We start from the raw sequence: 230,686 nt of genomic DNA, 5'->3' as shown, positions 1-230,686 counted from the left end.
TTCCTTCCTTGGTTCATCTTAAATCTCTATGGATGTGGATATCTCCAGCAATGCCTCCAGCTTCGCCTGCAGGTGATCTTCCAGATGGTTCTCTTGAATTAACTGATACAGCAGCGGGAGATGGGCGGCCTTATCCTGTTTGATCAGCCCCGCGATTGCCTGGCAGCGCGCGTCCCTGCCCCGCAGCAGATTAAATATCAGCTCATGAACCACCGGCATCAGACGCACAAGGCCAATCCCTTCGTAATTGCGTACCGGGGCATACTGCTGCAGCATGCCGGCATCCACTGAATATTGCCATTCGCCGCTGCCCATTCTGAACCCGCCCACCAGTTCAACCTTGGCCTCCCCCATGAAATAGAGAGCGCGCAGTGAATAACAGCTTCCGCTGAAATCCTCTTCCGGCGGACTGACTGCATACCGGAGAAGGGATTGATGAAGCTGCCAGGTATCCTTCAGGTCGCAATAGACATCAATATCACGCGGCGGGACAGCCAGTTGGGCCCCGTGCAGCAGCAGCCCGCAGCTCCCTCCCAGAAGCCAAACAGGGGGCTTGCCCAGCCCGTAGTATTCTAAATCTTCTACTATGCTGCCCAGCGCTGTCTCAAGTGCATAGGGGATTCCTGAACCGGTCATAGATCAACACACGCTCCATTCCTGTAAAATCATCAATCGATTCTGTCAGAAATACGTCTGTCTGAGTGTATTGTAAATGCTTACATAATTGAAGCGGCTCCGCCTAATATCCCGATCAGCATAATCACAAATGCAAGTACGGATAGTACGCCTCTAAGCCAGCCCTTGGTCCTGCTGCGTGCAAATGTAATCAAAAAAACGGATAAACCCATAATCAGTACCGCAATCAGAGACAGCCACATTTTCGTCATTGGATCCATAGTCCATGCGCCCCCATTTCACTATACCCGGATTGCGACTATTATAGCGTGAAACCTTAGATATTATAAGTCTTTATATTAAAAAAAGAGCAAAAACCTCGGAATCTGGCTAGATTCCCGGGTTTTTGCCCTACACAAGCAGACAAGCAATTTGCCAGCCCTGGAGGGGTGGCTCCTTTATGCATGATATGCTATTTTTTCAGCAGCATTTTCATTAAAGACTCCATCGAACCGGAACCCGCGCCGCCTTTTTTAACGGCATTGATGATTTCCTGCACGGTAGCTTCACTGACTGGCACTTTGGCCATTGCTGACACCTGCTTAATTAACTGGCGGAGCTGGGCTTCATTCTGCGTGGTGCCCGGCTTGACCGTCCCGGCCAGCTTCTTGATGGCACCTTCCGTAATGTTCTTGCCCGCCTTCTTGTTAATGGCGTTCAAAGCATCCTTGGAAAAATCTCTGCTCACTATTCATCCCTCCTCCGTCAATCCCCAATACAACATATGAGGCTCTCCGGCAAAAGGTGAACGCGATCAGGAATGCCATTGCTCCCAGGTTTCCTGTGAAATGGCTTCCATCTCTGTCTTGCGGTCACGGCCCATCAAGGCTTCCACCGCATTACGCGGTGTTCTTCCCTTGAACAGCACATGATAAATCTGGTCCGTAATCGGCATCTGCACGCCTAATTTAAGCGATATCGCATAAGCAGCTTCCGTTGTCCGGATACCTTCCACTACCATGCCCATGGACTCCAGCACCTCTGCCAGCGGCTTGCCCTGGCCCAGCATGGAACCGGCACGCCAGTTGCGGCTGTGCTGGCTGGTCGCCGTCACGACAAGGTCACCGAGTCCGGCAAGACCGGAGAAGGTCAGCGGGTTCGCCCCAAGCTCTACGCCAACACGGGAAATCTCGGCCAAGCCGCGGGTAAGAAGCGCTGCTTTGGCATTGTCCCCGAAGCCCAGCCCGTCCGATAGCCCTGCACCCAGCGCGATAATATTCTTCAGTGCGCCAGCCAGCTCTACGCCGACCTGATCGCGGTTGGTATATACCCGGAAGTCATTGTTAATGAACAGTCCTTGCGCTGCAGCGGCACGGCTATCGTCAGGTGAAGCCACCACAACGGTAGTCGGACAGAGCCGTACTACTTCCTCCGCGTGACTCGGGCCGGAGAGGACAACGACCTGACTTTCATTGCAGCCAAGCTCTTCTGAGATCACTGTCGACATACGCTTCATGCTCTCCGTCTCAAAGCCCTTCGTAGCATGAATACAGAGCATATCTTCCTTCCAGAAGGGCTTCAGGCTGTGCGCAACCTGGCGCATTCCGGAAGAAGGCGCAACAATAACTACTGCCTTCGAACCGGAAACAGCCGTCTCCATGTCCGTAGTGGCAATAATGTTCGCAGGAAGAGTGATTCCCGGCAGAAAATGATGATTCGTATGGGCTTCATTAATCTCGGCAGCTTGTTCGGGCTTTCGCGTCCACAGATAAACCTCCGAGTGGTTAGCCGCCAGCACAGTGGCCAGCGCAGTTCCCCAACTGCCCGCGACCAGCACGGTTACTTTATCAGACAACGCGATTCGCCTCCTTAACTTTGGAGCCGATTTTGTTCTCCCGGCCCTGTGAAATCTTAAGTATATTGCTGCGGTGACGCCAGAACGCAAACAGTGCGATAATCAGGCTACCCCATAGCTCAGGCGTTGTGAACCCGGTAAACAGCAGAAATACCGGTGTCAATGCCACGAAGATCAGAGAACCCAGCGACACATACCGGGTCAGAACGATTGCCAGAATAGCAATCAATCCAGCAATCAGTGCAGGCCAAAATACAAGCGTAGCCATTACGCCAATTGTCGTTGCAATGCCTTTCCCTCCGCGAAAGTGAAAATAGAGCGGCCAATTATGCCCGATGATGGCAGCGATCCCACAGCCCACTGCAATCCAGGTTCCCCAGCCGCCGGCCCATGTTCCAAGCCAGACTGCGGCAATTCCCTTCAGTACGTCCAGAAACAGCACCAGTATGGCCGGTCCCTTCCCCATTACCCGCAGTGTATTGGTTGCCCCCGCATTGCCGCTTCCATATTGGCGGATGTCGATGCCTTTAAGCAGCCGGGCGAGCAATACACTGAAGCTGATAGAGCCAAGCAAATAGCTTACAACGATAACCAGAAGTTCAAACGCCACTACTCTTCTCCCCTAACCTTCGTTTTCGGATTTGCGCCGTGTAAAGAGACGGATCGGTGTGCCTTCGAAATTGAATGCCGCGCGCAGCTTATTCTCCAGATAACGCTCATAGGAGAAGTGCATCAGCGAAGGATCGTTGACGAATACCACGATTGTCGGCGGCTTCGTAGCAACCTGGGTTACATAATTGATGCGCAGACGCCGTCCTTTGTCTGTCGGCGGAGGATTGATCGCAACTGCATCGGATACCACATCGTTCACCAGATGCGTGGTAATCCGGAGTGCATGCTGCTGTGCGACATGCTGTACGACCGGCAGCAGCTTCTGCAGCCGCTGTTTGGTAAGCGCAGACAGGAACACCACTGGCGCATAGCTCATGAACAGGAAGTGATCACGGATATTGCGTTCGAAATTCTGCATTGTCTTGTCGTCTTTCTCAATGGCATCCCATTTGTTGACGACAAAGATAGAGGCTTTGCCAGCATCATGGGCATAACCGGCAATATGCTTGTCCTGATCAATAATGCCTTCTTCACCGTTAATTACCACCAGTACAACATCAGCACGTTCAATAGCCTTCATGGCTCTCATCACGCTGTATTTTTCCGTGTTTTCATAGACCTTGCCGCGTTTACGCATGCCCGCAGTATCAATGAGCACATAACGCTGGCCATCCCGTTCAAACGGTGTATCGATCGCATCGCGTGTAGTACCCGCAACATCGCTGACAATTACGCGTTCTTCGCCAAGAATAGCATTCACCAGCGAGGATTTACCTACATTCGGACGGCCGATCAAAGCTACACGAATGACATCATCGTCATATTCCTCATCGGTTTTATCAGGCAGACGTTCAACAACCGCATCCAGCAGATCTCCGATTCCGGTTCCGTGGCTTCCTGAAATTCCGATTGGGTCGCCAATTCCAAGGCTGTAAAATTCATAAATATCCTCGGTGCGCTTCATGTTATCCACTTTATTAATAGCCAGAACGATCGGCTTGCCGGAACGGAAAAGAATCTGCGCTACTTCTTCATCCGAGCTCGTAAGTCCGCTCTTCGCCTCGCACATAAAGACGATGACATCCGCTTCTTCGATCGCCAGCTCCGCCTGAACGCGGATCGACTTCAGAATGGCGTCTTCACCGTCAATTTCAATCCCCCCGGTATCAATCACACTGAAGGATTTGCCGTTCCAATCCGAAACTCCATATATCCGGTCACGTGTAATCCCCGGTTTATCTTCTACGATGGCCAGTCTATCGCCAATCAGCCTGTTAAAAATCGTCGATTTACCGACGTTAGGCCTGCCAACGATGGCCACAACGGGTCTTGCCATATTCATTCCTCCTGTCTTCCTTACGTTACTCATCATAGCAAAAAACAATACAATTGGCTAACAGTCTTACAACTGTTCCGCCGCTCCATACTTGCCTGTAAAACACAATCGGCGAACCCTCTTATCGAGGGCTCGCCGATTACTTTACCCGTTATGATGAAATAACAAAGGGATTAGTTGTTACCCTTGAATTTGTCCAGCTTGTCGCCGAAACGTTCAGCCAGTGTGAAGCTGAGGCCTTCATTGCTGAGCGATACGTTAGGATTGTTCAGCACTTCTTTTGGCGCTCTGTCTCTGCTGTTGCTGCGTTCTGGTCTAGCCGTAGGAGCCGGAGCTTCTTCGGTTTCCTTGATGCTGAGGCTTACGCGCTTCTCGGATGGATTGAAGTCAAGCACTTTCACTTGTACTTCCTGTCCTTCTTTGAGCACTTCATGCGGAGTGCCAATGTGCTTGTGTGAGATCTGGGAAATGTGCACAAGGCCTTCAACGCCTGGAAGCAGTTCAACGAACGCGCCGAAGTTTACAAGGCGTTTAACTTCGCCTGTAACTACATCGCCGATGTTGATCTGACCAGCTGCGGAATCCCAAGGACCCGGAGCAGCGGCTTTGATGCTGAGGCTGATTTTGCCTTTTTCAGGATCAACCTTAAGTACTTTTACGCGAACCTTATCACCTTCGGATACTACATCGGATGGCTTCTCCACGTGGTTCCAGGCGATCTCGGATACGTGAACCAGACCGTCAACGCCGCCAACATCCACAAATGCGCCGAATTGAGTCAGACGTTGTACAGTACCTTCGATGATTTGTCCTTCGGACAGCTCGGACATGATCTTCTGCTTGTTAGCTTCGAATTCTTCTTCCAGAACTTCTTTGGCGGAAAGAATAACCTTGCTGTTCTCACGGTCAAGTTCTTTCACTTTCACACGCAATGTGCGGCCTTTGTAGTCGCTGAAATCTTCAACGAAGTGACGTTCAACCATGGAAGCCGGAATGAATCCGCGCGCGCCAACGTCAGCCACGAGGCCGCCTTTGACAACGTCAGCCACAGTAACTTCGAACGATTCCTGGGAAGCGAAGTATTTCTCAAGATCTTCCCATGATTTTTCGCTGTCGATTGCACGTTTGGAAAGAACCAGGCTTTCCTTGTTGTCGTTGATGCTGACAACCTTGCATTCCACTTCTTGTCCGACTTCTACCGCTGCTGCGGCATTGTCCAGTTGTACGGAAGACAATTCGCGAATAGGAATGACGCCGTCGTATTTATATCCAATGCTTACATAAGCTTGGTTATCTTCGATTTTGACGATCGTTCCTTTCACGGTATCGCCTTTTTTCAAAGAAATGATTTCCAGGCCTTCTTGGCTTGTCACTTCTTCTTCGGTACCCGTAACAGCTTCTGCGGATTCCACAGCTTCTGTTGCTTCCACGGTTTCGTTGTTCTCAACGTTATCCGCAGCTTCTTGATTTTTGATTTCTTCAGACATGTGATTACCCTCCTCGATTCAAAACCCCATTTATTTAAACCCGCGTATAGCAGAGTTCAAAACAATCATCAATTGCACTTTGTACGTTAGTATGTTCCAAAAAATAGCGGTTATGCTATTAATCATCTGCGATTCGCAGATGCAAGGCGCCCGGGTTTAACGCGTACTGGGCTTGCCTGTTTGGATCATCTCGTGGATACGCCCCATAATAACATCGGTTACCGCTTCCAGAGATTCACTTCCTGCTCCTTCAAACGAACTGAGATCTATGGGAGCCCCGTAAACAACAGTCATCCGGCGAAAGGGCTTGTAAGATCCGATAATAGCCGCAGGTACAACGGCTGCGCCGCTGCGAAGGGCAAAACTTGCTGCGCCTTTCTTAGCTGCACCGGAGTCAGAGTTGCGCGTGCCTTCCGGAAAGATGCCCATAACATTTCCGCTGCGAAGCGTATTAAGGGCCGTTTTTATGGATTCTTTGCTTACGCCGCCACGTTTGACAGGAAAAGCTCCCAGTTGCTTAATGAGCCAGCCTAATACAGGAACAGTAAAGAGCTCCGCCTTGGCCATGTATTTCACCTGTCGTTTCAGCTTAATCCCAATCGTCATCGGATCGAGCAGGCTGATGTGATTTGCGCAGAGCAGGACTCCGCCCTCCTTTGGCACATTTTCTCTCCCCACAATCTTAAGCGGGAACAGTATGGCATAAATAAAGCGAAGCAATCCACAGCAAATTGCATAAATCATAGATGATTTCTCTCCCCGTCAACATAAGTTCTGCAGTGGGAGACGATGGCTTCCACGGCCTGACCGATATCCATATGGGTCGTATCCAGAAGAACAGCGTCTTCGGCACGGCGCAGCGGTGAAATCTCACGGCCCTCGTCAAGACGGTCCCGCGCTGCAATATCATGTTCAAGCTGCTGGAGAGTCACTGTTTCCGTATCCTTCAGTTCCTTGTAACGACGGAGAGCACGCTCCTCCACACTTGCCGTCATGAAAATCTTCACTTCGGCATCCGGCAGTACGGTTGTACCGATATCCCGGCCATCCATTACGACTCCCTTGCGGAGTGCCATCTGGCGCTGCAGCTGGCTGAGTCTGGATCTTACACCCTCGATCTTCGAATACTGCGACACTTGGCCGCTGACCTGAAGACTCCGGATATGCGGGGTCATGTCTTCCCCATTAATCAACACTTTCTGCACGTCTTTCTCCGGAAGAAGGTCAATATTCATGTCCTGGATCCTCTGATGCACCAGTTCATGCTCCTCCGCAGATATGCCTTCACGAATCATATACCAGGTGATTGCCCGGTACATCGCACCCGTGTCTACATAAATGTAAGACAGCTCCCGTGCTACCAATCGGGCAACAGTACTCTTGCCTGCCCCGGCAGGTCCGTCGATGGCGACGTTAATTCTGTCGTAAGTATGTGTCCCCTGCCTGTCCAACGGGGCATTCCTCCTCAAACACTCTTCCGCAGGAAATATGCCTATCGACATATCTCTCTAGGGACTTGCTGATATTATCAAGAAAAAAGCAGGCATTGCCTGCGACTTATAAAATTATACCACAGTTTATACCTCAGTGCAAAATGACTCGGAGGTTTTTGAGGAGAAAAAAGCTTATATTGATGCCTTTTGGGGAATCCCCGCACAGTCCTGTCACCGGTTACGGAAATCAAATTGGCGTTCAAAACAGTAACGGATTATTTTTTGGCGTTCCGAATCGGAAATGGACGAAAACTTCAGCATGACCAGATTACGTCCGGTTTCGAGCTTCTTGATCCGTACAATTTCGCCTTCGAAATTAACATGCTCCGTGCTGCCGTTACGGTACGCTACCAGCAGCCAGCAGCCTAGCTTATCTCCAACCTTCAAAGTAATTTTGGCATCGCTTAAGAATGAGGTCCCCCCGCCGCCGATATCCTCAGTCCGCACCAGAAAGCGGTTGCCCAAGGAATCTTTAACAGCAAGCTCCAGCTCGGCATTCACGCGGAAAAAGCTGCGGCGCTGGATTTTGAAGATGGATTCCACAGCAGGCTTGCGGAGGCGCACCATCCGGATGACCTCTTCCTTGAAGCCAATTACATGGGTGTTGAAATAATTTTTAATGCCGCCTTCAGTAAGAAAATAAACAGACAGCTCATCTCCGACAAACAGTTTTTTCAGCCGCCCGTTACTCTCCTGCATGGGGATTTCTATCAGAAAGGTATCTTCCTCCATGTCAGCAATTCTTGCCCGGTATTCGACCTCTGACTCCGCTGCATCGCTGGAAGCAACCTGCAGGTATAAATATTCGTTGATTTTGGGATACAAACCTGTCACCGCCGCTTGAGTTAGTAATTAATGCTAACCCGATTATAGCATGGCCTTTCATGCCCGGTCAGAAATATTATTTGGGCTAAGTGGTTAAATACCGTTATACGGCCAGCAAAAAAGGCGCTTTCCGGTTTTGGAAAGCGCCTTTTCTTAAGGTTAAGCTTACTCTGCCTGAATCTCGGCTTATTTGTCCTGTGCTCCGGAAGAGGTACGGATCTGCTCTACAGATTCCTCATTCCCGTCTGCGGCATTCAGATAGATCCGGAACTGGGAGCCGTTGATTTTGCCTCCGAATTCATACGTCAGCAGTTCTTCAGCATCTTCATTCTCAATCCAGGCCAGCCTGTTATACAGCTCCTTGAACTCCGGGTTCAGCCTGGTTCTGACTTCGGCCAGGGACAGTTCCGGCTTTGGAATCACGCGCTTCTCCTTATGCTCATGCACATAATCACTGGCCTGGAATCCGGTGGCTTCCCCCGTATCCAGTCCGACCCGTACCGTCATCTTCTCCGGATAGATCAGAACACCGTCCTGGCTGGTAACAAAGGTTAAGTTGCCCAGGTTATCATACCTGTCTGCACTAACTGCGGTCATGCCGGGATAACCCTTCTTCTCCAGAAACTTGCCTGCCTTCTCCACGGCCTGCTTCATGGATACCTTGGCCGGACCCACTTCACGGTTGTCATTGTAGGAGATCAGCAGTCCGCCTTCTGCCGTGAAATCCATGGTGACCGGCTCTTTGTGGTCTGCCGAGGTAATAGTTGCTGTGTAGGATGCCCATTCGGTCCCCTTACCGTTCTCCTGGATCTTCACGTTTGCATTCCCGCCCAACCCGGCAAATTTCAGCGCCTTGGCTTTGACCTGCTCTGCTGTGACGGGCTTGCCGCCCAGCTTCTTGACAGAACGCTTATCATATATACTTGCTACCGAAGGGCCATAGTCCAGCTCAGGATAGGCAGCAACCCGCTTGTCGACTGTTTTGAACCCGTCGATGATCGTGTTGTCTTCCGCTTCTTCCTCTGTAGCCAGTGCCGTTTCTACGTCCATCCAACGCAGCCTGTTACTGATGACTTTGTTCTGGACATCCTGCAGATCCTTGGAGATCTCTGCCGAATTCGCATAAAGTGTCTTCAAGTTAGCCATTTCACCTTCGGTCAGCGGTTTCTTGGTGAAATCCCGTACCGCTGCCTTATAGGAGAAATTGGAGATCTTCGAGAGGAATTCCTCTGTCTCACTGAACGGCAGCAGCGTAAGCGGCAGCTGGTTGATCTCGTTCTGCGCCTCGCTCGTAATCCGCCATACATTCACCAGACCCTTGCGGTGCATTCCATTGGAAGTGGTGTTGACCGCCAGCGTGTTACCCAGCTCTCCATGAAGCCGCTCCACATGGTAGGACAGATCATGGAACGCACGCTGATATTGGTTCTCCGCTTTGATCAGAATCGAATTCTTCTCCTGGTTCTCCTGATACCCCCAGACCAGTGCTCCAAGCAGCAAGAGTGCGGTCAGCGGGAACATTATGGCGCTTAATCTTTTGTACATAGGCCCGTCAAACTCCTTTCAGTAGCTTATTGCCGTTAGTTTGACAATAACTGAGAAGTCTTATGCACCCATGCGGAAACAGTTGCGCCGTTCTTTAAAGGACGGGGCGTTTCAGGGAGAAATAGAAATTCTTCTATTCTATTAACAGCAGTCAGGCGCGCTCTTCAATATCGAAGCCGCTGACACTGCTGCACAAGCATTGCTTGAAGCCGGTCTGAATGACTCCCTGCTCCTTGTTTCCTCTTAATATGTAGGTTTCGCCGCACTGTTTGCAGACAATCCGAACTTTTACACGCAAAAAAAGACACCCCTCTCCTCTCTGGAATTCCTTGCCTTAAGGAACTGCCCTGTAGGATTAAGTGTGTCCATCTCTATTATAGGTTAACCTCTTCCTCCCGCTTCAAAAAACGAAACGGGGAGCGGCTGTTGGCCCGCGCCACTTTGCCCATCCCTCCGTACCATAAAACAGCCATCAGGGGCACGATGAACCAGATCCAATAATTAGCCGTAGTTGTCAGTATGAAATCATAAATCCCGTGCCAGAGCCATGGCAGCAGCAGGGAAATAAGCAGAATCCCTCTGGTCTTGACTCCTTTTGAAAACTTGGCCCTCCCCATATGATATCCCATAATCACGCCAAACATGGCATGGCCGGATACCGGGAGCAGCGCCCTCATGACCATTGAACCGATTGAAGCATTGCTGTACCAGGCATACATTACATTCTCTATCGTTGCGAAGCCGAGCGAAATCGCCACGGCGTATAGTATTCCATCATAGGGCTCGTCAAATTCGGTATGATTGTAAATCATATGGTACAGCACAAACCACTTCAGACCTTCCTCCACGCCGGAGGAGATCAGAAACGAATCTACATAAGGGCCGCCGTCCAGACCAAGCACAAGACCTCTCTGGATAATCATCACCGGCAGAACTATAATCAGGCCGAGCAGGAACACCTTCAGCACCATATGGAGCGGCTCCTGATCATACTTGTCTTTCAGATAGAAAAAAGTCAGCAGCGCAAGTCCCGGTGCCACTGCTGACGAAATGACCGATAACAAAAGCACCGAATAGCCTCCCCCGCGCCTAAAAACTAGTATCTTTCTGAATTTCAATCCAGGGCTGAACTACTGCCCGTCCCTTAAATACGATCGTCTCCCGTCAGCAAAACCTCAGGGAAGGGCAGTTAAGCCGATGCTTCCTTGCCCTTCTCCGTCTTTATTCCTGGCGTTTAAAATGAGTGCATAAGGTCTCGATTGCATTCTCCGCCATCACTGTCTTGCCGTATTCAGCCAGAACAGCCTGAGTAACCGGAGATGAATCTCCAAACTCTGCAAGCACGCCTACAAGACCCGATAATGCCGCTTCTTCGAATTCCTTCGGATCAAAGTAGAGATACCATTTATCATTATAAGAATACAGCTGTCCTTGAGAAGTAATATTGCCGATGAGCACATGGGCCGCTTCAACCAGAACCTCAAAATCGCGGAATGCATACACAATGGAGTCGCTTTGTTCAAGAGTAACTTCCATCTCGTAAATCTCTTCAGGCAATTCATCTTCCCCGGGACCACCGTACGAATGGTGATCATATTTCCCCCGGGTCACAATAACGACCATGCCTTGCGCGGGCAATGCGAACACTTCCACGGCAAGCGGACCGGTAGCGTCAAAACCAAGTTCACTGTACGCCTGATCCATCATTTCCGTAAAGAGGTCGTGCACCTTGGGAACTTCCTGCCACATGTCTTCCTTCTGGATGCCCCGCTCGCTCAGGTCGTCAAAAGTGAGGAAAATCCGTATCTTATCTTGACTTAATCGCTCTATTCTCATGACAGGATCCTCCTTTTGCAAGCTCATTTAGTATTAATGTATGATGAGTCCCGAGTAATGAGCCAAAAATGGTTACTATGTATGTATGTTATCATTTTGACGCTACAAATGCACGTAAATAAATATAGAAAAGGCCCAATTAACTGCCCAATATCTGCAAAGCCCGGCTTCACCGCCTTTTCGTTGTATGCACATGCATGTATCCGAAACCTCTTCGCGGGCAGAAAAAAGAATCATTCTGGCGACTTTGGTGTCCCCAAAATGATTCTGCAGCGGCCTATTCCGGTTACAATCCCGGTATGGCTGTATGTGTATCCTTGAGAATCTGTTCTACTTCATGTTTCACATCGGGATTGCTGCGGATGAAGTCTTTGAGCATATTCAAGTTGGATTCTTTGGACTTCACCGGTGAATCCTCCTTCTTGTGTTCGCTGCTGCCGGAAGCATGAGAGCCGTTATCATGGCTGCTGCCCTCAGCGGTACTTCCGAAGCCGGTCATAGCCATTCCCATAATTTTGTCCTTGGCTTTCTCACCGGCACTTTCTGAAGAACCGCCCGTGTGAAGCAGTGAAGACATCATGGCGCTGCGTTTTTTGGACATAATCATACTGGCGGCCGCACCCATCAGCACTCCGCATAGAAATGACGAAGTATTCATATCTCTAACCTCCTTGTATGGTAAAATCATGCTTAGTGTTCGCGGAAAGATTCCGGCTCATACAGCCAAACAACAAGAAAGCGAGATGAAAAAAGTGGGTAAAGCAACAACACTGCTGCTCCTGGCTGCTTTTCTGCTGTCAGCTTGCAGCAACAACGACGTGAATACAGGCAACACCGCTGCGGGGAACGCGTCACAGCCTCCGGCTACAGTACAGCCTGCCACTGACCAGCCTGCCTCTGCTCCGGCTCAGACGGACTCTCCTGCCGGTGAATCCCCCGCTGCGCAGGCAACGCCTGCCGCAACAGCGGATGCGGCAGTTACAGCAACCGCTCAGCCAACCGGGGCAGCAGCTTCAGAGGAAATACCGCTGCTGTACCATATGAACAAAAACTACGACATCATCCCGAACGATGCCGCAACCAACAAAAAGGTCGTCCTGCTGACCTTCGATGACGGGCCCAAGGATGCGGAACTAATAAATCCGCTGATGGATACGCTGGACAAGCACAAGGCCAAAGCCATTTTCTTCGTCAACGGGTACCGGGTGAAGGAGCATCCTGAGCTGCTTGAGCTGATTCATAACCGCGGCGGCATTATCGGGAATCACAGCTGGGATCACATTGTGCTGAAGGATAAATCCGAGGCGGAAGTAAAGAAACAGATTGAAGATGTGCAGAATATTGTCAAGGAGGTCACCGGTGAGACTCCCGTGTTCTTCCGCCCGCCGCACGGTGCAGGCGGTGACGTCGGCAAAAAAATCGCCGCTGACAACGGACTGCTCTATATGACCTGGTCTGTCGGCTCGCTGGACTGGGAGATGAAGGAAAAGGACACGAATAAAACGGAAAAGCTGATCACGAATGTTACCAGCCAGCTGCATTCCGGCAGCAATATTCTGATGCATGAGCTCCCGTGGACCGTGGAAGCGCTGGATAAACTGCTGACTACGCTCGAGGGCAAAGGCTACAGCTTTGTCGATCCACGCAGCATTGAACTGAAAATGCGTTAAGTCTATCTGAAAACCGCAAAACAGCAAGAGGCTGTCTCATAAATAGATTTTCAACAAAGAAACAGCCCATATTTATTCAAAAGCCAGTAAAAAGACAGCAAGGCCGTGATTCTCCTGTTATTGGGGAATCACGGCCTTGCATTTTTGATCCACCGTGGCTTGCTTTAGCATAGGATCGGCAAGCGAAAGCCAACCGACCCCAAGCGTCACTTTTTCCGTGTGCGAAGCAGAACGCACCGGAAGCCCCAATTATACTTCAGTTGTCCAAATACACTACCACTCCCCCATTTCCTGCATACTTGGTGCAGCGTTTCCCCAAACAAAGGTGTAGCAATTGGCATTCGCCTCGCCAGAAACCGAAGCACGGCGTTATATACCGCTTTGAGGACATTCCTCATCCATCCGCTCAGAGCGGAAGCAATTAATTAAGCGTACGAAAGTCGGGTCGCTGCCGAGCGGTTTCTTTTAATGTGTGTTTTCTAAGATTGAAGATTCTTTTTTCGCTTAAACAGTGGAGAGGACGGACTGATTGTGTAAAAGCGGTAGCGGTCGCCTTGGTCTCCGGATTTTCACCGCCAAGGGGAATGAAAAAAATCTGGAGAGCACAGCGATTGGAACAACGGTCCGTTCGCGGAGCGTCCAATCAAGTGCAAACGTTGATCTTACTCAAAAAAAGGAGACTTCTCAGAAGCCATTACATGGCTTTTGAGGCAGTCTCTTAATTGTTTATAAGTGTTAATCCTGCCTGCAGCGGAGTGTAAGTACATGCATCTCGGCCGGGCTGCCCCAGCGCAGCGGTAAGTGCGCAGTACCGAAGCCACGGCTGATCAGCAGCTTCAGCGGGTGAGCGGCAGTCCCGTACCCGGGAATTTCGTACATGCCGGCATTATAGTGACGGTAGAATTCATCCCCATGCCTGCTTCCGATAAAGGGAAGCACCACTTGTCCGCCATGCGTGTGTCCAGCCAATATCAGATCAGCGGACACCTCCTGCTGCTGGGACAGCCACAGCGGATCATGCACCAGGATGATCCGCAGGAGCTCTGTATCTGCGGCAGCCACGGGCGGCAGTGCTGCATAAGCCTTCTTGCCGCCTTTTCTCGGGAAATCCATGCCGGTGAGTATTACCCTTGATCCGGACCGTTCAATAGTCACATTCTCATCAAGCAGCAGTCTGGCTCCGCTGCCGCGGATGATATTATCGACAAGCGAGATATTCGCCCGGTAATCATGATTGCCATGAACTGCGTAGACAGGCGCCAGAGATGCTGTAAGCTTCATATTATCCAGCAGGCGCTCCGCCGGACTGCCCTTTTCCGTCAGATCGCCGCCCAGGAAGACTGCATCCACCTTCCTGCGGAGCGGTGCCAGCATAGCAGCCGGAAGACGGCGGCGGTGAATATCGGTAATGAACAGAATACGGAAGCCGTCAAAAGCAGCCGGCAGTCTGTCCAGCACTATTTCCTCGGCAATAATGCGTTTTTTGAAGGCTGCGGCAACCATGACTATACCCGCAGTCACCGCCGCTCCAGCACATACGCTCAAGAGAATCAGCAGCCACATCATTGCCATAGCTCATGCAGCGGAGGTGCTCCTTTTATTCCCCAGAACAAAAGAAAGGCGAGCAGCATTACAAATATGACGATCAGCGAGTTAATAAACATTTTGCTGAAGCGGATTCGTTCTGACGGATAACTCTGCGCCCGGGAGGGAGTTGCCTCTCCTTCCTGCTGCTCCACTTCACGCTTCGGTTTCCTGGAGGTCTGCTTCTCAGCATGTCGGACCTTTCTCGATAAAGTTCCTGGAGCAGGGACTGGAGCCTCCAGCTGTCCGGCAGCTGATTCGGAAGAACCATTTCCATTATTTTCTTTGACAGGAGACTGTCCTCCGCCCTTATACTGTTTCTGGCGGGACCTTACCCGGCTTAGTTCTTCGCTCATGATGCCCTCCTGTAACGAATCACCATTCCTGAGAACAAATCTATGAGGAAGTGGCACAGGATCGGTGCCCATAGACTGCCGGAATGGATATAGATGTAGCCGAGACCGTAGCTGCTGAGAAATACCCAGCCTGTTGGAATCCAGTGGCGCAGATAACGCACATGAATAACAGCGAAGAGAATGCTCGTCCAGTACGGCCCCAGTGAATGCTGTATGGCACCACGGAACAATAGCTCTTCGCATACTGCAACAATCGCCGCAATGACAATAATATGCCACAAAGGACGGTTGCCGAACAGCAGCTCATTAATCCCCCCGTCATCCATGCTGTCCTCAGGTACAATATGGGTCAGCAGGAAATCAACAACCAGCATAACAGCTGCAAGTCCAAGGCCCCAAAACACAAAATGTGCATTCTCCGGAAAATTTAATATGTGAATAGGATTTCTTTTCTGTAATAATATCCATATCAAACCGATAAATAGAGTAAGGCCCTGAGTAATATACAGATTAATTAACAGCAGCTTGTCCGTTAACTGCTGAGGATCGGCCTTTTTGATTTTGATTTCACCCAATTTGAATTTTTTCATCGTAACCTGCCTGTTCTTTAATATTTTTACATAAGATAATTTCCCTATACGAAGGAGCACTAATTATGAACAGCCGTACCTCCCGCACTCAAATGTTGTACACACTAGGTTTTATATTGTTTCTAATATCCGCATTCGCCTCATTTTTTACGGGAGTAAAGGTTGGAGCAGACAAAACAGAGGCCAAATATGCACAGCTGGCCGGGCATGAAGTTACGGAGGAATTCTCCGGCTCCTACCAGCAACAGGATCTTGTTACGTTCTATCATAACGTATTTTTGCCCTATCGGGAATTCAAGCGCAACTGGAACGATCAGGTGGACAGCCTTGCACGCAGCACAGATGCGCGGCAGAACGCGGCAACGTTGAAGAACCTCAGCCTTCTGGCGGACAAGCAGTATGACAAGGTCACGCAGGATTCCCTCTTCACCAATTCGCCGCTGCTGTATGAGTCACAGCTTAACGTCCTTAAGAGCCTGACTCTCTTCTCACAGGCTTCTGGGAAGGTCACTGCCGGATCTTCAGGAGCCGAAGCCGCCAAGCTGCTGAGAAGTGATAATTTTACCGCCAGCGCTGTGAAATTCGGACTGATGGCCCAGAAGAACTTCTATGATTCTATGCTGAAGTGGGGGGCCAAGGCCAACTCTGCTATACCCGATGCATCCGGGGACCTGAAGACACTGACTTTCATTCAGTGGAAAAAGATGCCTTTGCTCCTCAAGAATGCTTCTATCGCAAACATAATGCTGAACCGCGGAATTTATGCCGGCTATGACCCGCAGGATATTACAGCCAAGATCGACGATATGATCTATTCCGGAACCGCCAGTTCCCTGAAGCTTGGGGATATCCAGTCGTCGGTCACCCTGCTCATTTCTACCGGTGCTGTGCAGGAGCAGGACTTCATTAAATGGCGGGAGCAATATTACGGCAAGGAAACGATGCCTCAGCTCCCTTTCTTCTATGAGTAGGACCAGTTATTGCATCATAACGAAAAACAGGGCTCACTTCAAGGCGGCCCGCCGCAGAAGAAGCCTATTGACACACTTGGCATCACCATGTTACATTATGAAAAATTAATCAAGCAAAACCGATGATGGAACAAAGATTACTGATGTCTTCAGAGAGCCGGTGGATGGTGCAAACCGGTGGCAGACGGAAATCTTTAGCGCTCCTGAGATATTGTATTGAACCTTGAGTAGATACAATCGGATCACCTCCGTTACCAGTGTGGCCTATTCAGGCCAATGAGGCTGCTTCTTAACCGTTGCAGTGAATTAGGGTGGTACCACGAGAACTCTCGTCCCTTACTACGGCAGTAGTATGGGGTAGGGAGTTTTTTTTGTACGCGGATTCTCTAAATCTGCCTACCCTGCCCATACGCTGCCTGAATCAGTACTTTTGCACGCCTTTTCTTTTATGCGACAACGCGTTGCCCCGTTGTTCCGACAAATTTCATTCTTTTGTATGAATCTGGTACTGCGGATTACCCCACCAGGGAATCCTTGGCATATATAATAGGCTTTCCAATTTGAAGGAGGACAAGAGACCATGTTTAAAGTATTAGTATCGGATCCGATCAGTGATTTGGGCATTCAGCAATTAATGGACGCAAGAGATGTGACTGTGGACAAAAAAACTGGACTTAGTGAAGACGAGCTTATTGCAATCATCGGCGAATACGACGGCTTACTCGTTCGCAGCCAGACAACCGTGACTGAGAAAATTATCGCAGCCGGTACTAATCTTAAAGTAATTGGCCGCGCCGGTGTCGGTGTGGACAATATTAAGCTGGAGGCAGCTACACAACGCGGTGTGGTGGTCATTAATGCTCCGGACGGAAATACGATTACCACCTGTGAGCATGCCTTTGCCATGATGATGGCTCTGGCCCGTCACATTCCTCAAGCCTATGCCAAGACCATCTCCGGCGTATGGGACAAGAAGACTTTCCTCGGCGTAGAGCTGCGCGGCAAAACGCTGGGTGTGCTCGGCATGGGACGGATCGGCAGCGAAGTGGCCAAACGGGCCAAGGCTTTTGGAATGGATATTCTGGCCTACGACCCCTTCCTGACTGCAGACCGTGCGGAGAAACTGGAAGTAAAGCTGGCTTCGGTAGATGACATCGTCCGGGGAGCAGACTTCATTACTGTTCACACACCGCTGACACCGGAAACCCGCCACATGATCTCCCGTCCGCAATTTGAAGTCATGAAAAAAGGAATGCGCATCATCAACTGTGCCCGCGGCGGTGTAATTGATGAGATGGCGCTGGTTGAAGCTATCGACAGCGGTATTGTTGCCGGTGCAGCCTTTGACGTCTTTGAGAAAGAGCCGCCGGAAGCGGATCACCCGTTCCTCTCGCATCCGAAGATTATCGTGACTCCGCATTTGGGTGCTTCTACCGTTGAAGCCCAGGAGAATGTTGCGATCGATGTATCGGAGCAAGTGCTGCATATTCTGCGCAACGAACCGTTCATTAACGCCGTGAACATCCCTCCGGTTGCTCCTAGTGTAATGAACAAGCTGCAGCCTTACTTCACCCTCGGCGAGAAGCTCGGCAGCTTCGTGACTCAGATTACGGATGGAGCGATCCGCGAGATTCATGTGGAATATGCCGGTGACCTCTCCGACGTGGATACACAGCCGCTGACCCGCTATATTGTCAAAGGCGTGCTCTCCCGCCATTTTGCCGGGGATGTTAACATTGTCAACTCCATGCACCTGGCAAAGACGCGTGATGTTAACGTAGTAGTGACCAAGGCTTCCAAGACCAAGGGCTTCACTAACCTCATTACCGTTACACTTAAGGCTGAGCATGACGAAGAACGCCTGGTTGCCGGAACCCTGCTGCAAGGCTATGGCGAACGGATTGTGCAGGTTAACAAGTTCCCGGTAGATATCGCTCCGGAAGGTCATCAGATCGTTATATCCCACAACGATAAGCCGGGTATCATCGGACTCGTCGGTACACTGCTCGGCCAGAACGACGTCAACATCGCCTCCATGCAGGTTGGCCGTAAAATTGTCGGAGGAGCTGCAATTATGCTGCTGACCGCTGACAAGGCTGTTCCGCAGGATGTACTGGTCAAGCTCGCCGGATTGCCGGAGATCAATACTGCGGAAGAGATCACTCTGCTGTAACTGAAGAACGCGGGCTTATATTCTTGGAATACCTGAGTTCAATATAAGCGCACCAAAAAACACTCTTGAGGAATGACGGCCCGTGCCGCCATTTCAAAAGAGTGTTTTTGCATCTTCCGGCTTACGGGTTATTCCGGAATGTTAAATAGCGGGACCCGCCGCCCGTCTGTGTCTGTATACCCATATTTCTCCGCCAGACTCCCCACCTGCTGAGGTCTGCCTGTCAGCTGCATCACCTCAGGATCAGCAGCGAGCGCCACGGCAGCCCGGCCGATGTACGCCGTAGACTCACTGGCCTGCAGCTCCTCTACCTCCTGCCAGTGCTCTTCATCCGTCTTCATGCTCTCCAGCACCAGTTCTGTACGCATCCAGCCAGGTGATAAGGGAATCACAGCGATCCCATCCGCTGCCAGTTCAAGGGACAATCCGTAGGCCATGCGCACAAGCGCATTTTTGGACAGATCATAATAGAAGTTCCCTACATATTTATACTGGTCCCAAAAGGTGGTATGAATGATCAGCTTCCCGGTGCCAGTGCCTTCTCTGCGCATCAGCGGAATAGCATAGTAGTTAGTCATGAGCTGCGCCCTGACTCCGGCATTAAACATATGGTCCCAATGAGCGGCCGGGAGCTCCCAGAAGGGTTTGTTCTCAATCGGAAGATTATTGCCTCCCCAGACATTATTGACCAGAATATCAAGCTTGCCCTGCTCCCCGGCAATCTGCCGGATCACTGCTTCCGTCTCCGCGTCATTGGTGTGGTCACAGCGGATATACGCGCCTTCTCCGCCGAAGCTGTGAATCTCACCGAGTACACCGGCAAGTGTCCGTTCGCCCCCTTCCTGCATTGAACCGGCGTTTCTTCCCGTAAAATACACAAACGCACCTGCCCGGGCCAGCTCCAGGGCAATGCCTCTGCCCGCTCCCCTGCTCCCGCCTGTAACTAATGCAACTTTCCCTTGCAAATCTGTCATTATATCCGCTCCTCTCAGCTTTCATCAGATGATCATGAAGTTATCTAAAAGCTATCTTGCACCAACCGGCTCTCCTTATTAATATTAACTCTTATATATGACATCAACTGACATATATATATGATAAACTTAAAATATGTTCTGCTTAAGCGGAAACGGCTTTGCCGTTCTTGAATAATCGGGAAAAATTTCATTATAACCAGGAGGCCTTTATCCATGAGAGCAGACCGACTATTATCTATTCTGCTGCTGCTGCAAAGCCGCGGTAAAATAAGCTCCCGCGAGCTGGCACAAACGCTGGAGGTTTCCGAACGGACCATCTTCCGGGATATGGAGTCACTGAGCATCTCCGGCATTCCCGTGCTGGCAGAACGCGGCCGTGAGGGAGGCTGGAGGCTGGCCGAGGGTTACCGGACCTCCCTGACAGGTATGAACCCCAAAGAGATTGGTGCGCTGCTGCTGCCGGCAGACCCGGCAATTCTGCAGGCGCTTGGGATTCAGGAGGAGTTCTCTTCCGCTGTCCGTAAGCTGCAGGCCGCTGGTGCAAGACAGCCCGCTGCCGCCTTCAGCCTTCTTAATGAGCGTATTCATATTGATGGCGCGGGCTGGCATCCGTCAGGCGAAACCTATCCCAGTCTAACTGCATTACAGGAGGCTATATGGGAAGACCGTAAAGTGAAAATCTGTTACATGCGCGGGGAGGAGAGATCAGAGCGGCTGATTTCACCCTTTGGACTCGTAGCCAAACGTGGTGTCTGGTACACCGTGGCCGAAACAGGCGGTGAAATGCGGACCTACCGGGTATCCAGAATAAGTAGTGCTGAAGTCACGGATGAATATTTTAGCAGACCTCAGGATTTCAATCTGGCACATTACTGGGAAGCTTCTACCATGGCATTCAAATCTGCATTGCCCCGCTACCCTGCCAGGCTGCTGGTGAAGGACAATATAATGAAGGTTCTCCAACAAGAACGTTATGTTTCCGTACTATTCCAGGAGCCTTCACCTTCACCCGGCTGGCACTCCGTCGAAGCCGAATTTAATACGCCGGAGTCTGCCTGCCGGATCATCTTATCCCTAAGCCCGGGCATTAGAGTTACCGCTCCGGCGGAGCTTGCAGACAATGTTGCGGCCACTCTGCGGGAAGGGGCTGCATTATATGAAGACAATGTGTAAACGTACTCTTTTGGAGCAGCCCGGGAAGAAGTTTTATGTCAGTTCTTACAATAGACCGATTACGCTTTAATCCCCTATAATATTACAATGCACAATATTTATTTCTAGGGGGAACTATAGTCTATGGACTGGATGAACAAGCTGCCTTTAAAACAAAGAATCGTTGCCGGATGTTACCTGGTTGCCGCTTTATTCGCTGTCCCTGTGTTAATTACGCTCATTGCAATGGGAAAGGTGATTATCGGTATTATTCTGATTGCGGTATTGGCTGCACTGACCTACCCGCTTGCGCGCTTCATTGAGAGAACGCTTACATCTTCATTTGAGGATATCTCCAATGTGACGCATACAATCGCCAAAGGCGACTTCACCAGCCGTGCAGACGAGAACGGATCAATGGGCGACATCAGCCGCTCCTTCAACACTATGATCGATAAATTGAAGAAGATCCTAACCGACGCTTCGCAGCTTACCCGCCAGGTTATGGATGCCAGCCGGGGTATTGAGGACAAGAACCAGAACCTGAAGATTGTAATGGCACAGGTAGCCTCCTCTTCCAACGAACTTGCCCTGGGTGCGAATGAAATCTCGGTGGATATTGCCGATATGACGGAATCGATCAAAGATATCGAAACCAAAGTCTCCAATTATACAAACTCTACCAAGGAAATGAATAAACGCTCCGCACATACACTGGAGCTGGTTGAAAAGGGACGCCAGTCCGTGGACACTCAAGCCGAAGGCATGCGGAAGAATATCCAGGCTACACAAAAAGTAGCAGATACGATCGAAGCGCTCTCACAGAATGCCCGCGGCATTACCATGATCACCAAGACCATCACGGAAATTGCCGAACAAACCAATCTTTTGTCGCTTAACGCCTCAATTGAAGCTGCACGTGCAGGTGAGCACGGACGCGGTTTCGCAGTTGTAGCACAGGAGGTCCGCAAGCTTGCCGAAGAATCAACCGCCTCCACCAAGGAAGTGTTCGGGCTGGTACGCAGCATCGAGGCCGATATCAAGCAGGCTATCGATAACATCGCTATTAATGAAGAGGTTGTTCAGGTGCAGAACGAGATGATAACGGAGACAGCACATATTTTCGCGCAGATCGTACATAGCGTGCAATACATAACCGAGCAGATCTCCTCCTTCTCCGCAGAGAGTGATCTGATGCTGGAGAGTGCGCTCAAGATCTCCGGGGCGATCGAGAATATCTCGGCCATTACCCAGGAGACGGCAGCAGGTACCGAGGAGGTATCTGCGGCGATGAACGAACAAATTCATGCCCTGCAGTCCGTAGCAGAAGAGACCGAGAAGATGACACAATCTGTCTTCCAGCTGCAAAAAACAATCCATATTTTCAAATTCTAGCAGCAGCCCCAAGAGACCATTTCCGCAGAGCAGTATGCGGGAAGGGTCTCTTTTTGGCATGGAAAAAGCAGATTGTAATGTAATATTCACAAAGTGTTAAAATAGTGCATAACCCTAAAATAACGCCTTTGCACTTCTTTACTGCTAATTCTTTATTACTAATAAACTAACATTATTTCAAATTTTAATCACCTATTTCTTAAGACCTATTTCTAGGTTCTCCCAGCCTATAATTCTAATACATCTGCATAGTTTCAGGAGGTTCCTACGATGTTATGAGGCTTATGGCTTATGCAGATTAAATTCTGCTCTTTTTCTGCATTTGCATTATAAGACTTTGGTCTTCCAGACGCATCCATTTTCAAAAGTTTGAATATCTAATATTTCATCTCCTATTACATCTGAATATTCGCCAAATTTCGCGTTTTGCTGCAAACGGCTTATTGACAAAAGGCGAGCGAGGAATATATTGTAAAGGAAAATTATCCTTCGCTGTATTGATAACAACATATGAGGCAAAATTCACCGAAAGGGAATGACGCAAAGCCATGGATCTACAGTCTCACTTATCCGGTGAGATCATGACAGCCAGGTTGCTGAAAAACTATGAACGTCCGGGAATCCGCGTTCAGTTATGGTGATTCGTGCAACAGGCCTGTGCTCCTATTTCGAGTACAGGTTTTCTATTGCTAGCATACAATCAAAAAACAACTTGTGGGGTGGATGTTCTGAAGACAGTTGCAGATTATATGGCGGAAGCATTACGCGATCTTGGGGTAACACATTCTTTTGGTATTATTGGCAAGTCCATTTGTCCTATAGCTCTCAAACTTGTTGACTATGGCATTGAGTTTATTCCCGGCCGGCATGAGTCCAGCTCCGGCTTCGCAGCAGGCGGCTATGCACTGAAAACAGGCAGTCTCGGGGTTGCCTTCGGCACCTCCGGTCCAGGCGGAACGAACCTGCTAACCGCAGCAGCACACGCCAAAGCCAACAATCTCCCGGTGCTCTTCATTACCGGTCATCAGTCTATTAAAGAGCTGGGGATTCCCCAGTGTCAGGATTCCACATCCTATCTCGCCGATTTGGCGGACATGTTCAGACCGGCCACTCTTTTCAGTAAGCTGGTAGAACGCGGCGACCATTTCAGTACGATTTTCAATCATGCCCTGTCTATCGCCCTTGGTGACAAGAAAGGACCTGTTCATTTATGTATTCCGTTTGATGTTCAGACCGAGCGCCTTGAAGAATGCCGGATTGTCCTTCCGCAGCGGGAAAGGCTCGTCAGCTACGCCAACTACGAACGGGTCATTTCAGCGATCAATGCTTCCAGCAGGCCTCTGATCATTGCCGGTAAAGGGGTTAACCGCTCCGGTGCGCACAAGGAACTGGTACAGTTGGCCGAGACCTTCAACATACCGGTAGTAACCTCCCCCGGCGGTAAAGGAGCCATTGCTGCGGATCACCCGCTCTATCACGGTCCTGTGGGCGTTGGCGGATGTACGCATGGGGATGAGATGTTGAACAACAGTGATCTGTTTATCGTGCTTGGTTCGCGTCTGAGCGATATGACCATATGCAATCTTAAGAGGGAGAATCATCCGGATCAGCTGATCCAGTTTGATGTCGATCCAACCTTTGTCGGTAAAATACTGACTTCCGATACCATCTCCGTCGGCGGCGATTTACGTGACAACCTGGAGCTGTACCTCGGCAAGATTGATCCGTCCACCATAACCAGACGTGAAATAGAGATCTCCAATCACTATACTGAAGAGCTGCCTGTGCTGTCCAAGCTCTCGCTGGCTTCGGTAATGAGCACGATGAGCGATTTGATTCCATATAACAGCAGCGTGTTTGTTGATGACGGCAGCCACGGCTTCAATGCGGTCAAATGGTTCAACGTGAAGAAACCGGGGAGCTTTGTATTTGATGCCTATTTCGCCTGCATGGGGAATTCAATCGGCATGGCCATCGGTGCCAAGGCGGCTGCGCCGGAAGAGACGGTCTTCTGCATTACCGGTGACGGCTGTTTCATGATGCTCGGAACTGAAATTAACACAGCGGTTTGCAAGAATATTCCGGTTATTTTCATCGTTGTGAACAATATGCAGCTGGATATGGCCCTTAAAGGAATGGAAAAAACAACCGGACGTATCGATGGAACCATCTTTGAAGTCCCTATGGATGCAGTGAAGTTTGCTGAGTCCCTGGGAGCCACCGGCTTCCGCGCAGAGACGCAAGAGGAGTTTGCCTTTGCAATCAGCCAAGCAGTTGAACTTAACCGCGTAGCCGTTATTGAGCTGTTGACCGACCGTGACGAAATGCCTCCTACGGCCCACCGTACACTGGATCTCAACTAGGCTGTATCTTACAGATTCTCTAACTTACTATCAGGAGGCAAACAAGTGAATATGAACGTAGACAGCGGACTGGACCATTTCACCAATCTTTCCGGGGACTATGGTGCCAAAGCCCTAGCTCCTATTAAAGAGCATTTTCCCGAATTAGCCGAGTATATCATGGGGAATGCATACGGTGATATTTTTCAGCGGACGACCATCGGTTCAGACTGGAAAGAAATTGCTGTCATCTCTTCTTTGATCACCATGGGACAATTTGAACAGTTGGGTGTTCACTATGTAATGGCTCTCCGCGTGGGGATGACCGTTGATCAAATCAAAGGTATCCTGCTTCATCTGACACCTTGTATCGGCGCACCCAGAGTGATCTCGGCGTTCAATGTTCTGCTGGAGACGCTGGAAGATATTCGTTAATTAACAACATAATATTACATCATTCGACTTTTGTATTGCGTATTAAAGAAAGTTCTGGTTATAATGAAGGCAAAATATCCCAAAACCAAGTTCACTTTGTCGAATATAGTCGCAGGAACGTAGTTTTTCGGGATATCAACATGATGAATCATCAGGTCACTCTGAATAGTCATGCAATTAAAATTACGGGAGAGATGAACATGGGACAATTTATTTTGAAGACGGACACTGCGAAGAAAGTAATTAACATCGAGTTGGAAGGAACCTTCTCGAACGAGGACGGTCTTAAATCGATACAAGCCTATCAGCAGACCATCAATCCGATCAACCCGTCCGAATATGCACTGGATATCGATTGCCGCAAGCTGAATGTAACCGCTCCTGATGTTGTGCCGTTGCTCGAAGGCTGCTTCATTATGTTCAAGGCAGACGGCTTCCAAAAAGTGAGCCTTACCCTTGAGAATAACCCTATTCTCAAAATGCAGCTGGCGCGTCTGGGCCGCAAAGCTGGACTCGAAAACCTGGAAATCACGTCTACGGTACAAGCTTAGGTTAACTTATTTTTAAACCATTGTTAGCGGTTTGAAACGCAAGATTCGCTCACGAAACTAAGTGTATGCTTACGGGCTACCCAAACTTTTAGGAGGTTTACTATGGCAGGGATTCGCATTAAGGACATTGATATCTATCATCCAAGCAAAAGCATCGGCAATGACTTCTTCATTCAGCACTTCGACGAGAAGGGAATTGATATCCGTGGCCTGCTGGCTGCTCTTGGCCGTGAAAACCGCTACAGTATCGACAGCAAGGATGAGAACTCCCTGACGATGGCTTTTGAAGCCGCAAGCAATGTACTGGACAAGACCGGCCTGACCGGCGCAGACATTGACCTGATCGCTTATGCAAGCCAGACTCCTGAATATATTTTCCCAACGAACTCATTGATGATTCACCGCCTGATTAATGGTGCATCGCATACGATCTGTATCGACAGTAATGCCAACTGTGCAGGAATGACCGCTTCGGTTGAACAGGTCAGCCGTCAAATGATGGCGAACCCGAGAATCCGCCGTGCACTTGTCATCGGTTCTGACTACGTTGCCCCGCATGCGGACAAGAATGACCCGGTATATTACGCCAACTTCGGCGATGCAGCTGCCGCGCTCATTCTGGAGCGTGACGAGAATTCGGTAGGCTTCATTGATTCGATCTATCAGACCGATACCTGCGTCTACGGCAACTCGCTGTTCCCGGCGGAAGGTTTAGCCAATCTCGGACGTACGGGTGTGGCTGCTGGAGAATTCAATGTGAAGTTCATCCCGTTCGATGATTCCATCTGTGTGGATGCTGCTTCAGAATCAATTAACACCCTGCTCAGCAATAACGGAATCGCACCTGAATCCATCAAGGCCGCCTGCTTCTCCCAATTGTCACTTCCGAACATCAAGGCCGTTTCCGGCAAAACCGGAATTGACGCTGATGCAGCCGTCTACATCGGGGATGAATTCGGCTACACCTCCACCAGCAGCCCGTTTATCGCCCTGCACAAAGCAGTGACTACCGGACAGCTGGAACGCGGAGACAAGGTCCTGTTCTGGACAGTAGGCGCCGGATGGCAGAATGTCGCTTTTGTAATGGAGTATTAATCTTAGCTGTTGAACTTATAGTTTCTTGTTGATATCCAAACAGCCCGCAGCAGAATTCCTGCCAGCGGGCTGTTTCTTTATGTATACATCTGGGCCCGAATCTCCCCAGGCAGAACCTGCAGCGTTCATCCTGCCTGAGGTGAGTCTATCTGATTCATCCGGTAAGCGCAGTCTGCCATATCTATCAGCAGCTATTCTTGTTACCTCTGCCCTTCATGCTTCTCCCAGCCCATAGTCCGGGACACCGCGTCCTGCCAGGCATTGTAACGGCGTTCACGCTCTTCCGTCTCCATCTGCGGTGAGAATACCTTCTCGGCCTTATTGAAGCTCTCCAGCTGCTCCCGGGTCCATATGCCGGAGGTGAGTCCTGCCAGCAGCGCAGCGCCGAGCGCTGTGGTCTCCGCATACGTTGTACGGGTTACGTCGCTCCCAAGAATGTCCGCCTGGAACTGCATCAGCAGATTATTGCGCACGGCGCCTCCATCCACTCTCAGGCCGCTGAGCGGCATGCCAGCGTCTTTTTCCATCGCCCCGATGACATCGCGGGATTGAAAGGCCAGCGACTCCAGCGTTGCGCGGACCAGATGTGCGGCAGTCGTTCCCCGGGTCAGTCCAAACACGGCGCCCCTGGCATACATATCCCAGTAAGGTGCACCAAGGCCGGTAAAGGCCGGCACGACCACAACCCCCTCACTGTCCTCCACCTCACTCGCCTTCTCTTCCGAGTCGGCCGGAGCTACAATCAGCCCAAGTCCCTCCTGCAGCCATTGTACCGCTGCTCCAGCCACAAACACACTGCCCTCAAGGGCATAATAGAGTTCGTCTCCCATGCCCCAAGCTACCGTGGTTAACAGGCCATGACTCGAAGTCACTGCCTCAGTGCCTGTGTTCATCAGAATGAAACAGCCGGTGCCGTAGGTGTTCTTGGCGCTGCCTGCCTCCAGGCAGGTATGACCGAACAATGCCGCCTGCTGGTCCCCAAGCACAGAACGGATGGGGATATCTGCACCGAACCACTGCTTGTCTGCAGCCCCGAAGTCCCCGCCTGACATCCTTACTTCAGGCAGAATAGAGGGCGGAATGCGCAGCGCCTCAATCAGGCCGTCATCCCATTTGCGCACATGCAGATTGTAGAGCATGGTACGTGAAGCATTGGTAACATCCGTAGCATGCACAGCGCCTCCTGTAAGCTTCCAGATCAGCCAGCTGTCAATGGTTCCGGCCAGCAGCTCCCCCCGGTCCGCCCGCTCTCTGGCCCCCGGCACATGGTCCAGAATCCAGGCCAGCTTCGTTGCCGAGAAATACGCATCGATGACAAGACCTGTCTTCTCAGCGATCTCTCCGGCCATTCCCTGCGCCTTAAGCGCCTCACACTGCTCAGCAGTCCGGCGGTCCTGCCAGACGATCGCCGGATAGACCGGCGTTCCGGTAGCCTTGTCCCAGATCAGTGCAGTCTCACGCTGATTGGTAATGCCGATGGCCGTAATACTATCAGCAGGGGCGGAGCTTGCCGCGATAGCGTCTCTGGCCGCGGCAAGCTGACTCTCCCAGATTTGCTCCGGATCATGCTCTACCCAGCCCGGCCGGGGAAAGGATTGTCTAATCTCATATTGCCCTTGCGCGATCATTCCCGCCTCCTCATCAAAGAGGATCGCGCGTGAACTGGTGGTACCTTGGTCCAAGGATAAGATCATTATGCACAGCCTCCTGCAAGCCTCAGCTTCTATGATATGTTCCACGTTGAACAAGATTAATGTGGTGGTTTCAACAAAAAGCACCTCTGCTGTCAGAGGCGCTGTCATGCATTGTCCGGATTTACTGTTTTTCGACAGGAAGCCGCAGGGTAAAAGCGGTGCCTTCTCCAAGCTTGCTGGAGGCGTGGATACTCCCATGATGCGACTCGACGATGTTCTTCACAATCGCTAGTCCCAGACCGGTTCCTCCCGATTCTCCCCTTACGCGTGCTTTGTCGGCTTTGTAAAAGCGCTCGAAGATATACGGTAGATCCTCAGGCGTAATGCCTACCCCTTGGTCCCGGATCTCAATCTCCAGAACCCTCCGGCCTTCCAGCGCGGTGGAATCCGCGCGAATGGATATCCGTTTATCGGCCGGAGTGTGGCGGAAGGCATTGTCGAGCAGATTGGTGAGCACCTGCTCCAGCTTGTCTTCATCGGCAGCCTTAAGGAGCAATTCGGTATCGGGTTTCTTCAGCTCAAGAATGATATCCCGCTCCTTGGCTCTGACCGAGAACTTGCGGTACACCCGTTCCAGCAGTTCTCCAGCATCCACTTGCGCCTTCAGCATATCCGTATGCCCCGCTTCCATGCGGGCCAGATCGAGCAGATCCTTCACCAGCCGGCCCATACGGAGCGATTCATCGTGGATTACCTGGACCAGCTCGCTGCTCTCCTCCGGGGAGGAGGCCATTCCATCCAGCAGCGCCTCGCTGTAGCCTTGCATCATCGAGAGTGGTGTACGGATCTCATGCGAGACATTGGCGACGAAATCGCGGCGCATTTTCTCCAGCCGCACTTCCTCCGTCACATCGCGCAGCACCGCCACCGCACCGCGGAGATTATCCTCGGAGTATAAGGGTGCCATATGCACAGACCATACACCCTGCCGGACATGGATATTGGAGCGTTGATCGCCTCCTACGCTGAGCGTACTGAAGAACAGCGGCCGCAGCGGCGGAGGCACATCACGGGCAGGTCCAGCCTGCGGATACAGCCCGCCATCCTCTTCCTGATCCCAGGTAAGGTCACTCCAGGTTTCCAGCAGCGTCTGACCATGCGGATTGGTGAGGATAATCTGCCCCTCAATATCGAAGGTGATCACGGCATCACTCATACTGCGCAGGACGCTGGACAAATGCCCTTTCTCATTATTCAGACTGCGTATATTCTCTTCCAGCTCTTCTGCCATGTGATTGAAGGATGTCGCCAATTGGCCGATCTCATCGCTGGTAACCAGCGTCAGTCTCGTCCCGTATTCGCCGCGGCGGATATCATTGGCCGCCTCAATCACCTGCTGCATCGGCTGGGTAATCTTCGTAAACAGGAATAAGGCAAAGAATGTCGTTAAGGAAAACCCGATCATACAGGTATACATAAATAAACGCTTGATCGCCCCGGAATTGGCGAAATTACTGTCGATATAGGGTAACAGAAACAGCCCCAGCGTAATGAGCACGACAGCAACCAGACAGATGATCGTGATCCACAGCTTACCGACAAGACTTCTCCAGAAGTTCACTTATTTAGGCACCTCAAGCTTATAGCCGACTCCCCATACGGTAGTGATCATAGCCGCCGATTCCGGGGACACCTTATTCAGTTTCTCGCGAAGACGCTTGACATGGGTATCCACGGTACGCAGATCTCCGAAGAACTCGTAATTCCACACATCCTTGAGCAGTTCCTCACGAGAGAACACCTTATCCGGTGAGATCGCCAAATAATGCAGCAGCTCATATTCCTTAGGGGTCAGACTTACCTCCTGGCCGCCGGCGGTTACGCGGTGTGCATCATGCTCAATAATAAGAAACGGAAACACGATATTGTTGCTTGAATTGCTCTCTTTGGACAAAAAAGCAGTTGCGGAAGAACGGCGCATTATCGCCTTCACCCGGTAAATCACTTCACGCGGGCTAAACGGCTTAACGACATAGTCATCTGCGCCCATTTCAAACCCTTGAACCCGGTTAATCTCTTCACCCTTGGCAGTAAGCATCAGGACCGGTGTAGATTTGACTCCTCTGAGTCTGGTCAGCACTTCAATCCCGTCGATGCCCGGCAGCATAACATCCAGCAATATCAGACCGTAGTCATTGGCTGTAGCTTTGCGCAGAGCAATTTCCCCATCTTCTGCCTCGTCAATTTCATAACCTTCTTTTTCAAGATACATTTTGAGCAGGCGGCGGATGCGTTCTTCGTCATCCACCACCAGAATTCTATTCAAGTGCTCTGCCATTTACACAACAACCCCTTCATCAAATACAGTAGAACGTTACCCTAAAATCTTGTGCGTGCCAGAGAATATAGTCTACTCAGTCTGTCCCCGCATAAGAGTGAAGTCCGGCGATCACAAGATTAACGCCAACCAGGGTAAACATTACGATCAGAAAGCCGAGTACAGCGAGCCAAGCGGACTTGCGTCCCTGCCATCCGCGGGCCAGCCGCAAATGGAGATAAGCACTGTAGAACAACCAGGTGACGAGTGCCCACACTTCCTTAGGGTCCCATCCCCAGAACCTGCCCCAGGCCACTTGAGCCCATATCATTGCAAAAATCAAAGCCCCCAGTGTAAAGATCGGGAAACCGATGGCGATCGCCCTGTACGTTATTTCATCAAGGTCATTCTCATCAATTCCGTCGAGTACCGGATGAATCGCCTTACCCAGCGGTTTGCGGACAGCCAGGCGGAGAATTCCATATAGAATCAGCCCGGACAGCAGTGACCAGATAACGGTATTGAACTTGCGCCCGGCATTGACACCATTCATCCAGGATGGAGCTTCGAAGAGCGGTTCTTTTATGCCAAGAAACGACTGGAAGCTCTCAATTTCGCTATGGTAAGGTGCCACAATCGGCGGCATTTTATAACTCACTTTCTCTATTGTACTATCTCCCTGCCCGGGGCTGTCAATCGTAACGTTAGTGCGGACAAAAACAGATTCATAGCCGGCACCGCGGAAGGCAAATACAGATCCAAGAAAACCAATTATAACAATGATTGAGAACAGAGTAAATTCGACAAGTCTCTGCTGCTTGCGGTCACTGCGTTCCTTGCTGCTGAAATCGACCGTCCGCAGGAGATACATCAGCCCGGCGGCAAAGCCTACAGCGAAGAACGATTCCCCCAGTGCTGCCAGCGTAACATGAATGTTCAGGTAGATGGATTTCAGCGAGGGGATCAGCGGCTGTACTTCCTGCGGAAATACCGCTGCATACGCCATCACAATAATCGAGATCGGAACCGCGAAGACACCGAGAATAATTTTGCGGTAAATCGCGAAGATCACCGTAAATGCAACCATTACCATCATCGATAAAAAAGTCATGAACTCATACATGTTACTTACCGGAATATGACCCGATCCCATCCAGCGTGTAATGAAGTATGCCAGATGGCACAGCAGCCCGAGCGAGGAGGCGATAAAAGCAATTCTCCCCCAGCGTGCGGTATGCTCCTCCGGCTTCCTGCCGGACCATCTGCGCCCCATAATGGCGATGGTGAACAACATGAATGCTCCGCTGTATAAAAAGAATGCGGCAATAAAGACGTCACTGCTGAAATCGAGCAAGCTCATGCCAGGCCTCCTCCGTTGTCCAATGATTTTTCATCGACTATCATGTCTATCTTCTGGAGAATAGAAACGATCTCACGGCGGAAGCCGAACCAGTTCTTGTTTGTATGGCCTCCCAGCACCAGTTCCCCGCCGTCGACGGTCAACCAGATGCGTCTATGCTGCCAGTAGAAGCCGAGGATCAGCCCCAGCATGATAATACCCGCACCAACCCAGACAAATGGCATTGCCCGGTCGACCCGCACATTGAGATAGGTGGTGGATTCTGAGAAGTCAACGTCACTCATGCTGCCGACCTCAAGCTCCAGAAACCGCCCGCTGCCGCCAAGCTTGTCGTTGATGGCTGACTGCTGGAATTGCTCCTTGTCAATCTGCTTCGGAAAATAGAAATACTGCTGCCCCCCGGCCGGAAGCTCCGGCCCTTTAATAAGGAAGAGGAATGCAGGGGCATTCGGATACGGTGATTTGGACACCGGCTGGCCTTCATCGCTCAATCCGAAATCCATATATTTCTCTTTCAGCTCCAGCGTATACGGACCTGCCTGGAAGCTGCGCTGCGGATTCTTCATATCCAGTTCAAACTTGCCGTAAATCTCGCCTGTGGAAGAATTCGTCAGCCCGGGCTGTACAGAACGCAGCACAGGGGTCAGGTCATAATCAAACTGATACGCTTTCAATCCTTGGTAGCTGAGCGGTGAATTCACCTGAATGTCATGCCGGGCCACTTCCGTAAGCTGCGGCTCCTTAGACGGGTCCGTGCAATCGGCAGTACATTCATAGAGAACCGCCCGGGTCTCGTAGAGCTTGGGAAGCACCTTGATTCCGCGGAACTCCTCAGGCATCTCTTCTTCCGTGTAGAATTCTACGGTGAACTTCTCATTCTTAAGATAGAGGCTGGTGTCCGGTATTTTGACGGTCTCCCCTTGCGGAAAAGCTAGATGCTGGTCCATATTCAGCCCCGGAAGTCCTCTCGCCAGCACGGCGAGCAAAAAAATAATCAGGCCGATATGTATTACATAAGGTCCCCAGCGGCTGAAACGGTGTTTCTCGGCCAATAAAGCGCCGCCCTCCGTCCGGACGCGGTAACCTTTCTTCCTGAGCGGCTGGACGATGCGCGCCACCCACACCTCCGGCTCCTCTTCCACTTGCGTTACGAGCGTCAGCTTCTGACGGGTCAGAAACTGGCGGTGCTTGCGGATCTTTTGCCGGGTTAATGCCTTGTAAAGCGGAAGCACACGGTCAAGGCTGCAGATGACCAGAGAAGCTCCGATCATTACGAGCAGCGTCACAAACCACCAGGATTCATAGGTATGCGAAAGGCCGAGTCTATAATATATATTCCCGGCTGTTCCGTACGTTTCTTGATAATATGTTGAAGCGTCAATATTCAGAAAAGTGCTCTCTTGCGGAAAAATGGTACCCAGCATAGCGCCCAGCAGTGTCAGCACAATCAGATAGATGGCGATTTTGACCGAGGAAAAAAAGTTCCATACCCTGTCGATCACTCCGGGACCTACACGCTGTGAACGGCGGGCTACCCCATCGTAACGCATCTCCAGATTCTCGGAAGAGTTCCATTCCTTCTCATCCAGCGGCTTGCCGCAGGCTTCGCAGAGAACAGTGCCCACAGGATTCTGGTGACCGCATTCACACTTGGTATTGCTGATTAGCGGCATGTGCTCCTTCATTCTCCCACCAGCTTCCCGATTTGCTCGTCAAGCGAGCTCAAATCCAGCTGGCCGATATGAATGCTGTCTACCTTGCCCTTCGTATTAATGAAGAAGGTGGTAGGCAGCGGGGAAACCCCGTAACTGCGGACGGCATCACGCCCCGTATCCATCACAACCGGGAAATCAATATCCACGAGCTTCACGAAATTGTCCACTGTCATCTGATCCTCGCCTACATTAACGCCTACGACCACTACGCCCTGGTCTTTCCACTTCTCCCACTGTGCCTGCAGGGCAGGCATCTCCTTCACACAAGGGGCGCACCAGGAGCCCCAGAAGTTAAGCACAACCGACTTCCCTTTGTACTCCTCCAGCGTATGGGTCACGCCGTCCAGCCCAAGCAGTTCAAAGTCCGGCGCTCTCCCGCCTTCCGTGGGTTTGCCATCCCCTCCGAACACGGAGGAACCGATTGCATAACCCCCGAGCAGAAGGATTAGAAATAGTATCACGATTTGTATTGGCTTTCTGGCTTTGCCCATACGAGGGTGCCCCCTTCTGTGACGCAACTCATTACTTTAGTTGTTAGGTGTGAACATCCTATGAACATTATAACGAATATTGTCACAGTTTTAGGAGGGGGAATTGTGAACTTTATGTGTCTTTGCGTGTCGTATTCTCTCTTAGCGCCCCGGCCTTGGCTATTTGCTGCAGATGATTGATTTCATCCTTGGTCAAATGACGGTAGGAACCGCGTTTGAGATTCTGGAGCAGAATATCTCCGAACGAAATCCGTTTCAGGCGGATCACCGGATGGGCAATTGCCTCAAACATCCGCCGTACCTGACGGTTGCGGCCTTCATGAATGGTAATGCTGATGACCGTTTCTTTATTCGCTTCATCAACGTCCTTGTATTCAACCTCCGCCGGAGCCGTCATGCCGTCTTCCAGCTTAATTCCGGCCTTCAGCTTGTCCAGTGCCGTGCCGTGCGGCACACCCTTGACCGTCGCCAGATACGTCTTCGGCACGTGATGCTTCGGATGCGTGAGCAGATTGGCAAACTCACCGTCATTCGTCAGCAGCAGCAGCCCCTCCGTATCATAATCCAGACGGCCTACAGGGTATACGCGCTCTGTAATGCCTTTCAGGTAGTCGGTTACCACCTTGCGGCCCTTGTCATCGGATGCGCTTGTAATTACGCCCTTGGGCTTGTTGAACATGATGTAGATTTTGTTCTCGCCCCGGATCAGTCTACCGGAGACCTTAATAATATCTGTTGCGGGGTCCACCTTCGTGCCAAGCGTAGTTACGAGTTCCCCGTTGACTTCCACTTTACCGGCCAAAATCATTTCTTCACATTTGCGTCTGGACGCAACACCTGCTTGCGCCAAAATTTTCTGTAATCTTTCCATTTTCGACTACTCACCTCAGGTTAATGATAACCATCAGAGGGATAAATCACAAGATCATTCCATGGAAAAAATGCTCCCGGACAAGTTTTGCTATGCGGTTCAACGAGTAATGGCGCAATTTGATAGCGCCCTGCCAGCTCCAAAATGAGTTTACCTGCCGCAAATAGCTGCTGCTGGCGTTCCGGTAAGCCGGGAAGCTCATCCGCTTCACCGTAGTTGCCCTCCAGGCAGATATGAATATGTTCGGGATCTGTCAGCAGCGGCGCAGCGTAGATCCCCCCTTCCAGCCCGACCCAGAAGTCAAACCCCTTGCCGTTAATGGACGGACAGCGGGAATGATGAAGAATAAAGCCTTTGTATTCCATCCCTTGCCCTCCTCCCTCCGTATTGCTGAAATAGCATATGAAGTGGGGAGGTGCGGGGTGATGACTGGTTATTAAAATCTTTGGGGCTCGTGGCGCGGTGCGCTGGAGCAGACGCAGGACGCGAGGGCAGACGCCTGACGCGAGGGCAGACGCGGGACGCGAGGGCAGACGCGGGACGCGAGGGCAACAGCGGGCGAGGGCTAATCGTAACTCCGGGGAATGTTTGGACTTCCGGCCGCTGTTAAAGTTGGATTTCCTTGATTCTACTGCCATACAGCAGTTGAAATCCAGCTTTAAAGGCGGTCGCTGACGCTCCTCCAGTTCCAAACTTCCTCTCGGTTACTCCGCCAGCGCCAAGCCACCCCTGAACAGATTAATACAAACAGTCCTCACCCCTTGGTGGTGGGTGAGGACTGTAGTGGCACGCGGTGGCTGCGGTACCCGTACAATTATCTCGCAGTCTAAATCCTGCATGAAATACAACATTTTCTTCGAGATATCGGCCTTAATCGAAGATTGTTGTATAAAAGGCATCATTTCCCCTCCTTTTAGGAGAAAAACGAAAAAATTCTTGTACTACATACAACAATCCTCCCGCACAGCGGCTTTTTAACGGATGCGAGTTGTAATCCATACAACATTTTGCATGTACCAGGTTGGTCAGCGGTGGTTCGGGTGCTAATTGGAATAGTCTTACGTTGCAGGCAAGGATCAGGACGCAGCGGTCCAAATTCCACGCTGTCTCAAAAACATCTGTCCCGAAATGGAGCAGATACAGTAAAAGGGGTATGTACTGGCCATCAATGTACAGCAGTGCCCATTCACTAAAATATCCTATCGTCGGCTCTTCCAGCGGAACAGCTCGGTCTAATAAAAGTGCCGCACCGACAACAATCAGATTCATGAATGAAATGAATCTGCTGTTTAAGCCAAGTCCGAAATCATCCAGACCATTACCGGTAATGTCAGCTGCGTAATTAAACATAATGATCATATATGTATAAGCATCCCATGAAGGCAGCCAGAATCTTCCTTCGGGCAAAAAACGCTAAGAGTCCTGAGAACACGATGACCCCAAGCACTGCATTGTATTGCAGGATGCCACTTCCTGCGTGTTCCCGGCCTACATTCAGCACCAGGAAATCAATCAGGAGAAGCAGGATAACCCCCCCACATAAAATCAGCAGTTTGCGAGCCAGATCTTTCCGGTCCTGCTCCCGCTTCCACTCTTCCCGTATAACGTCAGCCGCATGCCGGATCAAATGAATGAAAACAAATTCATCCCCCCTCTCTTACCCGAATATCAGCAGACAAACCGCAATAGCAGCGATAAAGCCAACGACATCCGAGAACAAGCCCACCTTAAGGGCATAACGGCCGTTGCGGATCCCTACAGCGCCGAAATAAACAGTCAGCACATATAAGGTTGTATCCGTGCTGCCCTGTATAGTAGAAGCAATCATGCCTATCAATGAGTCCGGGCCGTGGACCCGGATCAGATCTGTAGTATAGGCAAGTGATCCAGTGCCCGTCAGAGGGCGCAGGAGACCGAGCGGGAGGACTTCAGCAGGAATCCCAAGACTTTGTACAAGAGGGCTTACAAAGCCCATCAGGAAGTCCAGCGCACCCGAAGCGCGGAAGACACTGATCGCCACCAGCATGCCGACCAGATGGGGGATAATCGCAATGGCTGTGCCGAATCCATCTTTCGCACCCTCCACGAAAGATTCGTAGACCGGAACCTTGCGGGAGAAAGCATACAGCGGAATAAAGGTGACCATTACCGGAATTGCCCAGGCGGATATTAGACTGATTAACTGGAACACGGAAGGCTCACCCTTTCACTGAAGAATGCGGGAGCGTAGCACTCCCTTTCGCTGCAGCGGTGCCGGACCTTATCGCAGGCGGCGGTCCGGGCGGCCTGCGCAGCAGTGTCAGGCGGCGGCACAGCCTGTCCGCGGCAATGGCGGCAAGAGTAGCCACCGCCGTCGCCGCCAGCGTGGTGCCGACGATTGCCGCCGGGTCAGCCGATCCGTAATTCAGCCGGATCGCAATCAGGGTTGCCGGAATCAGCGTGATACTGGCAGTGTTCAGTGCAAGCAGGGTACACATGGCTGGCGTTGCAGTTTCCTTATCCGGGTTGAGTGTCTGCAGCTCCTGCATTGCCTTAATGCCCATGGGTGTAGCGGCATTTCCAAGTCCCAGCAGGTTGGCGCTCATATTGGAGAGGATATAGCCGATCGCAGGATGGCCTTTGGGCACATCCGGAAAAAGAAACGATACTACCGGTCCCAATACTCTGGAGATTTTCTTCAGCAGGTCTGCATCCTCCGCAATCCGCATAATCCCCAGCCAGAACACCAGCACACTGATCAGCCCGAAGCTTACGGTGACCCCGCTTTTGGCACCGTCAAACACGGCAGCTGTGAATTCGTTCATCCGTCCGTTTACCGCCGCAAATACAAACCCGATCAGGATCATCCCCAGCCAGATACCATTTAACATGCTTATCCCCTCCTCCAGCTCTATTTCTTCTTACCTGCCCTAGTTCTCTGCATAGCCCACTTTGAAATGCTGATTAAAGTATATCTGTACAGATGCTACTGTCTGAGTATGACTTCTTACTTAACGATATATTTTGCGGATGAAATAGTGGGATTTATGTTACTTATTCTCCGGATTTCAGCTGCTTTATGGATTTTAGAGGGTTTTTTGCTGCTTATTCTGCCCATACCCTAGTGATCCGCCAATTTGAATGAAATTAGGTGTTGTTTATCCAACTACGTCTTCGAGTATTCAGCTTTCCGCATTAACAGATGCCTTTTCTCCAATTAATCCCCTCACGGCATGAGCAAGATACGATAAGACGGTCTTACTACGTAGCTAGGTGAATGCTAAGTGAGCGCTAGTTGAGTTCTAGTTGACTGCAAGTTGAATGCTGTATGAGCGCCAATTGAGCATTAGTTTAGCGTCAGCTTTAAAGTAGTGAAACCTATTGGTAAAATCGCTTGCGGAGGGTTTGCAGTGACCATACTACGGTATATGCTGGAGGCTTAATTGCACTTTGTACAACTAAAACGTCTGATTCTCAACCCATTAACCGTTTAGTTGTATTTCGTGCAATTAAACTGCCAGGTGTAGATGATTTCCAGCGATTCGGGCAAATTTAGTTGTACAGAATACAGTTAAAAGTTGTAAGCCTACCTTTTCGCTGTTTTTAATTGCACATTGTACAACTATCTGTGCTCTTCGCCGCTCTTGAACAAAGCACGCAGCGCGCTGCCGAATGCCTGCAGCCAGTTGTCCGCCGGATAAGCCGTACCTCCCGCAGGACTGTATTTCTTCTCATAGGGTGATGTTTCCGGCGGCAGCTGGCTTGGCGTATACACCGGAACCCGGCCGATTTCCTTGCCGCCCAGCTGCATTATAATTACACCCTTCAGCCCGAAGCTGCTGGTGTTGGTGCTGGTCTTAGTGCCGGCACTGGCACGCGCCTCTGTTCCTGCGGAACTCTTCTCTTCGCTTAATACCAGCTTGGTAACAAGCCTTGCCTCTTCCCCTTGTCCGAGCGGATAGGCGAAATCCTTGCCGGTCACCAGGGGGTAGCCGCTGACGCTTTCTCCGCGTTCCACTAATGTTTTGAGCGGATAGTGGTTGAAGCCGAAATCCAGCAGCGCCGAATGGTCATTCCAGTCATTGCCGTCATTCAGCGTAACAGCGACAAGCTGCTGGCCGTTTCGGGTAGCGGAGCTGACCAGGCAGCGGAGCGCTTTTTTGGTATAACCCGTCTTCACACCGTCCGCCCCTTCGTAGAGTCGCAGCATTTTATTTTTATTGCTCCACTTGTAATCCCATTTCTCATACGGATTGTCCGCCGTCTTCTCTTTGGTAGCTACAATCTCCTTGAACACAGGGTTATGCATCGCGTAAGCAGTCAATACAGCCAGATCATTTGCGCTGGAGTAGTGTCCTTCGGCATCGAGCCCGTGCGGATTGGCAAAATGCGTATGGGTTAAGTTAAGCGCCTCCGCCTTGGCATTCATCAGATAGACGAAGCCCTGCTCGGAGCCTCCGACATGCTCGGCAATCGCGGTGGCCGCATCATTACCCGAACGCAGCATTAATCCGTACAGCATATCCTCCAGCGTCATTTCTTCGCCCTGCTTCAGATACAGCGAAGAACCTTCCTTGGCAAAAGCATTTTTGCCGACCTTGACCTTTGAGGTCAAGTCACCGTTCTCTATCGCTACAAGTGCTGTCATTATTTTGGTCAAGCTGGCAATCAGCATCGGCTCATCCCCGCGGCTGCTGTATAGAAGTCTTCCCGACTCCACATCAATCAGCGCCGCCGCTCTGGCATGAGTGGATATGGAACTATTCTCAGCCCGAATAGAAGACAGCGGCACCAGTGCAAGCAGCAGTAAACACAATATTAAGGAAATCAACGATTTTCGGGTTAATGTCTTCATGTTCATCCTCCGGCTTCTTATCAGGTCTAGGGCAGCGGTTCTTCCGTCTTGCCTGGTTGTACAAGTGTATGCGGTACGGGGGACTGGTATGTCCCATCCGCTTCTGTCCGTCAAAAAAGGGATATCACCTTTGAAAGGCGATACCCCTGCTTATTCTTATCCTGCCGCCTTCTGCCGGTGTGTTAGTGTGCTGATGAATGCGTATCCGGCTCGGTCTTCACTACGGTTTTGGTCACCGTGGTACCCGCTGCGTCTGCCCCCAACGGCATGCCGTTCGGCTGGAACATATTCTGGATTTTATCGATCAGGTTAGGTGTTGCATCAATAATTTTCTCGAACAGATGGGTTTGATTGTCAAGCGGCACAATATGTACCCCATCCCTGCCCACTACCAGAAAAGCGATTGGCCGTATGGATACACCGCCCCCGCTACCGCCCCCGAAGGGAAGCATTTTGACTCCGGTTCCGCTGCCGTTTACACCCGGAGCATCGTCTTCCACCCGGAAGTCACTGCCGCCTGCGGCAAAACCGAACGCGACTTTACTGATCGGCAGAATGATACTGCCATCTGGTGTTTCTACTGGATCTCCGACAATGGTATTTACATCCACCATGCCTTTGATATTTTCCATAGCCGTCTGCATGAGACCTTGAATAGGATGATCTGACATTGTTTTTCTCCTCCTCGTGTGTATATAAGTGTACCTGCAGTCTTATCTTGCCCACTATGGAAGGGAGTATGTAGTCTTTTTATCACTGGCCCCGGCTAAGCAGTTTCTTCCATCTCCCGAGGCCGCCTTCCACCTTCGAAACACGCCGCAATAATAACAGTCCCGCATAAAAAGCATAGCCTGCAGAAAGCTTGCCTGTGCAGACCGCTTCCGTTGAGAAACAAGGCTCGTCGCTGAACACCGGGGCAACGAACATCCGCGGATTCCGCTGCAGTCTGACGAAACGCGATACCCAGCCGATCATGGTCCACTTCATTCCCCATAAAGCGCCAGCCGCGGTTGCCGTATCTGCCGCATCGCCCAGCGAGAAATCCGTGGACCAGTCCAGCTTGGTAATCCGGACATGCGATAATGTGCCAACCAGCCATTTTTTGAGACCGCGGGTTGCCTTGAGTGCAGTACGGATGTTCTTTAACCATTCCGTCACGGATTCCCGGTCGATTTTTTCTTCTTTGTCGCTGTCCATTTTCACCGGGGCGATTCCGCTTTTTTCGAGCTTAACCTTAATGCCTTGTTCAAGGCTGTCAAAAACCAGCGCAGGCAGCTCATAATGGAATTTGACCAGCCCGTATACAGCTTTGATATCAAATTCAATACGGTCATCCTTTCCCAGCCTGCATAGACGGAAATGAAAATGAATCGATGAAGCCAGAACCAGCAGGCATAGCAGAATAACCAGCAGCAGCAGGGATAAGGGTATTACAAGCCATAACGTCACAATCGTAACCTCCAAGCAGCCTCAGGTAATGTGAATAGTGGAGCCTCTGGTTTAGTATGGCAAATCCCGCTGGATAAAATTCGGCATTTCAGCAAACATCTCCAAAAGATTCTGCCGCCAAAAAAAATGCCGCTGTCCCGGCGGGGACAACGGCATTGCTGGAACAGCGCGTATCCGCTGCGTTTATTCTGTCTCTACCTCTTCAAAGGTCATCTGGCTGTCCAGCTTGCTGAACAGCAGCTGCGTCTCTTCTTCCAGGCCCTCTGAGGTGTCGAAGCTCGACGGCTCCGGAAGCTCCTTCAGGCTGGCCAGGCCAAAGCTGTCCAGGAAGGACTTGGTCGTTCCGTACAGGATCGGACGGCCGACGGCCTCTGCCCGGCCCACCTCATGAATCAGATCCTTATTCCCCAGCGTATGAATGGCCCGTTCGGACTTCACCCCGCGGATTTCTTCGATCTCCACTCTTGTAATAGGCTGGCGGTAAGCCACAATAGCAAGTGTCTCCAGCGCTGCCTGGGACAGGGATGATCTGGAAGGGGAATACGCCAGACGCTCGAAATATTGCGCATGCTCCGGCAGTGTCGCCAGACGGTAATTCCCGGCGATCTGCACTACCTGCAGGCCCCGGCCCTGCGAGCTGTAATCGTCTTTCAAATCCTCCAGCGCCCGTGTAGCCAGATCGGGCCGCTGTTCGGTAATCTCGGCAATCTGGCGTACAGATAAACCTTCATCCCCTGAGAGAAACAGCAGGCCTTCAATAATTGATTTCAGCGTGTTGTAGTCCACTGACTTCCTCTCCTCCTCTCCACTCCATCACAATATCGTCAAATAATTTCTCCTGGTAGCAGAAAATCGCCTTCATCTTCATCAGCTCCAGAATGGCCAGGAAGGTCACTACAATCTCATGCCGGGCCATCTCATCATGCAAAAGCGACGAAAAGCGCAGTCTGCCGCCCATCCCCTTACGCTGCAGTGCTTCCGATACATCACGAATCCGGTCTTTCACCGAAATCTCATCACGGGTAATCCGCTGATAAGAGGATCTCCGGGCCGCCTTGCTCAGCGCCTTACGGAATGCGGCAATCAAATCAGCGGTGTGCAGTCCCTTTAGCGTATTATCGGTCTGCGTAGGAACAAAGGGGCCCAGATCCTCGGGCTCCTTCGTGAAAATCAGGCTGCGCTCGCTCTCCATATCCAGCAGCTGCACAGCAATGCTCTTGAATTTGCGGTATTCAATCAGCCGCTGTACCAGCTCCGCCCGCGGATCATAACCGTCGTCCTCGTAATAATCGAAATCCTCGATTTCGATCACCGGCGGCTTCGGCAGCAGCAGCTTGCTCTTGATCGACAGGAGGGTAGCAGCCATAACCAGAAATTCGCTGGTGATATCCAGCTCAAGCTCCTGCATCCCCTGCAGGTATTCCATGTACTGCTCGGTGATCTCGCTGACCGGAATGTCCTGGATGTCGATTTCCGCTTTGTCAATCAAATGCAAGAGCAGATCGAGCGGACCTTCGAACGTCTCCAGCTTGTACAATACAGTCACGCGGTTTCCTCCAGCCCAAAAAAAGTAAAGTGCAGCGCCGCACGGACGCTACACAAGTAGAAAGATCCTTGAGACTGCGGCGAAATAAAGTACCGCTAATTTGATGACAAAACTCCCAAACCCATGGAGACTTGTCATCAAAAGCGGATACCAATTTCCTCGCAGCTCCTTATGTTCATGCTTTCTTCTCATACATATAAATAAGCACGACTTACGCTGATTCGTCAAGAGGGGTGTTATTTAAACAGCTTGTTCAGGTTCGCCATTTCGATCGCAGCAGTTGCCGCATCCCAGCCTTTATTGCCCGCTTTGGTTCCGGAACGCTCAATGGCCTGTTCGATATTCTCGGTCGTCACCACGCCGAAGATCGTCGGAACGCCTGTCTTGAGATTAATGGCTGCAACGCCCTTGGCAACTTCATTGCACACATAATCATAGTGTGTTGTAGATCCGCGAATAACAGTACCTAGAGTGATTACTGCATCATACTTGCCGCTTTCGGCCATTTTTTGCGCGATCAGAGGAATTTCGAATACTCCCGGTACCCAGGCAACATCCACTTCATCGTCAGCTACGCCATGGCGTTTGAAGGCATCGAGCGCTCCGGAGAGCAGCTTGCTTGTAATAAATTCGTTGAAACGTCCTACGACAACCCCGTATTTCAATCCTTCAGATACTAAATGTCCTTCAAAATAATTCGGCATTATGCTCATCAACCCTTCATGTATAAGTTAGTGATTCTATAATTAAATTTTGGAATCCTCGTTTTGTTCGATCTTGTCAAAAGTCAGCAGATGGCCAAGCTTGGCCTGCTTCGTATGAAGATACTTAGTGTTGTCCTTGTTCTCCGGCATCTGGATCGCCACGCGCTCCACCACTTCAAGGCCGTAGCCTTCCAGCCCTTTGATCTTGCGCGGATTGTTGGTCAGCAGTCTGATCTGGCGGATGCCCAGATCCTTGAGAATCTGTGCACCGATGCCGTAATCACGCAGATCCGCCGCGAAGCCCAGCTTCAGGTTGGCATCTACCGTATCCAGTCCTTCTTCCTGGAGCTTGTAAGCACGCAGCTTATTGATCAGGCCAATCCCCCGGCCTTCCTGGCGCATATAGAGCAGCACCCCTCGGCCTGCTTCTTCAATCTGGCGCAGCGCCGCTTCAAACTGCGGGCCGCAGTCGCAGCGGTGGGAATGGAATACATCGCCGGTCAGGCACTCGGAATGCACACGCACCAGCACCGGCTCGTCACCGGAGATATCACCTTTTACCAGAGCAACATGCTCTTTGTCATCCACTTCATTCGTGTAGGCAATCGTCTGGAAATCACCGAAATCAGTCGGCAGATTCACCGCAACCTCGCGCGTAACCAGATGCTCCTTCTCATTACGGTAGTGAATGAGGTCCTTGATGCTGATCAGCTTGAGATCATGTTTCTTCGCGATCTCAATCAGGTCAGGCAGGCGGGCCATCGTACCGTCAACCTTCACCACTTCGCAGATGACGCTCGCCGGATAGGCGCCGCACATGCGGGCCAGATCTACAGCAGCTTCCGTATGGCCTGAACGCCGCAATACCCCGCCCTTCTTCGCGATCAGCGGGAACATGTGGCCCGGTCTGCGGAAGTCGGAAGGCTTCGCATTCGGGTCCAGCATCGCCTTGATGGTCATGGATCTTTCCCCGGCGGAAATACCGGTAGTGGTATCCTTGTGGTCAATAGATACGGTAAAAGCAGTGCCGTGGTTATCGGTATTCTGGGCCACCATCGGCTGCAGATCCAGTTCCTCTGCACGTTCCGCGGTAATCGGCACGCAGACCAGGCCGCGTCCCTCGGTAATCATGAAGTTAATAACTTCAGGGGTTGCCCGTTCGGCAAGGGCGATGAAGTCTCCTTCATTCTCGCGGTCCTCATCATCAACAACGATGATCACCTTCCCGCGCATCAAATCATAAATCGCATCCTCAATCGGGTCCAGGACGCTGTCCTTCTTGTCTTGCTGGCTCATGTTACTGTCCTCCTGATGGCTGTACGCTGCCTTACCGGCTGCCGTATGCCTAATCTTTAATTATACAAACCCGTTGGCCGCCAGAAAATCGTGGCTGATCTTCGAGCTCTTCTTATCTTCTTCATCGCCGGAACGTGAACCATAATGCAGCAGATGATCCACATACTTGCCCAGCACATCACATTCGATATTGATACTGTCACCCGGCCGTTTATGGGCCAGCACCGTTTCTCCAAGGGTGTGGGGAATGATAGAGACAGTGAACGTGGACGACTCTGTATCCACTACGGTGAGGCTGATGCCGTCAATCGTAATGGAGCCTTTGGGGATGATGTACTTAAACAGCGATTTACGGTCCGGCGCAATTTCGAACACGACCGCATTCTGATCGCGCTTCACGCTGCGGATCTCGCCGGTTCCATCCACATGACCCTGGACAATATGCCCGCCGAACCGTCCGCCCGCTGCCATCGCGCGCTCCAGGTTCATTTTGCCCCCGGGCCGTAAGTTTCTGAGATTGCTGTTGCGGTAGGTCTGAGGCATCACATCAACCGTGAAATAATGGTCGCCTATGGATGTGGCTGTAAGGCAGACCCCATTGACGGAGACGCTGTCGCCAATCTTCAGATCCCCCATAATGAGGGAGGCGCCGATATTCAGCACCATCATCTCCCCTCCGCTGGTGACGCTGCGGAGGATACCCACCTCTTCAATCAGGCCGGTGAACATACTATCCCTCCTTCATAACTATATAAGACGCACTTAAGATTTGAGCTTGAAGCATAGTCGTCACGGCGGTGAGCATTTGGACTTCCGCCGCTGCCCGCCACCCGATTTCTTGTTCTTATCCGTTGTTAGCGCGCCGGGGTACCGCTGATACAGACATTATCCCCGAGCACTTCCACTTCCAATCCTTCGAGCGTAATGGCATCCCGCATCAGTTCCACACCCGGAAAGTCGAAGGTACCTGCAGCAGCGGCGCCGCCTCCGACAATCTTCGGAGCGAAGAAGAGAACCACGCGGTCAACCAGTCCCTGCTCCAGCATCGCACCGTTCAGCGTACCGCCGCCTTCGAGCAGGATCGAACCAATCTCCATTCCGCCCAATGCTGTCATCGCGGCCTGCAGATCGACACGCGGTCCGCTGCCTGCGGCCACAACCTGAACACCCGCAGCGAGCAGTGCTGCCTTCCGCGCCGGATCACCCGCTTCAGTAGTAACGACCACCGTAGGTGCCAGTCCGTCAGTGACAACGGCGCTCTCCAGAGGCAGCCTCAGTGTAGAGTCGATGATAATCCTGATTGGATTGAGCCCGGGCACATTCAGCCTGGTCGTCAGCGAAGGGTTATCGGCAATCACCGTATTCACCCCGACCATGATTCCCTGATGGCGATGGCGCAGGGTATGTACTAGCTCCCGGGATTCAGCATTTGATATCCATTTGCTGTCCCCTGTACGGGTGGCAATTTTGCCGTCCAAGGTGCTGGCGCTCTTCAGTGTAATGAAAGGCTGCTTCGTCAGAATGTACTTGATAAACTTCTCATTCAGCCGGATAGCGCGGCTCCGAAGCAGGCCTACCTCAACCTCAATGCCTTGCTCGCGCAGCATTTCAACCCCGCGCCCTGCAACCTGCGGATTAGGATCTTCACAGGCAACGACAACTCTTGCGACCCCTTCATCGATCAGGCGCTGGCTGCAGGGAGGCGTGATGCCATAATGGCTGCAGGGCTCCAGCGTAACATACGCTGTGCTTCCCTGTGCCTTGCCAGCAGCCATATTGAGCGCATGAACCTCGGCATGCCCGGTGCCGCGCTGCAGATGCGTGCCGATCCCGATCATGGCACCATCCTTCACAACAACACATCCGACCACGGGATTGATTCCGGTCTGTCCTTGAGCCCTTTCCGCCATGTCCAGCGCAAGAGACATATAGAACTCATCATTCATCTTATCCATGTGACTTCCCTCCAATCAGCCGGCTATATTCATAATGTGCACAGTTTAAACAGAAAAACCCGTCTCAATCTCCAGGAGGAGTTCAAGACGGGATATACGAGAGGTATCAGCAGCTCAAAAAATAGGTGCGTAAATAAACGCCGGATTTATGGCATTGTGAAAATTCGCACGTAATGTTCGAAAATACTGCAGCACGGCCGCCTATATAAGCACAGCACGTCAATCTCTCCTTCTTCCATCCAGACTATACTGTCGGTCCCGGAATTGCACCAGGTCCACCGTCCGTACCATCAGCATACGGATCGGGTAGCGGACTGAGCAGCAGAACTGGCCAGAAACAGCCAATCTAACAGCATCACCGCCGGTAGGGAATTACACCCTGCCCTGAAGGATTGATATATTCAGTTGAATAATAAGTTTTGCCTACAACAAAATTATCACTTACGTGCCGGAAATGCAAGTGTGTTTCGGAAATTTACTTTATTTATGTAACTTAGTTCCCTTAATTCCCTGACTCCCGCTGCTTGTCCGCTCTCAGCAAATCACGAATTTCGATCAGCAGCGCAACCTCCGGTGCCGGAGCAGGGGGCTCGACAACTTCGACTTTAACAGTTTCCTTGCGTCTGAATCTGCTGGTCAGCTTCACTACCAGAAAGATAGAGAATGAAATAATGAAGAAGTCCAGTACGGACTGTAAGAACAGGCCGTAATTCACGGCGGCTTCTCCGCTGCCCAGATGAAGCTCCTTCAGATTGGTATCTCCACTTATTAAGCCGATAAGCGGCATAATGATGTCACTAACCAAAGAAGTAACAATTTTGCCGAAAGCCGCCCCGATTACAACCGCCACTGCCAGATCAAGCACATTCCCCTTCATGGCGAAGCTTTTGAATTCCTTCCACATGGACATTACTATATCCCTCCGAAACTTTGAATTTTAGTAATTATAGCATTTCCGCCGCAGATGACCAATCTATTCTAAGCCTTTCTTAAGTCACGGCAAAAAGAGCAGGCAGCTATTTTCTGCCGCCTGCTCTTGGTGAAGGCTGATCCTATGATCAGCTGTCCTGTTTAACTACCGGTTATTCCTGATTCCGGTTCCGTCTGAACACCCGGTGTAATACGAACCCGATCAGGATCAAACCGAGTCCTGCCATATAGATCGGCAGCGGGCTGTTCTCTCCAGTCTGCGGCAGTGTTCCGCCGGAGTCTGTTGCCGTGACCGTCCCTTGCGGGATGTCTTCATCTTCAATATCAACACTGCCGAGCGGAATGTCCTCATCAACCGGCACTTCCGGTGCCGGCGTGACTGGTGCAGGTGTAACCACTGCTACCGGCGCAGATGGCTGCGCTGTTGCGGATAAGCCTGGACCTGCCGGGATTTCCAGATCATCGATAATGATCCCCGGAACCACCGTGCCCGCCGGTGTTGGTACCGGCGTAATATCAGGTGTGACTGGCGGTGCTGTAGGATTAGACGTCGCCTCCGGTCCATTCGTTGCCGTTGGAGCAGCCGTTGGCCCAGCTGTCTCTACAGGCGGTACCGTTGGAAGCGGTGTGGCTGTCGGTGCTTCTGTCGGCGCAATGGTAGCCGTCGGTATTGGCGTTGGCGTGGCTGTCGGCTGCTCTGCAGGAGTATTCGCTACGGTCAGATTCACTGCTGCGGATGAACCGATAGTCACCGCATGCTCACTTGTATCCAACACATAACCTGCCGGTGCTGCAGTTTCAATCAGTACATAGCTGCCCAGCCAGATATTGTTGAATACTGCATTGCCCGCTGCATCCGTAGTCCGGGTATTCACAAGCACACGATCGCTGCCATTCAGGCGGTACAATTCAAAGGTGGCACCTGCAAGTGCTTTGGTGCTGTCACCTGCATCAATTTTGTGGACATTCAGCGTTCCTCTGACCCCGCTGCCCGTTCCCGAGCCGCTGGATACGCCGACTATGATCTCTTTACTGGTATCCTTGTTGACCAGTACGACATTATTACCGCTGAAGTTAACGGTATTGACCAGCTTATCCCCCGTATTCGCTACGATCAGTGATTGATATTCAAGCACATATGCGGAATGGATATCCTGGAGGAAGCTAAGCACGAAGGTCTGCTTACCCTCTGCATCAGCACTGATATTCAAGGTGTAGTCCGTATCCTTTACAAGCTCAGGTCCGCTCTTCGTTACATCACCATTCACGGCTGTAACTGTCCGGTACAGATGGAACGTGTCCGGCAGCAGAATCTGATTGGTACTTGGCACATCTGTAATAACGGCATCCTTCACATGGGACTGTGTCCGGTTAATAGCGATCGTCCACTGCAGCTTATCACCGTTCTGAACGCCGTCTTTGAATACATATTCGTCGCCATGCGGAATATCTACCGAGGCCTTCAGAGCTTTGGAGACCTTCTTGGTGCCATCCAGCAGATTAGCTGTGTTAGCAACTGTGGTACCAATCAACTGCCCTGCAAGGCTTGTTTTGAATACAACATAGTAAGGCGAATTGATCGCATTGTCAAAATCCACCTGAAGCTCATTCCCGCTTCCGACAGTGTAGCTATAGGAGCTGGCGGCAAGTTCGGTGCCGAAGCTGTGAGCCCCTCCAGGAGCAATATTCATCCGGTACACTTTCAGTGAACCCGGCACCAGTGACTGTCCCGCGTTCAGTATGTCTGTTACCCGGGGATCAGCAATAGCCTTACTGTTGTAATTGACGCCCACTGTCCAGGTGATCTCTTTGGCAGACGCATCATATGCCCCGGATTTGAAGCCGTTGTTCTTCACCTCAGGACCCGGAATGAACTGCCCTCTGGCTTCTGTCCATTGGGCGTTATTCGCGCTGTCCTTCCAGTCAATCCGCGCTACGTTAATGAAATTATCTGTAGTACCTGTAAGCCAGTCATTACTGAATTCAGTCTGATAACTGATTGTGTATGTGCCGCTGATCGGTGAATTGAATTTCACCTTGAAGCCTTCGTTAGGCTGTGCCGGTGAACCGGCAATCAGTGTATACGCTGAAGCATTAAGCACGGTGCCGGCTTCATTGCGTACGACCAGTGAACCCGCGATAAACTTCTGGCCGCCGTACGGGAAACTATCCGTAACCACTACCTGGCTCATCGGATAATTATCGCCGTTCAGCGTAATCTTCCAATCCGTTACATGGGTGGCGTAGTTGACTCCTGACAAATTCTTATAAATGATGGCCGGCCGGATAAGCTGTGTAGCCTTATCGCTATAAGTACTGTCTGAGACAGTGTTGGTAATAGTGGTATCGCTGAATACGCGGTCTACTGCTTTGGTCTTATATTCGATCAGATATGCAGAGGTCACAGCATCTGCAAACTCCAGTTTGAATCCGGCGTTTGTGCCTTCAACAACCGGCGTTACTGTATAGTCTGCACCTGCGGTTAGAGCCGTCCCTTTCGTAGCTCCTCCTGCAGAATCCAGCGTCACCGGATAAATCCGCAGCGAGTCTGCAACCAGCTGCTGGGATTGATTGAATACATCTGTCAACACCGCATTCTCTGCAGAGATCGTGCGTTTATTGTAGTTGTATTCAATAGCCCAGGTGATGGTCTGCTTCCCCCACTCATAGCTGGCTGCCTTCTTCTTGATGCTTCCTCCGCGTTCAATAACGACTGTAGCCGAGCTGCTTACCGGATCACGTCCATCACCGGTGAAGGTAGCGGTATTCGTGAAGCTGGTCAGACTGTCGCTGACTACCTGTGTTGTATAGGCAATGCGGTACGCACCTGTGATTACAGGGTCTGTGAAGCGGAGAACAAGTTCACCGCCGGAAACGTCAGCGGTATATTGGCTGCTGTCTACAAGCTGGCCTTGAGTCACTGTACCGTCAAGCAGAACATTCAGCTGGTACACTGCAAGGGTTACCGTGCTGTCCAGCGACAATCCCGCAGGAACAGGGTCTGTCACCACCGCATTGCTGACCGGTTCCAGCTTCTTATTGACATCCACCGTCCAGAAGATATGATCAGCATTGAAGCCGCTGGACACACCTTTTTTCTCAATCGTCGAACCCACGGATGGCTTAAATGCCACGCTAATGGTCTGTATTCCGCCGTTTACGGGGAATAGAATCTGCTGAACCGTACTGCCGCTTATCACCTGTTTATCGAATTTGGTATTAATCCGCAGGGTTCCTTGTACGTTGTCATGACTCTCAATGTAGTCGTTGAAGGTCATGACTATCTGATGTGTCGACTGGCTCACTGTGAACGTCCCGACATCTCCATCGTCGGACACAAGACCGCCCTGGATATCATTGAACAGCTCGAATTGCTCAGGAAGCTGGAAGGTGAAGCTATCTCCCTGAGTATATCCGTGCCCGTTGGGAAGCGACCAAGTATAATCCAGCGTAACAGTAGAGTCCACATCATATACACTACCTGTTACGGTCTGTCCGTCCGGCCCATACACAGCCATTGATACACTGGTAATAATGTCTCTGTCCTGCTCGATTCCCTCCGCTTTAACCTGCTGGGTGAACCCCAGTCCGTAGGCATACTGCACAAACAGCATGATTATTACAATTGCCAGACTTGTTCTTTTTTTCACCATTTCCCAGAAGCCCCCGTTCTTAAGTTTGATATGAAACGAGCATGCAGAAAAGATGGCTGCCGAACGCACCGGTAAAAACACTCCGCCTGATGGGTCGTTATGTATACGGGCATATGCGTCCATCTTATGTAAATAAACCGATACTCCTGTCTTTTCTGTCTAGCCCGAACGATATATACTTATATCACCTAAGAGTAGATCTTTAGAATCAGTTATATTCAAATTATGAACTTTTATTTTCTTTTATTTATTTCTGGATTCAAGGAGAGAGCACAGTGAACCTTAATCTTTTTTGGGACCGCCATCGTAATCATGATTTCTCAATGTTCTCAACCCCGCATCTCATTGCCCTGTCTATCGTCGCCCTATGCTGTCTGCTGCTCTACGGATCACGTTTCGCCCTGCGTACACATTCCGGTCTGAGGCGCAGTGTCCGCCTTCTGCTGGCACTGCTGCTGATCGCCTGCGAGGGCGGGCTCCATGTCTGGTATGTCTCCCAGGATATCTGGAGCCGCAGTTCCTCCCTGCCGCTTGAACTATGCGGTATTACCCTGCTCTTGTCGGTAATCATGCTTCTTACACGCAGCAGGCTGCTGTATTCTTTTCTCTACTTTGCCGGGATCGGCGGTGCATTCATCGCCCTGCTTACGCCTAATCTGGTCTACCCGTTTCCGCATTTCCGCTTCCTGCTGTTCTTCATTGCCCACGGGTCGATTATTCTGGCATCCCTGTACATGACCTGGATTGAAGGCTACAAGCCTGCCTGGCGCTCACTGTTCTTCACCATGCTCTGCCTGAATGTTATCGCCGCATGTGTCTATGCCGCCGATATGCTGCTGGATTCCAACTATATGTTTCTGGCTCACAAGCCCAGCACGTTCTCCGTACTTGATTATTTCGGCCCTTATCCGTATTATCTGCTCGTCGAAGAGGCCTTTGCCTTTGTCATCTTCCTGCTGATGTTCCTGATCTTCTTCAAGCTGCCGGAGCTGTATGCCTCCCGGCGCGGCCGCAGAGGCTGGACCAGTATGAGGTAAAGGCTAATATGGGCAAAAAAAAGAGGCTGTCCCAAAAGCCATGATATGGCTGCTTGGGACAGCTCTTTATTTTGGAGTAGGATTAACGTGAGCACTTGGGTGGACGCTCCGCGAACGGAACGTTGTTCCAATCGCTGTGCTCTCCAGATTTTTTCATTCCCTTTAACGGTGAAAATCCGGAGACCAAGGCGACCGCTGTCGCTTTTCCACAATCGTTCCGTCCTCTCAGCTGTTTAAGCGGGAATTGTATCAATCTTTTAAAAAATAAAAAGAAACCTCTCTTTGACAAAATGGAAGTGCGACCATCCATTGTTAACCAAGGTGAGGTTTCTTTTGCACATTCAATAGACCATGATGGACCCAGTCTGCGTACTTTCCAGGGTCTCTACAACATATAACTCTTTCATAAAAAAGGGGCTGCCCATGCAGAAGAAATTCTTCCTGTGAGACAGCCCCTTTTGACGATGCTTGTATTATACTTCTACGACTTCAACGGTAGCCATTTTGTCGCGGCCTTTGAAAGCATCGACTTGGTCCATACCTTCAACCACTTTACCGAATACAGTGTGTACTCCGTCAAGGTGAGGCTGTGGAGCATAAGCGATGTAGAACTGGCTTCCGCCTGTGTTCTTACCCGCATGGGCCATAGCCAGGGAGCCGCGCTCATGCTTGTTCGGGTTGATTTCGCAGTTGATGGTATAACCAGGGCCGCCGGAGCCTGTTCCGTTAGGACAGCCGCCTTGAGCTACGAAACCTGGAATTACACGGTGGAACAACAGTCCGTTGTAGAATCCGTCTTTAGCCAGTTTCTCAAAGTTTGCTACAGTATTAGGCGCATCCTGTTCGAACAAGTCGATCAGCACGACACCGCCGTTTTCGAGTGTAATTTTCGCTTGCTTAGCCATATGTAAATGACCCCTTTCGAAATGACAAATATAGAACACTTTTATTAGTTTACTATGAAACGGGGCACAAAGCAAAGCAAGCGGGAACGATCCCCGCCTGCCCTGTAGGACTGCCCCGCTGCCTGCGCAGCGGTTAAGGTTTATTTCGTAACGGTCTGTTTGGCAATACGTGCCGGCACAATATCATTGGCGACGATATCCTGATGCGATTCACGGCGGACCACCAGATCGCTCTGGCCGTTCTGTACGAAGACTACCGCCGGACGGCGGATACGGTTATAGTTGCTGGCCATGGAGTAATTGTAGGCTCCTGTGCAGGCAACAGCGAGCAGATCACCGCTCTCTACCTTCGGAAGCTCTACATCCCAGATCAGCATATCCCCGCTCTCGCAGCATTTGCCGGCGATGGATACGGTCTCCTCGTTAGGCTCAGTCGCGCGGCTTGCGAGCACGGCTTCGTACTTGGATTCATACAGCGCCGGACGCGGATTGTCCGTCATTCCGCCGTCAACGGCAACATATTTGCGCACACCCGGAATTTCTTTGCTTGTTCCTACGGTGTACAAGGTCGTACCGGCATCACCTACGATACTGCGGCCCGGCTCAACCCAGATCTGCGGCAGCCCATCGCCGATACCGGCGAAATGCGTCTTCACTGCATCCGTAATAGCTGCAACATACTCGGAAACCTGCAGTGGAGTATCTCCATCCACATAACGGATACCGAATCCGCCGCCAAGATTGACGACCGGGAAGCTGATGGCCAGCTCTTCCTTCACTTTGCGGGTGAACTCGGCGATCCGCTCAACTGCAAGCTGGAAGCCCTCTGTCTCAAAAATCTGCGAGCCGATATGGGAATGAACGCCAAGCAGGTTCAGATTGGCTTTGCCGTCTGCCTGTCTTACCGCTTCCTGCGCGGAGCCGTTGCCGATATCGAAGCCGAATTTGGAATCCGTCTGTCCGGTCGATGCGTAGGCATGGTGGGCATGCGCTTCTACGCCCGGAGTAACCCGGAGCAGAATATTAACCGTTACTTCCTTGCGGGCAGCAATCGCCTGCAGCAGGCTGAGTTCAACCAGGTTATCGACTACAAAGCAGCCGATGCCTGCATCGATCGCCATTTCAATCTCATCCGGAGTCTTGTTATTACCGTGGAAGTGAATGCGTTCTGCCGGGAAGCCGGCTTGCAGCGCGGTATACAGCTCACCATCGGAAACAACATCCAGCGAGAGTCCTTCCTCATCCGCCAACCGGCACATGGCCATCGTTGAGAAAGCCTTACTGGCGTAAGCAACCTGGAAACCGAGTCCGGAAGCTGTAAAAGCGTCCATGTACTCGCGGCAGCGGCGCCGGACCAATTGCTCGTCCACTATATATAGCGGGGTACCATACTCCGCTTTCAATTCTGTCACATCACATCCGCCGATTTCCAAATGCCCTGCATCGTTAATTCGGCTCGTCCCGTGTAAAAACATTGCGCAGTCCTCCAATTTCTGTGGAATATCTGTTCCACCCTGTCTAGTATATGTTACAGAACCCCGCAGCGTTCCTTAAAGTGTGGCCTCAGGAGAGGAATTCCACTTTATTGCGGGGCTGTTTAGTGTATTCAGTATAGCAGACAGAGGGAACTCCATAGAATGGACTAATTTGCAGTTGATTTGTATTTTCCTACGATTTGTGTTCCTTCTCCTGCTTAGGCGGCATCCGGGTATTATCCCGTGTTTTGTTGAAGGAAGGCCTTGTTTTGGAGCTGAGTACCGGCTGGCGCAGGAGGATTTCACCCATTGCTTTTGCATTAAACGGTATAAACGGCCACAAATACGAAGAATTGTAGGAACGGTGTGTAGTCAAGAGCACCACCAGCAGCGTTGTCCCGATCATGAAGCCGGGAATCTGGAACGCGGCCACCGCCAGCAGAAGCGCAAGCCTGACAATCCGGTTGGCCAGCCCCAGCTCATAGCTCGGCGTTGCGAACATCCCGATGGAGGCCACTGCCATGTAGAGCACCACCTCGTTGACAAAAAGACCGGTCTGCACGGCGATGTCACCTACCAGTATCGCAGCAATCAGACCCATCGCCGAGCCGAGCGGTGTCGGGGTATGGACGGCGGCCATCCGCAGAAGATCCACTCCTAATTCGACGATTAGGAATTGGGCGATAAGCGGGATTTTCGCCGTCTTTTGCGGACCGATAAATTCCAGCATGGCCGGCTTCAGCTCCGGATGAAGGACCAGCAGCATCCACAGCGGCAGCAGGAACATCGAGGCAAAGATACCAATGAAGCGCACCCAGCGCAGATAGCTTCCCATAAAAGGCGTCTGGCGGTTCTCTTCCGCATGCTGGCAGAGATCAAAGAATGTTGTCGGCAGAACCATGACACTCGGCGAGGTATCGACGAAGACTACCACTCTGCCCTCCAGCAGATGGGAGGCCACAATATCCGGCCGCTCCGAGTACCGCACCAGCGGATACGGGTTCCATCCGCCGCCGACAATGGCCTCCTCGAGCTGTTTGTCAGCAAGGGGAATCCCGTCGATATCGACGCTTTTCAGCTTATCGGTAACGGCCTGCACCTGAGTCTTGTCGACGATATCGTCAATATAGGCCACGCAGACATCGGTCCGGGTCCGGCGTCCGATCTGATGCATCTCGTATTTCAGCCCCGGGTCGCGTATCCGTCTTCTGACCAGAGCCACGTTGCTCAGCAGCGTCTCTGTGAAGCCGTCTCGCGCTCCGCGGACGACCCGTTCAATCGAAGGCTCATCCGGGCTGCGCGAAGGATACGAACGGGTATCCATGATAATAACCTGGCTCTCGCCCTCGATGAAGAATACGCTCATGCCTGACAAGACTTTATTGATGCTCTCGCTGAGCAGCTCGCCCTTCTCTACCTGGACATGGGGAATATATTCGCTCATGAAGCTGGCGAATACATCGGTAGATATATTGTCCGGGGTCAGATAGGTCAGACGCTTCAGAATTTCGTCAATAATGGTATCCTTGGCGAACCCGCTGATGCAGAGCAGCGCAACGCGCCGGCCCCCAAAGGACATTTCCCTGAAGACGATATCAAAGGATGAACCCAGGCCCATGACTTCGGTCAGGGTTTTTTTGGTATCCTCCAGGTTGGTCGATACCTTATCATTGCCTTGCCAGTACTTAATAGACTCCTCCAGAGAGTCAGAACGTTCATTGTCGCGTTTCTGCTGCAGCAGATCTTTGGGCTTGCCGGCGGAGTCCGCCCCTTGACTGGACTTGGCTTTCTTAGCCTTGTTGCCGGACTGATCCCCGGCCTTCTGAGGGGCTCCAGATTTGTCTGTGTCATTACTTGAGGCCCCCCCGCTCTGCGCCTGCCTGGACGGTCCCTCTTCACCCTTATCCGCACCAGAAGCGTTCTGCTCATCTTCCTCAGGCTCTTCATCATCTCCGAATAATCTGGCAAAAAATCCTTTGTGGCTCTTCTGCGGTGTCTCCGCACCCAGTTCGTCTGATGTCTCCGTATCCTGTGACTGGCTGCCCGAAGCCGGAGCTGGCGGGTTGTCTTCGCCGGATGCTGAAGCGGTGCCTGCACCATCGTCTGCAGCGGGTCCCTCGGCTTCCTGCTTGTCCTCATCGCCGCCACTTGCTCCCTGGGCGGTAATCTTCTCTGTATCCGGGGTGCCTTGATCAGGTTTGGCCGGGCCCTCCTGATCCGGTGTACCGGCTCCATCGGAAGCCTGTAAATCGTGGTCCCCGTAACCGGTTGCTCCGGAATCCACTCCGATATCCGCACCGGACTCCGCTCCGATATCCTCACCAGATTCTGCTCCGCTTGCAGCTTTATCTCCTTGTCCAGCTGAGGCGGAATCTCCCTGCGGCTGGCCAAGCTCGTCCGCAGCTTCAGCATCCTGATTCTGTCCGTCACCGGAGTCTGCTCCGGCTCCCTGTCCCGGTCCGGCATCATCTCCAAACAAGCTGCTCAAAAATCCTTTGACGCCGCCGCCGGACTCCTGGCTATCCGAATCGTCTCCGGCTGCGCTGCTGTCCTTCGAGGTGCTGCCGGAAGCTTCGTTATCTGCTGCACCTCCTGTTTCAAGGCTGTCCGCCGCTGTGCTGCCTGCAGCCGCGCTATCCGCTGCGTCTCCTGCTTCACGGCCTTCCGCTGCTATACTACCGGCAGGCTCTGCCTCAGAGGGCCTGCCTTCTGCGCCCGGACCCGCATCCATGCCGGAACGGATTTCCGCACCGCCCTCTATAGGCCGGGTAACAGCTCCCAGCTCACCTGAAACCTCCGTCTCCTGCGGTTGTCCCCCGCCTGCATCAGCCTGATGTACAGCTTGTCCTTCTTGCTGCGGCGTGGTTCTATCAGCCCCATTCTGCTGTGCAGCCTGCGCTTCACCCTGCGGTTGACCTTTGTCAGCACCATCCCGCTGTGCAGCTAACCCTTCATCCTGCCGTTGGCCCCCGTCTGCAACACTTTGCTGTGCAGCCTGTCCTTCATGCTGCGGCGGCTTTTGCTGCTCCGGCTTGCCATGCTTTTTATCCGCTTCCACCTGATCACCGCTGTGAATATACCTAACCACCCCGTAGCCTCCTTTTACTGTCGGTATACAAACCAGTCGAACAATGAACCTGCCACTTTACCGCATACCATAGCCATCAGCAGCCCGAACAACATATGTGTCATATGCAGTCTTTTGGCCAGAATCGGCAGTACGTTCAGTACCTCCGTCAGCGCAGCGGCCAGCATACCGATGAATACTCCGTCGAACAGTCCGACCCCCAGCTCTATCAGCGGGCCTGCGGTTATTTTCCAGTTCCAGAAATCACTCATCGTGCCCAGCAGCGAACCCCCGACCATGGCCCCTTCATACCAGTGCACTTTATTGTAGGAGGAGGTCAGCTGCGCCAGCCGGGGCACCATATCAAGCACTATAAAAAGAGCGATTACCCCGCCGCCGACAGCGATTCCTCCGGCAATGCCGAGCAGCAGGTTAAGTCCGAGTGAAATTTGTGCAGTCATGCTCACTCCCTCCTACGTCCCGATGTATCATCTCCGCGGCGTTTCATTTTGCTGTATTCCTCGTTGACGACATAGTGGTCGATATTTTTCTGATACAGGAACATCTCCACTTCGAGCGGTGTCGGCTCCTCGTTCCATTTCTTTTTGAACAAATGGTTGAAAAAAATCACCATCCCCAGCCCGATGCCCAGCGAATAGGCGATCTGGAATACATACGGATGCTCATCCCTGCGGCCGGTCAGCATCTCGACAATCCGGATCTGCACCTCCTGCATGCTGACATCGGCATGGAAATTCATGATCGTCAGCGCCGAGCCGAAGAACAGCAGCAGCCATACCAGCACAAACAACGCTATGGAAGGTTTGTTTGCCGTTGCCGGGCCTTCAATCTGCACAATCGTCCGGCCTTCGCCAATCGGCTGGATATCCGCATGCGGAAGCAGCTCATGAATCCGGGGAATCACCGTCAGCAGATCAATCAGAATCAGATTGCCGTCACTTTGCTCCGGCTGAAGCAGCAGCAGTGAATACAGCGGCTCCCGCCACTCCGGCTCGGTGATCAGAAAAGCTACATCGCGCAGCATCACACCTTTGCCTTTGGGCACGGTTACCCGGTTTTTGAGCTGTATATAAATGGCGGGAGCCGGGTGAGGATTGTCCATTGGCGGTGCCTCCTAAGGTTGTAGTGTGAAGCAGCTGAAGATGCAAGAATAACGGTAGTATGGGAGAAAAGGTTTATTTTTACTCTTTAACCCTGTAATTCATATTTATTGAGCCGGGCATCCGAAACCTTTCGTTACTACGGCCGTCTATATTAACAGTTATTTACATAGAGAGGATGGAAGGTTATGAAAAGAGTGCTGCATCAATCATTACATCTGGCTATAAGCGCATCTATTTTACTGACATTCACTGCTCCGCTTACAGCACATGCCGCAGAAGAAATTAACTATTATGATTCGTATATCAGCAAAACCAGCGGCGTCCAGCTCTATTCGGCGGGCCAATTGGACGGAAACCAGTTTGTCGATGCCGTCATTGCCAGACAACCGGACGGAACCTACGCCAAATGGCAGGAGCCTTTTCATTATTTCCGGAATTATGGCGGTGATGACCTGAAGTTAACGGGAACTGATGATCCGGAGCAAAGTTATGTGTACGATACCCGGAGTCAATCCATCCTGCGCAAAACCGCTTATACTCTGTCTCCGGACGGGCTTTGGGGATATCTGGAGCGCTCACGTTACCTCTTGATGCCAAATTCTCCGATGGGCAGCGGGTATGTCGGCAAATACCATGACTATTATCTTAAAAACATGAAGACAGGTGCCGTCTCGGTATATTATTCCACTCAGAGATACTACAGCGCCTATTGGCTGAACCAGCACACGCTGCTGGAGAGCGGGTACAATGAAGCTGCTAAACAGAATGTGATCAGTACTTATGATCCGTCCACCGGGGAACGGCACGAACTGCTGAAGGGCAGCATGTATAACCGGAACTTTAGCAAAGGAATCATATATTATGTGAAAAATGAGCCGCAGCGCCTGCCATGGGTATATAACCTGAAGAGCGGGACGTCACGGCTGATCACTGACTATAGCGAACTCGAAGCACTGTTTCCCGCTTCCCCCTCCTCCAGACCGGAAGCAGCGCTGCCGCGGGATACCGTGCTGAAAAACCTGCCGGTCATCGAGATTCCTGTCTCCATGACATACGAATACAGTGTCAGCCTGGACGGACAGAACGCCGATGTATCTACCGTATTCTCCAGGGAGGGACAAGACTGGATTCCGGTGAAGCCGCTCGCTGCCGCGTTCGGGTGGAGCATTGAATCTGAGGACCGGGGCCACTTAAACGCCCCCTCTGCCGGTTACAGCTTTGAGATTACAAGCGCCAGCAAGAGTGTAAAGCTTACCCCTGCGAACAGCTTCAATTCCGGAAACAGGCTGTACATCTCGCAGGCACAGCTGAAGCAGCTGGGTTATAACACCATCGTAATAACTCCATACCTGCAGCAGTAATAACGGCAGCAGGACGAGCCCCTCTCCGGATGCCGGACAGGGGGAGCCGGCCAAACGGACTAAGTCCGGTTCACTCGCACATTTGAGTCATCAGCCCTACAAAAAATAAAGAGGATGTCCCGGGCCATTGCGGCTCGCGGGAACATCCTCTTTTGGTGATACCGTAACCCTGGGGTCGTCCCCTCAGGCTGCGGTAATAGTTGTTAATTCTGTTTGATAAGCTCAGCCTGATGTCCCTGACGGCTCTGCTGGCTCGAAATAAAGAACAGCGCCGTCCAGATCAGCGCAAAGCCGATAATTTGCGGCAGAGTCACAAGCTGGTGATATACAATCCAGTTAATCAGAATCCCTGTCATCGGGAAGCTGAGTTCAGCCAGCGTGGCTACAGAAGCCTTGGTTGTGTTCAGGCCCTTGTAATAGAGCAGCATGCTGAGCAATCCGGGCAGCAGAGCCTGCAGCAGGAGATTAATGGCAACAGCGGCCGAACCGCTGATTCCGCCGGTAATCTGCCACGGGGCTCCCTCCATGCTGGTGATCACGAATAAAAGCGGCAAAGCCAGAATAAAGCGCAGGGAAGTTACAGTTTCATATTTCATGGAACCCAGCAGATAGCGGCCCATGACAGTCGACCCGCCCCATAATGCGGCGGCGCCCAGCGCCATTAGACTGCCTACACCCATGAAGCTGTTCACATGGCCGAATGGAATCGTCCAGCCAAAGGTAAGCAGGTAAGTGCCTAATAGTGCAACAATGATAAGCGGTGCGAAATTCTTAGGCAGGCGTTCTTTAAGGATAACAGCGGCGAGACCAATGGCGAAGAGCGGCTGCAGCTTTTGCAGCAGCAGTACAGCATTGAAATCTCCGCTGGACAATGCTTTGGTGAACAGGATTGTAGCTATGGCCGAACCTCCCCATGACACAACCAGCAGGGCCCCGGCTTGACGAAGGCGGATCCCCTTCAGTTCGGCGCGCTGGCGCCACATTACAGGTGCAGCAACCAGGAAGAGCACAACATGCTCCAGCAGGACGATCTGTGAAGAGGTCAGGGATTTCAGCAGGATAATACGGAACAGCGGGTCAACACCCCATAGGGCTGCCCCCAGAACTACCAGCCAGAATCCGCTGCGCAGCGGTGCGGTACGGACTCCTTGAGATGAAGCAGATACATTACTCATCATTCATTCTCCTTGTCGATACAAACCCTCGATAAGAGACCAAAAGCCCCCGCGTCACCTGTAAACAGGGCAAACACCGGGGGCCATTATCAATAAAGACATCAGGGAATACACCCGCTGCCTTTACCTTATGATCCTCTCCCATCCGGACTTTACCGTCGGCTCTGGATTGTCACCAGATCAGTCGCTTTCCCTAGTAAAAGAGTAACGAGTCGCGGGCTTAGCTCACTTGGAACATCACCGCCGGTCAGGAATTTCACCTTACCCCGAGAATCTTGTATTCTGTTATTTTTTTCACAATCTCAGGATAACTCCGTTTCATGAATTCGTCTAGCCTTTTTATGAAAATATACGCATTTTTTCATCGTACGATCATTTTTATGAGAAAATGCATCATTTCGTAATTACACGAACTGCATAGTTTGGCAGAAACGGAGCCTTGTTATAGAATAAGATATGAATACACTTTTTATCCATATTATAGTAACCCTAACGGAGGACGCTGTGAAAAGATCATTTGAAACCAAGCTCTTATTCTCTATCCTTGCCTTAGCCGTCATCACAATCATGGGCTTCATTGCTTATATCATGGCTACATTTACCGGAGGTATGCTGTTCTATGCTCCGCTTGTCCTCGCCGCTTCGGCCGGGCTTGCAGTATTCGCTGTAATCTCTATCTTTGAACTCTTCAGCAAACGGTTCCGCCTGATTGCGCTCGCGGCTTTTGCCGGAATCTGCCTGCTGAGCGCAGCCGGTCATGAGATAAGGCAGGCTTATGTGAACAGTCTTGCCGAAGTAAGGGAACAGGAGGTCAATCTGCTCCAGTACGCACCTTTTGAAGTAAATACCAAAACCGCCAGCCTGAATCATAAGGCTGCCTATCATATTCAGGAACAAATGCCCCGGTTGGACGGCGCAACTGCGCTTTACCCGTTGTATTCCGCCTTTGCCCAAGCCGTGTATCCGCCGGATACGTATAATCACAGCATTTACGAGGTCGGTAATGATCTCGTGTTATGTACCACCACCTCCGAAGCCTACAAACGGCTGATTAAAGGAGATGCGGATATCATCTTTGCTGCGGGCCCCTCACTTGCCCAGACCAAGCAGGCGAAGCTGGCAGGCCGTGAGCTGAAGCTTACCCCTATAGGACGCGAAGCATTCGTCTTCTTTGTCAACAAGCGCAATCCGGTTAATGGACTGACCACTGAGCAAGTGAAGGATATCTATTCCGGCACACTGACGAATTGGAAGCAGGTCGGCGGCAAGAAAGCATCCATCCGGGCGTTTCAACGGGACGAGAACAGCGGCAGCCAGACCATGCTTGAGAAACTCATGGAGGACCGGGCGCTGATGAGCCCCCCGAAGGAGAATGTTGCAGACGTCATGAGCGGGATTATCAGCCTGACCGCCAGCTACCGCAATTACAATAATGCACTCGGCTTCAGCTTCCTGTTCTACGCCTCAGAGATGAACGCCAGCGATGAGATTAAGCTGCTGGAGATCGGGGGTGTGCCTCCCGCCAAGGAGAGCATCCGCAGCGGGGCATACCCCTTCGCAGCAGAATTCTACGCGGTAACTGCGGGAAGCACCAACCCCAATATTGAGCCATTTCTGGAGTGGATTCTGTCCCCGGAGGGACAGGAGCTGGTCGAGAAAACGGGTTATACCCCGGTGAACTAACTTTTGCGGGCTGCACATTCATTATTCGGTGGCTTGCGGTGAGACTCAACCTAAAAAGCAGCAGCCCTCATGCCGGAGAATCAGACTCTCCGGTAAGGGCTGCTGCTTTTTTCATGATCAATAAAGTTTGCCGTAGTTAGGCCAATTCTGCGGAATGAGGGGCACTTCTGCCCCTCATTCCGGTATGTCACGCCTTCTTGAAATCAAAAGCCGCGTTCACCCTGCGTAATGCTCAAAAATCCGTCTGCGCTTCTCTCCGTCCGGATCGTTCACTACACGCGAGACCTGATCGAACAGCAGCGTAGCACGCTGCTCAGGTGTGTACTGCGGCCACGCAAGTTCCTGTGCAGACGGATCTCCACAGTGGGCAAAGGCTGTCCAGGCTCTCTGCATCGCTTCGGCCACCCCTGCCATCTCAGGGGTTACCGTCAGTCCGTATTGCTTCAGCAGCGGCAGGTTGTTGAACACGTAGAGAATCTCCGCTCCGTGTATGGCCTTCTCCAGCAGCGGATGGCCGGTGACGGTCCAGTCGAACCGGTACATCCAGACCGGAGCGTGATCCAGCTGCTTTTCCGCGAACGAAATGGAGCTGGCCCAGAAGAACAGATCGGTCAGAACTTCGGCTTGCCCTTCCCAGGTTTTGCTGTAATCGGAGGTCAGCTCTGAGAGGTCTTCGATGCCCATCAGCAGCTCCAGCGACTTGAGTGAGCGGTCGAAGCTTTCGCCTGCCTGCCCTTCACGGAAGAACAGATTGCCTTCATGGAGATTCGTCCCGATCAGCAGCGGGATGCCGCTTGCCGCTCCTTCGCGTACCGCCTGCGCCGGTTCTACCGGCAAGGTCAGCGGCTCAATAACCGGCTGGAAATACATGCTCAGCGAATTCCCGGACAGCTTGTACGCCATCCGTCCGGCCGCTTCCATGATCTGCAGCGCGGGCAGTGTATGCAGCAGCTGCGTGTCACCGCCGGGCTGAAGACCGAGCTCTGCCAGGAAGGCTGCCGCAATCTGTTCCCCCTGCTGACCGTTCAGGCTCTGCCCCGCACCGCTCTCCATAATTGCACGCGAGAACAGCCCCTTGGCCGCCGGCATCGCCAGCAGCGCGGCAATGCTCATGCTGCCCGCTGATTCCCCGAACACCGTAACATTCCCGGGATCACCGCCAAATGCGGCGATATTCTCCCGCACCCATTCCAGAGCGGCAATCTGGTCCAGCAGTCCAAGATTGGAGCCAAGCCCCGTGCCCAGCGGGGACAGATGCATGAATCCTAGCGGACCGAGCCGGTAATTCACTGTAACAAGCACAACCCGGCCGCTTGCCGCCATGTTGGCACCGTCAAACATCGGCTGGCTGCCGGCACCGGTTACAAAGGTGCCCCCATGAATCCAGACCATGACCGGCAGGGCATCCTCCTGCGCTGCTGCCGGTGACCAGACATTCAGGTACAGGCAATCTTCAGAGTACACCGGATTGCTGCCTCCAAAGCGCGTACCGCTGGTACTTACCGGCTGAAGGCTGACCGGGCCGAATTCCTTCGCCTCCCTTACAGCATTCCAGGGCTCAGGCGGCTGCGGTGCACGAAAGCGCAGCTCTCCGACAGGAGGGGCAGCAAACGGGATTCCGCGCCAGACATTCACTCCGCCGCTCTCTTCTCCCTGCAGTTGCCCATAGGCTGTAGTCACTAGTTGTCCTGTCATTACACTCATCCTTTTCGCTTTATTCCTCAGCTTTTTCTTCAATCACTTTATAGAGTCCGGAGCGGAAACGGAACCACTGAAAGATATGGGTAACCACTACTTTGAGTACGGCGTAACCCGGTACCGCGAGAATGATGCCGAGTACCCCGAACATTTTGCCGGCAAAAATAATTACAAAAATAATCGTGATCGGATGAATCTTCAGCGTTTTACCCATGATCTGCGGAGAGATAAACTTCCCTTCGATCAGCTGGACAGCAGTCCAGACAATCACCATCTTGAGCAGCATAAACGGCGAGGTTACCATGGCTACCACCAGTGCTGGCGTAATCGCGATCGCCGGTCCCAGATAAGGGACTACCGCAGTACAAGCGGCAACGATAGCAAGTACCAGGGAATACTCAAGCCCGATGATCAGATAACCAATATAGAGCAATGCGCCGATACAGCAGCTGACAATAATCTGCCCGCGGATGTAGGATGCCACCTGACTGTTCATTTCCTGCATGACCATCCGGGACTGCGGCTGCAGTGCAGTAGGAATGAACCGCATCAGGTAGTCGGGCAGTCTTTTGCCATCGCGCAGCAGATAGAACAGAATGAACGGCGTAGTCACCACTGCCAGAACAATCTCTGTCAAAGTGCCTACAAAGCTGCCTACGCCACTGGCGGCATTATTGATGAACGAGGTGCCCCAGGTAGTCACCTTGCCGGTGATATCACTGAGATCCGTACCCACACTTTCCTGAATCTTTCCGAAAAATTCACTGCCCGTCAGATGTAAGAATTCCTCCTGAATCTGCGCGCTGTATATCGGGAAGTTGTCAATCAGCCCCATCAGCTGGGTACGGATAATCGGAATAACCATCAGCAGGATCAGTGTAATAATTCCGGCTATTACGAGGTACATCGTAACAATTCCGTAAGCGCGCTTCACCTTGCTTCTCCGCTCCAGGCGGTCAACCAGCGGATTCAGCAGGTAATAAGCAACTCCCGAGAGAAGCAGCGGCGCTGCCACTGTATGCAGAAGCACTGACAACGGTTTGAATATAAACGGAATCTTGGAGAATACGAGCACGGTAACACCAATCAGTAACGCAATTAAAAGCCCCACGACAAACTTGTTATTCAGAAAAAACTTTTTGAATTTATCCGGCCAGACCTGACGTCTATCCATATACTGCCGCCCCCCTGCTGCAACACTTACGATATAAGTGTGATTAATTGCACTTTGTATTAGCATAGTCAACACGGAGGCTGCAAGTCAAATTTTCTGCCCCGCCAAAAAAGCTCTAGTGCAGTGAAGACTGCAGGCCCACCAGCAGACCTTCCACCAAAGCCAGGGAGTTCAGCGAAACCGCCTCAACATTGCTCTCAAAAACTTCTACGCTATCCTCATCCGCATGGTCTGAAATCGATCGGATTACAACAAAGGGAATCCGGTTCACACTCTGTCAGGATCGCTGCAGGCAGGTCGTGATGCACCACCTGAGCCGACAGATAATATCCCTGCAATTCAGGCTGTCATCCAGCCCTCCCGCAGCTCCGGTAAGAAGGCCAGCGGCTCAGCGCAAATAACAGCCATTATTAATATCAAACGTCGCCCCGGTGTATGCTCTCGCTTTGCGGCTTAGCATAAAAACCACCGTATCCGCAATATCCTCCGCCAGCAGCGGCTCCGGAATTAGCTGATGCTCCTGATATTCCTGCTGCCTCCAGGCCGGGATATGCCCCATCATCGGAGTGCTGGTCATCGTCGGGGCAACAGCATTCACCCGGATATGAGGGGCAAAGTTCATGGCGCAGCTTTTGGTCAAGCCGAGAACAGCTGCTTTGGTCAAGCCATACACCGCATCTGAGCTGCCTTCCTGACCGGAGACGGAGGCCATGTTAACGATGACGCCTGTCTGCTTCCGGTCCAACAGCAGGCGCCCGAAGCCCTGCGAGAAATAGACATATCCCTTGATATTGATATCCATTACCCTACTTATATCTTCGGGGGTATACTCCAGCAGACTGCGCCCCAGATATATGCCTGCATTGTTGACCAGACCGTTAACCTCAGCATGTTCTTGCTGTATGTATGCGAAGAATTGCTCCACCTCGCTGTATTTGCTCACATCCACCCGGAAGGAGCAGAGATTATCTGAACCCGCCTCGGCCTGCAGTTCCTTAAGCCCCCGGCCATCCAGATCACAGGCAATCACTTCAGCACCTTCCTGCAGACTAAGCATTACGATAGCCTTACCGATTCCCGAAGCGGCCCCGGTCACAATTATTTTCATTCCCTGCAGCATTCTTAGACACTCCCTCACCTGTATTCTCCACCGGACAAACCGGCTTACTGAAACCGCAAATCAACAATACTGCCGGTCCGCTCAAAACCGATCGACTGATAGACCTTGTTGGAATCCGGGTTTGCAGCATCGGCATAGAGCATAGGAGTAATGCCCTTGCCCAGCAGCTCAGCACACAGCTCTGCTACAGCGGCACTGGCATAGCCCTGCTTACGGCAGTCCTGCGGAGTGAACACTTCATTAATCCGGGCATGTCTGGAGGACAGATGGGCCAGATTCGCCATGGACACGGGCCTATCCTGTACCATCCACAGGCGGAGCTTGCCGGATTCCGTAATATCTCTTGCGTAGCCGAGGAAATTCTCAGGTGCATTCTCGGTGCCGAACGCATCCTTCACAAAGCCGGCCAAATAGTCTGCAATGACCGGGATATAGCCAGCATCTGCCTGCAGCAGCTTGCCGCTGACATTAGCGGGCTTCTTCACCTGCGGGCAATGATAGGCTTCCATGATCATATGAACATGATACAGCTTGCCTGTATTCTCACAATAAGCCTCTGCAAACAGCCTGCCTGTCTCCTTAGTCCCGTTAACCCCTGACAATCCGCGGCCCTTCAGCCGCTCCACAAGCTGGCGAACCAGGGCTCTGCCCTGATCTGCACCTACCTCCGGTGCAATCCATAACCAGGGGTTATGCCCCTCCGTGTGCGCAAAGATCAGATGATCCTCGGCTGTCTTGATCCGGAGCGATTCCGGGTTTCCGGTGATAAGGTGAAGGAGATTATATTCCACCTCTTCCTGTAAGAACGCTTCGCTGTGCAGCACTCGGTCATCTGGCTCGAAATCCACAAACATCCCGCTTCCCCCTTACTCTATCTTTTCTATCCATCATAATCCTCCGTCTGACAAAAATAAACAATCCTCCACCGAAAATTTTCCAGTGGAGGACTGCATTTTTCTTTCATATTTTATTTCTTCTTTTTACCCTTTGCCCCTTTTTCAATTGCGGCTTTCAGTCCTTCATCATAAGTGTAGAGAACATTCTCTTCCAGCCGTTCACCCTTCAGCACCTTGCGTACCAGGCTTTTGGCTGATTTGGGGGTGATATCCCTGTACCATACGCCTTCCGGATATGAGATGACTACACACGCATCCGAACATCTTCCGTTGCAGCGGGTTACTGTAGTATGAATCAGGCTGTCTGCCCCTTGCTTCCCGATTTCATCCTCTATCGCGTCAGCGACCTCTTCACCCTTATGCTTCTTGCAGTCGCTTCCGTTGCAGATCAGCAGATGGCTGACCGTCCCTTGCAGATTCCAGGTCGTCATGGAATTCCCGCCCCCTCTAGTACAACAATACCCTGTTTGTCTGTCTCCCTAAACTCTACTTACCAATCAGAGGATCGTCAATAGGGGGAAAGACTGTTATACTGTATTGAGAATGATTATCACCCAAGAAAAGAGTGACTCTGAACATGCATAAACCACCTTCCGGCAGTTCATTGCCTTATCCTCATAGTTTTTATGTCCCGGTGCGGATTGCTGCACTGGACAAAGCCGCTTCTAACCGGGGAAATTCCAGCCCGCCCTTCTCTTCCCTGCTGATTATAGTTACCGGAGGCAGCGCAACGATGGAGTGGGATGGAGCGCTTACCCGTGTGTCCAGCGGCAGTACCTTGTGCTGTGACAGCTCCGCACACATCATCCTGCAGCACAGCCATAACCTGCAGGGGGTGTGGATCGAATATATCACACTCTCCGGCACCAGCCATCCTTCCAGCCCGCTGAACAACGGTGTACCGCTCCGCAGCTGTGCGCCCCGTATTTGCGCGGTGGCGTCGCGGCTGCTGGGCAGCTGGAGCCAGCCGGAAGAGCATCAGCCTTTTGCAGTGCAGCAGCTGTTCACAGAACTGCTCACTGAGCTGTATCACAGCGCTGCTGAGAATACGGAGCCGGCGCTTCATTGGCTGGACCGTGTATTGCAATATATAGAATCCCATTATAATGAGGACTTAACGAGAGGGCAGGCGGCAGAGCTTGCCGGAGTTACCCCGGAGCACTTCTCCCGCGCTTTCCGCAAATCCACCGGTCAGACCTTTAATGAATATGTAACACTGCTGCGCATCCGCAAAGCCCAGCAGCGCATTCTGACAGGAGCCCCGAATCTGAGCACGCTGGCGCTTGAAGTCGGTTATGGTGAAGGCACCTATTTAAGCCGCAAGTTCAAACAGGTCGTGGGTCTTTCTCCTGCAGCCTATCACAGCAAGAATAAATCCGTGGTATCGCTGAACTTCAATCACACGGCCAGCCTGCAGGCGCTTGAGGTTGTTCCCCGGCTCGGAGTATATTCGGCTTGGATGGAGAGCCTGAAGCCTATTCCGTCCAAGCATAAGCTGCTAAATGAAGGAAGCAGCTCCACAGGTCTATATGAACGCTTGTCTTCTGCCCGGCCGGATGTGATTATCAGCTACTCCCTGCCTGACAAGAATAAGCAGCTAATGTCGTTAGCTCCGGTTATTGAAATCCCCTTTATGCAAATGGACTGGCGGGAACAATTCCGGCTGATTGCAGAGGTCACCGGCCGCAGACCACAGGCGGAAGCCTGGCTGAATGTCTATGACGAACAATGCCACGCGGCCAACCAACAGCTCAACCGCCGGATCGGTCCCCGGGGAACCGCAGTCGTCTGGGAGATTGGCAGGGACGCTGCATACTGCTTCAGCAGCAGCTATGGCCACGGATCTCAGATTCTGTATAATGATCTGGGCTTCCGGCCCCCAAGCAGCCTTGTAAGCGAGGGACTCCTCCGCCAAGGTTATCTGGAGGTTGCCTTCAGTGACTTCGCCGGCTACCCCGCGGATCATATATTTATTACCTGCAGCGCCGGAACGGCCGAGATGCGGGAGCCGCTCCGTTCCTTTCTTCATCGTGCAGTACAGCAGAATCAGGCGTCCGCTTCCGGCAGCAGAATCTATTTCCTGAATCAGCCTGCCATGTTCTACGGATTTGATCCGCTCTCTTCCGAAGCCCAGCTCAGGGTGCTCCTGCAGGCGCTGACATCATAAATTTACATAGCCGGACATCACATTCAGCCATAGTGTAAACCGGACAAAATCTGTAAAGTGTTATTGAGAATGATAATCGTTCTACATAAGGAGGCATACATCTTGAAAAAACCGTATTCAAGCTCTAATTCCCGGAAACAATGGATCATCTTCCCGTTGCTGCTGGCACTGACGCTTCTTGCCTCAGCTTGTGGAAACAACACATCCAATAATAGCACCGGTTCTGCTGCTGCTAATGCTACAGAAGCTCCTGCTTCGTCCCCGCAGCCGGAGACTCCAGCCGCAACCGCAGCTCCCGCCTTCAAAACAGTAACAACTGTAAATGGAGATATTGAAGTGCCGACAGCACCGCAGCGGATTGTTGCCGAAGAGTATCTGGGCAGCCTGATTGCTCTGAATACAATCCCCGTGGGTGCTCCCGGACTGACGCTGGAGAATATGTATTTCAAAGAATCACTTACCGGAGTCACCGATACCGGCACTTACGGAAAGATGTCACCGGAGAATATTATCGCCCTGAACCCGGACCTCATCATCTCCGGCAATGCCGACAGCTATGAGACACTGAGCCAGATTGCCCCTACCGTCATTGTGCCGTACGGTGATCTGAAGGATGCTCACGCGGAGCTGACTTATTTCGGCAAGCTGCTCGGCAAAGAAAAGGAAGCTGCGGACTGGCTGGCAGATTATGATAAGCGTATCGCCGCAGCCAAGGCCCGTGTGGATGCAGCGATTCCCGCTGATGCCACCTTCAGCATCCTGGAGCATGCCGACAAGTCCACCTGGGTATATGGGGACAACTTCGGACGGGGCGGACAGCCGGTCTATCAGGCACTGGGACGGAAGCCGCCAACCGAAGTGGCTGCTGAAATAATGGAGAAGCAGTGGGCAGAATTATCCTCCGAGACACTGGGCAAATATGCGGGTGATTATCTCGTTGTGACCGATAATACACAGACTGTAGAAGACTTCCAGGCAGATCCGATCTGGGGCAGCCTGCCTGCTGTCAAGAACGGACACATCTATGTATGGAAAGAAGAACGTTCCTGGTATTATGATCCGATCGCCGTTCTGGCACAGACAGAAGAGCTTGCGGACTGGCTGACTTCGGGGCAATAAATGAATATTCCTGAAGCTGTCTGGGCAGCCTTAACCGGCTCCCGGCAGCTTTTTTTGCTGATTACTCCTTCCATAAATGGAGATAATACCTGTAGCCCGCCTGCCGGAACCGGCAAATCAGCTTGCGGAGCCTAAGGAGCATCGCCCATGAAAATTCTCGCTATTTATGTCCTGTTAGCCGTCATCACCTTGCTAATGCTCACACTGGTTGATGTCTTATCAGGAATCAGCGTGAGTGCATCGTTGCATTCTCTTTCGGTAATCTTTGCCACAACCACACTGCAGGAAACGATCTGTGTGGTGATCTTCCTGGCACTCCCTTTAATCCAGGTTGTCGCCGGCGCCCTCAAACGCAGCCGCTAATCTCCAGCGAAACTTAACGGTATAGGCCGAATCTGCGCCGGATACGGTGAACAAGAAACAGCAGAACAGGAATATACGCACAGAATACCGGCAGGATATTCTCCAGAAAAACCTTCCCTTCACTCATATGCACCGGATAATTCTCTGCACTGACGAAAGAGCTGAACAGCATGACCACCGCCGCCGGAATCACCAGTTTTTGGGAATCGCGGACCTTGAAGAGATCGGCAGTTATGGCCACAGCAGCATAGCAATAAACAGTCATCTTGAAGAACACCCCGATAATGAGTGTAAGCATAACAAGTGCATCCAGACGCTGGATGAAGTTGGCTACATTCACGAGTGTGATGGTGGTAAACATCGGAAAGGTTGTACGGCTGTAGAGGTTCTCTCCGAGCACTCCCATCTCAATGGCATGGGTGAAGCTAAGCAGACAGGCGCTTAAGGTGATGGCCACGATGCCGGTTTTCTTAATCTTCCTTGATTTGTTAAAGTGCGGAAGTATAGTCGTGAAGCACACGACCTCCCCGAACGGAAAAATCCAAATGTTAGGGTAGGCAGAGCCCAGAGCCTCCCAGAGATCATTGATATGAATTGGAAACAGGTTCTTAAGCTCCACCAGTCCGGCAGCAATGACAATAAAAATACAAATCAATCCCATGACGATTATGATCCAGAAGAAAATCTCCGCCGTTCTGGCGAATACCTCGATTCCCTTGCTCAGGATGTACATTACCGCAATAATCATGATGGAATCAATAATAAGAATCGGAGTTTTGTCGTATGAAGCTGAAATTAACAGATCCCCCGCTTCACGCAGATTTCTGGAGCCGTTATAGAGCAGCACCGGGAGAAACAGCAGGCCTACTACCCAGCCTATCCAGGGGCCGAGAATCTTACGGGCATAACCGCTGATGATCAGATCCGGGAACTGCTGATACAGATGTGTAAACACAAGATAAAGCAGAACGCCCCCTGGGAGCGCCATCAGGATGGAGAGCCAGACCGCATGCCCGCTCTCCAGGCCCACGGGTACAACCAGCGCCGTTCCAAGCTCAAACAGCACAATCAAAGCAAAAAGCTGACTGGGGCCGATCGCTTCTTTTCTCATAAACCTATTCACCTTATTTCTGCATAAAAAGCTGATTATTCGGGAGCAGGGTGATACGGCTTCAGGCTCATTCCGGTACTGCGGATGTACGCCTCCACATGGAGATCCAGCTTCCCTTGAGCGAAGATATGACCCCAATTCTTATCTAGTGAAGCCCAGCCTTGGGGATCGCTGCGCTTCAGTTCATTACCGAAGTTAAAAATATCGCTCTCCATCTGCTGTGCCATCTGCAAGGCCTGCTTCACTTCGTTACCGGTCTGCTTCTGCAGCTCCTGTTCAAGCTTCACAATTTCTTCCCTCTTGCTGAGGTCAACGAACCCATCCGTTTCATTCACAATTCCTTCTTCACTGATACTTACATGAAAGACCGGCAGGCCGTCCTGAATATCAATCTTCACCTTCGTTCTTGAATACACAATATTGACGGCAATTGACTCTTTCTTATCCGCAGAATCAATATTGATTATAGTTTCTTCTATCCGGTTAAGCAGCCACTCCGTACCCCGTGCTTCCGAATCCTTCATCCAGTAGATCAGTTTGCCCTCTCTAAAAGCACCAAGTCCATGCATAACAGTCCCTGCATGTGACACGGTTTGTTCCAGATTGGATTTCTTCATGCCTTCAGAAGCATTCCCTTGAATAGACACTCCATTAATCGTCAGATCCCCTTCGCCCGTTATGCCGTTAATAATATCGAATACGTCGATCGTCCGGTTCTCTCCCCATACTCTCGAGGTATTCTGCGTCTTTTTGACCAGTCCCAAAGAAGGCAGACTTTCTATTGCAGTTAATATCTTCAGAACAGATGCTGCATCGTTGTTGCGGGCAACAAGCACTGCCGAATTGAGTCTGAGCTCATGCGATCGCTCAAAGATGTCAAATACATCGTTAATTCCGCTCCGGGCCAGGGACTCTCCCAGGACAACAAGCTGGGTGTGGGCAAAAAAAAGCTGCCGCGTTGCCCGCTTGGAGGCCTTGCGCAAAGCACCGAAAATTGTACGGTCGGTAGCAGAAACAATCACAATGGAAGGCTCTCCCGCGCTTGCTCCAAAACCTGTAGCTGTTGAGGATGGATTGACCAGCTGAAATGTCACCTTGAATTCATTAGTTTCCGGTACCAGATCTATACCGATGCCGCTGACGATAGCCAGGTCATTCAATTCTCTGCTGTTCCAGCAGCCGCTCAGCATCAGCACAATGACTCCCATAGAAATCACGCGCATAACGCCTTTAATGTTCATAGGAGTTCCTCTTCGCAGTTTTTTTGCCGGGGGCTGTGGAGCTGTTGCCCTTATTCAGCAGCCGTTTGCGGATCTTCATAAAAGTCAGAGGAGAGCGGAGAAAGGTGTCCTTCTGATTCTCGGGCACAAACGGACCCATAGGCGACATATACGGCACTCCAAGTGAACGCAGGCTGCACATATGTGCAATTAGCATGATGGTAAAGATGGCGATCCCATACAGCCCCATAAAGGCAGCGATGACCATAATGACAAACCGCAGCATCCGGATGGAGAGTGCCATATTGAAGGCCGGAGTGGCGAAGCTGGAGATACCTGTAAGCGACACAACAATAACCATGGCCGGAGAAACAATACCCGCCTGAACCGCTGCAGTCCCTAACACCAGCCCGCCGATAATGGAAACCGTCTGACCAATCGGAGACGGCATACGTACACCTGCTTCGCGGATGATCTCAAAGGTAACCTCCATCATGACGGCTTCCACGAAAGCAGGGAAAGGTACCCCCTCCCGCTGCGAGGCCAAATTGATCAGCAGCGGTGTCGGAATCATCTCCTGGTGGAAGTTAAGCGCCGCCACAAAGATTGCAGGCCCATATAAAGAGATAAGCAGGCACAGGAACCGCAGCAGCCGGATCAGTGTTGAGATATCATAACGCTGATAGTAATCCTCCACGGTATGAAAGAACATAAAGAAGGTAGTCGGGGCAATCAGTACAAACGGTGTGCCGTCCACAAAGATGGCAATCCGTCCGTCCAGCAGGTTTCCCGCCACACTATCCGGCCGTTCCGTATTATAGAGTGTCGGAAATGGAGAATACTTGTTATCTTCAATAATCTGCTCAATGTAGCCTGATTCCAGAATTGAATCCACCTTGATCTCCTGAAGCTTTTTTTTGAATACCTTGATCGTCTCTTCATCTGCAATCCCATGGATATACATTATGGTGATATCGGTGTGGGTCACATCGCCAAGCTTCATCGTTTCGGTCCAGAGATCGGGATTCTTGATGATTTTGCGGACCAGGGCGATATTGGTACTAATGGTCTCCGTGAAGCTTTCCTTCGAGCCGCGGATCGCCACTTGAGTCGATGCCTCGGATACCGGTCTGACCTCACCGCCGCAGGTGCTCCCGCTCACCGCTTCACCGAGTCCGTCAACCATAATAATCGTGTCCCCCGACAGCAGCGCTTCAAGCAGTCCATTGATATCTTGAACCAGCTTCTCTTTGCCGATGCTTAGCGCATTGTCTTTGATATAGGAATACACTTCGGCTGTTGTTGCTGCGAGTAGTACATCGTCATTCAAAGATTCGAAGGACATCACATGTGAAATGAAATGGTCGACCATTTCTCTGTCCGTAATACCAATCATATATACCGCTGCTACCCGGGCCGTCCGATTGATGAGTTCATAAGTACGTATGATAAGATCCGGGCTGTTCCCCAGCCTGGCTTTGATTTGAGTAATATTCTCTTCCAGATCAGGGGAGATAGGCGGATTGTGGGGTTTCCTGCCAGCGCTGTCCACCGTTTGTGCGGCTTGGCCGGATTCTTTGGTTGTCTTATCCATAATCAGCACCTCCTGCACTTACTATTCGCCCGCTATCCTTTTTTTATGCAGCTTATGGAATGTGTGAGGAACGCGGGGCTAAGCTGCGCCAGAGCAAAGCTTACTCAAAAAAAAGGCTGCTCCCCGCACGGAATCTCCCGTGTAAGGAACAGCCTGTATGTGTTTAGACTAATGATCATCAACTACGCCAAGCGCCTTGTTCTTCTCCTTGAACCGGTCGTTATGCGAGGAGACATAAGCCACCTTATCCGCTTCAGGGTCCATGTACAGCTTCGCGCTGTTGAGGGCAAGCACCGCATCCGTGAACGTTCCGGCAATCAGTCTTACCTTGCTGTCATAATCTACGAAATCTCCCGCCGCAAAGATACCCGGCAGATTCGTTTCGAGCTTGCCGCTGACCTTGGCCCACCATTCCCCCATGTCCAGTCCCCAATCCTTCAACGGACCGAAATCGCTCTTGAGGCCGTGGTTGACAATAACGGCATCCACTTCAAGCTGCTCACTCTCACCGGATTCGATATGGCTGATCGTAACCTGGTCAATCTGCTCGCCATTGCTGCTGTGCAGTTGGTTAACCGCATAGGGTACACGTACATTCACAGAGGAATCCTTCATGCGGACGATATTCTTCTCATGGCCGCCGAACCGCTCCCGGCGGTGCACGATGGTCACGCTGGCGGCAATCGCCTCCAGTTCATTCGCCCAATCTACGGCGGAGTCGCCGCCGCCCGAGATCAGAACCCGCTTGCCGCGGAAGGGCTCCAGCTCCTGCACCGTATAATGCAGGTTCGTCACTTCATAGCGGTCTGCGCCTTCAATCTCCAGCTTCGCCATCTGCAGAATACCGTAACCGATGGTGAGGATAACGGTGCGTGTCCAGTGCTGCTCACCGGTCGCCGAGGTCAGGATATAAGTCCCGTCCTCCTGGCGCGCCTGATGCACAATCTGCTGCCCGAACACAATGGTGGGATCGAAGGTCCGCGCCTGCTCTGCCAGCTGGTCTATCAGCTTACGGCAGAGCGTCGGTGTAACACCTCCGACATCCCAGATCATTTTCTCGGGATAGATCAGCATCCGTCCGCCCAGCTCTTCCTTCGCTTCAATCAGCTTCGTCTTCAAATCTCTCATTCCGCTATAAAAAGCCGTATACATACCTGCGGGGCCACCGCCAATTATCGTTACATCATATAATTCCATGGATTCGTTCATTTGTTTCCCTCCAGCTTCTAGGTGTATTTAAGATTTGGTCCGGGCCAGCAAATACAGAAAGTAAGGAGCGCCGATAACGGCAACAACGATACCGGTAGGTATCTCAGACGGCTGCAGAATCCGGCGGCCGATCGTATCGGCAGTGATGACGAGCAGCGCGCCGAGCAGCGCTGAAGCGGGAAGCATCAGCTGATGCTTCGGTCCCACGAGCCTTCTGGCCAGATGCGGGCCGACCAGTCCGACGAAGCCAATCCCGCCGCTTACCGCTACGCTTGAAGCGGCAAGTCCGACCGCCGCTGCCAACAGGCGGAACTGCTCCCTGGTGACATGGGCACCCAGACCGGTAGCCGTCTGCTCGCCCAGATTCAGCACATTCATGACCCTTGCCTTATAGATGACGTAGGGCAGGAGAATCACAATCCAGGGAAGCAGGGACAATACAAATTTCCAGCTGGTGCCCCAGATGCTGCCCGCAAGCCACGTGGCGACGAATTGATATTTGTCCGGATCTAGGCGAAGCGTCAGCACAATCATCGCTGCACTCATCCCAGCCGCAACTGCGACACCGGTGAGCAGCAGACGGATCGGTGCAATTCCCTGATGCCGCTTATAGGCCAGGCTGTAGATCAGTGCGGCAGTAAATGCCGCCCCGACAAACGCAACTACCGGCAGCAGATAGACAGGTGCCGCAGAGGTCGTCGGATAGAAGGACACCATCAGCATAACCATCAGCCCGGCTCCGGCATTAATGCCCAGGATTCCCGGATCGGCCAGATCATTGCGGAAGACCCCCTGCATCACCGCTCCGGAAACTGCCAGTGCAGCTCCAATCAGAATGGAAATTACAATACGCGGCAAGCGGAATTGGAACAGAATCAATTCCTGCTTGTCCGTCCCCTTGCCGAACAGCGTATTCAGCAGCTCTAGCGGAGTTAAACGTATGTATCCTGTATTCACACTTATAATGAACATGATAATAATCAGTACAGCCAGCACGCTAAGTACAGTCAGGCCATGCTTACGCCTTGTTTCTTCGAAGGAAACCACTCTGGTTCTCTGCATCTTTACAGCTCCCTTCTTTCTTTGCGGGCCAGATACAGGAAGAATGGAACCCCGATCAGCGCTATAATTGCTCCTACTGGCGTTTCATGCGGCGGGTTGATCATCCGGGCAGTCAGATCCGCCCCTACCACGAGCAATGCACCCAGCACGGCGGAGCAGGGAATAATCCATCTGTAATCCACACCTACAAGATAACGTGTCAGATGGGGAATAATCAGCCCGACAAACCCTACCGCTCCTACTACAGCCACCGAAGCGCCAGCCAGAATCAGGACGACTAAGGCCCCGGCCAATTTGACCAGACCGGTTCGCTGTCCCAGTCCTCTGGCGATATCTTCCCCCAGACTGAGCATCGTAATGGAACGGGACAGGATAATCGCCCCGATGAGTGCCGCAATCACCCAGGGAGACATGACCTGAAGCTGGAACCATTTCGTTCCGGCCAAGCCGCCTGCATACCAGAAGGCGAGGTCTTGTCCGATTTTGAAATACAGCGCCACGCCTTCACTGAGCGCCGAGAGCAGCGCACTGAAGGCGGCTCCGGCCAGTACCAGCCGGGCGGGGGTAAGTCCGCCTTTGGCCAGTGAACCGATGCCATAGACGATACCTGCTCCCGCTCCGGCCCCGATGAAGGAATATAGAATAAGATACATAAACGATAAATTCGGAAAAAAAGCAAAGCAGACGGCCAGCGCAAAACCCGCCCCCGAGTTAATGCCCATCAGCCCCGAATCCGCAAGCGGATTGCGGGTCATTCCCTGCATGATCGCTCCCGCCACTGCGAAGCTGGCTCCGACCATCACGCCGCCGAGAACCCGCGGAAGCCTGAGCTCGCGGATAATCTGATGCTCTGTAATATCCGGATTGAAGTGAAAAACTGCTGTCCACACGACAGAAAGCTTAATATCTGCTGCCCCAAACGATACTGAAACAGCGATGCCCAGCGCCAGCGCAATCAAACCGCCAATAAGGATCAGCGTTGCCGCCCAAGGGCGCGAACGTAGTTTGAGCGGTTCTGCTCTCTGATCAAGCCCATTCCTGGACACTGCCTGTTGATTCATGACTGTCACCCGTTTTCTATGAAATTGATTCTCATTATCATTGTAATATTGTAAATGAATTTGTCACTGTTTGGCAATGGACAAATATAAACCTGTACATAGAAAGTCTCTAATCATCCATTTCGCGCAGGATATCCGGCATGAAAAAAGACAACCTGTATCCTGATTACATCCGCAGGGGATGTATCTGGAGAGTCAGGTTGCCTTGTTCCATTGCTGCTGAATAGGCGGGAATGTCCGGGGCTTTCGCACTATACATTCTGAAGCGTACCGCCGAATAGTCTGCGGATATATCCCTGCAGCTTGCCGATATGCGGCACGAAGGTGCTTTTGTCATACACATAATTAGACTGGCTGACCAGCTGTGAATAGATCAGAAACAGAATAGCTGCGAGCTCGCGGTCAATCTGCTTCTCATGCTCGATCAGCAGATACGTTTCATCCAGCGCCTCGTATAACTGAAGCAGGGCAGCTTCATTAATGATTTTGCGGCGCAGCGGTACAATAATATCCGTGGCAATAGCGTCAATCCGCAGAATTAAGGCTGCCAGTCTCTCGTTCACGCGGTTCCCCTCCTGCTGTGACTGAATGGTTAAAGCGCTTGCTTAATACCATCCTATGTCAGCCGGACCTTGAGCATGCCTTGAGCGGCCGGAACCCATTCTGCTTATCTATGTAATTCTTCTTACCTTGTGTATTCCTCGTACTCATCTTTCTGGTTATGCCTCGAATACATGTACTCATCGTTCTTCAGCTTGTACATCTGCCCCATCCCGCCAAATATGAACAGCAGTACTACAAGCAGTGTGTAGGCATAAGTGAATTGATTGAAGTAGAAGCAAAGCACAACTGCCGCTATAATCAGCAGCAGCAGTCCGAGACCTATACGGCTTAAGATTTTTCTCATCAGGGGTTCCTCCGCAGAAATTTTAGTCTTACTTTACCATGTTCTGCGGGCGGATGATGTCGAAAGCTGGCGCTATACAAACAGGGGATGTCCCGGGCAGCCGCTTCCCGGCTCCGGTACATCCCCCTGCTATATGTTATGCTTTTACACCTTTTATAGTAATTTGGAGATCACCGTTCCGGCCAGCAGCTGTCCGAGCGTCTTATCCAGCGGCAGCGGCTTGTTGCCGAGGCAGGTTCTGAGCGCGGTCAGCAGCACCCGGACATCATATTTACTCGGATGGACAGGAATCACTTCTTTTTCCAGCGCCAAAAGATTGTATACTGCCATCATCGCGGAGCGGACCGAATATTCCACGGTAAAGACGCAGTCGTCCGGAACTTCGGCAAACTGGCCGAGGAAGGCCAGATTGGTGCTGCCCTGCGGAACCACCTGCGGGCGGTCTCCTGCGACACGCGGCATGAACTGTGAAGTGATATAAGGCATCATACAAGGAATAACATTGGTCGTATGCTCCAGAATCTCCGGAATGCGGTTCTTCAGACCGATATGGTACATCAGCTCCTCCAGAAGCTCGCGTCCGCTGCAGTCACTCATTTTCTTCTTAATATAGTCGCCTTCGGCATCCGGGAATAATCCGTAGGCCCAGAGCACCTTCACATTCTCCGGCTGGTTAATGAAATGCGGCTGCTTCGGTGCGGTCCAGGACATCATCCAGCTGGAGTCTTTGATGGTCACAACGCCGCCCATACCGGGAGCATCCCCGGTCAGCTCAAGCAGATACGGGAATACAATATCGTCATCGGTAAAGGTCATCGTAAACGACAGCCACTTGGACTTGTCGATGTCCCCGCAGAATACTTCCGGGTGGCCGAAATCCGGAGATTTCGCGGCAAGCTTCTCCCAGAGGCTCCAGCAGCCGCGCTCCGTAACAGAGCGGTTCAGAACCGCCGGATGGTCCAGATCGCCCAGGGTCGAGTTCTCTGTCATCGAGCCATTGGTGACCATAACCAGATCTCCGCGTGCTGTTGAGAGGGTCTTTGGCTCTCCGTTCACGAGCAGCTGGATAGCGGTTACTGTTTTCTCTCCGCCTGTGAAATCAAGCTCCAGATCTGTTACCTGATGGCCTTTGTCAAAATTGACCCCCTGGCTTTCCAGCCATTTCATCAGAGGAAGAATCAGTGAATCGAACTGGTTATATTCGGTATGCAGGATTCCCTTCAGCTGGTTCATCCCGGAGATCAGGTGCATAAAGCGCTCCATGTAACGCTTCACTTCAACTACACTATGCCAATTCTCGAAGGCGAACATCGAGCGCCAGAAATACCAGAAATTCGTCTCCAGGAAAGTCGGGTCAAAAAACTGCTCAATCGTCACCGCTCCGAGTCTTTCTTCGGTCGCCAGGGTCAGCTTGCCCAATTGCAGCGCATGCGCAGTGGAGAGTCCCAGCGTTGAGAAATCGGCGGGCTGCCCTTCCTTTTCTACCAGACGGCAGTGGGATTCGATCGGTTCTGCCAGATTCAGCTCACGGAATTCATCCAGCACCGTCCGGTCCGGATTGGTTAATGAGGGAATGAAGCCGAACAGCTCCATGAAGCATTCAAAGTGCTCTTCGATCTCACGTCCGCCGCGGGCGCTGTAGCCGTCCTTCGCATTCCCCGCCCCGTCCATCGACCCGCCATAGACTGCTGATTGCTCAAGGATATGAATATTCCGTCCCGGCATATGGCCGTCACGGATCAGGAAAGCGGCTGCCGACAACGAGCCGATCCCCCCTCCTACGAGATATGCCTTACGTGAAGCGATGCCTTCCTGTACCAGCGGATGAATTCTTTGATATGTACCCATATGTCCTCTTCCTTCCATGATCAGGGGATAAGTGCCTGCTAACTGCCTTCACTATACCCACCGTGAACATTGAATTCTATGGACAGCTTGGCGCAACTGTACAGGGATTACACATCTGCCGCAGATTGTGTCATTTCACTGGGCCGGATGGGCGGCGGCAGCCTGATAGTGTTCCAGGCCCCGGGCGATGCTTCCTTCCATAATCCGGGCTACCTTCTCCACCATTTCGGCCGGGTCGGTATTTGCCCCTGCTTTGAGCCAATGGATCACTTGTTCAAGGATAGCCAGTGTGTAGAAATCGGCAATGTCCTCCCTGGCCTGGCTTCTCCCCTGTTCCGGAATCTGCTCTTGTCCTTCACGGGCCCGCTCCTGCCCGTCCAGTTCTTCCACCACCCTGATCATGACGCCATAAATAACTCCGTACAGAAACTGCTCCAGATGCTCGCGTCCAAGTGAATGAAAGGTGTTCAGACAGATGGTTTTGTTGCTCACGGTGTACCGCAGGACACTTAGGAACCCCTGCTTCCAGCCGGCACAGCAGCGGTAGGGCTCCAGATCTTCAATTACCTCTGACCTGTAGACCCAGCCGAGCAGCTCGTAGATATCCTGAAAATGATTATAAAAGGTATGCCGGGTCACGCCGCAATCCGCTGTAAGCTGCTGGATCGTAATCTTGTTCAGCGGCCTTGCGAGCATGAGTTTTTTGAGTGACCGGGCTAAAGCGTTCTTGGTTAAAAGTGAATTGGACATTACTTCCCCCTTACTGCAGTAGAAACTTAACCTGATTTCTGGATTTACTGCATTGCTTAATAGGCTTCAAGGTTCTACAATACGGTGTATATGTTCCAATTATAACCAATTAAGAGCAGGTTTTCATAATAACCTTACGGGAGTGGATACGCTTGAATACAAGAAGGTACGGCAATACGGGCAAGACTGTGTCGGAGGTTGGCTTCGGTGCCTGGCAGCTGGGGAATAAGAAGGATTGGGAGGCTATGGAGGATCGTGCAGCGGTCTCTCTGGTCCATGAAGCGCTGGAGCGCGGGATGAATTTCTTCGATACCGCCCCGGGTTACGGGCACGGTGCCAGTGAAACCCTGCTCGGGACCGCCTTATCCGGCAGACGCTCCAGCGCTGTGATCAACACCAAATTCGGCCACGGGGCGGATGGCAGCACCTGCTTTGATGCGGACCACATCCGTGCCTCCGTCGAAGGCAGCTTACAGCGTCTGCAGACGGATTATGTGGATTCCGTGCTGATTCATAATCCGCCTTTTGAGCTGCTGGACGGGAAATACGGCCACTACCACGAACTGGACAAGCTAAAAGCCGAAGGAAAGATTCTCTCTTATGGGGTTTCGGTCGATTCCGTGCCGGAAATGCTGGAGGTCATCCGCCATACGGATATCGGCGTTATGGAGGTTATGTTCAATATCTTTTACCAGGAAACGGCGGAAGCTTTCGGGCTGGCCCATGAGAAAAATATAGCGATCATCGTCAAGGTCCCTCTGGACTCCGGCTGGCTCTCCGGCAAATATGACAGCAGCAGCACCTTCGAAGGGGTAAGAAGCCGCTGGTCGCCGGAAGTGATCGCGAAACGCGCCGCCCTGATGGAGCGCATCCGGTTCATAACGGACGAAGAGACGACCATGACAATGGCTGCCCTGCGCTTCATCCTTGCTCACCCGGAGGTCACCACCGTGATTCCCGGAGTACGCAGCAGCGCACAGCTGGCCGAGAATATATCCGCAAGCCGCGAGGGGATGCCGGCGGAGCATGTGGTGAAGCTGAAGGAGCTGTGGGACAAGGAGATCCGGGATCAGCAGCTGGGCTGGTAATCGCGGCTGCAGTTATTCTTTTTCGCCAAGCCGGACTGAATAGGTCTTATACCCGTCTTCATTTATCTCCAGACAGTTCAGCTGCTCTCCATATACACAGCCGCCGTCAATGCCAATCTTGTCTCCGTGCGGGCTGAACCAGATTCCTGCCCCGTCCTGCAAATCTACCGTGGAGGTATGTCCGAATACAACCGTCTTCGCGGTAGAGGTTATCGGATGATTATAGAACGGCTCGCGGATCCAGATGAAATCATACTCCCGCTGGCTTGTCCAGTCGGCAAGGGAAGGATCAATTCCTGCGTGAACGAACACATGAGTGTCCGTTTCATAATAGAAAGGCAGCGTACCCAGGAAATCCAGATGCTCCTGATACTCGCGGCGCATATAATCCTTCATCTCCGCATACTCCTTCCAGCCTGAATCCGGGCGCAGCAGGACCGAATCGCGGCCTCCGCAATAACTCAGCAGGGTATGAAATCCCCCATTGGTAATCCAGTGGGTATCGCGCTTGTCATCCTCACCCGCCAGCGCATCACACGCCATCTGATCATGATTGCCCCGCAGTACGACAACACCGTGCTCCTCCGCAAGACGTTTCACCTGCTCAACCACCGCCCTGCTGTCCGGCCCCCGGTCCACATAATCGCCGAGCAGAATTAACTGGTCTTCGGAGGGGATATAGTTGGCTCTGCGGAGCAGCAGGTTGAATTCCTCCACGCATCCATGAATGTCACTGATCACTAATGTTCTGATACTCGTTCCCTCCTCCTCTTCTTAAGATACTTACACTCAGAATATTAATTATACTGATAAAACCGGATTTCCGCACGGACCGGCTGCTGAAAACCGGTAGTAAGCAGTTATGATACAGCGGCCTGCAGAAAAAAGAGGCTATCCCGTTCAGCCGGGAAACCTCTTCATCCAATACTATTCGCTCTGTGTTACGTTCTGACCTGCACCGGTAATTCAGCAGCGCTGTCCCAGCGCCAAGGCACCTCATGCCCCTGCAGATGCAGCCCGCCGTACCATTCATCTACACCTTGCATGCTCACTCTATCCGCTGTTCCGGCCAATACCCGCTCCCCCAGCTCTGACAGAATAACTGTACGCTTCAGGAATTCCGGTACTTCTCTGTAATCTGTAATTTCTGCCGTACCCTCAATAATAAGGAGAGGATGCTCTCCAGCCGTCAGCGTGCGAAGAACCTTCCAGTATTCCACATCTCCCATTCCCAGCTGGTGCAGTGCATCTGTAACTTGACGGAACAGCTTCAGAGGCGTATCTGCCCCGCCAGCCGCAGCCTCAAGTGTTGTCTGTTCGACAATACCAAGACCGTTATAAACGGAAGGCAGACGCGAGAGATGAAGCTTGAAGGCGTCATAGGCAAAAGAAAACGCGGATTTGGACAGCTCGGGCTTACTCTCCTCCAGGAGCTGTGCCAGCTGCCGGGGATCTGGAGATGCATATGCCTGCCATAGCCTGCTCCCAAGCTGCAGCTCCTCCGTGCCGATATTCTGCCAGGTTCCGGACAAGGTCTGAAGCTGTTCTGCCGTAAGCTGGCCCAGGCCATGGAACAGCTCAATTCCGGGAAATTCCCCGATGCAGAGCAGACTCAGCTTCGTGCTGCCCAGCTTCCGGTTGCTGAACCAGTGCAGCAGATAGGCCAGCATACTCTGGTCGAACAGATCATGCTCAAACCACAGGACCACTTCATCATACTTGTGGAATCCGCTGAGCATGCGTTCCTGCTCCTCACAGCCCTTCATATATTCTTCTGCCGGAATTCCCAGTGTGGCCTGCAGAACCTCTGCCCGCAACTGCCGTTTCTCCTGTGCCGCCGGATCCATGAATATCGGACCCGCCGTGTAGATTTCTCTCCATACCAGCACATCCCCTTGGACAATCCCCTGCTTCAGCTTATCTCCAACGAAATCACCGTTCACAATATGCAGCATACGCTGTCCTCCCTCTTGTAACAGATTAAATGCGGCCGCAAGATCTGCCACAGGAAAAGCCCCCTTCAGCTTGCGTCTGCCGTCATACAGCCTTTTCTTCAGCGTTCCGGCCGGAATGCCCAAATAAACGGAAATCTCCTGAAGCGAATAGCCATAGAAGTAGAACAGCTGCAGCGGTACCCGCAGCCTGGCGGACAATTCTGACACCGAGCTATGCAGCACCTGTGTCCATTCTCTGCGTTCGGCAATTTCCTCAACACCCGGAGAAGACACGGCGACATGCTCTGCTGCCTCTAGAGGCAGCAGTGTTTGGCGCCTGCGCCGCAGCAGCCGGTGGCACTGCCTGACCACAATGGTTCTGAACCAGCCCGGAAACGCCGCCGGCTCCTGCAGACTCCCAAGGTTCATATACGCCTCGATGAGGGCCTCCTGTACCGCGTCTTCCGCCAGCTGAACATCTCCCAGCATATTGTAAGATACTACGTAAGCCATCCCCCGGACATGCTCTGTCAGCTGCCTGAAAGCTCCGGCGTCCCCCTTCTGTGCTTCTTCAATCCACTGCAGCATACGCCTGCGAACCTCATTTCTGTATTTTCATCTGTTCTAAGGATAAGTGCCATTCCGCGCGGAAAAGGTTACAAAATATTGTTCATGATCCGGGTTAGCCTATCTATGCTACACGATTATATTTTATTGACCAGTGTCAGGTTTATATTTCGATAAATTAAATTTATACAAATTAATTTTATTCTAATTAATTTTTAACAATGTGTGATACTATTATTTCATTTAGCAAATCTTGGAGGCCGGGAGGATATTCAAGCGATAACACTCGCCTATTCATCGGAGACAATACAAATTTCAGGAGGCATAACATTGAACCCTAAACCCGGCAGGCTTCTTCTCTCCACACTAATGATAGTTACCGCACTTTATTCTTCTTCGGCTGGAACAGCTTTTGGCGCGGCAGTACCTTCATTAACAGGCATCACAGGCCACTGGGCTCAGAACGAAGTGACGGACTGGGTTGAAAAAGGGTTCATTCAGGGATACACCGACGGCAGCTTCAAGCCGGATAACAGTCTGAAAAGAACCGAATTCATGGCGCTGATTAATCGAGCGTTTGGATTCACTGAAACGGCGGCTGTCTCTTATACGGATCTGTCTTCAAGCAACTGGGCCTACGCTGAGGTTGCCAAAGCAGTCAAAGCCGGATATATCAACGGGTATTCAGATGGCACAATCGGTACAGGCAAGACCATCAGCAGACAGGAAGCCGCAGTGATCATCAACCGGTTATTGAAGCTGGATGCAGCCCGGACCAGCGCTCTTTTCAGCGATTCCAAGGATATTGCCGCCTGGGCTCTCGGCTCGGTTAATGCAGTAGCCTCTGCAGGAATCATGAAAGGGTATTCCGAAGATAACAGCTTCAAGCCCGGCAGGGATATTACACGCGCGGAAGCAGTAGTGTCCTTAATACGGACCAAGGCCATTGAGGCTGCTCCGGCCAGTACACCGGATAATACCGGCACGTTCACCCCTTCGGCAACTGCCTCACCGGCAGCCAGTCCAACCGCTTCACCGACTGCTACACCTTCACCTGTCCGGAACCCCGATATTCCTTCTGTTCCAACGGCCACACCTGAACCTGTCTCCACACCTACAGCAACGCCAGAACCGGAAGCTACAGCAACACCAGAACCTACAGCGACTCCGGCTGTTACTTCCGATCCGGCAGATACGACAGCCCCGATCCTTACGGGTGTAACTCTTGGAGCGGTTACTGTAGGAGAGAATGTATACGGGACAAGTAACGAAGCGGGTTATTTGTATCTGGTTCCTTCCACTGTAGCAGTGACCCCGACGGGTCTGGAAGATTCCGTCCAAGCTGCGCACGGGACAAAGCTGGCGGTAAGCGCCTCTGTCTACTCCCCGCTGAACACGCAGGGTCTGCCAGCTGATCATTATGTCGTGTATGCTGTAGATGACTCCGGCAATATTTCGGTTCCTTCAAGCATTATTGAGGTTAAAGCCATTGAGTTGACCCTGGATGCTCCGGTCTCACTGACGGAATCCAAAACCTATGATGGTACCTCCACCGCAGCGGTAACCGCAAGTCCTCTGCTCGGCGTGCTGAGCGGTGACGTGGTAGAAGTGCATGCCTCCGCTTCTTACAGCAGCGCGGCGCTTGGGGTTAACAAGACTATAACTGTTGTCTATACCATAAGCGGAGCCCAGTCAGCCAGCTATATTACACCCGCTCCATATACCGTCCATACGGGAATTATCTCGCTGAATCAATTAACCATCGAAGCTCCGGATTTGACCCTCGCCAAGTTCAAGGACGGAACAACCATAGCAGCTGTGACCCCTGGTCAGCTCATTGGAGTAATCCCCGCGGAAGATGTCAGTGTGATCGCTGTTGCCAATTATGATACCTCTGCAGTAGGTACGAACAAAACCATAACTGTAGTCTATACACTCAGCGGACCAGATGCCGGAAATTATATTGCACCTGCGAACTACGTCGTGAACACAGGTGAAATTGACCGGGATCAGATCACACGCTCCAGAGTCTATGATGGAACTACTGCGGCGGTAGTGGTTGCTGGTGCTGTGACCGGAATCGAACCTGGTGATATCGTCACAGTAGAAGGTATTGGTGAATACAGCGATGTCAACGTGGGTACGAATAAAATCATAACTATTTCGTACATTTTAACAGGTCCAGACGCTGGCAATTATCTCCCGCCTGTTAGCTACACCATAAGCACGGGGATTATCACCGCCTTGCAGTTAGACATTACCCCGCCAGCCATCACGGAGTCCAAGCTCTTTGACGGAACGCTATCAGCGCAAGTCACTCCAGGCACTCTGATTGGAGTCCTTCCGGGGGATGATGTAACGGTCAGCGCAACGGCGGCCTACAGTGACGCTGCTGTGGGCAGCGGCAAAATCATCACCGTAGTCTACACCTTATCCGGGGAGGATGCCGCGAACTATTTGGCACCAGGGAATTATATGATATCCACAGGTGTGATTGTAGCGCCTTAGGCAGAGATATTATGAACACTTGTTAAAAGATAAAAGCGTCCCGCGAGCCGTGAACAGGCTGCCTGGGGCGCTTTTTGATGTTGGGAATAGTAAATCGCTTGCCCGATGGTTTGCAGTGACCCAATTACGGTATATGCCTGGGAGTTAGGAGTATGGTATATGCTTGCTTAATTGCACTCTGTACAACTAAATTGTCTGATTTACAACCGATTCTTCGTTTAGTTGTATTTCGTACAATTAAACTGCCTGTGTAGATTGCTTATCACCTATTCGGGCAGATTTAGTTGTACAGATTACAGTTTTTTGATGCAGGTATCCCTTTTCGCTGTTTTTAATTGTACATTCTACAACTATCGATGAATTCAGGCGGGATGTAGTCCGCTAACCAGATATTATGATTGCCGTGATAAAACTTGATTCCTTCGTTAGCTGCCTTCCCGGCGTCGATTGTTAAGATCACAGGATTGGAATCTTTCCGGCCTCCAACCAGCTTTGCTGTTTCGGTATCCACTGAGAAATGCACATACTGTCTCTTCATTGGTTTAAGCCCATCAGCCAGAATCGTCTCCACCCATTGCCTGGCTGTCCCATGGTACAGAACGGGGGGTGGGGTTTCATTCTGCTTAATTATCTTTTGAGGCACAGAGTGACCATATAGCGCCCTTATCCTGCCCTCCACAATCTCATGCCGCTGTTTAGCCGAACCCTCTATCATCTTAGCCAGATCATCTGCAGTTACTGAATTCCATTGTTGCTCAAGGTGCAATGCATTTAATAGCTGCTCCATCTCTACAAAGCCCTCATCATCTAATTCCAGTTCATATTCCCAAGGCGCGTGACGCAGTGCATATGAAACCTCTTTGCTGAGCTTCGAATAATCCATATCAGACCTCCTTACCAAAACGCCTCATAGGCGTCAAAGTAACATATATGATTATGAGTTTATCATATGTAACGCTGCCAACATAATAATACGCATGGCCATATGTGATCCTTCATCCGGCGAGGAGGACTGAAATTCCGCTATTTCAGCTAATCAGGCAGATTTGCGGAGCACGCGGACTCAGAATCCGTTATGTCTGCTGTAAGCAAGTAGCTCTAGCCAACATTTTGGGCGGTGGAGGCAGAAGTTAGCTGATATTGATGACGGGGGCGGCTTAATAGAGAGATGGCTGTGACATCAGCGGAACAGGGACAGTTACATTAGCCGTGGCAGTGACTGTTGTGGCAGCCGTGACATCAGCGGCGAGAATGACTGGCGGTGGCGGTGGAGCAAAGGCGAACGTAGCGGTGGCGGTGCTACAATGGCAACATAAGCGGCGGCGGTTCCTTTGTCTTGGTCAGTCCTGTCCGCAGCAAAAAGCCGCCCCTCCCGAGGCGGCCGTCCTGCACCCGTCACTGTACATCCTCATACCTGATTCATGCTCAACTGTACTGCCAGTCCGGCCATCCTGACGGTTAACGCCAACGGCGGGGCTGTTTGACTGCTGCATCGCTGCTGAACCCTTGATTCCGGCCTACTGCGCGATCTGCTCGCGGATGTTCGCGAGAATCTTCTTCTCCAGCCTCGACACCTGAACCTGCGAAATGCCGAGGCGGCTGGCGACTTCGGACTGGGTCTGGTCGCGGTAGTAGCGCAGGTAGACAATCAGGCGCTCGCGCTCGGTTAAGGCGCCGATGGCCTCATTCAAGGCAAGCTTGTCGAACCAGCGCTCCTGCGACTCGTCGGCGATCTGGTCGATCAGGGTGATCGGATCGCCGTCGTTCTCGAAGACCGTCTCGTGGATCGAAGTCGGCGGCTTGTTGGCTTCCTGGGCGAAGACGATTTCTTCGGGCGTCACGCCCAGCGCCTCCGCCACTTCGCCGATGGTCGGCAGGCGGTCGAGCGTTTTGGACATTTCATCCTTCATCTTACGCACCTTATTGGCCATTTCCTTGAGTGAACGGCTGACCTTGAGTGTGCCGTCATCGCGGAGGAACCGCTGGATCTCGCCGATAATCATCGGCACCGCATAGGTGGAGAACTTGACCTCATAGCTGAGGTCGAATTTATCAACGGACTTCAGAAGTCCGATACAGCCAATCTGGAATAAATCATCCGGTTCATATCCACGGTTCATAAACCGCTGCACCACCGACCAGACGAGGCGGATATTGCAATTGACCAGCGTGTCGCGGGCCGTATTATCCCCGGCTTGACTGAGCGCGATTAGACGTTTGACCTCCGCATCGTCCAAATAGGTCGGCGGAGCTTTTTTTGACTCTGCATCCATGGCTCCAACCCCTAATTGTATAAAGCTTTTTTCGAGACGATGGTTTTCTTCATTGAAATGGATGTGCCGCGTCCCGGTTCACTGGTAACTTCGAATTCATCCATGAAATTCTCCATAATGGTAAAACCCATGCCCGACCGCTCCAGCTCCGGCTTGGAGGTATACAGCGGCTGCTGGGCCAGCTCCAAATCCTCAATGCCTCTACCCTGATCTTCAATCGTCAAATGCACAGTCTCAACATCAATGGAAGCGGAGATGCTGACCACTCCTGCAGGATCACTGTCGTACCCGTGGATAATGCAGTTGGTGACCGCCTCCGACACAACCGTCTTCAGGTCATTCAGCTCCTCCATGGTCGGATCGAGCCTGGAGACAAATGCCGCCACTACCACACGTGCGAATGATTCATTCTCCGACAGTGCGGCAAACTGGACGCTCATGAAGTTACGGGCTTCACTATTTGTCATAACGCAACCTCCAAATCCGAGAGTGCAGCGCTCTCGTTGTCATATAGGGGCATGATCTTGAACAGGCCCGACATTTCCAGCAGGCGCTTCACGGGTGCGGTGGCATCGCAGACTGCCATCTTGCCGCCCTTGCTGCGGATCAGCTTGTACCTTCCCAGAATGACTCCGAGGCCTGAGCTATCCATGAACTGCAGCTCCTTCAGGCTGAGAATCAGATGCTCTACCTGGCCCCGCATAATCGCTTCATCCATATCCATACGTACATAATCGGCTGCGTGATGATCCAGTTCGCCAGACAAACGGACGATCAGTACACCCCGGTGATGCTCCATCTCCACATGAGAATTCATCCTTGCCACTCTCCTCTTCGTTGCTTGGACAACCGCCCTGTACTACTTTCTTTCCCCTACAAGGACAAGGTTTTCTACACCGCAATTGAGGATTCCTGCCTCACGACAAAACTAGAAGAAAACCCCTAAGAACTTACATAAAGCATGGGACTAATCTACAAAATACAAGAAATTAATCGCTAGCTCTAATCAATCGTAAAAAGCGACCCCGTTGTACGCTTGAACAGCTTCCACCAGCCTGCCTTGGCTACAGCTTCGCCTGCTTTCAGCTCATATTCCTTCAGCACGTCAGTCCCCTGGTATACGACCAGCTTGCCGACAGTCTGATCTGCGGCCACAGGAGCCTTCAAGTGTTCTTCCAGCACCAGCTCATGCCGGATACCCTCCTGGGTAATTCCTTTTTTGAGTAATACACTGTAAGTTTCCTTCGCCGTCAGCGGCAGCTCTCTCTTCACGCCCTTCTCAATCTTCACTGTGCCGATGGGGTCCCCCGCCTTGTGAATCGTATGCAGCTTATATTGGGAAAAGAGGTAATCGAACATCGCCGACACTTCGCTGTTGCGTGTTTTGGTGTTCGGCTCACCCAGTACAACCGCGACAGCGCGGAGTCCGTCTCTGGCCGCGGTTGCGGACAGGCAGAACTTCGCTTCAGCCGTATACCCCGTCTTCAGGCCGTCAGCGCCTGTATAGAAACGCACCAGCTTGTTCGTATTGACCAGCCAGAACGGCTTGGCCGAATCCTTGCGCAGGTAATCCTGATAGGAGCCGGTATACTTGATAATCCGCTCATGCTTCAGCAGTTCCTGGCTGATTACGGCGATGTCATGCGCAGATGAATAATGATTCGCAGCCGGCAGTCCATTGCAGTTGGCAAAGTGGGTATCTTTCAGGCCTAAGGCTTCAGCTTTCTGGTTCATCAGATCAACAAAAGCGCTCTCCGAGCCGGCGATTTTCTCCGCCATAGCTACAGAAGCGTCATTGCCGGAAGCCATCGCGATGCCCTTCAGCATTTCATCCACCGTCATTTCCTCACCCGGCTCCAGAAAAATCTGTGAACCGCCCATCGACGCGGCATACTCACTGGTCCGCACTTTGTCGGTCAGCTGCAGTCTGCCTTCATCCAGCGCCTCCACGGTCAGCAGCATGGTCATAATTTTGGTGATACTGGCCGGCGGCAGCTTGTCATGACTGTTCTTCTCGTAGATGATCGTGCCTGTACTGGCATCCATGAGAATGGCAGAGCGCGCCCCCGGTGCCAGGTCAGCGGCCGCAGTACTTCCGGTATTGCCGGTATTGCCGGTATTGGCAGTACCTTTAGCTTTTTCTTCGGCAAAAGCGCCGGAAGCCCCTCCCAGAACCGAAACAGCGATGCACAGCGCAAGCGTTACATAACGAATTTTTCTCACAATGGTTCCCCTCCTGAACATTAACCTTCATTTCACAGGTACTGTGTTCCAGTTTCGTCAAAAAGGCAGGAAATTATTCCATTTTACGCACAAAAAAAGAAGCTTCTCCCGGTATCCTCGCAGATAATTGAGAGAAGCCCCTCTTAATTGCCTTATGAAAGTTAGCCTCCGATGGCCATTGCGCTGAAAATAACAGGTCCAACCACAACAGCCGTAGAATTGGCATCCTGATTCTCCACAATCAGCTGATAGTTCTGGACACCAGCCGGTGCATTGATATCTACCATATGCAGCGAGATAATGCCGTCGTCATTGAAGAAATCCTCGTACTCTGCCCGTGCATAAAAGATTTCGTGGCCTGCACGCCAGATGCGCACCAGGATATTCGGGGTATCCAGCGTAACATTTACGCCGATCGTTGCTTTGAGCTCTACTTTGTTCGGAAAATGGGCCGGAACTGCGGGATCAATATATACCGATGTTCCGGCAATCTGCACGCCAGCCGGGGAGATGGGGACCGGAATGGCGACCCCGTTAGTAATAGGTGTAACTACGGATGCATTATAGTCCAAAAGCGTTTTAACCATGCTGTATCACTCCTTTTCATGTTCTATTAAAGTATATGAACATTATGAAAAAGAGCTTGTGCACTTCTATTAGAACCATTGCCTATTTATCCGGCAGATTCACCCGTTACTAGAGACAGATGCTGCCTTGCCTGTCCGCTTAGCCGGAGGAACACCTGCTTTTCCCAGATAGAATCTCGATAATACCGGGTAACGCACAGCCCACTTGGCGGCAAGCAGCGGCACAATGACCCCAATTAATGTAAAGGGTACCAGCCCGTAATCCGCACCAAGCAGATATTTAAGACTGTAATTCAATGGCAGATGCAAATACATAATGGTGATGGTATTCCGTCCAAGGCTGCCCATCCAGCCCAGCGGAATCAGCCTTGCAAGCTGGTACACCGCCGCGCAGATCGTCAATGAAATCAGCAGCGGAACAGCCAGATCCAGCACCAGCGACTCATACTCTTTGTATTTCATATTCAGACTGTAATGAATGACGCCAGTCCGTTCCAGCAGCAGCACAAGTGCAGACAAAGGCAGCAGTACCAGCAAGGCCGAATAGCGGCTGATTAGCGCAGGTATGGCTTGTTTGCCATAGAACCCGATCGCATAATACGTAACAGCAAGCAGTGCAACATCGATGTTCCAGGGAAGATTGAAGTTCTTAAGCACGGTCAGGGAGATCAAATGGGAGACCAGGTAGGCGGAGGTGATCAGAAGAAATTGAGTTCGGCGGGAATATCTGACGATGTATCCAAAGAGCAATTGCGTAAACAGCAGGCAGGTAATGAACCAGAACACCCCGTAAGGACCGGTCAGCGACAGCCCCCCGTAGAGCAGCCTCGCTATATTTTCGGCAAACCCTCTAATATTGAAGCTGAACAGCAGCAGTACCCCTGCAATCAGGAGGCCGTAGGCAAAATAGGGAGTCATTAGCCCTTTGGTCCGTCTTGCGGCCCAGCCCCGATAACGCCCGGGATCGACCGGTTTAAACACCAGCCCGCTAAGCACGAAGAACAACGGCATCCGGAACCAGGACAGATAATGATTCGCTGCCGCATCGCCGGAATGGCCCATGACTACAAAAATAATACTGAAGCCCTTGGCCGCATCAATCCATAATTCACGTCTTTTTTCCACTTTCTCCTTCCATCTCCTCCCATTTCAGTTGTTATTTAATTATAATTATAGGTTGGTTCATGATTTATTTCAATTTTAAATGAAAAATTTCAGTGATATTTCTGAAAAGAACAGCACTTAACAACGGACGAACAACGTAGAAAATAAGGCGCTGCTCCTAGATGACACCCGAATCTGTTTCAGCTTGCCATACTAGGGCTAAAGTCTGACACACACCCGCGCACAGCAAGGGCCACCCGCTGCCGGATGGCCCTTGACTATACATTATATGCATTAATACAAATGGCAGGAGACCTGATGGCCCGAGTCCAGCTCGCGCAGCACCGGAGCCTCACTCTTGCAGCGGTCCATGGCATAGGGACAACGCGGATGGAAGGCGCAGCCGCTCGGCGGTGTCTCCGGATTCGGAACGTCACCGGTCAGGACAATCCGCTGCTTCTTTACTCCCGGACTCGGCACCGGGACTGCCGACATCAGCGCCTGCGTATAGGGATGCAGCGGCTTCGCGAACAGTGACTTGGTCGGTGCCAGCTCGACGATCCGTCCGAGGTACATCACTGCCACGCGGTCACTGATAAATTTCACAACGGACAGGTCATGGGAAATGAACATATAGGTAAGGCCGTATTGCTCCTGCAGATCCTGCATCAGATTCAGCACCTGGGCCTGGATGGAGACATCCAGTGCAGATACCGGCTCGTCACAGACAATGAACTTCGGATTCAGCGCAAGCGCCCGGGCAATCCCGATCCGCTGCCGCTGGCCGCCGGAGAATTCATGGGGAAAGCGGTGGGCTTGATAGGGGGACAAGCCCACCACCTCCATCAGCTGCTCTACCCGGCTTTTGAGCTCACTGGCCGGAGCGGACTCGTGTGTACGGAGCGGCTCCTCCAGTATACGCTGGACGGTCCAGCGCGGGTCGAGTGAAGCATAAGGGTCCTGGAACACCATTTGCATATCGGTACGGAACCTGCGCAGCTGTTCGGTATTCAGAGCGCGCACATCGGTGCCGTTAAATATAATCTCGCCTTCCGTCGGCTCTATCAGCCGCAGGATGGCCCGGCCGGTGGTCGATTTGCCGCAGCCGGATTCACCGACCACTGCAAGCGTCTCCCCCTGCCGGACGGATAACGTAATGCCGTCTACGGCTTTTACAGCGCCGACCTGCTTGGAGAAGAAGCCTTTGCGGATCGGATAATGCTTCTTCAGGTTGCGGACTTCAAGGATTGTGCTCATATGACTCCCTCCTGCTGCAGGATACAGCGGCATGTGTGTCCCGGCTGCACCTCAAGCAGCTCCGGAAGCTTCTCGCTACATCGCTCTACAGCCACCGGACATCGCGGCGCGAACCGGCACCCGGACGGCAGATTAGCCGGATTCGGCACCTGGCCCGGGATGGAGCTGAGCCGGTCCTCATCACCAGCAAGCTGGGGCAGGGAAGCCAGCAGTCCCCGGGTATACGGATGCAGCGGATTGCTGTACAGGGTAGCGACATCCGTCTCCTCCACGATCTGACCGGCATACATAATGACAACCCGGTCACACATCTCGGCGACTACGCCAAGATCATGCGTGATCATCAGAATGGACATGCCCTCCTTCTCCTGCAGCTCGCGCATCAGATCAAGAATCTGTGCCTGGATGGTTACGTCCAGTGCCGTTGTAGGCTCATCGGCGATCAGCAGCTGGGGATTGCAGACCATCGCCATTGCGATCATCACCCGCTGGCGCATGCCTCCGGAGAGCTGATGGGCATACTGCTGCGCGATCTTTTCCGGCCGGGGAATCCCAACCTTGCGCAGCATCTCCACCGCCCGCTCCGCCGCCTCCTTCTTGCTCAGCTTCAGATGGTAGCGGGCAGATTCAGAAATCTGGCGGCCGATCTTAAATACCGGATTCAGCGAGGTCATCGGCTCCTGAAAAATCATCGCAATCCGGTTGCCCCGGATGCCCCGCACCTCCTTCATCGACATCTCCAGCATATCCTTGCCTTCAAACCTGATGTGGCCGGAGGCGATCCGGCTAATCCGCTTGGGCAGAAGCTGCATAATTGACAGTGAAGTGATGCTTTTGCCGCAGCCGGATTCGCCGACAATGCCCAGCGTCTCCCCTTTGCGCACTGACAGACTGATGCCGTCCACCGCGCGGATTGTTCCGGCCGCTGTCTGAAATTCGGTGCATAGCCCTGATACTTCCAGCAGTTCTGTCATGATTGCCCCTCCTCTAACTTAAGATTTGAACTTGAAGCATAGTCGTCACTGCGGTGAACATTTGGACTTTCGGCCGCTGTTGTCCCCAGATTTCTTTATCCAATCCGCTGTTCGCGGTGGAAATCCGGTGACAAAGGCGGTCGCTATCGCTCCTACAGTTCCAAATTTCCCCTCCGTTTCTTTTCGCTTTTCGTTGATCTCATTAGTTTGCAAATCAGTTCTTTGTATCTTCCACACCCAGATATTTAAGTGCCGTCAGGGCATATACTTTCGCACATTGGATGATCTGCCAGACCGGTGCCTTCTCGTTAAAGTTATGAATCGTTGACAGCTCGGCCGGGCCGTATTGCAGTACAGGAATGTTATGCGTGCGGAAATGGCGGGCATCACTGGATGCCCATTGCAGCACACCGTAAGCTTCTTCCCCGCTGACTTCACAGATGCTCTCTACCAGATCGCTAACCACCGGCTCCTCATTCGAGGTCCAGTTGGCGTTGCCCTGGAAGCCGAAGCCCTTCACTTCAGATTCAATGCCTGCCTCCAGCAGCAGGGAACGGGCACGGTCAAGCACATCGCGGTAGTCTACGCCGAACGGTACACGGGAATCGACCTGGATCGTGCAGCGGTCCGCCACCACATTCACCTTGGTTCCGCCCTGGATCGTTCCGATATTCACCGTCACATGATCGAATACCTGATAGGCGATCGAGCCGTTCTGTTCGCGCTCCTTCACATAATCCTGCGAGATGCGGATAATCTCCTTCACTTCATCGGGAATATCGACTTTGATATCCCAGAGACGCTGCAGGGCCTCGATGCCCTTGGCCGCTTTAACAATCGCGCTGTCGCCGACAACCGGCGACAGGCTGCCGTGGCCCGGCGTGCCTTCGACGGTGAATTCGAACCAGCAGCTGCCCTTTTGCCCGATCGTCGGATTCAGCGGGCCTGACGGCTCGGCGATAACCGCTGCCGTTCCGCTGATCAAGCCGCGTTCCAGCACCCATGGCACTCCCAGATGGCCGCCGGTTTCTTCATCCGGCACGATCAGGAGCGACAAGTCGCCTTTGAGCGGAACGCCGAGCTTGGACAGCAGCGCTGTCACATAGATCAGCCCGGCCAGGCCGGCTTTCATATCGGAGGCCCCTCTGCCCAGCAGATAGCCGTCAACGATATCGCCGCAGAACGGATCGAAATCCCAGCGCGAGCGGTCTCCGGCAGGAACGACATCGGTATGTCCGCAGAAGATCAGGTTTTTGCCGGACGGCTGTTCAGCCCCTGTACCCAGTGTAGACACCAGATTCAGCATCGTATCGGTTGCCGGATGGATACTTGTATCAATGCCGGCCTGCTTCAAATAATCAATGATAAAAGCGCTGATGTCGCGCGAATCTCCAGGCGGATTCTCCGAGGGGAAGCGGATGAGCTGTGAGCACAGCTCCAGCAGCTGATCCTGCTCAGCATCAATCGCCGCCAGCACTTTGCTTTTCCAGTCAGTCATGGTTGTAATTCTCCTTTGCGTTCCCTGCTGCCTGCCCTGCGGCTGGCTTGGGGCTTTATGAATTTGATAAAAAGAGGGACAAAGCCAATGGCCCGTCCGCTCTCTTTTAGCCAAACCTGCTTATTCTGTAATCGAAAGCGGATAGAAACGGATAACTTCATCCGGGTAGAACGCATAACCGCTAATCTTGTTGCTCATGCCGACAATACGGTTGTACTCGTACAGATAAGCCCAAGGCGCTTCGGTTGTAATGATTTCCTGTGCCTGTTCATAGAGTGCCGTCCGTTTCGCTGCGTCTGTCTCCAGGTTCGCCTCATCCCACAGCTTGTCTACTTCAGCATTTGAATAGTTGATGTAGTTGGAGGAGCCTTTGCCGTACAGCAGGAAGCCGAGGTGGTAGCCCGGATCATTGACGAATGATGTCCATTTGGAGATATAAGAAGTAAGATTATTGGTCTTCTGCTGCTCCAGGAACTGGGCACGGGCCAGCTTGTTGATATTCATGGTTACACCGATTTTGGCCAGCTCCGCCTGAATCAGGACCGCATCATCCTCCCAGTCATCGAACCCGGAACCGAGCGTGAAGTCAAAGGTAAACCCGTCCGGATAGCCGGCTTCTGTAAGCAGCTCTTTAGCTTTATCCAGGTTGTGCTCATATACGTAGCCTGCATCGGTGAAGCCCGGCGTGTTGCTCGCCACAGAGCTCTTCATCTGCTTGGCCTGGCCGTACATTACCCCGCTCAGCAGCTCATCATAAGGAATCGCATAGTTGATCGCCTGACGGACTTTTACATTGTCAAAAGGTTTCACCTTGTTGTTCATTGCGAAGAACAGAATCCGGTTGCTCGCATTGGAGGCGACGGTCAGATCCGTGTTGCTCTGCAGGGAGGCAACATCCTTCGGAGGAATCTCGATCGCCATATCTACATCGCCTTTATCCAGCAGCAGTACGCGGTTAGAGGCTTCTTTGGTGAATTTCAGGGTTACTTTGCTGAGGTTAGGCGCACCCTGCCAGTAGCTCTCATTAGCGGTGAAGACAGCTTCGGTCGCCGGGTCCCACTTCTCAAGCGTGAACGGGCCGGAACCGGCAGCATTCGTTTTGAGGTAGTCGGCACCCTGCGCTTCTACAGTCTTTTGATCCACGATGGAGAAGGTGTACATAGCAAGAATCTGCAGGAAATTATGATTGGCGTTAGTCAGTGTAACTTCAACGGTGGAAGCGTCTTTGACCGCAACGGACTTGATATTCGCCATTCCATAGAGGAAGCTGCCGGAGCTTGATTTAGCCACACGGTCAAAAGAGTACGCAACCGACTCGGCATCCACCGGATTGCCGCTCTGGAAGCTCACGCCGGATTTCAGCTTGAAGGTGTACACCGTGTTGTCGGCGTTCACTTCCCAGCTCTCTGCCAGCATGGGCTGAATGTCTTCGGTGTTGGCGATACTTGCGCCATTTTCGGTTTTGATGCCGTAGGTGACCAGCTGATCATAAGCGGCAAGCACGAGTGTATCGGAGGTCAAATCGTTAGCTTCTGCAGGGTCGAGCGTAGTGCCGCCCTCGGAATAAGCAACCGTCAGATTTGACTTGGCAGCAGGAGCAGCCGTCCCTGTAGTTCCTGAAGCTGCTGTAGTAGCAGCAGGTGTCTGCGGATTGGCGCTGCTGGCGCATCCGGCAAGCATGACTGAAAAAGCGACGAGTGTGGACAATAGTTTAACTCTTTTCATCAGTAGTTCCTCCCTTTTCTATATCCTGCCTGCACTGGTAATACTGGTGCTGCTTGTGATCTACCATGCCGCAACTGCTCCAGCAGGCTCTGATCTATATTTATCGGGATACTGCGGAGCTTCGGGGGAGTGATCCCCTGCTCCGCCTTATTTACCCGAACGCAACCGCGGATCAAGAACGTCCCGGAAACCGTCTCCGAGCAGGTTAAAGCCTAAGATGGATGTGGCAATGGACAACCCTGGAAAAGTAACCAGCCACCATTGCCCGGAAATGATGTATTCCCGGCCTTCTGAAATCATCGCTCCCCATTCGGCAATCGGGGGTCTGACGCCAAGCCCGAGGAAGCTGAGACTGGATGCGGTCAGGATCGCGAAGCCCATCCCGAGTGTAGCTTGAACCATCAGCGGAGCCAGGGCGTTCGGCAGGATGTGGCGGTACAGGATGACTGTATTCTTCACGCCGATCGCCCGGCTTGCTTCTATATACTCCTTCTCGCGGAGTGAGACGGTCTGCCCGAACATCAGCCGGGCAAATTCCGGTATGCCGACAATCCCGACGGCGATCATCGCACTGCTGAGGCCTGCTCCAATCGAAGCGGCAATCGCCATTGACAGGACCAGTGACGGGAAGGACAATAGTACATCCATCAGCCGCATGATGATGGTGCCGGTACGGCCGCCATAGTAAGCGGCAATTCCGCCGAGCGGCACACCGATGACAAAGGAAATCGAGACGGCGATCAGGCCGGTCCAGATACTGATCCGCGCACCGTACAGTACCCGGCTGAGAATATCACGCCCGAAGTTGTCGGTTCCGAACCAGTGGCTGCCCGAAGGCGCCTGGAGTTTGTTCGCCATATCCGTTACATAAGGATCATGCGGTGCAAGCCAGGGTGCAATAATGGCTACCACGGTCCAGATCAGAATAAAGGTTAGCCCCAGGGCAGCCAGCCGGTTATTCAGCAGCAAGGACAACAACGTTTTGGGTTTTGCCGCCGCAGCGGGTTTGGCCGGGCTGCCCTGTGCTGAATGTGCTGCAGTGCTCACAAGCAATCTCCTCCTCTCACACAAGCTGTTCTATTCATAGCGGATTCTCGGGTCAATGAAGCCATAGATCAGGTCTACCACCAGGTTAATTCCGCAGTAGAGCACGGCGCTGACCAGGGTGAAGGCTTGAATCGGCGCATAATCCGCAGCCAGAATGGAGTCTGTGACATAACCGCCGATACCCGGCCAGGAGAAGATCGTTTCCGTAATGACCGCGCCGCCCATCAAAAAGCCGAACTGCAGACCGAGAACGGTCAAGGTTGGTATTAGTGCATTGACGAGTGCATGCTTGTAGATGACGGCTGATTCCCGCAGCCCTTTGGCCCGGGCGGTGCGGACGAAGTCCTGATCCACGACCTCCAGCATGCTGGAACGGGTCATCCGGGCGATGATCGCCATCGTGCCGGTGCTGAGGCAGATAGCCGGGAGCAGCAGATGCGAGAGGCTGCTTTTGAGTGCAGCGGTATCGCCTGAGAGGATGCTGTCCAGAACATACAGCCCGGTGATATGCACCGGCGGATTCAAGTCTCCGCTGATCCGTCCCATCGGTGCCGGAGCCCAGCCGAGGATGGAATAAAAGACGTAAATGAACATCAGGCCCAGCCAGAAGATCGGCACGCATGCACCTATCAGCGAGAACACCCGTGAAATGTGATCCAGAAACGATTCTTTGCGGGTAGCGGCGACAATCCCGACGGGAATGGCCACCAGGACCGCGATCAGAATGCTGGCCAGGGTCAGCTCAATGGTGGCCGGGAACCGCGAAGCCAAATCGCTGGCTACCGTATGTCCGGTGTGATACGCGTAGCCGATATTGCCTTGCAGCAATTGGCCGATGTAAGTGAAGAACTGGATATACAGCGGCTTGTCGAGCCCCATATCCTGACGGATCTTGTCCACAATCTCCTCCGGAGCCTGCTCTCCGGCCAGCATGATCGCCGGGTCACCCGGCAGCACTCTTGAGAGAATGAAGGTGATGACGATAATACCTAGCAAGGCTGGAATCATCTGCACAAGTCTTTTTAATGTGTAAGCAAACAATGAATCAACCCCCTTACGGCTTCTGTGCCATCCATGCTGTGACATTCTTGTTGACGGAAACGCGCTGCCCATGTCAGGTACTGTGCGGTTTCTTTGTCCTCTTTAGTAGTTGTGCTAATTCTACATAGAATTTGACCACCACTCTACGTCCCGTTCAGCTAAAAAAAAGCACAACCGTTTGTCGATTGTGCACTATCAACACCTCTATATGTAATCTTTCCTAACATACAATTCCATAAAAGTTCCAGTCCCGCCTATTTTTCCTGCAGGTAGTAGTAAATCAGGCATAAATGGCACACGAACTGCTCGCGCGGATCGTTCAAATCGAAGCCGGTAATATCGCGGATCCGCTCCAGCCGGTATTTGACCGAGTTGCGATGAATGTACAGGCTGTTCGCCGTCTCAATCAGGCTGCCCCGGCACTCCAGATAATGATAGAACGTCAGCATCATATTACTGTCATGCTCCTGGTCGTATTGCAGCAGCTTGCCCAGCTTACGCCCGAACAGCCGCTCGAAGCCCGGACCGCCAAGGCCCTCCAGCAAGTGGTATACTTCCATCTCTTCATAGCGGGTGACACCGCCTTTACCTTGTCCGAGCCTTCTGGAGATAGACAAGGCTTTGCGCGCTTCATTGTAGCTGGTGTGGATGTCCCACAAGTATTCCGAGGTGCCAATTCCGCTTCTGTAGCTGCTTAGGCCTTCGCTTTTGTCCTTCAGCCAGCCCTCCAGCGTCTTCTCCCAGGGCTCCTGTGCATCTCCGCCCGGCGTGAATTTACGGCCCTCCTGCGTGGGCAGGAACAGCACAGCCCGGCTGGAACGGTACTCTACGTGGGGTGTAACTCCGCGTTTCTTCGCTTCCCGCTCCAAGAGCCGGTTCACCGTTTCCTCACTCGGCGCTGTCTCCCCTTCGATTACAGCAACCTCCCACTTATGCTCGGGATTCATCCCGAGCTGGCGTGCCCGCCGCTCCACCTCATGCCGCGAAGGCAGCGGCGGAGTCAGCAGCTCATCGATGAAGTTGCCGCGCAGCCGGAACTCGGTATCCTCGGCAACCTTGCGGCGCATCAGCTCCAGGGCAAAGACAAGCCGGGCCTGCTCGATGCCTACTTCCTCCATATCGTCCAGCTGCTCCTTGTCCACCAGCAGTCTGGCGACGGTCCGCCGGTCCACATGAATATTCCAGTTCAGCGGCGCCTCTCTCTGTGACCAATCGAAATCAGCCGGCGAAGACACGATAGTCTTCCGGTCGGTGTCAACAAGGGCAACCGGCGCTTTCAGAAAATCAGCGACATTATCGCTGACCGCCTGAATGCCGCTGTTCTCCAGCACCATCGTTGTCAGCGTGCGGTAGACCTCCTCCGCACGGCGCAGCAGCATCGCCTGGCGTCCGAGCAGCAGCTCCATCACCGGCTGGGTGATATCCGTATACGGAATCTCCGGCGGGATCTCCACAATCGGCAGACCGCAGGCATTGCTGGCCTCGATCGCCCCTTGGGGGATTTCCTTCAGGAAGCGGGCCGGCTTAATCGCCAGCGCCGCTGCACCCAGATTGTCGAGCGTATAGATCAGCTCCGTCAGCAGCGAAGGATCATGGCGGATGGAATACGCCGTAGTCAGCAGCATGACGCCTTCACTGATCCAGCCCTTCAGATCCGGAACCTCCATAATATCTACGAACCGGACCACCCGGTCCAGCCCCTGCTGGCCGCTAATAACCTTCGCTTTCCCAAGAACAGAGAGCTCCATCAGCTCCCTTAGAGTAATTCCTCGTGTATTCAACATTCTGCCTCCCTCTACTATCTTCAGTATTTCATGATTTTTCCTGAAATATGCCACTTGTACGTACCCGTATGCACCCGTAAGCCCCCGTAGCCACTTGAAGGCCATTAGCTTACATTCGCATTCCCGATAGTTTATCAGACATTCCCGCCCAGCCACAGGAAAAATATATAAAATTGAAGATATTTTTTCGGATTTATACGTAAGTGTGGGAGGGAAAACACTGGTTAACAAGCTGATCCGGTGACTGTGAATAGGACGCGAGTAGTACGCAAATAGGACACAACATGTCCTTATTGAACAAAGTAACTTATCTGACGGCTACGCCGGCCTGTATGAGGGGTACGCGTGAAGCTGGTGAGGAATGGCCGCTATTAGACGGGTGGGGCATTAGTGCTTCTCGTTCCGTGCTGGAGGCCACTTCTGGTGAAATGAGAGGGAGGTGTACCTTGATTTGGTGCTGCTGGCGATATCAGAGGGATTCGTACCTTTGATTTGGTGCTAACGGGCTCCTTCGGACGGAATCAGGGGCACTTTTGCCCCTCATTTCCACTTCTAGCCTCCTCAGGCTGAAATCAAGGGCACTTTTGCCCCCCATTTCCACTTTTAGCCTCCTTCGGCTGAAATCAAGGGCACTTTTGCCCCTCGTTACCACTTCTAGCCTCCCTCGGCTGAAATCAAGGGCACTTTTGCCTCTCATTTCAACTTCTTACCTTCGGGGCGGAAACAAAGGGATATATACTTTTAATTTAGTGCTGTGAGCCACTTTCGGCGGAAACAGAGGGATTTATACCTTTAATTTGGTGCTATCAGCCACTTTCGATGGATTTAGAGGGATTTATACCTTTAATTTGGTGCTGTGAGCCACTTTCGATTGGAATTAGAGGGATTTATACCTTTAATTTGGTGCTGTGAGCCACTTTCGATTGGAATTAGAGGGATTTATACCTTTAATTTGGTGCTGTGAGCCACTTTCGGCGGAAACAGAGGGATTTATACCTTTAATTTTTCTGCTGTGAGCCACGTTTAGCGGAATCAGAGGGATTTATACCTTTACTTTCCTGCTTTGAGCCACTTAAAATGTTTGCTACTATACTTTCTGTCTGGTGCCCGACCAACTGTCCATTTCAGTATGTACTTAAATCTGCACACTCTCCTGCTTCTCATCTCTTCACCTTTCCACTCACCTCCACCTCCATACTCTTCATTTCCCACTCCCCATACTCAATTCTCAATTTCCACTTCTCAATTTTCACTTCTCATCCCCTCACTTTCTCATTTCCTACTTCCTTACTTCCTTACTCCCTCACTCCCTCACTCCCTTCCTCCCTCACTCCCTTCCTCCCTTCCTCCCTTCCTTACTTCCCCCACTTCCCATTCCCCCCCCTGTATCTCTCACTTCTCCATCCCAACTCCTCCTTCCTTATTTCCCACACCCACCTCCCCCGTACCTCTCACGTCTCCCCACCTCCCCAACTTCCCGCTCCACATACTCATACGCACTCCCCACAGCAGCTCAGAAACACCCTGCAGTAGCAGCCAGCCAGCCAAATCAGCTACACAAAAAAACGTTCCCCGGACCTACATCCGGAAGAACGCTTAACTATATTTCCTGAATTACTATACTTCGTACTTCCAAGAGCAGATTTGCACAGCGCAATCAGCGCCGCACACCCCCAGGCAAGGAAGCAGACGCAGCGGCCGCTGCTCCAAGCGCGAGAATCGGATCAAACGCACGGATGCCGAGCTGTTCTTCCAGCTCCGCCGCCAGCCCGATGGTGGCAAACCCGGTGCAGGCGAGGACTATGGCCTCCGCACCGCGCTCCACCAGCCGGGCTGCTCCGGCAAGTGCGCCTGCCCGTCCGGCAGGTGTACCCAAATCAAGTGTGGTCGTTACCCCATCTGGCCGGTCCATGCCGAGGTAAGCATCGCCTAGAATGCTGCGGATCAGCGGCGGCACCTCGGTCAGAATCGTCAGCACGCCGATCTTATCGCTGTATGCAAGCGACATATGGGCTGCACACGAGCCTGCACCCAGCACCGGTACGTTCACTGCCATCCTGGCTTCCAGCAGCGCCGGATCTGCGGCACAGCTGATGCCGATGGCCGTACAGCCCTGCTGCTCCAGTTCCCGGGCCAGGCTGATAATCTTCGGCACTGACTCCGCTTCGGTCTCGTCATTGTATACGCCCTGAGGCTGATCCGGAATGCAGCGGCTGATTACCGGCAGGCCATACCGGTGTTCAATCAATTCTCCGTGCAAATGAATTGCAGACTCCTCTTGCAGTGTGATTACACGTATAATTCCAAGCATCCTTGTCTCCCCCTGGTCAGCCATTGTTGGGCGTTCTGAATATCCTCACCATATACTTTTGCTTCATCCCGTACCGCGATAACCCTGACAACAACACAGCAACCGCGCAGCCTAGAGCAGTTCTCCTGCACGCATAATCAGCTTATCATCAATATACACATCCGGTTTCATAACTACAGCATCAATATGAACGCCAGCCGCTACAACCCCGCCGAACGTATTATTGCTGCCAAAAGCGACATGGATGGTCCCGTAGACCTTCTCATCCTCCAGCACCACACCTGTAATTCTGGCCTTGTTGTTTGTACCAATGCCGAACTCGCCCAGAAGCCTGCCGTCACCGGCACCAAGCATATCCAGCAGCCTGTCACCGCTCTCGCCTTCTGCACTAATTAATCGGCCCTGCTCCACTGTCAGCACCATCGGGCTGTTCAGCGCGCCAATACCTGCAATCGAACCGTCCACCTTAATCTGGCCGGCGGCTGTACCTTCCATCGGCGCAATATAAGCCTCGCCCGAAGGAAGGTTACCCGATTCTCCCGGATTCAGATATAATCCGGTGCTCAGCACGCCATCCCGGCCCTCAATCGAAAAGCTCAGACTCAGTCCATCCTTCTCCACACGAACCTGGCTTCCCTCAGACAGCAGCGCAGCTACCTGCTTCGTTAATGTCTTCACCTGCGCATAGTCCGCAGTGATCGCGCCATGGCTGAACATGTCATCTGTCATGCCCGGCATGGTCGCCACCCGTGTTCCCGCTGCGGCTGCCTGCTTGCGCGCCGCCGTATGTGTCATCGAATGTGTCGTAATGCATACTGCCACATCCGCTTTGGCCATAGCTTCGGCAATCGGAGCCGGCGGCTCCTCGCCGGATTTGCTCCGCGCCTGCATAATCAGTAGCATCGATTCCGCTCCGATCCGCTTCCCTGCTTCATAGACGGATTCGGCAAGCTCCCGCTTGTCGTCATCGGCCACTACAGCCAGCAATTCGCCGCTGCCAAGCCCCAGACAGTCCTTAAGAACATTCATGCTGATCAATATTCGTTGCTCACTCATTATCTTTTCCTCCCGGTTACACCATTTCTGCTACCAGCTTGCCCACGAGGGCATTGGACAGCACGGCAGGCACTCCTGCGGAGGCCGCCCACTGTCTATGCTGCTCCACATATCCCATACAGTCAAGCACAATCACGTCCGCCAAGTCTCGCAGACGCTCAGCTGCCGCTCGGAAATCCGCTTCCGTACCGGTATACGGAGAAGCAGCTGCAAACGGCAGCCGTGCTCCGGCTCCCGCGAATTTCTCATTCATGCTCTCTTCCTGCTCGGGCAGAGGACCTATCAGCCCCAGCCGGCGTCCGTCAAGCATCGCCATTACGACCGGAGGGATAATCCGGTCCGGTTCAATCAGATGGGCCTTGGCCGTATGAAGTCCCGGAAAAACACCGGTACAGGCCAGCAGAATCGTCTCAATTCCAGCAGCTTCCATAGCATCAACCTTCCCCTGCAGAACTGACTTTATCCGTTCACGGGAGATCACCGCAGCTGATCCGTCCGCCATGCGGGTAGTCAGCACATACTCTCCAGGACCAGGACTATAGAATTCGCGTACCTGATCAGCAGTGAACCCGTCAAGCACCCCGGACTGAACCAGTCCTGCCTTACCCTCCAGATACTTCTCAATAATCGGTGCAACATCGTTCCTGGGAGCTTGTCCGATCGTGATTAACCCTATATTTTTACTCATCTTGCTCCCTCCCGCTTCTCCATACGGATTGAAATCATGGCAACTCATGCCTGTATACATTGAGCAGGCGCTGAACCTTGCTCAGCGCCTGCCATTATTCCGTTCTATTCCTAGTGAGAGGTTACAGCCGGTTTACCCAGCGTCTGCAGCACTTTCATCGAACCGTACAGCTCGGTAATCTGTGCGAATTCAGCTTCGTTGTAGAAGGAGCATATGCCTTGAGTGAACTCTTTGGCTGTCTCAATGGCAAAACGCACCGCCTGGGCGATATCAATCTCATGGCTTGCCCCTGTACCGCAGCCGGGCACCATGGACTGGGCAGTAATCGCCAACCCTACAACGGGAGCCGAAGTCGCTACTGCGGGCTGCAGGATGGAATTGATATGATATAGTCCGTTACCGTAAGGAGTAATGTCCTGCGTAGTTACCGGAAAAGTTACCGGATACTGTCCTGTCGTCATTTCCTTGATCCGCAGCAGATCCTCACTGACCCGCAGAATGTACCCTTCTTTGACCGTAGGTGAGATTGCAATGCCTTTGTGATTCACCACACGGTTGCCCTTAGTCGTATCAATAGAAATAATCGCTTCCATCTCCGGCAATACCTCATGCTCATTCATCTGCAGGATATCCACCGGGGAATCCATGAAATCAACGGGTTCATGCGGCAGTGTCGGAGCATCCGGACAAATATGTGTCGTAACCAGGACGTCACCCTGCAGCACATCCCCTTTGGTCTGCATGTTTGCCAGTTTCAGTGCCGCTGCGATTGCCGCTACTGCGCCGTCTGCATCAGAGACAATGCCGATCCGGCTGGGGCGCGCCCCTATGCCGCCAAGTCTGCCGACAATTCCGAAGGTTGGCGCGCTTCCGCCTCCAAGCTTGCCTTGACTGCCCGGAATGGTGATTTTGACGAATTCCGTACTGCCTTTTTCACCTTCCACTTTCTGAACCTCAACCTTAACCGCAGGATATGCTGCGAATAACTGCCTGACCTGCTCACCATTAACATAAGCGCTGTCCAGTGCGTTCAAAACTGTAATCGTCTGATGAAGTGCCATTATAATTCCTCCCCGGATGCATGCTCATGATTGTGATGTTTGAATTCATACTATCTTAAAATTCGAAACGTCCACAATGTACCGCCCTGCCAAAACTAAGTTGTTTTTCTTGTCCTTTGCACATAAACCTTACGCGCAAGGTACACTCTTCGGCCTTTCAGCAGCATCCGGCATCCATTAAACCCCTAAATTCCCCGCTCCATATCATACAGAAATATAAATAAAGGTTAATTATTCCATATTGGCGAATTACAAGAAGATTACACATCATCAAGTTATGGAAGAGGGTTACTACATGAAGCAGAAACAGACTGAGCATCAAAAAGAGCTCCAACATATCATCGATCAGGAGGTTCTGCTCTCCGGATTTTCGGGGACGGTACTGGTTACGCAACACGATCAGACCCTCGCAGCGGCTGCTTGCGGACAAGCCAACGTAGCGGAGGAACGGATCAATCAGCTTAACACCCGCTTCGGGATTGCTTCCGGCAGCAAACTGTTCACAGCAGTAGCTATCTGCCAGCTGGCCGAGCAGGGGAAGCTTTCTTTTGACGGCAAGGTGCTGGAGGTCTTACATGAGCAGAAGTTCCCCTTGTTCAGCCCGGAGATCACGGTTCATCAGCTGCTGACGCATAGCTCGGGCATTCCGGATTATTTCGATGAGGAGGTTATGGACGATTTCGCAGCACTATGGGAGGACATACCGATGTATACGCTCAGGCGACCGGGTGATTTCTTGCCACTATTTGCATCGCTGCCGATGAAATTCACTCCCGGCGATCGTTTCCACTATAACAATGCGGGTTATATCATGCTTGGCCTGATTGTCGAAGCGGTCAGCGGAATGAATTTCACGGATTATGTGGAGCAGCATATTTTCCGGCCTTGCGGGATGAAGGCTTCCGGTTACTTCGCCCTGGATGCCCTCCCTGCCAATACAGCTCTCGGTTATATCGACAGTGAGACCGGAGAGAATATCAGCAACATCTACTCCATTCCGGTAGTGGGCGGCGGCGACGGAGGTGCTTTTGTCACGGCAGCGGATATGCAGAAGCTGTGGACATGCCTGCTCGGGCACAAGCTGCTTCAGCCAGAGACAACTGCCCTGCTGCTCACACCGCATATTCATGAGGATGAGGATACTTACTATGGCTATGGAGTATGGATTACGATCAGAAACGGCGGGGTGTTAAAATACCATCTCATGGGCTCCGATCCCGGGGTCTCCTTTCGCTCAGCAGTTTATCCGGCAAGCGGTGTAACCTTCACCGCTCTCTGCAACCGCAGTAGGGGGGCTTACCGGATGATGCAGGTGGCTGAGAAGAACCTGCTGCTGGACTAGCTGCGCGCTCAAGCAGGAGCCCCGTTCTTCCACGGGTTACGGGTTACGGGTTACGGGTTACGGGTTACGGGTTACGGGTTACGGGTTACGGGTTACGGGTTACGGGTTACGGGTTACGGGTTACGGAATAAGTGGATTCCGTACACTTATTTTCATCGTGTGGACCGCATACCAAAAAATAAGTGGATAAACGTCACCTAAATTTGCTGATTCCGCCGCCAAGTCAGTAAATCGGAAAATTAAATGTACTTTTTCCAACTAAAACCCAAATATCAGGGTAGCGTCAAGAAGTTTGTGTAAGAGAGTAGAAGTACCTCCCCGGGTTACGGGTTGGGGGTGCAGGTGTTTCTGGGGGTCGGGGGAACCCCGACCCCCAGAAACAGGATTTATCCGCTATTCCTCTTCGGGCGTGGGCAAGGCAGGGTAGCGTGCTTCAAATAACTCGTTTAGCTTCTTTTTGACGGGTTCCATCCCAAAGCCAGGAACGACCCGCTGCCCATGACGTTCATTGTAGTCAAGCATTTCGAGATACACGATTTTCTCTGCCGCATCCATATTCGTCAAACTGTTCATCGGTTTAAGGCGTTTGCGGATTTCCTTGTTCATTCGCTCAATCGGATTCGACGTATAGATCGCTTTGCGAATGGGCTCCGGGTACTTGTAGAACGTCAGGAGTGTGCACAACTGCTCCTCCCAGGACTTCATTTCTTTCGAATACAGCTTGTTCCACTTGGCTTTGACCGTATCAAAGTTAGCCCGGGCCACGACCTCATCCGGTGCGGTATACACGGTCTTCAGGTCTTCAAGGACATCGGTTTTGTGCTCGATCCGGATTTTGGGGAACGTGGCCCGCACCTTGTGCACCACACAGTGCTGCACATCCGCCTGCGGGTACGTCTCTTTAAACGCCGCATCCAGCCCGGGAAGCCCGTCAAACACACCGAGCAACACCTCCTGCGCTCCACGGTCGTACAGGTCTTTAAGGACCTCACGCCAGCCGTTCGAACTCTCTTGACCGCCGACGTAGAACCCTAGGATTTGACGTTGTCCCTCTTCGTCAATCCCCATCGCAAAATAAACGACCTCACCGCGGACCGTACCCCGTTTGAGCTTCACGTACAGCCCATCCAGGTAGATCACAGAGTAGCGCTTGCTCAGCGGCCGTTTCTGCCACTGGTGGATGTCGTCCAGGACGGTAGCCGTAATGTTGCTAACGGTCGTTGGAGAGTAATGGCTTCCAAACATACTTTCAATAAACCGGGCCACATCCCGCGTCCCCATGCCGCTTTTATACATCTGGATGACCGCTTCCTCCAGCCACCCGTCCCGCCGCTGGTACGGCTCAAACATCTGAGTTTGAAACAATCCTTGGCGGTCGCGGGGGACCTCCAGGTCCTCTAGATTGCCGTATTTCGTGTGCAGGTTTCGGGTGTAGTATCCGTTACGGCTATTGCGTGTACCTGCTTCCTCGCTCGCCATGAACGCCTGCATTTCTGCACGCATGATGGACTCCAAGTGGTCTTTCACAAAATCGTTAACAAGTTTTTCAAATAGATTATTCAGTGAGCTTTCGGGTAAAATAGTCATTGGTAGGGTTCCTCCTTGGTGGTTTCGCAATCCTGAGGATACCCTACTTTTTTGTTGCCTGACTAGGCTCCAAATACTGGTACACAACTTATTTTACGCCATCAATATCAGCGATTCAAGGATAATTAAATGCCCTTTTTCCACTTGTCTTACGGGGGCGGTCCTGAACAATCCAAAAAAGCCGTACAATCAGCGAATTGCTGATGTACGGCTTTTGAATTGTTTGAGTAACCGGCACCCGCTTTAGTACCGAGTTACGCCATCCTTAGTCACCAGTGCAAATACCAGCGGCTGCGGCGGAACCGGCTGAGCGGAAATGCGGTAAGCTTCCAGCACCTTGGCTTCGGCTTCCTGCACTTTGCTCTCACTGGCATCATTCACATGCAGCACAGCAAGCGTATCGCCTGCGGCTACGGCATCGCCAACCTTAATCGCCAGCTGAATGCCAACGGCCAGGTCGATGACGGATTCCTTCGTTTCGCGTCCGGCGCCGAGCAGCATCGCCGCTACGCCGATCTCTTCAGCCTGAATGCTCTCCACATACCCTGCGGCTTCTGCCTTCACTTCGATGAACTTGCGCGCTGCCGGCAAAGTATCCGGCGACTCAATCTGCGCGGCATCGCCGCCTTGGGCAGATACCATCTGCTTGAACTTGTCCAGCGCACTGCCGTCTTCAATATGGGACAGCAGAATGGAGCGCGCTTCTTGTTCGTCCTTCGCCTTGCCGCCGAGCACCAGCATCTGGCTGCCCAGAATGAGGCAGACCTCCTGCAGATCCTTCGGCCCGTGGCCGTTCAGGGTCTCAATGCCTTCTTTGATCTCCAGCGCATTGCCAATGCCGAAGCCGAGCGGCTGGTCCATGTCGCTGATCACAGCGACCGTGTTGCGGCCAAGATGTGTGCCGATATCCACCATCGCCTGTGCGAGTGCAATGGAATCATCCAGCGTCTTCATGAACGCGCCGCTGCCGGTCTTCACATCAAGGACGATGGCATCCGCACCTGCGGCGATCTTCTTGCTCATTACGGAGCTGGCAATCAGCGGAATGGATTCCACGGTCGCAGTCACGTCACGCAGTGCGTACAATTTCTTGTCCGCAGGCGTAATGTTGCCGGACTGGCCGATGACAGCTGCGCCGATCTCCACTACCTGGGTGAAAAAGCGCTCCCGGTCCATCTCCACGGAGAATCCGGTGATCGACTCCAGCTTGTCGAGCGTACCGCCGGTGTGGCCGAGGCCGCGTCCGGACATTTTGGCCACCGGAACTCCGGCTGCAGCTACAAGCGGGGCAAGAACAACCGTCGTTTTGTCGCCAACACCGCCGGTAGAATGCTTGTCCACCTTGATACCTGCAATCGGGCTGAGATCCACCTGGTCACCGGACATCGCCATTTCCAGGGTCAGATCGCCGGTTTCCCGTGCGTTCATTCCCCGGAAATAGACAGCCATCGCCCAGGCGGAAATCTGGTAATCAGGAATTTCACCTTTGCTGTAGCCTTGAATCAGGTAAGCTATTTCTTCACGGCTGAGCTCGCCGCCGTCTCGTTTTTTCTGGATAAGGTCAACTGCACGCATTATACCTGTACCTCACGGACAAAGGAGCGCACAAGGCCGATAAATTTCGGTTTGGTCAGGTTAGCTACTTTTACCACCTGCTCATGAGTAAGCGGCTCCAGCTCGTCCCCGATCGCCATATCGGTGATACAGGTAATGCCGAGCACACGCAGCTTGCTGTGGCTGGCTACGATCACTTCGGGCACGGTGGACATTCCAACGGCATCGCCGCCGAGGTAGGCCAGCATTTTGAGTTCAGCCGGAGTTTCATAGGTAGGTCCGCTGATGCCGGCATATACGCCTTCCTGCAGCACAAGTGCTTCACCATCGGCACCCTTAACTTCACCGGCCAGCTTCTTCGCCAACTCGATATATTCCGGGTCATACGCACGGGACATATCCGGGAAACGTACACCCAGCTCCGGATCATTCGGTCCGATCAGCGGGTTGTCGCCAGTCATGTTCAGGTGGTCGGTAATCAGCATGAGGTCACCGGCTTTGAACGCTCTGTTCATTCCGCCGCCTGCATTGGTAATCACGAGTGTGCCTACGCCAAGCTTAGCCATTACGTATACCGGCAGCACCACTTTGCGCATTTCATAACCTTCATAGTAGTGGAAACGGCCCTGCATGATAATAACATCCTTGCCTTCCAGCTTACCGATCACGAACCGTCCCGCATGACCTTCTACCGTGGAACGCGGGAAATGCGGAATTTCTTCATAAGGCAGATATACCGCATCTTCGATCTGGTCACCCAGATCCCCGAGGCCGGAGCCCAGAATAAGTCCGATAGCCGGTGTGTAAGAACCGAGTTTGGATTGAATATATTCAGCAGCTTCTTTTACCTGAGTGCCGTATGGGACTGTTGATGGTGTTGTCATAGGTTGATCCTCCCGGATATGAATTGTCTTGTAAATAGCTTGAAGCAGGAACTACATCTTCGGAATAAAAGCCAGCACCAGCTTCAGGAATTGCTCGCGCACACGTTCCGCTGTCTCCATCACTTCTGCATGGTTCAGCGGCTGTTCCAGAATTCCGGCAGCCATGTTGGTGATGCAGGAAATACCAAGTACTTCAATCCCGGCATGACGGGCCACAATCGTCTCAGATACCGTGGACATCCCTACTGCATCTGCCCCTTGGCGGCGCAGCATAACGATCTCAGCAGGAGTCTCGTAGTTGGGTCCGAGCAGGCCGGCGTATACGCCTTCCTTGAACTCGAAGTTCAGCGCTGCTGCAGCTTCTTTGGCGGCTGCGATCAGGCGCGGGCTGTAAGCCGAAGACATATCCGGGAAACGTACGCCCAGCGCATTATCATTCGGTCCGGTCAGCGGATTGCGGCCTGTGAGGTTCAGATGGTCAGTAATCAGCATCAGATCACCCGGTGTGAAATCGGTGTTGACCCCGCCGGCAGCGTTAGTTACCAGCAGGCTGGTTACGCCCAGCTCTTTCATAACACGTACAGGGAAGGCAGTAGTCTCCGGTCCGTAGCCTTCGTACATGTGAAAGCGGCCTTTCATCATTACGACGCGGCGGCCTTCAATCATGCCGATCAGCAGTTCACCTTCATGTCCTTCAACAGTGGACACCGGGAAATGCGGGATTTCATTATAAGGAATGACTACTTCGTCTGTAATCAGATCGGCCAGAACGCCGAGGCCGGAGCCGAGGATCAGCCCGATTTCGGGTGCGACGGTACATTTGTCTTTGATATATACTGCTGCTTCTTGAATATTGCTTTGGGTAACTGCGGTCATGGTTGGTTCCTCCTTGAGGTGGGTGGGATGAACTTTAGTCATCGACGTAAAGCTGAGCCGTCACTACGGTGATATTTGGACTTCCGGCCGCTGTTGTCTACAGATTTCTTCAATTATGACCCGCTTAGCGGTTGAAATCCGTAGACAAAGGCGGTCGCTATCGCTCCTACAGTTCCAAATTTCCCCTTCGATTCTTCTCACTTTTAGTTATATCCTTCAGTTCATCTTGATTTATTATTTAAATTAAATTAATTCAGACAAAAAGCTCGTCCCGTACTGCGGTGCCTTCGCTCCGAAATTATCAGCGATGGTAGCAGCAACGTCAGAGAAGGTCTGGCGGATGCCCAGGCTGCCCGGAGTCTTGAATCGCGGGCTGTAGATCAGGAGCGGCACATATTCGCGGGTATGATCCGTTCCGGCATGGATCGGGTCATTGCCGTGGTCTGCAGAGATGATCAGCAGATCATCTTCATCCAGGGTGGAGAGCAGCTCAGGCAGCGCCTGATCGAATACCTCCAGCGCCCGGCCGTAGCCTTCCGGATCACGGCGGTGGCCGTACAGGGAATCGAAATCAACGAGATTAGTGAACAGGAATCCGTTGAACGGCTTGCGCAGCTCGTCAATGGTAATCTGGATGCCGTGCTCATTGCTCTTCGTCGGGTAAGAAGCTGTTACACCTTCGCCGGTGAAGATATCATTGATTTTACCTACCGCAATCACGTCTTTGCCGATGTCCTCCAGAGCGTTCATAACGGTCGGCTCCGGCGGCTTCACCGCGTAGTCATGACGGTTCGGGGTACGCACGAAATTCCCCGGCTCACCGACATAAGGACGGGCGATGACACGGCCGACGGAGAATTCGGGAGCCATCGTCAGCTCGCGGGCGATCCGGCAGGCGCTGTACAGCTCTTCCAGAGGAATGATATCTTCATGCGCGGCAAGCTGGAATACGCTGTCTGCCGAAGTATACACAATCCATGCGCCGGTCTTCATCTGCTCTTCGCCGTATTCTACGAGAATCTCCGTGCCGGAAGCCGGCTTGTTGCCAATCACCTTACGTCCGGTTGCCGCTTCGAACTTCTCAATCAGCTCTGCGGGGAATCCGTCAAAATAAGTATTAAATGGAACCTCAATCTTCAGGCCCATCAGCTCCCAGTGGCCGGTCATCGTATCCTTGCCTACTGAAACCTCCTGCATTTTGCCGTAATAGCCTGTCGGGGCAGCTACCGGTTCCAGCGGCGGCAGCGGAGCAATATTCGCAAGTCCCAGCTGCTGCAGATTCGGAAGCTTAAGACCCGGAACCCGCTCCAGAATATGGCCCAGCGTATGGGAGCCTGTATCTCCAAAATTAGCGGCATCCGGCGCTTCACCGATACCTACACTATCCAGAACAATAAATCCGATGCGTTTAAATGAGGACATTGCCGTCTTCACTCCTTCGTAGTTTGCATAATCGTAAAGTCTGCTCAAAACAGGAAGAAACTCCGGGAGAACCTCTCCCGGGAGCTATCCTTTCAGTATGATTCCATCATAACTTTCTTACTCACAAAAAGCATCTTTTCGGGCCAATCCATCCCATCACCCGTTCTATCCACGGTTACACCATACCTCTGAATAAAGACTATTTTGCCCGGGGATGGTGATTCTCATAGACTTCCTTCATATTCTTGCGGGCGATTCCGCTATAAATCTGAGTGGTCGAAATATCGGAATGGCCCAGCATCTGCTGCACGGAGCGCAGATCTGCCCCGCCTTCCAGCAGATGAGCGGCGAAGGAATGCCGCAGGGTATGCGGTGTGATGTCCTGCTGGATGTGGGCTTCACGCGCATGTTTCTTGATTATTTTCCAAAAGCCCTGACGGGTCAGCCTCCCGCCCAGACTGTTCAGGAACAGCGCAGGCTCCTCCAGATTCACCCGGAGCAGCTTGTCCCGCATACCGGAGACATAACGGGCCACACAGTCCGCAGCAATCGTACCAATCGGCACCACTCTTTCCTTGCCGGAGGCCCCGCTGCAGCGTGCGAACTTCAGCCCGGTATTCACGTCCTCCACATTCAGCGAGATTAGCTCTGTAACACGGATACCCGTAGCATAGAGCAGCTCAAGCATCGCCTTATCGCGCATCCCCTGGGGAGCAGATTCATCAGGGACGGCCAGCAGGCGTTCAATTTCTTCAATACTAAGAATCATCGGCGGTTTCTTGCTCGGTTTAATCGTTTCCATATCCAGTGTCGGGTCTTGCCCGATCAGCCGTTCTTTCAGCAAAAAATGAAAATAGGCGCGCAGCGATACCGTATTCCGGTTGACTGTTGCCGTTGCCTTGCCCGCTCCGCGCAGAGCGCCGAGGTAGAGCATAATATGTGATCTTCTGATTTCTTCCATCGCAGCCGTGCCGCGCTCTTCGGTAAACTCCAGAAACTGCGAAATATCCCGTCCATAGGATTCCAGCGTACTAGGAGACAATCCTTTGTCCCCGGACAAATACTGCATAAACGGCTGCAAGTGTGACTTCATCTATTCACGCTCCTGTCATACTCAGGCTGCTTCATGCCGCTCTGCAGCGGTTGGGGTCCGGCAGCAGTCAGAACGCGGGGCGTCCCTTACATGCTCTAGATTCATTCGACAGGCTTCTAGCTTTTTCCTGCAACCGGCGGAGCGCTCACTCCCCGTACCAATAGTAGAACCGCAGGCGCTGACCTGCACTCAGCCCTTCATCGCTTTGCTTCACATCATGAAATGCCCGGATGGCTGTGCCCTCCGGAATATCATAGTTCTGAGCGGGGCTGATCCAGGCACTGACCCAGCTTAGGACATAATACAGCACACAGCTGATCGCAACGAGCAAGGTCATGAAATACAGCCGGCGTACGGTTTTGGGAATGGAGACAATCATCTTAGGCAACCTCCTAAAAGTAAAAGTTATGGCAGCATCTGCTTCACTATTACACTTCGCAGAACTCGTCCTTCACTTTATGCGCCGGAGGGTGGTGTTATGTATTGCTCTTTGAATAATCAGTTAAAAAGCCCCCTCCGGCCATTCAGCCGGGGAGAGCTTGTGCGGTAATTCCTCATCTGTATAAGAGTTCATGCTCTATATTAGCTTATTCGGGAGTATTGCCGTCTGCAGGATTCTTATCCTTGCAGCGGTGGCAAATTCCGTGAAAATCAAGTCTATGATCAAGCACCGTAAAATTATAATCCTTCTCAAGACGCTCTTCCAGCGGACCCAGCCAATCCTCACGAATCTCATCCATGGTTCCGCATTGTACACAAATCAGATGATGATGATGATGTTTCGCTGTATCGGTCCGCAAATCATAACGGGCAACACCGTCTCCGAAATTAATCTTCTCCACGACATGAAGCTCGCTGAGCAGTTCCAGGGTACGATATACGGTGGCTAGACCGATCTCCGGAGCCTTTTCTTTCACCAGCATGAATACATCTTCAGCGCTTAAATGATCATCCTCGTTCTCCAGGAGAACTCTTAAGGTCGCTTCCCGTTGAGGTGTAAGCTTGTATCCTTGGGATTGTAGTTGTTGCTTAATCTTGTCTATCCGGGCTTCCATTGTCTGCCTCCCCCTTGGAAAATTACCGCACCGGGCTTCAAGCCACTTCTTCCATTATAGGGGGAGTTACTTTGAGAAGTCAAACGCTTTTAGCTTACGCTGAGGCAGGACCCCAACGTTCAAGGAAGTGCCCGAATGGAAATTCATTCCACCGCATGTTCTCAGTACAGGCTTATGCTTCCTGAAGATTCTACGCTCATCCGGCTGACACCAGCATCGGCGTCACCCATCTCATCATCACCGGGGTCACCCAAGCCTCAAATCCGGAGATTCCCATAACCAGCAGGGCCATGCCGAGTGACAGCAGGGTGTACATTACAAAAGGCCGGGTCACCTTGGTACGCCGCTGTTGTCCCAGCACCCGGCTGCGGATCATCAGCAGGGAGAAGGCGATCGCTGCCGCGCTGCATACAAGCAATACCGGAATCAGCACCAGATTATGCGGGGCCACAGAGACCAGGGCAAACAGCATGCCATGCCAGGAATACTGGCTGACCAGACAGCCGACGGTGAAGCCGATCAGCACGCCTTTGAGGAAATCCAGAATCAGAATCCCCGGAAGTCCGATAACCGACAAGCCGAGTATCCATATCAGTCCGACCCATTTGAGATTGAATGCGGCAATCCCCCAATACGAATCCTGCGCGGCAGGCAGTCCCTGTTGATCCACGGTCATGAAGAAATTACCCAGATAATCCCCCAGCTCCTGCTGCTGATCCAGCGTTAACGCACTGACAATGAGCGCTCCAAATACGACCCCGACCAGGAATAATACCGCGACAAAAATATAAAGAGGCGTCTGTTCCTTCATCATCAGCCTTAAACTGCGCATCAGGACATTCTCCTTTCCGGTCACATGTTACACCTTATGAAGGAATGTCCCGCTCTATGACTTGTCCTTGGTTACTTCCCCTTAATGACCTTGCCGTACGTCCCTCCGCCTCCTGAAGAGAGCGCAAGCCTGCCGGTACGGGCCAGTACGATCAGCTCTGCAAGCTCTTGTCCGGCAACAGCAGCAAGCTCGGCTTCACCCGCCTTGTGCAGTATATTCATCTCTGTGCCAAACGCCTGCAGCAGGGCATTCAGCTTGCGCTTGCCAAGTCCCGGAATAAACTCCAGAGGCACCTGGTAATGGTAGGGCGGACGGTACGCCGGAACCAGCGGCTCCTTACGATCAGCAATATCGAGAATACGGTCCAGCACTCCTTTCACCAGCTTCGGACTGCCGCAATACGGACAGCGCTCTGAAGTCGCATACGCCTCATCGATAATGCTGCCGCAGCCGCCGCAATATGTGCGGTGGTATTTCCCCAGCCGGGGGTTCAGCCCGAAGTTGGCACTGATCCGGCGTCCCTCCGAGCGTTCCAGCGCCAGCTTCAGCTCATGGAAAGAGGGCTGCTGCATCTCAATCACATTATACTCACGGCCGATTTTGCCCAGGGAATGAGCGTCAGAATTGGTCAGGAAGCTGTACGGGTCAAGCTCTGAAATATACCCAGCCATTTCTGAATCCGCACTGAGTCCAAGCTCTACTGCCGCAATGCGTTCCAGGTCAAATAAGTCAGCCATGCGCTCCGCTGCACAGCCGTAAAGCCCTTTGTGCGGAGTGAAAATATGTGCCGGAATCAGCAGGCCTCCCCGTCCTGTAATCTCGTCCTGCAGCACCCGGGAGGGTGCATACAGGCGCTGGGAGCTTAGATTCACGTTCCGCATATGGGCGCTCATCCAGCTGCTGAACTCTTCCATGGTCCCAAGGTCCGGCATGAAGGCCAGGACGTGGCACTCTTTTCGCCCGGGCTCACGGATCTCAATCTCGGTTCCCAGGATTATCGTAGTCCCCCTGTAGGCAATACCTCCGCCTTCCGCCATCGTCATCTCGCCGGAATCCAGCGCCGCATGAATATCCCGCAGCACCCCCGGGGAGTGGCTGTCGATGATGCCGATCAGACCGATTCCCTTGCGTTCCGCCGCCTCTTTGGCAATCCCGGCGAAGGTGAGCTCGCGGCTGCCGCTGATTTTGACCGCCTGTCCCTCTGAAGTCCGCCCGATATGCACATGCAGGTCGCAGTAAACGCTCTGCAGCGTGGACTCTAGTGCCATTGCCCAGTCAGCGTATACAGATGCCAGGCGTAGACAGCCATCATGGTCTTGGCATCGGCAATACGTCCATCCGCGATATACTGGTAAGCTTCCTCCAGCGTCAGCTCGGAAACCTCCAGGAATTCATCCTCATCCAGCGCCATCTCACCCGGCTGGGCATCTTCGGTCACATAGAGGTGAATGATCTCGTCGGCGAAGCCGGGAGAGGTATAGAAGGACTTCAGCAGCTTCAGCCCGCCGCTGTGAAATCCGGTCTCCTCCTGAAGCTCACGGCCCGCAGCCGCCAGCGGATCCTCGCCTTTGTCCAGCTTGCCTGCCGGTATCTCCACCTCAGTCCGGTGCATCGGCTGGCGATACTGTTCCACTACTAGCATTTTACCGTTATTCAGTGCCAGCACAGCTACGGCCCCCGGATGCTTCACGACCTCACGGGTTGCTGTATTGCCGTCCGGCAGCTTCACCGTATCTACCTGCAGCGAAATAATGTTGCCAGTAAAGATCGGCTTCGTCGACAATGTTTCTTCATCCAATGCGGGGTTGCGGTTGATTTCATCGTTTTTCATAGATTTGTGGTCTCCTTTGGCATGGTTATGCATAGGGTGTATTATAGCAAACTTAAAAGGAAAGAAGGAATGCAGGCATGAATGATTGTCTTGTCCGAGCAAGCTCATCCGCAGTTACAATGGTAGGTAAACCGGAGCAGATCATGGCCGTAATGGCCGGATGGATGAAGCAGTACGGGCGCGATATGCCCCTATCCTATATCCTGCTGCTCCAGACGGAAACGCGGATCACAGCTTCCAAGGCAGGATAATGCCGCTTCGTTCTTCCGGATATCCGTGAGGAAGATTAGCTTCACCGAGTAACAAGAAGGAGCTGTCTCCCGGTGAATTCCGGAACAGCTCCTTTTTGTTACATTTAAGCGCAGCCGGCCCCTTGATCGGCAGGCATCTGCGCAGTTTTTGAAATCAGCCTTTTTGGCTCTCGGCCACAATAGCTACAACCAGGCTGGCTACTTTGACAATATCTTCGGCTTTGATCCGTTCCTTCGTTGTGTGGATATCCTCATAGCCGACAGCCAGATTCACAGTAGGAACCTTCAGGCCGTTGAACACATTGGCATCACTGCCGCCTCCGGAAGCGAACAGCCGGGTGGTCAGTCCCAGTGAAGTAATCGCGCGGTCTGCCAGCTGTACCACCGGATCATGCTCATTAAAGCTGAACGCCGGATAAATGATTTCACTGCGGAATTCACTCTGTGCGCCATTGTCACGTGCGGTTGTCTCCAAGGCTTCACGCATAGAGGCAATCTGCAGTTCTACCTTTTCCTGCACGATACTCCGGGCTTCCGCATCCAGCTGCACATGGTCGCAGACCACATTGGTCGGGCCGCCGCCGGCAAATTTGCCGATATTCGCTGTCGTTTCATTATCGATCCGTCCAAGCTTCATCGCCGAAATCGCTTTGCTCGCCACTTGAATCGCACTGATTCCATCCTCCGGATTAACTCCGGCATGAGCGGATTTGCCGAAGATCTGCATCGTTACCCGCGCCTGTGTCGGCGCAGCAATGGCAATTGCTCCTACTTCACCATTGGAATCAAGCGCGAAGCCAAAATCGGCATCCAGATGCGCCGGGTCCATTGCGCGTGCGCCCATCAGCCCGGACTCTTCGCCTGCCGTAATGACAAACTGAATCTGCCCGTGCGGAAGCTTCTGCTCCTGAATCACCCGGATCGCTTCGAACAGGGCGGCAAGCCCCGCTTTGTCATCCGCTCCGAGAATTGTACTGCCGTCGCTGGTAATCCAGCCGTCTTCCCCAAGGGAAGGCTTAATATTCTGCCCGGGAACCACTGTATCCATGTGGCAGGTGAACAGCAGCTTAGGCGCGCTCACGCCGCTGTCCGCAGGCCAGGTCACGAATAGATTACCAGCTCCGTGTCCCGTTCTCTCCTGGGAATCATCTTCAACTGCTGTCAGTCCCAGAGTGCTGAATTTTTCCTTGAGTACATCGGCAATCCGCCGTTCATTTCTGGTCTCACTATCAATACGGACAAGCTCCATGAATTCATTGATCAACCGGTCTTGTGATATCACTTGGACTTCCCTCTCTTTCGCGGATACGTTACAATGGTTGTACTGCGTTCATTTACGCCTACGTTCTTAACTTAAACTAATCTCAAAGGAGTCACTCATGCAACAGAAAAAATGGTTCCGCATCATTATCTACATCATGCTGATCGCTATGATCGCCTCTACGGTGTTGTTCGTCATCGAGCCGTTTATGGCCGGTTAGTCACGTTTAGTACTTGAATAACAGCGTCCGGGTTCTCCGGGCGCTGTTTGACGTTGCCTGGATTCAGCATTCCTTATTCTGCAGCACTTACAGCCCCGGCAACCGCTTCATACGGAAACTGCTGCAGGAAATAAGGCACCAGCTCGGAAGCAACACTCTCCAGGCCAAAGGAGCGCCCGGTGCATTCCTCAAGTGAAGTGACCCCGTACTCGGCAATGCCGCAGGGTATGATTCCCGAGAAGCCGCTTTGGCTGATTCCGGCTGAAATGTTGAACGCGAAGCCATGACTGGTAATAAAACCTCTGCGGAATTTACTCTTGTTGAATTTGACGCCGATCGCACAAATTTTCTCATCGCCGACCCATACGCCCGTATATCCCTGCTTGCGGGTTCCTGATATCCCGTGTGAAGCCAGATAGGCAATAATAACGGCCTCCAGCCTGCGCAGATATCCGTGCAGATCGACCTTGCCGTCTTCGCCAAGCTTCAGGAGAGGATAACCTACAAGCTGGCCCGGTCCGTGATATGTAATATCTCCTCCGCGGTCGATTTCAAACAGCGCAATCCCTTGTTTCCCAAGCTGTTCCACGCTAAGGAGCAGATGCTCCGGATGATTCTGTGAACCGATGGTATAGGTAGGCGGATGCTGCAGAAGGATCAGCCGCTCGGAAGCGGTGCCTGCGTCAATCCCCTGCACCGCTTCCTTTTGCAGCTCCCAGGCCGCGCCGTATTCCATCAGCGGGAGATAGGAAACTTCCAGTTTGCTTAAGTTCAGGTTGTCCATGGTCATAAGGTCCCCTTTGCTTCATATTCTCCCTGTCACAGGGTTCCGCAGCTGCCTTGTTAAAACATTAGTACAGCTTGGTGTCCGGCGTATAACCTTCCACATTATCCTTCACGCGCTGCAGGAAACGCCCGCTGATGACTCCATCCAGAATCCGGTGATCCAGCGACAGGCAGATATTGGCCATCGAGCGGACGGCGATCATATCATTGATGACCACTGGTTTTTTCACGATAGATTCAAAGGTTAGAATCGCCGCCTGCGGATAGTTAATGATCGGGTAGGACAGAATCGAGCCGAACGAGCCGGTATTGTTAACCGTGAACGTACCGCCCTGCATATCTTCCAGCCGCAGCTTGCCTTCACGGGTCTTCAGCGCCAGTTCGTCGATCTCGCGGGCCAAGCCTGCGACGTTCTTCTGGTCGGCTTTTTTGATGACCGGTGTCATTACAGAGTCCTCTGTGCCTACAGCGAGCGAGATGTTGATATCGCGTTTGACAATGATTTTGTCAACGGCCCAGACGGAGTTCATGATCGGATAATCTTTGATTGCACTGACAACCGCCTTCATCAAAAAGGCCAGATAGGTCAGATTAATGCCCTCTTTGCGCTTGAACTCATCCTTCAGCTTGTTGCGCAGCACGACAAGATTGGTCACATCGACCTCAATCATCGTCCAGGCATGCGGAATCTCCGAGACGCTCTGGCGCATACGGGTAGCGATCGTATTACGGATCGGCGTAACGTCGATCAGGTATTCCGAGCTGCTGCCCCGCCCGCCTTCCACTTCGATCGTCGGAATCTTCGGCGACTCGCTTAAGTGCAGGCCGGAGTGACGCAAATGCTGAAGCTCTCCGCGCACTTCTTCCTGAATAGGCTGGAATACAGGCTGCTGCGGCGCAGCAGCAGCAGTTGGGGCTGTAGCTGCAGGCTGAGCCGCAGCTGCACCGCTCTCCAGGAACGCGAGCACATCCTTGCGTGTGATGCGTCCGCCCAGGCCTGTGCCCGGCACGGCCGCAAGGTTGATGCCGTGCTCGGCGGCCAGCGTCTGCACAGCCGGAGAGTAACGGGAACGCATCGGAGCATCCGCGTCAAAAGCCGCAGCCGGCACAGACGGCCGGACGGAGGCGTGGGCAGGCTGCGGCGCTGCGCCGGGTGCCGCCGGGGCTGCGGAATTGGCAGCTGCCGGGGCCGCTGCGGATGCCGCAGGGGCTGCTGCACCGGCTACTGCGATGCGGGCGATGATCTCGCCGACGCTGACCGTCTGGCCTTCTTCGGCGAGCAGCTCCACCAGCGTACCGTCTACGGTAGCCGGCAGCTCAGCATTTACCTTATCCGTAATCAGCTCACAGATCGGCTCATATTGCTCGATCGTATCGCCCGGCTGCTTCAGCCATTTCCCGATCGTCGCCGATACCAGCGATTCTGCCAGCTGCGGCATGATTACATCCGTCAGCTTTGTATTGTCAGACATAATGTCACTCCTTAAAGTTTTGTAAGCACAAGCTTCCTGAAGCAGCTTCGTACAAAACTGGCTTCGGAAGCATACACTTATGTTTTGTAAGCACATACTTCCTGAGTTAGCTTCGACAAAACTGACTTCGGAAGCATGTAGCCACGAAATCCTGCCCAAAATACAACATTTCACCACTTAAATGTGCCAAAAATCAAAAAAGTTGTACAAAAGGCAGCATTTCTCTTTATCCAAGCGGATAAGCGTGCAAATTGTTGTATTTCATACAGCAATCCTGCCTAACCCACCGCTAATTTCGAATCTAAGCTGCAATAATTGCAACATTCATGCCCAATGTACATACAGGCTGAACATAAAGACCTCACCAGTTGTTCACATATATCAGTACTGCGCCAAACGCAGCATCTCCGCCTTTAATTTGTCCTTGCTCAGCATGAAGAACTTCTCCATCGGCGGGGAGATTGGCATCGCCGGCACATCAGGTCCGCACAGGCGGAAGACTGGCGCATCCAGATCAAACAGGCAGTGTTCAGCGATAATTGCTGCCACTTCGCCGCCAATGCCTCCGGTCTTGTTGTCCTCGTGGACAATCAGCACCTTGCCGGTCTGGCGGACAGCGGCAATAATCGCCTCGCGGTCCAGCGGCTGCAGGGTGCGCAGATCCAGAATATGCGCGGTAATGCCCTGCTCGCGCTCCAGCTCTTCCGCTGCCTGCATCGCAAAATGCAGCGGAAGGCTGTACCCGATCACCGTAATATCGCTGCCTTCACGCAGCAGATTCGCTTCACCGATTGGCACAATGTAGTCGCCCTCCGGCACATCTTCCTTGATCAGCTTGTAGCATTTCTTGTTCTCGAAGAACAGCACCGGATCGGGGTCACGGACAGCAGCTTTCAGCAGTCCCTTGGCATCGGCAGCCGAGTAAGGGGCTACAATCTTCAGTCCCGGAGTACCGAAGAAGATCGATTCCGGACACTGAGAGTGGTACAATCCGCCGAAGATCCCGCCGCCGATAGGCGCGCGGATTACCACCGGACAGTTCCAGTCGTTATTGGAACGGTAGCGGATTTTAGCCGCCTCGCTGATAATCTGGTTCGTTGCCGGCAGCATGAAATCAGAGTACTGCATTTCGGCGATCGGCTTCATGCCGTACATCGCCGCGCCGATCGCCACGCCGGCAATCGCTGACTCCGCAAGCGGTGTATCAAGCACGCGCTCTGCGCCGAACTGATCCTGCAGTCCTTTGGTGGTCGTGAATACGCCGCCCTTCACGCCGACATCCTCACCCAGCACGAACACCGAATCATCGCGCTCCATCTCTTCCTTCATTGCCAGCCGAATTGCATCGATATATTCCATCATCGCCATGGCTTTATGCTCCTCCCTTAAGGCCGGATTCATCGTACACATGCAACAGCGTATCTTCCGGTTTCGGGAACGGTGCATTTTCGGCGTAGGTTATGGCCTCTTTCAATTCAAGATTATATTCGGCAACCAGATCACGCTCCTGCTCGTCACTCCACAGACCCAGTCCGGTCAGGTACGTGCGGAACGCGGCGATGCCGTCCTTTTTCCAGTTCTCGTCAACCTCTTCCTTGGTCCGGTAAGCCAGATCATTATCCGAGGTGGAATGCGGCGACAGGCGGTACATCATCGCTTCAATCAGGGTGGGGCCTTCTCCGGCGAGCGCACGCTCCCGCGCCTCTTTGACCACACGGTAGACCTCAAGCGGATCATTGCCGTCCACCCGGACACCCGGGAAGCCATAGCCGAGGGCGCGGTCACTGACCTTGCCTCCAAGCTGCTTGTGGGCCGGAATGGAGATCGCATACTGGTTGTTCTGGCAGAAGATGATGACCGGCAGCTTATTCACACCGGCGAAGTTACACGCTTCATGAAAATCCCCCTGGTTACTGGAGCCTTCACCGAACGTAACAAAGGAAACAAACTTTTTCTTCTGCATCTTGGCCGCCAGCGCGAAGCCTACAGCATGCGGAACCTGGGTCGTAACCGGACTTGATCCCGTTACGATACGCAGGCGTTTGCTTCCAAAGTGGCCCGGCATTTGCCGGCCGCCGCTATTGGGATCTTCCGCCTTGGCGAATACGGACAGCATCAGCTCACGCGTGGTCATTCCTACCGTCAGCACGAACGCATAATCACGGTAATACGGGAGGAAATAATCATTCTCCCGGTCCAGCGCAAAAGCCGCTGCGACCTGCGCCGCTTCCTGTCCGATGCCGGACACATGGAAGTTGATCTTGCCTGCGCGCTGAAGGAGCAGACTGCGCTCATCGTATTTGCGCCCGAGCTGCATGAATCTGTACATATCGATAACCTGGCCGTCGCTGAGTCCAAGCTGTTTATGTCGGTTAACGGTTTCTACAGTACCTTGGGATTCCATATAAGAGGTACCTCCTAAAAGTTTTGTAAGCATAGCTTCCTGAATTCAGGTCGTACAACCGGCTCCGGAAGCGTTCGCTAACTTTGTTAAGCATGACTCAACAAAGTATATGTCCTGATCTTAAAACCAGGTACTAATTTCATTCTAAGTTCATTATAATCCCTTTCCATACAAAAAGAAAAGCCAAGAAATGCCGCTATGGAGCTGTTTAGGCGCATCAAGCGCCCTCAGCTCCGTCCGGCATTCACTTTAGCCCTTTCATCTTATCCTAGAATCCAATTGCTCTTCCATCCACCGCCAGCATCGCTTCCCCGATGATCTCCGAAAGTGTCGGATGGGCATGGACCGCCTCGCCAACCTCCCAGGGTGTTGCATCCAGAATCTGTGCCAATGCCGCTTCACCGATCAGGTCCGTCACATGCGGGCCAATCATCTGCACGCCGAGGATATCCCCGCTCTTCGAGTCGGCGACCACTTTTACAAAGCCGTCCTTCATGCCGTAGACAATCGCTTTGCCGATAGCCGAGAACGGGAATTTGCCGGTTACAGTCTCATGTCCCAGCGCCTTCGCTTCCTTCTCGGTATAACCGACACTTGCTACTTCCGGCCGCGTATAGACACAGCGGGGAACAAGATGGGCTTCATACGGATGGAGCGTTTCGCCCGCCAGGTGATTCACGGCACGGATGCCTTCATGGCTGGCCGCATGTGCCAGCTGCAGTCCGCCGATGCAGTCGCCAATAGCGTAGATATGAGGCTCCCCCGTCTGCATGCTGGCATTCACTCCGATGACACCTTTGTCGAAGCGGATATCTGTATTTTCCAGGCCGATATTCTCGATATTCGCTACGCGCCCTACGGATACCAGCAGCTTCTCGGCCGACAGGCTCTGGCTCTGCTCACCCTTGCGGGCTTCAATTGTAATTCCTGATTCCGATATACTACAGGTCTCTGCATCCACGGTAGTACCGGTCAACACTTTGACTCCGCGTTTCTTGAGCAGACGCAGCAGTTCTCGGGCCACTTCTTCGTCTTCCTGCGGCAGCAGCTGGCTTGCAGCCTCAACTATAGTTACCTGCACACCGAAATCGGCCAGCATCGAAGCCCATTCCACGCCGATAACCCCGCCGCCCACAATAATAATCGACGCCGGAAGCTCTTCGAGCGTCAGCGCTTCTTCACTGCTCAGAATCACTTTGCCGTCAGGCGCAAGGCCCGGCAGAATACGCGGGCGTGATCCGGTAGCAATGATGAGATTGGTGGAGACTACAGTCTCCATCTCGCCATCCTCCAGCTCCACGGCAACTGCACCGCTTCGCGGAGAGAAGATAGACGGGCCGATGATCCGGCCTTTGCCTTTGAGAATCTGAATTTTATTCTTGCGCATCAAATACTGCACACCCTGATGGAGCTGCTCCACTACCGCTTCCTTGCGCAGCTGCACTTTGGGAAACACCAGCTCAACGCCAGTTGTCTCTATACCGTAGCTTTCGCTCTCCTTGATTTCAGCAAATACCTCGGCACTGCGCAGCAGTGATTTGCTGGGAATGCAGCCGCGGTGCAGGCAGGTTCCGCCCAGCTTGTCCATTTCGATAACGACGACGGATTTGCCGAGCTGCGCGGCGCGGATCGCCGCCACATAACCACCGGTACCTCCACCAAGTATCGCCACGTCACAGGTAATTGTCATGATATGTATCCTCCAGTCATTCCTCTAAAGTTCAGTTTAACCTATTATATTGTACTCTCTTTTGATTCTATTACAAAACTTATAAACGTCATGTATCCATGGACTTTTGCCAATTGAAGCGTTATCATAGGGGTGAATTCAAACGGCTGCGAAGAGGAGGGACGATTATGAAACTGCTCATTTCACGCTTCATTGCCATCCTTATCCTGGTGATCCCCGGCCTTCTGGCCATGAAGGGTTTCCTGATGATGAAAGATGATATTTTCAACTTTATCTCCATGCATGGCGACGAGTCCGTCACTCCGGATTTCGCCTGGCTGCATTTTGGCGGAGGATTACTGCTATTCCTGGCCGGGATGAGCTTCCTCGGCGGCTGGATTCTGACCCGGGACCGCAAGAAGAACTACGTAGGACCACGGTTCAGAGAGAAACAGAAAGCGCAGCAGCCCCCGTCCACCAATGCCACACCCTAATAATAATCAATAACACTAATAAGCAGGGGATGTCCCAAGCCAGGATTGAAATGGCTGCAGAGGCATCCCCTTTTGTCGTTCGAATGTTCTGAAACCAACTGCAATGTAACTTGAGCCGGAGAAAATCCCGATCCGCACCCGGAATTCTACAACCTCTTATACTTGATTCGTTACCGGCCTAGGAAGCACTGTCTATTAGGCCGCTGCAGACAAAAATGTTGTATGTTTTGCAACTTTGATACCCAGATAGCCAGGTATCCGGGTGGATTGTTGTATGAAATATAGGCGTGTTGATTTCCCAAAAAAAGGGACAAAAAAGGCCGCCATTTCGGGTAATGGTAAGTACGACCAAACCAAACCGAAATGAGGCGACCTCATGAATAAATATACCCCATTCTTAGCTGTTTTCAAACAAGTGTTAACATCGGATGAAGTCGAAATGGTGACCGGACAAACCAAGGACTACGTGGATAGAGGAACCAAAATGACCGTCGGGTTGCTACTCGATTACTTTGTCCAAGCCTGCTACCACAAATGGGACGGCTTCCGGCAAAGTGCCCGCTTAGGCCCAAACTTTGACTTGCCTGAGATTCATTACTCCACCCTTTCCGGCAAGGCCGGTGAAGTCCCTTACGAAATCTTCAAACGTATCTTTCAAATGCTCGTCACGAAATGTAACCGTCAAACCCGGCGGCATCTGAATCTGCCTAAAGATCTTCTGCTGATTGACTCGACTACGGTCACGGCGGCGAACTCCCGAATGCCTTGGGCCTCGTACAAAAAATTCAGAGGGGGCATTAAGCTGCATGTTGCTCTTTCGCAGGGTCAGCGTTCACCCGTGAACGTGGAGGAATCGATCGCGAAGCGCAATGACGCTCCGTTTGGAGAAGTCTTGGCAGATACGGACTACATTTTGGTACAGGATCGGGCGTACGGAAAAATCAGCAGATTGGATCAATATGTGCTTCAGGGCCAGTCGTTTGTGATTCGACTCAAAGACAATCTCCATTTGGTGAAGCCGAGAAACCTCCAGCGACCCGCAGAGGGAGAAACGAACATTGTTCGTGATATTACTTGTTATATCGGTCAAGGGAAGTGCCAATCCGCTAAGCGCCACCGGGTCGTAGAATTTGAGAATGACCGGGGGGAAGTCGTACGGGTCGTGACCGATTTGAGAAAAGAGTCTGCTTATGTGATCGCTGAAATCTATAAGGCACGCTGGGAAATTGAAGTCTTTTTCCGCTGGATTAAACAGCATCTGAACGTGCCATGTCTATTTGGAACCACTGAAAATGCAGTATACAGCCAATTGTTTGTGGCCCTTGCGGTCTATGTACTTCTGAGACGTGTTTATGATGAAATCCACCCCAACGTGCCTGCCTTTGCTCAACTGACCCTTTGGGAATTTATGCAGCATTGGCGTATATTTAGTCTTCCGCTGGAGTGGCAGGTTCAACTTAGTCTGCTCAGGAACAAGGTTGTTTTGGGAATTATATCCATACCATAATATGGGGAATCAACAGGCCTGTATGAAATACAACAATAATCCGGCTAAGCCGCTTAAATAAAGTGAAATCCTGCATTTACTACAACAATTATGGTTTTAGGCCGGTAGGTAGAGGGAAATGTTGTATTTTGTGCAGGATTTCATTAAAGTTGCCCGATCTCTGTCCCCGGAAAGCGGATATAGTCGGGACATTCGTGCGGCCACAGCAACAGCAGCAGCCCGGAAGTCCATCCTGCACCGCCCATTTCAGCAAAGCATCTTCCCTATCCCATCCTTGCCGGCAGCAACTTACTGCGCAGCAGCCCCCTTGCTCCCCTGTACCAGTTCGCTATAGAGACCGCCCCGCCGCAATAGCTCCTCATGGGAACCCTGCTGAATCAGCCGTCCGCCTTGGAGCACCAGTATGCGGTCAGCAGCCCGGATCGTGCCCAGCCTGTGGGCAATCACAAAGCTCGTCCGCCCTTTCATCAGCGCCTGAAGGCCTTCCTGAATCTTAATCTCGGTCACTGTATCAATACTGCTCGTAGCTTCATCCAGCACCAGCATAGACGGATTCGCGAGAATTGCCCGGGCAATAGCTAGCAGCTGCTTCTGCCCCTGACTGATGCCGCTGCCGTCTACGGACAGCATCCGGTCATAGCCCCCTTGCAGCCTCATAATGAAGGCATGGGCATTGGCAAGCTTCGCGGCTTCCTCCACCTCTTCATCGGATGCATCCAGTCTGCCGTAACGGATATTGTCGCGGATCGTTCCTTTGAACAGGAAGGAATCCTGCAATACGAAGGCCATGTGGCTGCGCAGACTTTCCCGGGTAATCGTGGAGAGCTCTCTTCCGTCCAGCGTAATACTTCCTTTACTCGGATCGTAGAAGCGGGACAGCAGGCCGATTAGGGTGGTTTTGCCGGCTCCTGTAGGTCCAACAAGCGCAATCATCTCTCCGGGCTTAGCTTCAAAAGAAATATCCTGCAGTGTATCTGCGCCTCCATCATAGGAGAAGGATACGCCCGAGAACTTCACCGCGCCCTCCACATGCTGCAGCTTTACCGCTGCCCCCTCATCCCTGGCTTCTGTTTCTTCATCAAGTACTTCGAATACCCGCTCCGCTCCGGCAATTGCCGACAGAAGCGTGTTCCACTGGTTCGCCAGATCATTCAGCGGGCGTGTGAATTGACGTGCATATTCGGCAAAAGCAATAATTATCCCTACTGTTACGAGTCCGCGGATGGCGAGCAGCCCCCCGACTCCGGCAACGATTGCAAAGCTTAGGTTGTTCAGACCATTCATTAGCTTGGGAATGAAACCGGATATCGCCTGCGCCCAGTACCCTGACAGCATAATCCGTGTATTGCGCTCCCTGAAGCCGGTAATGACCCGCTCCTCCTGCGAGAACGCTTTGATAATCCGCTGCCCGGACAACGTTTCTTCTATAAATCCGTTCAATTCCCCCATATTGCGCTGCCGTTCCTTGAACAGCGGGCCGGTCCGCCGGGTAATCCAGCGCATACCCAGCATCATCAGCGGCACAACGATGAAGGTCAGCAGCGTCAGCAAGGGACTGAGCCACAGCATTACCCCCACCGTACCCACCAGCGTCAGGATACTGGAGAAAATCTGAATCGCCGAGCTGTTCAGCGTCGAGCTGATATTCTCAATATCATTGGTTAGCCGGCTCATAATCTCCCCCTGCTGCCTGCGGTTGAAGAAGGAGATCGGCAGACGGTGCAGATGAGAGAACAGATCCGTACGCATCCGGTATACGGTCTCCTGGGCAATCTCGATCATCCAGATATTCTGCAACCAGGAAATCAGAGAATTAAGCAGATAGACAAGCGCCAGTGTGACCAGAAAAATCACCCAGGTTCTGCCCCCGTCCCCTTCAAGATAATGGTCCACCGCCCGGCTGATCAGGTAAGGTCCAAGCAGGGACAGTCCTGAGCTGAGCAGGACCATAAACAGTACCAATAACAGCTTAGCCCTGCGCTCCGCAAGGTAACTCCATATCCGTCCAAGCGTACCGGACCAGTTCTTGGCTTTGGCCTTCGGTTTCCGGGCGCCCATTGCCCCGAAGACCTTCCCTTCTCCCAGTCCGACCTCCAGCTTCGGATGGCGGAACGGCTCAATGAGTGCTTTGAACATGCTGCGCCTCCCCTGTCTGTGACTGATAGATTTTGCGGTACAGCGGGGACGCATCCATCAGTTCTTTATGCGTCCCCTGGGCAATCAGCCGTCCTTCGTCCAACAGCAGAATCAGATCGGCCGACACAGTGGAACTGATCTTCTGGGTGATGAGGAACGTTGTGCAGGACATCGTCTTCAGCTCCGCCAGTAAAAACCCCTCCGTCACCGCATCAAGCGCACTGGTGCTGTCATCGAGAATCAGAATCGCCGGTTTGCGTACCAGTGCCCGCGCGATGGTCAGACGCTGCTTCTGTCCACCGGACAGATTGACTCCGCGTTGCCCAAGCCGGGTATCGTACCCCTCCGGCAGTCCTGTAACAGTCTCATGAATCTGTGCCGCTGCGGCTGCCTGCTCAATGTCCGCCTGACCCGCCTGCCCGTTACCCCAGGCAATATTTTCTCGGATCGAGCCGGTGAACAGCAGTACCTCCTGCGGTACATAACCAATCGATCCCCGCAGTGCCTGTATGCCAATTTCCGTATGCTTCATCCCGTCAATCCTGATGACACCGCTGCCACACTCATACAGACGGGGGATCAATGTTACCAGAGAGGATTTACCTGAGCCCGTTGCACCCATAATCGCCACACGTTCTCCAGGCTGCACCGTGAAGGAAATGTCCTCCAGCACTTTAATCTCACTGCCGGGATAACTGAAGCCGACCTGCTGGAACTCGACCTTCCCCTTAATGGCTGGCACCTTATTCTGATTCAGAGGACCCTTTTGCGCTGGCCCCATCCCGTTCAGGGGCGCCATTCCCAATTCCCCCGGACCTTCACTGGCCGACATCACTTCATCAATGCGCACGGAAGAAGCTCTGGCGCGCGAGAAGCTTACCATGATCCAAGACAGCGCAGACAGTGCACCCATGGTGCGCAGGGAGTAATTAATGACTGCAACGGTCTGGCCGAGCGTCGCATCACCTGTGGATATCTCAATCCGGCCAAACCATAAGACAGCCAGAATTCCAGCATTCACGATGATCATAATGAACGGTGTCGAGGTCTCCGTGAGCCGCAGCGCGGATACAGTCGATTGCATCAGCTTCCCGCTGAATGAGGCAAACCGGCTAATCTCATGACCCATGCGTACAAATACACGAATCAGGCGGATACCGGTAAGGTTCTCCTGAATGACACCATTGACATCATCCAGCCGGTTCTGCACATTGCGGAACAGAACAGAGGCTCTCCGCATCAGCCATAGGAGGAAAATCACCAAAAACGGCAGCGTCACCGTCAGCAGCAGCCCCAGCTTGACATGCACCACGAGCGCCATAATTACGCTGCCCACCACTACCAGCGGGATACGGGTCATGAACCGCAAACCCATGAATATTGTATCCTGCAGCTGAGACACATCACCCGTAAGCCTTGTAATCAGCGACGAAGTAGGGAACCGGCTGAAGATTTCATAAGAGAAGGATTGCACCTTCTCATACAGCTTGTCCCGCAGGTCAAATGCGAACCCCTGGCTGGCATGTGATGCAAAAAAGGAGCTGAGCACTCCGGCAAGAAACGCCACTGCCGCGCTTCCCACTAGCACACCGCCCCACAGCCAGACTACCGCTGTATCTTTTTCCCGGATGCCTTCATCAATGATTTTGGAGATCAGCAAAGGCTGCGACAGCTCTACTGCCAGTTCGATCAGCATCATTACCAGCGCGGCAATGGCTGCGACACGGTATTTTTTAAGATAAGAGAAGGTTAGCTTCATCGGTTATACCCCATTTATTTATTCGTAGAGCGCATCCCGCAGACGGGTAGACATCGCTGAGCCTTGTCCCGATTTCAGGATGACCCGGCGCAATGCCTTATTGCTGCGGTGAAGCTCCGTCATTTCTGCCAGCATTTGAACCAGTAAATCCTCCGACTCAGGGCTTAGTTCCCCCTTCTCCTGAAGTAGGTTCAGCCGTTCCTTGTATTGCTCCAATTTCTCTGTCACCTGATAAACTTCCTTTCTGTTCACAAGATTCTCCTGCTGAAGACATAATTGCGTTCATTATATCACATCCCCGCTGGAGCAATCTTTTCACTGGCTACCCCGGCCCCGAATATGATACTCTAATAAGGTCGCATTTTTCGGATACTATTAACCAAGCTGAACAGCGAAAGGATAGATGGACGTGGCACAGTTATTTTTCAAGTATGGGGCAATGAATAGCGGCAAATCCATTGAGATTCTCAAGGTTGCACATAATTACGAGGAGCAGGGCAAGTCGGTACTCCTCTTCACTCCATCCCTTGACGACCGGGACGAAGTCGGTTACATCTCTTCCCGGATCGGACTGCGCAAGCAGGCCATCCCTATCGACGAGAATACGGATATCTACAGCATTGTCAGCAGCAATCTGCCGAAACCCCACTGTGTGCTGATAGATGAGTGCCAGTTCCTGACTAAGGACTGCATTCTCCAGCTCGTGCGCATTGTCGATGAGCTCGGCATTCCGGTCATGGCCTTCGGCCTCAAAAATGATTTCCAGAACAATCTGTTCGAAGGCAGCAAATACATGCTGATCTACGCCGACAAGATTGAGGAAATGAAGACCATCTGCTGGTTCTGCGCCCGGAAAGCCACCATGGCACTACGGGTCGAAGACGGCAAGCCTGTATACAGCGGCAAACAGATTCAGATTGGCGGCAATGAAGCCTATTACCCGGTCTGCCGCAAATGCCACAAGAATCCTCCATTGTAAAAAAGAATGTATAAAAGGCTTAAAAGGTTTCCCCTTCCAATCCTATTTAGCCTTTTGTTATTTCCTTTAATCACTTTATAGATAGAAAACACCAAAACGCATTCCAGCCATTGTTAGGCTAAAATGCGTTTTTTGTGTTTTATTCTAATGAATAGCCTTCAGTGCACTGTGCTCATCTTCCTTACGTACATACAGATCATGCTGAACCGTAGCCTTTCCTCCATAATTAGCACGCTGGGTATCCCTGGTCAAAAGTGGTATATACTAATGTGCGTTCCCGCGGAACGAAGAAATGCCAGATGCCTTTTAGCAAGCTCATAAGCGCTCCCCTCCTGCCTAATTACAGCATTTTAGTTCAAGTAACGTTCATGAAGAATCCGCAGATGATGCAGCTCATGTCCGATAATCAGACAGGCCTGCGCCCGAACCGACATGGCTATTCCACCGAAGCTCCCCTTGCGTGTATAGGAATCCTCCGGCAGACTATCCAGCAGCGTCAGGGTGGACTCCCGGACGATCCGGTAATGCGTGATCATCTCCTGTAGCGAGAAGCGGTCGAATCCGCCAGCAGCAGCGTAATCATTCTCTTCATAGCCGGGCAGCGGCGCCTGCTCTCCTCTGGCAAAACAAAGCAGACGGTAGGACATAATCCGGTCGTTATCCGTTAGATGCCCTATCATTTCTTTGATGCTCCACTTCCCTGGTGCATACCGGTATGCGCCTTGCTCCTCAGTAAGTCCGCCAAACAGAGCCAATACTTGCTGCGTCTGCTCTCTTAGAATGACCCTCAAATCTCCTTCTGGCGGCACCAAAGTAATATATCTGGACTGGAATTCGGTGTATTCTCCCTGCTCTGGACGCTTCTGCATGGTAAAACTCCTCTCAAAATACATTTTTTAAGAAATATTTGCCGGAAAGTGTCAAAACCTGTTGTTGCATTTTATCCTATTATGTATAATATCACCAAGATTAGCTACTTTGGTATTTGGGAGTGTAGGCATGCTGGATTTTGTGCTCTTTATAATCCTATCCGTATTAGAAAGCTCTGCATTGTTCTATCTTGGATTCAAATTGTTCAAGATTGATCTTTATTCTAAAGAGATTATCTTTGCGGGTATTATTATGGCGTTTTTTTCTTATGTCCTCCGCTACGATTACCAACTTGCAGAACTAGATGTTCTAGTACAATACACTCTTATCATTTGCTTTTTATGGTTACTTTTTCGCATTCATATTTTTTATGCATTTATAATGACAGCGATTGCTTACCAATCCTATTTGTTAATACAGTCTCTTCTATATTTAATCATTGATTATACAGGGATATACGGACTTAACTATCCAACGATTTCTACAGGAATCTATATATTACAAATCCTGACCGCAACAACTACTATTATCATTGCTAATTACGTGGGTAAAAGAAGAAAAGGATTTGACTTTATTCCGGATAAACCTGATGAAAAAATCACTATCGGAAAACGCGAGAAAATTATGTTTATTCTAACAATTCCTTCGATTATTTTTGCAATGCTAATGCTATTTTTTGCAGAACATCTATTCAGATTTTTCTTTATTATACCTTTAATCTATGCTCTACTTTTATTTGGATACCTGTATCAATCAGACAAAAAAAATCGGGGTGATGATTTTGAACAGTTTGGCTCTTAAAATTTCACTCGCCATAAAGAAAACTAACCCTGAAGAAACAGTATCAGTTGAAGTTATGCAATATGCTTTAAGTATTATTTTGAATACACTCTTGACCTTCATCGTTTCACTGTCTATTGGATTAATATTGAACAATCTCAAAGAAACCCTGATATTCTATATAAGCCTTTCATTACTTCGTGTTTTTTCAGGAGGAGTTCACCTAAAATCCGCAACAGCATGTAATATTGTGACGATCTTAATTTGCTCCATGACCCCTTATTTATTTCAGCTTACAGATACCATCCTTTGGTTCGTTACAGCTATTTCTTTAATTCTAGTGCTTCTATTTGCACCAAATCCAGATAAAAATACCCAAATCCCAGTGAAATGGTACCCTTCACTAAAATTAATTTCAGTTATAATGGTTTGTTTAAATTTTTTTATTGCATCCTCTGTCATCGGACTGGCATTTTTAGTCCAGTCAGTTACAATAATTCCTTGGAAAAGGAGGTGCTAATCATGAAAAGACAGGTCGCAAAACATGCTTCTTCTGCCCTTAACGTATCTGCCCGCTTTTTTGCAGCTGTTATGAAGCTAGGATTCCACAGTCCAGAAGCTCCACAAGAATTACGTAAGTAATCGAACAAGGATGGGGACAACATGCGTGTTCTACTAAACGACGGCTCTTCCCGGGATATTCAGGAAGAAGAAATATTGTATTTCTCTAACTATAAGAATACAATATTCGTCCATACGAAAGAAGGCGAATTCGTTCTCCCCACCACCCTTTCCGATCTGTTGTCTGCATACAAGGATAACGGATTCGAACGTCTGGACCGTAGTAATGTAGTCAGTCTCAGCAATATAGAAAACTATGATATAGAACGTAAGGTCGTTCTATTTAATCAAGGAGAACAATTCGCTCATGTTTCGGAGTCCAACGAATCCCGGATCAAGAAGTATTTGAATGCTCGCCAATCTAACGTCTCTGAGTCCTAGTTAGCGCTCGTGATTCAGAATAATAATCCCGGAACCTTACAGGTTCCGGGATTATTTATATTGCGTCAGAAAGGTAGATATGAAGATCCCAAACCAAAGCCAATCATTATCCCATATTACCCATCTTTTGTAAAGATGAATTCAGAGGGCGAATGACAGCAGACGGATTAGCTTCCAAATGGTACCATTTTGATAGATTCGTAATGATTTAAAACAATTCACTTATTTGCTAGCACTCTCAACTACAGATGGAGGAATCTAATGGAATATTATTTTCATCCTTCTCCGCGCCCCTCATCACTTGAGCTATTGTCTGACGAACAATTAATTAACATCTATGAATTGGCGCTGGAAGCTAAAGCTTCAGCTGATTTTATCGAAATCATCAGAAATGTCCTCTCTGGCCGAAATCTGTTAGGCTCAGATCATTATGATGCCTAATCCCTATTTTCAAGCCCTCCTATAAAACCATTCTGCTTATTGGTATATTGACCCGGCCTGCCGGGCAATATACTTTTTTGTCATTTTAAGATAATCAAATTTTAGTTTTTAATTTCAATTTCAATATCTTTCCTATATAATATTCTTTGTGTTTGTTACCTAACTTGACAATAGAAGGGATGAAAGATTGCATGAGGCATAATTTCCAGCACTTATTGCACAAAACTGTTCTATCTTCACTCGTAATTTCTATGACTGTATTGCCATTCAGTGGAATGTTCGCGGCAGCTGCGCCGGCTGACTCCACAATGAAGCTGCGCATCATGGAGACTACAGACATCCACACCAACCTGCTCCCGTATGACTATTATAAGAGTGCTACGTCGCTGACCGTCGGACTGGCCCGCACAGCTAATCTTGTGAAGGCAGCCCGCCAAGAGATTGGCAATACGCTGCTGGTAGACAACGGAGACCTGATCCAGGGGACACCTCTTGGCACATACAAAGCGCTGGTGAACCCGATAAAGGGCACCGAGATTCATCCTGTGTACAAAGCAATGAACCTGATGGGGTACGATGTAGCCACCTTCGGCAATCATGAATTCAACTATGGTCTGGATTATCTGGATCAGGCGATCAAAGGCGCCAATTTCCCTTATATTAACGCCAATGTATATGTAGATGACAAAGACAGCAATCCGGACAACGATGTTAACAAATACAGCCCTTATCAGATCATTACCAAATCCTATAAGGATGAAGCCGGCAATATGCAGACGCTGAAGATTGGTGTACTCGGCCTTGTCACTCCGCAGATTACCGAATGGGACAAGAGCAATCTGGAAGGCAAAGTCATTACCAAGGATATCGTAGCTACAGCTGAGAAATTCATTCCACAGATGCGCGCAGCCGGTGCAGATCTGATTATCGCCATGACCCATTCCGGGTTTAACGGCAGTGCCGAAGCTTACGTGAAGGCAGAGGATGCTATTTTCCCGCTGAGTAAGGTTGCCGGTATTGATGCGATTACCTTCTCTCATACGCATAAAGTATTCCCTGCTGCAGATGAGAAGTCGCTGGATGTCCTCTTCAAGGATGCATCCGGCAAAGTATTGCCTGGTGTCGACAATGCCAAAGGAACCATCAACGGTGTCCCTGCAGTACAGGCCGGCTACGGCGGCAGTAATCTGGGCCTCATCGATCTGACTCTGGAAAAAACAGATGGCAAGTGGAAGGTCGCTTCATCGCAATCCTCCACCAAGGCAATCTATGATGCTGTTGCCAAAAAATCTACGGTAGACGTGGATCAGGCCATTGTGGATGCCGTGCAGGCCGATCATGAAGCAACAATTGCCTATGCGAACAGTCCAATTGGCACAACGACCGCACCGATCTACAGCTACTTCGGACTGGTTCAGGATGATCCATCCGTACAGATCGTTACCACTGCACAGAAGCAGTATGTAGAAAATTACATTAAAGCTAATCTTCCGCAATATGCAGGTATCCCGGTTCTGTCCGTCGGTGCTCCATTTAAAGCCGGACGTAACGGCCCGGAAGAATATACTGATATTGCTCAGGGACCACTGGCCATTAAGAGCGCAGGCGACCTGTACCTGTACGACAATACGCTGAAGGCGATTCTCGTGAAGGGGTCTGTGGTCAAGGAATGGCTGGAAATGTCTGCGGGCAAATTCAATCAGATTAACCCATCCGCAACAGAAGCACAGGAGCTGCTTAATTCCTCCTTCGCCGTCTATAACTTCGACGTAATTGATGGTGTAACTTATCAGGTCGATGTTACCAAACCAGCCAAGTACAAACCGGATGGTACCGTGAATGACGCCTCCTCCAGCCGGATTATCAATCTGCAGTATAACGGCAAAGCGATTGATCCGAATCAGGATTTCATCATGGCAACCAATAACTACCGCGCAAGCGGCGGCGGTAACTTCCCTGGTGTCAAAGGCAGCAAATACATCATCGACTCACCGGATGAGAACCGCCAGATCCTGATGGATTATATCACGGCCAGCAAAACCATTAATCCGTCCGCCGATAACAACTGGTCGATTGCACCAATCTCCGGGAATGTGAAGGTCACCTTCACCTCATCTCCCAAAGCAGAGACCTATGCCAAAACGACTGACAACATTGCTTATACAGGTCAAGTGGATGAAAAAGGCTTCGGCGTCTTCACTCTTGACGTGAGTAAAGCTGTAGCGCCTTCCCTGCCGGCTGCCGATCCGGTTACGGAACAGCCTGCCGTTGCAGTATTCAAGGATGTTCCCGTGTCACACTGGGCGGCTGGTTACATCAATAGCCTCACAGCAGATAAGATCATTTCCGGCAAAACAGCCGATACTTTTGATCCGAACGGTCTGGTAACCCGCGCCGAATTCGCCAGCTTGCTGACCAAAGCTTTGAAGCTGCAAGTCAATGTATCTCCAGTCTTCAAAGATGTACCCGCATCCGCCTGGTATGCAGGTGCTGTTGCAGCAGCTCATGAGAACAAGCTGGTTAGCGGTGTAACCGCCGACACCTTCGCACCTAATGCTTCCATCACCCGTGAACAGATGGCGGTTATGGTGAAGCAGGGGCTGGATCTTCGTGCCGGTAAAATATTGACTGCCTCCACAGCAGTCAGCTTCAGCGATTCGGCTTCCATCAGCGCTTGGGCAGCATCCGCTGTAGCCGTTGCTGTCGATAAGAAGATTATCGCCGGACGCACAGACGGCAGCTTCGCCCCTAAGGCTACTGCCACCCGCGCTGAAGCCGCCAAAGTAATCTCCAGCCTGCTGTCTGCTTCTGTAGAGTAACCCTCAGCTGCGAGGGCTGAAAGGCTATCCTGACCAGCATACACAGACGCAAAAAAGCCATCCTCCACATACGTGCGGGGATGGTTTTTATGTTGGTACGCAAGGATCTACTCGATGAATTCTGTTTTGAAGACATTTTCCAGCTTGCCGCCGAGTCTCTTCTTCAGCGGAACCTTGATATCGCGGCCCAGCTCTTTGAAGAACGTATCCACATCGCATTTCACATTCTGCGCCAGGGCAATGATCGTACCGTCGCCTACGATATTCTGATTCACTTCAAGAGGCACATCCACTTCAATATCGTATTTCTTAGTAAGTGTTTTGATGTATCTTGCAAAGATCTCCAACAGCTCATCGTTATTGAAATTCTCGATTGCAGCTTTACCTTTGCTGGTAAACTTCATATTGATTCTCATGATTCGTATCCCCTTTTCTGTCTAACCATTTGTAGTTGTTTATGGATCAAGATGAATAGATGGCTGCAAGAAAGGGCAACATTATTCATTTTTGACAACAAGCTGAGCTAGGCCCTTCTTCACTTATACACGCCCTTGATCTGCTGAACTTTGAACTGGGTGAATTCCTTCAATGACTGGATAACCTGGTCCTGCTCTTCTTCCTTCAGCTCATAGATGCATTCGCGCAGCCATTCTCCGAACAAATAGGCCTGACGCCCTTTGCGGGGCTGTTTGCGGAGGCTGTCCAGACTTCCCTCGAATTTATCGTTCAGGACATCGGTCAGGTTATATTTCTCGATCTTCTCTATTACCATTCCTGCCCCATATTCCGTTTCATAAACGATAACTTCGTCAGAATCAAACGAAACATATGACGTTTCTTTGTCTTCCTTAGCCCGGAACTCCTTCAGCTTGTTAAACGCCGTTTCATAGATGTAATCCTGGGACTGATTATGCTGCGGCAGCTTGTAGCCCTGCTTGAGAGTCTTAATGTATTCAATGTCAGGCATGTAGTCCGCCAAATGATACATCCGGTTCTTAAGATCCCCCCCGAGCGCCTCAATGATCTTGTCCAGGTTATCTTTAAGCGGAATACTCTCTCCCCGTTCAATCTTGCTAAGCTGTGAATAGCTGATGCCGCTCTTCTCTTCAAGCCCTCGTAAGGTCAAACCTCGAGCTTTGCGGAAGTGCCGGATGAAATTCCCCAGCTCATCGGGATAGTTATCGAAATCGTTCATAGGAGCCACCTCTACCTATATCATAACACAAGATAACAATTTGTGTTTCATTATAACAATTGTTTGTGTAAATTCTTTAGGCAGAATCAATAAAAACTCCATTATTAGCACTCAGAGCAGCTAAACCTAAGGCTAAATCCGCTCTAAATGGTGGTAATTCCCATAACTGTGAACTGATCTGTTTTGATTTCCTTATTCTCTCAAATACCCCGCATTATTATCCGATAAAGACTAATGTAAAATCAAAATCACTACTGGGGGAATTATCATGTCTTACACCATGGAAGTAAATGTAGCAAAAAATCAGGTGATTGTTAGAGCCTATGGCCTCACCGAAGGTGACGTGCCTGCATACATAGCTGATTTCGAGAATGCTCTGAAGAAACTGAAACCGGGATTCACCGGCGTAACCGATGTAACGGGATCCCCGACTGTACTGTCTCCGGAAGTAGCAGCTTTGCTTGCTCCGACGGGCGACCTGGCAATTGCCGCAGGTGTCGGCGGCTGGGTCTACGTTGCAGATTCCCCGGTATGGAAAATGCAAATGAAGCGCTTGTTCGGTAAATTCGCTGTTCACTACCCGACCTATGAAGAAGCAGATGCTTACCTGAACGGCTTGTCTAACCAGTCGATCCACTAAAAAAACAGACAAAAGGTGATTCCGGACCGGTTGGGTTGGGGATCACCTTTTTTTAATTTAAACGATTATTCAGGAAAGCTAATGTAGATTGAGGCATCATCGTTTGTTTTATTCCATTGAACCGCTGCCCCTAATGCTTCAGAGACAAACCTCAGATTAACGTAAAATATATTGTTGCTCGGTTCTAAGGTCGGAACCTGAGTTAAAGCAACCTTTTCTCCATTAATAACTCCATCATGAGAATTATGTGTTAATTTAATGACCGTCCCCTCTTTCGTTGCAGTTACTGTTTTCGTAACATTATCCCATTCAATGCTCATTCCATATTTCTCAAAGATCGGCCGCATAGGGACCAGTGTCGTGCCCAGAGATGATACATTAGCATAAATATCTAATTTATCATTATTAATATAAATGCCCGGATGTTCTCTTGAAGCAAATGTACTTGTTACACCAAATACCATTGAAAGAACTGTTATACACATGAATAATCTTAATGTTTTCATAATAGTCTCCTTTAATTTAAGAATACTATATAATTACACCTTTATTTTCCATATCCATCATTTTATTTTATATCATTGCTCCAAAAAAACTCCCTCAAGGGATTTGCATACCCATGAAGGAGTGTTTTGTACATATTCTCTGCAGAAACTGATTGACTCATCGGTTCCCCGTTAACCCTTTCACGTATCCTGATCCTTACCCCTTCAAGACACCTTATGCTCAATCCGCAGCTTGTCGGCTACCATGGCAATAAATTCCGAGTTAGTTGGCTTGGATTTGGAGATATTAATGGTATAGCCGAACAGATGGCTGATGCTGTCGATGTTGCCGCGGGTCCAGGCGACTTCGATCGCATGGCGGATGGCGCGCTCCACGCGTGAAGGCGTTGTCTTGAATTTCTCGGCAATGGCAGGGTAGAGCGTCTTGGTGATGGCACCCAGAATCTCGATATTGTTGTAGACCATGGTGATGGCTTCACGCAGGTACTGATAACCTTTAATATGCGCAGGTACGCCGATTTCATGAATGATCGATGTAATATTGGCATCCAGATTCTTTCCTTTGGACAAAGGTACCACATTACTGGAAGATCTGGAACTCGAATAGCCGGACATGCTGGCAGAAGTGCTCATGCTGCCTTGGGCGCCCACAAGCTGACGCACGCGGTTCGCCAGAACCTCCATATCGAACGGCTTCAAAATATAATAAGATGCTCCTAGCTGAACAGCTCTTTGGGTGATGTTCTCCTGGCCGAAAGCGGTCAGCATGATGATCTTCGGCTGCGGGTTCAGATCCATATCGCGCAGGCGTTCCAGAACGCCAAGGCCATCCAGATGCGGCATGATGATATCAAGAATAAGGACATCGGGAACTTTGCGTGCTCCGCTCAGCATTTGAAGCACTTCTTCACCATTATAGGCAATGCCTGTCACGGTCATATCTTCCTGTTCGGTAATGTACTCGGCAAGCAAGTTAGTGAACTCCCTGTTATCATCGGCCAACAACACTTCAATATTCTGCACTGGCTGCTTCCTCCTTATTATCTTCTCTCCCTTAAGTTTTCGACATGAAGATTGAATATCCTTCTGTCGAAAATTATTTTTCTTTATTTTTTTTCGGCGTTGATTTATAATTAAATATTTTGTTTCACGATTCGATGTTTCTCGCTGGCCTTCGACAAAAAAATCTTAAGGCTAAACCGCCTTAAGATTGTAGGGAAGCAAATTCTCTTGTTGCACCACACCGGAGTCACGAAGCATCCATTCGATGAAGCAGCCGTAACCCGACTTGGGATCATTGACGAATACGTGGGTAACTGCACCGATCAGCCGGCCATTCTGGACAATCGGGCTGCCGCTCATCCCCTGAACAATCCCGCCGGTCTTATCAATCAGACGGGAATCGGTGATGCGCAGGACCATGCCTTTGGTCGCCGGAGTCTGCTGGCGGGCCACATGAATGATCTCCACATTGAAACGCTCCACCTGCTGACCATCGACTACTGTAAGAATCTGTGCCGGGCCTTCCTTCACTTCAGCGCTCATTGCAACGGGTATCGGTTCCTGGTACAGGCTGTGCTCCGGATTGCGGGTCATTTTGCCGAAAATTCCGAAATCCGTATTGCTCTCCACATTACCGAGAACCTGGCTTTCCTTCAGAAAATGAGCCCGTTTCTCCCCAGGATCGCCATCCTGGCTTTTGGAAATGGAGGTTACACTGGACTGCACGATATGGCCGCTGCCGACAACAATCGGCGTGCCGGTGTTCATGTCGGTAATGACATGCCCCAGAGCACCGTATACGCCTTGTTTTGGAGCATAGAAAGTCAGGGTACCCACACCTGCCGCGGAATCGCGAATGTAGAGCCCCAGTCTCCATACCTTGTCATTGCGGTCATACGCGGGTTTTAGCTGAGCTTTGTGCTCTTTGCCGCTGCGTTTGTACACAATACTTAAGGAATCATTGCTTTTGCCGGCACGTTCCACAAGCTTTGCTACCTTCGATACCTCGTCCAGCTTGACCCCATTAATGGAGGTCATCAGATCACCAGGCATCAGTCCGCTGTTCTCGCCGGGTGAAATCTTGGACTGCTCCGATACTTCAATCAGATGATGGCCCACAACCAGAACCCCTGCTGACTTCACTTTCACGCCAATCGTCTGACCTCCCGGGATGACTCTAAGCTCGTTGTCATTCCCCTGAACCGCTTTATGCGGCTGATGTTCCAGCGGTGCTGCAAAGCTCTGTTGAGGTCCCGTTATACCTGATAAGCTGAGAAAGAAGGCAAATAAAAGGCCGGGCATTAACTTCCTGAGGTTCGGCTTCAATGGCTGTCACGCTCCCTTTTGCTTCTTTCGCTTGACGAAAAAGGTGGTCGCCAATTGCGTACCTATAAGATAACCTTGCCCCCAGGCTTTTATTACTGTCAATCATTGTCCCGCTTACCCAGCAGCAGCTTTGCTGGCCTCAGCCAAACCGAGCATTTCCTGTGCGTGATGCAATGTTTTTTCGGTAATTTCCACACCACCCAGCATACGGGCCAGCTCCAGCACCCGGCCTTCCGCCGAGAGGGAGTCCACTTCGGTCATCGTGCGTCCGTCTTCGACTTTTTTGACAATCAGATATTGATGATCCGCCATACAGGCCACCTGCGGCAAGTGAGTAATGGAGAACACCTGACAGGTGGAGGACAGCTTGTATAATTTATCCGCAATGGATTGTGCCGCGCGCCCGCTGACACCGGTATCCACTTCATCGAAGATCAGGACAGGAATGGCGTCATGCCGGGCAAAAATGCTCTTCATCGCCAGCATGATGCGGGACAGCTCACCGCCGGAGGCGATTTTGCCCAGCGGCCGCAGCGGCTCGCCCGGGTTCGGGGAGATCATGAACTCTGCGCTGTCGATCCCCTGCCGGGTCAGACGGTAACGCCGGTCCTGATACTCAATACCGCGCGGGTCTTCGAGCGTATCCATTTTGACCTGAAGCGAAGTCCGCTCCATCTGCAGATCCTTCAGCTCACCTTCCACTTGGGAAGCGAGATCCGTGGCACACTGGCGGCGTGCCGTGCTGAGCGCTCCGGCGGCTTTCATTAAAGTGCCGAGCAGGCCATCGCGTTTGGCCGTCAATTTCTCAATGTATTCGTCCTTATTCTCCAGAAGATCGGTCTCCCGGTGAATCTGCTCATAATACGCCAGAATCTGCTCTACACTATCCCCGTATTTGCGCCGCAGCCCTGTGATCAGATCCAGACGGTTCTCAATTTCCTCCAGCCTCGCCGGATTGAACTCGATCTCTTCGCGGTAGTCACGCAACTGGAAAGCCGCATCCTCCAGCTGGTAATACGACGACTGCAGCTGCTCGAACACAGCTCTCAGGCCCTTCTCATCATAACGGATCGCATCCTCCAGCTTGGAGATGACACTCCCGATGGATTCCAGCCCTTGCCTGTCATACAGCAGCTCGTATGCGCCGGATACTGAATCCATCATTTTCTCACTGTGGGATAGTTTGACCCTTTCTTCGTCAAGTAATTCATCTTCTCCCGGTTTTAATCCTGCAGCAGAAATTTCCTCCAGCTGAAAACGGTACAAATCAAGCATTTGATACGCTTTTTGACTGGATTCCTGAAGTTCCCGGAGTTCTTTTTCCACTTTGGCGAAGGCCGTATATTTCTCCTGGTAGTCAGCTTTGAGCGGGCCAATCACAGCTTCGCCGTAAGTATCCAGCAGCCCCAGATGACGTTCAGCCTTCAGCAGGTTCTGATGCTCATGCTGCCCGTGGATATTCACCAGCTGTTCACCGATTTCCCGCAGCATGCTGAGATTGACCATCTGTCCGTTCACCCGTGAAGTGCTTTTGCCTTGAGAGGTAATCTCCCGGCGGATCACCAGGTGCTCTTCGCGTTCTGCTCCAATGCCAAGCCGTTCCAGCGTATCCCAGACCGGATGGGTTCCCGGCAGGCTGAAAAGCGCTTCCATTTCTGCCTTTTCACACCCATACCGGATAGAGTCCGCAGAACCGCGGCCCCCGGCAATGAGTGCAAGCGCATCGATAATAATCGATTTCCCTGCCCCCGTCTCCCCTGTAAGAACATGAAAGCCGGGATAAAAATGCACATCCACCGCCTCAACGACGGCCAGATTGCGGATTGATAACGTGTCTAACACGAATACAGCACCTCCGAAAAGATGATCCCTTATTTAAGTGTAAAAGTGTGATGAAGTTACGAGATGTAACCCATAATTTGTGCAATAACGCCTTTGCTGTCCTCAGGCTGGCGGCAGATAATCAGAATAGTGTCATCGCCCGAGATGGTGCCCATAATTTGCGGCCAGTCAATATTATCAATCAGTGCAGCCACAGAATTGGCTGTTCCCGGAAGACATTTCATAACCACAAGGTTGGCGGAGAAATCGATCTGCACAAAATTATCCACCAGCACCCGCTTGAGCTTCTGGGTCGGATTATAGCGCTGGTCAGTCGGCAGGGAGTATTTGTAGCGCCCGTCATCCATCGGCACCTTAATCAGCAGCAGTTCCTTGATATCACGGGATACTGTAGCCTGGGTAACCTGAAATCCGGATTCACGCAGAGCCTCCACCAGATCATCCTGGGTCTCGATCTCCCTCTGCGTAATAATTTCTCTTATTTTGATGTGCCTGTGTCCCTTCATTGTTGCCTCCCGTATTTATAAGTTGATCTCAATTGGATTCACCATCGTCTTTGCCTAACTTAATCACATGAATTGCTGAATTCACCGTATCCACGTACAGCACACCGCTGCAATCCGGATAAATTAGCAGATAAGGAAGCAAAGTGTCGCGAAGTCCGCTGCCGGTGAACTCAAGCCCTTTGCGCGGCCGGGACAGAATAACCAGATAGAAATGCTCCTCATCTTTGCTGGCCACATAATCAATGAACAGCCTGCTGTACATCGGTGCCCCGTTCACTTGAAAGGACAAAGGAATCTTCAGCTTGCCGCCAATGACCTCGTAACCGGCATCCTCTAATAATCCGATGGACGGATGAGGCTGAATAATGGTATTGATCGGCACCCGGTCCTTCATGAACGATCTTGGGGAACCTTGGAGCCAGATGTAGATCCGGTAAACGATAAAGATTGCCGCTGCCAGTCCAATGAGTGCTACAACGGCCTTGTCAGAGCTCGCCACTCCCATCACCTCGGTGAATCTATTCGCGTGAAGGCAGGCGAAATCCTGCTTGAGGGGAATAACAGAGCCTGATCCGGCAGCAAAAGGTTGAAGCTGACTGCAGATGAAGCGTTGCCTGCTCAAGTTCATTAATTATAACGTATAACACCGCTTGAAGCATGTATATTGCAGGCAGAAAACGGCAGATGATTTAATTCTTTATTTTTGCAGCAAAAGAAACTCATCGTTTAGATGAGTTTCCATTGTTCGTAGCGCTAAAGGTTGCATTCGCTTCCTTGATTACGGATTCGGCAAGCGCGGCGAAAGGATTCGGCTGTGCTTCAGCCGGGAAAAGCTGCTGTTCGTGCTGTTCATCCGGAGAGTTATCTACTGCTTCAGGCAGCAGCTTCCAGTGAGCCAGGAATTCAATATTGCCTTCCCCTCCCGTAATTGGAGAGAAGGTCAGCCCTTCCAGCTTATAGCCCAGCCCGGCCGCCATAGACAGCACATTAACAAGCACCTCTTTGTGAACGGCGGATTCGCGGACTACACCGGATTTGCCCACCTTTTCCCGTCCAGCCTCGAACTGCGGCTTGATCAGCGCAGCGATATCGGCCGGGCGGTTCAGGAGCGCCATCAGCGGCGGCAGAATAATCTTCAGTGAAATAAAGGACACATCAATACTGGCAAAATCAGGTACCGGCCCCTTCAGGTCAGGCGGGGTCATGTAGCGGAAGTTGGTCTGCTCCATTACGGTTACCCGCTCGTCGTTGCGCAGGCTCCAGTCCAGCTGGTTATGGCCGACATCAATAGCATACACATGTGCTGCCCCGTTCTGGAGCGCACAATCGGTGAAGCCTCCTGTAGAGGAGCCGATATCCAGCATATTCCTCCCGTTCAGGTCAATGCCGAACTGCCGCAGTGCCTTCTCCAGCTTCAGGCCGCCCCGGCTGACGTAGGGATGCACAGCTCCTTTGACTCTTAAGACAGAGCTGCGCAGCACCTTCATTCCCGGCTTCTCAATCCGTTCTTCATTCGCCAGCACAAGACCCGCCATGATTGCTGCCTTGGCCTTCTCACGGCTGTCGTAGAAGCCTTGCTCAACTAACAGTACATCTATACGTTCTTTAGGGTGTTCCATGTTCATCTCCTGGTCACTTGGGTCCGGCTTCCACCCTGTACTCAGGAATTGGAAGTCGACTTGTAAGTATAAGTGCTTAGCGCCTTCATCGCCTTGATCCGCGTACACAAGGCTTCAACGGTGAGGCCGGTTTCCTGGCGCTGCTCCTTGATCGAACCATGCTCAACGAAGATATCCGGCACGCCCATCAAGTGGACACGTGCATCATAAATCTCATGTTCCGCATAGAATTCGAGCACAGCACTGCCAAGACTGCCAGCCTGGCTGGCTTCTTCAAGCACAACCATGCTGGTTCCGGCATGAGCCAGTTCAAGCAGCATGGTATTATCCAGCGGCTTCAGGAATCGGGCGTTCACTACGCTAACCTGAATGCCTTCACGCTTCAGCAGCTCAGCTGCCTCCTCGGCTAACTGAACCATCGGGCCGCAGGCCAGCACTGCGTAATCATCCCCCGGACGCAGACGCTCCCAGGAGCCGATAGGCAGACAACGCAGTTCGGCATCTACAGCCGCCCCGGTGCCCTCAATCCGCGGATAACGGTAAGCGATTGGTCCGTCATTGTATTCCAGTGCCGTCTTCATCATATGGCGCAGCTCATTCTCATCCTTAGGCATCATAAGCACTATATTCGGGATGTGCCGCATGAACGCTATATCATATACCCCTTGATGGGTCTCCCCGTCCGCTCCGACAAAACCGGCACGGTCGATGGCAAACATTACATTGGCGTTATGTCTGCAGATATCATGGACAATCTGGTCATAGGCACGCTGCATAAAAGTGGAGTAGACGGCATAGACCGGCTTCATCCCCTCCATGGCCAGAGCGGCGCACAGCGTGGCCGCATGCTGCTCAGCGATACCGACATCGATCATCCGGTCCGGGAATTCCTTGGCGAACGGGAACAGGCCCGAGCCGCCCGGCATTGCCGGTGTGACCGCAATCAGTCTTGAATCCTGACGGCCCAGTTCAATCAGCGTCTCCCCGAATACTTCGGTATACATCGGGTGGCTGACAGCCTTCACAGCCTTAAGGGACTGGCCGGATTCAATTTTGTAGGGTGAGATCGCATGTGATTTATAGAAGTCCGTTTCGGCCGGCTTGTAGCCTTTGCCCTTCGTCGTCAGCACATGTACCAGCACAGGACCAGACACATTATCTGCCTGATGGAAGGTGTCAATCATTTTCTCCAGATCATGACCATCCACGGGTCCCAGATACGTGAATCCGAGCTCTTCGAACAGAACACCGGGAACGAGCATGTTCTTCAGGCCGTCCTTCACATTCTGCGCCGTCTTGGCCAGCCGCCCGCCAATCGCCGGGATTTTCTTGAGCAGGCCTTCCACTTCATCCTTCGCACGCAGATAATGGCGGTCCGAGCGGATTTTGCTCAAATAATTATGCATGGCTCCTACATTCGGTGCAATAGACATCTCATTGTCATTGAGGATAACCATCAGCTTGCGGCGTTCATGTCCAATATGGTTCAGCGCCTCAAAGGCCATCCCCCCGGTAAGCGCACCGTCCCCGATCACAGCGATGACCCTATTGTCCTCGCCCTTCAAATCCCGGGCCATAGCCATACCCATTGCGGCAGACAAAGAGGTACTGCTGTGTCCGGCTTCCCAGACATCATGCTCGCTCTCCGAACGCTTCACAAAGCCGCATAAGCCGCCCTGCTTGCGCAGTGTATCAAACCGGTCTTGGCGGCCAGTCAGTATCTTGTGTACATACGCCTGATGACCGACGTCATATATCATCTTGTCCCGGGGACTGTCATAGCAGTAATGCAGGGCCAGCGTGAGCTCCACTACCCCCAGGTTGGATCCGAGATGCCCTCCGGTAACTGTAAGTTTGTCTATTAAAAACCGGCGGATTTCTTCCGCAAGGGCTGCCAGCTCCTCGACTGACAAAGATTTAAGTTGCTGAGGATCATTTATTTGTGGAAGCAGCACGAGTATTCCCCGCTTTCCTAGATGTTGTAAAATATAAACCCCATTATAACACAAACGAAACGGCTGTCGAAACACAGCCGTTTCCGAAATGTACCTAATGATCGCGTGACATCAAATAATCTGCAATTTCAAGCAGCCGGGTATGATCCTGAAATCCGCCCTCAAGGACCGCGCTGTGCGCTTCAGCGGTCAGCCGCTTCACCTCTTCACGCGAGGCTTCCAGGCCGATGAAGTAGGGATAGGTCACCTTTTGCTGCTTGATATCACTGCCGGTTTTTTTGCCCAGCTTGCTCTCATCGCCGACCAGATCAAGGATATCATCCTGAATCTGAAAAGCCAGGCCAATCTGCGTACCGAACTGGCGCAGCGCCTCCAGCTGACGCTCATCCGCACCGGCGATTCTGCCTCCCGCCAGCAGCGAGAAGATCATCAGATCGCCTGTCTTATGAAGATGGATATACTGAAGCTGATGCAGATCGGTTAAGCCCTGCTCGCCTTCCATATCGGCAACCTGCCCGCCGACCATTCCGCGCGGCCCGGCCATTTCGGCCAGATCCTCAACGATGGACAGCACATGCTCCGCCGGAACGCCAAATTTGCGTGAAGCTTGTACCACACTATAGAATGCATGCGTCAGCAGTGCATCCCCGGCCAGGATCGCCGCAGCTTCCCCGAAGACCTTGTGGTTCGTGAGCTTGCCGCGCCGGTAGTCGTCATTATCCATGGCCGGCAGATCATCATGAATCAATGAATAGGTATGCACCATTTCAATCGCTGCCGCTACGGGCAACGCAGCCTCACGGCTGCCGCCCAGGGCCTCACAGGCGGCGATGACCAGCAGCGGGCGCAGGCGTTTGCCTCCAGCCTGCAGCGAGTAGTCCATCGCCTCCCTGAGCACCTGAGGCACAGTCCACTGCGCAGGCAGGGTTGCCGTCAGTGCATCAGCGACCCAGTGGCCCACCTCTGCAATGTACTGTTCAAGCGGTTCGCGTCCGTGCGCTTCCGCTTCGCTGCTGCCCGGTTCCAGCTCAGAACGACTCATCGCCATCGCCTTCCAGCCGGGCTCCGAATGGCTTCTTGCGCAGCTCGCCATCCTCTACCGTAATCATCTCGATCTTGCGCTCTACCTGCTCCAGCTTGCTGCCGCAGAGCTGCGACAGCTTCATTCCCTGCTGGAATAAATCAATCGCCTTCTCCAGGGGAACGTCGCCATGCTCAAGCTCGCGTACGATTCCCTCCAGGCGCTCCATGGCTCCCTCAAAATCCAGTTCCGCTTCTTTTGCCATTCGTTTCAACATCCTCCTTCATTCCCCATACCTGGCAGTTTAGCTGTCCGTCATTAAGCTTTATGTTCACCTTATCGCCTACTTCAACTTCCTTCAGCGATTTGATTAAATGCTCTTCGTTCTCGTCGTACACGAGGCTGTAGCCCCGTGACATCACCTTGAGCGGGCTGAGCGCATCCAGATGGCGCAGCTCAGCCACATAGCGCGCGCGCTTATCCTGGAAGCGCGCCTGCATCGCCCCCGTCAGCTCACGGGTAAGGCTATCCGTGCGCCGGCGGGCAGCGCTGATGCTGCCTTGCGGATGGAAGCGCTGCAGGCTCTGATGCAGCAGCGCGCTGCGCCCCTGCGCGCGGCTGTGCCTTGCCTCGGCTGCGCGGACCAGGGCCGCGCGCAGCATGTCCAGCCGCTGCGCGTGCTGGGCCAGCTGCCGGCGCGGGCCGGCCAGCACCAGCGAGCGCTGCAGCGCCGCGAGGCGCTCGCCGCTGCGCTGGGAGCGGCGCAGCAGCCCTTGGCGCAGCCGCTGCTGGGCGGTGCGCAGCTGCCCGGCGAGCTCGGCTGCGCTCGGCACGGCAAGCTCCGCTGCCGCCGTAGGGGTTGCCGCACGGAGATCGGCGGCGAAGTCGGCGATCGTGAAGTCGGTCTCGTGGCCGACGGCCGAGATGACCGGAATTCTGGAGGCCGCAATCGCCCGGGCGACGGCCTCTTCATTGAAGGCCCAGAGCTCCTCCAGGGAGCCGCCGCCGCGCCCTACAATCAGCACATCGGCCTCGCCCATGGCGTTCAGGTTCTCGATGGCCTTCACAATGGAAGGGCCGGCGCCTTTACCCTGTACAAGCACGGGATAGAGCACCACCGCCACCTGCGGATAACGGCGCTGCAGGGTGATGATAATATCCCGCACTGCCGCTCCTGTCGGCGAGGTAACTACACCGATCACGCGCGGGAACCGCGGCAGCGGACGCTTGCGCGCCGCTGCGAACAGCCCCTCCTGCTCCAGCTTGCTCTTCAGCTGTTCGTAAGCCAGATACAGGCTGCCGATTCCGTCCGGCTGCATGTGGGTGGCGTAGAATTGATACTGCCCATCCCGTTCATAGACCGTCACGTTGCCTCTGGCGATGACCTTGGTTCCTTCCTTCGGTACAAAAGGCAGCCGCGAGTTATGTGAAGCAAACATGATCGCCTTGATCCGGCTGCTCTCATCCTTCAGTGTGAAATACATATGCCCGCTTCCGTGGTGGGTGAAATTCGATATTTCACCGCGGATCCATACATCGGAGAGCACCGCATCCGAATCCAGCTTCATGCGGATATACTTGTTAAGTTCCTTAATGGAGTAGACCTGCCGCTCTGCCGCCATAAGCTTAGCCTACTTCAGGCCGTGGCGGCGTTTGGCCGCGATCAGCGTGTTGCTCATCAGCATCGTGATCGTCATCGGCCCTACTCCGCCCGGCACAGGCGTAATAAACCCGGCGACTTCACGGGCACTCTCATAATCGACATCACCGGCAAGCTTGCCGGTATCCAGGCGGTTCATTCCGACATCTATGACAACTGCACCCGGCTTCACGAAGGAAGCATCGATGAAGTTAGCCCGGCCGATGGCAACTACCAGAATATCTGCCTGGCGGCTGAGTTCAGCCATATTCGCGGTGCGTGAATGACACATGGTAACCGTGGCATTCTCACGCTGCAGCAGCAGGGACACCGGCTTGCCGACAATATTGCTGCGGCCGATAACCACAGCATGCTTGCCGGAAATATCAGTGCCTGTCCGTTTGATCAATTCGATGACTCCCGCAGGGGTACAAGGGAGCAGACTGTCATCACCGATCACCAGGTTCCCTACATTGACCGGATGGAACCCGTCAACATCCTTCTCCACGGAAATGGCATTAATGACTGCCTTCTCTTCAATATGCTTCGGAAGCGGCAATTGCACGAGAATGCCGTCAATATCATCACGGCCGTTCAGATCAGCCACCAGAGCGAGCAGCTCCTCCTGGCTGGTTGCCGCATCTAGCCGGTGAACCTCGGAATGGAAGCCCAGCTCAATACATGATTTCTCCTTATTACGCACATAGACCTGAGAAGCCGGATCTTCACCGACCAGAACGACAGCAAGACCGGGCTTAACGCCACGTTCCGTAAGCTCTGCAACCTCCCGGGCAATGCTGATCCGAATTTCGTCCGATACCTGTTTACCGCTGATAATCGCTGCTGTCATGTAAGTCTCTCCCCTTTTGTCTATTTAACGATTACAGATCCGCTCTAAGCGTATCTACATCCTGAATCATCTTGCCGAGTACGCCGTTCACGAATTTACCGGAATCATCGGTGCCGAAATGCTTGGCCAGATCAATTGCCTCATTGACAGCTACCTTAGCCGGCACATCACTGGCAAAGATCATCTCGAACGTGGCCAGACGCAGAATCTGACGGTCAACACGGGACAGGCGGCTCATCTGCCAGCCTTTGAGGTAATGCTCCAGCATTTCGTCGATGGCCATTTTGTGCTCCCAGACTCCGTTTACATGGGCGATCACATAAGCCTTCAGCTCGGTCTCGTCAGTGATGACGCGTTCTGTTTCGTTCTCATCTGCAGCTTCCTCAATGAGCATTTCTACAGCCTCAGTAACTTCCACATCATTCATTTCCATCTGGTACAGGCTCTGGACAATAATTTCTCTCGCTAAACGTCTTTTCATTTGTTCCTCCTACAGTCTTTAACTAGCATACTTTGTATTTGAATTTCTTAAATCTTCTTACCAAAAAACCGCGCAGCCGTTCTTCCGCAGGTCAGCAACTCAAAGTAACGGGTTCCAGGCTTCCGGGAGAAAGACTATCGCGGTTCATTTGAAGGGACGCCAGCGTCCGGACAGCCGGCTCACGAGCTCCTGCCACTGAAACAGGGGAGCCTGTGCGGTATCCTTTCTTTTGCCAAGCGTATATCCGATGAACACTACCAGTGCAAAGAACAGCATATCCCAAAAACCGCTAATCAGATAAATCAGACCGAGAACGACCCCGAAGGTAACTCCGGCAATTCTACCCCCGTGACTTTCCCATACTTCTCTCCAAGACATAAGGGAAACTCACCTCTATTCCACTCGACTTTTGAAGCTTGGTGACTGTGTGAGGTTAGCAATATATACAGATACATCCGCTACCGGAATTCCGGTTGTTTCCTGCACGAAATCATGCACCTGGCGCTGCACCTCCGTAGTAAGCAGAGGCAGGGAATGCTCGCCGTCCACAACTGCCCGGATCATAATTTCAAGTCCGGCCTGCGAGACGCGGATGCGCGACTTCAGATCACGGATGCCCTTCACTTTGCCTGCAGCCTTGAGGCTGAGGTTCTCGATGGTTTCCATGGAGATCTGGATGTCCCCATACTCTGTACGCTGATCCACGGACGGCAGGGAAGCACGGTCGCGGCGCAGGGAGATGTAGAAGAAACGGATGCTCAGCAGGAAAAGAATAACCGCAGCTGTAATCGCAGCGATATAGGCCCCCGGCCCGTCAGGAATCTCAAACGTGTCCGGAATGGCGCCGCTCAAGAGGAGGATGGCAATTACAGATAGTATTCCGATACTTAAGCTGTAAAGGAACAGCAGAAGCCTGTCCAGAATTTTGGCCACGAGTCACATAACCTCCTTAAATTAAGGTAAACCCTCGACGTACGTCGGGGGTTTATGGAAGAACAAAGGCCTTTACTTCACGCGGATAACCGCGTCTGTATCTTCGCTTTTGTCAACACTTGTGGCGTTTCTGAACTGCACATCATGGATATGCACATTCACTTCTACCACAGTCAGACCGGTCATGGTTTCGATGGAACGCTTAACGTTGCGCTGAATTTCAGCAGCCACTTCAGGAAGACGGTTGCCGTATTCAATGATTACGGATACATCCACTGCAGCTTCGCGTTGTCCAACTTCAACCTTAACGCCCTTAGACAAGTTCTTGCGTCCGAGAAGCTCCACGATTCCTCCGGCGAAACCGCCGCTCATTCCGGCCACGCCTTTAACCTCTACGGTTGCCAAACCTGCGATAACCTCGATCACTTCAGGAGCAATCTGGATCTCACCAATTTCCGTACGTTCGTATTCTGTCGGCAATGTACTCATTTTGGACTTCACACCTTTCCGGTAAAAAAGTTATTCGGGCATTTCAAGCAGGCAGCACGTCTCTTATTAAACATACTATATCATTTGACGAACTTTATGACAAACAATGAGAAGTCGTCCTAAATTTCATACTCTTCCAGGAATTTGATATCGAAATTCCCGTCCAAAAATACCGGATGCTCCAGCAATCTCTGATGGAAAGGTATGGTTGTATGTATGCCTTCCACAGCGAATTCGGATAAAGCCCGTTTCATCTTGGCAATGGCTTCATAGCGCGTCGGCGCCCAGACGATCAGCTTGGCGATCATCGAGTCATAAAAAGGTGAAATGGTGTAGCCCGGATAAGCCGCGCTGTCCACCCGCACTCCAAGTCCGCCCGGCGGCAGATAGAAGCCGATTTTGCCCGGAGACGGCATGAAATTACGTTCAGGGTCCTCGGCGTTAATACGGCATTCGATTGACCAGCCGTTGATCACAATATCCTCCTGGGTGAAGGACAAGGGGTTGCCTTCCGCCACAGAGATCATTTCCTTGATCAGATCTACGCCCGTGACCATCTCAGTTACCGGATGCTCAACCTGGATACGCGTGTTCATCTCCATGAAGTAGAACTGTCCGTCCGGCCCCAGCAGGAATTCCAGCGTACCCGCTCCCGAGTAATTAACCGCCTGCGCAGCCCGTACAGCCGCTTGACCCATTGCATCACGGACTTCCGGGGTAAGCACGGAGCAAGGCGCTTCTTCAATCAGCTTCTGGCGGCGGCGCTGCACGGAGCAGTCCCGTTCACCCAGATGGACTACATTGCCATGATTATCGGCGATAATCTGAATCTCCACATGCTTCATGCCAGTCAGGAATTTCTCAAGATACACACCAGCGTTGCCAAAAGCCTTCTGCGCTTCCTGCTGGGCAGCTGTAATCTGCTTCACCAGTGATGCTTCGTCCTCGGCAATGCGGATGCCTTTGCCTCCGCCGCCTGCTGTGGCCTTGACGATGATCGGATAACCAATATCACGGCCCAGCATAACCGCTTCCTCTATGTCGCCGACAAGCCCGTCAGAGCCCGGAATAATCGGAACTCCGGCCAGCTTCATGGTTTCTTTGGCTACAGCCTTGTCACCCATCCGTGTGATCGCATCCGGAGAAGGGCCTATAAATGTAATATTGCAGGATTCACAAATCTCCGCGAAATCCGCATTCTCGGCCAGGAAGCCATAACCGGGATGAATGGCATCACAGTCGGTGAGCGTAGCTACGCTCATAATATTTGTAAAATTCAGATAGCTGTCCTTGGCGGGCATCGGACCAATACAGTACGCTTCATCAGCCAGACGGACATGCAGTGAATCCCGGTCCGGCTCCGAATAGACTGCTACGGTGGAAATGCCCAGTTCACGGCAGGCCCTGATAATGCGGACCGCGATTTCGCCGCGGTTGGCAATCAACACTTTTTGAATGTTCATGCTTTTCCTCCCAAAGTTTAGCGAAGCTTGCAGGCTCCTCATGATTCTCGCGGCAATTATTCCGCTCTCACCAGAAACAGCGGCTGGCCGTATTCCACTAACTGGCCGTTCTCGGCCAGGACGGAGACGATTTCGCCTTTCACTTCCGCTTCCAGCTCATTCATCAGCTTCATGGCTTCAATGATGCAGACCGTTGATTTCTCATGAACCCGGTCTCCCACACTTACAAAGGACGGTGTTTCCGGAGAAGCAGCACTATAGAAGGTCCCTACCATCGGAGAGACGATTTTATGTAATGCGCCTTCAGCGGAGGATGCTTGCTGCTGCGTTACAGCAGGAACTTCACTGACAACCGGAGGAGCAACATGCTGCGGACTTTGCGGCTGCGGTGCTGGCGTAAAGGGGTAGGCATAAGGAGTCGCCTGGATTGCTGTTCCATCAGCTTCAGGGCGATCCGGTTTGCGGATAGCCAGCTTCATACCTTCGCTTTCAATCTCCAGCTCATGTACGGAAGAGGTCTGGTCCAGCAATTTAATTAATTCCTTAATCTCGCTTAACTTGAACATTGGGTAGTTCACTCCTTCAGCTTTCTCTCGAAGCCATTTTGGACGCAGATAAACAGGGTACGATATTCCGTTCTTCCCGGGAAACCTGTGATTCGGTCTGCTTGCGGTTCTTTAGAATCGCTTTCAGGATAACCGCTGCCTGCGTATTCTTCTTATATTTCAAGATAACTTTATGTATTATATCACAAACGCTAGAAATGGAAAGAGCCCGGGACGTGCCCGGGCTCTTTCGGCATTTTATTCTATTTTCTTTCATTTAATTCAGGAGGGCTTACTGTTCCGATACGTATTGGACTTTAATCTTGTCCTGGGACACACTCAGTTCTTTCATTACAAGGTCAACGATGCCCACGGCCTGCTTCACATCCAGCTTATCGCTGAGCACTACGATTGTGTACGCATCTCCGGCTTCCTCTTTCACAATAGCTTCACCGTATTTCTGCTGAAGCTGCTCTTCAATTCCGGTGATTTTGGATTCTTTTTCCTCCAGCTTGCTGAGTTGTTCCTGGGCAACCGCGTTCTCCGCAGGTGTCTTATCCATGTCATTAATCAGGGCCAGCAGATCATTGTGGTCCTTAAGATTCTGCTGCTCGCGTTCATACAGGTAATTCGTGAACATGCTGCTGGCCGATACGCTCTGGGAAGCTACTTCATCCAAAATAGCCGCATCATCCTTGGCCGGAGTCTTCTCTGTGGAAGCTGCTGCTGATTTGTCGGCACTTGCAGCCGGTTTCTCTGTCTTGTCCGCTGTATCTGCTGCGGCCGTATCCTTGTCAGCTTTGGAGCTGTTAGCTGCTGCGCTGCTGTCATCTGTTACTGCTGCGGATGTGCTGTCATCCGTCACGGCAGCGGCTGCGGTCTTGTCTGCAGCATCTTTGCCGGCATCCTCAGTTACAGCAGCAGTTTTGCTGTCATCTGTCTGGGCTCCCGCATCGGCAGTAACGGAATCATCAGTTGTTACTTCGTTGATCACGAGCCCGCTGTCAAGCGTAGTAGCGGTCCCGCCGCCCGTCCCGTCCTTCACGGTGTCCACCTGAATGCTGCCCGCGGTTTCTTTGGGAATGGAAGCTCCTGTGTCTTCCGTGAACAGGTAATAAGCCGAGAGCACCACCATTAAACTGAGCATCGAAACCAGCCAAATCGTTTGTCTTTTGCCCTTCATTTGTGATTCCTCCTAAAAGTTTTATTGAATATGCCTCTACGAATTTGCTTGCGTATGTCTGGATAGTAAGCTGAACGCCTATTCCTGCTTGCGCGGAACGACGGAGATCCGGTAGCTCGGCACGTTCAGCCCTTTCTCGACAGCCTGCTCGATCAGGTTACGCACCACTTTATTCTCTGCCCCTTTGGCGACAACCAGCACACCGCGCACCTGGGGTTTGATCCGTTTGGTGATAATCGGGGTTTCGTCGCCGGACTGGCTGTAGGTTACGATTTCGCCGTCCCTGGTGTATTGTGTAGTATGGCGTTTCCCGCCGCTGGCATCGGTTTCCTCACTCTGCGCCTGCGAATCATTCATATTGCGCTGCACGACTATTTCCTCTGTGGAATCCACGGTGACCATAATGTCAACTGTGCCGACCCCGACGATTTTCTCCAGAATCTCCTTCGTCCGGTTCTCCATCGCCAGCTCGATGCTGTCAAAAGAATTGGGTTGCACCGCCTCCTGCTGCAGGACCGCCTGAGAGGTCTCGCTTACGGGCGGTTCACGTCCCGTATTCTCGCTGTCCAGCTTCTTCACATTCACGAAGGAGTTGAACAGCATGATAGCAACGCCCAGCAAGCCAATAATGATCAGCCAGCGGAAAGTATGACTCCTCTTCGGATTGCCGCTTCCGCCGCCGGCCCACTGCTCCAGCTTTTTCAGCCAATTGGCCATTAATTTCCCTCCTTCTGTATATGGCATTCTGCCTTGTGTTCCCTGGTCTCTGTCTTATGATTTCACGGCGCTGGTGCCGCCGCTCAGCACATGTATCGAATCCGGGTCCAGGTTCCAGTTCTGCTCGAGCAGCCTTTTGACCGATTCGGCCTCTATAACCGCTGCCGCCTGTTCCTCCTGCGTCCCGTTTCCTGCGGCTGAAGGCTGCGAAGCACCCGTTGCGGCTCCAGAGCCTTCACTTGCTGCCCCGTCCTTGTCCAGGCTGACCTGGACCGGTTCTACAGGGGTAATCCGTATCGGTTCGGGTGCCGGGCTTGCAGCAGGCTGTGAGCCCTCTGCTGAACCCGGTATGCCGCTTGCAGCAACCGCTCCCGCCACCGGCATATCTACTGTGACCGAAGAGATCACCGGCACCTCTTCGCCCAGAGGCGCACTCGGATTCGGCCCCATGCCCAGCGTCACCGTAACATTCACACCACGGATGCCGGTGCTGCCGGCAATCTGATCGCGCATCTGCCCTGCTATTTCTTCGGCGGCAAGCTTCAGGCTCTGATCACGCGCCCCCTCTGCCAGCATCCGCCCGTCCGCCAGAATCTTCTCCAGCGAGTCCGCGCCGTCCCCAGTACCTGAGAGCAGCCCGCCGCTCCGCTCCTGCTGCTCCATGGCCAGACTAAGCTCCTTGCTGGCGTCCCCCTTGAGCATGGAGACGATCGGACTAAGCATCGTCAGCAGAACCAGCAGACTGAGCACCAGCCTGGCATAGCGTTCCATGGATTTGCTGGGCAGCAGCATCTCGACAAACGCGGCCATCAGCACCACCAGAATCAGTTCATGGAGCCATCCGCTGAGCCAGCTCATGGCGCACCTCCTGAAAGTTTGTTTACACAACCTGCCTCATATCTCATACAACCGGACCTGGATGATATCCGCCTCACCGCATCATTACGGTGACATTGCCGGCGGTCAGCATGATGGTGACGGCCAGGAAGAACATCAGCGATACGGCAGCCAGCGCGGCGAACACGTAGATCATGCTTTTGCCGATCGTCTGCAGGCAGGTCACAATCGGCGTTTCACCCAGCGGCTGCATAACGGCGGCGGCTACGTTGTAGATCAGGGCCAGCACCAGAATTTTGATTGCCGGGAAAGCACAGAGGAAGAGGATGATAATGACCCCCGAGAGCCCGATGGCGTTCTTCACCAGCAGTGATGCAGAAATCACGGTATCTGTGGCATCTGCGAACATTTTGCCGATAACCGGCACGAAATTGCCTGTGATATATTTGGCGGCGCGGATGGTTACACCATCAGTGACCGAGCTGGTGATTCCTCTGACCGAGATTACCCCGAGAAAGACGGTAAGCAGTACTCCGAGCAATCCGGCCCCGATATTGCGCAGCAGGTTGGCCAGCTGGGTCAGCTTATATTTCTCCGACATCGCACTCACCAGATGCAGCACCGCCGAGAAGAACAGCAGCGGGAACACTATGGTGTGAATCATCGTACCCACTGTATGGATCATGAACACGATCAGCGGATGGGTCACCGACACCGTTACGATATTGCCCATCGAAGCCAGCAGTGCGAACAGCAGCGGAATCATCGCCATCATGAAGTCGATCATCCGGTCAATGGCATCCTTGGCGTAGCCGATGGAGATGTTGAAGCTGTTCACGGCAATGACCAGTACCACCATGTAACAGAGCATATAAGCGATTTTACTGACGGATTTCCGTTCAAAAGCGGTCTGCAGCGTCTCCAGAATCATACTCAGCACGCTGATCATCACAATCGTAACCAGCAGCTTGCCGTTGTAGAGCACCTCATGCCACATGAAGCGGGTCAGGCCGGACAATACGCTTTTGAAGCTTAATCCGTCTTCTCCGGGCAGCAGCATATCCATCAGCGAGGGTGTTTTCCCTTCCGGGAAGAAGCCCCCGTAGTCCTTCATCAGCTGATCCCAGTACGTCTCCACCCCGTCTGTCGGAAGGCTCTCGACCTGCCCCTTCACCCACTGGTCTACAGGGGAGGAGGACCCTCCGCTGCCTCCAGTTTGCGCTTGCGTCTGTGTCTGTGTCTGTGTCTGTGTCTGTGTCTGTGTCTGTGTCTGTGTCTGCGCTTGAGAAGCCGGAGCTGCATAAGCGGTTCCTGCACACAGCAGAAGCAGCAGACAGGGGAGCAGAACGAGCAGCCTGCACCCTTTTGGCGGACGAAAAATACTGCGCTCCTGCACACCCTCACCCCGCTTTCCTGTGGCCTACCGCTACTCCGTCTGAATCTCAGGCAGGCAGCAGCTTCATCACCGTTTCTATAATGATGCTTATAATCGGTACGGCCAGCACCATGATCAGCACCTTGCCGGCCAGCTCGATTTTGGAAGCGATCGATTCCTGTCCGGCATCCCGCACGATCTGTGCCCCGAACTCCGCGATATACGAAATGCCGATGATTTTAAACACGGTTTTGATGTAGATCATTTCCATCCCGGAGGATTCTGCCACCCGCTCCAGCGTGCCGAGAATCGTTCCGATCTTGCCGATCAGGAACAGAAAAATCAGTATGCCTGCCGCAGTAGTCAGCAGAAAAGCGAACATCGGCTTTTGTTCCTTCAGGACAAGGATGAGGACGGTCGACAGAATTCCTATTCCCACTACTTGAATGATTTCCATACCCCCAGCCTATTGAAAAAGAAAGATCGTTTTGATTTCCTGAAGCAGTCCGTCCAGCATGCGGATGACCATGAACAGCACGATGATAAAACCAACAATTGTTACCCAGTGAGCTATGTCCTCTTTGCCCATCTGCTTAAGCACCGTGTGGATCATGGCGATAATGATGCCGATGCCGGCAATCTGAAAGATCGCGTTGACTTCAATATTCATTCCTGGCACCTCGCTAAAAGATCAAAATGACGATCAATGCTCCAAGCAGCAGACCCAGGCTTTTGCTCACTTTTTCATATTTGCCCTGATCTTCTCTGGCCGCTGTCTCTTCCTGCTTCAATTGCTGTAAAGCCAGTGCAATATGCGTGCTCTGATTCGATCTGTCACTGGTTCCGAGTGTGCAGCTGAGCTGCCGGAAAATTTCCTTCTCTGTTCCTTTCAGGGAAGCGCTGCTCCAGTGAATCTCCATGGACCGCTGCACGGCTTCCTCGGCGCTGCAGTTATGCGGCGGGCTCATCTCTTCCGCTGCGGTGAGGAAGAATGCTCTCAGCGGTTCCTTGCTCTGCATCCCGATCCGGCGCAGCGCCTCCGGCAGCGGGGTATAGCCGTATTGGATCTCAGTCTCCAGCCGCTGCAGCGCTGCGATCAGGCCTCTGATATGCCGGGGCCTGTCAGCATACTGGGCAGCCCGCTTGAAGCCGGCCAGCGTGCCCGCAAGCACGATGAGCACTGCCCCGAGCAGCTTAAGCATGCCGGTCACCGCCTATCCGCTCTTCCGGAGAGATCAGCAGCAGCCCGCGCTTCTGGGCGTCCAGGATGCGGAAGGACAGGCCTGACTCCGAACGGTGCAGGATTACATACCGCTCGAACATCCGGTGCTCCAGCAGACCGCCAAGGCCGGGCCGGCGGGCCAGCTCGGACACTTCCTTGCCATGCGCGGAAGCGACTACCGAGATGCCGGCGTGCAGCGCCTCGGTTACTGCATCCGCATCCTCCAGGCGGCCGATCTCATCGGCGATCAGCACGTCGGGCGACAGCGAGCGGATCATCATCATCATGCCTTCCGCTTTGGGACAGCCGTCCAGAATGTCCGTGCGCGGGCCGACATCGAAGGCGGGGATTCCGCGGCGGCTGCCGGCAATCTCCGAGCGTTCATCGACGATGCCGACCTTGAGACCGGGGCGGCTGCCCTCGCGTCCGCCCTGCCCTCCGGCCGAGATCTGCCTGGCGAGGTCGCGCAGCAGCGTGGTCTTGCCATGCTGCGGCGGCGAGAGGATCAGCGTATGCATAATCCGCTGCCGTCCCCGGTCCAGCAGATAAGGCAGCACGCCGTCTGCCAGCCCGTGCACTTCGCGGGCAATCCGCACATTGAAGCCGGTAATATCGCGGAGATGCTCAACCCCCCCGCCGCTTAAGACTGTCCGGCCGGATAAGCCGATGCGGTGCCCGCCGGGAATCGTGATGAAGCCCTTGCGCAGCTCCTCTTCCATCGTATACAGCGAATGATTGCTGATCAGGTCCAGCAGCCGGTGCGTATCCTCCCGGTCCGGCTTGTAGGCTTCAACGGGAAGCTGTGTCAGACTGCCGTCCACGCCGACAAAATGATATTTGCCGGAGTAATTAATCTCGAGCGGCCGTCCTTCACGGACGCGCACTTCCTCCACCTTGTCCAGGAGCGCAGCGGGGAGGCCGCCGAGCAGCGCTCTTACTTTTTCGGGAAACAATAGAAGCCAATCATTTGCCATACAAAGTACCCCCAAGTTGTCCTCTACTTAATAGCTTTATTCCATATTTATGCTTGTACTTGTACTTTATGACTATCATCTATCATTTCTTCAGAATGCCGATTAAGAGAAAGGCCACGCCGCAGCCGATCCAGCCGAGCTTGCCCCACGACAGCTGCTGGGCCATCCCCGTCAGGCCGACCGCTGTGGTCAGAATCAGGATTGTCGGCCCGACCAGCGCCAGCCCGGAATTAACCGCAAGCGCCTTATCCACCTGGTTCAGCCTCAGCATAATCAGTGCAGCAGCAATCTCTACACTGCCTGACAGCAGCCGAAGTCCCGCCATCCAGCTCACATACTTGTCCAAACTGTTCAACTCCCTTGTACAAATCTATGGATACCAAAGAATCCGCTGCGCAATAAACAAGCTGTTATCCATGGATATGCAGAAGCTGTCCACTTTAGACAAGAAGAAATGCAGGAAGCTAGCAGAGATTTAAGCAGGTGTGAAAGAAATCATAGTGCTCTCCTCTATAAAAAAATATCATCGGTATGATAAAATTAATTTTGCGCGTGCAAAAAAATGGAGCTTTGGAAAATAGAAGGGCAGGCAGCTGGAGAAACTAAGCCTTCCTAACTGCTTCTGGAGTGGGTCCGAGCGCCGCAGAAATGTAGATAAAGACATCGGAAAAAGAGGGGATCACAGTCATGCAAGTTCGTAATTTCGTAGTACCGCTCGTATCGGGAACAGTAGCCAGACAGGTAAAAGAAGTAGCCATTATCATTTTTTCAGCCTTTCTGGTAGCGGGCGGGCTCCGGCTGTTCCTGATTCCGCATCAGCTGCTCAGCGGCGGCGTGGCCGGGACGGCATCCATTATTGGCTACCTAACGAATCCTAAGTATATCTCGCTGTATTATTTCGCCATCAACCTGCCGATCCTGATCTGGGGTTTCGTAGCCGTGGGGAAGAAATACATCTGCTATAGCATGCTGTCGGTTATCTCCACTACCTGGTTCCTGAATATCATCCCTGTGGTGAAGCTTACCAAGGACCCGATTCTGGCCAGTATCTTCGGCGGTGTGATCATTGCCGGCGGTGTCGGCTTCTCGCTGCGTGCGGGGGGATCTTCCGGCGGATTCGATATTCTGGGCTCCATTATTACCCGCAAGCGGGACATTCCTATGGGAACCGTGCTGTTCGTGATGGACGGTCTGGTCATCCTAAGCCTGGGCTTCTTCAAAAGCTGGGATTCGGCGCTGTACGCGATGCTCTGTATTTTCGTCAAAAGCCGTGTAGTTGACATGATCCACATCCGCCACGTCAAGCTGACCTGCTTCATTGTCACGAAGGAGCGCGAGAAAATGCTGAACCGCCTGACCTGTCTGCCGCACGGCGTCACCGTCGTAAATGCGGAGGGCGGGTACAGTCATGAAGGCAATACGATGCTGATGACGGTAACTACCCGCTACGAGCTGGCTGACCTGCGCAAGACGATTCTTGAGACAGATCCGAAATCCTTCGTCAACGTGCTGGAGACGGTGGAGATTATGGGCCGGTTCAGACGATTGAGTTAAACGAGGATAGTTGTATAATGTGCAATTAAAACCAGCGAAAAGGGATGCGGACATCTTATAACTGTATTCCGTACAACTAAATTCGCCTAAATGGGCGGGAATCAAGGTACAAAGTCAGTTTAATTGTACGAAATACAACTATATGGATAATCGCTAGTAAATCAGACGATTTAGTTGTACAAAGTACAATTACAATTAAGCATATCGCCTATACCGTTGCTAGCCACATTTACTATGCAAAAAAAGTGCTGCTCTCCGCTCGCGCGGGGAACAGCACTCTTTTTGACTAATGATGGTTAGTTACTAATAGGATGTTGTCTTTGTGTCTTTGTGTTATACATTATTCGCTTTACATTGACGATGGCACAGTGTATTCGGTTTTTCGCATACATTTGGCTCGTCTACCCTATCGATGGCACAATGTATTCGGTTTTTCGCATACATTGAGCCCATCTACCCTATCGATGCCACAATGTATTCGGTTTTTCGCATACATTCGGCTCATCTACCTTATCATTGGCATAATGTATTCGTTCTTTCGCATACATTTGGCTCGTCTACCCTATCGATGGCGCATTGTATTCGGTTTTTCGCATACATTGAGCCCATCTACCCTATCGATGGCATAATGTATTCGGTTTTTCGCATACATTCGGCTCATCTACCCTATCGTTGGCACAATGTATTAGGTTTTTCGCATACATTTGGCTCGTCTACCCTATCGATGGCACAATGTATTCGGTTTTTCGCATACATTTGGCTCATCTACCCTATCGATGGCACAATGTATTCGGTTTTTCGCATACATTCGGCTCATCTACCCTATCGATGGCGCATTGTATTCGGTTTTTCGCATACATTGAGCCCATCTACCCTATCGTTGGCGCATTGTATTCGGTTTTTCTCATACATTTAGCCCATCTACCCTATCGTTGGCGCATTGTAGTCGGTTTTTCGCTCAAGCCCCAAATCAATTCAGGGCTCACCTGCCACCAGACGCCAAACAGGGATGCCCTCCAGCCTTCCGGCCAAAGAAACATCCCTGATATTGTCATGCTGCAGAATTATAGACCAGAAGCTTAGCGGCGGTCCTGCGGGCCTCCGACGAAGGCCTGCTCTGCGGTGTCGAGATTATAAGCCGTATGCAGCGCCTGAATAATCTGCTGCAGATTGCCGGATTCAATGACACAGGAAACCTTAATCTCCGAGGTGCTGACCATCTTGATGCTCACACCTTCGTTCGAGATCACCTCGAACATTTGGGCCGCGACCCCCGGATGGCTGACCATGCCGGCGCCGACAATGGACACCTTGACCAGACTATCCTCGGAAGTCACTTCACGGTACGGCAGCACACTGTGCAATCCTTCAATGACCTGCTTAGCCTTCTCCAGATCGCTAAGGGCTACTGTAAAGGAGAAGTCTGCGGTCTGATTCTGAACGCCGCTCTGTACGATGATATCGACGTCCACACCCTCTTCAGCCAGCTTGCCGAAGACCTGGGCGAGTACACCCGGAACATCCGGAACTCCCAGAATACTGATCCGGGCCACATTCTTGTCATACGCGATGCCGCTAACTACTACACCCTGCTCCATACTTGCTTCCTCCTTCACAACAGTTCCTTCATTATGGTTAAAGCTCGATCTGACGACCAGCTTCACTTGATATCGTTTGGCATATTCCACTGCACGCGGATGCAGCACGGCTGCACCGAGATTAGCCAGCTCCAGCATCTCGTCATACGAGATTTCCTTCAGCTTCCGCGCAGTCTTCACAATCCGCGGGTCTGTGGAATAGATGCCGTCTACATCGGTATAGATTTCGCAGACATCCGCTTTGATCGCAGCAGCCAGCGCAACCGCCGTTGTATCCGAACCTCCGCGGCCCAGCGTGGTAATCTCACCGTCCAGTGTCATCCCCTGGAACCCGGCAACGATAACAATCTGCTCACGCTCCAGCGACTCCAGAACACGGCGTGGAACGATTTCACTAATCCGCGCACGGCCATGGGTCTCATCGGTTCGGAACCCGGCCTGCCAGCCTGTATAGGATACAGCATTCCGCCCGATTCCATGAAGAGCGATGGACAGAAGCGCTACAGAGATCTGTTCCCCCGTAGTCATCAGCATATCCATTTCCCGTGCGGGAGGCTGCCCGTTCAGCTGTTTAGCCTGATCGATCAGTTCATCTGTTGTATCCCCCATAGCGGACACAACCACAACGCAGCGATGTCCCTCATCCTGCTTATCTGCGATGCGCTTGGCGACACGCTTCATACGTTCAATATCGCCGACGGAGCTGCCTCCGAATTTCATGACATAAAGTGACAAAGTCCCATTCACTCCCTATTTCGCTGTAAGTAGTAGCTTTTATTTGGTTTTCGCTTTAACACAGTATAATACGAAAATCATAACATGCGTTAATGGTTTCACAAAAAAAGCGCCCAATTTTCCGAACATGGCCATTCCTCTATGCCTGGCACGGCAAATTATATTCAGCTGAAGCTGTACAAAAAACCTCCGCCGCATACTGCGGGGAGGCCGTCTTGAATAACGTTGAATCCGGAGCTACGTAAGCTACTACGCGCGGGAGATGTATTTACCTTCACGGGTATCGATCAGGAGAACATCGCCTTCATTAATGAACAATGGAACCTGTACAGTATGTCCGGTTTCCAGAACAGCCGCTTTAGTTGCACCTTGAGCCGTGTTGCCTTTAACGCCCGGTTCTGTTTCAGTAACCTTCAGTTCAACACTTGTAGGCAGGTTGATCCCGAGGATTTCACCCTGGTAGCTGACGATATTTACCGTCATATTCTCTCTCAGGAAGTTAAGCTCCCACTCCAGCTGCTTCTCAGTCAACTCGAACTGGTCATATGTTTCGTTGTCCATGAATACATGCTCGGAACCGCTGGCATACAGGTACTGTACACCACGGTTCTCGATGATCGCGCGGCCGATTGTTTCGCCTGCACGGAATGTGCGCTCAACGGTATTGCCGTTACGCAGGTTCTTCAGCTTGGAGCGGACGAATGCCGCGCCTTTACCCGGCTTCACGTGCTGGAAATCAATGACGGTGAAGATATCCCCTTCTACTTCTACGGTCAAGCCTGTCTTGAAATCATTAACTGAAATCACTAAAAATCCCTCCTGGAATCGATGAATTAACTGAATAAGTTTGTCTTACAGTACCGTGTATTCCTTAGACGAATGTGTCAGCAGCGCGATGCCGCTTTCGGTAATGACAATATCATCTTCAATCCGCACGCCGCCGAGGCCGGAGAGATAAATTCCCGGTTCAACGGTAACAACCATGCCCGGCTCCATAATTTCATCGGCAAGCTTGGACAGACGCGGAGATTCATGAACCTCCATGCCCAGGCCATGGCCTGTGCTGTGGCCGAAATACTCCCCGTATCCGTAACGGGTGATAATATCACGGGCCAGGGCATCGCATTCGCGGCCGGTCATGCCCGGCTTGATATGTGCCAGCGTATGCAGCTGCGCTTCAAGCACAATATCATAGATTTCCTTCAGCTTGGGATCTGGCGATCCCAGAGCAATCGTACGTGTTACATCGGAGCAGTATCCGTCCAGCAGAGCGCCGAAATCGAAGGTTACGAATTCATTGTTCTGGATGATCTTGCTGCTGGCTACGCCATGCGGCATGGCCGAGCGTTCGCCGGAAGCAACGATCGTATCGAATGAAGACGAGGTTGCACCATGGGTACGCATGTAGAATTCCATTTCCAGATCGACATCACGTTCAGTCATGCCTGGTTTGATCACATTCAGGATATGACTGAACGTGGCGTCGGCCAGATCGGCCGCCCGCTGCATGACAGCCAGCTCTTCTTCGTCCTTGAACATGCGCAGATTCTCCACGGCTTTGGATACCGGCACCATAACAGCCGGCTGCAGAGCCGCCGCATAGGCAGTGTACGCGCTGAAGCTTACATCATCCTGCTCGAATCCAACCCGGACTTGTCCGCCCTGCGGCAGCAGCTCGCGTACGGTGTCAATGAATTTCGAAGCATGCTGAACAACCTTCAGGCCGTTTACCTGTTCCGAGGCCTGTGTCATATACCTGAAGTCAGTCAGCAGATAACTGTCATCACCGGTAACCAGCACATAACCGGAGGAGCCGGTGAATCCGCTCAAATAGCGGCGGTTATAGCCGCTGGTAATTAACATCGCATCCAGTCCCTGTTCCTGCAAAACCTTACGCAGCTTGGAGACGCGCTTGTTGCTCATTTTCATTCTCCTCTCGAAATAGCCACATTGTATTTTAACATAGTGGCATGCCACCTGAGAAGTTTTTTCGGACGCTTAAGCCAGCTTTGTCTGCTGCTCCCGTTTCCGCTCATCGGTATACTCAATCGCCGCCGTATATCCGATGAATAATCCCCAGAGCAAAAAGAGGCAAAATTCACTGATTACAGAGTTCCAGGGCAGTCTGAAAGGCGGCTGCATCAGGAACTGCCAGGAGCCGGCAAGGAACAGGGCCGACCACCAGAGCACACCGTAAATCATCCCCGGCCAAGGCCCCTTCAGCTTGCGGAAGATAAGCACGTAGACCAGGGAAACGATCACCGAGAAGACGATAAAGGATAAATATCCGAGCAGATGCCCGGCGGGCGACACCAAAAATTCATGTTTAAAGAAGGGCTCCGCCAAAAATCCCGGAATCACCTTGGTGAAATGCAGGACATACATCAGCCAGCGGGCTCCTCCCCAGATGATGCCGGCGAAAAATCCCAGTTCAATGGCAAAATAAAACGGATTCGTATGGACTGACTTTTGCTTGTTGGAAGAACTCATAGAGCAGCCTCACTTTCAATATAGGGTTAATCCGGTTTCCACTCCGCTCTCTATAGACTAGTATGTACAGCAAACGGCAATCCAACTAGTAATGTGCTTAAAAATTAGTTACAATGTATTATATAAATCACATTAAAATACGGGAAGGTGAATTGGTTGTCCCAGGAAACTCCCAGTTACGGCGGCCAAGCCGTCATTGAAGGCGTCATGTTCGGCGGCAAGCATATCAACGTAACAGCCGTAAGAAGGAAGAATCAGGAAATCACATTTTTGGAGGTGCCGAAGAGCGATAAGAGCTGGGTCCTTAAACTGCGCAAGATTCCGCTGCTTCGCGGCATTGTCAGTATTATAGATTCCAGCGCCAAAGGCTCGAAGCACCTGAATTATTCGGCGGAATCCTATGCCGAGGATGAGACAGAGCCTGAAGAGCTTGCCAAGCAGAAAGAGAAAGATAAAGACAAGAAGAAAGATGAAGGCTGGAGCCTCGGTATGATTTTCGGCGTAGCTGTCATGGGTATTCTTTCTTTCCTTTTCGGCAAGGTTATTTTCACACTGGTGCCGGTATTCGTAGAAGATTTTTTATTCAAGAATGCATTCGATAACTATATTCTGCACAACCTTGTTGAAGGCGGCATTAAGCTGGTTCTCCTGCTCGTTTATCTGTTTGCGATTTCACAGACTCCGGTGATCAAACGGCTGTTCCAGTATCACGGTGCCGAGCATAAGGTAATCAGTGCTTTTGAAGCCGGCGAAGAACTGACTGTTAAGAATGTACAGAAATACAGCCGTCTGCATTACCGCTGCGGAAGCAGCTTCATGATGCTGACCATTATCCTCGGTGTGATTATCTACTCTGTTGTCCCATGGGATAATCTTATGGAACGGGTACTGCAGCGGATTATTCTCCTGCCGGTAGTCATCGGGATCTCCTTTGAGGTGCTGAAGGGCACCAATGCCGTGAGAGATATTCCCGGGCTCAAGTATCTGGGGTATCCGGGTCTGTGGCTGCAGCTGCTGACGACCAAAGAACCTAAAGACGATATGGTTGAGGTGTCCATCGCCTCGTTCAACCGGATGCGGGAGCTGGATGCCGCAATTGAAGCAAGAGGATATTCGGAGGCAAGTGTGTCAGGCGGCATTTTGGATCCTGCGAAAGGATGATTAGCCCATGATCAGACATGCTTTGATTTTTTGGATTTCAATAGCTCTCGCAGCATGGGGGCTGGTAACGGAATTTATGATACGCGGCCTTGCTGCCCTATCTATCTTTATTCTTCCGCTAGTTCTGCTGGCGCTGCTGTATTATGCGTACAAGATCGTTCCCGGCAGAACAAACGGCGGTCCCGGACGGCCGCGTACCAAAGTCAAGCCTTCGGCCAAGACGATGTCCAAGGTTGCGGGTATCCGCAAAACCCAGGCCGCCTCACCCGGCAAGCGTAAAACCTATCCATTCCAGGTGATTGAAGGCAGCAAAGGTAAGAACGACGACCAGCTTCCCAAATATCATTGAACTCCCGGCTATCCGCTAAGATTCAAGCAACAAAAGGCATCTCCGCATTGTCGTTACGACATGCGGGATGCCTTTTTTGGTTATAATTCAGATCCGGCGCTTATGCCGGGTGAATATATGGAAGGGTACTAAGCGGCGGCCGCCAATTTTTGAAAAAATCCTCTCCTGCCGTCAGCCCCGCAGTATAGATCGCCTCACTCTGTTCCGGTGAGATATGAAACTGGGTGGTGGAAATGCCCAGCGTGGGAATTTTGACAGTGCGTACGAATTTATCCGTCTCGATATAACGTTCATCATGGGCAGAGAGCATCGTTCCTACCATAGCCTGAAGCATGCTGAACGGCCCGGTAATGCGGTGAGGCTGCGGCTGTGTCTTACCGATCAACTGGTAGCCTACCGTGGGCGTACGGCGCTCTGGGGACTGGAAGCCATCCTTCTTCTCATCAAACAGCCACAGCGGAAAATTGCTCAGCATCCCCCCGTCCACCATATACACAAACTGCTCGGCAAAAGACTTTCTCCGGGCTGCCTCTCCGTTCAGCCGCAGCATCACCGGATCGAAGAAGTAGGGAATGCTGCAGCTCATCCGCACTGCCTTGGCGACTTCAAAGGAGTCTGGTGAAATCCCATAGAGCTCCAGATCATCCGGCAAGACGACAATCCTCCCGTTAGTAATATCTGAAGCGATAACTGTCAGCCTGCCGCGCGGCAGATCGCTGAACGTAACCACACCCTTCTCCAGCAGAATGCCGCGGATCCAGGATTCCAGAGCCTGGCCCGAGTACAGGCCTTTTTTGATCAGCACACGGATTGCCGGTCCTATTACAGCGGTGTTATACAGTGCTCCGCGCTTGAGAAAGGATGTGAAGGGCGTCTCCCTGATGATCCGGCTCAACGCCTCCCCGTTATAACCGGCGGCCAGCAGCGAAGCAATAATGGAGCCTGAAGAGGTTCCGGCTACTCTCCTGAAGGTCCGGCCCGCCCGCTCCGTTGCCTCCACCGCACCTGCGAGCGCAATCCCCTTCACGCCTCCGCCTTCAAAAACTGCGTTAATCTCCATACATAAGAATCCCCCGTTCCATAGATCTTATTGCTTATCTATGAGCACGGGGGACTATTCATGACTGACTATGACTTGAAATAAAAGCTGAGCAGGCTGGCCAGGCCAAATGGATCACGGACCACAATATCATTGGCCCGGAACAGGATACTGCCGGAAACCTCATCGTATTTCTCGTTATATTTCAGCTGGTTGATAATCTGATCGCCGCTCTGCCATTCCGCAGTTTGTTTGGTATCCCCTACTTTGTAGGAGGCCAGGCCGATATACAGCTTGACGCCCGTGCCTGTGACCTCGTTCACCCACCAGTCGACCAGCTTGTCATAACGGGCGGCGCTGAAAGAGAGACTCCAGTATATCTGCGGAGCCACATAGTCGACCCAGCCGCTCTTAATCCATGTGCGTACATCCGCATACATGTCATCATACGCAGACACGCCTGCCGTTGTATCTGAGCCGGTGCTGTCCGCCTTTTTATTGCGCCATACCCCAAAGGGGCTGACGCCAAACGAAACTGCCGGCTTCACCGCATGAATCTCTGCCCCCAGCTGCCGGATGAACTGATTGATATTATCCCGGCGCCAGTCTCCCTTGGTGGCAATTGCCTGAGAGTTGTAGGTCTTGAATGCCGTATCATCGGCAAAGGTTACGTTGGAAGGATAGAAATAATCATCCAGATGCACACCGTCAATGTCATACCCTCTGACCACTTCCATTACGGTGTCAATGATATGCTGCCGCGCTTCCGGTATACCCGGATTTATGTACAGCTTACTGTCAGCTTTGACGATCCACTCTGGATGCAGCTTGGCCACATGATTGGCGGCAAGTCCTGTAGTGGAGGCATCGGTAGTTGCCCGGAACGGATTGAACCAGGCATGCAGCTGCATGCCGCGTGAATGGGCGCTGCTGACCATATACTGGAGCGGATCATAGCCGGGCTCCTTCCCTTGGGTACCGCTAAGCACCTTGGACCAGGGGACGAGCTGTGAGGAATACAGGGCATCTGCGGCGGGTCTGACCTGTACGAATACACTATTGAAACCGGCAGCCTGCAGCTTGTCCAGCATGCTGTCGAACTCTTTCTTCTGCTTGTCTGCATTACCGGCCGAAGCCGTTGACGGCCAGTCCAGATTAAATACGGTGGACACCCACGCGCCCTTCATCGCCTTTCCGGTCTTGGCCCCGGGAATTGAAGGTACGGTTGGCGTTGGCACGGACGGTGCCGGCACTACAGGCGTTGGCACGGATGGTGTCGGCACTGTCGGAACAGACGGTGTCGAAGGTGTAGACGGCCCGCCAATCTCTACATTTGAATATAAGGCAATATGCTTCGCAGCCTGATTCCAGACTACCTGCAGCCCGAGCTGCTCACTGACGAACCGCAGCGGCACCATCACTCTGCCCTGTGTAATCTGCACAGAGGTATCCAGAGGGACTGAAGCACCGTTAACGATTGCACTTTTGCTTCCGCTAGTCAGCTTCAGCACATTATTCCCCTTGCTGATTGTAGCGGTCTTACTGGCCTGATCCCAGACCACACCGGCACCTAGTCCTTTACTGACTACCCCGACAGGGACCATAGTAACATTGGTCCGCGTAATATAAGGCGGAACATCCGTGCTTAAGCTCTCTCCATCCAGTTCAATGGTAATCTGCACCGAAGCAGCGTGTGCACTTGTTGTCCACACAGGCAGACATAGCATAACCACCAGCAACCCTAATATCCATTTACGGTAATTCATAATTCCTCCCAAATGTTGTAGTGATATAACAAAGAAACGGCCTTCTCGTCCTTGAATCAGGGAGAAGGCCGTTTCTTTAGTAAACGGAGTCCTTCCTTAGGTGAAAAAGGAACGGTATCCGTTTTGACGTAATAAAACTGGAAAGGTTGCGCTAATCAAACAAAAACAGCCAAAATTATGAATCACTGACCATTTCATGGTGAATATCGTATAAGGTCTGCAGACGCGCTTCATCCCGGCGGAAGTACTCCACTAGTGTCTCGATCCGGGTGATAGAATCCCAGCTCAAATGATGCTCAATGCCTTCAACATCCTTATAAATATGTTCTTGCTGAACTCCAATAAGCCCGAGGAATTCCTCCAGCAGCTGATGGCGGTCCACAAGACGTTTTCCCACTTTTTTTCCTTTGCTTGTTAGGACAAGCCCACGATATTTCTCATAGATGAGATATTCGTCCTTATCCAGTTTTTGGATCATCTTGGTCACAGAGGAGGGGTGTACTTCCAGTCCCTCGGCAATATCCGAGACCCGCGCATAACCCTTCTCATCGATGAGCTTGTATATGCGCTCCAAATAATCCTCCATGCTGGGTGTTGGCATTAACTTTACCTCTTTTCTATATTGAGCGTGGCGATGGGGCCGGGCCTTGCTCTAACAATGATACATGTTTCTGCCGCTCCTTGGCAAGTCCTACAGGTCTGCCGCTTCTCCGCTTAGCGATGTTTACCATGATTTCATTCACCCGCTTAACGGCACAATAACGGTATCCTCATCTATAAGGAGCGTGAATTCATGAACGTAGTTACCCCTGAACGCCCTCCTGCCAAAAGACCGCGGAAGCCGACGGGTCTCTTCATTCCGGAGCTGGTTTTTTTCGAACCGGATGCCTTGAATTATCCCAAAGGGGAGCGGATTATGGAGTGGGTCAAGGCCCGCAACATTCCCTTCCGTATGACCACCTCGCATAACCGGATCACCAATCTGCCCGGCGAAACCGAAGTGGAGCAATACAAAATCGCTAAAAGAACACTTGTCGTCGGTCTCCGCAAAACGCTGACTTTTGACCAGTCCAAGCCGTCTGCCGATTATGCGATTCCGATTGCTACCGGCTGTATGGGCCACTGTCATTATTGTTACCTTCAGACTACATTGGGTTCCAAGCCTTACATCCGTGTATATGTAAACACTGGAGACATCATCGATGCGGCCAAAAAATATATCGGCGAGCGTGCCCCGGAGATTACCACCTTCGAAGCTGCCTGTACCTCGGACCCGCTGGGGCTGGAGCATATTACCGGTTCGCTTACGGAGCTAATTGAATTCATGGCCGAAGAGCCGCTCGGGCGGCTGCGCTTCGTGACGAAGTATCAACATGTTGAGCCCTTGCTTGGACTGAAGCATAACGGCCATACCCGCGTACGCTTCAGCGTGAACGCCGATTATGTAATTAAGAATTTTGAGCCGGCCACCTCCCGGTTCGAGGAGCGGATTGAGGCTGCCGGTCAGATTGCCCGTGCCGGTTATCCGCTTGGCTTCATCATCGCTCCGATCATCTGGCATGACGGCTGGGAAGAAGGCTATGCCGAGCTGCTGGAGAAGCTGGCCCGTACGCTGCCGCCGGGAATTGGCAAGGGTCTTACTTTTGAAATGATCCAGCACAGGTTCACCAAAACGGCCAAGACCGTGATCGAGAAACGTTATCCGAAATCCAAGCTGGAGATGGATATTGAGAAGCGCAAGAAGAAATGGGGCAAGTGGGGCCAGAACAAATATGTCTACCCTGATGAACAGCAAACCGCCCTGCGCGAATTCATCACAGAGCGGATTTTCGAACATTTTCCGGAAGCGGCTATTGATTATTTCACTTAACATTTAGGCTTAGAAAATCAGCCACTCCGGCGTAACCCCCTGCAGCCAGATCGTTATCCGGAACATCTGGTCGGTGAACAGCAGAATGCCCATGAACACCATCAGTGTGCCGCCAAGCTTCATCAGCAGATTGGAATATTTCAGGATCTTCCGCGCGCCGCCCAGGAAAAAAGCGAGTCCGAAGAACGGCAGCGCAAACCCGATGCTGTAAGCCGTAATCAACGTAAACCAGGTTCCCGGATCACTGGCAGAAAGGGCAATAATCGCCGTCAAAATGGGACCGATGCACGGTGACCAGCCCGCTGAGAAGCCGATGCCGAAGATAAACGAGCCCAGATATCCCGCAGGCTTCCATTTCAGCTCCAGCTTGCGCTCCCGGAGCAGAAACTGCGGCTGAAAAACACCAAGCAGGAACAGCCCCATCACAATAATCAGAATAGCCGACAACTGGCGGATCAGATCCCGCTGGCCGTTGAAGAATTCACCAAACAGTCCGGCCCCGAAACCAAGGGTATAGAATACAGCCGAGAAGCCCAATATAAAGGCCAGCGTATGCGAGAGGGTCCGGAAACGGACCTCTTTGCTGTCCCCCCCACTCTTCAGCTCCTGCACCGATAATCCGGTAATATAAGATAGATAGGACGGGTAGAGCGGCAGACAGCAAGGCGATATGAACGACGCCACTCCGGCGGCAAAAGCGATTCCTGCATTCAGGTTGGACACTGGCGTATCTCTCCTTCCCTACTCGGGTTCAGTTCACGAAGGCAGTATTCAAGCATATGTAGTTTAGGCCGCTGGGAGCTTTAGGTTTAGGCTGGCAGCCCTTTTTTGCCGATGAGTGTTAGTGTCAGCAGTGCAATCAGGAGCAGAACAATCGTGGCTCCGGGAGCCAGATTCCACACACCGGCAATGACAAGTCCGCCGACTACAGCGATCTCAGCAATAATTACGGACAGAATGACTGAAGACTTGAAGCTTCGGGACAGCAGCAAACTGATCGCCACAGGAATGGTCAGGAGTGCAGATACCAGCAGTGAGCCGACAATTTTGATCGCCGTACTGATTACAAGCGCGGTCAACACGGTTATCAGCATATTAAGCAGCTTCACCGGCAGTCCGCTGACACTGGCCGCATCCTCCTCAAAGCTGAGCAGGAAGAACTCTTTGAAGAACAGCGAAACTACAACCACAACCGCAATGGTAACGATACCTACTACAATCAGATCGGTGTTATTCAGCGTGTAAATACTGCCGAACAGGTAACTCATCACATCCGCATTATAGCCTTTGCCCAGGGTGAAAAAAAGCGAAGCCAGCGCCACCCCGCCCGACATGATGATGGCAATGGAGAGTTCGGCGTAGCTTTTGTATGCCTTGCGCAGCTTCTCAATCGCAAACGAGGCCACTACGGCAAAGATCAGCCCCGCTCCAAGCGGGTAGAAGCCCGTCAGGAAGCCAAGCGCTACCCCGGCGATGGTCACATGGGCCAGCGTGTCTCCGATCATCGACAGGCGCCGCAGCACCAGGAACACGCCTATCAGCGGCGCGGTAATCCCAATCATCAGCCCGCCGGCCAGCGCCCGCTGGAAAAAATCACTAAATAGAATTTCCAAGATATTTTTCTCCTTTTATGATCAAACCTTTTCGAGACTTTAGATCAAAACCTTTTCGATCAAAAACCTTTTAGATCCAAACCTTTTCGATCCCAAACCTTTTCGATCCCAAACCTTTCGATCCTAAACCTTTTCGATCCCAAACCTTTTCGATCCCAAACCTTTTCGATCCCAAACCTTTTCGATCCCAAACCTTTCGATCCCACCCAAACCCTCCCTTCCAAGGGAGGGCCCCAAGGGCTCTGCCCTCTGGACACCCGTTTAAGTGCAATTGGCGTGGGACAGCAGACTTTCGCTGCTTGGGGACGTTGAGGTAGGACCGCTTTGCCTCCCTGCGGGATATGCTTAACATTTGGCGGGATTTAATTACGCATTCAAGTCAAAATCAAGTTCAAAAGATAAGAGCGAAGGCCGTCCGATGTTGTACAATGGACGACCCAGGGGACAACTAAGAGCAGGGCAGAAGAGCCTTGTCCGTTGGAATCAAGCCGTTTAAATGTACTTTGTACAACTATTTGTCTTATTTAGAACCAGATCAGGAAAATAAGTGTATTTCATACAATTATAAAGAGGGGTAAGCGGATTATCGCCTGTTTTCCGCAAATATAAGTGTACAAACTACAGTTATAGCTTAAATCCGCGCCTATAATCTAAAAATAACTGTACGAAATACAGCTATCTTTAGGATGCTAGCTTGAGAAGCTGATTTTGCAGAATGTCTGAAACACCTCTGCGCTCCCTTTTTCAAGAGAGTGTATGCTGCAGGTTATCGACAACGCAGTCCTGAACATCATGAGAATGGCGGCAATAGAAATTGATCTTGCCGTTCTTCTGCACCGGCTCGTTGCCGAGATAGTTCTTAATCATATCGATGTCATGCGACACCATCAGGAAAGTCATGTGGTGATGGGCATGCATATGCATGATCAGGTCGAAGAATCCGGCCTGAGTCTCGGCATCAATACCGACGGTAGGCTCATCGAGGATCAGCAGATCCGGATGGTTGATCAGGGCGCGGGCCAGGAAGACCCGCTGCTGCTGGCCGCCGGACAGCTGGCCGACTCTTTTCTCCGCGATATCCTGAATCCGCATCACTTCTAGCGCATCCTCACACTGGCGGTGCTGGGCTTTGGATACGCGGCGGATCAGATTCTTGTTATTGTACAGGCCTGACAATACTACCTCACGCACGGTAGCCGGGAACAGCGGATTGAAGGCATTCTTCTGCGGAACATAACCGATCCGTTCCCAGTCCTTGAACTTCCGGACCGGCTGGCCGAATAATTTGATCTCCCCGCTGGTAGCAGGCAGCAGACCGACAATCATCTTGAGCAGCGTAGTCTTGCCGGCGCCGTTGGAGCCAATGATGCCCAGGAAATCGCGTTCTTTCACTGTATAATCCAGATTGGAGATTACCTTCTGTTCGCCATAGGAGAAGGACAAATCCTGTATTTCGATCATATGCTGATGGCAGTCCAGGGATACCGGTTGCATGTGAAGTACCACCTTTCAACTTATACTTTCCTTATTATTGTAAAGCCAGAATGAGATTTTGCAAATTTTTCTCCATTAGTGTGAAATAGTTGTCGCCATTCTTCTCCTGGGCTTCAGTCAGACCCTCTACCGGATTCAGCACCATCGTGGACACGCCTGTTTCACCAGCCAGTGTCTTAGCCAGCTTGTCGGATACCAGTTCTTCGAAGAAAATGTATCGGATGCCCTCTTCTTTGACCAATGCCGCCAGATCAAGCAGATCCTGTCCCCTTGGTTCGGCATCCGGTGACAGCCCCATAATAGCGTGCTGTGACAGACCGTAATCACGCGCCAGATATGAGAAGGCCTGATGAGAGACTACGATCTCTTTATTCGGCAGCTTGCCCAGTTCCTCGGTAAACTTGCTGTCGAGCGCACTCAAGCGTTCAACCAGCTTCTGGTACCGTTCTTCATAACCTGCGGAATGCTCAGGATCAACGGACTGCAGGCTTTCCTTGATGTTCTTCGCCATCACGAGCGCCGACTTCGGACTTACCCAGGTGTGCGGGTCCGTGTGCAGGCTATCACTGTGTTCTGCTTCCTCCTCCTCATGACCATGATCATGACCGTCTTCCTCGTCGGTCATAATCAAATCAACCCCTTGGCTGACTTCTACAGCCTTGGCTTCACTGTCACTGTCGAGGCTTTTGAGGAAATTGGGCACCCAGCCCTCCAGTCCTGCTCCATTATACAGGAACAGCTGTGCCTTCGAGGTATTAATAATATCCTGGCTGCGCGGCGTCCAGTCATGCGGCTCTACCCCCACCGGAAGCAGATTGATCGCGTTGATATCTTCCCCGCCGATTTCACTGGCAAATTCATATATAGGATAAAAAGTAGTGATGACATTCACTTTTCCCTCGATGATACTTCCGCTGCTCTTAGAACCGCATGCGGCAAGCATCATTAGCAGCAGTATGGTAACAACAAGCAAAAGCCCTTTGTGCAAGCTTTTATATAACATTTCTCTATCGACCCCTTAAATCGTAAAATTTACTATGAGAATTATAATAGTAATCGTTACGATAAGTCAACTCTGATCTTCCAGCCAGCCTCCCGATAATTAGACTGAAGCCGCTTATCCTTAAGACCAGCACCTAATAACGTATATTCTCTATTTACACTAAAACAATCCCCGCTGCATTAAGGCACACGGGGATCGTTCATATCATTCAACTATGCAGCTTGTCTTATTTCACAATAGCTCCGTTAGGCATGCTGTCCGGCACGGTGGCGATCGTCAACTGGTCGCCCTTGGAGGCTGCCAGGATCATACCCTGCGACAACTCGCCACGCAGCTTCACCGGCTTCAGGTTCACGATACAGATCACCTTGCGTCCCACCAGCTCTTCCGGTGTGTAGAACTTGGCAATGCCGGATACGACCTGGCGCTGCTCGTATCCAAGATCGAGCTGCAGCTTCAGCAGCTTGTCCGCCTTCTTCACCGGCTCGCAGGCGATGACCTGGGCTACGCGCAGCTCTGCTTTGGCGAAATCGTCGATGCCGATTTCTTCCTTATGCTCCTCTTCCTCCGGATCGGCAGTTGCCGCATCCGGCGTCACTGCAGCCCCTGCAGGCGCAGCTTCCGCAGCTGCTTCTGCAGGCTTGCCGGCTCCCATCGCTTCGGCGATGTACGCCACCTCCTGCGCCACGTCCAGGCGCGGGAAGATCGGGTCGCCCTTCACCAGCTTGGTTCCCGCTGGAATCAGGCCGAATGATTTGCCGCTCTCCCAGGTGGTCAGCTCGCCCGGCTGAATGCCCAGCTGCTCCCATATCTTCGCGGGAGCACCGGTCAGGAACGGCTGCAGCAGGATGGACGCCGTGCGCAGTCCTTCGACCAGATGTCTCATCACCGAAGCCAGCTCGCCGGTTCTGCTCTCATCCTTAGCCAGTACCCATGGCTGGGTTTCATCGATATATTTATTCGTACGGCTGATCAGGGTGCCAATCGCGGTCAGGGCTACGGAGAATTCCATTTTCTCCATCGCTTCTTCGACTTTGACATAGGTGCTCTGCACTACCGATTCCAGTTCCCCGTCAAATGCCGTTACCTGGCCTGCATAAGCAGGAAGCTCACCGGCGAAATATTTCTCTACCATCGCCCCGGTCCGGTTCAGCAGATTGCCCAGGTCGTTGGCCAGATCATAGTTGACGCGGTCCACGAAGCTCTCCGGTGTGAAGGTTCCATCCGAACCGAACGGAACTTCGCGCAGCAGATAATAACGCAGGGCATCCAGACCATAGCGGTCGATTAAAGTAACCGGATCAACGACATTGCCTTTGGATTTGGACATTTTGCCGTCCTTCATCAGCAGCCAGCCGTGCGCGAACACCTTTTTCGGCAGCGGTTCACCGAGCGCCATCAGAATGATCGGCCAGTAGATCGTGTGGAAACGGACAATCTCCTTACCGACAATGTGCACATCCGCAGGCCAGAACTTATCATACAGGCTGCGGTCTTCCGAGCCATAACCGAGAGCCGTAATGTAGTTGGTAAGTGCATCAATCCATACGTACACTACATGCTTCTCATCGCCCTTTACCTTAACGCCCCAGTCAAAGGTCGTACGGGATACGGCCAGATCCTCAAGGCCCGGCTTGATAAAGTTGTTAATCATCTCATTCTTGCGCGATTCCGGCAGGATGAATTCCGGATTCTCTTCGTAGAACTGCAGCAGGCGGTCGGCATACTTGCTCATGCGGAAGAAGTAGCTTTCTTCCTTGACCAGTTCAACCGGATGTCCGCTGTCCGGACTTTTGCCGCCGGTAATATTGCCGTCAGCATCCCGTTCAATATCCACCAGCTGTGTCTCGGTGTAGAAGGTCTCATCCGAAATACAGTACCAGCCTTCGTATTCCCCTTTGTAGATGTCGCCCTGCTTCAGCAGGCGGTCAAAAATATCCGCCACCACTTTCTTGTGACGCTCCTCGGTGGTACGGATGAAATCATCATTGGAGATATCCAGCTTGCGCCACAGATCCTTAATGCCTACGACAATTCCGTCAACGAACTCCTGAGGGGTCTTACCGGCCTTGCCGGCCTTCTCTTCGATCTTCTGCCCATGCTCATCCGTTCCAGTCAGATAACGGACCTCATAGCCACGCAGACGCTTGTAGCGGGCCATCGCATCACCGGCCACCGTTGAATACGCATGTCCGATATGCAGCTTATCGCTCGGATAATAGATCGGCGTAGTTAAATAAAAGGTTTTGTTCTCACTCATTTACGTTGTCATCCCTTCGTTATACCTTCTCATTTTGACACAAAATAGCCCCATAAGTGATGCTTTAATTTCGACGCTTACTCAGGTACTTTGCGGGGGCCCCAAAACTTATAAATTCTTAAATAACAAAAAACTCCCGCCCCTATATGGGGCGAGAGTAAACTCACGCGATACCACCCAAAGTTCCCCGGCTCCTCACAGAGCACAGGCTTCGCCAGTCCCTTGCGGAACTGTCCATTAACGCTGGAACACGCCGTTATCTTACGCAAGCCGCAACTATAAGGCTCCCGCTCGAACACAGTTCCTCCCGGACCATATTCAATCTGGCATCCCATACCGGCTTCCAGCAGCCCCGGCTCTCTGTAATGGTTGTCCACATTTACTCATCCGTTCCTCGGAATATTGCTTATTATTCAAAATATACCCATCACAGCGGCTCATGTCAAGTCGTATGAACAGGCTTATCTCCTGGTGATTGCTCTTTGCGCGGCGGCACCGGGTCCAGCCCTCCCGGATGAAAGGGATGGCAGCGGGCGATCCGCCTTGCAGCCAGCCATGAACCCTTCAGCGGTCCATGGACCTCAATAGCTTCAAGCGCATAGGCTGAACAAGTCGGATAGAACCGGCAGGTTGCCGGCTTAAGCGGCGATATGAACCTGCGGTAGACCCGGATTGGAGCCTGGACCGTTCTTCTTAAGGTAGCCATATTCAGCGGCCTTCTTTGCCGTGAGCAGCTACGACGGACTCTTCTTCGCGGCCCTGTTCACAGTCTTTGCAGTAACCGAACACCTCAAATTTATGCTTGACCACCCGGAATTGATCCGGTGTATCTGTTAAATTCATCGGACAGAAATGAATCGGGTAAGTCTTCATACACTGAAGACAAATCATATGATGATGATGGTGGTCCTGACTGCAGCTTGCTTTGAATTTGACGCCGTCTTCAAAGACAATCTGCTCCAGCACACCAAGCTCCTCCATGACACGCAGGTTGCGGTAGACCGTATCGAAGCTGAGTCCGCTGTATTTGCGGCCCATATGCTCATATACATCCTTCGCAGACAAATACCCCGTATTCTCGCCGAATAACCTGGCAAGCGTTTTGCGCTGATCGGTGATTCGCAGTCCCTGCCCCGACATGGCTTCCAGTATTTGTTCTGTCGACAGCATTCGCTCATCTCCCATAACATAGGTCGTTTGTATTGCACTCTCTTTATAATGCCCCAAAAGTACTGCCCCGTCAATGAAGTGTGCCTGTCCTGCAGCCTTCTCCACATTCCTGCGGGTGCATAGCGCAAAATAACGCCGCAAAGCAGAAGCTTATATTCCATGATTTCACACTAAAAAAAACGGCAGCTGTCCCCTCAGGAACGCTGCCGTTTGCATTTGCATTGAAGTTATATTTATTTTTTGGCCGGAAGCGGAGTAAACACAAAGTTTACAGGCAGATTGCTGCCGGATGCTACGGAGAAGGTAATATCGACCGGACCTTCATATTCGCCGGTACGGAAGACTACTGCATTCATGTCCGAGCTGGACAAGCTTCCCTTGTTCGGCAGATTCACAATCGTTCCGTTCACCAGTAACGAACCCAGATAATTACCTCCACGCGGGTTGAAGGTGATCAGTGTGTTCGCTGCCACACGGTCCAGAACGATTTTGTACAGTACACCGAAGTTGCCGGAATTAGAAGCCTCTGTTCCAGTCATCGGATCAATACCAATCAGATTGAGGTCATTTTTATTATCCCCCAGGATCAGCTTGGATTGCGTTGTGCCTACAACATCAGTCACGTTGATGATGCGTGTTGAATCCGGATACGTTCCCCGGTTATGCACACCGTCGCGGTCAAGAATTGGCAGTGTCGGCAGCACAGCTACCGGATCTTTAGTCTGCTCAACCATTACCACATTATATAGAATAGGATAATCGCTAATCAGATCGGCGCTGAGTGAGAGCACCTCTTTCGGTTTCATGGCAATCTTGTTCAGATCTGTCAGGATTGGCACACTTTGTCCCGGCTGCAGGACGATTTGGGATGCACTTGAACCTGTAATCATGGAATTGTAGTATTTCTGAATCGAAATTCTGCCTGTATATTCCGGAGAAGTTACCGGACCGGCAATACCTGAGTATTCGGTCGAAATCGTCGCCGGATATATGCCGTTGTTCGTGGCGATCACATACAGCTTCTGTCGTGTAGTCATATTGTTCATATGGTGTACCAGGAAACGTGTCTTCCCTACGGAAGTCTCGCGGTACAGCACACCCTCTGTATTAACCGTTTCAGGGCTGTTACTGCGGATCAGCGTATAACTGTCAGATGAAAGATTGTACGGCAGGTTAGGAAGTCCCGGGATCAATCCACCGTCAAACGTCAGAACATCCCCTGGAATAGTGAACAGCTTCGCTACTTCATCCTGGGTATACAGTTGTTCGCTTGTAATGTTAATGGTCTTCTCAAAAGTGCTGCTAAGACCATGCTTATCAGTTACTGTCAGCTGGATGGACGTAGGACCGGGGTTGAAATAGGCCAGGCCACGGTTGCTCCAGGTGGTCGTTAATTCTTCATACTCAGGGTCATAGCTGGTATCTGTCAGAATTACCGGCTCACCCATTTTGTATTCATCTTTATCAGTCGTGAACTGGGCCACAGGCGGCTGATTTGGCTGCAGCACCTGGATCGTTACAGAGTAAGGATCACTCCACAAATTATTCGCATCACGCACAGAATAAGTTACGGTATAGAATCCCGGCTGATCGTACATATCCAGTTTGTTGCCGCCCCATTGTTCTTCAGCCATCGGCGTACCATTCGGTGAAGAATACGAAGTAACATAATTCACAGTCGTTTGACCTGCATAAATCTCAGTTGGTTGGACTGTAAAGGATGCTGTCGGCTTCGTGTTCAGCGTAAGAATGACACGCTTCTGCACATTGTCCACCGTATAAGGAATATTCAGCGCATAGGTAATGGAGGTTAAAGGAACCATGAAGGTGCCTTTGAACTGGTAGGCCGGGCCTTTCATAGTATTCTTGGCGCCATTTACCGTATAGATCTTACTGTCGGTCTTGAAGCGCATAATACTGGTGCCTTTAGTAACGATAACTTCCTTGGTTTTGTAGTCGTAGGTATAGCTTACTCCGACCATTTCCACCATTGCACGGATCGATACATACGAGACCCCGTTCTTGACAGCCATCGGCTGGTTGGCAGTATACGGTGTACCGTTTCTGTACATTTTGTTACTGTTCATCATCAGGATGAGCTGGCCGCCGCCAGTGGCGGAAGTGGTCAGACCTGCAGTTGTCGGCTGCAACACTTGAGTACTGCCAGGAAGCGGAGTTGCCGTTGGAACAGCCGCATCTGTTGGTACAACACCATCAACAGGAGCCTGGGTTACTGCCGGAAGTGGTGTTGGTGTTGCTGCCGGCACTACCGGAACTGCTGTCGCTGCAGGAACTGCTGTTGCTGCCGGGATCGGTGTTGGTGTTGGCGTAACTGTACCTGCAGGCGCCTCAGTTACTAATGGAGGCAATGGATCTGTAGCCGAGGGCTCCTCCTGTGTTACAACCGTCTGCGTGGTATTCACCGCTGCGGCAACATTGCCTGTGATACTTTGTGTGCTGGCAGGAATTGCAAAGGCCGGAACCGCTGCTGCGGTTTGTGAAACGGCCAATACTGCCACTAAGATCATTTTTTTCAAATTCATTGTACGACTCCTTCTGCTCCCAATTGTAGTGTATAAGGCGTTATCTTTCTTTCTTCACCTTATATTCCCCGCAAAAACGCAACCGCTCTTTACAGGACGGTAGAATTATTTGCCACGTTCATTTTACAAAACATAGTATTAGACGCAGGCAACTCCGAAAAGTTTCATTCAGTGTAAAGAAAAATCAAAGATTATCCATTTATTTCTATTAGAAATCCATTTTCACAAAAAAAGATCATCCCCATCCCGGGACAATCTTGGTGTACACCGCCAGAACAAGCAGCATTGAATTCAGTTATTGTACCAGACAGGATATAATCTCCGGCTTCCCTTTACCCTTACCCTTAGCGGGCTTCGGCAGCCTTGTGTTTATCGCGGTATTCCTTAGGAGACATCCCCGTCTGTTTCTGGAATACCTTGGTGAAATAACGCCGCTCCTGATAACCCACTCCCGAGCTGATCGCAGTAATGCTTTTGTCGCTGCTGGCCAGCATGAATTTGGCGGCTTCAATCCTCTGCAACGTTACATACTCCACGAAGGTCATCGCGAAGCGGTTCTTGAAGAGCAGGCAGAAATAGCTGCTGCTGATGCCGATCCGGTTCGCCACCTCTTCAATGCCAAGGTCATAGCTCAGCCGCTCAGTAATATAATTCGCCGCCTGGCTCATCAATTGATCCGGTGTTTTTTTGGCGGAATCCTCGGGTACAGGCATCTCCTGAAACAAGGGAATACTGTTATACAGTTTATCCTTGTACTGTTTGCTGCGGATCCGAGCTCCGATCTCCCGCACCTTGTTGCCAAGCTCCTCATAATGTATCGGCTTGCAGATATATTCCTTCACACCAAGGCGGATGGCCTCGCGCGCATAATCAAACTCCTGATAGCCGCTTAGCAACAGCACCTCACTCTCCAGCCCCATCTCACGCAGCTTGCCGATGAATGTAAGTCCGTCCATGACCGGCATACGGATGTCACACAGCACCAGATCGGGCGTCTCCTCTTCAGCGATACGCAGAGCTTCCATTCCGCTGCGGGCCATCCCCGTAACCTCCATCCCCATGTCATGCCAAGGCAGCACTTTGTTGAGATTGTTCAGGATAGGCGCCTCATCGTCAACCAATAATACCTTTAGCATAATGATCTTCCCCCTGCCCGTATTTAGGTATGACGCACTGGATAATTGTTCCTTCGCCAGAACTCGCACAGATGAAAATCCCATATCTGCCTCCGTATTCTATACGGATTCGGTCAGCTACACTGCGAACGCCAAGCCCCCTCCGTTCCAGATGAATTCCGTGTTGCGCTTTGCCTTCAGGCTTCTGCTCCGCCGGATCATTAACCATATACTGAAACATGGACAGCTGGGACGGAGTCATGCCGATCCCGTTATCCTGAATCCGCAGAATCAGATTCCCCCGTTCTTCCCAGACCTTAACGCTTACCAGACCTTTGTAGCTGATCCCTTCAAAGCCATGCTGAATGCTGTTCTCAACCAGCGGCTGCAGCGTAAGCTTCAGAATCCCGCAGCCCAGCAGCTCCTCCGGAACCTCAAGCTCGTAATCGAACAAGTCCTCGAACCGGAATTTCTGAATATCCAGATAGTTGCGCAGATGCTTAACCTCTTCTTCCAGCGTTATTTCATCCCTGTCCTGGATACTGATCCGCAGAATACTGGCCAGCCTGTAGACCATCTCACTGACCTTGCGCCCTTCATTCTGCACAGCCAGCACATTGATGGATTCCAGCGTATTGAACAGAAAATGCGGTTTGATCTGCGCCTGCAGCACGCGCATTTCCGCCTGATTTTTGCGCCGCTGCTCTTCATTGATCCTGTTGAATAATGAATTGATTTTGTCCATGAGGTCATTGAAGCCTCTGGCGAGCAGCGTCATTTCGTCACTGCCCTTCTCCTCGACCCGGGTTGTCAGGTCTCCATCCTCCACCCGGCGCATGAAGCGGACGATCACAGCAATCCCCCCTGTAATCCGGTTCATGAAGAACAGATTGAAGATCACTGCACCGAGCAGGCACAGAAACATAACCACCACAAACCAGCGGGCAAACACAGTTACTTCACGGGACAGCGAGCCCCAGGAGGTCACAGAAACCAGGCTCCAGGGATAGCCCTTCAGGTGGTAGACTGACAGAATGCTCTTTTCGCCGTCAAACTGTGTTCTGTAGCTCTGGAAGCCCGGCTTAAAGGTAATATCCTTCGTAGTAAAGTCACGGAAATCCTGTCCGTCCAGCTGCCTGTCCGGGTCAAGCAGGATCATCCCGTCATCGTTGACCAGCATAAAGGATACCTTCTGGCTGCTGTCCCCGATCTTGAGGTTGCGGAATATGGATTCGAACTCCCAGTTCTTGATCTGGACTACCAGGATGCCGATGTTCTGAAAAAAGCTGAGCTCCTTAACCAGCCGGATCTGCGTAAACACAGCCTCCGTCCCCGTCAGTTCGGGATACTCATGCGGTGCCAGCCATTTCGGAACCCCGTTAAGCTTCATAACCTCCTGGTAGAGATCGCTCCCTTTGAACTTGTCGTAGGGGAGAGTGCGGAAATTTTCTTTGTTAAAGACCGATACGATCTCCGAGCTGCCTTTTCCATTAAAATTATAGAGAAAGGCATAGCTGATCGACGGATGATTATAGAGCAGACTACGGAAATTGCGCTGGCTGGCGTTCAGGCTGAGCTGCTCGGCATCGGTCAAATCCTGTTTGGAGGGATCATCCGCGCTGAGTGCCATATGAAAGACCGAGGTGGCAATTCCGTTGTCTGTCACATTGTCCATATCCTTAAACACATTCGAAATGCTGTAACTGATCGCCTTAAGTGAATATTCGGACTGCTGGCTGTACTTCTTCTCTATCGAATTATAAGTAACGAAGAACATAATCATGCCAAGAATGAATAAGGGAATGATAATCAGGCCCAGAAATGCCGTAAATAATTTGTAGCGCAAATTCATCGGCCCATGCTCCTGACATGAATAGGGTTATCCTTTTACACTGCCTGCCGTTACGCCTTCAATAATCTTCTCCTGCAAAATAGCATAAATGACGATGACCGGAACCACGCTATAGACAATACCCGCCGACATTTGCGCGTAGTTCATCTGATATTGATCACGGAATTGAACCATGCCCACCGGAAGCGTGCGCAGCTCGTCATTAGAGAGGAAATAGTTAGCCAGCAGGAACTCGTTCCAATTTCCCAGGAAATTAACAATGAAGACTGTAACCATGGCCGGAACTGTCAAAGGTACAATAATTCTAGCAAAGATACCCGGAGCCTTCAAGCCATCCATGACCGCCGCCTCTTCAATTTCACTGGGAAGTGAGCGCATGAATGCTGCCAGGATAATAATCGTGAATGGAATTGCATTGGCGATATAGGGAATTATCAGTGCCCAGTGTGTATTGAGAATATGAAGCTTGCGGACAATCGTGTAAATAGGCAGCATCAGTGCATTGTTCGGAATCAGCATGCCGATCAGGACCAGCGAGAACAGAATCTTGTTCCATTTTCCCTGGCGCATCCGCGTAACCGCGAAGGCAAACATAGAAGCCAACAGAATGGATACCACCGATGACAGGATCGAAATATATAAGCTGTTAAAAAAGTATGTGCTGATCTTGGCGTTCACCCATGCTTCAACGTAGTTCGAGAATTCGAATGTCTTCGGAATCCCGAACGGATTCAGGGCGATCGCATTGTTATCCTTCTTCACCGAGGAGAACAGGACAAAGAGAAACGGAAAGAGTACAACGATCAGGTATCCCAGCAGGGCAACGTGAGGTAAGCTTTTCTTGAGGCGCGGCATCAGTATTCAATCCTTTCATTACGACGGGCAAACAGCAGCTGATAGAGAGCTGTAACCACGAGCGTGAACATAAAGATCAGAATTGCAATGGTATTGCCGTACCCATATTTGAAATTGGTGATCGCATATTTAATCATATAGGTGGCCATAACCTCAGTTGAACCTGCCGGGCCGCCTTTGGTCATAACAATGACGATATCTGCGGCCTTCATCGCTCCGGCAATAGAGAGCATGATTACTACCGAGATAATGGGTACAATCAGCGGCAAAGTGATGCGTGTAGCGCGCTGGAAGCCCGTAGCGCCGTCGATGGCCGCAGCCTCATCCAGTTCACCGGGGATGGAGAGAATGGCCGCCAGCACCATTACAATGTAGAATCCGGTCCATTGCCAGGCATTCGTTATAAGAATTGACAGCATGGCGAACCGCTCATCTGATAGCCAGTAGACAGGCTCAATGCCGACAAGGCCGAGCACTTTGTTGAACAAGCCGATATTCGGCTCATAAATGAAGCCCCACAGAATACCGATAACTGCAGTAGACATAATGGATGGCATGAATACTGCTGTCTTGTAAAGGCCCTTCAGCTTCTTCACATTAGCGATTAATAAGGAGAAGAAGACAATCAGCGGCACCTGAATGCATACGGAGAACAGAATGAACCAGCCGTTATTTTTAACAGAAACCCAGAAGCGTTCATCCCCCAGGGCTTTTTTGAAGTTGTCCAGTCCGGCGTATTTCACTGTATCGGATACACCGTTCCAGCTGGTGAAGCTATAGTAGAGTGAACTGAAAATGGGGTAAATGAAGAACATAATGAACAGAACCAGTGCCGGTATAACGAACAGAATGAACACCAGAGGATTTCTTAGTGCCTTATTCATGACTACCTCCAAATTGCTTAGACATCTCTCACTTTAAAAATGCACCCTGGAGCAAGCACCAGGGTACATTCAATTTACCGCCTCTTATTCTACTGCTGCGTTGGCTTCTTCCTGAATTTTCTGCAGCGCATCGCCCATCTTCTCAGGAGTGGTCTGTCCGCCAATCAGGCTTTGAATCTGGATATTACTGATCTCGGTAGTCACATCTGCCTGCACCAGAGAGTCAAATGCCGGGAAGGAGGACTGGGAGCTGTTGAGTACTGCTACAATCTCACTCATCAGATCATCGGTGATATTCTCAGTCAGTACCGCCTGATCAATCTTCATAGCCGGCAGCACGCCATCTTCCACCAGACCGCGCAGCTGCATTTCTTCATTGAACATATTCTTAATGAATGATTTCACTGCAGCGAGTTGACGTTCATCTTCACCTGCAGATGCCGAGAAGCCATAGCCGTTGTTCACATCACGCATGAGTGCCGTCTGATCACCCACTCCGCCGTCTACCGCCGGAATGTTGAAGAAACCGACTTTACCGATCAGACCTTCACCGGATTGTCCGGCTTTGAATACAGAGGACTTCCATGTGCCGTCATACATCAGGATCGCTTCACCACTGGTGAACTGGGTTGTATATTCAGCATACTCGAAGCCGAGCTCGCCTTTCTTGAAGTAGCCTTTGTCTACCCATTCCTTGTATTTCGCAAAGCCTTTGACTACATTAGGATCATTCCACTTAGCTTCGCCAGTAGCGAACTTCGCTGTAACATCCGGTCCGGCATAACGTGACCAGAGATGGTTGGCGAGCATGAGTGGTACCCAGCCAGCCTTGGAAGCACCGGCAAGCGGCACTTTGCCGTCTGCTTTGATATCAGCCAGCTGCTGTTCCAGCTCAGCGAAGGTGGCCGGAGCCTTCCAGCCCTTGCTGTCATAGTATTCTTTATTGTAGAAGAACCCTTCACCTGAGCCGCCGATTGGCAGGCCGTAGATTTTTCCTTCGTAAGTAAATGGATCCAGATTGGAGAATTTGTCTTTAATGCCTAGTTCATCTAGGATCGGGGTCAGATCGAGCAGCTTACCTTCTTTGGCATAGATCTTGGAATCCGGACTGCCGAACAGGTCGAAGATCTCCGGCGGATTACCGGCCGCCATTTCCCCGCGCAGCTTCTCTTTACGGTTTACATCCGAATCTACTCCATCCAGCTTGAAGGTTAGTCCCGGTACTTCTTCCTGTACCTTGCCGACTACATCCTCCAGGATCGCCAGACGTTTCTGTTTATCTGCACCTACCTGAGTATGACGGACCGTCATTTCAAAAGGTTCAGCACTAACCGGTTCTTCGGTTGCGGCAGCATTGGTTGCAGCGGCCTCATTCGTTGCAGCCGGTTCTTCCGTTGCAGCAGCATTGTTATTGTTGCCTCCACAACCTGTCAGCAGCGCTGAGGTAACGAACATCAGGGACAACAGCATAGTTAAGCTTTTTCTCATTACGGGTGACCCTCCCTATTTAATTGTTTCCCTTACAACTCTTATTATAGAAAACCCTGATTGTAATCGTAAGGTTAAGATTCATCTACAATAGGGATAAAATACTCTAATGTAAGCGAATTCAGTTGTATTTAGTGACATAAATGAGTTATATTTCATTACACGACAACTTGAAAAGAGGTATTTTTCTATTTTCTTGCGTCAGATTACTTATACATACAATTTGCATTTTCATCAATTTCACACTTTACTATGTATGTTGAACTCATTTCACCGTACATCAAAAAAGCGAAACTCCTCAGATTGGAAGCTCCGCTTACGTTATATATTGTGTATGAATTTATACCAGAGCAGACTGTTTACGGCCCTCTTCAATCAGCCGGTATGCACGCTGCACTTCTTCTTCGTCCGGTGACTCCACCCCTTCAAGCTCGTAGGGACGGCCAAGCTCTTTCCATTTATAAATCCCCATTACATGATAAGGCAGGATTTCGAACTTCTCTACTCCATTAAGGGTGCCAATGAACCGGCCGAGATTCTGCAGATCCTCTTCCTTATTATGAATGCCGGGAACGTATACGTGGCGAATCCACATTTTACGGTTATTATCTGACAACCAGCGGGCAAGCTTTAAGGTACGGTCGTTGGATTTGCCAGTCAGCTTAATATGAGCTTCATCATCGATATGCTTCAGATCCAGCAGTACAAGATCGGTAACATCCAGCAAGTCGCTGATTTTCGAACCATCATTATAGCCGTTAGTATCAAGCGTAGTATGCAAATTCCAGCGTTTCTTCACTTCGGTGAACAGCTGTTTGACGAAATGCGCCTGCAGCGTGGGTTCCCCGCCGGATACGGTAAGACCGCCGCCGGATGTTTTATAATAATTCAGGTAAGGTTCAATTTCCGCCAGCACTTCTTCAACGGTCATTTCCTTGCCTTCATTCAATCCCCAGGTATCCGGGTTGTGGCAATACTGACACTTAAGTAGGCAGCCCTGCATAAAAAGCACGAAGCGGATACCCGGGCCATCCACCGTTCCAAAAGTTTCTAAGGAGTGGATATGTCCTTTAAGCATGAGATGTCATCCTTTCAAAAAGCTTAAAATTTTAATTACTTTTAAACAAGAGTGTACCGCCCTCTTGCAAGGGCGGCAGCTCTTTGATTTATTTTAATTCTTGATCTGTAAGAACAAATCTTACATGGAATCGTGGAACGTACGGTTGATAACATCCAACTGTTGTTCGCGGGTCAGCTTGATGAAGTTAACTGCATAGCCGGATACGCGAATGGTCAATTGTGGGTAGTTCTCAGGGTGATCCATTGCATCAATCAGCTGCTCACGGTTAAATACGTTAACATTCAAGTGCTGAGCGTTGTTGTGGAAGTATCCGTCCATCATGAATACCAGGTTGGACTTACGGGATTCTTCGTCTTTACCCAGAGCCTTAGGAACGATTGAGAATGTGTTGGAGATACCATCCTGTGCATCGGAGTAAGGCAGTTTAGCAACAGAGTTCAGGGAAGCAAGTGCACCCTTCTTGTCGCGTCCGTGCATTGGGTTAGCACCAGGTGCGAACGGTTCGCCTTTTTTACGTCCATCAGGAGTAGTACCAGTCTTCTTACCATAAACAACGTTCGAAGTGATAGTCAATACCGATTGAGTCGGTACAGCATCACGGTAAGTTTTGTTTTTACGGATCATGCTCATGAAGGTTTCAACCAGTTCAACCGCGATGTTGTCAACAGCGTCGTCGTTGTTACCGTAGCAAGGGAATTCACCTTCAGTTTCGAAGTCGATAGCAATACCTTCTTCGTTGCGGATCGGTTTAACCTTAGCGTATTTAATTGCGCTCAGGGAGTCGGCAGCAACGGACAGACCGGCAATACCGCAAGCCATAGTACGCAGAATGTCGCGGTCATGCAGTGCCATTTCGATACGTTCGTAAGAATATTTGTCATGCATGTAGTGAATGATGTTCAGCGTGTTGACATAAGTCTTAGCCAGCCATTCCATCATTGGTTTGAAGCGTTTCATTACTTCGTCGTAATCAAGGTATTCGGAAGTGATCGCCGGATATTCAGGACCTACCTGAGCGCCGGATTTTTCATCCTTACCGCCGTTGATTGCATACAACAGGGCTTTTGCCAGGTTGGCACGGGCACCGAAGAACTGCATTTGTTTACCGATACGCATTGGGGATACGCAGCAGGCAATTGCGTAATCTTCACCCCAGTATGGACGCATTACATCATCGTTCTCATATTGGATCGCACTGGTTTCGATGGAAACCTTAGCACAATATTTTTTGAAGCCTTCAGGCAGCTTTTCGGACCACAGTACGGTCAGGTTCGGCTCTGGTGCAGGACCCAGGTTGTACAGGGTATGCAGGAAACGGAAGCTGTTCTTAGTTACGCGTGTTGTTCCGTCTTCAGCCATACCACCGATGGATTCAGTTACCCAAGTAGGGTCGCCGGAGAACAGATCATTATAGTCAGGCGTACGCAGGAATTTCACGATACGCAGTTTCATTACGAAATGGTCAACGATTTCTTGTGCTTGCTCTTCAGTAAGAGTACCTTCTTCGAAATCACGTTGTACATAGATATCAAGGAAAGAGGATACGCGTCCGAGGGACATTGCCGCACCATTTTGCTCTTTAACTGCAGCCAGATAACCGAAGTATACCCATTGAGTAGCTTCTTTGAAGTTATTAGCTGGTTTGGAGATATCAAGACCATGAGCAGCAGCCATTTGTTTCAGTTCGCCCAGAGCACGCATTTGCTCGGACAGCTCTTCACGCAGACGAATCACTTCTTCTGTCATGGAATCCACTTCAAGCTCAGTCAATTGTTGCTTCTTGTCTTTAATCAGGAAATCAATACCATACAGGGCAATACGGCGATAGTCGCCGATGATACGTCCGCGGCCATAAGCATCAGGAAGACCTGTAATTACGCCGGATTTACGCACAGCTCTCATGTCTGGTGTATATGCATCAAATACGCCTTGGTTATGCGTTTTGCGGATGTTCGTGAACATGTCAACGATATTTTGCGGAAGCTCGAAGCCATAAGCTTTAGTAGCGTCGATCATCATTTTGATACCGCCGAACGGTTGAATGGAACGTCTGAAAGGAGCATCAGTCTGAACGCCGACAATTTGTTCCTTGTCCTTGTCGATGTAGCCTGGATTGTGGGAAGTGATCGTGGAGACAGTATCGAGGGATACATCCCATACGCCGCCTCTTTCTCTTTCTTCCTTGCTAAGCTGGGAGATAATCTTCCACAGTTCAGTGGTGTTGCTGGTAGGACCTACCAGGAATTCTTCATTTCCTTCATAAGGCTTGATGTTCTTGGCAATAAAGTTATTAACGTCAACCTTCTTAGCCCATGTACCCTTAGTAAAACTTCTCCAACCCGACTTAACCTCTTGTACTTCTCTTTCAATCACCGACATGCTAAATCCCTCCATTTATATTTAGTATATTTGTAGAGATCGCGGGCTTGAAGGTTAATCCCGTGTCTCGTGATCCCATAGCTATTGGTTGTTATAAAATTCACAATCGCGGCTTCATAACTGGGATCGTTGTTTATATAAACATTTTAGTTTATTTTCTGAAAAAGAACTGTGACAAATATCACTCTTTCGGTGATATTTGTCACTTCCATCCAGTTCCATATTAACCTTTAACCTTATTCTTTGCCAGACAATCTTAGATTAGTTGTCGAATCTTCCGTAGAATGCGTTGCGGTATACATCAGCAAGTTCAGATACCAGCGGCATTTTTGGATTGGCAGTTGTACATTGGTCTTCAAATGCACGGTCAGCCAGGTAATCTACACGGGATTCGAAGTCCTTAGGATCAAAGCCAAGAGCCGAGAAGGATTCTTCGATACCGAGTTTTTTGTTCATGTCGCGGATTGCATTGATCAGGCTGGTTACGCCTTCTTCGGTAGTGCGTGCTGGCAATCCCAGGATACGGGCAATTTCAGCATACCGTTCGTCAGCTACAAAGTGCGAATATTTAGGGAACGAAGCGAACTTCGTAGGTTTCTTGGCATTGTAACGGATAACATGCGGCATCAGGATGGCATTGGTACGGCCATGTGCTGTGTGATACTGTCCGCCCCATTTGTGCGCCAAGCTGTGGTTGATACCCAGGAATGCATTAGCGAAAGCCATACCTGCCAGAGTCGAAGCGTTGTGCATTTTTTCGCGGGCAAGCTTGTCGCCTTGCAGTGCGGATTTCTCCAGCCACTGGAATACCAGTTGAATGGCTTTGATTGCCAGACCATCGGAATAGTCACTGGCCATTACAGATACATAAGCTTCAATTGCATGTGTCAATACATCCATACCTGTATCGGCAACAGCAGTTTTCGGCAAGCTGTATACAAACTCCGGATCAATAATAGCTACGTCTGGAGTCAGCTCATAATCAGCAAGCGGATACTTAGTATTATTGCCAGTTGTCTTGTCTGTGATAACTGCGAACGAAGTTACTTCAGAACCTGTACCGGAAGTTGTTGGAATCGCAACGAATTTCGCTTTGTTGCCGAGCTTAGGGAATTTGTATACCCGTTTGCGGATATCCATGAACTTCTGTTTCAGGCCGTTGAAGTCTGCATCCGGGTGTTCGTAGAACAACCACATTCCTTTTGCAGCATCCATTGGGGAACCGCCGCCGAGTGCGATGATGCAGTCCGGCTGGAATCTGTTCATCATTGCAGCGCCTTTTTCTACAGTAGTTGTCGATGGATCCGGTTCAACTTCCGAGAACACTTCGATCGCTACCGGAGTCTGGCGTTGACGCAGGTAATGCTCAACTCTTTCCACATAGCCCAGTTTAACCATCATAGGGTCAGTAATAATAGCTACGCGAGTGATATCAGGCATTTTGGCCAGGTACTGTGTGGATCCCTTTTCGAAGTAAATCTTGTCAGGTACTTTAAACCATTGCATATTCACGGTACGACGGTTCACCCTTTTCACGTTGATCAGATTGATTGCAGTCACGTTTTGCGATACAGAGTTGCGTCCATAAGATCCGCAGCCCAGTGTCAATGAAGGGATATTGGTGTTGTAAATATCGCCGATTGCGCCGTGTGTGGATGGCGAGTTGACGAGAATACGTCCGGTTTGCAGACGGTTGGAGAACTTCATGATTACTTCTTCGTTGTTGGAGTGGATAGCCGAGCTGTGGCCCATGCCGCCAAATTCAACGATTTCAGCTGCGCGTTCGATACCCTGGTCTGCGTTCTTCACTTTGTAGCAAGCCAGAACCGGGCTCAGTTTCTCAGCGGACAACGGATATTTGGTACCTACGCCTTCAAGTTCAGCTACCAGGATCTTCGTGCCTGCAGGAACCTGAATTCCGCACATTTCAGCGATCTTCACTGCGGATTGGCCGACGATAGCCGGGTTAACCGCACATTTTTCTACGTTCATTGCGCCGCTTGTGAGCTTGGCAGCTTCTTCTTTGTTTACAAAGTAACAGCCGTTCGCAATCATTTTCTTCTTCACTTGGTCAAAAATCGCTTCTTCAATGATAACCGCTTGCTCGGAAGCACAGATCATACCATTATCAAATGTTTTGGAAAGGATAATGTCTGTCACTGCCTGATCAATGTCAGCACTCTTCTCAATGAAAGCAGGAACGTTACCAGGACCTACGCCGAGTGCCGGTTTGCCGCAGCTGTAAGCCGCTTTAACCATTGCCGATCCGCCGGTTGCCAGAATCAGTGCAACGTCAGGATTGTTCATCAGTGCGTTTGTTTTGTCCATGGTCGGAAGTTCGATCCATTGGATGAAGTTCTCAGGAGCGCCAGCCTTCACACCTGCATCATGTAGAATTTTGGCGGCTGCCGCACTACACTCTTGCGCTGATGGGTGGAATCCGAATATAATAGGGTTACGTGTCTTAGCGGAAATCAAAGCTTTAAACATCGTGGTGGATGTTGGGTTGGTTACCGGTGTGATACCCATAATGATTCCGACAGGCTCAGCAATCTTCTGGAAGTTGTCATAAGCGTTATCCTCAATAACGCCTACTGTCTTGTCGTACTTAATTCCGTGCCAGATATATTCAGTTGAGAAGATGTTCTTCGTAATTTTGTCTTCATAGACACCGCGTCCTGTTTCTTCAACGGCCAGCTTAGCCAGGTACATATGTTTGTCGAGTCCGGCCAACGCCATTGCATGAACGATTGTGTTAGTTTGCTCTTGATCCAGTCCCATGAACGCTTCATGAGCTTTCTTTGCTTTATCCACCAAAGTCTGAATATATTCTTCAGCGGTGGTTTGTTTCACTTGGGCGGCGACTTCGTTTTTAACTGCCATCTCCCTCGTCCTCCTGTCAATTTTTAGGTTGTTTTTCTCTACACATTTATCTTATCATATCCTTTTCACCTTGTATAGTGAAATCTTTCACAAAGTATAAAGTTTTTTTTGATTTGTTTTCAAAGCGCTTTCATTCGATCATATTATAGTCTATTTTCCATTTGTTGTGTGATAATTCATTTATATTTGTCCGATTTGCGAACGCCCGCCATCTAGCCTCCCCTGCTTTTCTTGAATCCAGCTCTTCAGCCTTGTTTTTCCCCCAGAATAATGGTGCTATCTGATGTTCTTCCTAATCTTCGTCAGCTCTACTCTCCTGCCGCATTCTCTTACATAGAAGTATAAATATAAATCAGAGCAAGCAAAAAGGCAGGAGACCGGGTCTCCTGCCTTAGCGTTATAAATCCTCTATCAAGCATCGTAACCACTCATTCAGCAAGTGACTATTCCACTTTGATAGTATCGAAGAATTTCTCTTGAACAGTTTTGGCGGCAGCGTCGAGCTGGGCTTTGGAATCTGTACCATCCTTAGAGAACAGCTCCTGGATTACATTGGACATGGTTGCGTAGTAATCCTGAGTATTGTATTGTGCTTCAGGCTTACCATCCAGCAGCGCCATAATTTCAGGGCTGTATTGATAAACGATGTCGTACTTGTCATAGACAGCTTTGGTCTTCTTGCCGAAGTCGGAATCAGCAGCATAGTAATCAAGGAGCGGCGGGATGTAGTATTTGCCGTCCGTTTTGCGCTGGCTGATAATCGCGTCAAGAGCTTCAAGGCCTTTGTCAGAGAAGTAATCGAAAGTAATATAGCGGAAGGCCATTTCCTGCTCGTCTTTGCTGGCGTTCGGATTGATAACCAGATAGTCACCGCCGAGTACGCCGGTATGCTTGCCGCCTTTTTCAGCAGCTGGCATCGGGTAAGTAAGTACATCTTCAGGCTTGAGTCCGCCCTGGTTGAGCGCCTGCTCGATAACACCGTCAGATCCGGCCATTACCATAGCAGTACGTCCCTGCTGGAACGCGCCGACAGCATCGCCCCAGCCAAGCGCCCAGTCCTGAGGAACTGCTTTGGCTTCCCATCTCAGCTTCTTATAGAAATCCAGCGCCTTCACACCGGCATCCGAATTGAATGTAGCCACAACCTTACCGCCTTCAATCTTCTGGATTTCACCGCCTGCTTCGAACAGGAAGTTGGTCCAATTCCAGCCTGCTTCGTTGCCTTTACCCATTGGAGCAATACCGGAGATCCCCTTCTTGGTATCCGCTACCCCTTTGGCGGTATTCAGCATATCATCCCAGGTCCAGTCCATTGGAGGGACGGCTACACCTTTTTCATCCAGCATCTTTTTATTAATCATCGTTGTAGTGACATAACCCTTTTGCGTTACGCCATACACTTTGCCGTCAATAATGAACTGGTTCTGCAGGACAGGGTTAATCTGATCCTTGAATTCATAGTTGTTCCACAGATCCGTAACATCAGCGACCCAGCCCTTCTCGACCAGGAATTTCGCTTCAGTTGCATAGGTGTTGAAGAAGGTAGGAGCTTCATTCGCTGCCATCTTCACCCCGATTTCGCTTACATTGTACTGCCAGTCATCCTTGACAATCTCTACATTCGGATAGACCTCCTGGAACCGCTTGATCTTGTCATCCTCCTGTGCTCTTACCTCGGTAAGGTCAGGGGTAGGATAGTGAATTTTGATCGTTACTTTTCTCTGGGTGATATCATCTACCGGTGCCTCTGTCGGAGCAGCGGTCTCCTCTGCTGCATTAGTAGCTGCTGGTGCAGGCGTCGCCTCTCCTCCATTTGCCGCCGGTTTGTTCCCGTTATTATTGCCGCCGCAAGCGGACAATAACGATCCCGTCACCAGGAGACATGCTAATACGCTGGAAAATTTACGCATTGAAACTCCCCTTTTCAATTCATAATTAGCTTACAAATTCATCATAAAAGAGAAACCGTTTACAAACGAGGTGTATTTATATTCCTTTCATGTGCAGGTTTACGATCCGTATCCTCCTGCAGCATAATTTTGATCACCCTTTGACAGCCGACAGGGAAACGCCGCGCATAATGAACTTCTGGAAAACAAGGAAGACCAGGATCGGCGGTAAAGACACAAGGAACAGAATGGCAAATTTGATGTTCGTATTCAGTGCTTTTACATTAATAACGTATTTATAGATCGCTGTGGCGAGTGTGTACTTATCCTCACTGTGCATGACTAGCGAAGGCCAGAACCAGTCATTCCAGGCTGTGGAGAAGATAAAGATTGCCAGTGTCGCAAAAATCGGAATCGACAGCGGAACGGCAATGGTGAAGAAGCTTCTCGGCTCCGAGGCCCCGTCAATCCGTGCGGCTTCAAGAATCTCCGGATGAATCCCGTCGAAGAAGTTCTTAAGCAGCAGGAAGAAGAAGGTATTCGCACCAGCCGGCAGCCAGAAAGCAGCATACTGGTTCAGCAGCCCGAGTTCCTTGAGATTGACAAAGTTCGGGATCATATAGCTTGTGGCCGGAATAAACAGCGTCATCAGGAAGAAGAAATAGAAGGCCTTGCGGTAAGGCACATTCATCCGCGAGATGCTGAAGGAAGCCAGGCCCAGTACAACCAGGGTAGCTACCATGTTCCCGACAAAGATGTACAGCGTGTTCCGCAGGAACATCGGCAGATTGATATAATCCAGTGCATCCTTAAGGTTGCTGAAATGCCACTCCTGCGGGAAAAAATGCGGCGGGAATGAGTTAACCTCAACATTGGACTTAAGTCCGTTGAACATGGTCATCAAAATAGGATATAGCATGCTAAAAATCATTAACAGAATAAAAAACACCATGATTCCGTATACGATTTTGTTGCCGGTCTTCTTAAGATCATGTTCGGAGAGAATCCCTCTGTCTGCGCTCTTCATCCTAGTTGTCCTCCTTGTTAAGCTTGAACTGTAAGATGCCCAAACCGCCCAGAACAACAAACATCAGCATTCCCAGCGCAGTCGCCGTACCATAATCCAGTCTTGTAAAAGCATATTTCACAATGAGCAGCGCATAGGTCAGCGTAGCATTGTTCGGTCCTCCGTCAAGCAGGGCCATCTGCGACTGGTACCCTTGAGAGGTAGCAATGATCTGCAGAATCAGCATGAGCAGAATCAGATTGCGCAGCGACGGCAGCGTAATATGGCGGATGCGGGCCCAGACTCCGGCTCCATCAATCTCAGCGGCTTCATACCAGTCCCGGGGAATACTGAGCACCGCAGCGAGATAGATCAGCATCCCCGAGCCGAATTGCTGCCAGGTCTCCATGAAGACAAGCGAGATCATCGACCACCTGGTATCCGTCAGGAAAGCGATCTGATCTGCCCCCGTGCTGCCAATCAGGGCATTAATCGGCCCGACTGGATCATACAGCCATCTCCATAGTCCGTACAAGACAACCGCTGGCATTACATAAGGCAAATACGCCGCTACGCGTACGAATCCGCCGAATTTCCTCAGCTCGGAGATCGCAATTGCAAAAGCAATCGGTACCCAGAAGCCGATCACAAGGCAGAGCAGCATGTAATACAGGGTATTCTTCACAGCAATCAGCACATCCGGGTCCGTAAGCGCTCTGGCATAATTGTCCATGCCTACGAATGTATTTCCTTTGACGAAATCGACCGTGTAGAAGCTGTACAGGAATCCTTTGAAGATAGGCACCCACATAAACATAATAAAGATGATGATCGCGGGGACGAGGAACATAAAGCCCCAAAAATTCTTTTTCCAGCGGTTCTGTTTATACGGCTTGCTCTCGAGCTCCGCTGGCAGGTGATCATGTAACGCAGCAGACTGGTTCATTCTGGCTCCCTCATTCCTTTCGTCTTTCAGCACTTTCGCAAAGTGCTTCCTACCTTAATTGTAGAAAATGAGGGGGAGGCTGAACATGTCTATATCTATGGCAATCGTAAGCGTTCTTACTTCTTCAGTTCACTGGGGCTGATTCCGTAGTATTTTTTGAAAATCTTGCTGAAATGCTCCGGCGACTCATATCCCACCCGCTCGGCAATCTCATACCGGCGCAGATCGGTATTCAGAATCATCTCCCGGCTGTCCTCCATCCGCAGCTTGATCACATATTCCCAAAGGTTATGACCTGTATTTTTCTTAAACAGGTAACTCAGATAGTTGGGGCTGACATGGTTCTTCTTGGCAACCTCATGGATCGTTAAGCCCTTCTGGGCGTAATTCCCGTCAATATACTCCTTGGCCTTCTGCACAATCAGATTGCTGTGCGTATGCAGCTCCTCGGGTGACGGATCAGCGGCATAATTGTTCCAGTTGAAATCGCCATAGTAGAACACATAGTGGTCGGCATGCTCTTTGTTCCATAGAATAGCCTTCGAAGCCTGGCGGTTCAGCACATCCATGAAGCTAATCCCCTTCAGAATCTGGCTGATGCCGATTACAGCATTCAGATGCAGATAGCGGTGGATATTGAAATGCAGACTGCGCCCGAGCACATCAAGCCGTCCTACCTGGCCGGTGGCCGATTCCTCGTAGCTCTTCTCATCCCACTGGATAATCACTGTAATCTCCTGGTCCGGTGAATAGAAGGCTGTAGAGTTCCACTCCTGATCGAGCAGCTCCTTGGCAATATTCAGGGCGGCATAACGCAGCAGACTGCGGTCACGGGAAGTATATTTCTGCTCACGCCGTTCTTCCGGCATGGGGAGCTTGATTTTGATGACGGCAAAAAATGGTCCCTGCAGCTTCAGCTCATCCAGCTTACGCAGCTCCTCCTCCCTCCCCAGCACTGAAGCGGTTTCGGCAAGCAGCGTATTCAGCAGTTCGCTATACTCCGGTAGAGGCTCCTCCAGGCGGAAGCTTTCACTGATCCCGTCCATGTAGGTGGCCAGCTCCGGTGACGGCTTATCCATCTTGAGGACTACACTGCGCACCGAATCAAGGAATTGCTCACTGTTCAGCGGCTTGATCAGATAATCCTTGGCTCCCAGCCGGACGGCCATCTGGGCATACTGAAAGGTCTCATGCGCAGAGATGACGATCGTCTGCACCCAGGGTTTGGCCATTTTGGCATGCTGCATCAGCTCGATGCCGCTCATCGCTCCCATCTGAATATCCGTAACGAGCAGATCAATCTCTTCCATCCGGATACAATCCAGTGCCTCAAATCCGCTGTTCGCGGTATAAATATGGTCAATATCAAGGCCTGAAGCGGCCAGCAGACTGCTTAGCCCTTTACAAATAAGCGGCTCATCATCAACAACCAGTATATTGAACACCTTGATCTCTCCTCTACTCTATAGTCTCTGATTTCGGAAGCGTCACTGTCACCACGGTTCCTCCGCCGGTACGCGGTCCGTAGCTGATCCCGTAATCCTGGCCGAAATGCAGATGCACACGCTGATTGATATTGCGTATTCCATATCCGCTGGCCGGGTTGGGGCTTTCATCATTCAGTACATAGTCGATTGCCTTATAATCGACCTGCTTATAGCCGTTATCCTCAATGGTAATCAGAATCCTGTCATTCTGCAGAACGGAGGTGATGATGATTTCGCCGTCCTCATCCATATTTTTGACACCGTGAATAATGGCATTTTCGATTAACGGCTGCAGGGTGATCTTGGGAATCAGATTGCTTTTGGTTTCAGGGGCAATATTCCAGATGACGGCGAACACATAGTCATACCGGTGCTGCTGCAGCTTGATATAGGCACTGGCATGCTCCAGCTCCTCCTCAAGCGTGATCAGTTCCCGGCCCCGGCTTAAGCTGATCTTCATCAGCTTGGATAATTCCTTGATCATTTCCGCGGATTCCACATTGCCCTCCAGCGAGCTTTTCCAATAAATACTCTCCAGGGTGTTGTACAGTAAATGCGGATTGATCTGCTGATAGAGCAGCTGCAGCTGGGCTTCCTTCTGCTTGATCTCCATCTGGTATTTGTACATAATCAGGCTGTTGAGCCTGCGGGCCATATCATAGGTGGAAGCGATCAGCACACTGACCTCATCATTGCTGCCTCTCCGGGGAGTCTCGGGAACGCGGTTGCCAGGCTCATACTTGCGCACAAAAAAAGCCAGCTTCTGCAAAGGAGTCATCAGCGAACGCCAGAAGTAGGTGATAATGATCAGCCCAAACAGCGCGTAAGCAACGGTTATGTATTGAATGACACGTTTCATTTCGTTCTGCTGCTGCAGCAGCGCCTTGACCGGAACCTTATACACCAGCTTCTGCTCGAAGGCGTGATTGTTGTTGACTACATATATGAAATCATCTGTGATGATATCCTCGGTCCCCTCCGGGTCACCGGCTTCAGAACCCTCTGGAAGAGCAATAACTTCCCCCGTTGAATTCGTAGTAGAGGCAAGCACGCGGTTGTTCATATCCGTCAAATAAATTTCCCCGTCCGGCAGGGAGATGGATTTCAGCGACTCTCCGATCTTCGATTCCATCTTGGTCACCACCAGCACGCCGATTGTGCCTGCACCTCTATAGATATTATTAACTGCCCTGACATAAGTGAGGGTCTTCAGATCCTCGGCCTGCGGGCTCAGCTTCTCCGTGAACATTAGATACCCGTGGCCTTTCTGCTGCACCACCTGCTCGAACCAATAAGGCATTTCACCCTTGGAGAAAAAATAAACCCCCGCCTTCTTCACCTGCGGGAAATTGGGAGCGAAAAAGTAATAGTTGTCCGGATCATACACGTACAGCGAATAGTAAATCCCGTCGCCCCGCTCGGCTCCCTGGGAGTAGCTGCCCAGCAGCTTCTCAATGGTTTCGTACCGTTCGACGCGTTCAAGCACCGGATCATCCCCGCTCATATTCAGCTGCTGCAGGATCGGATTCTGGATGACGGTCGTCGTTATTTTGTTAACCGTATCAATGTCTCTGTTAATGATGGCGAAATTCTGCTTGTTCAGCTCCACATAGGCATTGGTCACATGGCGCTTGAGAATCTCTTCCGCCTTATAGTTGCCGTAGCTGTTCAGGATCAGGATGGGCGAGATCATAATCAGGAACAGCAGAATCAGCTGCTGCTTGACGTTCAGCTTAACGATAGGTTTAATAAGCATCGACAACATCTGGATACACCTCCAGTTTCAATAATATAACAAACCTACAAGCGCTTACATAGGTTTATTTCAAAGTTCTTTATGTTCATTTGTATGGAGTTTCAACATTATTATATTTAAACAAAAACCAGCCATAACACGAAGCTACCGTGTCAGACTGGTTTTATCACAATCATTCTCTATCGGGTTCGTTCTCAATCGTTCTCAAAAAAGCAAGCACAGCAACAATCATCTGCTCCAGCCCCCGTTGTTCAATCGGAAAATGACCGGCGCCTTCTAAACTCACATATTCTTTTCTGCTTTTGAGATTATCATAAAACGGTTTACTGAAGCGGTAAGGAGTCATAGGGTCTAATTGAGGATGAACGAGCAATACCGGGCAAACCTCAAAGTTCTCAGGTTTAATCACAGGTTTCATATTTAAGAACGTTCTTAGTAAGCGTAAGGGAATAGATGTGCCTGCCGCAAGAGGATCATTCATAATGAGTCTGGTCAGTTCAGCGTTGTTCGTAATCCATTTCATCCGGGATACTTTATTCACAGAGATCTGCAAGGAGTCTAATAGGGAAGGAAATTGATCCATACACCATCCCCCTAACCGGCTAATGAGTTTGTTAGGAGCTAACTGATCACGAACTTTTGAATCACTCGTATCTACAAATGTTGTTGCAATTAACCCTTTGACCCGTTTACTTTGTACAGCCGTGTGATAAGCTAACATGCCTCCAATACTGGAGCCCAGCAGAATGATAGGCTTGCCGTCCCGTTTCAGCTCCTGTTCGATCAATTCATTAAGGATGTCAATCCAGAGCTGATAATCCAATGATTCCGCTGAATCGGTATAGCTTAGACCATAAGGCGGCAGATCCGGCGACACTACTTCATAACCGTAGGTTTGCAGCATTCGTGCATAAGGAGCGAGCAACCTGCCATTGCCGCCAGCTCCATGAATGAAAATAATTTTCAATTGTGCATCAGGAACAGGCATACGATCCAGGTGAATATGAGCATTGTTCCAGGTCATCCACTCTTCTGTGGGTAAGTGATTTTCATTGATCTGCATGTCATCAGGGAAAAACTTTTGATATTGCTTCCAATAGGTCACCGACTGATTATAGGAAGAATCCTTATTCATAAATATGCCGTTCCTCTCTCAGGGGACCGGAATTTCTTTTTCCATAATATAATCATCCATGACGAATCCATTCCCGATATCCGCCATTTGTTCCCTTAGGGTCCGAAAGCCTTTTCTCTTATAGACTGCAATACTGGATTCATTATCACGATTGACCGTTAGCCAAATATGAGTCAGGTTTCTGTCTTGGCACAGCTTCTCCAGGAAGGCCAACGCCTGGCTGGCATAGCTGCGCCCCCTGTACTCCTTGCCTATATAAAACTTGCTCAAGAAGAGCTTTCCTTCCTCTTGTCTGGCCGAGATATAACCGGCTGTGGAGCCTTCACCGTTATGGATTAAGTAATATTCATAACCCTGATGATGGATCTGATCCGTAATCGCCGGAACCGATTGGAACTTTCCAAGCATATAATCGATCTGCTCGGCGGTAATAATCGAGACATAGTATTCGCGCCATATTTCCGCCGCCAATCGGGCAACCTCAGCGGTTTCTTCCGCTGTATGCACATGTGAAAATCTAAGCTTCATTATATGTACCTCCTTTGGGCGCGGACATAGAAGCAGACGCTCACGCTTTGGTATAACCGTTCAATTCCAGCCAGGATGCACAGGCATCGGTCCACGTCCGTGTATGCGGCTCATCGGCTCCTAAACCAATCCCGTGTATCCCATGTGAATAAATGTGAAGATCGAACGGAACACGGTGACGGCTCAGCCCTGCGGCGAACAGCAGGCTGTTCTCTACGGGAACGGAAGCGTCATCCGAGGTATGCCAGAGGAACGTTGGCGGAGTCTCTGCGCTCACCTGGAACTCACTGCTAAGCCGCAGCGGCAATTGCTCATCCGGGCTTGCTCCCAGCAGGTTCTCCTTCGAGCCCTGATGCGTTACCCCTTCGGTCATGGAAATGACCGGGTAGCATAGAATCAGCCGGTCCGGCCGGCTGGACAGCCGTTCGAGCGGCTCCGGGTGATCCGCATTCCCGAGATCATACAGCACACCGGCTGCAGAAGCGAGATGTCCACCGGCGGAGAAGCCCAGAATGGCCAGCCGGTCCGGATCAATTCCGAATTCATCCGCCCGGAAGCGGATCGTGCGCAGCGCTCTTTGCGCATCCTGCAGCGCACACGGGTATTTATAAGGTGCAACACGGTAGCGCAGCACAAACGCTGAAATCCCGAGTGTATTCAACCATTCTGCAACCGGCCCTCCCTCGTGATCGGCACGCATCGCATAGCCGCCTCCCGGACAAATCACAACAGCGGCATTCTGCTTGCCTTCAACTAAATAAGGTGTAATCGCGGGCTGGTCCTCATCACTGGTTCCCAGCGCTCCAGGCGCACCCTCAGGCCATAGCAATAACGTTTCCATCATCATCCCTCAAGCTTTCCTTCTATAATAGAATAAGTAGTAGAGGAAATAAGTTCCTCTAGGCAATTCTATCAAGGTCTTACAGTTCATGCAATCCGGATACTACCAGATCAGCCTCCTTCAGCACTTCCCGTTTCCCGATGCCAACGACCTGTATTCCCGCAGCTTTCCCGGCGGCTACACCGGCCTCGGCATCCTCGAATACCACGCAGTCCTGCGGCTGCAGGCCCAGTTCCCGGCATGCAGTCTGAAACACTTCCGGGTCCGGCTTTGCCCTGGATACCTTATTGCCGTCAACAACGGCATCGAACAGCCCTGCAATATTCAGCTTATCCAGTATAAATACGGCATTCTTACTGGCTGAACCGAGGGCAACCCCTACACCGCGCGTTCTAAGACCGCTGAGGTATTCCTTGACACCAGGCAGCAGCTCCGATTCATCCAGTCCGGAGATGTATTCCACGTAAAGGCGGTTTTTCTTATCTGCCATGACAAGCTTCTCCGCTTCACTGAATTCCAGCCCGCCAATCTCCAGCAGGATATCCAGTGATCTCATCCGGCTTACACCCTTGAGCCGTTCATTATGCTCTTCCGTGAACTGGAATCCAAGCTCTTCTGCCAGCGAGCGCCACGCAAGATAATGATATTTGGCCGTATCTACAATTACACCGTCCAGATCAAAAATTGCACCTTTCATTTGCTCCAGCATCTGTTATATGTCCTCCTTATTGCTTCTTGTTTGCTTATACAAGCTGAGTTTAAGACTTCTGCGTAAATCCGCCCTGCATTTCAGATAATATTTGAAGTTCAGCCTCTTGCGCTTTCCCCTTAGCCCGCAGCCGCAGCTGCATACCCGGACAGCACAGCTCCGGTTCGCCGCCGAAGCCGGCGAATGCTACAGCTTCGCTGTTGTCCGGCGCTGCGGTAACGGTGATCTCTTCCCGGCTGATCTGCAGCCGGAAGCTGTCTCCGCGCAGCACAACCGGCAGCTCCACTGCTTTCCACTCCTTAGGCAGCGCCGGATTCATCACAGCGGTCACGCCATCAAACTGCAGACCTGCGAAGCCGAGCACCGCTGCCATCCATGCACCGCCGTTCGCAGCCGGATGGGTTCCGCCGATATATAGATCGCCGACATACTGCTTCGATTCTCCGGTGAGATCTACAGTGGCAGTGCGCATGAAATACGGATAACCCCAGTCCGGTGAGCCGATATCTGCAGCAACAAGTGCATAGATGCACGGGCTGAGGCTTGATCCGTGCTCGGTACGCGGCTCATAGAATTCCCAGTTGGCCTGCTTCACTTCCTTGCTGAATTTGCCCTTGAACAGGTTCAGCATCAGCACGATATCAGCCTGCTTCAATATTCTTGTGGAGGTGGCCAGCCCGTTGCCTCCACCCCAGTATTCATGTTTGTTGATCACCCGTGATTTCAGCTCAGCCAGCGCAACCTCTTCCAGCTTCAGATAGCGGTCGAACTGTTCAATAACCAGAGTGTCCGGGTCCGGCTGCGGAACATAGAAATGCTCCAGCATATCTGTGAACTCAGCCAGGAACGGTCCGTCAGCAAACTGCCCTGCCAGCTCCGCATACACAGCAGGGTATTTGTCCTGCAGCAGACCCGCTGTCCGCAGTGCAATTTCCAGTGTCTCCTGCACCAGTGCATTGGTGAACGCATTATTGTTGACCCGCTCATGATATTCATCCGGTCCGGTAACATCCAGAATCTCATAACGTTTCTTCACCGGATTATAATAAGCATACGAGTACAAGAAGCGCGCACATTCCCAGATGACCTCAGCGCCGCCATCGGCAAGCATACTGTCATCTCCGGTGAACTGGATATACTGCCAGATCCCGTGCACGACATCTGCGCTGATATGCACTTGCTTATCCCGGAAATAGGTCCGCATTGGCCGTCCGGTAAACACATCATTCACATTGAACAGTGTGCAGGCATCATCTCCCGAATCCTGGCTCTCCCAGGCATAAAAAGCACCCAGATACCCATACTCAGCTGCCTTACGGCGGGCACCGTCCAGTGTATGGATGCGGTACATCATCAGATTGCGGGCAATGCCGGGATCACTATGCAGGAAGAATGGCAGCATGAACATTTCCGTATCCCAGAACACAGCCCCTTTATAGACTTGGCCGGATAGGCCGCGAGCAGGAATGGATACTTTCTCAGACAACGTTGGCGCAATAATCAGCAGCTGATAAATGCTGTACCGGAGAGCGAACTGCGCATCATCATCTCCTTCGATCACCACATCGCTGCTTAACCACCGCTCTTCCCATTTCCGGCAATGGGCTGCCAGCAGCTCTGCATAACCTGCCGCAGCCGCAGCCCTGACTGTTCGTACCGCCTGTACAGCAGGTTCCTCCTCCATGTCCAGCCCGGTGAACACGGCCACATATTTGTACCATTCATAAGTCTCTCCAGCCTTGGCGTCAAAAGAAACCGTACGGAGCGCTGCCTCTCCATGGATAAGCTGCTCTGCAAATGCGAAATCCGCCTCCTCAGCAACCGCCACCGGCAGCTGTAGTTCACCGGTAACAGCCGTTGCCAGTAGCACGCCTTCCTTCAGCTGAATCCGCTGCTCAAACAAATGGGGGCCGTTGATATCCCAGACCTCACCGTCAATCCCTGACTTAATCTCTATCCCGCAATCCACCGTACTATGAATTGTCCATTTACCGGCCAGCACATGCAGCTGATCCATGCTGACGAACCGCTCAGCTGTGAGGGTCACCTGCCCGCCGTCCCGGATACTGAACACCGTCTCCCGCCGGTGGACTGCAGTGCGGAGTTCCAGGCTCTGTATATGAGCCTGCGGCTCCGTCTGCAGAACGCTAAGCACTTTCCCGTCACAGCTGATCATAGTGAACATTCCGTTCGGGGCATTCACCGGCTCACGCCACTTATCTCCCGCTCTGTCGTATAACCCGGCCAAGGTAACAGCCGTGAGCTGCTCCTTGCCGAACTCCTCGAGCACACCCCGGAATCCCATATACCCGTTACCGGTCATATATTTATTCCCGTTGGTCGTAATCCTGCCAGGTTCGAAGCTGCTTTCGCTTACGGTCCAGTTCATTATGCCATCATCCCTTCACCGAGCGGAAGCCTCGTACCTGCAGCATCCACTAGAACCAGCTGACCATAAATAGTAACTTCAGTGCTTCCACCCTCTATGGCTCTGAAGCTGACCGAATCTTTGTTCACAATAATTCCGAGCAGCACGCCCTCATACCTCACCTGGAAGCTATAGGAGGTCCAGCGCTGCGGCAGTGTAGGCTGGAAGGACAGACGGGCACCATCAGAACGCATGCCGCCGAAGCCGTACACAATGTTCATCCAGGCTGCTGCAATCGAAGTTGTATGCAATCCTTCTCTGGTATTGCGGTTGTAGTTATCCAGATCCAGCCGGGTAGCGAACTCGAAGAAATGATAAGCTTCCTCATGTTTGCCGACTTCACTGGCCAGAATGGAATGAATGGACGGCGAGAGTGAGGATTCATGGATACATCTGGATTCGTAGTATTCATAATTCGCAAGCTTGGCTTCTCTGGAGAACTGTCCGTTATATAAGAACATGAACATCAGCACATCCGGCTGCTTGATCATGTCATAGCGGTACAGGCGGTCATACGACCAATTCGAGTAGAGCGGGAATTCGGACACCGGAATCGAGTGAATATCGATATGAGGCATATCAAAAAATCCGTCATGCTCCTCATACACCCCGCTCTCCGTATCCAGCGGAATCTTCATATGCTCGCGTTTGTTGTCCCAATCGGCCAATTCCTCTTCATGGAGCACCGTTTTGGCAACAACGGCTGCATATGCTTCAGGCGTCTTCACCTTCATCCCGGCAATGGTTTCGAGCGTGAATTCAAATAATTTCTTAGCCATCAGATTGATATAGCAGTTATTGTTGACCATCAGCTGAAATTCGTCAGGTCCCATGACGCCGAAATAACCGTATTCCCCGCTGCGCTGACCCCACTGGCCGCGGGTCGCATAGAAGCGGCTGATCTGAATCAGCATCTCGGCGCCTTTGCTGTAGAGGAATTCCCGGTCACCTGTATTCTTCACATAATGCCAGATGCCGTAGGAAACGGCAGTTCCCACATGCAGCTGAAGGTTAGAATGCTGCCACAGATCACAGCTCTCAGTCCCGTCAATCGTGGCAATGGGATAAAAAGCGCCTTCGCAATCCACATCCTTCCCGCGCTGCATGGCTTCCGGCAGTGTCTTATAGCGGAACTCCAGCAGGCTGCGGGCCGCCTTCGGATTATTGAACATATAGAACGGCAGGCAGTACGATTCCGTATCCCAGAAGGCCAGACCGCGGTATGCTTCACCCGTAAGCCCTTTGGCACCGATGTTATAGCCCGGATGATCTCCATGATAGGTCTGATACAGCTGGAAAATGCAGAACCGGATGCCCTGCTGGTTCTCGGGATCTCCTTCAATAGTGATATCGCTGGTTGCCCAGATACCGCTCCAGTAAGACGCTTGGTCAGCAAACACCTGCTGCTCTTCCAGCCCGCTTACCCCTGCTGCAAGCTCCATACCTTCAGCCCAGAGGCTATCCGCCGTACGGGAAGCTTTGTTGTCCGCTGCATTCACGACGAGCTTGGTGAAGGAAGCCGGTTCTCCTTGAGACAGTTCAAGCGAGAATTTCCGTCCGATGAACCGGTCACGCTCCACAAGCTCTGTATTTAAAGGCTGGGAGGACTGAAGCATAAACCCGGAGAACAGCTTGTTCCCGGTTGTCAGCGTACTTCCAAGAATAGCTGTAACCGCTCCTTCGTCTCCGCTGCGCAGCTGCTTCCACATGCTCTGGCCGTGTTCTTCGTGGATCATGTTGAAATCAAGACCTGTACAGATATCTACACTCCCCGTGAAGTTAAGCGGCTCAAAGGTGATCTGCTGCAGACCCAGATGAGACAATGTCATACTTACCAGGCGCGTGAAGCTGATCTGCAGCTGTTTGCCGTCCGGCAGATGCCAGATGAATCCCCTCCGGTATGTCCCGGTACGGAAATCCAGTCTGCGGGAGTAATTCGTAACCTTGCTATGGGCCAGATCGAGCTGTGAGCCATTAACGGATATCCGGGTATACAGCCAGTCCACCGCATTTACCATATAACGGAGTGTCCGGATAATGCCCTTGTAATGGTTGCCGACATCCATCTGCTCGTTTAGCCCATTCAAGTAGCTGCCAGGCAGCGAATCTCCGCTGTACCCTTCTTCGGCATACCCCCGCACGCCCATATACTCATTGCCCAGCGAAAAAATGGATTCCGAGGTCCGGTTACGCTCCGGATCAAAGCCCTCTTCTATAATCGCCCACGGATCGACCTTCAGATATTTGTCCGCCACTTTTGCCATATTTGATTTCTCCTTCTCTAGGGGAATGTTCCGCCCTTCCCGCAGTTGTCCTCGGAGGTACGGACGTTCAGTTCCAGAGTATCTCTAAGCACCTTCAGGACCAAGGTCTGCTTATAACGGAGTTATGTGCATTTTTACGGAAATGGGGAAATCCTGCAGTGTGGGGTATAATATTTTAGACAATTCAGTGCTTTTTCCCGCAAAAACAAAAAAAGCCGCAAGCTCCCAGGATCTTTCCAGATTAGGAGGCAGCTGCTATAATATCCTGTAATACAGGTTATGGACCCGCTTTTGGCGCGAAAACATATCATATCTCACACAAATGAAGTGAAAATTATCACAATGTAAAAAATTCGACACTTTTTCGCGAAAATTTTTACCCATAAAGAGGAATTTACATGTATAATTAATTTAAAATTTACTGAAAAACTGAGGGAATAAAGGGGATGTCGATTATGATAAAGGAACATTATAATGTTATCGAAGCCCGCGGCAATACAAACTGTTTCTCCGAACAGAACTTTAACCGGCTATTGGTCACAATGAAGGAGCGCATGGTCCCTGAAGGCTCTCACCTATTCTGGGAAGGCGACTATTCGGATAAATTGTTTTATATCAAACGTGGACGTGTGAAACTAACCAAATCAACTGACGAAGGCAAGGAACTAATCCTGTATATGTATCAGGCCGGTGACATGGTTGGTCAGGCAGACCCTTTCTTCAGCACGAAGCATAGCTTCACTGCCGAAGTAATTGAAGAAAGTGAAGTCGGCGTCATCGAGCAGAAGGATCTGGAGATTCTGATCTGCCAGCACTGTGATTTCGCGATTGACTTCATGAAATGGATGGGGATTCATCACCGTCTCACGCAGACGAAATTCCGCGACCTGATGATGTACGGCAAACCGGGTGCACTCTGCTCTACGCTGATCCGTCTGGGCAACACCTATGGAGAGAAGACCGGCGACAGCATTCTGATCAATAAAAAAATTACGCATACTGATCTGTCCAACATGATTGGCGCTACCCGCGAAAGTGTTAACCGTATGCTAAGCGATCTGCGTAAAAAAGACGCTGTAGAGTATGAGAACGGCATGATTGTCATCAAGGATCTGTCGATGCTTCAGGACATCTGCCACTGTGAATTATGCCCTAATGAAATTTGCCGGATTTAATTCCTAATAATAATACCCTCTATTCACCTCAATGAAACATATATGACCCAATAAATTAATAGAGTGGTCGAAGGCGCCCTGTCCGGCGTCTTTTTTTCTTGTCTGCTGAAGTGATTCCCGCGCTGCCAGCAATTCTACAAGGTCTTTATTTCCCAAAAATCATAGTATTCCGTCCTCATAGTCAGCTCATCCCCGCTAAGCCACTTCGCTGCCAGTACAGCTCCCGGTGAAGCCGAATCCAGCGTGATCCGGGCTAATTCCACCCATTCCATCCCGCTCGAATCCTGTTCTGCAAAAGCTGAAATAGCTGCTGGCTCCTGCTCCCCGTCCAATTCAACCTGGTACAACGCTGCCAGATGATGCATATGCGTGAAGTCTTCCTCCTGATAACGGACAAAAAAATCGAATATGCCCAGGTTTCGTTCTGCCTTGACTGCAAATCCGGTCTCCTCCATGAATTCTCTGACTAGGCCGTCAAGCAGAGATTCGTTCTCTTCAAGTCTTCCGCCAGGCAGATCGTATCTTCCGGTGTATGGCCCTCTTCCCTTATGAATTACCAGCAGCTTGCCGTCACGCTGGCAAATTCCATATACGCCAAAATGGTTAAAGCTCTTCATGACTGTCCACTCCCTGATTCGAGTCCTAAACAGCTTACCACAGATAGATGCTCCTTTCAGTGACAAAAAAGCCCCGCAGTAATTAAACTGCGGGGCTTCTAAATTAACTTATTTTCTTAGTCTGCATGGTAGTTGATACTTTACGGGGACTACGCACAGGTGAGATCAGCCAGTATGCCATGCCGACGAATACACCGCCGCCGATGATATTGCCTAGCGTAACCGGAATCATGTTATGCAGCCAGCCGGCAATGCTCACGGTCTCGGGATGATTCGGCAACAGTACTGCCACGCTGAGCAGCGTCATGTTCGCTACACTGTGTTCGTAGCCGCTTGCGATGAAGGCGAACAGGCACCACCAGATCAGCACCAGCTTCGCCGCTTCACTCTTGGCGCGGGAGGACATCCACAGCGCCAGGCAGACCAGCCAGTTACAGAGAATACCGCGGAAGAACAGCTCCGAGAACGGCAGGCTCATCTTCTTGGCTGCTGCCGCGAAGATCAGATGCTCGGCAGGCGCCGCCTTAAAGAGACCCGATCCCTGAATCAGCAGGGCAAGAACCACTGCACCGGCTACATTGCCGAGGAATACCAGGACCCAGTTCTTCACGGTATCCCAGACCGTAGTTCTCCCGGCAAGCGTGCTTACCGTGAAGAACATATTATTTCCTGTGAACAGCTCCGAGCCAGCGAATACAACCAGGGTCAAGGCAATCCCGAAGGATGCGCCCATAATCAGCGGCTGGAACGGTGACTTGATCGCTGCCAGCGGAGCCCCCAGCGAGAAGATCAGAATAATACCAATACCTACATAAGCTCCTGCCAGGAGTGCCGCCAAGAAATATTTGGGCAGGCTCTCATTCATCTTGTCGCGTTTGCCTACGGCTGTCTCAACGATATTCTCTACGCTCTGCGTAAACATATCTACACCTGCTCTTCTTTTAATTTATAGCCTTGCCACTGCCGCAGGCAGACTAACCTTGACGACTCCGTCCTCCACAACAACCGGATGGACTACTGCCTGACCGCGGTCCGGAGCCTGAACTTCTCCGGTCCGCAGATCGATTTTCCAGTCATGAAGCGGGTCATACAGATAATAGCCGGATACAATCCCCTCAGCGAGCGGACCGCCCTTCGGGTGGGGACTGTGGTTCTCCACTGCATAGAAAGCGCCATCCGATGTGCGGAATATAGCTAACTCCACCTCTCCTGCATTTACTACCCGGCCAATCTGCAGCATGAAATCGTCTGCGGCTCCTACTGCATACTCTCGATTACTGAGTTCCATAATTTTCTCTCCCTCTCCTTTCAGGCTAGACCCGTGTCTGTTCGAACAGTGCTGTGCGGGTACCGTTGTCATCCAGCATCTTTTTCCATGGATCGCTGACTTGTGCCAGGGCGAAGTCAATCCGTGCAGCGAGTTCTTTCCGGTTGTCATCACTGCCCAGAATAACGGTCTGGATATGCTCAAGGCCCATACGTTCTACCCATTCTGAAGTTCTCTCCAGGTAATTGCCGGTTTCACGGTAATACTGCATTACGGCGGAGCAGACCTCGACCAGCTCTTCATCGGTTCTTACCTTGCAGAAGGCATCAGCGATCCGTGGCTTAATGCCGCCGTTTCCGCCGATAAATACTTCCCAGCCGCCGTCATTGCCGACAATGCCGATATCCTTCGTGCAGGATTCTGCACAGTTACGCGGACAGCCGTTAACCGCCATTTTGAACTTGGCCGGCATATCCAGGCGCTCATACTTGCGCTCAAGCATAGCGCCCATGCCCATGGAATCCTGTGTGCCAAAACGGCAGAACTGCGAACCTACACAGGTCTTCACAGTGCGCAGGGATTTCGCATAGCCATAGCCGGACGGCATATCCAGCTCCTCCCACACCTTCGGTACATCCTCTTTTTTGACACCGATCAGATCCAGACGTTGCCCGCCGGTCACCTTCACAACCTTCACATCATATTTCAGGGAAACATCGGCAATCCGTTTCAAATCCTCGGGAGTGGTAACCCCTCCGTACATCCGCGGAATAACCGTATAAGTTCCATCCTTCTGAATATTAGCGCTCATCCGTTCATTAACGAAGCGCGATTCCTTCTCGTCCTCATGGGTGTCCGGATAGATCATACCCAGATAATAGTTCACAGCAGGACGGCATTTAGAACAGCCTTCCGGCTGCTTCCAGTCCAGCACATGCATAACTTCTTTGGTGGTTTTGAGCCCTTTAGCCGTAATTTCGGCTACAATCTCATCCCGGCTAAGCGGGGTGCAGCTGCAGATCCCCTGCTTGGCGCTTTGCTGGAAGCTGTCCCCTAATACGAACTGCAGAATCTGCTCAACAACTGGCTTACAGCCGCCGCAGGAACGGGTAGCTCCGGTGCAGGCTTTGATTTCATCCACTGTAGTGAAGCCATTCTCCGTAACGGCATCAACAATCGCCTTTTTGGTAACCCCGTTGCAGCCGCAGACAATCTCTTCATCGGCCATTGCTTCAACGGATAGACCTTTCTTGGCTCCGCCTCCGCCGCAGCAGCCTGTGCCCATGACCTCTCCATAGATCTCATCGGTCATTTCTGTTCCCTGCTTCACCAGCTTCTGCAGGCTCGCTGATTCCGTTACATCACCGAACAGAACCGCACCGACAATAATATTGTTTTTGAGCAAAATCTTCTTATAGGTTCTCTTCCACTCATCCTTGGCGGATATGACGGTATGCTCCGCTGTTTCGGTGAACTCTCCGGCCGAGAAAACATCAACACCGGAAATCTTGAGCTTCGTCGCGACAACCGAACCTTCGTATCCCGGAGTCTGCACACCAGACAAATGCTTAGCCAGTACCATCCCCTGCTCGAAAAGCGGCGCTACCAGACCATAGCAGGTCCCCCGGTGCTCCGTACATTCACCGACAGAATACACGTTAGCCATGGAGGTCTGCAGATAGTCATTGACGACAATCCCGCGGTTAACCTCGATGCCGCTATCCTTGGCAAGCTGAACATTAGGTTTAATTCCGACTGCCATTACCACAAATTCTGCGGGCAACTCACTGCCGTCACTGAAGCGCAGCCCGGTAACCCGCTCTTCTCCAGTCAATTCGACCGTCTGCTTGCCCATGGCGAATTTCACACCTTGACGCGCAAGCTCCGCCTGCAGCATGGAAGATGCCGTTCGGTCCAGCTGCCGTTCCATCAGATCCTCAAGCAGATGCACAACGGTAACGTCCATCCCCAGATTCACGAGGCCTTTGGCTGCTTCAAGACCAAGCAGACCGCCGCCGATAACAGCTGCCGTGCGGTACTGCTTCGCTGCGGCCAGCATGGCATCGCAATCTGCGATATCACGGAAGCCGACTACCCCGTCCTTTGTACTGCCCGGAACAGGTAATATGAACGAATTAGAACCCGTAGCAATGATAACCTTGTCGTAATGAACCGCCTGTCCGTTATCTGTAATCACCTGCCGGGTTTGTTCATCAATCCGGGTGACAGTCGTTCCAGTATGCAGGGTAATATTGTTATCCGCATACCACTGACGGTCATTCAGGATAATATCTTCAATGGTTTTACTGCCTTCGAGAACATAGGACAGCATAATCCGGTTGTAATTGGGATGCGGCTCACTGCCGAAGATCGTGATATCATAAGCGCCGCCCAGCTTTAAAATCTGTTCAATAGTGCCTACACCCGCCATGCCATTGCCAATCAGCACTAACTTTTCTCTGTTCGCTGTCACTGGTAGGACCCTCCTTCAGAACTCAGATTTCTTCACAAACTTGCTTTATAGTGAAATTATACTGCCCAAAATTCCCCGGCATTTGTGATTCCAGTCACATTAAATGTGAAACATTTCACATAAAGTATTAGACACACAAAAAAGGACCTCCGCGCACTCGGCACAGAAATCCTTGTATCCGCTATCGTAATTACTTCAGAACCAGTGATATCTCCAGCTTGTCCTGCGGTCTGAGCTTCATATCCACTCCGTTACCCAGCAGCGCTTTGTCATTAACCTTCAGTTTCCATTCCTCACTGCTGAGTGGTGTGTAATCCATTACGGTAAGAATCGTCTTGTTATTTTCTGCCAGCTTAATCATCCCGCTGTTCTTCATAAGTCCCTTCACTGACAAATCTTCCGTAAAGGACAGCACATGCGAATGCGTCAGCTCAGGCTGTTCACTCCCGCCGTTCACCGTAAGGATAACCGGTTGAAATAACGCCCCGGCTGCGGCCGGCTGTGCAGAGAAGAGAATCGCCGCTCCAGCCTCGATTTTACTGTTCAAATCCGTAAGCTTCTTGCTGTTCACCTGTACTTCCCACATCATATCCTGACTAAGCGCAACTCTATTGACCTCAAGAATACTATAGCCGTCTGCAGCAAAAGTAACGATCCCGCTCTTTCTCAGCAGTTCTATGATGGAATTACCTTCTTTATAAGCTTCGTTAAGCAGTCTGCCGGAGGTTCCTGCCATTTCACGTTCACCCACCAGAATTGAAAAAGATAGTCCTGTGCTTCCGCTTCCGGTGTTGCCCCCGGTGTTTCCCGGTCCCAGAACCGAGCTGCAGCCGCTGGCTGTGATTATAAAAACAAGGCACAGCAGTAAGCGCCCCATCCATTTTGTGGACATTCCACGGCACCGCCTTCTTATGTAATATCCCTGACTCTTTAAGGATACCGCATAGAAGACCTGTTCTCAAATTATTTCTGTCATGTAGCAATCATCGGTATAATCTTCCAAGTTAAAAGGTCTCATGCTATAATCACAGAAGCAATAGAAGGCTTACAAGGGCGGTCGGCTATTCTCCCGGAAGGGAGGTGAGGCCAATGGAGGTTTATCAAGCTTTGTCACTGATGTTCATGTTCTGCATGTTCATTATTGCTCTCTTAACTAACTCAAAAAGAAATAGACCGCCCTGGTCAAAGGATGCGGTCTGTTTCTGCTAAACCATATTCCAAGCCTCCGCCCTTAAAAGCGGCTGTTGCAAATGGGGAGTCGTGTTGGTCGCACGGCTCTCTTTGCATTGTACGCTGTTTCTGAATCGAGTATACCACAGAGATCGATGAAAGTTAACTCGGCTGACCGGCATTAGAACTGTGCCTCTTAAATCTTGCATTATTATCGCATTCTATATAACAAAAAAGTCCCCGGAGGGACTTTCCGTAGCAATACATTTTATTGATAACGCAGGAACAGGTTATTGTTCTCCAGATGCACATGCTCGAAGGTCATACCTTCCAGCTCCTCAAGGCGTGCATAGGTCAGGCGGTAAGTCGTGCAGGCATGCGCAGGCGGTGTGTAATCATTGGTTACCCGGCGGAGCTCGCGGAGGATCTCACCGGCACCATCGTGCTCGGCTTCCAGATTATGCAGCAGGCCGCGCAGCTCCGATAGGCCTTCTTCAGTCGGGTTCTGTGTGTAGGCCAGCATTTTAGGGAATTCGCTCTCTTCTTCCTTCGCCGTATGCTGAAGCAGATCTTCGCGCAAAAGATTAAACAGGCGGTGCATCTCGCCCAGATGCGGAGAATCCTCGCCATGCACGCGGAAGACTTTGGTTACATTCTGGCTGATTAGCGGAAGCTCTTCACGCAGGTAGCGGTGATGCTTGTTCACAATATAATTCACCAGCTCTTCAGAGGAGGCCTCGTTCCAGGCTGTATCCTCTTCCAGTACCGGATGCTCTTCCTGCAGCTTGTTCAGATCCTGAATCATCGCTTCCGGATCAAGCCCTTTCTCGGCAGCAGCTTCAGCCAGCGGCTTCGCGCCTCCACAGCAGAAATCAATGCGCTTAGCCTTGAAATAATCCGCAGCCTTAGGGAACTGCAGGACGATGTCTCTGACCATTGCTTCAGAGGTGAAACCTGATTGAATTGTTATATCGTTTAATTGATTGGACGCCATTGTGGCCCCTCCTCATGTTATGGGTATAGGTTTTTAGTTGCTGATCACCTTTACACCTTAACACCGGCAGGAGGATGGACTAGTGATTGTACGCACTGGATATATAAAATTTTATTGAACGGAATGATTATAAAAAAATCCACCATGTATAATATAGTAGACATAATGTTACATATATATTACAATCTACGCGAGGTGAGGGAATGGGGAAAAACCTGAGGCTTAAGGCCTCAAGAGCGGCAAAAGACATGTCGCAGAAGCAGCTGGCGGATGCTGTGGGAGTCACCAGACAGACGATTATTGCAATTGAGAACGGTGACTACAATCCCACAATCAGGTTATGTATTGATATTTGCCTAACACTGGGTAAGACGCTGGATCAACTTTTTTGGGAGGGAACTGAGTATGAGCAAAGCTAACCTGGACGAAAGACAACTGTTGAAGCGGAACAAAGCGGGGAATCAGTCATTTATGTTACTGGCCTTCCTGCTGTTGGCGGATATGGGCCTGCATAATTACGGAATACAGTGGCTCAAGTATCCATTGAGTAATTATGTTATTTTTATGATTGGTGTCGGCTCCTATCTGGTACGTCTGATCTGGAACGGTTCCTATATAGGACCTGGACGGGAGGGCCTGACAGCTAATAGCAGAAGCGCAGCCGTTATCCTTCTATCAATTCTGATTGCAGTATGCATCATTATTGCCGCGCGCATGAGTCCATCCCCGATAATACCAGACGGTAGTGCAAGCGGAAACGCAATTCTGATTATATCTGCAGCAGTTGGAGTGGTGATCTTAAGTTTGGTTCTTTGGATTAGAAGAAGGAATAACCGGGATGAGGCGTAAAAAGTACCTGGCGGATTCCTAATGATACTCAATCATTCCCAAAGTGCTGCCGCATCAAGGAGCTCAACAAATTATTCAGCAGCACTTTCCTTCTTGTTTTTCTTCTAAAATCATTCTCAAAGCCACCCTTTAACCCTTCAATGTATGCATAGTATGATTTATTGAACAGTCGCCTGCATATATGTCCGCTTGCCTTGCGCATCCTTCAAATAGGGTCCAAGACCGGCAAACCGCGAATGATCCACATACACTCCAGTCATCCACCTGCCTTCGGTCAGACCTCCATTCCACTGCAGCACCAGATCCGGGGCAGAGATCCATTCCTGATAGACTCTGATATTCTTATCCTTATATTCTTTGGCTTGTTTATTCATTTCCATTAACGGGGTCTGTGTCATATAGGTAGGCACGAAATATACAGAAATAAGCTCCAAATCATCTTCGCTGAGAAAAGCATCTTCACCTAAGTAAGGCTGGAGCAGCAGCGTATTCTCATACATCGACCAGATTACCGCCTGCAGCACCATACTCTGACTAATGCCGTTATGAAAGGTGAAGCGGCGCGGCGGGCCGGAGGTATCGCTATCCGCAGCTGTCACAGGCTCCAGACAATGCCTTTCACAACCGATGCATTTCCAGCCGGAGGGGCTTTGAATCCACTTCTGAAACACACTGCCGCTATCATTGTCCCCTTTGTATAGAGAGGATATGATCTCATAAGGCACGCCAATCCAGGCATCCCATAATGAAGCGGGAAGATGGCTATGAAGCATATACAACACCTTGTCATAAATCAGCTGCACTCTAATTGACGCAGTCTCCAGTTCAGCGACATCCTTTTTTCCATAGGCTATTTCGCGGGAAAACAAGGTGATGGTCATGATCCTCGCCTCCTAAAAGTTTTGTGAGCGTTACTTCATAAGAGTCCACTACGGCAAAACTTGCATCGAAAGCATACGCTAGGTTTTGTGAGCCTAAACATCCCTGAATCAGCATCGTTCAAAACTTGCCTCGAAAGCATCGTCTTAGTTTACTTGCCTTAACTTCGGCTTATTCACATTCTCCTTAGGCTTTTCCCAGTTTTGTCAACGCTTCCACACATCCGTAACTTTAGTTTGTTCTATTATATTACACAGGTTTGGACACAGTGCAAGTTTTATTTAGCAAAACCGAAGCAAAAACCCCTTAAACCGGAGACCGGTAAGGGGCTGTCATTAGGAATATGAAACGTAACTACTCAACCCAGCTCTCGGCCCAGAACTGAATTTGCTGCATAACCGGCTCAAGCGCCCGGCCTTTGACCGTTAATTCATACTCAATGCGCACCGGTGTTTCCGGATATACATGACGTACCAGAATGCCTTCACATTCCAGATCCTTCATACGCTCGGACAGCATCTTGTCGCTCATTGTCGGAATCAGTCCGGAAATATCCTTGAACCGCTTAGGGCCGCTCATCAAGGTCTGAATAATAAGTCCATTCCAACGTTTGCCTAAAAAAGAAAAGGCCGTCTCGAATCTCGGGCACATCGTCAGTTGATGTTCTTCCATTGTTTTTCACCTCTCACTTGTGAAGCTTACTATTAGTTAGTATATATAATTTTACCACATTTATTCTGTAATGAACATCGTTTACCAAAAAAAAGTTCATTAACCATAACTATTATATCTTCGTTGTCAATCCCTTGTGTCTGCTTTCTGCTCCCGCTGATGAATCGCTTCAGTTACCACGTAAGCGAGGTCATCATTGCTATATAGCGACAGTACACCAAGTACGGTGTCATCGGAGATAAAACCGGCCTCTTCCTCGGATACAGTCAGTGCCAGCGCATTGCTCAGCGCCTGATTGCCCTCCTGCTGCGGATATGCCTGTAAATACAGTGCGTGCGGGTCCAGCTTGTTATTCACGCACCACTGGGCAAAAACAAGAATCATCATTTCCTCATCCCGTTTGTAGCTTTCGATAATTCTCTCTTCCATTGACTTGCCGTAATCCTGATCTTCCATGTTGTTCTCCTCTCTGCTGCTAATCTGAAAATTCAACGGCTGAGCTTCGCTGCCAGCTCATGGCTCGGCAATACGGCTGAAGCGGAAATGCCGCATTGCTCCGGGGTCGCGATATTACTCAGGTAATGGCTGACGGCTCCGCTGAAGCCTCTGCGCTCCAGTATAGTGTCCCAGCTGCCGAAATTCTGCGTGCGCGGCAGGGAACCCTGCTCATATAATGTCGCCCGATCCATATCCGTCACTTCGACTGATCTGCCATTTCCGTGCAGCTCCAGCTTCTCCAGATCAGCACCGGCATCGCGCACCATACTGTATATTCCGGTTGCTCCGCTCTTCCAGTCCAGCTGCCCCAATGACTGCAGCAATCTGTCTTCTGTATCTGTCTTCAGGCTGCTGTGAAGCAATTCATAATCGCCGCCGCACAGCCATAGCAGCAGATCCAGCATATGGATCAGATCATCATGAATGGTTTCATGGCTTGTACCCTGCTGCAGCTTCGTCCGGTGCTTGATTGCGCTGCATTGGCTAATGCCTCCGGCTTTCAGCAGCCAGGACTTGGCCGCCATATACATCGGAGCATAGCGGCGGTTGAAGCCAACCCCCAGCAGCAGTCCCTTGTTCTCTGCGAGCTCGGCCATCCGCCGGGATTCTTCCAGATCATAAGACAGCGGCTTGTCCACATATACGGAGACCCCATGCTCCAGGCAACGGGTTACAAGTTCATAATGTGTAGGTGTTGGACTATGCACGAATACAGCATCTATGTCCCAGGATAACAGCTCATTCAGGTCAGTTGTCCCTTTCTGAAGACGATAGGTTTGAACTGCCCGCTGCACCGTCGCAGAGGAATGGCTGAGTACCCCTACAATTTCCGCCTGATCATGACGGGAGAGCAGCGGCAAATAGACTTTACGGGCAATATCGCCGATGCCGATTAATGCCACTCTTTTGCGTACAGGTATATTCATTGAGGTATCTCCCTTAAATATTGGGGATTTCTATCCCTTATAGGTGTATTATACCGTGACAAGCGGCGGCGACAATGATCTTTGCTTCAATAATCACTTTTTTTTCAGTATGATGAAATGTATGGAGTAAAGAAGGGGCATAGTAAAATGAGAAAATGGCTGACGGTAATTCTGTATGTTTCGTGTATAATCCTCGCGTTTATCTACAGGTATGAGATTCTGGCCTGGCTCAAAGAGGACCATAATCTGCTTCTGTCCATGCTTGCAGCCACTGTTCTGGCCTTGTTTCCGGTAATCCCCTACAAGCTGATCATCGGTCTGTTCGGATACGCCTATGGAAGCCTGGCGGGAGCGTTAATATGCTGGAGCGCAACCACATTGGCTGCAGCAATCGTGTATGGTCTGGTTAAATATATGTTCCAGAGCAAATCCATGACTTATCTGAACTCAATTTCAGCGCTGGATAAATTCACCGGGGCCGTGCAGCGGCGTCCGTTTGCCTCTGTAGTCCTCGCCCGGCTGGCGCCTGTGATTCCGCAAATGGCTGTGAATATCTACGCCGGTGCTGCCGGACTGCCCTTCTGGAGTTATCTTGCAGCAACCGGCCTAGGTAAAATCCCGGGGATCACCCTGTACGCCTTCCTCGGCGGCCAAATGTTCCAGCATCCGCGCAATGCTGCCATTGCCGTGATTCTCTACATCGCCGTGCTTGCAGCTGCCGGATTCTCCATGCGGCCGCGGTCCGCTAAAATCTGAGGGGTATCCATCAAGCTGGCAGAGTGCAGCTATTTGATTTATAATTAAATTGTGATCTATTTAATTGCATTCTATAGATGGAGGGATATTAATGAGTGAAGTTCAATCTGATTCTATAAACGTCAAGACGGAAAAAGCTACGTTCGCCGGAGGATGCTTCTGGTGCATGGTATCCCCGTTTGAAGAACTTCCCGGTATTGTCGAGGTAATCTCCGGCTATACAGGCGGTCATACCGTTAATCCGACTTACGAGGAAGTCTGCTCGGAAACGACCGGACATGTCGAGGCTGTGCAGATTACGTTTAATCCGGATATTTTCCCATATACCAAGCTGCTTGAGCTGTTCTGGCAGCAGATTGACCCTACCGATGCCGGAGGGCAATTCCATGACCGCGGCACCTCTTACGGAACAGCGATTTTCACCCATTCGGAAGAGCAGCGTCTGCAGGCTGAGGCATCTAAGGCAGCACTGCAAGCCAGCGGACGTTTCTCTGCTCCTATTGTGACTCCGATTCTTCCGGCCAAGCCTTTCTATCCGGCCGAAGAATACCACCAGGGATATCACCACAAGAATCCCGGCCATTACAAGCGTTACCGCAAGGGCTCCGGGCGGGAAGCTTTTATCGAAGCACACTGGACTCACAAGGAGGACAAAAAAAGCCTGAAGGAGCGCCTGACTCCGCTGCAGTATGAAGTTACGCAGAACAGCGCTACCGAATCCCCCTTCCGCAACGAATTCTGGGATCATCACGGGGATGGAATCTATGTGGATATTGTTTCCGGCGAGCCCCTGTTCAGCTCACAGGATAAATTCGATTCCGACTGCGGCTGGCCGAGCTTCATGCGTCCGATCCGCGATTATGCAGTCAAGGAGAAAACTGACCTCAGCCATCTGATGATCCGCACCGAAGTGCGCAGCAAAACAGCCGATTCCCATCTCGGCCATGTCTTTAATGATGGTCCCGGGGCAAACGGGCTGCGCTATTGCATCAATTCGGCGGCTTTACGTTTTGTTCCCAAAGAAGATTTGGAGAAGGAAGGCTACGGCGAGTACCGCGTTCTTTTCCAGCATGCTTGACGCAGGTCGATAA

Annotated in this window: 216 protein-coding genes, 1 pseudogene, 3 riboswitches and 1 other annotated feature; of the genes and pseudogenes, 39 read left to right on the top strand and 178 right to left on the bottom strand. The window is 51.4% G+C overall.

The genetic code is table 11. The features are described from left to right. Positions 1-18: 18 nt before the first annotated feature. From NYE33_RS17560 to NYE33_RS17490, 15 genes are all read right to left on the bottom strand, one after another. Positions 19-636, bottom strand: coding sequence for a hypothetical protein (locus NYE33_RS17560; RefSeq protein ID WP_076243348.1), 618 nt, complete (start codon positions 634-636; stop codon positions 19-21). A gap of 80 nt (positions 637-716) precedes the next feature. Beyond that, on the bottom strand, positions 717-896 hold the full coding sequence (locus tag NYE33_RS17555; protein ID WP_039301791.1) for a DUF2768 family protein: 180 nt from the start codon (positions 894-896) through the stop codon (positions 717-719). A gap of 191 nt (positions 897-1,087) precedes the next feature. Continuing rightward, the gene (locus NYE33_RS17550) at positions 1,088-1,363 is read right to left on the bottom strand and encodes a stage VI sporulation protein F (protein WP_039301788.1); all 276 of its coding nucleotides are present in this window, start codon (positions 1,361-1,363) and stop codon (positions 1,088-1,090) included. 66 nt (positions 1,364-1,429) lie between these two features. After that, positions 1,430-2,470, bottom strand: a complete 1,041-nt coding sequence (locus tag NYE33_RS17545; protein ID WP_039301785.1) for an NAD(P)H-dependent glycerol-3-phosphate dehydrogenase — start codon at positions 2,468-2,470, stop codon at positions 1,430-1,432. Then, positions 2,463-3,080, bottom strand: a complete 618-nt coding sequence (gene plsY / locus NYE33_RS17540; RefSeq protein ID WP_039301782.1) for a glycerol-3-phosphate 1-O-acyltransferase PlsY — start codon at positions 3,078-3,080, stop codon at positions 2,463-2,465. Before plsY ends, NYE33_RS17545 begins: the two co-directional genes overlap by 8 nt. A gap of 12 nt (positions 3,081-3,092) precedes the next feature. After that, positions 3,093-4,418 (bottom strand): ribosome biogenesis GTPase Der, encoded by a 1,326-nt coding sequence (gene der / locus NYE33_RS17535; protein ID WP_042138631.1) that lies wholly within the window; start codon positions 4,416-4,418, stop codon positions 3,093-3,095. A gap of 173 nt (positions 4,419-4,591) precedes the next feature. After that, complete coding sequence (gene rpsA / locus NYE33_RS17530; protein WP_081970066.1) at positions 4,592-5,905, bottom strand: 30S ribosomal protein S1; 1,314 nt, start codon at positions 5,903-5,905, stop codon at positions 4,592-4,594. A gap of 156 nt (positions 5,906-6,061) precedes the next feature. Then, complete coding sequence (locus tag NYE33_RS17525; RefSeq protein ID WP_042138632.1) at positions 6,062-6,649, bottom strand: lysophospholipid acyltransferase family protein; 588 nt, start codon at positions 6,647-6,649, stop codon at positions 6,062-6,064. Next, the gene (gene cmk, locus NYE33_RS17520; RefSeq protein WP_042138633.1) at positions 6,646-7,356 is read right to left on the bottom strand and encodes a (d)CMP kinase; all 711 of its coding nucleotides are present in this window, start codon (positions 7,354-7,356) and stop codon (positions 6,646-6,648) included. Before cmk ends, NYE33_RS17525 begins: the two co-directional genes overlap by 4 nt. A 213-nt stretch (positions 7,357-7,569) precedes the next feature. Further along, positions 7,570-8,223 carry a flagellar brake protein gene (locus NYE33_RS17515; protein ID WP_341068701.1) on the bottom strand — a complete coding sequence of 218 codons (654 nt, stop codon included), beginning with the start codon at positions 8,221-8,223 and terminating at the stop codon, positions 7,570-7,572. 186 nt (positions 8,224-8,409) lie between these two features. Further along, positions 8,410-9,768 carry a germination protein YpeB gene (gene ypeB, locus NYE33_RS17510; RefSeq protein WP_042138635.1) on the bottom strand — a complete coding sequence of 453 codons (1,359 nt, stop codon included), beginning with the start codon at positions 9,766-9,768 and terminating at the stop codon, positions 8,410-8,412. Positions 9,769-9,919: 151 nt separating this feature from the next. Beyond that, the gene (locus tag NYE33_RS17505; RefSeq protein ID WP_171716693.1) at positions 9,920-10,066 is read right to left on the bottom strand and encodes a hypothetical protein; all 147 of its coding nucleotides are present in this window, start codon (positions 10,064-10,066) and stop codon (positions 9,920-9,922) included. A gap of 76 nt (positions 10,067-10,142) precedes the next feature. Continuing rightward, the gene (prsW, locus tag NYE33_RS17500) at positions 10,143-10,838 is read right to left on the bottom strand and encodes a glutamic-type intramembrane protease PrsW (protein ID WP_039301765.1); all 696 of its coding nucleotides are present in this window, start codon (positions 10,836-10,838) and stop codon (positions 10,143-10,145) included. A 151-nt stretch (positions 10,839-10,989) separates the two neighbouring features. Continuing rightward, positions 10,990-11,604 carry a genetic competence negative regulator gene (locus tag NYE33_RS17495; protein ID WP_039301763.1) on the bottom strand — a complete coding sequence of 205 codons (615 nt, stop codon included), beginning with the start codon at positions 11,602-11,604 and terminating at the stop codon, positions 10,990-10,992. Between the two features lie 286 nt (positions 11,605-11,890). Further along, positions 11,891-12,262 (bottom strand): hypothetical protein, encoded by a 372-nt coding sequence (locus NYE33_RS17490; protein WP_039301760.1) that lies wholly within the window; start codon positions 12,260-12,262, stop codon positions 11,891-11,893. A gap of 85 nt (positions 12,263-12,347) precedes the next feature. Here NYE33_RS17490 and NYE33_RS17485 point away from each other — a divergent pair, with 85 nt between their 5' ends. Further along, on the top strand, positions 12,348-13,274 hold the full coding sequence (locus tag NYE33_RS17485; RefSeq protein WP_231575173.1) for a polysaccharide deacetylase family protein: 927 nt from the start codon (positions 12,348-12,350) through the stop codon (positions 13,272-13,274). A 735-nt stretch (positions 13,275-14,009) separates the two neighbouring features. On the opposite strand, the gene NYE33_RS17480 is transcribed toward NYE33_RS17485, so the two are convergent. The 3 genes from NYE33_RS17480 to NYE33_RS17470 are packed head-to-tail and all read right to left on the bottom strand — an operon-like array spanning position 14,010 to position 15,804. Further along, positions 14,010-14,846: a metallophosphoesterase gene (locus NYE33_RS17480; protein ID WP_341066795.1), complete on the bottom strand. Its 837-nt coding sequence runs from the start codon at positions 14,844-14,846 to the stop codon at positions 14,010-14,012. Continuing rightward, positions 14,837-15,214, bottom strand: coding sequence for a hypothetical protein (locus NYE33_RS17475; RefSeq protein WP_039301754.1), 378 nt, complete (start codon positions 15,212-15,214; stop codon positions 14,837-14,839). The genes NYE33_RS17480 and NYE33_RS17475 overlap by 10 nt, the downstream gene beginning before the upstream one ends. Beyond that, positions 15,211-15,804 carry a CPBP family intramembrane glutamic endopeptidase gene (locus tag NYE33_RS17470; RefSeq protein WP_039301751.1) on the bottom strand — a complete coding sequence of 198 codons (594 nt, stop codon included), beginning with the start codon at positions 15,802-15,804 and terminating at the stop codon, positions 15,211-15,213. Before NYE33_RS17470 ends, NYE33_RS17475 begins: the two co-directional genes overlap by 4 nt. Positions 15,805-15,869: 65 nt before the next feature. Here NYE33_RS17470 and NYE33_RS17465 point away from each other — a divergent pair, with 65 nt between their 5' ends. After that, positions 15,870-16,775, top strand: a complete 906-nt coding sequence (locus NYE33_RS17465) for a hypothetical protein (protein WP_341066793.1) — start codon at positions 15,870-15,872, stop codon at positions 16,773-16,775. 113 nt (positions 16,776-16,888) lie between these two features. After that, positions 16,889-17,115 (top strand) — a binding site (T-box leader). A gap of 240 nt (positions 17,116-17,355) precedes the next feature. Continuing rightward, positions 17,356-18,948 carry a phosphoglycerate dehydrogenase gene (serA, locus tag NYE33_RS17460; protein WP_042138639.1) on the top strand — a complete coding sequence of 531 codons (1,593 nt, stop codon included), beginning with the start codon at positions 17,356-17,358 and terminating at the stop codon, positions 18,946-18,948. A 128-nt stretch (positions 18,949-19,076) separates the two neighbouring features. Here the strand turns inward: serA and NYE33_RS17455 are convergent, their stop codons facing one another. Beyond that, a complete protein-coding gene (locus tag NYE33_RS17455) occupies positions 19,077-19,922 on the bottom strand; it encodes an SDR family NAD(P)-dependent oxidoreductase (RefSeq protein ID WP_341066790.1) in 846 nt (281 codons plus the stop codon). A gap of 216 nt (positions 19,923-20,138) precedes the next feature. Between NYE33_RS17455 and NYE33_RS17450 the strand changes: the two genes are divergently transcribed. The 6 genes from NYE33_RS17450 (at position 20,139) to NYE33_RS17425 (ending at position 26,895) form a co-directional block, all read left to right on the top strand. Beyond that, entirely contained in the window at positions 20,139-21,098 is a 960-nt protein-coding gene (locus NYE33_RS17450; RefSeq protein WP_042138641.1) for a helix-turn-helix transcriptional regulator, read from the top strand. A 123-nt stretch (positions 21,099-21,221) separates the two neighbouring features. Continuing rightward, positions 21,222-22,472: a methyl-accepting chemotaxis protein gene (locus NYE33_RS17445; protein ID WP_042138642.1), complete on the top strand. Its 1,251-nt coding sequence runs from the start codon at positions 21,222-21,224 to the stop codon at positions 22,470-22,472. A 504-nt stretch (positions 22,473-22,976) separates the two neighbouring features. Further along, positions 22,977-23,073: riboswitch (cyclic di-GMP riboswitch) on the top strand. Positions 23,074-23,191: 118 nt separating this feature from the next. Continuing rightward, on the top strand, positions 23,192-24,835 hold the full coding sequence (locus NYE33_RS17440) for a thiamine pyrophosphate-binding protein (protein ID WP_052421950.1): 1,644 nt from the start codon (positions 23,192-23,194) through the stop codon (positions 24,833-24,835). 51 nt (positions 24,836-24,886) lie between these two features. Beyond that, positions 24,887-25,249, top strand: coding sequence for a carboxymuconolactone decarboxylase family protein (locus NYE33_RS17435; RefSeq protein WP_042141354.1), 363 nt, complete (start codon positions 24,887-24,889; stop codon positions 25,247-25,249). 200 nt (positions 25,250-25,449) lie between these two features. After that, on the top strand, positions 25,450-25,800 hold the full coding sequence (locus tag NYE33_RS17430; protein WP_042215586.1) for a hypothetical protein: 351 nt from the start codon (positions 25,450-25,452) through the stop codon (positions 25,798-25,800). A gap of 102 nt (positions 25,801-25,902) precedes the next feature. Further along, positions 25,903-26,895 (top strand): 3-oxoacyl-[acyl-carrier-protein] synthase III C-terminal domain-containing protein, encoded by a 993-nt coding sequence (locus NYE33_RS17425; protein WP_042138643.1) that lies wholly within the window; start codon positions 25,903-25,905, stop codon positions 26,893-26,895. Between the two features lie 200 nt (positions 26,896-27,095). Here the strand turns inward: NYE33_RS17425 and glpK are convergent, their stop codons facing one another. The 23 genes from glpK to NYE33_RS17310 form a co-directional block, all read right to left on the bottom strand. Next, positions 27,096-28,589 (bottom strand): glycerol kinase GlpK, encoded by a 1,494-nt coding sequence (gene glpK, locus NYE33_RS17420; RefSeq protein ID WP_341066787.1) that lies wholly within the window; start codon positions 28,587-28,589, stop codon positions 27,096-27,098. 121 nt (positions 28,590-28,710) lie between these two features. Then, positions 28,711-30,150 (bottom strand): HAMP domain-containing sensor histidine kinase, encoded by a 1,440-nt coding sequence (locus NYE33_RS17415; RefSeq protein ID WP_042138645.1) that lies wholly within the window; start codon positions 30,148-30,150, stop codon positions 28,711-28,713. Next, positions 30,151-30,867, bottom strand: coding sequence for a response regulator transcription factor (locus NYE33_RS17410; protein WP_039301726.1), 717 nt, complete (start codon positions 30,865-30,867; stop codon positions 30,151-30,153). Between the two features lie 76 nt (positions 30,868-30,943). Then, the gene (gene ccsA, locus NYE33_RS17405) at positions 30,944-32,206 is read right to left on the bottom strand and encodes a cytochrome c biogenesis protein CcsA (protein WP_042138646.1); all 1,263 of its coding nucleotides are present in this window, start codon (positions 32,204-32,206) and stop codon (positions 30,944-30,946) included. Then, positions 32,203-33,891, bottom strand: a complete 1,689-nt coding sequence (gene resB, locus NYE33_RS17400; RefSeq protein ID WP_341066785.1) for a cytochrome c biogenesis protein ResB — start codon at positions 33,889-33,891, stop codon at positions 32,203-32,205. Before resB ends, ccsA begins: the two co-directional genes overlap by 4 nt. Then, complete coding sequence (gene resA, locus NYE33_RS17395; protein WP_042138648.1) at positions 33,888-34,412, bottom strand: thiol-disulfide oxidoreductase ResA; 525 nt, start codon at positions 34,410-34,412, stop codon at positions 33,888-33,890. Before resA ends, resB begins: the two co-directional genes overlap by 4 nt. Before the next feature lie 112 nt (positions 34,413-34,524). Then, positions 34,525-35,283, bottom strand: coding sequence for a pseudouridine synthase (locus NYE33_RS17390; protein WP_039301714.1), 759 nt, complete (start codon positions 35,281-35,283; stop codon positions 34,525-34,527). A gap of 20 nt (positions 35,284-35,303) precedes the next feature. Next, positions 35,304-35,648 carry an N-acetylmuramoyl-L-alanine amidase gene (locus NYE33_RS17385; RefSeq protein ID WP_039301711.1) on the bottom strand — a complete coding sequence of 115 codons (345 nt, stop codon included), beginning with the start codon at positions 35,646-35,648 and terminating at the stop codon, positions 35,304-35,306. A 505-nt stretch (positions 35,649-36,153) separates the two neighbouring features. Continuing rightward, positions 36,154-36,633, bottom strand: a complete 480-nt coding sequence (locus NYE33_RS17380; RefSeq protein WP_341066783.1) for a hypothetical protein — start codon at positions 36,631-36,633, stop codon at positions 36,154-36,156. Beyond that, the gene (locus NYE33_RS17375; protein WP_341066782.1) at positions 36,626-36,910 is read right to left on the bottom strand and encodes a hypothetical protein; all 285 of its coding nucleotides are present in this window, start codon (positions 36,908-36,910) and stop codon (positions 36,626-36,628) included. The genes NYE33_RS17380 and NYE33_RS17375 overlap by 8 nt, the downstream gene beginning before the upstream one ends. A 30-nt stretch (positions 36,911-36,940) precedes the next feature. Further along, a complete protein-coding gene (locus NYE33_RS17370) occupies positions 36,941-37,429 on the bottom strand; it encodes a spore maturation protein (protein ID WP_445669817.1) in 489 nt (162 codons plus the stop codon). A 52-nt stretch (positions 37,430-37,481) separates the two neighbouring features. Further along, entirely contained in the window at positions 37,482-38,153 is a 672-nt protein-coding gene (locus tag NYE33_RS17365) for a nucleoside recognition domain-containing protein (RefSeq protein WP_039301699.1), read from the bottom strand. Between the two features lie 731 nt (positions 38,154-38,884). After that, positions 38,885-40,123 (bottom strand): D-alanyl-D-alanine carboxypeptidase family protein, encoded by a 1,239-nt coding sequence (locus tag NYE33_RS17360; RefSeq protein ID WP_341066778.1) that lies wholly within the window; start codon positions 40,121-40,123, stop codon positions 38,885-38,887. A gap of 176 nt (positions 40,124-40,299) precedes the next feature. Continuing rightward, positions 40,300-40,788 carry a GerW family sporulation protein gene (gene ytfJ / locus NYE33_RS17355; RefSeq protein ID WP_039301696.1) on the bottom strand — a complete coding sequence of 163 codons (489 nt, stop codon included), beginning with the start codon at positions 40,786-40,788 and terminating at the stop codon, positions 40,300-40,302. 82 nt (positions 40,789-40,870) lie between these two features. Continuing rightward, positions 40,871-41,566 carry a DUF2953 domain-containing protein gene (locus tag NYE33_RS17350; RefSeq protein ID WP_042138652.1) on the bottom strand — a complete coding sequence of 232 codons (696 nt, stop codon included), beginning with the start codon at positions 41,564-41,566 and terminating at the stop codon, positions 40,871-40,873. Between the two features lie 183 nt (positions 41,567-41,749). Beyond that, positions 41,750-42,352, bottom strand: a complete 603-nt coding sequence (gene scpB / locus NYE33_RS17345; protein WP_039301691.1) for an SMC-Scp complex subunit ScpB — start codon at positions 42,350-42,352, stop codon at positions 41,750-41,752. Further along, entirely contained in the window at positions 42,321-43,112 is a 792-nt protein-coding gene (locus NYE33_RS17340) for a segregation and condensation protein A (RefSeq protein WP_042138653.1), read from the bottom strand. Before NYE33_RS17340 ends, scpB begins: the two co-directional genes overlap by 32 nt. Positions 43,113-43,348: 236 nt before the next feature. Continuing rightward, complete coding sequence (gene ribH / locus NYE33_RS17335; protein ID WP_036727378.1) at positions 43,349-43,816, bottom strand: 6,7-dimethyl-8-ribityllumazine synthase; 468 nt, start codon at positions 43,814-43,816, stop codon at positions 43,349-43,351. Between the two features lie 42 nt (positions 43,817-43,858). Further along, positions 43,859-45,112: a bifunctional 3,4-dihydroxy-2-butanone-4-phosphate synthase/GTP cyclohydrolase II gene (locus NYE33_RS17330; protein ID WP_042138654.1), complete on the bottom strand. Its 1,254-nt coding sequence runs from the start codon at positions 45,110-45,112 to the stop codon at positions 43,859-43,861. A gap of 60 nt (positions 45,113-45,172) precedes the next feature. Continuing rightward, complete coding sequence (gene ribE / locus NYE33_RS17325) at positions 45,173-45,841, bottom strand: riboflavin synthase (protein WP_042138655.1); 669 nt, start codon at positions 45,839-45,841, stop codon at positions 45,173-45,175. A 125-nt stretch (positions 45,842-45,966) separates the two neighbouring features. Then, positions 45,967-47,067 (bottom strand): bifunctional diaminohydroxyphosphoribosylaminopyrimidine deaminase/5-amino-6-(5-phosphoribosylamino)uracil reductase RibD, encoded by a 1,101-nt coding sequence (gene ribD / locus NYE33_RS17320; RefSeq protein WP_171716711.1) that lies wholly within the window; start codon positions 47,065-47,067, stop codon positions 45,967-45,969. Positions 47,068-47,290: 223 nt separating this feature from the next. Beyond that, a riboswitch (FMN riboswitch) is annotated at positions 47,291-47,463 on the bottom strand. A gap of 106 nt (positions 47,464-47,569) precedes the next feature. After that, complete coding sequence (gene mscL / locus NYE33_RS17315) at positions 47,570-47,971, bottom strand: large conductance mechanosensitive channel protein MscL (RefSeq protein WP_042141359.1); 402 nt, start codon at positions 47,969-47,971, stop codon at positions 47,570-47,572. A 178-nt stretch (positions 47,972-48,149) separates the two neighbouring features. Further along, positions 48,150-51,650, bottom strand: coding sequence for a collagen binding domain-containing protein (locus NYE33_RS17310; protein ID WP_341066773.1), 3,501 nt, complete (start codon positions 51,648-51,650; stop codon positions 48,150-48,152). Positions 51,651-51,925: 275 nt separating this feature from the next. Here NYE33_RS17310 and NYE33_RS17305 point away from each other — a divergent pair, with 275 nt between their 5' ends. Continuing rightward, entirely contained in the window at positions 51,926-52,687 is a 762-nt protein-coding gene (locus NYE33_RS17305) for a YwaF family protein (protein ID WP_156118671.1), read from the top strand. Between the two features lie 473 nt (positions 52,688-53,160). Here the strand turns inward: NYE33_RS17305 and NYE33_RS17300 are convergent, their stop codons facing one another. The 5 genes and pseudogenes from NYE33_RS17300 to NYE33_RS17280 form a co-directional block, all read right to left on the bottom strand. Next, on the bottom strand, positions 53,161-53,592 hold the full coding sequence (locus tag NYE33_RS17300; protein WP_039301672.1) for a peptidylprolyl isomerase: 432 nt from the start codon (positions 53,590-53,592) through the stop codon (positions 53,161-53,163). 140 nt (positions 53,593-53,732) lie between these two features. Next, positions 53,733-55,067 carry a diaminopimelate decarboxylase gene (gene lysA / locus NYE33_RS17295; RefSeq protein ID WP_042138658.1) on the bottom strand — a complete coding sequence of 445 codons (1,335 nt, stop codon included), beginning with the start codon at positions 55,065-55,067 and terminating at the stop codon, positions 53,733-53,735. Positions 55,068-55,260: 193 nt separating this feature from the next. Beyond that, positions 55,261-56,925: pseudogene (locus NYE33_RS36540) on the bottom strand (spore germination protein); the annotation flags it as partial. 1,244 nt (positions 56,926-58,169) lie between these two features. Next, a complete protein-coding gene (locus NYE33_RS17285) occupies positions 58,170-58,595 on the bottom strand; it encodes a stage V sporulation protein AB (protein WP_042138659.1) in 426 nt (141 codons plus the stop codon). A gap of 2 nt (positions 58,596-58,597) precedes the next feature. After that, on the bottom strand, positions 58,598-59,257 hold the full coding sequence (locus tag NYE33_RS17280) for a stage V sporulation protein AA (RefSeq protein ID WP_042138660.1): 660 nt from the start codon (positions 59,255-59,257) through the stop codon (positions 58,598-58,600). Between the two features lie 186 nt (positions 59,258-59,443). Here NYE33_RS17280 and NYE33_RS17275 point away from each other — a divergent pair, with 186 nt between their 5' ends. Further along, on the top strand, positions 59,444-60,619 hold the full coding sequence (locus NYE33_RS17275; RefSeq protein WP_341066769.1) for a hypothetical protein: 1,176 nt from the start codon (positions 59,444-59,446) through the stop codon (positions 60,617-60,619). 203 nt (positions 60,620-60,822) lie between these two features. Here NYE33_RS17275 and NYE33_RS17270 read toward each other — a convergent pair whose 3' ends face one another. Then, positions 60,823-61,794: a DMT family transporter gene (locus tag NYE33_RS17270; protein WP_042138662.1), complete on the bottom strand. Its 972-nt coding sequence runs from the start codon at positions 61,792-61,794 to the stop codon at positions 60,823-60,825. A gap of 129 nt (positions 61,795-61,923) precedes the next feature. Next, positions 61,924-62,072: riboswitch (FMN riboswitch) on the bottom strand. Between the two features lie 226 nt (positions 62,073-62,298). On the opposite strand from NYE33_RS17270, the gene NYE33_RS17265 reads away from it, so the two are divergent. Beyond that, a complete protein-coding gene (locus NYE33_RS17265; RefSeq protein WP_341066764.1) occupies positions 62,299-63,477 on the top strand; it encodes a PstS family phosphate ABC transporter substrate-binding protein in 1,179 nt (392 codons plus the stop codon). 216 nt (positions 63,478-63,693) lie between these two features. Here NYE33_RS17265 and NYE33_RS17260 read toward each other — a convergent pair whose 3' ends face one another. The 6 genes from NYE33_RS17260 to NYE33_RS17235 all read right to left on the bottom strand — a co-directional run bounded on the left by NYE33_RS17260 (position 63,694) and on the right by NYE33_RS17235 (position 68,796). Then, complete coding sequence (locus NYE33_RS17260; RefSeq protein WP_341068699.1) at positions 63,694-65,172, bottom strand: carboxylesterase/lipase family protein; 1,479 nt, start codon at positions 65,170-65,172, stop codon at positions 63,694-63,696. A gap of 19 nt (positions 65,173-65,191) precedes the next feature. After that, positions 65,192-66,349 carry an AI-2E family transporter gene (locus tag NYE33_RS17255; RefSeq protein WP_039301649.1) on the bottom strand — a complete coding sequence of 386 codons (1,158 nt, stop codon included), beginning with the start codon at positions 66,347-66,349 and terminating at the stop codon, positions 65,192-65,194. Positions 66,350-66,464: 115 nt separating this feature from the next. Further along, positions 66,465-66,620, bottom strand: a complete 156-nt coding sequence (locus NYE33_RS17250; protein ID WP_179093474.1) for a hypothetical protein — start codon at positions 66,618-66,620, stop codon at positions 66,465-66,467. Between the two features lie 117 nt (positions 66,621-66,737). Further along, positions 66,738-67,469: an SDR family NAD(P)-dependent oxidoreductase gene (locus NYE33_RS17245; RefSeq protein ID WP_076243368.1), complete on the bottom strand. Its 732-nt coding sequence runs from the start codon at positions 67,467-67,469 to the stop codon at positions 66,738-66,740. A 44-nt stretch (positions 67,470-67,513) separates the two neighbouring features. Continuing rightward, positions 67,514-68,323, bottom strand: a complete 810-nt coding sequence (locus tag NYE33_RS17240) for a GNAT family N-acetyltransferase (RefSeq protein ID WP_340944260.1) — start codon at positions 68,321-68,323, stop codon at positions 67,514-67,516. A 113-nt stretch (positions 68,324-68,436) separates the two neighbouring features. Continuing rightward, positions 68,437-68,796, bottom strand: a complete 360-nt coding sequence (locus NYE33_RS17235; RefSeq protein ID WP_039301636.1) for a (2Fe-2S) ferredoxin domain-containing protein — start codon at positions 68,794-68,796, stop codon at positions 68,437-68,439. 146 nt (positions 68,797-68,942) lie between these two features. On the opposite strand from NYE33_RS17235, the gene NYE33_RS17230 reads away from it, so the two are divergent. The 3 genes from NYE33_RS17230 to NYE33_RS17220 all read left to right on the top strand — a co-directional run bounded on the left by NYE33_RS17230 (position 68,943) and on the right by NYE33_RS17220 (position 72,014). Then, on the top strand, positions 68,943-70,532 hold the full coding sequence (locus tag NYE33_RS17230; protein WP_042138668.1) for a helix-turn-helix domain-containing protein: 1,590 nt from the start codon (positions 68,943-68,945) through the stop codon (positions 70,530-70,532). Between the two features lie 102 nt (positions 70,533-70,634). Next, positions 70,635-71,651 (top strand): ABC transporter substrate-binding protein, encoded by a 1,017-nt coding sequence (locus NYE33_RS17225; protein WP_256703803.1) that lies wholly within the window; start codon positions 70,635-70,637, stop codon positions 71,649-71,651. Positions 71,652-71,798: 147 nt separating this feature from the next. Beyond that, positions 71,799-72,014, top strand: coding sequence for a hypothetical protein (locus NYE33_RS17220; protein WP_076243372.1), 216 nt, complete (start codon positions 71,799-71,801; stop codon positions 72,012-72,014). A gap of 13 nt (positions 72,015-72,027) precedes the next feature. Here NYE33_RS17220 and NYE33_RS17215 read toward each other — a convergent pair whose 3' ends face one another. From NYE33_RS17215 to NYE33_RS17170, 10 genes are all read right to left on the bottom strand, one after another. Next, the gene (locus tag NYE33_RS17215) at positions 72,028-73,125 is read right to left on the bottom strand and encodes a GerAB/ArcD/ProY family transporter (protein WP_076243373.1); all 1,098 of its coding nucleotides are present in this window, start codon (positions 73,123-73,125) and stop codon (positions 72,028-72,030) included. A 35-nt stretch (positions 73,126-73,160) separates the two neighbouring features. Further along, complete coding sequence (locus NYE33_RS17210; RefSeq protein ID WP_042138672.1) at positions 73,161-74,366, bottom strand: Ger(x)C family spore germination protein; 1,206 nt, start codon at positions 74,364-74,366, stop codon at positions 73,161-73,163. Further along, positions 74,356-75,939, bottom strand: coding sequence for a spore germination protein (locus NYE33_RS17205; RefSeq protein WP_081970067.1), 1,584 nt, complete (start codon positions 75,937-75,939; stop codon positions 74,356-74,358). Before NYE33_RS17205 ends, NYE33_RS17210 begins: the two co-directional genes overlap by 11 nt. Before the next feature lie 168 nt (positions 75,940-76,107). After that, positions 76,108-77,148, bottom strand: a complete 1,041-nt coding sequence (locus NYE33_RS17200) for an NAD(P)/FAD-dependent oxidoreductase (RefSeq protein WP_341066761.1) — start codon at positions 77,146-77,148, stop codon at positions 76,108-76,110. Between the two features lie 27 nt (positions 77,149-77,175). Continuing rightward, the gene (locus tag NYE33_RS17195; protein ID WP_042138674.1) at positions 77,176-78,210 is read right to left on the bottom strand and encodes a FecCD family ABC transporter permease; all 1,035 of its coding nucleotides are present in this window, start codon (positions 78,208-78,210) and stop codon (positions 77,176-77,178) included. Between the two features lie 2 nt (positions 78,211-78,212). Further along, entirely contained in the window at positions 78,213-79,271 is a 1,059-nt protein-coding gene (locus tag NYE33_RS17190) for a FecCD family ABC transporter permease (RefSeq protein ID WP_039301612.1), read from the bottom strand. 251 nt (positions 79,272-79,522) lie between these two features. After that, complete coding sequence (locus NYE33_RS17185; protein ID WP_039300260.1) at positions 79,523-79,834, bottom strand: hypothetical protein; 312 nt, start codon at positions 79,832-79,834, stop codon at positions 79,523-79,525. A gap of 122 nt (positions 79,835-79,956) precedes the next feature. Then, on the bottom strand, positions 79,957-80,178 hold the full coding sequence (locus NYE33_RS17180; RefSeq protein ID WP_039300264.1) for a hypothetical protein: 222 nt from the start codon (positions 80,176-80,178) through the stop codon (positions 79,957-79,959). A 153-nt stretch (positions 80,179-80,331) separates the two neighbouring features. After that, entirely contained in the window at positions 80,332-82,026 is a 1,695-nt protein-coding gene (locus NYE33_RS17175) for an oleate hydratase (protein ID WP_042138675.1), read from the bottom strand. Positions 82,027-82,161: 135 nt separating this feature from the next. Further along, complete coding sequence (locus NYE33_RS17170; protein ID WP_336103077.1) at positions 82,162-82,776, bottom strand: TetR/AcrR family transcriptional regulator C-terminal domain-containing protein; 615 nt, start codon at positions 82,774-82,776, stop codon at positions 82,162-82,164. 152 nt (positions 82,777-82,928) lie between these two features. Between NYE33_RS17170 and NYE33_RS17165 the strand changes: the two genes are divergently transcribed. Continuing rightward, the gene (locus NYE33_RS17165; protein ID WP_341066758.1) at positions 82,929-83,864 is read left to right on the top strand and encodes an aldo/keto reductase; all 936 of its coding nucleotides are present in this window, start codon (positions 82,929-82,931) and stop codon (positions 83,862-83,864) included. A 12-nt stretch (positions 83,865-83,876) separates the two neighbouring features. On the opposite strand, the gene NYE33_RS17160 is transcribed toward NYE33_RS17165, so the two are convergent. Beyond that, positions 83,877-84,605: a metallophosphoesterase family protein gene (locus NYE33_RS17160; RefSeq protein ID WP_231575177.1), complete on the bottom strand. Its 729-nt coding sequence runs from the start codon at positions 84,603-84,605 to the stop codon at positions 83,877-83,879. A 200-nt stretch (positions 84,606-84,805) separates the two neighbouring features. Then, positions 84,806-86,386 carry a sigma-70 family RNA polymerase sigma factor gene (locus NYE33_RS17155; protein WP_341066756.1) on the bottom strand — a complete coding sequence of 527 codons (1,581 nt, stop codon included), beginning with the start codon at positions 86,384-86,386 and terminating at the stop codon, positions 84,806-84,808. Positions 86,387-86,695: 309 nt separating this feature from the next. Between NYE33_RS17155 and NYE33_RS17150 the strand changes: the two genes are divergently transcribed. Beyond that, the gene (locus tag NYE33_RS17150) at positions 86,696-88,873 is read left to right on the top strand and encodes a YDG domain-containing protein (protein WP_341066754.1); all 2,178 of its coding nucleotides are present in this window, start codon (positions 86,696-86,698) and stop codon (positions 88,871-88,873) included. 331 nt (positions 88,874-89,204) lie between these two features. On the opposite strand, the gene NYE33_RS17145 is transcribed toward NYE33_RS17150, so the two are convergent. The 18 genes from NYE33_RS17145 to NYE33_RS17060 all read right to left on the bottom strand — a co-directional run bounded on the left by NYE33_RS17145 (position 89,205) and on the right by NYE33_RS17060 (position 109,502). Next, positions 89,205-89,756, bottom strand: coding sequence for an RNA 2'-phosphotransferase (locus NYE33_RS17145; RefSeq protein ID WP_076243381.1), 552 nt, complete (start codon positions 89,754-89,756; stop codon positions 89,205-89,207). Between the two features lie 634 nt (positions 89,757-90,390). After that, positions 90,391-91,146 carry an RNA polymerase sporulation sigma factor SigF gene (sigF, locus tag NYE33_RS17140; protein WP_039300284.1) on the bottom strand — a complete coding sequence of 252 codons (756 nt, stop codon included), beginning with the start codon at positions 91,144-91,146 and terminating at the stop codon, positions 90,391-90,393. An 11-nt stretch (positions 91,147-91,157) separates the two neighbouring features. Next, on the bottom strand, positions 91,158-91,613 hold the full coding sequence (gene spoIIAB / locus NYE33_RS17135; RefSeq protein WP_039300287.1) for an anti-sigma F factor: 456 nt from the start codon (positions 91,611-91,613) through the stop codon (positions 91,158-91,160). Continuing rightward, on the bottom strand, positions 91,610-91,963 hold the full coding sequence (gene spoIIAA / locus NYE33_RS17130) for an anti-sigma F factor antagonist (RefSeq protein ID WP_042138682.1): 354 nt from the start codon (positions 91,961-91,963) through the stop codon (positions 91,610-91,612). Before spoIIAA ends, spoIIAB begins: the two co-directional genes overlap by 4 nt. Before the next feature lie 185 nt (positions 91,964-92,148). Next, the gene (locus NYE33_RS17125; protein WP_445669783.1) at positions 92,149-93,390 is read right to left on the bottom strand and encodes a D-alanyl-D-alanine carboxypeptidase family protein; all 1,242 of its coding nucleotides are present in this window, start codon (positions 93,388-93,390) and stop codon (positions 92,149-92,151) included. 140 nt (positions 93,391-93,530) lie between these two features. Continuing rightward, on the bottom strand, positions 93,531-93,956 hold the full coding sequence (locus NYE33_RS17120) for a hypothetical protein (protein ID WP_052421953.1): 426 nt from the start codon (positions 93,954-93,956) through the stop codon (positions 93,531-93,533). Between the two features lie 99 nt (positions 93,957-94,055). Beyond that, on the bottom strand, positions 94,056-95,081 hold the full coding sequence (locus tag NYE33_RS17115) for an acyltransferase family protein (protein ID WP_076243382.1): 1,026 nt from the start codon (positions 95,079-95,081) through the stop codon (positions 94,056-94,058). Between the two features lie 273 nt (positions 95,082-95,354). Then, a complete protein-coding gene (locus tag NYE33_RS17110) occupies positions 95,355-96,317 on the bottom strand; it encodes an ABC transporter ATP-binding protein (protein ID WP_341066750.1) in 963 nt (320 codons plus the stop codon). Continuing rightward, positions 96,314-97,291, bottom strand: a complete 978-nt coding sequence (locus NYE33_RS17105) for an ABC transporter ATP-binding protein (protein WP_042215690.1) — start codon at positions 97,289-97,291, stop codon at positions 96,314-96,316. The genes NYE33_RS17110 and NYE33_RS17105 overlap by 4 nt, the downstream gene beginning before the upstream one ends. Before the next feature lie 214 nt (positions 97,292-97,505). Next, positions 97,506-98,789, bottom strand: a complete 1,284-nt coding sequence (locus NYE33_RS17100) for a M20 family metallopeptidase (RefSeq protein WP_076243384.1) — start codon at positions 98,787-98,789, stop codon at positions 97,506-97,508. A gap of 120 nt (positions 98,790-98,909) precedes the next feature. Next, entirely contained in the window at positions 98,910-100,514 is a 1,605-nt protein-coding gene (locus NYE33_RS17095; RefSeq protein WP_179093475.1) for an ABC transporter substrate-binding protein, read from the bottom strand. 147 nt (positions 100,515-100,661) lie between these two features. Next, the gene (locus tag NYE33_RS17090) at positions 100,662-101,561 is read right to left on the bottom strand and encodes an ABC transporter permease (protein WP_341066746.1); all 900 of its coding nucleotides are present in this window, start codon (positions 101,559-101,561) and stop codon (positions 100,662-100,664) included. Between the two features lie 30 nt (positions 101,562-101,591). Continuing rightward, a complete protein-coding gene (locus NYE33_RS17085) occupies positions 101,592-102,602 on the bottom strand; it encodes an ABC transporter permease (RefSeq protein ID WP_340944227.1) in 1,011 nt (336 codons plus the stop codon). A gap of 254 nt (positions 102,603-102,856) precedes the next feature. Further along, the gene (locus NYE33_RS17080; RefSeq protein WP_341068698.1) at positions 102,857-104,383 is read right to left on the bottom strand and encodes a PucR family transcriptional regulator; all 1,527 of its coding nucleotides are present in this window, start codon (positions 104,381-104,383) and stop codon (positions 102,857-102,859) included. A gap of 1,660 nt (positions 104,384-106,043) precedes the next feature. Next, positions 106,044-106,697, bottom strand: coding sequence for an aspartate/glutamate racemase family protein (locus NYE33_RS17075; protein WP_042138690.1), 654 nt, complete (start codon positions 106,695-106,697; stop codon positions 106,044-106,046). 111 nt (positions 106,698-106,808) lie between these two features. After that, positions 106,809-107,753: an aminopeptidase gene (locus NYE33_RS17070; protein WP_336103888.1), complete on the bottom strand. Its 945-nt coding sequence runs from the start codon at positions 107,751-107,753 to the stop codon at positions 106,809-106,811. A gap of 16 nt (positions 107,754-107,769) precedes the next feature. After that, complete coding sequence (locus NYE33_RS17065; protein ID WP_042138692.1) at positions 107,770-108,441, bottom strand: AroM family protein; 672 nt, start codon at positions 108,439-108,441, stop codon at positions 107,770-107,772. Between the two features lie 110 nt (positions 108,442-108,551). Then, positions 108,552-109,502 carry a DUF1177 domain-containing protein gene (locus NYE33_RS17060; protein WP_042138693.1) on the bottom strand — a complete coding sequence of 317 codons (951 nt, stop codon included), beginning with the start codon at positions 109,500-109,502 and terminating at the stop codon, positions 108,552-108,554. A 295-nt stretch (positions 109,503-109,797) separates the two neighbouring features. On the opposite strand from NYE33_RS17060, the gene NYE33_RS17055 reads away from it, so the two are divergent. After that, positions 109,798-110,844: a serine hydrolase domain-containing protein gene (locus NYE33_RS17055; protein ID WP_341066744.1), complete on the top strand. Its 1,047-nt coding sequence runs from the start codon at positions 109,798-109,800 to the stop codon at positions 110,842-110,844. A 393-nt stretch (positions 110,845-111,237) separates the two neighbouring features. Here the strand turns inward: NYE33_RS17055 and NYE33_RS17050 are convergent, their stop codons facing one another. From NYE33_RS17050 to NYE33_RS17000, 11 genes are all read right to left on the bottom strand, one after another. Further along, positions 111,238-112,431 (bottom strand): IS256 family transposase, encoded by a 1,194-nt coding sequence (locus NYE33_RS17050; protein WP_341066743.1) that lies wholly within the window; start codon positions 112,429-112,431, stop codon positions 111,238-111,240. Positions 112,432-112,674: 243 nt separating this feature from the next. Continuing rightward, complete coding sequence (locus NYE33_RS17045) at positions 112,675-114,006, bottom strand: pyrimidine-nucleoside phosphorylase (protein WP_341066742.1); 1,332 nt, start codon at positions 114,004-114,006, stop codon at positions 112,675-112,677. Beyond that, positions 114,006-114,869, bottom strand: a complete 864-nt coding sequence (locus NYE33_RS17040; protein WP_341066740.1) for a purine-nucleoside phosphorylase — start codon at positions 114,867-114,869, stop codon at positions 114,006-114,008. The genes NYE33_RS17045 and NYE33_RS17040 overlap by 1 nt, the downstream gene beginning before the upstream one ends. 51 nt (positions 114,870-114,920) lie before the next feature. Further along, a complete protein-coding gene (locus tag NYE33_RS17035; RefSeq protein ID WP_076245560.1) occupies positions 114,921-115,745 on the bottom strand; it encodes a purine-nucleoside phosphorylase in 825 nt (274 codons plus the stop codon). 243 nt (positions 115,746-115,988) lie between these two features. Next, positions 115,989-117,167: a phosphopentomutase gene (gene deoB / locus NYE33_RS17030; RefSeq protein ID WP_076245562.1), complete on the bottom strand. Its 1,179-nt coding sequence runs from the start codon at positions 117,165-117,167 to the stop codon at positions 115,989-115,991. 199 nt (positions 117,168-117,366) lie between these two features. Next, on the bottom strand, positions 117,367-118,260 hold the full coding sequence (gene xerD, locus NYE33_RS17025) for a site-specific tyrosine recombinase XerD (RefSeq protein ID WP_042138699.1): 894 nt from the start codon (positions 118,258-118,260) through the stop codon (positions 117,367-117,369). Positions 118,261-118,405: 145 nt separating this feature from the next. Next, complete coding sequence (locus tag NYE33_RS17020; RefSeq protein WP_039300347.1) at positions 118,406-118,639, bottom strand: DUF4227 family protein; 234 nt, start codon at positions 118,637-118,639, stop codon at positions 118,406-118,408. A gap of 208 nt (positions 118,640-118,847) precedes the next feature. After that, positions 118,848-119,315 (bottom strand): ferric iron uptake transcriptional regulator, encoded by a 468-nt coding sequence (gene fur, locus NYE33_RS17015; protein WP_042138700.1) that lies wholly within the window; start codon positions 119,313-119,315, stop codon positions 118,848-118,850. 196 nt (positions 119,316-119,511) lie between these two features. Further along, positions 119,512-120,147, bottom strand: a complete 636-nt coding sequence (gene spoIIM, locus NYE33_RS17010; RefSeq protein WP_042138701.1) for a stage II sporulation protein M — start codon at positions 120,145-120,147, stop codon at positions 119,512-119,514. Between the two features lie 71 nt (positions 120,148-120,218). Next, positions 120,219-121,415, bottom strand: a complete 1,197-nt coding sequence (locus NYE33_RS17005) for an endonuclease Q family protein (protein ID WP_042138702.1) — start codon at positions 121,413-121,415, stop codon at positions 120,219-120,221. Then, positions 121,406-121,978 carry an NUDIX hydrolase gene (locus NYE33_RS17000; RefSeq protein WP_042138703.1) on the bottom strand — a complete coding sequence of 191 codons (573 nt, stop codon included), beginning with the start codon at positions 121,976-121,978 and terminating at the stop codon, positions 121,406-121,408. The genes NYE33_RS17005 and NYE33_RS17000 overlap by 10 nt, the downstream gene beginning before the upstream one ends. A 77-nt stretch (positions 121,979-122,055) precedes the next feature. On the opposite strand from NYE33_RS17000, the gene NYE33_RS16995 reads away from it, so the two are divergent. Next, the gene (locus tag NYE33_RS16995; RefSeq protein WP_156118672.1) at positions 122,056-122,229 is read left to right on the top strand and encodes a hypothetical protein; all 174 of its coding nucleotides are present in this window, start codon (positions 122,056-122,058) and stop codon (positions 122,227-122,229) included. 154 nt (positions 122,230-122,383) lie between these two features. Here NYE33_RS16995 and NYE33_RS16990 read toward each other — a convergent pair whose 3' ends face one another. Beyond that, positions 122,384-123,511: a M20/M25/M40 family metallo-hydrolase gene (locus NYE33_RS16990; protein ID WP_042138704.1), complete on the bottom strand. Its 1,128-nt coding sequence runs from the start codon at positions 123,509-123,511 to the stop codon at positions 122,384-122,386. Positions 123,512-123,608: 97 nt separating this feature from the next. Here NYE33_RS16990 and prli42 point away from each other — a divergent pair, with 97 nt between their 5' ends. Next, positions 123,609-123,710 carry a stressosome-associated protein Prli42 gene (prli42, locus tag NYE33_RS16985; RefSeq protein ID WP_099052488.1) on the top strand — a complete coding sequence of 34 codons (102 nt, stop codon included), beginning with the start codon at positions 123,609-123,611 and terminating at the stop codon, positions 123,708-123,710. Positions 123,711-123,783: 73 nt separating this feature from the next. Here prli42 and lipB read toward each other — a convergent pair whose 3' ends face one another. The 5 genes from lipB to lpdA form a co-directional block, all read right to left on the bottom strand. Continuing rightward, entirely contained in the window at positions 123,784-124,485 is a 702-nt protein-coding gene (gene lipB / locus NYE33_RS16980; protein ID WP_179093563.1) for a lipoyl(octanoyl) transferase LipB, read from the bottom strand. A 76-nt stretch (positions 124,486-124,561) separates the two neighbouring features. Then, positions 124,562-125,968 (bottom strand): dihydrolipoamide acetyltransferase family protein, encoded by a 1,407-nt coding sequence (locus NYE33_RS16975; protein ID WP_341066739.1) that lies wholly within the window; start codon positions 125,966-125,968, stop codon positions 124,562-124,564. Between the two features lie 381 nt (positions 125,969-126,349). Further along, entirely contained in the window at positions 126,350-127,336 is a 987-nt protein-coding gene (locus NYE33_RS16970) for an alpha-ketoacid dehydrogenase subunit beta (protein WP_341066738.1), read from the bottom strand. Between the two features lie 4 nt (positions 127,337-127,340). Beyond that, the gene (locus NYE33_RS16965; protein ID WP_039300370.1) at positions 127,341-128,372 is read right to left on the bottom strand and encodes a thiamine pyrophosphate-dependent dehydrogenase E1 component subunit alpha; all 1,032 of its coding nucleotides are present in this window, start codon (positions 128,370-128,372) and stop codon (positions 127,341-127,343) included. A gap of 268 nt (positions 128,373-128,640) precedes the next feature. Beyond that, positions 128,641-130,062: a dihydrolipoyl dehydrogenase gene (gene lpdA, locus NYE33_RS16960; RefSeq protein WP_076245573.1), complete on the bottom strand. Its 1,422-nt coding sequence runs from the start codon at positions 130,060-130,062 to the stop codon at positions 128,641-128,643. A 167-nt stretch (positions 130,063-130,229) separates the two neighbouring features. Between lpdA and NYE33_RS16955 the strand changes: the two genes are divergently transcribed. Beyond that, a complete protein-coding gene (locus NYE33_RS16955) occupies positions 130,230-130,535 on the top strand; it encodes a DUF2627 domain-containing protein (RefSeq protein WP_042138708.1) in 306 nt (101 codons plus the stop codon). A 376-nt stretch (positions 130,536-130,911) separates the two neighbouring features. Beyond that, positions 130,912-132,042, top strand: coding sequence for an IS4 family transposase (locus NYE33_RS16950; protein WP_042135621.1), 1,131 nt, complete (start codon positions 130,912-130,914; stop codon positions 132,040-132,042). A gap of 288 nt (positions 132,043-132,330) precedes the next feature. On the opposite strand, the gene NYE33_RS16945 is transcribed toward NYE33_RS16950, so the two are convergent. From NYE33_RS16945 to NYE33_RS16935, 3 genes are read right to left on the bottom strand one after another with little or no spacing between them, the layout of a single operon-like run. Then, positions 132,331-134,178, bottom strand: a complete 1,848-nt coding sequence (locus NYE33_RS16945; RefSeq protein ID WP_076245575.1) for an ABC transporter ATP-binding protein — start codon at positions 134,176-134,178, stop codon at positions 132,331-132,333. Further along, the gene (locus NYE33_RS16940; RefSeq protein WP_341066736.1) at positions 134,159-135,937 is read right to left on the bottom strand and encodes an ABC transporter ATP-binding protein; all 1,779 of its coding nucleotides are present in this window, start codon (positions 135,935-135,937) and stop codon (positions 134,159-134,161) included. The genes NYE33_RS16945 and NYE33_RS16940 overlap by 20 nt, the downstream gene beginning before the upstream one ends. 18 nt (positions 135,938-135,955) lie before the next feature. Then, the gene (locus NYE33_RS16935; protein WP_042138711.1) at positions 135,956-136,189 is read right to left on the bottom strand and encodes a hypothetical protein; all 234 of its coding nucleotides are present in this window, start codon (positions 136,187-136,189) and stop codon (positions 135,956-135,958) included. A 157-nt stretch (positions 136,190-136,346) separates the two neighbouring features. Between NYE33_RS16935 and NYE33_RS16930 the strand changes: the two genes are divergently transcribed. After that, a complete protein-coding gene (locus NYE33_RS16930) occupies positions 136,347-136,916 on the top strand; it encodes a thymidine kinase (RefSeq protein ID WP_042138712.1) in 570 nt (189 codons plus the stop codon). 350 nt (positions 136,917-137,266) lie between these two features. On the opposite strand, the gene NYE33_RS16925 is transcribed toward NYE33_RS16930, so the two are convergent. Then, on the bottom strand, positions 137,267-137,785 hold the full coding sequence (locus NYE33_RS16925) for a DinB family protein (RefSeq protein WP_042138713.1): 519 nt from the start codon (positions 137,783-137,785) through the stop codon (positions 137,267-137,269). A gap of 130 nt (positions 137,786-137,915) precedes the next feature. On the opposite strand from NYE33_RS16925, the gene NYE33_RS16920 reads away from it, so the two are divergent. From NYE33_RS16920 to NYE33_RS16895, 5 genes are all read left to right on the top strand, one after another. Further along, positions 137,916-138,587 (top strand): hypothetical protein, encoded by a 672-nt coding sequence (locus tag NYE33_RS16920; RefSeq protein WP_042138714.1) that lies wholly within the window; start codon positions 137,916-137,918, stop codon positions 138,585-138,587. Further along, a complete protein-coding gene (locus tag NYE33_RS16915; RefSeq protein WP_197074261.1) occupies positions 138,568-139,086 on the top strand; it encodes an accessory gene regulator ArgB-like protein in 519 nt (172 codons plus the stop codon). Before NYE33_RS16920 ends, NYE33_RS16915 begins: the two co-directional genes overlap by 20 nt. A gap of 143 nt (positions 139,087-139,229) precedes the next feature. Further along, positions 139,230-139,568, top strand: coding sequence for a LytTR family DNA-binding domain-containing protein (locus tag NYE33_RS16905; protein ID WP_042138715.1), 339 nt, complete (start codon positions 139,230-139,232; stop codon positions 139,566-139,568). A 261-nt stretch (positions 139,569-139,829) separates the two neighbouring features. Further along, a complete protein-coding gene (sda, locus tag NYE33_RS16900) occupies positions 139,830-140,009 on the top strand; it encodes a sporulation histidine kinase inhibitor Sda (RefSeq protein ID WP_039300400.1) in 180 nt (59 codons plus the stop codon). Between the two features lie 251 nt (positions 140,010-140,260). Continuing rightward, the gene (locus NYE33_RS16895) at positions 140,261-142,828 is read left to right on the top strand and encodes a bifunctional 2',3'-cyclic-nucleotide 2'-phosphodiesterase/3'-nucleotidase (protein WP_341066734.1); all 2,568 of its coding nucleotides are present in this window, start codon (positions 140,261-140,263) and stop codon (positions 142,826-142,828) included. Positions 142,829-142,935: 107 nt separating this feature from the next. On the opposite strand, the gene NYE33_RS16890 is transcribed toward NYE33_RS16895, so the two are convergent. Both NYE33_RS16890 and NYE33_RS16885 read right to left on the bottom strand, forming a co-directional pair. Further along, positions 142,936-143,244 carry a hypothetical protein gene (locus NYE33_RS16890; RefSeq protein ID WP_039300408.1) on the bottom strand — a complete coding sequence of 103 codons (309 nt, stop codon included), beginning with the start codon at positions 143,242-143,244 and terminating at the stop codon, positions 142,936-142,938. 119 nt (positions 143,245-143,363) lie between these two features. Continuing rightward, complete coding sequence (locus NYE33_RS16885) at positions 143,364-144,023, bottom strand: helix-turn-helix domain-containing protein (protein WP_039300411.1); 660 nt, start codon at positions 144,021-144,023, stop codon at positions 143,364-143,366. 268 nt (positions 144,024-144,291) lie between these two features. Here NYE33_RS16885 and NYE33_RS16880 point away from each other — a divergent pair, with 268 nt between their 5' ends. Next, entirely contained in the window at positions 144,292-144,663 is a 372-nt protein-coding gene (locus tag NYE33_RS16880) for a hypothetical protein (protein WP_042138717.1), read from the top strand. A 65-nt stretch (positions 144,664-144,728) separates the two neighbouring features. On the opposite strand, the gene NYE33_RS16875 is transcribed toward NYE33_RS16880, so the two are convergent. From NYE33_RS16875 to NYE33_RS16745, 27 genes are all read right to left on the bottom strand, one after another. Further along, a complete protein-coding gene (locus NYE33_RS16875; protein WP_076245583.1) occupies positions 144,729-145,169 on the bottom strand; it encodes a copper amine oxidase N-terminal domain-containing protein in 441 nt (146 codons plus the stop codon). Positions 145,170-145,373: 204 nt separating this feature from the next. After that, complete coding sequence (spo0A, locus tag NYE33_RS16870) at positions 145,374-146,192, bottom strand: sporulation transcription factor Spo0A (protein ID WP_042138725.1); 819 nt, start codon at positions 146,190-146,192, stop codon at positions 145,374-145,376. A gap of 171 nt (positions 146,193-146,363) precedes the next feature. Then, a complete protein-coding gene (spoIVB, locus tag NYE33_RS16865) occupies positions 146,364-147,473 on the bottom strand; it encodes a SpoIVB peptidase (RefSeq protein WP_256703938.1) in 1,110 nt (369 codons plus the stop codon). A 138-nt stretch (positions 147,474-147,611) separates the two neighbouring features. Next, positions 147,612-149,339, bottom strand: coding sequence for a DNA repair protein RecN (gene recN / locus NYE33_RS16860; protein WP_341066732.1), 1,728 nt, complete (start codon positions 149,337-149,339; stop codon positions 147,612-147,614). Between the two features lie 56 nt (positions 149,340-149,395). Beyond that, complete coding sequence (ahrC, locus tag NYE33_RS16855) at positions 149,396-149,845, bottom strand: transcriptional regulator AhrC/ArgR (RefSeq protein WP_039300423.1); 450 nt, start codon at positions 149,843-149,845, stop codon at positions 149,396-149,398. Between the two features lie 28 nt (positions 149,846-149,873). Further along, positions 149,874-150,467 carry a hypothetical protein gene (locus NYE33_RS16850; protein WP_341066731.1) on the bottom strand — a complete coding sequence of 198 codons (594 nt, stop codon included), beginning with the start codon at positions 150,465-150,467 and terminating at the stop codon, positions 149,874-149,876. A 97-nt stretch (positions 150,468-150,564) separates the two neighbouring features. After that, positions 150,565-151,464, bottom strand: a complete 900-nt coding sequence (locus NYE33_RS16845; RefSeq protein ID WP_042138728.1) for a TlyA family RNA methyltransferase — start codon at positions 151,462-151,464, stop codon at positions 150,565-150,567. A gap of 41 nt (positions 151,465-151,505) precedes the next feature. Further along, positions 151,506-153,419 (bottom strand): 1-deoxy-D-xylulose-5-phosphate synthase, encoded by a 1,914-nt coding sequence (gene dxs / locus NYE33_RS16840; protein WP_042138729.1) that lies wholly within the window; start codon positions 153,417-153,419, stop codon positions 151,506-151,508. Between the two features lie 94 nt (positions 153,420-153,513). Further along, positions 153,514-154,461, bottom strand: a complete 948-nt coding sequence (locus NYE33_RS16835; protein ID WP_341066730.1) for a polyprenyl synthetase family protein — start codon at positions 154,459-154,461, stop codon at positions 153,514-153,516. Further along, positions 154,448-154,705, bottom strand: a complete 258-nt coding sequence (gene xseB, locus NYE33_RS16830) for an exodeoxyribonuclease VII small subunit (RefSeq protein ID WP_039300434.1) — start codon at positions 154,703-154,705, stop codon at positions 154,448-154,450. Before xseB ends, NYE33_RS16835 begins: the two co-directional genes overlap by 14 nt. After that, positions 154,677-156,062 carry an exodeoxyribonuclease VII large subunit gene (xseA, locus tag NYE33_RS16825; RefSeq protein ID WP_076245595.1) on the bottom strand — a complete coding sequence of 462 codons (1,386 nt, stop codon included), beginning with the start codon at positions 156,060-156,062 and terminating at the stop codon, positions 154,677-154,679. The genes xseB and xseA overlap by 29 nt, the downstream gene beginning before the upstream one ends. 9 nt (positions 156,063-156,071) lie before the next feature. After that, positions 156,072-156,929, bottom strand: a complete 858-nt coding sequence (gene folD / locus NYE33_RS16820; RefSeq protein WP_042237848.1) for a bifunctional methylenetetrahydrofolate dehydrogenase/methenyltetrahydrofolate cyclohydrolase FolD — start codon at positions 156,927-156,929, stop codon at positions 156,072-156,074. A 31-nt stretch (positions 156,930-156,960) separates the two neighbouring features. Next, positions 156,961-157,410 (bottom strand): transcription antitermination factor NusB, encoded by a 450-nt coding sequence (nusB, locus tag NYE33_RS16815; RefSeq protein WP_042138733.1) that lies wholly within the window; start codon positions 157,408-157,410, stop codon positions 156,961-156,963. Positions 157,411-157,554: 144 nt separating this feature from the next. Further along, complete coding sequence (locus NYE33_RS16810; RefSeq protein WP_042138734.1) at positions 157,555-157,788, bottom strand: DUF2273 domain-containing protein; 234 nt, start codon at positions 157,786-157,788, stop codon at positions 157,555-157,557. Positions 157,789-157,803: 15 nt separating this feature from the next. Next, positions 157,804-158,343 carry an alkaline shock response membrane anchor protein AmaP gene (gene amaP / locus NYE33_RS16805; RefSeq protein ID WP_039295507.1) on the bottom strand — a complete coding sequence of 180 codons (540 nt, stop codon included), beginning with the start codon at positions 158,341-158,343 and terminating at the stop codon, positions 157,804-157,806. 72 nt (positions 158,344-158,415) lie between these two features. Continuing rightward, positions 158,416-158,832: an Asp23/Gls24 family envelope stress response protein gene (locus NYE33_RS16800; protein WP_039295505.1), complete on the bottom strand. Its 417-nt coding sequence runs from the start codon at positions 158,830-158,832 to the stop codon at positions 158,416-158,418. A gap of 119 nt (positions 158,833-158,951) precedes the next feature. Further along, the gene (gene accC, locus NYE33_RS16795; protein ID WP_039295502.1) at positions 158,952-160,295 is read right to left on the bottom strand and encodes an acetyl-CoA carboxylase biotin carboxylase subunit; all 1,344 of its coding nucleotides are present in this window, start codon (positions 160,293-160,295) and stop codon (positions 158,952-158,954) included. A 56-nt stretch (positions 160,296-160,351) separates the two neighbouring features. Next, positions 160,352-160,861: an acetyl-CoA carboxylase biotin carboxyl carrier protein gene (gene accB / locus NYE33_RS16790; protein WP_039295500.1), complete on the bottom strand. Its 510-nt coding sequence runs from the start codon at positions 160,859-160,861 to the stop codon at positions 160,352-160,354. 271 nt (positions 160,862-161,132) lie between these two features. After that, on the bottom strand, positions 161,133-162,023 hold the full coding sequence (locus NYE33_RS16785; RefSeq protein WP_076245603.1) for a SpoIIIAH-like family protein: 891 nt from the start codon (positions 162,021-162,023) through the stop codon (positions 161,133-161,135). 78 nt (positions 162,024-162,101) lie between these two features. Further along, on the bottom strand, positions 162,102-162,740 hold the full coding sequence (gene spoIIIAG, locus NYE33_RS16780) for a stage III sporulation protein AG (RefSeq protein WP_039295496.1): 639 nt from the start codon (positions 162,738-162,740) through the stop codon (positions 162,102-162,104). 54 nt (positions 162,741-162,794) lie between these two features. Then, positions 162,795-163,598 (bottom strand): stage III sporulation protein AF, encoded by an 804-nt coding sequence (locus NYE33_RS16775; RefSeq protein WP_076245606.1) that lies wholly within the window; start codon positions 163,596-163,598, stop codon positions 162,795-162,797. Positions 163,599-163,671: 73 nt separating this feature from the next. Beyond that, complete coding sequence (gene spoIIIAE, locus NYE33_RS16770) at positions 163,672-164,931, bottom strand: stage III sporulation protein AE (RefSeq protein WP_445669816.1); 1,260 nt, start codon at positions 164,929-164,931, stop codon at positions 163,672-163,674. 88 nt (positions 164,932-165,019) lie between these two features. Further along, positions 165,020-165,409 (bottom strand): stage III sporulation protein AD, encoded by a 390-nt coding sequence (gene spoIIIAD, locus NYE33_RS16765; RefSeq protein WP_039295491.1) that lies wholly within the window; start codon positions 165,407-165,409, stop codon positions 165,020-165,022. A 9-nt stretch (positions 165,410-165,418) separates the two neighbouring features. Then, positions 165,419-165,622 (bottom strand): stage III sporulation protein AC, encoded by a 204-nt coding sequence (gene spoIIIAC / locus NYE33_RS16760; RefSeq protein WP_020426549.1) that lies wholly within the window; start codon positions 165,620-165,622, stop codon positions 165,419-165,421. Between the two features lie 13 nt (positions 165,623-165,635). After that, entirely contained in the window at positions 165,636-166,154 is a 519-nt protein-coding gene (spoIIIAB, locus tag NYE33_RS16755; protein WP_039295486.1) for a stage III sporulation protein SpoIIIAB, read from the bottom strand. Next, positions 166,147-167,148, bottom strand: a complete 1,002-nt coding sequence (gene spoIIIAA, locus NYE33_RS16750) for a stage III sporulation protein AA (protein WP_042138737.1) — start codon at positions 167,146-167,148, stop codon at positions 166,147-166,149. Before spoIIIAA ends, spoIIIAB begins: the two co-directional genes overlap by 8 nt. An 82-nt stretch (positions 167,149-167,230) precedes the next feature. Further along, positions 167,231-167,494 (bottom strand): YqhV family protein, encoded by a 264-nt coding sequence (locus NYE33_RS16745; protein ID WP_042138738.1) that lies wholly within the window; start codon positions 167,492-167,494, stop codon positions 167,231-167,233. A gap of 341 nt (positions 167,495-167,835) precedes the next feature. Here NYE33_RS16745 and NYE33_RS16740 point away from each other — a divergent pair, with 341 nt between their 5' ends. After that, positions 167,836-168,702, top strand: coding sequence for a YitT family protein (locus NYE33_RS16740; RefSeq protein WP_042138739.1), 867 nt, complete (start codon positions 167,836-167,838; stop codon positions 168,700-168,702). 1,079 nt (positions 168,703-169,781) lie between these two features. Here the strand turns inward: NYE33_RS16740 and NYE33_RS16735 are convergent. The 4 genes from NYE33_RS16735 to NYE33_RS16720 all read right to left on the bottom strand — a co-directional run bounded on the left by NYE33_RS16735 (position 169,782) and on the right by NYE33_RS16720 (position 173,525). Beyond that, on the bottom strand, positions 169,782-171,035 hold the full coding sequence (locus NYE33_RS16735; RefSeq protein ID WP_039295541.1) for an aspartate kinase: 1,254 nt from the start codon (positions 171,033-171,035) through the stop codon (positions 169,782-169,784). 249 nt (positions 171,036-171,284) lie between these two features. Then, on the bottom strand, positions 171,285-171,842 hold the full coding sequence (gene efp / locus NYE33_RS16730; RefSeq protein ID WP_039295482.1) for an elongation factor P: 558 nt from the start codon (positions 171,840-171,842) through the stop codon (positions 171,285-171,287). 45 nt (positions 171,843-171,887) lie between these two features. Then, positions 171,888-172,958 carry a M24 family metallopeptidase gene (locus NYE33_RS16725; RefSeq protein WP_042138741.1) on the bottom strand — a complete coding sequence of 357 codons (1,071 nt, stop codon included), beginning with the start codon at positions 172,956-172,958 and terminating at the stop codon, positions 171,888-171,890. A 75-nt stretch (positions 172,959-173,033) separates the two neighbouring features. Beyond that, positions 173,034-173,525, bottom strand: coding sequence for a YqhR family membrane protein (locus NYE33_RS16720; protein ID WP_341066725.1), 492 nt, complete (start codon positions 173,523-173,525; stop codon positions 173,034-173,036). Positions 173,526-173,732: 207 nt separating this feature from the next. Here NYE33_RS16720 and NYE33_RS16715 point away from each other — a divergent pair, with 207 nt between their 5' ends. Further along, positions 173,733-174,686 carry a DUF1385 domain-containing protein gene (locus NYE33_RS16715; protein ID WP_445669815.1) on the top strand — a complete coding sequence of 318 codons (954 nt, stop codon included), beginning with the start codon at positions 173,733-173,735 and terminating at the stop codon, positions 174,684-174,686. A 7-nt stretch (positions 174,687-174,693) separates the two neighbouring features. Further along, entirely contained in the window at positions 174,694-175,035 is a 342-nt protein-coding gene (locus NYE33_RS16710) for a hypothetical protein (RefSeq protein WP_039295475.1), read from the top strand. Between the two features lie 100 nt (positions 175,036-175,135). Here the strand turns inward: NYE33_RS16710 and NYE33_RS16705 are convergent, their stop codons facing one another. The 3 genes from NYE33_RS16705 to mntR form a co-directional block, all read right to left on the bottom strand. Then, positions 175,136-176,095 (bottom strand): patatin-like phospholipase family protein, encoded by a 960-nt coding sequence (locus NYE33_RS16705; protein ID WP_341066722.1) that lies wholly within the window; start codon positions 176,093-176,095, stop codon positions 175,136-175,138. A gap of 68 nt (positions 176,096-176,163) precedes the next feature. After that, entirely contained in the window at positions 176,164-177,840 is a 1,677-nt protein-coding gene (locus tag NYE33_RS16700; protein ID WP_336103064.1) for a family 10 glycosylhydrolase, read from the bottom strand. A 175-nt stretch (positions 177,841-178,015) separates the two neighbouring features. After that, entirely contained in the window at positions 178,016-178,441 is a 426-nt protein-coding gene (mntR, locus tag NYE33_RS16695; RefSeq protein ID WP_039295471.1) for a transcriptional regulator MntR, read from the bottom strand. Positions 178,442-178,633: 192 nt separating this feature from the next. On the opposite strand from mntR, the gene splB reads away from it, so the two are divergent. Continuing rightward, positions 178,634-179,710 carry a spore photoproduct lyase gene (splB, locus tag NYE33_RS16690; protein WP_171716778.1) on the top strand — a complete coding sequence of 359 codons (1,077 nt, stop codon included), beginning with the start codon at positions 178,634-178,636 and terminating at the stop codon, positions 179,708-179,710. 9 nt (positions 179,711-179,719) lie between these two features. Here the strand turns inward: splB and NYE33_RS16685 are convergent, their stop codons facing one another. The 27 genes from NYE33_RS16685 to NYE33_RS16555 form a co-directional block, all read right to left on the bottom strand. Continuing rightward, complete coding sequence (locus tag NYE33_RS16685; protein ID WP_336103065.1) at positions 179,720-180,433, bottom strand: cytochrome c biogenesis CcdA family protein; 714 nt, start codon at positions 180,431-180,433, stop codon at positions 179,720-179,722. A gap of 86 nt (positions 180,434-180,519) precedes the next feature. Beyond that, positions 180,520-181,323 carry a metal ABC transporter permease gene (locus NYE33_RS16680; protein WP_042138749.1) on the bottom strand — a complete coding sequence of 268 codons (804 nt, stop codon included), beginning with the start codon at positions 181,321-181,323 and terminating at the stop codon, positions 180,520-180,522. A gap of 744 nt (positions 181,324-182,067) precedes the next feature. Next, positions 182,068-182,817: a metal ABC transporter ATP-binding protein gene (locus tag NYE33_RS16675; protein WP_042138751.1), complete on the bottom strand. Its 750-nt coding sequence runs from the start codon at positions 182,815-182,817 to the stop codon at positions 182,068-182,070. A 34-nt stretch (positions 182,818-182,851) separates the two neighbouring features. Beyond that, positions 182,852-183,820 (bottom strand): metal ABC transporter solute-binding protein, Zn/Mn family, encoded by a 969-nt coding sequence (locus tag NYE33_RS16670; protein ID WP_336102327.1) that lies wholly within the window; start codon positions 183,818-183,820, stop codon positions 182,852-182,854. 226 nt (positions 183,821-184,046) lie between these two features. Next, complete coding sequence (gene metG, locus NYE33_RS16665) at positions 184,047-186,080, bottom strand: methionine--tRNA ligase (protein ID WP_336102326.1); 2,034 nt, start codon at positions 186,078-186,080, stop codon at positions 184,047-184,049. Between the two features lie 442 nt (positions 186,081-186,522). Continuing rightward, positions 186,523-186,786 carry a membrane protein insertion efficiency factor YidD gene (gene yidD, locus NYE33_RS16660; protein WP_039295456.1) on the bottom strand — a complete coding sequence of 88 codons (264 nt, stop codon included), beginning with the start codon at positions 186,784-186,786 and terminating at the stop codon, positions 186,523-186,525. Between the two features lie 2 nt (positions 186,787-186,788). Then, positions 186,789-187,250 carry a Fur family transcriptional regulator gene (locus tag NYE33_RS16655; RefSeq protein ID WP_076245636.1) on the bottom strand — a complete coding sequence of 154 codons (462 nt, stop codon included), beginning with the start codon at positions 187,248-187,250 and terminating at the stop codon, positions 186,789-186,791. A gap of 233 nt (positions 187,251-187,483) precedes the next feature. Continuing rightward, positions 187,484-189,793 carry a copper amine oxidase N-terminal domain-containing protein gene (locus NYE33_RS16650; protein ID WP_341066717.1) on the bottom strand — a complete coding sequence of 770 codons (2,310 nt, stop codon included), beginning with the start codon at positions 189,791-189,793 and terminating at the stop codon, positions 187,484-187,486. 344 nt (positions 189,794-190,137) lie between these two features. Then, positions 190,138-190,929 (bottom strand): response regulator transcription factor, encoded by a 792-nt coding sequence (locus NYE33_RS16645; protein ID WP_076245640.1) that lies wholly within the window; start codon positions 190,927-190,929, stop codon positions 190,138-190,140. Then, complete coding sequence (locus tag NYE33_RS16640; RefSeq protein WP_341066714.1) at positions 190,907-192,760, bottom strand: cache domain-containing sensor histidine kinase; 1,854 nt, start codon at positions 192,758-192,760, stop codon at positions 190,907-190,909. Before NYE33_RS16640 ends, NYE33_RS16645 begins: the two co-directional genes overlap by 23 nt. Positions 192,761-192,787: 27 nt before the next feature. Further along, positions 192,788-193,615, bottom strand: coding sequence for a carbohydrate ABC transporter permease (locus NYE33_RS16635; RefSeq protein WP_039295446.1), 828 nt, complete (start codon positions 193,613-193,615; stop codon positions 192,788-192,790). Beyond that, on the bottom strand, positions 193,615-194,499 hold the full coding sequence (locus tag NYE33_RS16630; RefSeq protein ID WP_042138758.1) for a carbohydrate ABC transporter permease: 885 nt from the start codon (positions 194,497-194,499) through the stop codon (positions 193,615-193,617). Before NYE33_RS16630 ends, NYE33_RS16635 begins: the two co-directional genes overlap by 1 nt. A gap of 84 nt (positions 194,500-194,583) precedes the next feature. After that, positions 194,584-195,987 carry an ABC transporter substrate-binding protein gene (locus NYE33_RS16625; protein WP_042138759.1) on the bottom strand — a complete coding sequence of 468 codons (1,404 nt, stop codon included), beginning with the start codon at positions 195,985-195,987 and terminating at the stop codon, positions 194,584-194,586. 340 nt (positions 195,988-196,327) lie between these two features. Further along, positions 196,328-197,065 (bottom strand): pyruvate formate-lyase-activating protein, encoded by a 738-nt coding sequence (gene pflA, locus NYE33_RS16620; protein ID WP_039295441.1) that lies wholly within the window; start codon positions 197,063-197,065, stop codon positions 196,328-196,330. Between the two features lie 120 nt (positions 197,066-197,185). After that, complete coding sequence (pflB, locus tag NYE33_RS16615) at positions 197,186-199,447, bottom strand: formate C-acetyltransferase (RefSeq protein ID WP_039295439.1); 2,262 nt, start codon at positions 199,445-199,447, stop codon at positions 197,186-197,188. 261 nt (positions 199,448-199,708) lie between these two features. Then, positions 199,709-202,330, bottom strand: coding sequence for a bifunctional acetaldehyde-CoA/alcohol dehydrogenase (adhE, locus tag NYE33_RS16610; protein WP_042138761.1), 2,622 nt, complete (start codon positions 202,328-202,330; stop codon positions 199,709-199,711). 443 nt (positions 202,331-202,773) lie between these two features. Further along, positions 202,774-204,240 (bottom strand): ABC transporter substrate-binding protein, encoded by a 1,467-nt coding sequence (locus NYE33_RS16605; protein WP_042138762.1) that lies wholly within the window; start codon positions 204,238-204,240, stop codon positions 202,774-202,776. A gap of 133 nt (positions 204,241-204,373) precedes the next feature. Beyond that, complete coding sequence (locus NYE33_RS16600) at positions 204,374-205,246, bottom strand: carbohydrate ABC transporter permease (RefSeq protein ID WP_341066713.1); 873 nt, start codon at positions 205,244-205,246, stop codon at positions 204,374-204,376. Position 205,247: 1 nt separating this feature from the next. Next, a complete protein-coding gene (locus tag NYE33_RS16595) occupies positions 205,248-206,171 on the bottom strand; it encodes a carbohydrate ABC transporter permease (protein ID WP_042141372.1) in 924 nt (307 codons plus the stop codon). A gap of 116 nt (positions 206,172-206,287) precedes the next feature. Next, entirely contained in the window at positions 206,288-207,616 is a 1,329-nt protein-coding gene (locus tag NYE33_RS16590) for a response regulator (protein WP_042138764.1), read from the bottom strand. Between the two features lie 13 nt (positions 207,617-207,629). After that, the gene (locus NYE33_RS16585; protein WP_076245646.1) at positions 207,630-209,423 is read right to left on the bottom strand and encodes a cache domain-containing sensor histidine kinase; all 1,794 of its coding nucleotides are present in this window, start codon (positions 209,421-209,423) and stop codon (positions 207,630-207,632) included. A gap of 163 nt (positions 209,424-209,586) precedes the next feature. Beyond that, entirely contained in the window at positions 209,587-210,549 is a 963-nt protein-coding gene (locus NYE33_RS16580; RefSeq protein WP_076245649.1) for an alpha/beta hydrolase, read from the bottom strand. Positions 210,550-210,567: 18 nt separating this feature from the next. Then, positions 210,568-211,077: a GNAT family N-acetyltransferase gene (locus NYE33_RS16575; RefSeq protein ID WP_042138767.1), complete on the bottom strand. Its 510-nt coding sequence runs from the start codon at positions 211,075-211,077 to the stop codon at positions 210,568-210,570. A gap of 40 nt (positions 211,078-211,117) precedes the next feature. Continuing rightward, complete coding sequence (locus tag NYE33_RS16570; RefSeq protein WP_341068696.1) at positions 211,118-211,918, bottom strand: alpha/beta hydrolase; 801 nt, start codon at positions 211,916-211,918, stop codon at positions 211,118-211,120. Positions 211,919-211,997: 79 nt separating this feature from the next. Beyond that, entirely contained in the window at positions 211,998-212,627 is a 630-nt protein-coding gene (pgmB, locus tag NYE33_RS16565; protein ID WP_042138768.1) for a beta-phosphoglucomutase, read from the bottom strand. Positions 212,628-212,676: 49 nt separating this feature from the next. After that, positions 212,677-215,016 carry a glycosyl hydrolase family 65 protein gene (locus tag NYE33_RS16560; RefSeq protein ID WP_341066710.1) on the bottom strand — a complete coding sequence of 780 codons (2,340 nt, stop codon included), beginning with the start codon at positions 215,014-215,016 and terminating at the stop codon, positions 212,677-212,679. After that, a complete protein-coding gene (locus tag NYE33_RS16555) occupies positions 215,016-217,319 on the bottom strand; it encodes a glycoside hydrolase family 65 protein (protein ID WP_341066706.1) in 2,304 nt (767 codons plus the stop codon). Before NYE33_RS16555 ends, NYE33_RS16560 begins: the two co-directional genes overlap by 1 nt. Before the next feature lie 455 nt (positions 217,320-217,774). Between NYE33_RS16555 and NYE33_RS16550 the strand changes: the two genes are divergently transcribed. Further along, the gene (locus NYE33_RS16550) at positions 217,775-218,494 is read left to right on the top strand and encodes a Crp/Fnr family transcriptional regulator (RefSeq protein ID WP_216626496.1); all 720 of its coding nucleotides are present in this window, start codon (positions 217,775-217,777) and stop codon (positions 218,492-218,494) included. A gap of 134 nt (positions 218,495-218,628) precedes the next feature. Here NYE33_RS16550 and NYE33_RS16545 read toward each other — a convergent pair whose 3' ends face one another. The 5 genes from NYE33_RS16545 to NYE33_RS16525 form a co-directional block, all read right to left on the bottom strand. Beyond that, positions 218,629-219,111: an NUDIX hydrolase gene (locus tag NYE33_RS16545; RefSeq protein ID WP_336102321.1), complete on the bottom strand. Its 483-nt coding sequence runs from the start codon at positions 219,109-219,111 to the stop codon at positions 218,629-218,631. A gap of 103 nt (positions 219,112-219,214) precedes the next feature. Then, positions 219,215-220,033, bottom strand: a complete 819-nt coding sequence (locus tag NYE33_RS16540; RefSeq protein WP_341066704.1) for a formate/nitrite transporter family protein — start codon at positions 220,031-220,033, stop codon at positions 219,215-219,217. A gap of 24 nt (positions 220,034-220,057) precedes the next feature. Then, positions 220,058-220,399 carry a nitrite reductase small subunit NirD gene (nirD, locus tag NYE33_RS16535; RefSeq protein WP_042237941.1) on the bottom strand — a complete coding sequence of 114 codons (342 nt, stop codon included), beginning with the start codon at positions 220,397-220,399 and terminating at the stop codon, positions 220,058-220,060. Positions 220,400-220,424: 25 nt separating this feature from the next. Continuing rightward, entirely contained in the window at positions 220,425-222,851 is a 2,427-nt protein-coding gene (gene nirB / locus NYE33_RS16530) for a nitrite reductase large subunit NirB (protein ID WP_336102320.1), read from the bottom strand. Between the two features lie 190 nt (positions 222,852-223,041). Beyond that, positions 223,042-223,743 carry a hypothetical protein gene (locus NYE33_RS16525; protein WP_341066703.1) on the bottom strand — a complete coding sequence of 234 codons (702 nt, stop codon included), beginning with the start codon at positions 223,741-223,743 and terminating at the stop codon, positions 223,042-223,044. Between the two features lie 197 nt (positions 223,744-223,940). Here NYE33_RS16525 and NYE33_RS16520 point away from each other — a divergent pair, with 197 nt between their 5' ends. Beyond that, positions 223,941-224,060 (top strand): putative holin-like toxin, encoded by a 120-nt coding sequence (locus NYE33_RS16520; protein ID WP_341066702.1) that lies wholly within the window; start codon positions 223,941-223,943, stop codon positions 224,058-224,060. Between the two features lie 229 nt (positions 224,061-224,289). Here NYE33_RS16520 and ric read toward each other — a convergent pair whose 3' ends face one another. Next, the gene (ric, locus tag NYE33_RS16515) at positions 224,290-224,985 is read right to left on the bottom strand and encodes an iron-sulfur cluster repair di-iron protein (RefSeq protein ID WP_336102328.1); all 696 of its coding nucleotides are present in this window, start codon (positions 224,983-224,985) and stop codon (positions 224,290-224,292) included. A 233-nt stretch (positions 224,986-225,218) separates the two neighbouring features. On the opposite strand from ric, the gene NYE33_RS16510 reads away from it, so the two are divergent. Together NYE33_RS16510 and NYE33_RS16505 are read left to right on the top strand one after the other, a co-directional pair. Then, positions 225,219-225,434, top strand: coding sequence for a helix-turn-helix transcriptional regulator (locus NYE33_RS16510; protein WP_042138773.1), 216 nt, complete (start codon positions 225,219-225,221; stop codon positions 225,432-225,434). Further along, entirely contained in the window at positions 225,421-225,864 is a 444-nt protein-coding gene (locus NYE33_RS16505; protein ID WP_076245665.1) for a hypothetical protein, read from the top strand. The genes NYE33_RS16510 and NYE33_RS16505 overlap by 14 nt, the downstream gene beginning before the upstream one ends. 158 nt (positions 225,865-226,022) lie before the next feature. Here the strand turns inward: NYE33_RS16505 and NYE33_RS16500 are convergent, their stop codons facing one another. The 4 genes from NYE33_RS16500 to NYE33_RS16485 all read right to left on the bottom strand — a co-directional run bounded on the left by NYE33_RS16500 (position 226,023) and on the right by NYE33_RS16485 (position 228,839). Beyond that, positions 226,023-226,745, bottom strand: a complete 723-nt coding sequence (locus NYE33_RS16500) for a hypothetical protein (RefSeq protein ID WP_052421959.1) — start codon at positions 226,743-226,745, stop codon at positions 226,023-226,025. 352 nt (positions 226,746-227,097) lie between these two features. Continuing rightward, the gene (locus NYE33_RS16495; protein ID WP_042138775.1) at positions 227,098-227,415 is read right to left on the bottom strand and encodes a winged helix-turn-helix transcriptional regulator; all 318 of its coding nucleotides are present in this window, start codon (positions 227,413-227,415) and stop codon (positions 227,098-227,100) included. Between the two features lie 126 nt (positions 227,416-227,541). Beyond that, the gene (locus tag NYE33_RS16490) at positions 227,542-227,871 is read right to left on the bottom strand and encodes a hypothetical protein (RefSeq protein ID WP_042138776.1); all 330 of its coding nucleotides are present in this window, start codon (positions 227,869-227,871) and stop codon (positions 227,542-227,544) included. 32 nt (positions 227,872-227,903) lie between these two features. Continuing rightward, entirely contained in the window at positions 227,904-228,839 is a 936-nt protein-coding gene (locus tag NYE33_RS16485) for a Gfo/Idh/MocA family protein (RefSeq protein WP_341066698.1), read from the bottom strand. A gap of 147 nt (positions 228,840-228,986) precedes the next feature. Between NYE33_RS16485 and NYE33_RS16480 the strand changes: the two genes are divergently transcribed. Together NYE33_RS16480 and msrA are read left to right on the top strand one after the other, a co-directional pair. After that, entirely contained in the window at positions 228,987-229,595 is a 609-nt protein-coding gene (locus NYE33_RS16480; RefSeq protein WP_042138778.1) for a TVP38/TMEM64 family protein, read from the top strand. Between the two features lie 91 nt (positions 229,596-229,686). Beyond that, positions 229,687-230,673 (top strand): peptide-methionine (S)-S-oxide reductase MsrA, encoded by a 987-nt coding sequence (gene msrA / locus NYE33_RS16475; RefSeq protein WP_341066697.1) that lies wholly within the window; start codon positions 229,687-229,689, stop codon positions 230,671-230,673. Positions 230,674-230,686: the final 13 nt, after the last annotated feature.

This window comes from Paenibacillus sp. FSL R10-2199 (assembly GCF_038000235.1).
GTDB lineage: Bacteria > Bacillota > Bacilli > Paenibacillales > Paenibacillaceae > Paenibacillus_AQ > Paenibacillus_AQ phytohabitans.
The sequence above is the reverse complement of the archived record's forward strand: the minus strand, read 5'-3'. Positions and strand labels throughout refer to the sequence as shown.

What these genes read in the sequence shown, in the direction of transcription:
- NYE33_RS17175 (WP_042138675.1), bottom strand. Translation starts at nt 82,026, where the DNA reads ATGGGTACATATCAAAGAATTCATCCGCTGGTACAGGAAGGCATCGCT.
- NYE33_RS16485 (WP_341066698.1), bottom strand. Translation starts at nt 228,839, where the DNA reads ATGAATATACCTGTACGCAAAAGAGTGGCATTAATCGGCATCGGCGAT.
- NYE33_RS16625 (WP_042138759.1), bottom strand. Translation starts at nt 195,987, where the DNA reads ATGAGAAAAAGCTTAACTATGCTGTTGTCCCTGATGTTCGTTACCTCA.
- NYE33_RS16510 (WP_042138773.1), top strand. Translation starts at nt 225,219, where the DNA reads ATGGGGAAAAACCTGAGGCTTAAGGCCTCAAGAGCGGCAAAAGACATG.
- NYE33_RS16720 (WP_341066725.1), bottom strand. Translation starts at nt 173,525, where the DNA reads ATGAGTTCTTCCAACAAGCAAAAGTCAGTCCATACGAATCCGTTTTAT.
- pflB (WP_039295439.1), bottom strand. Translation starts at nt 199,447, where the DNA reads ATGTCGGTGATTGAAAGAGAAGTACAAGAGGTTAAGTCGGGTTGGAGA.
- NYE33_RS17050 (WP_341066743.1), bottom strand. Translation starts at nt 112,431, where the DNA reads ATGACTATTTTACCCGAAAGCTCACTGAATAATCTATTTGAAAAACTT.
- xseB (WP_039300434.1), bottom strand. Translation starts at nt 154,705, where the DNA reads ATGGCAAAAGAAGCGGAACTGGATTTTGAGGGAGCCATGGAGCGCCTG.
- NYE33_RS17155 (WP_341066756.1), bottom strand. Translation starts at nt 86,386, where the DNA reads ATGCTGCAGTGGATTGAAGAAGCACAGAAGGGGGACGCCGGAGCTTTC.
- NYE33_RS17055 (WP_341066744.1), top strand. Translation starts at nt 109,798, where the DNA reads ATGAAGCAGAAACAGACTGAGCATCAAAAAGAGCTCCAACATATCATC.
- NYE33_RS16555 (WP_341066706.1), bottom strand. Translation starts at nt 217,319, where the DNA reads ATGGCAAAAGTGGCGGACAAATATCTGAAGGTCGATCCGTGGGCGATT.
- NYE33_RS17490 (WP_039301760.1), bottom strand. Translation starts at nt 12,262, where the DNA reads ATGAATACTTCGTCATTTCTATGCGGAGTGCTGATGGGTGCGGCCGCC.
- NYE33_RS16630 (WP_042138758.1), bottom strand. Translation starts at nt 194,499, where the DNA reads ATGAATAAGGCACTAAGAAATCCTCTGGTGTTCATTCTGTTCGTTATA.
- NYE33_RS17560 (WP_076243348.1), bottom strand. Translation starts at nt 636, where the DNA reads ATGACCGGTTCAGGAATCCCCTATGCACTTGAGACAGCGCTGGGCAGC.
- NYE33_RS17235 (WP_039301636.1), bottom strand. Translation starts at nt 68,796, where the DNA reads ATGACGACCTGGAATCTGCAAGGGACGGTCAGCCATCTGCTGATCTGC.
- nusB (WP_042138733.1), bottom strand. Translation starts at nt 157,410, where the DNA reads ATGAAAAGACGTTTAGCGAGAGAAATTATTGTCCAGAGCCTGTACCAG.
- accB (WP_039295500.1), bottom strand. Translation starts at nt 160,861, where the DNA reads ATGTTCAAGTTAAGCGAGATTAAGGAATTAATTAAATTGCTGGACCAG.
- NYE33_RS17230 (WP_042138668.1), top strand. Translation starts at nt 68,943, where the DNA reads ATGCATAAACCACCTTCCGGCAGTTCATTGCCTTATCCTCATAGTTTT.
- NYE33_RS16970 (WP_341066738.1), bottom strand. Translation starts at nt 127,336, where the DNA reads ATGGCGATGATGGAATATATCGATGCAATTCGGCTGGCAATGAAGGAA.
- NYE33_RS17145 (WP_076243381.1), bottom strand. Translation starts at nt 89,756, where the DNA reads ATGGATTATTCGAAGCTCAGCAAAGAGGTTTCATATGCACTGCGTCAC.
- NYE33_RS17430 (WP_042215586.1), top strand. Translation starts at nt 25,450, where the DNA reads ATGGGACAATTTATTTTGAAGACGGACACTGCGAAGAAAGTAATTAAC.
- NYE33_RS17110 (WP_341066750.1), bottom strand. Translation starts at nt 96,317, where the DNA reads ATGAGCACAATCCTTGAAGTCCGCAACCTGAAGAAGCATTATCCGATC.
- NYE33_RS17390 (WP_039301714.1), bottom strand. Translation starts at nt 35,283, where the DNA reads ATGGAAAGATTACAGAAAATTTTGGCGCAAGCAGGTGTTGCGTCCAGA.
- NYE33_RS17380 (WP_341066783.1), bottom strand. Translation starts at nt 36,633, where the DNA reads ATGTTTAATTACGCAGCTGACATTACCGGTAATGGTCTGGATGATTTC.
- NYE33_RS17075 (WP_042138690.1), bottom strand. Translation starts at nt 106,697, where the DNA reads ATGCTTGGAATTATACGTGTAATCACACTGCAAGAGGAGTCTGCAATT.
- NYE33_RS16895 (WP_341066734.1), top strand. Translation starts at nt 140,261, where the DNA reads ATGACTGTATTGCCATTCAGTGGAATGTTCGCGGCAGCTGCGCCGGCT.
- NYE33_RS17170 (WP_336103077.1), bottom strand. Translation starts at nt 82,776, where the DNA reads ATGTCCAATTCACTTTTAACCAAGAACGCTTTAGCCCGGTCACTCAAA.
- NYE33_RS16845 (WP_042138728.1), bottom strand. Translation starts at nt 151,464, where the DNA reads ATGGAACACCCTAAAGAACGTATAGATGTACTGTTAGTTGAGCAAGGC.
- NYE33_RS16605 (WP_042138762.1), bottom strand. Translation starts at nt 204,240, where the DNA reads ATGCGTAAATTTTCCAGCGTATTAGCATGTCTCCTGGTGACGGGATCG.
- NYE33_RS16890 (WP_039300408.1), bottom strand. Translation starts at nt 143,244, where the DNA reads ATGAGAATCAATATGAAGTTTACCAGCAAAGGTAAAGCTGCAATCGAG.
- accC (WP_039295502.1), bottom strand. Translation starts at nt 160,295, where the DNA reads ATGAACATTCAAAAAGTGTTGATTGCCAACCGCGGCGAAATCGCGGTC.
- NYE33_RS17360 (WP_341066778.1), bottom strand. Translation starts at nt 40,123, where the DNA reads ATGAACATGAAGACATTAACCCGAAAATCGTTGATTTCCTTAATATTG.
- NYE33_RS16670 (WP_336102327.1), bottom strand. Translation starts at nt 183,820, where the DNA reads ATGTTATATAAAAGCTTGCACAAAGGGCTTTTGCTTGTTGTTACCATA.
- NYE33_RS17035 (WP_076245560.1), bottom strand. Translation starts at nt 115,745, where the DNA reads ATGACCGCAGTTACCCAAAGCAATATTCAAGAAGCAGCAGTATATATC.
- NYE33_RS17485 (WP_231575173.1), top strand. Translation starts at nt 12,348, where the DNA reads ATGAAAAAAGTGGGTAAAGCAACAACACTGCTGCTCCTGGCTGCTTTT.
- NYE33_RS17365 (WP_039301699.1), bottom strand. Translation starts at nt 38,153, where the DNA reads ATGTTAAATGGTATCTGGCTGGGGATGATCCTGATCGGGTTTGTATTT.
- NYE33_RS16775 (WP_076245606.1), bottom strand. Translation starts at nt 163,598, where the DNA reads ATGAGCTGGCTCAGCGGATGGCTCCATGAACTGATTCTGGTGGTGCTG.
- NYE33_RS16715 (WP_445669815.1), top strand. Translation starts at nt 173,733, where the DNA reads ATGTTCGGCGGCAAGCATATCAACGTAACAGCCGTAAGAAGGAAGAAT.
- NYE33_RS17275 (WP_341066769.1), top strand. Translation starts at nt 59,444, where the DNA reads ATGAAAAGAGTGCTGCATCAATCATTACATCTGGCTATAAGCGCATCT.
- folD (WP_042237848.1), bottom strand. Translation starts at nt 156,929, where the DNA reads ATGACAGCAGCGATTATCAGCGGTAAACAGGTATCGGACGAAATTCGG.
- NYE33_RS17425 (WP_042138643.1), top strand. Translation starts at nt 25,903, where the DNA reads ATGGCAGGGATTCGCATTAAGGACATTGATATCTATCATCCAAGCAAA.
- NYE33_RS16580 (WP_076245649.1), bottom strand. Translation starts at nt 210,549, where the DNA reads ATGAATAAGGATTCTTCCTATAATCAGTCGGTGACCTATTGGAAGCAA.
- serA (WP_042138639.1), top strand. Translation starts at nt 17,356, where the DNA reads ATGTTTAAAGTATTAGTATCGGATCCGATCAGTGATTTGGGCATTCAG.
- NYE33_RS17300 (WP_039301672.1), bottom strand. Translation starts at nt 53,592, where the DNA reads ATGGCTAAGCAAGCGAAAATTACACTCGAAAACGGCGGTGTCGTGCTG.
- NYE33_RS16500 (WP_052421959.1), bottom strand. Translation starts at nt 226,745, where the DNA reads ATGACCATCACCTTGTTTTCCCGCGAAATAGCCTATGGAAAAAAGGAT.
- NYE33_RS17220 (WP_076243372.1), top strand. Translation starts at nt 71,799, where the DNA reads ATGAAAATTCTCGCTATTTATGTCCTGTTAGCCGTCATCACCTTGCTA.
- NYE33_RS17190 (WP_039301612.1), bottom strand. Translation starts at nt 79,271, where the DNA reads ATGAATCAACAGGCAGTGTCCAGGAATGGGCTTGATCAGAGAGCAGAA.
- NYE33_RS16675 (WP_042138751.1), bottom strand. Translation starts at nt 182,817, where the DNA reads ATGCAACCGGTATCCCTGGACTGCCATCAGCATATGATCGAAATACAG.
- NYE33_RS17070 (WP_336103888.1), bottom strand. Translation starts at nt 107,753, where the DNA reads ATGAGTGAGCAACGAATATTGATCAGCATGAATGTTCTTAAGGACTGT.
- xerD (WP_042138699.1), bottom strand. Translation starts at nt 118,260, where the DNA reads ATGAAGTCACACTTGCAGCCGTTTATGCAGTATTTGTCCGGGGACAAA.
- NYE33_RS17210 (WP_042138672.1), bottom strand. Translation starts at nt 74,366, where the DNA reads ATGAACATTAAAGGCGTTATGCGCGTGATTTCTATGGGAGTCATTGTG.
- NYE33_RS16875 (WP_076245583.1), bottom strand. Translation starts at nt 145,169, where the DNA reads ATGAAAACATTAAGATTATTCATGTGTATAACAGTTCTTTCAATGGTA.
- NYE33_RS17255 (WP_039301649.1), bottom strand. Translation starts at nt 66,349, where the DNA reads ATGGATAGACGTCAGGTCTGGCCGGATAAATTCAAAAAGTTTTTTCTG.
- adhE (WP_042138761.1), bottom strand. Translation starts at nt 202,330, where the DNA reads ATGGCAGTTAAAAACGAAGTCGCCGCCCAAGTGAAACAAACCACCGCT.
- NYE33_RS16810 (WP_042138734.1), bottom strand. Translation starts at nt 157,788, where the DNA reads ATGTCTTGGAGAGAAGTATGGGAAAGTCACGGGGGTAGAATTGCCGGA.
- NYE33_RS16880 (WP_042138717.1), top strand. Translation starts at nt 144,292, where the DNA reads ATGTCTTACACCATGGAAGTAAATGTAGCAAAAAATCAGGTGATTGTT.
- NYE33_RS17455 (WP_341066790.1), bottom strand. Translation starts at nt 19,922, where the DNA reads ATGACAGATTTGCAAGGGAAAGTTGCATTAGTTACAGGCGGGAGCAGG.
- spoIVB (WP_256703938.1), bottom strand. Translation starts at nt 147,473, where the DNA reads ATGCCCGGCCTTTTATTTGCCTTCTTTCTCAGCTTATCAGGTATAACG.
- NYE33_RS17370 (WP_445669817.1), bottom strand. Translation starts at nt 37,429, where the DNA reads ATGGTCACCTTTATTCCGCTGTATGCTTTCTCCCGCAAGGTTCCGGTC.
- NYE33_RS16905 (WP_042138715.1), top strand. Translation starts at nt 139,230, where the DNA reads ATGCGTGTTCTACTAAACGACGGCTCTTCCCGGGATATTCAGGAAGAA.
- yidD (WP_039295456.1), bottom strand. Translation starts at nt 186,786, where the DNA reads ATGGCTACCTTAAGAAGAACGGTCCAGGCTCCAATCCGGGTCTACCGC.
- NYE33_RS16710 (WP_039295475.1), top strand. Translation starts at nt 174,694, where the DNA reads ATGATCAGACATGCTTTGATTTTTTGGATTTCAATAGCTCTCGCAGCA.
- NYE33_RS16885 (WP_039300411.1), bottom strand. Translation starts at nt 144,023, where the DNA reads ATGAACGATTTCGATAACTATCCCGATGAGCTGGGGAATTTCATCCGG.
- spoIIIAB (WP_039295486.1), bottom strand. Translation starts at nt 166,154, where the DNA reads ATGCTTAAGCTGCTCGGGGCAGTGCTCATCGTGCTTGCGGGCACGCTG.
- NYE33_RS17200 (WP_341066761.1), bottom strand. Translation starts at nt 77,148, where the DNA reads ATGAACGAATCCATGGAATTATATGATGTAACGATAATTGGCGGTGGC.
- resB (WP_341066785.1), bottom strand. Translation starts at nt 33,891, where the DNA reads ATGAAGGAGCACATGCCGCTAATCAGCAATACCAAGTGTGAATGCGGT.
- NYE33_RS16560 (WP_341066710.1), bottom strand. Translation starts at nt 215,016, where the DNA reads ATGAACTGGACCGTAAGCGAAAGCAGCTTCGAACCTGGCAGGATTACG.
- NYE33_RS17105 (WP_042215690.1), bottom strand. Translation starts at nt 97,291, where the DNA reads ATGACAGAACTGCTGGAAGTATCAGGGCTATGCACCGAATTTCAGACA.
- ytfJ (WP_039301696.1), bottom strand. Translation starts at nt 40,788, where the DNA reads ATGTCAGATCATCCTATTCAAGGTCTCATGCAGACGGCTATGGAAAAT.
- NYE33_RS16995 (WP_156118672.1), top strand. Translation starts at nt 122,056, where the DNA reads ATGAATGATTGTCTTGTCCGAGCAAGCTCATCCGCAGTTACAATGGTA.
- NYE33_RS17000 (WP_042138703.1), bottom strand. Translation starts at nt 121,978, where the DNA reads ATGAAAAACGATGAAATCAACCGCAACCCCGCATTGGATGAAGAAACA.
- NYE33_RS17465 (WP_341066793.1), top strand. Translation starts at nt 15,870, where the DNA reads ATGAACAGCCGTACCTCCCGCACTCAAATGTTGTACACACTAGGTTTT.
- NYE33_RS17205 (WP_081970067.1), bottom strand. Translation starts at nt 75,939, where the DNA reads ATGGATAAGACAACCAAAGAATCCGGCCAAGCCGCACAAACGGTGGAC.
- NYE33_RS17065 (WP_042138692.1), bottom strand. Translation starts at nt 108,441, where the DNA reads ATGAGTAAAAATATAGGGTTAATCACGATCGGACAAGCTCCCAGGAAC.
- NYE33_RS17005 (WP_042138702.1), bottom strand. Translation starts at nt 121,415, where the DNA reads ATGGCACTAGAGTCCACGCTGCAGAGCGTTTACTGCGACCTGCATGTG.
- fur (WP_042138700.1), bottom strand. Translation starts at nt 119,315, where the DNA reads ATGGAAGCCCGGATAGACAAGATTAAGCAACAACTACAATCCCAAGGA.
- NYE33_RS16700 (WP_336103064.1), bottom strand. Translation starts at nt 177,840, where the DNA reads ATGAATTACCGTAAATGGATATTAGGGTTGCTGGTGGTTATGCTATGT.
- NYE33_RS17180 (WP_039300264.1), bottom strand. Translation starts at nt 80,178, where the DNA reads ATGAGAAAAATCTTAAGCCGTATAGGTCTCGGACTGCTGCTGCTGATT.
- NYE33_RS17330 (WP_042138654.1), bottom strand. Translation starts at nt 45,112, where the DNA reads ATGAGCCAGCAAGACAAGAAGGACAGCGTCCTGGACCCGATTGAGGAT.
- NYE33_RS16480 (WP_042138778.1), top strand. Translation starts at nt 228,987, where the DNA reads ATGAGAAAATGGCTGACGGTAATTCTGTATGTTTCGTGTATAATCCTC.
- NYE33_RS16705 (WP_341066722.1), bottom strand. Translation starts at nt 176,095, where the DNA reads ATGGAGATTAACGCAGTTTTTGAAGGCGGAGGCGTGAAGGGGATTGCG.
- NYE33_RS16585 (WP_076245646.1), bottom strand. Translation starts at nt 209,423, where the DNA reads ATGTTGTCGATGCTTATTAAACCTATCGTTAAGCTGAACGTCAAGCAG.
- NYE33_RS16945 (WP_076245575.1), bottom strand. Translation starts at nt 134,178, where the DNA reads ATGTTCAAAGCACTCATTGAGCCGTTCCGCCATCCGAAGCTGGAGGTC.
- ypeB (WP_042138635.1), bottom strand. Translation starts at nt 9,768, where the DNA reads ATGTACAAAAGATTAAGCGCCATAATGTTCCCGCTGACCGCACTCTTG.
- NYE33_RS17470 (WP_039301751.1), bottom strand. Translation starts at nt 15,804, where the DNA reads ATGAAAAAATTCAAATTGGGTGAAATCAAAATCAAAAAGGCCGATCCT.
- metG (WP_336102326.1), bottom strand. Translation starts at nt 186,080, where the DNA reads ATGAGTGAGAACAAAACCTTTTATTTAACTACGCCGATCTATTATCCG.
- spoIIIAD (WP_039295491.1), bottom strand. Translation starts at nt 165,409, where the DNA reads ATGGAAATCATTCAAGTAGTGGGAATAGGAATTCTGTCGACCGTCCTC.
- NYE33_RS16635 (WP_039295446.1), bottom strand. Translation starts at nt 193,615, where the DNA reads ATGCCGCGCCTCAAGAAAAGCTTACCTCACGTTGCCCTGCTGGGATAC.
- ribD (WP_171716711.1), bottom strand. Translation starts at nt 47,067, where the DNA reads ATGGATAAGATGAATGATGAGTTCTATATGTCTCTTGCGCTGGACATG.
- NYE33_RS16595 (WP_042141372.1), bottom strand. Translation starts at nt 206,171, where the DNA reads ATGAACCAGTCTGCTGCGTTACATGATCACCTGCCAGCGGAGCTCGAG.
- lysA (WP_042138658.1), bottom strand. Translation starts at nt 55,067, where the DNA reads ATGTTTTTACACGGGACGAGCCGAATTAACGATGCAGGGCATTTGGAA.
- NYE33_RS17285 (WP_042138659.1), bottom strand. Translation starts at nt 58,595, where the DNA reads ATGACTGCACAAATTTCACTCGGACTTAACCTGCTGCTCGGCATTGCC.
- NYE33_RS17280 (WP_042138660.1), bottom strand. Translation starts at nt 59,257, where the DNA reads ATGGACAATCCTCACCCGGCTCCCGCCATTTATATACAGCTCAAAAAC.
- NYE33_RS17020 (WP_039300347.1), bottom strand. Translation starts at nt 118,639, where the DNA reads ATGATTGTCTCCATTCCCAAAACCGTACGCCGGCTGTATTTCATGACC.
- spoIIIAA (WP_042138737.1), bottom strand. Translation starts at nt 167,148, where the DNA reads ATGGCAAATGATTGGCTTCTATTGTTTCCCGAAAAAGTAAGAGCGCTG.
- NYE33_RS17270 (WP_042138662.1), bottom strand. Translation starts at nt 61,794, where the DNA reads ATGAGTAATGTATCTGCTTCATCTCAAGGAGTCCGTACCGCACCGCTG.
- ribH (WP_036727378.1), bottom strand. Translation starts at nt 43,816, where the DNA reads ATGCCGAATTATTTTGAAGGACATTTAGTATCTGAAGGATTGAAATAC.
- NYE33_RS16490 (WP_042138776.1), bottom strand. Translation starts at nt 227,871, where the DNA reads ATGGAAGATCAGGATTACGGCAAGTCAATGGAAGAGAGAATTATCGAA.
- NYE33_RS16835 (WP_341066730.1), bottom strand. Translation starts at nt 154,461, where the DNA reads ATGAGTCGTTCTGAGCTGGAACCGGGCAGCAGCGAAGCGGAAGCGCAC.
- NYE33_RS17385 (WP_039301711.1), bottom strand. Translation starts at nt 35,648, where the DNA reads ATGGAATACAAAGGCTTTATTCTTCATCATTCCCGCTGTCCGTCCATT.
- splB (WP_171716778.1), top strand. Translation starts at nt 178,634, where the DNA reads ATGAACGTAGTTACCCCTGAACGCCCTCCTGCCAAAAGACCGCGGAAG.
- NYE33_RS16940 (WP_341066736.1), bottom strand. Translation starts at nt 135,937, where the DNA reads ATGAAGCTAACCTTCTCTTATCTTAAAAAATACCGTGTCGCAGCCATT.
- NYE33_RS16600 (WP_341066713.1), bottom strand. Translation starts at nt 205,246, where the DNA reads ATGAAGAGCGCAGACAGAGGGATTCTCTCCGAACATGATCTTAAGAAG.
- NYE33_RS17240 (WP_340944260.1), bottom strand. Translation starts at nt 68,323, where the DNA reads ATGTTTGTGGATTTCGAGCCAGATGACCGAGTGCTGCACAGCGAAGCG.
- NYE33_RS17120 (WP_052421953.1), bottom strand. Translation starts at nt 93,956, where the DNA reads ATGGTTAAAACGCTTTTGGACTATAATGCATCCGTAGTTACACCTATT.
- NYE33_RS16520 (WP_341066702.1), top strand. Translation starts at nt 223,941, where the DNA reads ATGGAGGTTTATCAAGCTTTGTCACTGATGTTCATGTTCTGCATGTTC.
- NYE33_RS16575 (WP_042138767.1), bottom strand. Translation starts at nt 211,077, where the DNA reads ATGAAGCTTAGATTTTCACATGTGCATACAGCGGAAGAAACCGCTGAG.
- NYE33_RS16525 (WP_341066703.1), bottom strand. Translation starts at nt 223,743, where the DNA reads ATGTCCACAAAATGGATGGGGCGCTTACTGCTGTGCCTTGTTTTTATA.
- spoIIAB (WP_039300287.1), bottom strand. Translation starts at nt 91,613, where the DNA reads ATGACAAATAGTGAAGCCCGTAACTTCATGAGCGTCCAGTTTGCCGCA.
- NYE33_RS17215 (WP_076243373.1), bottom strand. Translation starts at nt 73,125, where the DNA reads ATGAGAAAAGAAGCGATCGGCCCCAGTCAGCTTTTTGCTTTGATTGTG.
- NYE33_RS17125 (WP_445669783.1), bottom strand. Translation starts at nt 93,390, where the DNA reads ATGTTCAGGAGGGGAACCATTGTGAGAAAAATTCGTTATGTAACGCTT.
- rpsA (WP_081970066.1), bottom strand. Translation starts at nt 5,905, where the DNA reads ATGTCTGAAGAAATCAAAAATCAAGAAGCTGCGGATAACGTTGAGAAC.
- NYE33_RS17045 (WP_341066742.1), bottom strand. Translation starts at nt 114,006, where the DNA reads ATGCGTGCAGTTGACCTTATCCAGAAAAAACGAGACGGCGGCGAGCTC.
- NYE33_RS16955 (WP_042138708.1), top strand. Translation starts at nt 130,230, where the DNA reads ATGAAACTGCTCATTTCACGCTTCATTGCCATCCTTATCCTGGTGATC.
- NYE33_RS17245 (WP_076243368.1), bottom strand. Translation starts at nt 67,469, where the DNA reads ATGCTGCAGGGAATGAAAATAATTGTGACCGGGGCCGCTTCGGGAATC.
- NYE33_RS16655 (WP_076245636.1), bottom strand. Translation starts at nt 187,250, where the DNA reads ATGCTGTCGACAGAACAAATACTGGAAGCCATGTCGGGGCAGGGACTG.
- spoIIM (WP_042138701.1), bottom strand. Translation starts at nt 120,147, where the DNA reads ATGCGCAGTTTAAGGCTGATGATGAAGGAACAGACGCCTCTTTATATT.
- NYE33_RS16650 (WP_341066717.1), bottom strand. Translation starts at nt 189,793, where the DNA reads ATGAATTTGAAAAAAATGATCTTAGTGGCAGTATTGGCCGTTTCACAA.
- NYE33_RS17450 (WP_042138641.1), top strand. Translation starts at nt 20,139, where the DNA reads ATGAGAGCAGACCGACTATTATCTATTCTGCTGCTGCTGCAAAGCCGC.
- sda (WP_039300400.1), top strand. Translation starts at nt 139,830, where the DNA reads ATGGAATATTATTTTCATCCTTCTCCGCGCCCCTCATCACTTGAGCTA.
- NYE33_RS16570 (WP_341068696.1), bottom strand. Translation starts at nt 211,918, where the DNA reads ATGGAAACGTTATTGCTATGGCCTGAGGGTGCGCCTGGAGCGCTGGGA.
- NYE33_RS16740 (WP_042138739.1), top strand. Translation starts at nt 167,836, where the DNA reads ATGCAAGTTCGTAATTTCGTAGTACCGCTCGTATCGGGAACAGTAGCC.
- mntR (WP_039295471.1), bottom strand. Translation starts at nt 178,441, where the DNA reads ATGCCAACACCCAGCATGGAGGATTATTTGGAGCGCATATACAAGCTC.
- NYE33_RS17060 (WP_042138693.1), bottom strand. Translation starts at nt 109,502, where the DNA reads ATGGCACTTCATCAGACGATTACAGTTTTGAACGCACTGGACAGCGCT.
- NYE33_RS16925 (WP_042138713.1), bottom strand. Translation starts at nt 137,785, where the DNA reads ATGCAGAAGCGTCCAGAGCAGGGAGAATACACCGAATTCCAGTCCAGA.
- NYE33_RS17195 (WP_042138674.1), bottom strand. Translation starts at nt 78,210, where the DNA reads ATGCAGAGAACCAGAGTGGTTTCCTTCGAAGAAACAAGGCGTAAGCAT.
- NYE33_RS16550 (WP_216626496.1), top strand. Translation starts at nt 217,775, where the DNA reads ATGATAAAGGAACATTATAATGTTATCGAAGCCCGCGGCAATACAAAC.
- NYE33_RS16540 (WP_341066704.1), bottom strand. Translation starts at nt 220,033, where the DNA reads ATGTTTACGCAGAGCGTAGAGAATATCGTTGAGACAGCCGTAGGCAAA.
- NYE33_RS16785 (WP_076245603.1), bottom strand. Translation starts at nt 162,023, where the DNA reads ATGAAGGGCAAAAGACAAACGATTTGGCTGGTTTCGATGCTCAGTTTA.
- der (WP_042138631.1), bottom strand. Translation starts at nt 4,418, where the DNA reads ATGGCAAGACCCGTTGTGGCCATCGTTGGCAGGCCTAACGTCGGTAAA.
- NYE33_RS17475 (WP_039301754.1), bottom strand. Translation starts at nt 15,214, where the DNA reads ATGAGCGAAGAACTAAGCCGGGTAAGGTCCCGCCAGAAACAGTATAAG.
- NYE33_RS17525 (WP_042138632.1), bottom strand. Translation starts at nt 6,649, where the DNA reads ATGATTTATGCAATTTGCTGTGGATTGCTTCGCTTTATTTATGCCATA.
- mscL (WP_042141359.1), bottom strand. Translation starts at nt 47,971, where the DNA reads ATGTGGAAGGAATTCAAAAGCTTCGCCATGAAGGGGAATGTGCTTGAT.
- NYE33_RS16645 (WP_076245640.1), bottom strand. Translation starts at nt 190,929, where the DNA reads ATGCTAAAGGTATTATTGGTTGACGATGAGGCGCCTATCCTGAACAAT.
- NYE33_RS17555 (WP_039301791.1), bottom strand. Translation starts at nt 896, where the DNA reads ATGGATCCAATGACGAAAATGTGGCTGTCTCTGATTGCGGTACTGATT.
- lpdA (WP_076245573.1), bottom strand. Translation starts at nt 130,062, where the DNA reads ATGACAATTACCTGTGACGTGGCGATACTTGGTGGAGGTACCGGTGGT.
- spoIIAA (WP_042138682.1), bottom strand. Translation starts at nt 91,963, where the DNA reads ATGAATTCTCATGTGGAGATGGAGCATCACCGGGGTGTACTGATCGTC.
- spoIIIAG (WP_039295496.1), bottom strand. Translation starts at nt 162,740, where the DNA reads ATGGCCAATTGGCTGAAAAAGCTGGAGCAGTGGGCCGGCGGCGGAAGC.
- NYE33_RS17100 (WP_076243384.1), bottom strand. Translation starts at nt 98,789, where the DNA reads ATGACTGACTGGAAAAGCAAAGTGCTGGCGGCGATTGATGCTGAGCAG.
- ribE (WP_042138655.1), bottom strand. Translation starts at nt 45,841, where the DNA reads ATGTTCACCGGCCTGATTGAAGAGGTGGGTATCCTCCGCAGCGTCACC.
- glpK (WP_341066787.1), bottom strand. Translation starts at nt 28,589, where the DNA reads ATGATCTTATCCTTGGACCAAGGTACCACCAGTTCACGCGCGATCCTC.
- NYE33_RS16505 (WP_076245665.1), top strand. Translation starts at nt 225,421, where the DNA reads ATGAGCAAAGCTAACCTGGACGAAAGACAACTGTTGAAGCGGAACAAA.
- NYE33_RS17040 (WP_341066740.1), bottom strand. Translation starts at nt 114,869, where the DNA reads ATGACAACACCATCAACAGTCCCATACGGCACTCAGGTAAAAGAAGCT.
- NYE33_RS16640 (WP_341066714.1), bottom strand. Translation starts at nt 192,760, where the DNA reads ATGAATTTGCGCTACAAATTATTTACGGCATTTCTGGGCCTGATTATC.
- NYE33_RS17310 (WP_341066773.1), bottom strand. Translation starts at nt 51,650, where the DNA reads ATGGTGAAAAAAAGAACAAGTCTGGCAATTGTAATAATCATGCTGTTT.
- prli42 (WP_099052488.1), top strand. Translation starts at nt 123,609, where the DNA reads ATGCAACAGAAAAAATGGTTCCGCATCATTATCTACATCATGCTGATC.
- NYE33_RS16545 (WP_336102321.1), bottom strand. Translation starts at nt 219,111, where the DNA reads ATGAAGAGCTTTAACCATTTTGGCGTATATGGAATTTGCCAGCGTGAC.
- NYE33_RS17260 (WP_341068699.1), bottom strand. Translation starts at nt 65,172, where the DNA reads ATGACAGGACAACTAGTGACTACAGCCTATGGGCAACTGCAGGGAGAA.
- NYE33_RS17435 (WP_042141354.1), top strand. Translation starts at nt 24,887, where the DNA reads ATGAACGTAGACAGCGGACTGGACCATTTCACCAATCTTTCCGGGGAC.
- NYE33_RS16965 (WP_039300370.1), bottom strand. Translation starts at nt 128,372, where the DNA reads ATGGAATCCCAAGGTACTGTAGAAACCGTTAACCGACATAAACAGCTT.
- sigF (WP_039300284.1), bottom strand. Translation starts at nt 91,146, where the DNA reads ATGGATGCAGAGTCAAAAAAAGCTCCGCCGACCTATTTGGACGATGCG.
- NYE33_RS17495 (WP_039301763.1), bottom strand. Translation starts at nt 11,604, where the DNA reads ATGAGAATAGAGCGATTAAGTCAAGATAAGATACGGATTTTCCTCACT.
- NYE33_RS16950 (WP_042135621.1), top strand. Translation starts at nt 130,912, where the DNA reads ATGAATAAATATACCCCATTCTTAGCTGTTTTCAAACAAGTGTTAACA.
- msrA (WP_341066697.1), top strand. Translation starts at nt 229,687, where the DNA reads ATGAGTGAAGTTCAATCTGATTCTATAAACGTCAAGACGGAAAAAGCT.
- deoB (WP_076245562.1), bottom strand. Translation starts at nt 117,167, where the DNA reads ATGTCCTCATTTAAACGCATCGGATTTATTGTTCTGGATAGTGTAGGT.
- xseA (WP_076245595.1), bottom strand. Translation starts at nt 156,062, where the DNA reads ATGGCGGCAGAGCGGCAGGTCTACTCCATTAAGGAACTTAACAAGTAT.
- spoIIIAC (WP_020426549.1), bottom strand. Translation starts at nt 165,622, where the DNA reads ATGAATATTGAAGTCAACGCGATCTTTCAGATTGCCGGCATCGGCATC.
- nirD (WP_042237941.1), bottom strand. Translation starts at nt 220,399, where the DNA reads ATGGAACTCAGTAATCGAGAGTATGCAGTAGGAGCCGCAGACGATTTC.
- NYE33_RS17445 (WP_042138642.1), top strand. Translation starts at nt 21,222, where the DNA reads ATGGACTGGATGAACAAGCTGCCTTTAAAACAAAGAATCGTTGCCGGA.
- resA (WP_042138648.1), bottom strand. Translation starts at nt 34,412, where the DNA reads ATGGGCAAAGCCAGAAAGCCAATACAAATCGTGATACTATTTCTAATC.
- NYE33_RS17480 (WP_341066795.1), bottom strand. Translation starts at nt 14,846, where the DNA reads ATGGCAATGATGTGGCTGCTGATTCTCTTGAGCGTATGTGCTGGAGCG.
- ahrC (WP_039300423.1), bottom strand. Translation starts at nt 149,845, where the DNA reads ATGAAGGGACACAGGCACATCAAAATAAGAGAAATTATTACGCAGAGG.
- NYE33_RS17095 (WP_179093475.1), bottom strand. Translation starts at nt 100,514, where the DNA reads ATGAAAAGAGTTAAACTATTGTCCACACTCGTCGCTTTTTCAGTCATG.
- NYE33_RS16800 (WP_039295505.1), bottom strand. Translation starts at nt 158,832, where the DNA reads ATGAGTACATTGCCGACAGAATACGAACGTACGGAAATTGGTGAGATC.
- pgmB (WP_042138768.1), bottom strand. Translation starts at nt 212,627, where the DNA reads ATGCTGGAGCAAATGAAAGGTGCAATTTTTGATCTGGACGGTGTAATT.
- NYE33_RS17410 (WP_039301726.1), bottom strand. Translation starts at nt 30,867, where the DNA reads ATGGCAGAGCACTTGAATAGAATTCTGGTGGTGGATGACGAAGAACGC.
- pflA (WP_039295441.1), bottom strand. Translation starts at nt 197,065, where the DNA reads ATGCTTAAAGGACATATCCACTCCTTAGAAACTTTTGGAACGGTGGAT.
- NYE33_RS16495 (WP_042138775.1), bottom strand. Translation starts at nt 227,415, where the DNA reads ATGGAAGAACATCAACTGACGATGTGCCCGAGATTCGAGACGGCCTTT.
- NYE33_RS16725 (WP_042138741.1), bottom strand. Translation starts at nt 172,958, where the DNA reads ATGAGCAACAAGCGCGTCTCCAAGCTGCGTAAGGTTTTGCAGGAACAG.
- ccsA (WP_042138646.1), bottom strand. Translation starts at nt 32,206, where the DNA reads ATGAGCTTGCTCGATTTCAGCAGTGACGTCTTTATTGCCGCATTCTTT.
- NYE33_RS16975 (WP_341066739.1), bottom strand. Translation starts at nt 125,968, where the DNA reads ATGTCTGACAATACAAAGCTGACGGATGTAATCATGCCGCAGCTGGCA.
- NYE33_RS16920 (WP_042138714.1), top strand. Translation starts at nt 137,916, where the DNA reads ATGCTGGATTTTGTGCTCTTTATAATCCTATCCGTATTAGAAAGCTCT.